This is a genomic window from Limnohabitans sp. INBF003 (assembly GCF_055396645.1).
Genome location: NZ_AP029222.1, coordinates 1,804,710 through 2,035,395 on the forward strand (window position 1 = coordinate 1,804,710; position 230,686 = coordinate 2,035,395).

Annotated in this window: 197 protein-coding genes, 4 tRNA genes, 1 pseudogene and 1 riboswitch (2 of these 203 only partly in view); of the genes and pseudogenes, 91 read left to right on the forward strand and 111 right to left on the reverse strand. The window is 59.9% G+C overall.

Going from position 1 to position 230,686, the window contains the following annotated elements:
* Positions 1 to 928 carry the 5' portion of a Tol-Pal system beta propeller repeat protein TolB gene (gene tolB, locus ACZ5VE_RS08195; RefSeq protein ID WP_464454708.1) on the reverse strand. The gene continues 365 nt to the left of window position 1, outside the view, so only the first 928 of its 1,293 coding nucleotides appear in the window; it begins with the start codon at positions 926 to 928; its stop codon lies off the left edge, out of view.
* 98 nt (positions 929 to 1,026) lie between these two features.
* Between tolB and msbA the strand changes: the two genes are divergently transcribed.
* The gene (msbA, locus tag ACZ5VE_RS08200) at positions 1,027 to 2,802 is read left to right on the forward strand and encodes a lipid A export permease/ATP-binding protein MsbA (protein WP_464454709.1); all 1,776 of its coding nucleotides are present in this window, start codon (positions 1,027 to 1,029) and stop codon (positions 2,800 to 2,802) included.
* 19 nt (positions 2,803 to 2,821) lie between these two features.
* On the opposite strand, the gene rng is transcribed toward msbA, so the two are convergent.
* From rng to ACZ5VE_RS08245, 9 genes are all read right to left on the reverse strand, one after another.
* Positions 2,822 to 4,294, reverse strand: a complete 1,473-nt coding sequence (gene rng, locus ACZ5VE_RS08205; RefSeq protein WP_464454710.1) for a ribonuclease G — start codon at positions 4,292 to 4,294, stop codon at positions 2,822 to 2,824.
* Between the two features lie 84 nt (positions 4,295 to 4,378).
* The gene (locus tag ACZ5VE_RS08210; protein WP_464454711.1) at positions 4,379 to 4,981 is read right to left on the reverse strand and encodes a Maf family protein; all 603 of its coding nucleotides are present in this window, start codon (positions 4,979 to 4,981) and stop codon (positions 4,379 to 4,381) included.
* Positions 4,978 to 5,445, reverse strand: coding sequence for a 23S rRNA (pseudouridine(1915)-N(3))-methyltransferase RlmH (gene rlmH / locus ACZ5VE_RS08215; protein ID WP_464454712.1), 468 nt, complete (start codon positions 5,443 to 5,445; stop codon positions 4,978 to 4,980). The genes ACZ5VE_RS08210 and rlmH overlap by 4 nt, the downstream gene beginning before the upstream one ends.
* 6 nt (positions 5,446 to 5,451) lie before the next feature.
* A complete protein-coding gene (gene rsfS, locus ACZ5VE_RS08220; protein ID WP_464454713.1) occupies positions 5,452 to 6,213 on the reverse strand; it encodes a ribosome silencing factor in 762 nt (253 codons plus the stop codon).
* Positions 6,213 to 6,854, reverse strand: a complete 642-nt coding sequence (gene nadD, locus ACZ5VE_RS08225) for a nicotinate (nicotinamide) nucleotide adenylyltransferase (protein ID WP_464454714.1) — start codon at positions 6,852 to 6,854, stop codon at positions 6,213 to 6,215. Before nadD ends, rsfS begins: the two co-directional genes overlap by 1 nt.
* Positions 6,845 to 7,765, reverse strand: coding sequence for an oxygen-dependent coproporphyrinogen oxidase (gene hemF, locus ACZ5VE_RS08230; RefSeq protein ID WP_464454715.1), 921 nt, complete (start codon positions 7,763 to 7,765; stop codon positions 6,845 to 6,847). The genes nadD and hemF overlap by 10 nt, the downstream gene beginning before the upstream one ends.
* A 24-nt stretch (positions 7,766 to 7,789) precedes the next feature.
* Positions 7,790 to 8,428, reverse strand: a complete 639-nt coding sequence (locus ACZ5VE_RS08235) for a 1-acyl-sn-glycerol-3-phosphate acyltransferase (protein WP_464454716.1) — start codon at positions 8,426 to 8,428, stop codon at positions 7,790 to 7,792.
* A gap of 15 nt (positions 8,429 to 8,443) precedes the next feature.
* Positions 8,444 to 9,724, reverse strand: a complete 1,281-nt coding sequence (gene purD / locus ACZ5VE_RS08240) for a phosphoribosylamine--glycine ligase (protein ID WP_464454717.1) — start codon at positions 9,722 to 9,724, stop codon at positions 8,444 to 8,446.
* A gap of 9 nt (positions 9,725 to 9,733) precedes the next feature.
* Positions 9,734 to 10,459 (reverse strand): YebC/PmpR family DNA-binding transcriptional regulator, encoded by a 726-nt coding sequence (locus ACZ5VE_RS08245; RefSeq protein WP_464454718.1) that lies wholly within the window; start codon positions 10,457 to 10,459, stop codon positions 9,734 to 9,736.
* 71 nt (positions 10,460 to 10,530) lie between these two features.
* Between ACZ5VE_RS08245 and ACZ5VE_RS08250 the strand changes: the two genes are divergently transcribed.
* On the forward strand, positions 10,531 to 12,057 hold the full coding sequence (locus tag ACZ5VE_RS08250; protein ID WP_464454719.1) for a helicase HerA-like C-terminal domain-containing protein: 1,527 nt from the start codon (positions 10,531 to 10,533) through the stop codon (positions 12,055 to 12,057).
* Between the two features lie 69 nt (positions 12,058 to 12,126).
* On the opposite strand, the gene rplI is transcribed toward ACZ5VE_RS08250, so the two are convergent.
* The 6 genes from rplI to ppsA form a co-directional block, all read right to left on the reverse strand.
* A complete protein-coding gene (gene rplI / locus ACZ5VE_RS08255) occupies positions 12,127 to 12,579 on the reverse strand; it encodes a 50S ribosomal protein L9 (RefSeq protein WP_019428751.1) in 453 nt (150 codons plus the stop codon).
* Positions 12,580 to 12,590: 11 nt separating this feature from the next.
* Positions 12,591 to 12,872, reverse strand: a complete 282-nt coding sequence (gene rpsR / locus ACZ5VE_RS08260) for a 30S ribosomal protein S18 (RefSeq protein WP_019427495.1) — start codon at positions 12,870 to 12,872, stop codon at positions 12,591 to 12,593.
* Between the two features lie 14 nt (positions 12,873 to 12,886).
* Positions 12,887 to 13,174, reverse strand: coding sequence for a primosomal replication protein N (gene priB / locus ACZ5VE_RS08265; protein ID WP_019428750.1), 288 nt, complete (start codon positions 13,172 to 13,174; stop codon positions 12,887 to 12,889).
* 17 nt (positions 13,175 to 13,191) lie between these two features.
* On the reverse strand, positions 13,192 to 13,557 hold the full coding sequence (gene rpsF, locus ACZ5VE_RS08270; protein ID WP_019428749.1) for a 30S ribosomal protein S6: 366 nt from the start codon (positions 13,555 to 13,557) through the stop codon (positions 13,192 to 13,194).
* A gap of 94 nt (positions 13,558 to 13,651) precedes the next feature.
* Complete coding sequence (locus tag ACZ5VE_RS08275) at positions 13,652 to 15,754, reverse strand: VC_2705 family sodium/solute symporter (RefSeq protein WP_464454720.1); 2,103 nt, start codon at positions 15,752 to 15,754, stop codon at positions 13,652 to 13,654.
* A 34-nt stretch (positions 15,755 to 15,788) separates the two neighbouring features.
* Positions 15,789 to 18,179, reverse strand: coding sequence for a phosphoenolpyruvate synthase (ppsA, locus tag ACZ5VE_RS08280; protein ID WP_464454721.1), 2,391 nt, complete (start codon positions 18,177 to 18,179; stop codon positions 15,789 to 15,791).
* 144 nt (positions 18,180 to 18,323) lie between these two features.
* Between ppsA and ppsR the strand changes: the two genes are divergently transcribed.
* Positions 18,324 to 19,145: a posphoenolpyruvate synthetase regulatory kinase/phosphorylase PpsR gene (ppsR, locus tag ACZ5VE_RS08285; RefSeq protein WP_464454722.1), complete on the forward strand. Its 822-nt coding sequence runs from the start codon at positions 18,324 to 18,326 to the stop codon at positions 19,143 to 19,145.
* Positions 19,146 to 19,190: 45 nt separating this feature from the next.
* Here ppsR and glmM read toward each other — a convergent pair whose 3' ends face one another.
* From glmM to ACZ5VE_RS08305, 4 genes are all read right to left on the reverse strand, one after another.
* Positions 19,191 to 20,519 carry a phosphoglucosamine mutase gene (glmM, locus tag ACZ5VE_RS08290; RefSeq protein WP_464454723.1) on the reverse strand — a complete coding sequence of 443 codons (1,329 nt, stop codon included), beginning with the start codon at positions 20,517 to 20,519 and terminating at the stop codon, positions 19,191 to 19,193.
* Between the two features lie 86 nt (positions 20,520 to 20,605).
* Positions 20,606 to 21,493, reverse strand: coding sequence for a dihydropteroate synthase (gene folP, locus ACZ5VE_RS08295; protein WP_464454724.1), 888 nt, complete (start codon positions 21,491 to 21,493; stop codon positions 20,606 to 20,608).
* Between the two features lie 63 nt (positions 21,494 to 21,556).
* A complete protein-coding gene (gene ftsH, locus ACZ5VE_RS08300; RefSeq protein WP_464454725.1) occupies positions 21,557 to 23,473 on the reverse strand; it encodes an ATP-dependent zinc metalloprotease FtsH in 1,917 nt (638 codons plus the stop codon).
* A 106-nt stretch (positions 23,474 to 23,579) separates the two neighbouring features.
* Positions 23,580 to 24,242, reverse strand: a complete 663-nt coding sequence (locus ACZ5VE_RS08305; RefSeq protein WP_464454726.1) for an RlmE family RNA methyltransferase — start codon at positions 24,240 to 24,242, stop codon at positions 23,580 to 23,582.
* A 31-nt stretch (positions 24,243 to 24,273) separates the two neighbouring features.
* Between ACZ5VE_RS08305 and ACZ5VE_RS08310 the strand changes: the two genes are divergently transcribed.
* Entirely contained in the window at positions 24,274 to 24,747 is a 474-nt protein-coding gene (locus tag ACZ5VE_RS08310) for a YhbY family RNA-binding protein (RefSeq protein WP_019428741.1), read from the forward strand.
* Positions 24,748 to 24,814: 67 nt separating this feature from the next.
* Here the strand turns inward: ACZ5VE_RS08310 and greA are convergent, their stop codons facing one another.
* The 19 genes from greA to rpsB all read right to left on the reverse strand — a co-directional run bounded on the left by greA (position 24,815) and on the right by rpsB (position 45,255).
* On the reverse strand, positions 24,815 to 25,291 hold the full coding sequence (greA, locus tag ACZ5VE_RS08315; RefSeq protein WP_108287158.1) for a transcription elongation factor GreA: 477 nt from the start codon (positions 25,289 to 25,291) through the stop codon (positions 24,815 to 24,817).
* Positions 25,292 to 25,394: 103 nt separating this feature from the next.
* Complete coding sequence (gene carB, locus ACZ5VE_RS08320; RefSeq protein WP_464454727.1) at positions 25,395 to 28,673, reverse strand: carbamoyl-phosphate synthase large subunit; 3,279 nt, start codon at positions 28,671 to 28,673, stop codon at positions 25,395 to 25,397.
* Between the two features lies 1 nt (position 28,674).
* On the reverse strand, positions 28,675 to 29,838 hold the full coding sequence (gene carA, locus ACZ5VE_RS08325; RefSeq protein ID WP_464454728.1) for a glutamine-hydrolyzing carbamoyl-phosphate synthase small subunit: 1,164 nt from the start codon (positions 29,836 to 29,838) through the stop codon (positions 28,675 to 28,677).
* 200 nt (positions 29,839 to 30,038) lie between these two features.
* Entirely contained in the window at positions 30,039 to 30,812 is a 774-nt protein-coding gene (locus tag ACZ5VE_RS08330) for a TrmH family RNA methyltransferase (protein WP_464454729.1), read from the reverse strand.
* Positions 30,809 to 31,426, reverse strand: a complete 618-nt coding sequence (rnhB, locus tag ACZ5VE_RS08335; RefSeq protein WP_464454730.1) for a ribonuclease HII — start codon at positions 31,424 to 31,426, stop codon at positions 30,809 to 30,811. Before rnhB ends, ACZ5VE_RS08330 begins: the two co-directional genes overlap by 4 nt.
* Complete coding sequence (gene lpxB, locus ACZ5VE_RS08340; RefSeq protein WP_464454731.1) at positions 31,398 to 32,579, reverse strand: lipid-A-disaccharide synthase; 1,182 nt, start codon at positions 32,577 to 32,579, stop codon at positions 31,398 to 31,400. The genes rnhB and lpxB overlap by 29 nt, the downstream gene beginning before the upstream one ends.
* Positions 32,579 to 33,679, reverse strand: a complete 1,101-nt coding sequence (locus tag ACZ5VE_RS08345; protein WP_464454732.1) for a DegT/DnrJ/EryC1/StrS family aminotransferase — start codon at positions 33,677 to 33,679, stop codon at positions 32,579 to 32,581. Before ACZ5VE_RS08345 ends, lpxB begins: the two co-directional genes overlap by 1 nt.
* A gap of 25 nt (positions 33,680 to 33,704) precedes the next feature.
* A complete protein-coding gene (locus ACZ5VE_RS08350; RefSeq protein ID WP_464454733.1) occupies positions 33,705 to 34,646 on the reverse strand; it encodes a Gfo/Idh/MocA family oxidoreductase in 942 nt (313 codons plus the stop codon).
* A 51-nt stretch (positions 34,647 to 34,697) separates the two neighbouring features.
* Complete coding sequence (lpxA, locus tag ACZ5VE_RS08355) at positions 34,698 to 35,513, reverse strand: acyl-ACP--UDP-N-acetylglucosamine O-acyltransferase (RefSeq protein WP_464454734.1); 816 nt, start codon at positions 35,511 to 35,513, stop codon at positions 34,698 to 34,700.
* Between the two features lie 6 nt (positions 35,514 to 35,519).
* On the reverse strand, positions 35,520 to 35,960 hold the full coding sequence (gene fabZ, locus ACZ5VE_RS08360) for a 3-hydroxyacyl-ACP dehydratase FabZ (RefSeq protein WP_464454735.1): 441 nt from the start codon (positions 35,958 to 35,960) through the stop codon (positions 35,520 to 35,522).
* A gap of 2 nt (positions 35,961 to 35,962) precedes the next feature.
* Positions 35,963 to 36,949 (reverse strand): UDP-3-O-(3-hydroxymyristoyl)glucosamine N-acyltransferase, encoded by a 987-nt coding sequence (gene lpxD / locus ACZ5VE_RS08365; protein WP_464454736.1) that lies wholly within the window; start codon positions 36,947 to 36,949, stop codon positions 35,963 to 35,965.
* A gap of 23 nt (positions 36,950 to 36,972) precedes the next feature.
* On the reverse strand, positions 36,973 to 37,491 hold the full coding sequence (locus ACZ5VE_RS08370) for an OmpH/Skp family outer membrane protein (RefSeq protein ID WP_464454737.1): 519 nt from the start codon (positions 37,489 to 37,491) through the stop codon (positions 36,973 to 36,975).
* Entirely contained in the window at positions 37,491 to 39,809 is a 2,319-nt protein-coding gene (gene bamA / locus ACZ5VE_RS08375) for an outer membrane protein assembly factor BamA (protein WP_464454738.1), read from the reverse strand. The genes ACZ5VE_RS08370 and bamA overlap by 1 nt, the downstream gene beginning before the upstream one ends.
* A gap of 226 nt (positions 39,810 to 40,035) precedes the next feature.
* Positions 40,036 to 41,229: a 1-deoxy-D-xylulose-5-phosphate reductoisomerase gene (dxr, locus tag ACZ5VE_RS08380; RefSeq protein WP_464454739.1), complete on the reverse strand. Its 1,194-nt coding sequence runs from the start codon at positions 41,227 to 41,229 to the stop codon at positions 40,036 to 40,038.
* 16 nt (positions 41,230 to 41,245) lie between these two features.
* Positions 41,246 to 42,094 carry a phosphatidate cytidylyltransferase gene (locus ACZ5VE_RS08385; RefSeq protein ID WP_464454740.1) on the reverse strand — a complete coding sequence of 283 codons (849 nt, stop codon included), beginning with the start codon at positions 42,092 to 42,094 and terminating at the stop codon, positions 41,246 to 41,248.
* Between the two features lie 72 nt (positions 42,095 to 42,166).
* Positions 42,167 to 42,727, reverse strand: a complete 561-nt coding sequence (gene frr, locus ACZ5VE_RS08390; protein WP_464454741.1) for a ribosome recycling factor — start codon at positions 42,725 to 42,727, stop codon at positions 42,167 to 42,169.
* Between the two features lie 24 nt (positions 42,728 to 42,751).
* The gene (pyrH, locus tag ACZ5VE_RS08395; protein WP_464454742.1) at positions 42,752 to 43,474 is read right to left on the reverse strand and encodes a UMP kinase; all 723 of its coding nucleotides are present in this window, start codon (positions 43,472 to 43,474) and stop codon (positions 42,752 to 42,754) included.
* Positions 43,475 to 43,533: 59 nt separating this feature from the next.
* Positions 43,534 to 44,427, reverse strand: coding sequence for a translation elongation factor Ts (gene tsf / locus ACZ5VE_RS08400; protein WP_464454743.1), 894 nt, complete (start codon positions 44,425 to 44,427; stop codon positions 43,534 to 43,536).
* Between the two features lie 78 nt (positions 44,428 to 44,505).
* Entirely contained in the window at positions 44,506 to 45,255 is a 750-nt protein-coding gene (gene rpsB / locus ACZ5VE_RS08405) for a 30S ribosomal protein S2 (RefSeq protein WP_019428721.1), read from the reverse strand.
* A gap of 211 nt (positions 45,256 to 45,466) precedes the next feature.
* Between rpsB and ACZ5VE_RS08410 the strand changes: the two genes are divergently transcribed.
* A complete protein-coding gene (locus ACZ5VE_RS08410) occupies positions 45,467 to 46,822 on the forward strand; it encodes an amidase (RefSeq protein ID WP_464454744.1) in 1,356 nt (451 codons plus the stop codon).
* Between the two features lie 5 nt (positions 46,823 to 46,827).
* Complete coding sequence (locus ACZ5VE_RS08415) at positions 46,828 to 48,318, forward strand: NAD(P)H-hydrate dehydratase (RefSeq protein ID WP_464454745.1); 1,491 nt, start codon at positions 46,828 to 46,830, stop codon at positions 48,316 to 48,318.
* 73 nt (positions 48,319 to 48,391) lie between these two features.
* Here ACZ5VE_RS08415 and rnr read toward each other — a convergent pair whose 3' ends face one another.
* Positions 48,392 to 50,668 carry a ribonuclease R gene (rnr, locus tag ACZ5VE_RS08420; protein WP_464454746.1) on the reverse strand — a complete coding sequence of 759 codons (2,277 nt, stop codon included), beginning with the start codon at positions 50,666 to 50,668 and terminating at the stop codon, positions 48,392 to 48,394.
* 18 nt (positions 50,669 to 50,686) lie between these two features.
* On the opposite strand from rnr, the gene ACZ5VE_RS08425 reads away from it, so the two are divergent.
* Positions 50,687 to 50,771, forward strand: a tRNA-Leu gene (locus ACZ5VE_RS08425).
* A gap of 171 nt (positions 50,772 to 50,942) precedes the next feature.
* Here the strand turns inward: ACZ5VE_RS08425 and rimO are convergent.
* Together rimO and phaR are read right to left on the reverse strand one after the other, a co-directional pair.
* On the reverse strand, positions 50,943 to 52,340 hold the full coding sequence (gene rimO, locus ACZ5VE_RS08430) for a 30S ribosomal protein S12 methylthiotransferase RimO (protein WP_464454747.1): 1,398 nt from the start codon (positions 52,338 to 52,340) through the stop codon (positions 50,943 to 50,945).
* A gap of 57 nt (positions 52,341 to 52,397) precedes the next feature.
* Entirely contained in the window at positions 52,398 to 52,967 is a 570-nt protein-coding gene (gene phaR, locus ACZ5VE_RS08435) for a polyhydroxyalkanoate synthesis repressor PhaR (protein ID WP_464454748.1), read from the reverse strand.
* Positions 52,968 to 53,154: 187 nt separating this feature from the next.
* Between phaR and ACZ5VE_RS08440 the strand changes: the two genes are divergently transcribed.
* The 9 genes and pseudogenes from ACZ5VE_RS08440 to tolA all read left to right on the forward strand — a co-directional run bounded on the left by ACZ5VE_RS08440 (position 53,155) and on the right by tolA (position 59,704).
* Positions 53,155 to 53,805, forward strand: a complete 651-nt coding sequence (locus ACZ5VE_RS08440; protein ID WP_464454749.1) for a riboflavin synthase — start codon at positions 53,155 to 53,157, stop codon at positions 53,803 to 53,805.
* Positions 53,802 to 54,929, forward strand: a complete 1,128-nt coding sequence (gene ribBA, locus ACZ5VE_RS08445) for a bifunctional 3,4-dihydroxy-2-butanone-4-phosphate synthase/GTP cyclohydrolase II (RefSeq protein WP_464454750.1) — start codon at positions 53,802 to 53,804, stop codon at positions 54,927 to 54,929. The genes ACZ5VE_RS08440 and ribBA overlap by 4 nt, the downstream gene beginning before the upstream one ends.
* A 2-nt stretch (positions 54,930 to 54,931) precedes the next feature.
* On the forward strand, positions 54,932 to 55,438 hold the full coding sequence (gene ribH, locus ACZ5VE_RS08450) for a 6,7-dimethyl-8-ribityllumazine synthase (protein WP_464454751.1): 507 nt from the start codon (positions 54,932 to 54,934) through the stop codon (positions 55,436 to 55,438).
* A 59-nt stretch (positions 55,439 to 55,497) separates the two neighbouring features.
* Positions 55,498 to 55,962: pseudogene (gene nusB, locus ACZ5VE_RS08455) on the forward strand (transcription antitermination factor NusB); the annotation flags it as partial.
* A 16-nt stretch (positions 55,963 to 55,978) separates the two neighbouring features.
* Positions 55,979 to 57,166, forward strand: a complete 1,188-nt coding sequence (locus ACZ5VE_RS08460) for a pyridoxal phosphate-dependent aminotransferase (RefSeq protein ID WP_464454752.1) — start codon at positions 55,979 to 55,981, stop codon at positions 57,164 to 57,166.
* Complete coding sequence (locus tag ACZ5VE_RS08465; protein WP_464454753.1) at positions 57,163 to 57,594, forward strand: YbgC/FadM family acyl-CoA thioesterase; 432 nt, start codon at positions 57,163 to 57,165, stop codon at positions 57,592 to 57,594. Before ACZ5VE_RS08460 ends, ACZ5VE_RS08465 begins: the two co-directional genes overlap by 4 nt.
* Positions 57,591 to 58,289, forward strand: a complete 699-nt coding sequence (tolQ, locus tag ACZ5VE_RS08470; protein ID WP_108287184.1) for a protein TolQ — start codon at positions 57,591 to 57,593, stop codon at positions 58,287 to 58,289. Before ACZ5VE_RS08465 ends, tolQ begins: the two co-directional genes overlap by 4 nt.
* Positions 58,290 to 58,299: 10 nt before the next feature.
* The gene (gene tolR / locus ACZ5VE_RS08475; protein WP_464454754.1) at positions 58,300 to 58,719 is read left to right on the forward strand and encodes a protein TolR; all 420 of its coding nucleotides are present in this window, start codon (positions 58,300 to 58,302) and stop codon (positions 58,717 to 58,719) included.
* Between the two features lie 10 nt (positions 58,720 to 58,729).
* Positions 58,730 to 59,704 (forward strand): cell envelope integrity protein TolA, encoded by a 975-nt coding sequence (gene tolA, locus ACZ5VE_RS08480; protein ID WP_464454755.1) that lies wholly within the window; start codon positions 58,730 to 58,732, stop codon positions 59,702 to 59,704.
* A gap of 18 nt (positions 59,705 to 59,722) precedes the next feature.
* Here the strand turns inward: tolA and ACZ5VE_RS08485 are convergent, their stop codons facing one another.
* The 5 genes from ACZ5VE_RS08485 to ACZ5VE_RS08505 all read right to left on the reverse strand — a co-directional run bounded on the left by ACZ5VE_RS08485 (position 59,723) and on the right by ACZ5VE_RS08505 (position 66,441).
* Positions 59,723 to 60,709 (reverse strand): NADPH:quinone reductase, encoded by a 987-nt coding sequence (locus ACZ5VE_RS08485; protein ID WP_464454756.1) that lies wholly within the window; start codon positions 60,707 to 60,709, stop codon positions 59,723 to 59,725.
* Positions 60,710 to 60,738: 29 nt separating this feature from the next.
* On the reverse strand, positions 60,739 to 64,263 hold the full coding sequence (gene dnaE, locus ACZ5VE_RS08490) for a DNA polymerase III subunit alpha (RefSeq protein WP_464454757.1): 3,525 nt from the start codon (positions 64,261 to 64,263) through the stop codon (positions 60,739 to 60,741).
* An 84-nt stretch (positions 64,264 to 64,347) separates the two neighbouring features.
* Positions 64,348 to 65,043: a DUF599 domain-containing protein gene (locus tag ACZ5VE_RS08495; protein WP_464454758.1), complete on the reverse strand. Its 696-nt coding sequence runs from the start codon at positions 65,041 to 65,043 to the stop codon at positions 64,348 to 64,350.
* 115 nt (positions 65,044 to 65,158) lie between these two features.
* A complete protein-coding gene (locus ACZ5VE_RS08500; protein WP_464454759.1) occupies positions 65,159 to 65,692 on the reverse strand; it encodes a flavodoxin family protein in 534 nt (177 codons plus the stop codon).
* A 47-nt stretch (positions 65,693 to 65,739) separates the two neighbouring features.
* Positions 65,740 to 66,441, reverse strand: a complete 702-nt coding sequence (locus ACZ5VE_RS08505) for a pirin family protein (protein ID WP_464454760.1) — start codon at positions 66,439 to 66,441, stop codon at positions 65,740 to 65,742.
* A gap of 107 nt (positions 66,442 to 66,548) precedes the next feature.
* On the opposite strand from ACZ5VE_RS08505, the gene ACZ5VE_RS08510 reads away from it, so the two are divergent.
* From ACZ5VE_RS08510 to ACZ5VE_RS08530, 5 genes are read left to right on the forward strand one after another with little or no spacing between them, the layout of a single operon-like run.
* Complete coding sequence (locus ACZ5VE_RS08510; protein WP_464454761.1) at positions 66,549 to 67,502, forward strand: LysR family transcriptional regulator; 954 nt, start codon at positions 66,549 to 66,551, stop codon at positions 67,500 to 67,502.
* A gap of 46 nt (positions 67,503 to 67,548) precedes the next feature.
* Entirely contained in the window at positions 67,549 to 68,595 is a 1,047-nt protein-coding gene (locus ACZ5VE_RS08515) for an NAD(P)/FAD-dependent oxidoreductase (protein WP_464454762.1), read from the forward strand.
* 6 nt (positions 68,596 to 68,601) lie between these two features.
* Positions 68,602 to 69,534 (forward strand): tRNA glutamyl-Q(34) synthetase GluQRS, encoded by a 933-nt coding sequence (gene gluQRS, locus ACZ5VE_RS08520; RefSeq protein WP_464454763.1) that lies wholly within the window; start codon positions 68,602 to 68,604, stop codon positions 69,532 to 69,534.
* Positions 69,535 to 69,566: 32 nt separating this feature from the next.
* On the forward strand, positions 69,567 to 70,307 hold the full coding sequence (trmB, locus tag ACZ5VE_RS08525; RefSeq protein ID WP_464454764.1) for a tRNA (guanosine(46)-N7)-methyltransferase TrmB: 741 nt from the start codon (positions 69,567 to 69,569) through the stop codon (positions 70,305 to 70,307).
* 1 nt (position 70,308) lies between these two features.
* Positions 70,309 to 71,223, forward strand: a complete 915-nt coding sequence (locus tag ACZ5VE_RS08530) for a pseudouridine synthase (protein WP_464454765.1) — start codon at positions 70,309 to 70,311, stop codon at positions 71,221 to 71,223.
* Here the strand turns inward: ACZ5VE_RS08530 and ACZ5VE_RS08535 are convergent.
* The gene (locus tag ACZ5VE_RS08535; protein ID WP_464454766.1) at positions 71,206 to 71,850 is read right to left on the reverse strand and encodes a TetR/AcrR family transcriptional regulator; all 645 of its coding nucleotides are present in this window, start codon (positions 71,848 to 71,850) and stop codon (positions 71,206 to 71,208) included. The genes ACZ5VE_RS08530 and ACZ5VE_RS08535 overlap by 18 nt on opposite strands.
* A 64-nt stretch (positions 71,851 to 71,914) precedes the next feature.
* Here ACZ5VE_RS08535 and ACZ5VE_RS08540 point away from each other — a divergent pair, with 64 nt between their 5' ends.
* Positions 71,915 to 72,715: an SDR family NAD(P)-dependent oxidoreductase gene (locus ACZ5VE_RS08540; protein ID WP_464454767.1), complete on the forward strand. Its 801-nt coding sequence runs from the start codon at positions 71,915 to 71,917 to the stop codon at positions 72,713 to 72,715.
* A 54-nt stretch (positions 72,716 to 72,769) separates the two neighbouring features.
* Here ACZ5VE_RS08540 and ACZ5VE_RS08545 read toward each other — a convergent pair whose 3' ends face one another.
* From ACZ5VE_RS08545 to alaS, 3 genes are all read right to left on the reverse strand, one after another.
* Positions 72,770 to 73,885, reverse strand: coding sequence for a transglutaminase-like domain-containing protein (locus ACZ5VE_RS08545; protein WP_464454768.1), 1,116 nt, complete (start codon positions 73,883 to 73,885; stop codon positions 72,770 to 72,772).
* Between the two features lie 147 nt (positions 73,886 to 74,032).
* Entirely contained in the window at positions 74,033 to 74,668 is a 636-nt protein-coding gene (locus tag ACZ5VE_RS08550; RefSeq protein WP_464454769.1) for a TlpA family protein disulfide reductase, read from the reverse strand.
* Between the two features lie 70 nt (positions 74,669 to 74,738).
* Positions 74,739 to 77,393, reverse strand: coding sequence for an alanine--tRNA ligase (alaS, locus tag ACZ5VE_RS08555; RefSeq protein WP_464454770.1), 2,655 nt, complete (start codon positions 77,391 to 77,393; stop codon positions 74,739 to 74,741).
* A 168-nt stretch (positions 77,394 to 77,561) separates the two neighbouring features.
* On the opposite strand from alaS, the gene ACZ5VE_RS08560 reads away from it, so the two are divergent.
* The 7 genes from ACZ5VE_RS08560 to ACZ5VE_RS08590 all read left to right on the forward strand — a co-directional run bounded on the left by ACZ5VE_RS08560 (position 77,562) and on the right by ACZ5VE_RS08590 (position 81,881).
* Complete coding sequence (locus ACZ5VE_RS08560; RefSeq protein WP_464454771.1) at positions 77,562 to 77,789, forward strand: DUF6364 family protein; 228 nt, start codon at positions 77,562 to 77,564, stop codon at positions 77,787 to 77,789.
* Positions 77,776 to 78,246 (forward strand): PIN domain-containing protein, encoded by a 471-nt coding sequence (locus ACZ5VE_RS08565; protein WP_464454772.1) that lies wholly within the window; start codon positions 77,776 to 77,778, stop codon positions 78,244 to 78,246. Before ACZ5VE_RS08560 ends, ACZ5VE_RS08565 begins: the two co-directional genes overlap by 14 nt.
* 152 nt (positions 78,247 to 78,398) lie before the next feature.
* Positions 78,399 to 79,877 carry an NAD-dependent succinate-semialdehyde dehydrogenase gene (locus tag ACZ5VE_RS08570; protein ID WP_464457461.1) on the forward strand — a complete coding sequence of 493 codons (1,479 nt, stop codon included), beginning with the start codon at positions 78,399 to 78,401 and terminating at the stop codon, positions 79,875 to 79,877.
* Between the two features lie 13 nt (positions 79,878 to 79,890).
* A tRNA-Gly gene (locus tag ACZ5VE_RS08575) sits at positions 79,891 to 79,964 on the forward strand.
* Positions 79,965 to 80,282: 318 nt separating this feature from the next.
* Positions 80,283 to 81,473 (forward strand): site-specific integrase, encoded by a 1,191-nt coding sequence (locus tag ACZ5VE_RS08580; RefSeq protein WP_464454773.1) that lies wholly within the window; start codon positions 80,283 to 80,285, stop codon positions 81,471 to 81,473.
* Between the two features lie 55 nt (positions 81,474 to 81,528).
* Positions 81,529 to 81,629 (forward strand) — tRNA-Ile (locus ACZ5VE_RS08585).
* Positions 81,630 to 81,650: 21 nt separating this feature from the next.
* A complete protein-coding gene (locus tag ACZ5VE_RS08590; RefSeq protein WP_464454774.1) occupies positions 81,651 to 81,881 on the forward strand; it encodes a hypothetical protein in 231 nt (76 codons plus the stop codon).
* Positions 81,882 to 81,991: 110 nt separating this feature from the next.
* Here the strand turns inward: ACZ5VE_RS08590 and ACZ5VE_RS08595 are convergent, their stop codons facing one another.
* Positions 81,992 to 82,147: a hypothetical protein gene (locus ACZ5VE_RS08595; RefSeq protein WP_464454775.1), complete on the reverse strand. Its 156-nt coding sequence runs from the start codon at positions 82,145 to 82,147 to the stop codon at positions 81,992 to 81,994.
* A 44-nt stretch (positions 82,148 to 82,191) separates the two neighbouring features.
* On the opposite strand from ACZ5VE_RS08595, the gene ACZ5VE_RS08600 reads away from it, so the two are divergent.
* Together ACZ5VE_RS08600 and ACZ5VE_RS08605 are read left to right on the forward strand one after the other, a co-directional pair.
* A tRNA-Ile gene (locus ACZ5VE_RS08600) sits at positions 82,192 to 82,292 on the forward strand.
* A 551-nt stretch (positions 82,293 to 82,843) separates the two neighbouring features.
* Positions 82,844 to 83,233 (forward strand): hypothetical protein, encoded by a 390-nt coding sequence (locus ACZ5VE_RS08605; RefSeq protein ID WP_464454776.1) that lies wholly within the window; start codon positions 82,844 to 82,846, stop codon positions 83,231 to 83,233.
* Positions 83,234 to 83,268: 35 nt separating this feature from the next.
* Here ACZ5VE_RS08605 and ACZ5VE_RS08610 read toward each other — a convergent pair whose 3' ends face one another.
* Entirely contained in the window at positions 83,269 to 85,986 is a 2,718-nt protein-coding gene (locus ACZ5VE_RS08610; RefSeq protein WP_464454777.1) for a DotA/TraY family protein, read from the reverse strand.
* 90 nt (positions 85,987 to 86,076) lie between these two features.
* Positions 86,077 to 87,003, reverse strand: coding sequence for a replication initiation protein (locus tag ACZ5VE_RS08615; protein WP_464454778.1), 927 nt, complete (start codon positions 87,001 to 87,003; stop codon positions 86,077 to 86,079).
* 840 nt (positions 87,004 to 87,843) lie between these two features.
* Between ACZ5VE_RS08615 and ACZ5VE_RS08620 the strand changes: the two genes are divergently transcribed.
* Positions 87,844 to 88,011, forward strand: coding sequence for a hypothetical protein (locus ACZ5VE_RS08620; protein ID WP_464454779.1), 168 nt, complete (start codon positions 87,844 to 87,846; stop codon positions 88,009 to 88,011).
* A 74-nt stretch (positions 88,012 to 88,085) separates the two neighbouring features.
* Here ACZ5VE_RS08620 and ACZ5VE_RS08625 read toward each other — a convergent pair whose 3' ends face one another.
* Positions 88,086 to 88,313, reverse strand: coding sequence for a hypothetical protein (locus ACZ5VE_RS08625; protein ID WP_464454780.1), 228 nt, complete (start codon positions 88,311 to 88,313; stop codon positions 88,086 to 88,088).
* The gene (locus tag ACZ5VE_RS08630) at positions 88,306 to 88,623 is read right to left on the reverse strand and encodes a hypothetical protein (protein WP_464454781.1); all 318 of its coding nucleotides are present in this window, start codon (positions 88,621 to 88,623) and stop codon (positions 88,306 to 88,308) included. Before ACZ5VE_RS08630 ends, ACZ5VE_RS08625 begins: the two co-directional genes overlap by 8 nt.
* Positions 88,624 to 88,892: 269 nt before the next feature.
* Between ACZ5VE_RS08630 and ACZ5VE_RS08635 the strand changes: the two genes are divergently transcribed.
* From ACZ5VE_RS08635 to ACZ5VE_RS08645, 3 genes are all read left to right on the forward strand, one after another.
* A complete protein-coding gene (locus ACZ5VE_RS08635) occupies positions 88,893 to 89,294 on the forward strand; it encodes a MobA/MobL family protein (protein WP_464454782.1) in 402 nt (133 codons plus the stop codon).
* A protein-coding gene (locus ACZ5VE_RS08640; RefSeq protein WP_464454783.1) for an IS3 family transposase occupies positions 89,245 to 90,506 on the forward strand; the annotation gives its coding sequence in 2 pieces (ribosomal slippage) (positions 89,245 to 89,602 and positions 89,602 to 90,506; 1,263 coding nt in all). Before ACZ5VE_RS08635 ends, ACZ5VE_RS08640 begins: the two co-directional genes overlap by 50 nt.
* Before the next feature lie 72 nt (positions 90,507 to 90,578).
* Positions 90,579 to 91,373, forward strand: a complete 795-nt coding sequence (locus ACZ5VE_RS08645) for a MobA/MobL family protein (protein ID WP_464457462.1) — start codon at positions 90,579 to 90,581, stop codon at positions 91,371 to 91,373.
* Positions 91,374 to 91,578: 205 nt separating this feature from the next.
* On the opposite strand, the gene ACZ5VE_RS08650 is transcribed toward ACZ5VE_RS08645, so the two are convergent.
* Positions 91,579 to 92,010 (reverse strand): type II toxin-antitoxin system YafO family toxin, encoded by a 432-nt coding sequence (locus ACZ5VE_RS08650; protein ID WP_464454784.1) that lies wholly within the window; start codon positions 92,008 to 92,010, stop codon positions 91,579 to 91,581.
* Positions 92,011 to 92,018: 8 nt separating this feature from the next.
* A complete protein-coding gene (locus ACZ5VE_RS08655; RefSeq protein WP_464454785.1) occupies positions 92,019 to 92,228 on the reverse strand; it encodes a hypothetical protein in 210 nt (69 codons plus the stop codon).
* A gap of 242 nt (positions 92,229 to 92,470) precedes the next feature.
* Between ACZ5VE_RS08655 and ACZ5VE_RS08660 the strand changes: the two genes are divergently transcribed.
* Entirely contained in the window at positions 92,471 to 93,283 is an 813-nt protein-coding gene (locus tag ACZ5VE_RS08660; protein ID WP_464454786.1) for a plasmid replication/partition related protein, read from the forward strand.
* A gap of 25 nt (positions 93,284 to 93,308) precedes the next feature.
* On the opposite strand, the gene ACZ5VE_RS08665 is transcribed toward ACZ5VE_RS08660, so the two are convergent.
* From ACZ5VE_RS08665 to ACZ5VE_RS08675, 3 genes are all read right to left on the reverse strand, one after another.
* The gene (locus ACZ5VE_RS08665) at positions 93,309 to 94,262 is read right to left on the reverse strand and encodes a helix-turn-helix domain-containing protein (protein ID WP_464454787.1); all 954 of its coding nucleotides are present in this window, start codon (positions 94,260 to 94,262) and stop codon (positions 93,309 to 93,311) included.
* A gap of 179 nt (positions 94,263 to 94,441) precedes the next feature.
* The gene (locus tag ACZ5VE_RS08670) at positions 94,442 to 95,083 is read right to left on the reverse strand and encodes a CoA transferase subunit B (protein WP_108287213.1); all 642 of its coding nucleotides are present in this window, start codon (positions 95,081 to 95,083) and stop codon (positions 94,442 to 94,444) included.
* Between the two features lies 1 nt (position 95,084).
* Positions 95,085 to 95,792, reverse strand: coding sequence for a CoA transferase subunit A (locus tag ACZ5VE_RS08675; RefSeq protein WP_464454788.1), 708 nt, complete (start codon positions 95,790 to 95,792; stop codon positions 95,085 to 95,087).
* A gap of 197 nt (positions 95,793 to 95,989) precedes the next feature.
* Here ACZ5VE_RS08675 and ACZ5VE_RS08680 point away from each other — a divergent pair, with 197 nt between their 5' ends.
* A complete protein-coding gene (locus ACZ5VE_RS08680) occupies positions 95,990 to 96,550 on the forward strand; it encodes a LuxR C-terminal-related transcriptional regulator (protein ID WP_464454789.1) in 561 nt (186 codons plus the stop codon).
* A 10-nt stretch (positions 96,551 to 96,560) separates the two neighbouring features.
* Here the strand turns inward: ACZ5VE_RS08680 and ACZ5VE_RS08685 are convergent, their stop codons facing one another.
* From ACZ5VE_RS08685 to ACZ5VE_RS08695, 3 genes are all read right to left on the reverse strand, one after another.
* A complete protein-coding gene (locus ACZ5VE_RS08685) occupies positions 96,561 to 98,891 on the reverse strand; it encodes an acyl-CoA dehydrogenase family protein (protein WP_464454790.1) in 2,331 nt (776 codons plus the stop codon).
* Positions 98,892 to 98,953: 62 nt separating this feature from the next.
* Positions 98,954 to 99,625 (reverse strand): nitroreductase, encoded by a 672-nt coding sequence (locus ACZ5VE_RS08690; protein ID WP_464454791.1) that lies wholly within the window; start codon positions 99,623 to 99,625, stop codon positions 98,954 to 98,956.
* A 97-nt stretch (positions 99,626 to 99,722) separates the two neighbouring features.
* Positions 99,723 to 100,142: a carboxymuconolactone decarboxylase family protein gene (locus ACZ5VE_RS08695; protein WP_464454792.1), complete on the reverse strand. Its 420-nt coding sequence runs from the start codon at positions 100,140 to 100,142 to the stop codon at positions 99,723 to 99,725.
* Between the two features lie 58 nt (positions 100,143 to 100,200).
* Here ACZ5VE_RS08695 and ACZ5VE_RS08700 point away from each other — a divergent pair, with 58 nt between their 5' ends.
* Entirely contained in the window at positions 100,201 to 100,806 is a 606-nt protein-coding gene (locus tag ACZ5VE_RS08700; protein ID WP_464454793.1) for a peroxidase-related enzyme, read from the forward strand.
* Between the two features lie 84 nt (positions 100,807 to 100,890).
* Here ACZ5VE_RS08700 and ACZ5VE_RS08705 read toward each other — a convergent pair whose 3' ends face one another.
* Complete coding sequence (locus ACZ5VE_RS08705) at positions 100,891 to 101,556, reverse strand: TetR/AcrR family transcriptional regulator (RefSeq protein ID WP_464454794.1); 666 nt, start codon at positions 101,554 to 101,556, stop codon at positions 100,891 to 100,893.
* Positions 101,557 to 101,652: 96 nt separating this feature from the next.
* On the opposite strand from ACZ5VE_RS08705, the gene ACZ5VE_RS08710 reads away from it, so the two are divergent.
* Complete coding sequence (locus tag ACZ5VE_RS08710; RefSeq protein ID WP_464454795.1) at positions 101,653 to 102,546, forward strand: metal-dependent hydrolase; 894 nt, start codon at positions 101,653 to 101,655, stop codon at positions 102,544 to 102,546.
* A 31-nt stretch (positions 102,547 to 102,577) separates the two neighbouring features.
* Here the strand turns inward: ACZ5VE_RS08710 and ACZ5VE_RS08715 are convergent, their stop codons facing one another.
* Together ACZ5VE_RS08715 and ACZ5VE_RS08720 are read right to left on the reverse strand one after the other, a co-directional pair.
* The gene (locus ACZ5VE_RS08715; RefSeq protein ID WP_464454796.1) at positions 102,578 to 103,000 is read right to left on the reverse strand and encodes an acyl-CoA thioesterase; all 423 of its coding nucleotides are present in this window, start codon (positions 102,998 to 103,000) and stop codon (positions 102,578 to 102,580) included.
* Between the two features lie 11 nt (positions 103,001 to 103,011).
* Positions 103,012 to 103,794 carry an SDR family oxidoreductase gene (locus ACZ5VE_RS08720; RefSeq protein ID WP_464454797.1) on the reverse strand — a complete coding sequence of 261 codons (783 nt, stop codon included), beginning with the start codon at positions 103,792 to 103,794 and terminating at the stop codon, positions 103,012 to 103,014.
* Positions 103,795 to 104,063: 269 nt separating this feature from the next.
* Between ACZ5VE_RS08720 and ACZ5VE_RS08725 the strand changes: the two genes are divergently transcribed.
* The 8 genes from ACZ5VE_RS08725 to ACZ5VE_RS08760 all read left to right on the forward strand — a co-directional run bounded on the left by ACZ5VE_RS08725 (position 104,064) and on the right by ACZ5VE_RS08760 (position 112,619).
* A complete protein-coding gene (locus ACZ5VE_RS08725) occupies positions 104,064 to 105,755 on the forward strand; it encodes an electron transfer flavoprotein-ubiquinone oxidoreductase (RefSeq protein ID WP_464454798.1) in 1,692 nt (563 codons plus the stop codon).
* A 190-nt stretch (positions 105,756 to 105,945) separates the two neighbouring features.
* On the forward strand, positions 105,946 to 106,917 hold the full coding sequence (locus tag ACZ5VE_RS08730) for a TRAP transporter substrate-binding protein (RefSeq protein ID WP_464454799.1): 972 nt from the start codon (positions 105,946 to 105,948) through the stop codon (positions 106,915 to 106,917).
* 86 nt (positions 106,918 to 107,003) lie between these two features.
* Positions 107,004 to 107,516, forward strand: coding sequence for a TRAP transporter small permease (locus ACZ5VE_RS08735; protein ID WP_464454800.1), 513 nt, complete (start codon positions 107,004 to 107,006; stop codon positions 107,514 to 107,516).
* Positions 107,513 to 108,805, forward strand: a complete 1,293-nt coding sequence (locus tag ACZ5VE_RS08740) for a TRAP transporter large permease (protein WP_464454801.1) — start codon at positions 107,513 to 107,515, stop codon at positions 108,803 to 108,805. Before ACZ5VE_RS08735 ends, ACZ5VE_RS08740 begins: the two co-directional genes overlap by 4 nt.
* Positions 108,806 to 108,887: 82 nt before the next feature.
* Positions 108,888 to 109,259 (forward strand): glycine cleavage system protein GcvH, encoded by a 372-nt coding sequence (gcvH, locus tag ACZ5VE_RS08745; protein ID WP_464454802.1) that lies wholly within the window; start codon positions 108,888 to 108,890, stop codon positions 109,257 to 109,259.
* Positions 109,260 to 109,344: 85 nt separating this feature from the next.
* Positions 109,345 to 109,439: riboswitch (glycine riboswitch) on the forward strand.
* A 170-nt stretch (positions 109,440 to 109,609) separates the two neighbouring features.
* Positions 109,610 to 110,896: a D-amino acid dehydrogenase gene (locus ACZ5VE_RS08750; RefSeq protein ID WP_464454803.1), complete on the forward strand. Its 1,287-nt coding sequence runs from the start codon at positions 109,610 to 109,612 to the stop codon at positions 110,894 to 110,896.
* 137 nt (positions 110,897 to 111,033) lie between these two features.
* The gene (locus ACZ5VE_RS08755; protein ID WP_464454804.1) at positions 111,034 to 112,086 is read left to right on the forward strand and encodes a threonine aldolase family protein; all 1,053 of its coding nucleotides are present in this window, start codon (positions 111,034 to 111,036) and stop codon (positions 112,084 to 112,086) included.
* A 50-nt stretch (positions 112,087 to 112,136) separates the two neighbouring features.
* The gene (locus ACZ5VE_RS08760; RefSeq protein ID WP_464454805.1) at positions 112,137 to 112,619 is read left to right on the forward strand and encodes a GNAT family N-acetyltransferase; all 483 of its coding nucleotides are present in this window, start codon (positions 112,137 to 112,139) and stop codon (positions 112,617 to 112,619) included.
* Positions 112,620 to 112,647: 28 nt separating this feature from the next.
* On the opposite strand, the gene ACZ5VE_RS08765 is transcribed toward ACZ5VE_RS08760, so the two are convergent.
* Positions 112,648 to 113,823 (reverse strand): J domain-containing protein, encoded by a 1,176-nt coding sequence (locus ACZ5VE_RS08765; protein WP_464454806.1) that lies wholly within the window; start codon positions 113,821 to 113,823, stop codon positions 112,648 to 112,650.
* Positions 113,824 to 113,967: 144 nt separating this feature from the next.
* Between ACZ5VE_RS08765 and ACZ5VE_RS08770 the strand changes: the two genes are divergently transcribed.
* On the forward strand, positions 113,968 to 115,893 hold the full coding sequence (locus tag ACZ5VE_RS08770; protein WP_464454807.1) for a B12-binding domain-containing radical SAM protein: 1,926 nt from the start codon (positions 113,968 to 113,970) through the stop codon (positions 115,891 to 115,893).
* A gap of 254 nt (positions 115,894 to 116,147) precedes the next feature.
* Here ACZ5VE_RS08770 and ACZ5VE_RS08775 read toward each other — a convergent pair whose 3' ends face one another.
* From ACZ5VE_RS08775 to ACZ5VE_RS08820, 10 genes are all read right to left on the reverse strand, one after another.
* Positions 116,148 to 116,777, reverse strand: a complete 630-nt coding sequence (locus ACZ5VE_RS08775) for a LysE family translocator (RefSeq protein WP_464454808.1) — start codon at positions 116,775 to 116,777, stop codon at positions 116,148 to 116,150.
* A 73-nt stretch (positions 116,778 to 116,850) separates the two neighbouring features.
* Entirely contained in the window at positions 116,851 to 117,549 is a 699-nt protein-coding gene (locus ACZ5VE_RS08780; protein WP_464454809.1) for an SDR family NAD(P)-dependent oxidoreductase, read from the reverse strand.
* Complete coding sequence (locus ACZ5VE_RS08785; RefSeq protein ID WP_464454810.1) at positions 117,546 to 118,271, reverse strand: formylglycine-generating enzyme family protein; 726 nt, start codon at positions 118,269 to 118,271, stop codon at positions 117,546 to 117,548. The genes ACZ5VE_RS08780 and ACZ5VE_RS08785 overlap by 4 nt, the downstream gene beginning before the upstream one ends.
* A gap of 62 nt (positions 118,272 to 118,333) precedes the next feature.
* A complete protein-coding gene (locus tag ACZ5VE_RS08790) occupies positions 118,334 to 118,714 on the reverse strand; it encodes a thiol-disulfide oxidoreductase DCC family protein (protein WP_464454811.1) in 381 nt (126 codons plus the stop codon).
* On the reverse strand, positions 118,711 to 119,337 hold the full coding sequence (locus ACZ5VE_RS08795; protein WP_464454812.1) for a histidine phosphatase family protein: 627 nt from the start codon (positions 119,335 to 119,337) through the stop codon (positions 118,711 to 118,713). Before ACZ5VE_RS08795 ends, ACZ5VE_RS08790 begins: the two co-directional genes overlap by 4 nt.
* Before the next feature lie 3 nt (positions 119,338 to 119,340).
* The gene (locus tag ACZ5VE_RS08800; protein ID WP_464454813.1) at positions 119,341 to 120,000 is read right to left on the reverse strand and encodes a DsbA family oxidoreductase; all 660 of its coding nucleotides are present in this window, start codon (positions 119,998 to 120,000) and stop codon (positions 119,341 to 119,343) included.
* A gap of 120 nt (positions 120,001 to 120,120) precedes the next feature.
* Positions 120,121 to 120,999, reverse strand: coding sequence for an alpha/beta fold hydrolase (locus ACZ5VE_RS08805; protein WP_464454814.1), 879 nt, complete (start codon positions 120,997 to 120,999; stop codon positions 120,121 to 120,123).
* Positions 120,996 to 122,174, reverse strand: coding sequence for an MFS transporter (locus ACZ5VE_RS08810; protein WP_464454815.1), 1,179 nt, complete (start codon positions 122,172 to 122,174; stop codon positions 120,996 to 120,998). Before ACZ5VE_RS08810 ends, ACZ5VE_RS08805 begins: the two co-directional genes overlap by 4 nt.
* 144 nt (positions 122,175 to 122,318) lie before the next feature.
* Entirely contained in the window at positions 122,319 to 123,416 is a 1,098-nt protein-coding gene (gene aroC, locus ACZ5VE_RS08815; RefSeq protein WP_464454816.1) for a chorismate synthase, read from the reverse strand.
* Between the two features lie 128 nt (positions 123,417 to 123,544).
* On the reverse strand, positions 123,545 to 124,012 hold the full coding sequence (locus tag ACZ5VE_RS08820; protein WP_464454817.1) for a CBS domain-containing protein: 468 nt from the start codon (positions 124,010 to 124,012) through the stop codon (positions 123,545 to 123,547).
* A 114-nt stretch (positions 124,013 to 124,126) separates the two neighbouring features.
* Here ACZ5VE_RS08820 and ACZ5VE_RS08825 point away from each other — a divergent pair, with 114 nt between their 5' ends.
* From ACZ5VE_RS08825 to ACZ5VE_RS08840, 4 genes are all read left to right on the forward strand, one after another.
* On the forward strand, positions 124,127 to 125,425 hold the full coding sequence (locus tag ACZ5VE_RS08825; protein WP_464454818.1) for an O-acetylhomoserine aminocarboxypropyltransferase: 1,299 nt from the start codon (positions 124,127 to 124,129) through the stop codon (positions 125,423 to 125,425).
* On the forward strand, positions 125,422 to 126,240 hold the full coding sequence (locus tag ACZ5VE_RS08830) for an alpha/beta fold hydrolase (protein WP_464454819.1): 819 nt from the start codon (positions 125,422 to 125,424) through the stop codon (positions 126,238 to 126,240). The genes ACZ5VE_RS08825 and ACZ5VE_RS08830 overlap by 4 nt, the downstream gene beginning before the upstream one ends.
* 139 nt (positions 126,241 to 126,379) lie before the next feature.
* Complete coding sequence (locus tag ACZ5VE_RS08835; RefSeq protein WP_464454820.1) at positions 126,380 to 127,720, forward strand: cytochrome P450; 1,341 nt, start codon at positions 126,380 to 126,382, stop codon at positions 127,718 to 127,720.
* Between the two features lie 21 nt (positions 127,721 to 127,741).
* The gene (locus ACZ5VE_RS08840) at positions 127,742 to 128,053 is read left to right on the forward strand and encodes an Mpo1-like protein (protein ID WP_464454821.1); all 312 of its coding nucleotides are present in this window, start codon (positions 127,742 to 127,744) and stop codon (positions 128,051 to 128,053) included.
* A gap of 18 nt (positions 128,054 to 128,071) precedes the next feature.
* On the opposite strand, the gene ACZ5VE_RS08845 is transcribed toward ACZ5VE_RS08840, so the two are convergent.
* A complete protein-coding gene (locus ACZ5VE_RS08845) occupies positions 128,072 to 129,328 on the reverse strand; it encodes a YihY family inner membrane protein (protein WP_464454822.1) in 1,257 nt (418 codons plus the stop codon).
* A 21-nt stretch (positions 129,329 to 129,349) separates the two neighbouring features.
* On the opposite strand from ACZ5VE_RS08845, the gene ACZ5VE_RS08850 reads away from it, so the two are divergent.
* Both ACZ5VE_RS08850 and ACZ5VE_RS08855 read left to right on the forward strand, forming a co-directional pair.
* Positions 129,350 to 129,757: a DUF2069 domain-containing protein gene (locus tag ACZ5VE_RS08850; RefSeq protein WP_464454823.1), complete on the forward strand. Its 408-nt coding sequence runs from the start codon at positions 129,350 to 129,352 to the stop codon at positions 129,755 to 129,757.
* A 5-nt stretch (positions 129,758 to 129,762) separates the two neighbouring features.
* Positions 129,763 to 131,187 (forward strand): FAD-binding oxidoreductase, encoded by a 1,425-nt coding sequence (locus tag ACZ5VE_RS08855; RefSeq protein ID WP_464454824.1) that lies wholly within the window; start codon positions 129,763 to 129,765, stop codon positions 131,185 to 131,187.
* Between the two features lie 19 nt (positions 131,188 to 131,206).
* On the opposite strand, the gene ACZ5VE_RS08860 is transcribed toward ACZ5VE_RS08855, so the two are convergent.
* From ACZ5VE_RS08860 to ACZ5VE_RS08875, 4 genes are read right to left on the reverse strand one after another with little or no spacing between them, the layout of a single operon-like run.
* Positions 131,207 to 132,013: a peptidylprolyl isomerase gene (locus tag ACZ5VE_RS08860; protein WP_464454825.1), complete on the reverse strand. Its 807-nt coding sequence runs from the start codon at positions 132,011 to 132,013 to the stop codon at positions 131,207 to 131,209.
* A 39-nt stretch (positions 132,014 to 132,052) separates the two neighbouring features.
* Positions 132,053 to 144,790, reverse strand: coding sequence for an autotransporter-associated beta strand repeat-containing protein (locus tag ACZ5VE_RS08865; protein WP_464454826.1), 12,738 nt, complete (start codon positions 144,788 to 144,790; stop codon positions 132,053 to 132,055).
* Between the two features lie 8 nt (positions 144,791 to 144,798).
* A complete protein-coding gene (locus tag ACZ5VE_RS08870) occupies positions 144,799 to 146,511 on the reverse strand; it encodes a ShlB/FhaC/HecB family hemolysin secretion/activation protein (RefSeq protein ID WP_464454827.1) in 1,713 nt (570 codons plus the stop codon).
* Positions 146,512 to 146,519: 8 nt separating this feature from the next.
* Complete coding sequence (locus ACZ5VE_RS08875) at positions 146,520 to 146,816, reverse strand: winged helix-turn-helix domain-containing protein (RefSeq protein ID WP_464454828.1); 297 nt, start codon at positions 146,814 to 146,816, stop codon at positions 146,520 to 146,522.
* A gap of 289 nt (positions 146,817 to 147,105) precedes the next feature.
* Here ACZ5VE_RS08875 and ACZ5VE_RS08880 point away from each other — a divergent pair, with 289 nt between their 5' ends.
* Positions 147,106 to 147,543: a type II toxin-antitoxin system RelE/ParE family toxin gene (locus ACZ5VE_RS08880; protein ID WP_464454829.1), complete on the forward strand. Its 438-nt coding sequence runs from the start codon at positions 147,106 to 147,108 to the stop codon at positions 147,541 to 147,543.
* Positions 147,518 to 147,838 (forward strand): helix-turn-helix domain-containing protein, encoded by a 321-nt coding sequence (locus tag ACZ5VE_RS08885; protein WP_464454830.1) that lies wholly within the window; start codon positions 147,518 to 147,520, stop codon positions 147,836 to 147,838. Before ACZ5VE_RS08880 ends, ACZ5VE_RS08885 begins: the two co-directional genes overlap by 26 nt.
* Positions 147,839 to 147,915: 77 nt before the next feature.
* Here ACZ5VE_RS08885 and ACZ5VE_RS08890 read toward each other — a convergent pair whose 3' ends face one another.
* Both ACZ5VE_RS08890 and ACZ5VE_RS08895 read right to left on the reverse strand, forming a co-directional pair.
* On the reverse strand, positions 147,916 to 148,614 hold the full coding sequence (locus tag ACZ5VE_RS08890; protein WP_464454831.1) for a response regulator transcription factor: 699 nt from the start codon (positions 148,612 to 148,614) through the stop codon (positions 147,916 to 147,918).
* Entirely contained in the window at positions 148,599 to 150,512 is a 1,914-nt protein-coding gene (locus ACZ5VE_RS08895; RefSeq protein WP_464454832.1) for a sensor histidine kinase, read from the reverse strand. Before ACZ5VE_RS08895 ends, ACZ5VE_RS08890 begins: the two co-directional genes overlap by 16 nt.
* Positions 150,513 to 150,623: 111 nt before the next feature.
* Between ACZ5VE_RS08895 and ACZ5VE_RS08900 the strand changes: the two genes are divergently transcribed.
* From ACZ5VE_RS08900 to xth, 4 genes are read left to right on the forward strand one after another with little or no spacing between them, the layout of a single operon-like run.
* Positions 150,624 to 151,463 (forward strand): thymidylate synthase, encoded by an 840-nt coding sequence (locus ACZ5VE_RS08900; RefSeq protein WP_464454833.1) that lies wholly within the window; start codon positions 150,624 to 150,626, stop codon positions 151,461 to 151,463.
* Complete coding sequence (locus tag ACZ5VE_RS08905; RefSeq protein ID WP_464454834.1) at positions 151,463 to 151,951, forward strand: dihydrofolate reductase; 489 nt, start codon at positions 151,463 to 151,465, stop codon at positions 151,949 to 151,951. Before ACZ5VE_RS08900 ends, ACZ5VE_RS08905 begins: the two co-directional genes overlap by 1 nt.
* A 9-nt stretch (positions 151,952 to 151,960) precedes the next feature.
* Positions 151,961 to 152,536, forward strand: coding sequence for a DUF4337 domain-containing protein (locus tag ACZ5VE_RS08910; protein ID WP_464454835.1), 576 nt, complete (start codon positions 151,961 to 151,963; stop codon positions 152,534 to 152,536).
* Between the two features lie 24 nt (positions 152,537 to 152,560).
* Positions 152,561 to 153,340: an exodeoxyribonuclease III gene (gene xth, locus ACZ5VE_RS08915; RefSeq protein ID WP_464454836.1), complete on the forward strand. Its 780-nt coding sequence runs from the start codon at positions 152,561 to 152,563 to the stop codon at positions 153,338 to 153,340.
* Position 153,341: 1 nt separating this feature from the next.
* Here xth and ACZ5VE_RS08920 read toward each other — a convergent pair whose 3' ends face one another.
* From ACZ5VE_RS08920 to ACZ5VE_RS08930, 3 genes are read right to left on the reverse strand one after another with little or no spacing between them, the layout of a single operon-like run.
* The gene (locus ACZ5VE_RS08920) at positions 153,342 to 154,319 is read right to left on the reverse strand and encodes an alpha-E domain-containing protein (RefSeq protein WP_464454837.1); all 978 of its coding nucleotides are present in this window, start codon (positions 154,317 to 154,319) and stop codon (positions 153,342 to 153,344) included.
* An 11-nt stretch (positions 154,320 to 154,330) separates the two neighbouring features.
* On the reverse strand, positions 154,331 to 155,782 hold the full coding sequence (locus ACZ5VE_RS08925; RefSeq protein WP_464454838.1) for a circularly permuted type 2 ATP-grasp protein: 1,452 nt from the start codon (positions 155,780 to 155,782) through the stop codon (positions 154,331 to 154,333).
* A 48-nt stretch (positions 155,783 to 155,830) separates the two neighbouring features.
* Positions 155,831 to 158,392, reverse strand: coding sequence for a DNA internalization-related competence protein ComEC/Rec2 (locus ACZ5VE_RS08930; RefSeq protein ID WP_464454839.1), 2,562 nt, complete (start codon positions 158,390 to 158,392; stop codon positions 155,831 to 155,833).
* A gap of 237 nt (positions 158,393 to 158,629) precedes the next feature.
* Here ACZ5VE_RS08930 and ACZ5VE_RS08935 point away from each other — a divergent pair, with 237 nt between their 5' ends.
* The 6 genes from ACZ5VE_RS08935 to ACZ5VE_RS08960 all read left to right on the forward strand — a co-directional run bounded on the left by ACZ5VE_RS08935 (position 158,630) and on the right by ACZ5VE_RS08960 (position 167,256).
* The gene (locus ACZ5VE_RS08935; protein WP_464454840.1) at positions 158,630 to 162,049 is read left to right on the forward strand and encodes a transglutaminase family protein; all 3,420 of its coding nucleotides are present in this window, start codon (positions 158,630 to 158,632) and stop codon (positions 162,047 to 162,049) included.
* A 17-nt stretch (positions 162,050 to 162,066) separates the two neighbouring features.
* Complete coding sequence (locus ACZ5VE_RS08940; RefSeq protein ID WP_464454841.1) at positions 162,067 to 164,769, forward strand: circularly permuted type 2 ATP-grasp protein; 2,703 nt, start codon at positions 162,067 to 162,069, stop codon at positions 164,767 to 164,769.
* A gap of 15 nt (positions 164,770 to 164,784) precedes the next feature.
* Positions 164,785 to 165,681, forward strand: a complete 897-nt coding sequence (locus ACZ5VE_RS08945) for a transglutaminase family protein (protein WP_464454842.1) — start codon at positions 164,785 to 164,787, stop codon at positions 165,679 to 165,681.
* Positions 165,682 to 165,711: 30 nt separating this feature from the next.
* On the forward strand, positions 165,712 to 166,128 hold the full coding sequence (locus ACZ5VE_RS08950) for a hypothetical protein (protein WP_464454843.1): 417 nt from the start codon (positions 165,712 to 165,714) through the stop codon (positions 166,126 to 166,128).
* 126 nt (positions 166,129 to 166,254) lie between these two features.
* Positions 166,255 to 166,713: a RidA family protein gene (locus tag ACZ5VE_RS08955; protein ID WP_464454844.1), complete on the forward strand. Its 459-nt coding sequence runs from the start codon at positions 166,255 to 166,257 to the stop codon at positions 166,711 to 166,713.
* Positions 166,714 to 166,740: 27 nt separating this feature from the next.
* Positions 166,741 to 167,256, forward strand: a complete 516-nt coding sequence (locus tag ACZ5VE_RS08960) for a DUF1993 domain-containing protein (protein WP_464454845.1) — start codon at positions 166,741 to 166,743, stop codon at positions 167,254 to 167,256.
* 18 nt (positions 167,257 to 167,274) lie between these two features.
* Here ACZ5VE_RS08960 and ACZ5VE_RS08965 read toward each other — a convergent pair whose 3' ends face one another.
* Genes ACZ5VE_RS08965 through ACZ5VE_RS08980 form a run of 4 tightly spaced genes read right to left on the reverse strand, consistent with a single transcriptional unit; the run spans position 167,275 to position 172,226 of the window.
* Positions 167,275 to 168,870, reverse strand: a complete 1,596-nt coding sequence (locus tag ACZ5VE_RS08965) for a tannase/feruloyl esterase family alpha/beta hydrolase (RefSeq protein WP_464454846.1) — start codon at positions 168,868 to 168,870, stop codon at positions 167,275 to 167,277.
* Between the two features lie 51 nt (positions 168,871 to 168,921).
* Positions 168,922 to 170,649: a tannase/feruloyl esterase family alpha/beta hydrolase gene (locus tag ACZ5VE_RS08970; RefSeq protein ID WP_464454847.1), complete on the reverse strand. Its 1,728-nt coding sequence runs from the start codon at positions 170,647 to 170,649 to the stop codon at positions 168,922 to 168,924.
* 38 nt (positions 170,650 to 170,687) lie between these two features.
* The gene (locus tag ACZ5VE_RS08975; RefSeq protein ID WP_464454848.1) at positions 170,688 to 171,710 is read right to left on the reverse strand and encodes a Bug family tripartite tricarboxylate transporter substrate binding protein; all 1,023 of its coding nucleotides are present in this window, start codon (positions 171,708 to 171,710) and stop codon (positions 170,688 to 170,690) included.
* 48 nt (positions 171,711 to 171,758) lie between these two features.
* Complete coding sequence (locus ACZ5VE_RS08980) at positions 171,759 to 172,226, reverse strand: DUF3237 domain-containing protein (protein ID WP_464454849.1); 468 nt, start codon at positions 172,224 to 172,226, stop codon at positions 171,759 to 171,761.
* 84 nt (positions 172,227 to 172,310) lie between these two features.
* On the opposite strand from ACZ5VE_RS08980, the gene ACZ5VE_RS08985 reads away from it, so the two are divergent.
* Entirely contained in the window at positions 172,311 to 173,084 is a 774-nt protein-coding gene (locus tag ACZ5VE_RS08985) for a helix-turn-helix transcriptional regulator (protein WP_464454850.1), read from the forward strand.
* A 30-nt stretch (positions 173,085 to 173,114) separates the two neighbouring features.
* Here ACZ5VE_RS08985 and ACZ5VE_RS08990 read toward each other — a convergent pair whose 3' ends face one another.
* The 5 genes from ACZ5VE_RS08990 to ACZ5VE_RS09010 form a co-directional block, all read right to left on the reverse strand.
* A complete protein-coding gene (locus ACZ5VE_RS08990) occupies positions 173,115 to 173,843 on the reverse strand; it encodes a FadR/GntR family transcriptional regulator (protein WP_464454851.1) in 729 nt (242 codons plus the stop codon).
* Between the two features lie 101 nt (positions 173,844 to 173,944).
* Complete coding sequence (locus ACZ5VE_RS08995; protein ID WP_464454852.1) at positions 173,945 to 174,925, reverse strand: Bug family tripartite tricarboxylate transporter substrate binding protein; 981 nt, start codon at positions 174,923 to 174,925, stop codon at positions 173,945 to 173,947.
* A gap of 44 nt (positions 174,926 to 174,969) precedes the next feature.
* Positions 174,970 to 176,064, reverse strand: a complete 1,095-nt coding sequence (locus tag ACZ5VE_RS09000) for a phosphotransferase family protein (protein ID WP_464454853.1) — start codon at positions 176,062 to 176,064, stop codon at positions 174,970 to 174,972.
* A 101-nt stretch (positions 176,065 to 176,165) separates the two neighbouring features.
* Positions 176,166 to 178,529 (reverse strand): DNA topoisomerase IV subunit A, encoded by a 2,364-nt coding sequence (parC, locus tag ACZ5VE_RS09005; protein ID WP_464454854.1) that lies wholly within the window; start codon positions 178,527 to 178,529, stop codon positions 176,166 to 176,168.
* A gap of 86 nt (positions 178,530 to 178,615) precedes the next feature.
* Positions 178,616 to 180,598: a DNA topoisomerase IV subunit B gene (locus ACZ5VE_RS09010; protein WP_464454855.1), complete on the reverse strand. Its 1,983-nt coding sequence runs from the start codon at positions 180,596 to 180,598 to the stop codon at positions 178,616 to 178,618.
* A gap of 100 nt (positions 180,599 to 180,698) precedes the next feature.
* Between ACZ5VE_RS09010 and ACZ5VE_RS09015 the strand changes: the two genes are divergently transcribed.
* From ACZ5VE_RS09015 to bamC, 4 genes are all read left to right on the forward strand, one after another.
* A complete protein-coding gene (locus ACZ5VE_RS09015; RefSeq protein WP_464454856.1) occupies positions 180,699 to 181,910 on the forward strand; it encodes an MFS transporter in 1,212 nt (403 codons plus the stop codon).
* 135 nt (positions 181,911 to 182,045) lie between these two features.
* Positions 182,046 to 182,591 carry a class I SAM-dependent methyltransferase gene (locus ACZ5VE_RS09020; RefSeq protein ID WP_464454857.1) on the forward strand — a complete coding sequence of 182 codons (546 nt, stop codon included), beginning with the start codon at positions 182,046 to 182,048 and terminating at the stop codon, positions 182,589 to 182,591.
* Between the two features lie 109 nt (positions 182,592 to 182,700).
* The gene (dapA, locus tag ACZ5VE_RS09025; protein ID WP_464454858.1) at positions 182,701 to 183,597 is read left to right on the forward strand and encodes a 4-hydroxy-tetrahydrodipicolinate synthase; all 897 of its coding nucleotides are present in this window, start codon (positions 182,701 to 182,703) and stop codon (positions 183,595 to 183,597) included.
* Positions 183,598 to 183,623: 26 nt separating this feature from the next.
* Positions 183,624 to 184,730 carry an outer membrane protein assembly factor BamC gene (gene bamC / locus ACZ5VE_RS09030; RefSeq protein ID WP_464457463.1) on the forward strand — a complete coding sequence of 369 codons (1,107 nt, stop codon included), beginning with the start codon at positions 183,624 to 183,626 and terminating at the stop codon, positions 184,728 to 184,730.
* A gap of 113 nt (positions 184,731 to 184,843) precedes the next feature.
* Here the strand turns inward: bamC and ACZ5VE_RS09035 are convergent, their stop codons facing one another.
* Positions 184,844 to 185,020: a hypothetical protein gene (locus tag ACZ5VE_RS09035; protein WP_464454859.1), complete on the reverse strand. Its 177-nt coding sequence runs from the start codon at positions 185,018 to 185,020 to the stop codon at positions 184,844 to 184,846.
* Positions 185,021 to 185,203: 183 nt separating this feature from the next.
* Positions 185,204 to 186,340: a JmjC domain-containing protein gene (locus tag ACZ5VE_RS09040; RefSeq protein WP_464454860.1), complete on the reverse strand. Its 1,137-nt coding sequence runs from the start codon at positions 186,338 to 186,340 to the stop codon at positions 185,204 to 185,206.
* Positions 186,341 to 186,406: 66 nt separating this feature from the next.
* Between ACZ5VE_RS09040 and ACZ5VE_RS09045 the strand changes: the two genes are divergently transcribed.
* Entirely contained in the window at positions 186,407 to 186,940 is a 534-nt protein-coding gene (locus tag ACZ5VE_RS09045; protein WP_464454861.1) for an FKBP-type peptidyl-prolyl cis-trans isomerase, read from the forward strand.
* A 93-nt stretch (positions 186,941 to 187,033) separates the two neighbouring features.
* Here ACZ5VE_RS09045 and dut read toward each other — a convergent pair whose 3' ends face one another.
* Positions 187,034 to 187,483, reverse strand: a complete 450-nt coding sequence (dut, locus tag ACZ5VE_RS09050) for a dUTP diphosphatase (RefSeq protein ID WP_464454862.1) — start codon at positions 187,481 to 187,483, stop codon at positions 187,034 to 187,036.
* 64 nt (positions 187,484 to 187,547) lie between these two features.
* Positions 187,548 to 188,759, reverse strand: coding sequence for a bifunctional phosphopantothenoylcysteine decarboxylase/phosphopantothenate--cysteine ligase CoaBC (coaBC, locus tag ACZ5VE_RS09055; protein WP_464454863.1), 1,212 nt, complete (start codon positions 188,757 to 188,759; stop codon positions 187,548 to 187,550).
* A gap of 343 nt (positions 188,760 to 189,102) precedes the next feature.
* Between coaBC and ACZ5VE_RS09060 the strand changes: the two genes are divergently transcribed.
* Genes ACZ5VE_RS09060 through ACZ5VE_RS09090 form a run of 7 tightly spaced genes read left to right on the forward strand, consistent with a single transcriptional unit; the run spans position 189,103 to position 194,769 of the window.
* On the forward strand, positions 189,103 to 190,749 hold the full coding sequence (locus ACZ5VE_RS09060) for a CTP synthase (protein ID WP_464454864.1): 1,647 nt from the start codon (positions 189,103 to 189,105) through the stop codon (positions 190,747 to 190,749).
* Between the two features lie 25 nt (positions 190,750 to 190,774).
* A complete protein-coding gene (gene kdsA / locus ACZ5VE_RS09065; RefSeq protein WP_464454865.1) occupies positions 190,775 to 191,629 on the forward strand; it encodes a 3-deoxy-8-phosphooctulonate synthase in 855 nt (284 codons plus the stop codon).
* A complete protein-coding gene (locus ACZ5VE_RS09070; RefSeq protein WP_464454866.1) occupies positions 191,626 to 191,913 on the forward strand; it encodes a DUF1330 domain-containing protein in 288 nt (95 codons plus the stop codon). Before kdsA ends, ACZ5VE_RS09070 begins: the two co-directional genes overlap by 4 nt.
* Before the next feature lie 50 nt (positions 191,914 to 191,963).
* Positions 191,964 to 193,247, forward strand: coding sequence for a phosphopyruvate hydratase (gene eno / locus ACZ5VE_RS09075; protein WP_464454867.1), 1,284 nt, complete (start codon positions 191,964 to 191,966; stop codon positions 193,245 to 193,247).
* A 12-nt stretch (positions 193,248 to 193,259) separates the two neighbouring features.
* Complete coding sequence (locus ACZ5VE_RS09080) at positions 193,260 to 193,535, forward strand: septum formation initiator family protein (protein ID WP_464454868.1); 276 nt, start codon at positions 193,260 to 193,262, stop codon at positions 193,533 to 193,535.
* On the forward strand, positions 193,532 to 194,104 hold the full coding sequence (gene pnuC / locus ACZ5VE_RS09085) for a nicotinamide riboside transporter PnuC (RefSeq protein ID WP_464454869.1): 573 nt from the start codon (positions 193,532 to 193,534) through the stop codon (positions 194,102 to 194,104). The genes ACZ5VE_RS09080 and pnuC overlap by 4 nt, the downstream gene beginning before the upstream one ends.
* Positions 194,101 to 194,769: an AAA family ATPase gene (locus ACZ5VE_RS09090; RefSeq protein ID WP_464454870.1), complete on the forward strand. Its 669-nt coding sequence runs from the start codon at positions 194,101 to 194,103 to the stop codon at positions 194,767 to 194,769. Before pnuC ends, ACZ5VE_RS09090 begins: the two co-directional genes overlap by 4 nt.
* Positions 194,770 to 194,929: 160 nt before the next feature.
* Here ACZ5VE_RS09090 and hslO read toward each other — a convergent pair whose 3' ends face one another.
* Together hslO and ACZ5VE_RS09100 are read right to left on the reverse strand one after the other, a co-directional pair.
* Positions 194,930 to 195,916: an Hsp33 family molecular chaperone HslO gene (gene hslO / locus ACZ5VE_RS09095; protein ID WP_464454871.1), complete on the reverse strand. Its 987-nt coding sequence runs from the start codon at positions 195,914 to 195,916 to the stop codon at positions 194,930 to 194,932.
* Positions 195,917 to 195,982: 66 nt separating this feature from the next.
* The gene (locus tag ACZ5VE_RS09100; RefSeq protein ID WP_464454872.1) at positions 195,983 to 196,507 is read right to left on the reverse strand and encodes a gamma carbonic anhydrase family protein; all 525 of its coding nucleotides are present in this window, start codon (positions 196,505 to 196,507) and stop codon (positions 195,983 to 195,985) included.
* A gap of 85 nt (positions 196,508 to 196,592) precedes the next feature.
* Here ACZ5VE_RS09100 and ACZ5VE_RS09105 point away from each other — a divergent pair, with 85 nt between their 5' ends.
* Positions 196,593 to 197,369, forward strand: a complete 777-nt coding sequence (locus tag ACZ5VE_RS09105; protein ID WP_464454873.1) for a ferritin-like domain-containing protein — start codon at positions 196,593 to 196,595, stop codon at positions 197,367 to 197,369.
* 114 nt (positions 197,370 to 197,483) lie between these two features.
* Here the strand turns inward: ACZ5VE_RS09105 and xerD are convergent, their stop codons facing one another.
* Positions 197,484 to 198,392 (reverse strand): site-specific tyrosine recombinase XerD, encoded by a 909-nt coding sequence (gene xerD / locus ACZ5VE_RS09110; RefSeq protein ID WP_464454874.1) that lies wholly within the window; start codon positions 198,390 to 198,392, stop codon positions 197,484 to 197,486.
* A complete protein-coding gene (locus ACZ5VE_RS09115) occupies positions 198,392 to 199,366 on the reverse strand; it encodes a tripartite tricarboxylate transporter substrate binding protein BugE (RefSeq protein WP_464454875.1) in 975 nt (324 codons plus the stop codon). The genes xerD and ACZ5VE_RS09115 overlap by 1 nt, the downstream gene beginning before the upstream one ends.
* Before the next feature lie 150 nt (positions 199,367 to 199,516).
* Here ACZ5VE_RS09115 and ACZ5VE_RS09120 point away from each other — a divergent pair, with 150 nt between their 5' ends.
* A complete protein-coding gene (locus ACZ5VE_RS09120; RefSeq protein WP_464457464.1) occupies positions 199,517 to 200,422 on the forward strand; it encodes an AEC family transporter in 906 nt (301 codons plus the stop codon).
* 139 nt (positions 200,423 to 200,561) lie between these two features.
* On the opposite strand, the gene queG is transcribed toward ACZ5VE_RS09120, so the two are convergent.
* Entirely contained in the window at positions 200,562 to 201,638 is a 1,077-nt protein-coding gene (gene queG, locus ACZ5VE_RS09125; RefSeq protein ID WP_464457465.1) for a tRNA epoxyqueuosine(34) reductase QueG, read from the reverse strand.
* A gap of 72 nt (positions 201,639 to 201,710) precedes the next feature.
* On the opposite strand from queG, the gene tsaE reads away from it, so the two are divergent.
* Positions 201,711 to 202,244 carry a tRNA (adenosine(37)-N6)-threonylcarbamoyltransferase complex ATPase subunit type 1 TsaE gene (gene tsaE, locus ACZ5VE_RS09130; RefSeq protein WP_464454876.1) on the forward strand — a complete coding sequence of 178 codons (534 nt, stop codon included), beginning with the start codon at positions 201,711 to 201,713 and terminating at the stop codon, positions 202,242 to 202,244.
* Positions 202,234 to 203,622: an N-acetylmuramoyl-L-alanine amidase gene (locus ACZ5VE_RS09135; protein WP_464454877.1), complete on the forward strand. Its 1,389-nt coding sequence runs from the start codon at positions 202,234 to 202,236 to the stop codon at positions 203,620 to 203,622. Before tsaE ends, ACZ5VE_RS09135 begins: the two co-directional genes overlap by 11 nt.
* A gap of 6 nt (positions 203,623 to 203,628) precedes the next feature.
* On the opposite strand, the gene ACZ5VE_RS09140 is transcribed toward ACZ5VE_RS09135, so the two are convergent.
* Complete coding sequence (locus tag ACZ5VE_RS09140) at positions 203,629 to 204,267, reverse strand: DedA family protein (RefSeq protein ID WP_464454878.1); 639 nt, start codon at positions 204,265 to 204,267, stop codon at positions 203,629 to 203,631.
* 86 nt (positions 204,268 to 204,353) lie between these two features.
* Here ACZ5VE_RS09140 and mutL point away from each other — a divergent pair, with 86 nt between their 5' ends.
* The 8 genes from mutL (at position 204,354) to ACZ5VE_RS09180 (ending at position 228,810) form a co-directional block, all read left to right on the forward strand.
* The gene (gene mutL / locus ACZ5VE_RS09145) at positions 204,354 to 206,393 is read left to right on the forward strand and encodes a DNA mismatch repair endonuclease MutL (RefSeq protein ID WP_464454879.1); all 2,040 of its coding nucleotides are present in this window, start codon (positions 204,354 to 204,356) and stop codon (positions 206,391 to 206,393) included.
* 334 nt (positions 206,394 to 206,727) lie between these two features.
* On the forward strand, positions 206,728 to 207,945 hold the full coding sequence (locus ACZ5VE_RS09150; RefSeq protein WP_464454880.1) for a multidrug effflux MFS transporter: 1,218 nt from the start codon (positions 206,728 to 206,730) through the stop codon (positions 207,943 to 207,945).
* Positions 207,942 to 208,913, forward strand: coding sequence for a tRNA (adenosine(37)-N6)-dimethylallyltransferase MiaA (gene miaA, locus ACZ5VE_RS09155; protein WP_464454881.1), 972 nt, complete (start codon positions 207,942 to 207,944; stop codon positions 208,911 to 208,913). The genes ACZ5VE_RS09150 and miaA overlap by 4 nt, the downstream gene beginning before the upstream one ends.
* A 175-nt stretch (positions 208,914 to 209,088) precedes the next feature.
* The gene (locus tag ACZ5VE_RS09160; RefSeq protein ID WP_464454882.1) at positions 209,089 to 210,900 is read left to right on the forward strand and encodes a sensor histidine kinase; all 1,812 of its coding nucleotides are present in this window, start codon (positions 209,089 to 209,091) and stop codon (positions 210,898 to 210,900) included.
* Positions 210,876 to 211,586 (forward strand): response regulator transcription factor, encoded by a 711-nt coding sequence (locus tag ACZ5VE_RS09165; protein WP_464454883.1) that lies wholly within the window; start codon positions 210,876 to 210,878, stop codon positions 211,584 to 211,586. Before ACZ5VE_RS09160 ends, ACZ5VE_RS09165 begins: the two co-directional genes overlap by 25 nt.
* A gap of 129 nt (positions 211,587 to 211,715) precedes the next feature.
* On the forward strand, positions 211,716 to 213,410 hold the full coding sequence (locus ACZ5VE_RS09170; protein WP_464454884.1) for a ShlB/FhaC/HecB family hemolysin secretion/activation protein: 1,695 nt from the start codon (positions 211,716 to 211,718) through the stop codon (positions 213,408 to 213,410).
* A gap of 1 nt (position 213,411) precedes the next feature.
* The gene (locus ACZ5VE_RS09175) at positions 213,412 to 214,272 is read left to right on the forward strand and encodes a SapC family protein (protein WP_464454885.1); all 861 of its coding nucleotides are present in this window, start codon (positions 213,412 to 213,414) and stop codon (positions 214,270 to 214,272) included.
* A gap of 297 nt (positions 214,273 to 214,569) precedes the next feature.
* A complete protein-coding gene (locus tag ACZ5VE_RS09180) occupies positions 214,570 to 228,810 on the forward strand; it encodes a YDG domain-containing protein (RefSeq protein WP_464454886.1) in 14,241 nt (4,746 codons plus the stop codon).
* A 1-nt stretch (position 228,811) separates the two neighbouring features.
* Here ACZ5VE_RS09180 and arfB read toward each other — a convergent pair whose 3' ends face one another.
* The 4 genes from arfB to ACZ5VE_RS09200 form a co-directional block, all read right to left on the reverse strand.
* Entirely contained in the window at positions 228,812 to 229,213 is a 402-nt protein-coding gene (gene arfB, locus ACZ5VE_RS09185; protein ID WP_464454887.1) for an alternative ribosome rescue aminoacyl-tRNA hydrolase ArfB, read from the reverse strand.
* 120 nt (positions 229,214 to 229,333) lie between these two features.
* Positions 229,334 to 229,855, reverse strand: coding sequence for a DUF1178 family protein (locus ACZ5VE_RS09190; protein WP_464454888.1), 522 nt, complete (start codon positions 229,853 to 229,855; stop codon positions 229,334 to 229,336).
* A gap of 12 nt (positions 229,856 to 229,867) precedes the next feature.
* The gene (locus tag ACZ5VE_RS09195) at positions 229,868 to 230,452 is read right to left on the reverse strand and encodes an NUDIX domain-containing protein (protein ID WP_464454889.1); all 585 of its coding nucleotides are present in this window, start codon (positions 230,450 to 230,452) and stop codon (positions 229,868 to 229,870) included.
* Positions 230,453 to 230,476: 24 nt separating this feature from the next.
* Positions 230,477 to 230,686, reverse strand: partial view of a DUF2818 family protein gene (locus ACZ5VE_RS09200; protein ID WP_464454890.1) — the 3' portion only. The gene runs 93 nt beyond the window's last position; only the last 210 of its 303 coding nucleotides appear in the window; its start codon lies beyond the right edge, outside the window; its stop codon occupies positions 230,477 to 230,479.

Here is a 230,686-nt window from a genome sequence, read left to right on the forward strand (position 1 = left end):
TGCCGCCCCGGTCACTGACAAAAAACAAGGCACTGCCATCCGGCGAGAAAGCCGGTTCGGTGTTGATGCCGCCTGACGTTGTCAAACGGCGGGGCTCACCGCCGTTCAGGTCGATGCGAAAAAGCTGGGAGCCGCCATCGCGGCTGAGCGTCGCGGCCAAAGACTTGCCGTCGGCGCTCCAGGCGGGCGCACTGTTGGAGCCTTTGAAGTTGGCCACGGGCCGACGCTGGCCTGTGGCCAGCTCATGCACATACACCACGGGTTTGCGCAACTCAAACGACACATAGGCCAGCTGGGCACCACTGGGCGACCAGGACGGCGAAATGATGGGTTCGGGGCTGCTCAAGGCCGACTGGGCGTTATCGCCATCAGAGTCGGCAATCCACAAAGAATAGCGCCCACCGGCTTTGGTCACATAACTGATGCGCGAGGCAAAAGCCCCAGGGGTGCCGGTGAGCTGCTGGTAAACCCAGTCGGCCATGCGGTGCGCCGACAAACGCAAGTCAGCAGCAGAAACGGTGTCCCTAAAATCACTTTTCTCCTGGCCTTTGACCACGTCCCACAGACGGGCACGCACGTCAAAGCGGCCATCGGCCAAGCGGGTCACCGAGCCGGCCACCAAAGCCTCGGCAGACAACTGGCGCCAAGGTGTCCAGTCGGGACGACTCGTTTCGTCCATCGAGGCCGAACCTGCGGCCAAGCCCTTGAACTGCCCGCTGCGCTCCAGATCGGCCTGCACGATGCTGGCCAGCTTTTGTGGGGCTGTGGCCTCTCCTTTGAAGGGTGCAATCACCACCGGCAACTGGGTCATGCCCACGCCCGTCACTTCCACGCGAAATTGAGCCCAAGCGGGTACCGCCAGCGTGCTCAAAATCAGCAGCTTCAAAAGCCATGACAACAGGTCAATGCGCAAAAATACAGGCTTCATGTCAATGTGGTGACCATTCAAATCGGGGAAGCCGTGATCGTACACCGTAGAAATCCGTTTTCTGCTGCCGCATTGACCGCCCTACTTACAATCTCGCCATGAGCCCAACCCCAACAACGCCTGCTTCCCAGTCCAGCATCCGGGACCGGTTGCGGCGACTCACGCCTTATTTTGGAAGCCAGCGGGGCATTTGGGCCGTGGCAGTTTTGGCGACCCTCATGGCCGCTTTGACGGAACCGATGATTCCGGCCTTGTTTCAGCCCTTGCTGGACAAAGGTTTTGCAGAGAACAAATTGCCCTTATGGTCCATTCCTGCGGCTGTGCTCGGCCTGTTCACGGTGCGCGGCGTGGCCAACTTCGTGGCGCAATACGCCTTATCCAGACTGACCAATGACGGCATGGAAAAACTCAGGTTCCAGCTGTTCTCGCAGCTAATGAAGGCCGATTTGTCCCTGTTTTCCAAACAATCGGCCAGCGCCCTGTCCAACACCATCGTTTACGAGGTCCAGAACGGCGCCGCCCAATTGGTGTCTGCGGTCATTGCCTTGGCCCGTGACGGCTTCACGCTGATCGCCTTGTTGGGCTATCTGATGTGGCTGAACTGGAAACTCACGCTGGTGGTTTTCACGGTGGCCCCTGGCCTGAGCTGGATCATGAAAGCGCTCTCGCGTCGCCTTTACAAACTGACCAAGGAAAGCCAAAGCGCCACCGACAACCTGGCTTATGTGGTCGAAGAAAACGTGCTCGCCCACCGTGTGGTGCGCCTGCAAGGTGGGCAAGCACACCAAGTTGCACGTTTTGGCCAACTGGCCCAGGTGCTTCGCCGCCTGGCCCTGAAGACCACCGTGGCCTCGGCCGCCATGACGCCATTGACCCAAATCATGGCAGCCTTGTCCTTGTCCATGGTGCTGGTAATTGCGCTTTACCAAAGTCAAAACGGCGCTTCAGGCGCCACGGTGGGCGGGTTTGTGGCCTTTATCACCGCCATGCTGATGCTGGTCGCCCCCATCAAGCGTCTGGCCGAGATCTCCAGCCCCATCACCCGGGGGCTGGCAGCCCTTGAAAGAGGATTGGCTTTGATCCATGAAGCCAAGGAAGAAACGCAAGGCAGCTACACCAGCACCCGAGCCCAAGGTGCGGTGGCTTGGCAGGATGTGCATTTGAAGTTCACAGCCGAAGGCCAACCGGCCCTGTCCGGGGTCACCCTGAACGTCCATCCGGGCGAAACCGTGGCCCTGGTCGGCACCTCGGGGGCTGGCAAAACCACCTTGATCCAACTGCTGCCCCGGTTCGTGCAAGCCACCTCCGGCAGCGTGTGCATCGATGGCGTGCCCATTCAGGACTGGGCGCTGGACAGTTTGCGCCGGCAAATCGCCATGGTCAGCCAGGATGTGGTGATGCTCAACGACACGGTGGCCGCCAACGTCTGCCTGGGTCATGACGCGAACAGGGAACGGATTCAGGCTTGCCTAGAAGCGGCCAACCTGTGGGGCCATGTGTCGCAAATGCCGCAAGGCATGGACACGCTTTTGGGCCACAACGCCAGCCAGCTGTCTGGCGGCCAGCGCCAGCGCCTGGCGATTGCGCGGGCGCTGTACAAAGATGCACCCATCTTGATTCTGGACGAAGCCACCTCGGCGCTGGACAACGAGTCCGAGCGCTTGGTGCAAGACGCCTTGCAAAAACTCATGCAGGGCCGAACCACTTTGATCGTGGCGCACCGCTTGTCCACCATTGAGCACGCTGACCGCGTGGTGGTCATGGAGCGCGGCCAAATTGTCGAACAGGGTGCCCCGGCCAGCTTGTTGGCTTCGGGCGGTGCTTATGCCCGCTTGCACCACCGGGGTGAATGGGCCAGCGAGACCGCGGCTTAACGCGCCTGCGTGGCCCGACTCAGAGCAGCACGACGTCGTATTGCTCAGGGCCCATGGCGGGCTCCACCTGGAGCGAAATCGGCTTGGCGATGAAGTCCGACAAGCCCGCCAGATGCTGGCTTTCTTCGTCCAGCAATAAATCAATGACCGCCGATGCGGCAACCACCCTGAATTCGCGCGGGTTGAATTGCCGGGCCTCTCGCAGGATTTCCCGCAGGATGTCGTACACCACCGAGCGGGCCGTCTTGACAATGCCCTTGCCCTGACAACTGGGGCAAGGCTCGCACAGCATGTGGGCCAAGGACTCACGGGTGCGTTTGCGGGTCATCTCCAGCAAGCCCAGCGACGAAAAACCACCGGCCATGGTTTTCACACGGTCACGCGCCAATTGCTTGCGAAACTCGGCCAGCACCGCATCCTGATGGTCCGAGCGTGACATGTCGATGAAGTCGGCAATGATGATGCCGCCCAGGTTGCGCAGGCGCAGCTGGCGGGCAATGGCCTGCGCTGCCTCCAGATTGGTCTTGAAGATGGTGTCTTCAAAATTGCGCGCGCCGACATAACCACCGGTGTTCACATCCACCGTGGTCAGGGCTTCGGTCTGGTCAATGATCAGGTAACCGCCAGATTTCAGGTCGACCCGGCGCCCCAAGGCTTTGGCAATCTCTTCGTCGATGGCATACAAATCAAAAATCGGCCGCTCGCCTTTGTACAGGTGCAAACGCTCGGCCGCTTTGGGCATGAACTCGCGGCCAAAAGCCACCAGTTGGGCAAATTGCTCTTGCGAGTCGATGCGGATGCTTTGGGTGGCTTCTCCCACCAGGTCGCGCAAGACGCGTTGCAGCAGCGTCAGGTCTTGGTGCAGCAAGGATGCAGGCGGCAAACGCATGGATGCCTCCTTGATGCGGGCCCAGGTTTTGCGCAAATACGCGATGTCTTCCTGCAGCTCTTCGTCGCTGGAGTCTTCGGCATTGGTGCGCAAGATGAAGCCACCACCGTCTGCGCCCACCAAGGCCTGCAGTCTTTGGCGCAGCGCATCGCGTTGGTCGGACGGGATTTTTTGCGACACCCCAATGTGATCGTCTTGCGGCAAGAAAACCAGGTGGCGCCCTGCGATGCTGATTTGGGTGGACAGACGGGCGCCCTTGGTGCCCATGGGGTCCTTGATGACCTGCACCATGATGGCTCGGCCTTCAAACACCTGCTTTTCGATCGGCACCAGCGGCTGCCCCGTGCGGGCCGAAGAGGCCTCGCCTTCGGCATGTTTTTGCCACACATCGGCCACATGCAAAAACGCGGCCTTGTCCAGCCCGATGTCGATGAACGCCGACTGCATGCCGGGCAAGACCCGGGCCACTTTGCCCAAGTACACATTGCCCACCAAACCACGCTCCAGCGTGCGTTCGACGTGCAGCTCTTGCACCGCACCAAATTCGACCACCGCAACCCGGGTTTCCTGGGGTGACCAATTGACCAAAATATCTTGTTGCATGGATGGAATCAGGTTGAAAAATGGGAGATCGGCTCACAGCATGCCAGCACGCGGACACAGGCCTCGAAGCGCCCTGTCAAAAGCTCAACAGCGAACGCCGACTGAGCGCAACAAACGGGCCGTCTCAAAAAGCGGCAGGCCCATGATGCCTGAATAACTGCCCCGGATCTGTTCAATGTGGGCAGCTGCCCTGCCCTGCACGCCATACGCTCCGGCCTTGCCCATGGGCTCGCCTGACGCCACATAGGCCTTGATCTGGGCCGGGGTCATGGGGGCAAAACGCACCCACGACTCGGACACGGCCGCCACGCGTTGGCGGCCTTTTTGCACGGCCACAGCCGTCAACACCCGATGGGTCTGGCCTGACAACAATTTCAAAATGCGCACGGCATCGGCAGGGTCCGCCGGTTTGCCCAAAATGTCACGGCCCAGGCACACGGTGGTGTCGGCGCACAGCACTGGCGCGGCAGGCAGGCCCTGACGCTGCATTCGCTGCACAGCGGCATCCAGCTTCAAACCTGTCACCCGGGCCACATAGCGGCCAGGTGCCTCGTTGCCGCGAATGTCTTCCAAAGATTCGGTATCTTCGTCGGGTCCAGCCAACAGCAAGGTGTGGGCCACGCCAATTTGGCCCAGCAACTGGCTGCGCCGGGGGCTCTGGGAGGCGAGGTAAATGAAGTCGCTCATTCGCGGTGGTAGGGGTGGTTGGCGTTGATGGACCAGGCGCGGTAGAGCTGCTCGATCAACAGCACCCGGGCCATGGCGTGGGGCAAGGTCATGTCGGACAGGCGAATGCGCTCGTGCGCGGCTTGCCTGAACTCGGGCTCCAGGCCATCGGGGCCGCCAATCACCAAGGCCACATCGTCGCCCCCCAACTGCCAGCTGGTCAGGCGCGTGGCCAAGGCTTGGGTGGTGAGGTTGGTGCCGCGCTCGTCCAGCACCACGATGCGGGTGCCACGGGGAATGGCCGCCTCGATGCGCTGGCGCTCGGCGGCGTACAAGGTGGGCAGGGTTTTGGAGCCTCGGGGCTCGGTTTTCACGGCCTTGAGCTCGACCTTGAGCTCAAGCGGAAAACGTTTGGCGTAATCGTCCCAGGCAGTCTGAGCCCAGTCAGGCACACGCAGGCCGACCGCAACGATCAGCAGCTTCATGAAGGATCAATCGGCTTTGCGGCGGGTCGTGGCTTGCACGGCCTTGCGAGCTGGGGCTTTTTTGGCTGCGGGCCTAGCCGCTGCTTTGGCTGCAGGCTTGGCGCTTGGCTTGCCCACCGTTTTGACCGTTGGCTTGCTGGTCGTGCTGGCGGGCTTGACCGCTGACTTGCTTGCGGGTTTGGTGGCCGATTTGGCCGAAGTCTTGGCTGCCGTTTTGGCGGGGGCCTTTGCAGCAGATTTCGCCGCAGGTTTGGCCGATTTGGCAGGGGCCTTCAAGGCTGGCTTGGCTTTGGCTGCAGGCTTGGCTGGGGTCTTTTTGGCCGCAGTTGTTTTGGTGGCCGCTTTTTTGGCCACCGAATTCTTGATGTGGCCTTTGACCTCAGCCGTTGCAGCAGGCTTGGGCGCACCGAACTTCAGGCGCACAGGCGTACCACCCCAGATTTCTTCCAGGTTGTAATAGGTGCGGATGGTGGGCTGCATGATGTGCACGACGGCCTGACCGCAGTCCACAATGATCCATTCCCCGTTGTCTTCACCTTCCATGCGGGGCTTGCCAAAACCGGCGTTGCGCACTTTGTCGCGCACGCTGGCAGCCAAGGCCTTGGTCTGGCGGTTGGAAGTACCGGATGCAATGATGACCCGCTCAAACAAGGACGAAAGGTGCTCGGTGTCAAACACCTGAATCTCTTGGGCCTTGACGTCCTCCAGCGCATCCACAATGGCTCGTTGGAGTTTCTGAATGTCTTTTTTGGCAGCGGTTTCGGTCATCAATGGGGCCTGTAAAGGTGGTGTTCGTGAATATAGCGCTCAACAGCGGGGGGCACCAGGCCTGTAATGGCCTGCTCTGTGGCTACCAGCACACGGATGTCCGTGGCACTGTGAGGCATCAGCGGCATCTCCAGAGTCCGAATGCGCGCTTGCAGCGTGTCAGAAAGGGGTGGCGTTGACTTGGGCGTGTCAGAATTTTCATTCCAGGCACGCACGGCCATATCACGCCCTGCGGCGCAGATTATAGCGATGCGCCCGATTTCACCGATCTGGTGCCACGATGGCAGGGATCGACGCTGGTCATCGCCCAACAACAGATACAGCTGTGCCTGAGGAAAATCGGCCTGCAAATCGTGCAACGTGTCCACGGTGTAGCTGGGGCCTGGGCGTCGGATTTCGCGCTCGTCCACCACCACTTGGGGCAGATGCTGGTAAGCCAGACGGGTCATCGCAAGCCGGTGCACCGCATCGGTCAAATCGCGTGGCTTGTGCCAGGCTTGGCCCGTGGGCAACACACGCACCTGGTCCAGTTGCAACTGAGCGATCGCGGCCTCAACCAAGGCCACATGCGCCTGATGGGGCGGGTCAAAAGCACCGCCAAAAACGCCCAACCTTTTGACTGGCGGCAGGCTCAAACCCAATCCTTGGGAACCAGAAAATGGCTCAGCAAGCGTTCTTCAGCCGAGCCGACCGGATCCTTGCGCTGGTAAGACCAGCGCACCTCGGGCGGCATGGACAACAAGATCGACTCGGTGCGGCCTCCGGACTGCAAACCAAAATGCGTGCCCCGGTCCCAAACCAGGTTGAACTCCACATAGCGGCCCCGGCGGTAGAGCTGAAAGTCCCTCTCCCTCTCGCCATAGGCGGTGTCCTTGCGGCGCAGCACGATGGGCAAATAAGCGGGCAGCAAGGCATCGCCCACGCTTTGCAGCATGGCCAAGCTTTGGTCCATGCCCAGCTCGGAAAAGTCGTCAAAAAAGATGCCCCCCACACCACGCTGCTCATGGCGGTGCTTGTTGCAGAAATAGTCGTCACACCAGGCCTTGAAGCGCGGGTGCAGGCCTTCACCAAAAGGCGTCAACGCGTCCTTGCAGGTTTGGTGAAAATGCACGGCATCCTCATCAAAGCCGTAATAAGGCGTCAGGTCCAGGCCGCCGCCAAACCAGGCGACGGGTGCACGCCCTTCGGGCTTAGCCGCGATCATGCGCACATTCATGTGCACGGTGGGCACATAAGGGTTGCGCGGGTGAAACACCAGCGACACGCCCATGGCCTCAAAGGCCGAGCCTGCCAATTCGGGGCGGTGCTGCGTCGCCGAGGGCGGCAATTGAGGGCCGCTGACATGCGAAAAACCACAACCCGCACGCTCAAAAACAGGGCCACCTTCCAGAATTTGGGTGATGCCACTGCCCTGCAGTTTCTCGCCCGGGTCTTTTTGCCAGGCATCCACCAGGAAAGGCGTGCCGTCGATCTCCGTCAAGGCGTTTGTGATGCGGGACTGCAAGCCCAGTAAGTAGGTTTTGACGGTATCGAGTTGAAATGAAGTGCTCATGGGGTGCGCTGTCGACCTGAAGTGTCAAGAAGAAGATGAAGAGACGGGGGGCGCTGTCGGACTCCAGGGCGTGATGGGCCCCATCTGGTCGACATGAAAACCCTCGACCCCATCAAACACCGCAGCCATGTGCGCGTAATCGGCCTCGGCATGCCCCGTCAGGTCATAAAAGTCCACCACACTGAAGCAACGCTTGCCCCAGTCGAGCTTGACCAAAGCCAAGGGCACCTGAGCCCCTACGGCCAACTGGTAAAAACCGCTGCGCCAGCCAGGGGTGAGGCTGCGCGTGCCCTCAGGGGCCAAACCCAACCAAAGCAATTGGTCTTGTTGTTTGTGTTGCTCGAACACATGAACCATCTGCCCCACCACCCCGCGCGAAGATCTGCGGTCGATCGGGATGCCCCCGACCCAACGCATCCAGGCACCGACCAACGGGAATTTGAACAGCGAATCCTTGCCCCAGAAATGCGCTGGAATGCCCAAGGCCCATTTGGCCAGCATCCCGATCGGGAAATCCCAATTGCTGGTGTGCGGGTAGACAATGGCCACGCCCTGGCGTGTGGGAAACCCCTCAAACTCCAGCCGCCAGCCCAGGATTTTCAAAATCCAGCGGGCCAAGCGGGAGCCCTGGAAAGTCACAGGATGGGTTGGCGATGCGCTCATGTCGGGTCTCACGGTTCAGTTTTTGAGGGCGCGATAACCAATGTCCCTGCGCATCTGCATACCGTCAAACGCAATGGGCGTGGCGGTCTGATACGCCTTTTGCTGCGCCTGACGCACAGAATCGGCCAATGCGGTGACGCACAAGACACGCCCACCCGAGGTCAAGATCTGGCCGTCTTTTTCGGTCGTGCCAGCGTGAAACACCATGGCATCTTCCTCGTCTTTGGGCAAACCGCTGATGACGTCACCTTTGCGCGGGTTCATGGGGTAACCGGCTGCTGCCATCACCACGCCCAAGGCAACCCGACGGTCCCATTCCATTTCAAAGTTTTCAAGGCCTTCCGATGTGGCGGCCAACAAAACTTCAAGAAAGTCTGACTTCAAGCGCATCAAGATGGGCTGGGTTTCAGGGTCACCCATGCGGCAATTGAATTCGAGGGTTTTGACACGCCCTTGGGGGTCGATCATCAAACCCGCATACAAAAAGCCGGTGTAATTGATGCCGTCTTTTTCCATGCCTCGGATGGTGGGCAAAATGACTTCGCGCATGGCCCGTGCATGCACCTCGGCCGTGACCACGGGTGCAGGTGAATACGCCCCCATGCCGCCTGTGTTGGGGCCTTCATCGCCGTCCAGCAAGCGCTTGTGGTCCTGGCTGGTGGCCAAAGCGGCCACGTTCTTGCCATCACACAGCACCATGAAGCTGGCTTCCTCGCCTTGCAAAAATTCCTCAATCACCACACGGGCACCGCCGGCGTTGTGCGCCACACCCAAAGTGTTGTCGAGGAGCATGAAGTCAATGGCTTCATGGGCTTCGACCAAGGTCATGGCAACCACCACGCCTTTGCCGGCGGCCAGGCCATCGGCCTTGACCACAATCGGCGCACCTTTGCGGTCTACGTAGGCATGTGCCAGTGCGGTGTCGGTGAAGGTCTCGAACTCGGCCGTGGGGATGCCATGGCGCTGCATGAACGACTTGGAGAAAGCCTTGGAGCTTTCCAATTGGGCTGCGGCCTGGGTCGGGCCAAAAATGCGCAGGCCATGCGCACGAAAATCGTCCACGATGCCTGCGGCCAGAGGGGCCTCAGGGCCGACCAAGGTCAAGCCAATGTTGTTGTCAATCGCCCACTGGCGCAATTGCGCTAAATCGGTGACCGGGACATTGATCAGGTTGGGGTCTTTGGCCGTGCCGCCGTTGCCGGGGGCCATATACACCTGCTGGATTTTGGGAGATTGCGCCAATTTCCACGCCATGGCGTGTTCACGGCCACCATTGCCGACTACCAATACTTTCATCAAATTTCCTTAATCTTCGAGTTCGGCGTTGTGGAATACGTTTTGGACATCGTCCAGGTCTTCCAGCACATCCAGCAATTTTTGCATTTTGACCGCATCGTCTCCGGCAAGGGCAATGCTGTTTTCTGCCCGCATGGTCACCTCGGCCATGTCGGCCACCAGCCCTGCGGCCTCCAGTGCGTTTTTGACGGCCTCAAAATCCGCTGGCGCTGTCAGCACCTCGATGGCCCCCTCCTCGTCCGTGATCACGTCCTCAGCGCCTGCCTCCAAAGCCACTTCCATGACTTTGTCCTCGCTTGTGCCAGGGGCAAAAATCAACTGCCCACAGTTTTTGAACTGAAAAGCCACCGAACCTTCGGTCCCCAGGTTGCCGCCATGCTTGCTCAAGGCATGGCGCACTTCGGCCACCGTGCGCACCCGGTTGTCGGTCATGGTGTCCAAAATGATGGCCGCGCCGCCGATGCCATAGCCTTCGTAGCGGATTTCCTCGTAGCTCACCCCTTCGAGGTTGCCTGTGGCCTTGTCCACGTTGCGCTTGATGGTGTCGGCAGGCATGTTGGCCGCCTTGGCTTTCTCAATGGCCAGGCGCAAGCGGGGATTGGCGCTGACATCGCCGCCTCCGGTGCGGGCGGCCACCATGATTTCGCGGACCACCCGGGTCCAGATGCGCTGACGCTTTTCGTCTTGCCGCCCTTTACGGTGCTGAATATTTGCCCATTTACTGTGGCCAGCCATCGGGAATTCCTTGAATGTTGATTTAATCTACAGGCTGGATTTTACTTTTCACAAGCGGGAGAAAAACAAACATGGCCGAACCCCTACTGATTGCACAAAATGCACAGGCGCAATGCCAACTGCTGCCGGGACTGGCCAACCGCCATGGCCTGATCACCGGGGCCACAGGCACCGGCAAAACCGTGACCCTGCAGACCCTGGCCGAAAACTTCTCGCGCCTGGGTGTGCCGGTCTTCATGGCCGATGTAAAAGGCGACCTGACTGGCATCAGCCAGCCAGGCAAGATCGGTGAAAAACTGGCGGCAGTGCTCAAAGACCGGGGCATTGCCCTGCCCGAGCCCATGGCCTGTCCCACCACCCTTTGGGACGTGTTTGGCGAGCAAGGCCATCCGGTGCGCGCCACCATCTCGGACATGGGCCCACTGCTCTTGACCCGCATGCTGGGCTTGAACGAAACACAAGCGGGCGTGCTGAATCTGGTGTTCAAGATCGCCGATGACAATGGTCTGTTGCTGCTGGACATGAAAGACCTGCGGGCCATGCTGCAGTACGTGGGCGACAACGCCAAAAACTTCACCACCGAATACGGCAACATCAGCGCCGCGAGCATTGGGGCGATTCAGCGTGGCCTGCTCCAGATTGAAAGCCAGGGAGGTGACCAGTTCTTTGGAGAGCCCATGCTCAACATCGAAGACTTCATGCAAACCGATGCCCAAGGCCTGGGCGTGGTGAACATTCTGGCGGCCGACAAGCTGATGAACTCGCCCCGTTTGTACGCCACCTTCTTGCTGTGGATGCTGTCCGAGCTGTTCGAGGTGCTGCCCGAAATTGGCGACCCCGAAAAACCCAAACTGGTTTTCTTCTTTGATGAAGCCCATTTGCTGTTCAAGGATGCGCCTGCCGCCCTGGTCGAGCGAATTGAACTGGTGGTTCGCCTGGTGCGCTCTAAAGGCGTGGGGGTGTATTTCGTCACCCAGAACCCGCTGGACATCCCCGACAGTGTACTGGGCCAACTGGGCAACCGGGTGCAGCACGCTTTGCGAGCCTACACCCCGCGCGACCAAAAAGCCGTGACCGCCACAGCGCAGACCATGCGCCCCAAGGCCGGTTTGAACATCGAGGCCGCCATCACCGAGCTGGCCGTGGGCGAGGCCTTGGTGAGCTTTCTGGACGCCAAGGGACGCCCTTGCGAGACCGAGCGTGTGTTTGTACTGCCTCCCGCCAGCCAATTGGGGCCCATCACACCCGCCCAACGACAAGCCTTGGTGCAGGGCTCATTGGTGGCGGGGGTTTATGAAACGACCCAGGACAGGGAATCGGCCTATGAAAAGATCAAAGGACAAGGCGCAGAAACAAACGGCAACACCCCAAGCGGTTTACCGGGCCAAGCGCCCGCCGCATCAGCCCCCCAAGATGGGGGTCTGATGGGCGGCCTGTCAGATCTGATTTTTGGTTCGACCGGCCCACGGGGTGGTCAGCGGGATGGGGTCGCCCAGATGGTGGTCAAAAGTGCCGTGCGCACTGTGGGCTCTGCCATCGGGCGTGAAATCGTTCGCGGGGTTCTGGGGGGCCTGCTGGGCTCCAGCAAGCGCCGCTGAAGGCGAGGGACGAAAAAAAACCGCCGTGTTTTGCACACGGCGGTTTTTTTGCAGAGGGTCTGTCGACGATCAGGCAGTTTCGCCCAACACGGTCACAGTCACGTCCACCACCACATCGGTGTGCAAAGCCACGGATACAGCGGATTCGCTCACGGTTTTGATGGGGCCATGAGGCATACGGATCTGGGACTTGACCAGCTTGTAGCCTTGCTTGTTCAGCTCTTCGGCGATGTCGTGGTTGGTCACGGAACCAAACAAACGACCATCGACACCGGCTTTTTGCGACAGCTTGACGACCAGGCCAGACAATTTCTCGCCTTGGGCTTGGGCTTCGGCCAATTTGGCAGCAGCGGCTTTTTCCAATTCAACACGGCGAGCTTCGAACTCGGCCTTGTTGTTTTCGGTAGCGCGGCGTGCACGGCCTTGTGGGATCAGGAAGTTGCGAGCGTAGCCGTCTTTGACTTTGACGATATCGCCCAGATTACCCAGGTTCACAACCTTTTCGAGCAGAATGATTTGCATGGTTGGACTCCTTAGACTTTGTGCTGGTCGGTGTAGGGCAACATGGCCAGGAAGCGTGCGCGCTTGATGGCTGTGTTGAGCTGACGCTGGAAGATGGCACGGGTGCCAGTCAGGCGTGCAGGAATGATCTTGCCGTTTTCGGCGATGAAGTCACGCAATGTGTCCACATCTTTGTAGTCGATTTCTTCGACGCCGGTCACAGTGAAGCGGCAAAAGCGCTTGCGCTTGAACAGCAGTGACTGGGTGTTGCGCTTTGGGCGCTTGTCTTTGTTGAATTTTTTGAACGTGGCCATGGGGCCTCCTGAAATTAATCTTGCTGAAACTCTTGAATGTGCAACACGACACTTTTGCCTTGTCGAGGGGTGGCCAAAAAGCCTTTGAACGTCCAGACACTGCCTACCGCTTGCTTGACCAGCGTTTCTGCCAGTGACCCGAAGGCCAAGGCACGAAGCTTGAGCTGGACTTTGCGGGCTTGTCCTGCCTCTTGTACTTCAGAGGCATGCTCCAGAATCAAGTCCAGAGCGGGCAAACCGGCGGGTGTGTATCGCAAAGCAGCTTGCTCGGCAATACAGGCGGTCAGTTCTGTAAGGTTCACTCCTCAACAGGCACGTGTCAAGCGGCGAATTCGGCTTGTTGTGACTTGCGGGCTTCTTCGCGCTCAACAGTCTTCATCATCGATGAAGGAGCGGTGTCGGCCTTTTTCTTGAGCACAGTCAGGTGACGCAAAACAGCATCGTTGAACTTGAAGGCATGCTCCAGTTCAGCCATGACGGCTTGGTCGGCTTCGATGTTCACGCACAGGTAGTGGGCTTTGCCCAGCTTGTTGATCTGGTATGCCAACTGACGGCGGCCCCAGTCTTCAACACGGTGGATATTGCCACCGCCGGCAGTGATCATGCCTTTGTAACGCTCCAGCATGGCTGGAACTTGTTCGGACTGATCGGGATGGATCAGCAAAATGATTTCGTAATGACGCATTGAGACTCCTTGCGGTTAACCCAAAAGGTTGGAAAAGCCGCCCCCAGCGTCTGTCGGGGTGCGGCAAGGCGAAGCCTGCGATTATAGCTTTAATTCAGAGGCCCGGATAGCCATTGTCCGGCACCACAAGTTGCTTGGGTGGGGAAACCCAACGCGCAGGAAGCAGCAAAGTGACCAAAATCATCACCAAAAAGCCCGCAGGCACCCCGAAAACGCCTGCAGACAAGGGTTGAATGCCAAACCACAAGCCCCCAATGGGGTCAAGACCCCAAAAGTGCCGAAACCCCGGGGCATTGATCACCATGTAATAAAGGGTCACACCCAAACCCGCCAACATGCCCGCCACCACAGCGGGGCGGTGGACCCGCTTCCAAACCATGCCCAAAACCATGCCAGGGAAAAAAGCGGCAGCGGCCAATGAGAACGACGCAGAGACCAAGGACAAAATCTCGGCGGGCTTGAAAGCAGCGACCACTGCGGCCACCATGGCCACCGCCAACAAGGCAAACTTAGACAAAATGACACGCCCCTCGGGTGATTTGGGTTTGCGCGCTCGTCCTGGCCCGATGTCATGCACCAGCGCATTGCTGATGGTCAACAACAAGCCATCGGCCGTCGACAAGGCGGCCGCCAGCCCCCCAGCAGCGACCAGACCCGACACCACAAAAGGCATGCCGCCCAATTCAGGCGTGGCCAGCATGATCATGTCGGCCCCCAACTTCAACTCACCCAATTGCAAAATCCGGTCGCCATTGACATCGGAGAACTCCAGCAAGGCCGAGTCCAGACGCGCCCACTGAAACATCCAACTGGGCAAATCTTCAAAACTGCTGCCGACCAGGTTATTCAGGACCTCAAACTTCACCAAAACAGCCAAAGCAGGCACGCTCAAGTACAGCAAACCAATGAAAAACAAGGACCAAGCCACCGAACTGCGGGCCTCGGCCACCGATGGCAAGGTATAAAACCGCGTCAACAAATGCGGCAACCCCGCCGTACCGACCATGAGACAAAACACCAAGGCCAGAAAATTGAGCCGGGACGTCTCAAACAGCTTGACCTCCGAGGGGTTGCCATCGGGATTGCCTGCAAATGCCTGCGAGTGCATAGGCATCCCCCCCAAGGGTCTGGCCCGGTCAAAGTTGTCGTGCATGGCGCGGGTCCATTGCTCACGAGCGGTCACAGCATCACGGGGCACCGCCAAAAGCTCACGCCGGGCTTGCGCAATCGATGCGTAGTCGGCCGATTGCGCTTTGAGCAGACGGATTTTCTCTTCCAGCTCCTGACGCAACTCGACCATCGAGCGCTCGACATGCGCTAATCGATTCTGGAACATTTGGGCACGTCGGGCGTATTCCTCACGCACTTCGATTTCGCCGGGATCGTTGATCAGTTTCTTTTCGATGGCCTCAATGCGGGACAGCTGTTGTCCGTAAACCAAGGGGGCCAGAGGCGTTCCCAGTTGTTTGTAGGCCAACCAGGACACGGGAATCATGAACGCCAGCAACAACATGATGTATTGAGCCACTTGGGTCCAGGTGATGGCCCGCATGCCCCCCAGAAAAGAGCACAACAGGACACCGCCCAAACCAAGCAAAATGCCGATCTCGAACTGGACCCCAGTCAAGCGCGAAGCGATCAGGCCAATGCCGTAAATTTGGGCCACCACATAGGTGAAAGAACACAAAACCGATGCCAAAGCGGCAATGATGCGTGGCCACCGACCGCCATAGCGCTGGTCAAAGTAATCCGGGAGGGTGTACAGCTTCATGGCCCGCAGATGGGGGGCGATCAACAAGCCGACCAGGCAAAAACCGCCCGTCCAGCCCATGACATAAGCCAACCCCCCGGGCTGCTGACCGCTGCCAGAAAAACCCTGCAAATAGAGTGCGCCCGCCAAACTGATGAACGAAGCCGCGCTCATCCAGTCTGCTGCCGTGGCCATGCCGTTGTACATGGCCGGAATACGCCGCCCTGCCACGTAGTACTCTTCCTCGTCGGTCGTGCGCCCAGAAATGCCGATCAAGGCGTAAATCATCACCGTGCTGAACAAGAAGATGGGGCCAATCAAATTGCGGGACAGGCCCCATCGTTCAGCCCACGCCATGGCGCCCAGCAGCGTGAGCAGGATGGCAATGTAAATCAAGACATTGCGATGCAAACGCCAATGGTAAGCCGCAGTTTGACGGTCTGCCATCGGTTGAGTCATCGCAAAGCCTTGGGTTGACGAATCAACGGCCCAGATTCGTCCAGGTCTCGATCACCGTGTCCGGGTTGAGCGAGATGGAGCTGATGCCCTGGTCCATCAACCAATGGGCAAAGTCGGGGTGGTCACTGGGGCCTTGGCCGCAAATGCCGATGTATTTGCCCTGCGACAAACACGCCTTGATGGCCTGCGAAATCAGGGCGGTCACGGCAGGGTCACGCTCATCAAAATCCACGGCCAACAATTCCATGCCGGAATCACGATCCAGACCCAAAGTCAATTGGGTCAAATCGTTGGAACCGATCGAGAAGCCATCAAAAAACTCGAGGAACTGCTCTGCCAGGATGGCATTGCTGGGCACTTCGCACATCATGATGACTTTGAGATCGTTTTCGCCACGGCGCAAACCCTGGCTGGCCAGCAGCTTGGTGACCTTTTCGGCCTGACCCAAGGTGCGGACAAACGGCACCATGACCTGCACGTTGGTCAAGCCCATCTCACCACGCACGCGTTTGAGCGCCTCGCATTCCATGGCAAAGGCCTCGCCAAAATCTTCGCTGATGTAACGCGCAGCACCCCGGAAACCGAGCATCGGGTTTTCTTCTTCCGGCTCGTAACGGCTGCCGCCAATCAGTTTGCGGTATTCGTTGCTCTTGAAGTCAGACAAACGCACGATGACTGGCTTGGGCCAAAAGGCTGCGGCGATGCTGGCCACACCCTCGGCGACTTTGTCGACATAAAAGGCGCGGGGCGAGGCATGGCCACGGGCCACCGATTCCACGGCTTTTTTCAAGTCGGCATCGATCGCGGGATAGTCCAGGATGGCCTTGGGGTGAACACCGATGTTGTTGTTGATGATGAACTCCAGACGCGCCAAGCCCACGCCCGCATTGGGCAACTGGGCAAAGTCAAACGCCAACTGGGGGTTGCCCACGTTCATCATGATTTTGGTTTTGATCTCGGGCAACACGCCGCGCTGGATTTCGCTGATTTCGGTTTCCAGCAAGCCATCGTAGATGTGCCCAGTATCGCCCTCAGCACAGCTGACGGTGACCAGTGTGCCTTCGGTCAGTTGCTCGGTGGCATTGCCACAACCCACCACGGCCGGGATGCCCAACTCGCGGGCAATGATGGCGGCGTGGCAAGTGCGCCCACCCCGGTTGGTGACAATGGCGCTGGCCCTCTTCATCACCGGCTCCCAGTTCGGGTCGGTCATGTCGGTCACCAGCACATCGCCGGGCTGGACCTTGTCCATCTCGCTGATGTTGTGCACCAAACGGACGGGGCCCGTGCCGATCTTCTGACCAATCGCCCTGCCCTCGGCGAGGATGGTGCTTTTGCCTTTGAGCTTGTAACGCAACTCGGGCGTGCCTTTGGCCTGGCTTTTCACGGTTTCCGGGCGGGCTTGCAGGATGTACAGCAAGCCATCCGTGCCGTCTTTGCCCCACTCGATGTCCATCGGACGGCCGTAATGCTGTTCGATCACCACGGCGTATCGGGCCAATTGCTCGACTTCGTCGTCTGTCAGGCTGTAGCGGTTGCGCAACTCAGCAGGCACATCGGTAGTTTTGACCAGTTTGCCCGATGCCGCTTTTTCTTCCGGGGTGGCAAAGACCATTTCGATCAGCTTGGAGCCCAGATTGCGTCGAATGACACAACGGTTACCCGCTGCCAGCATGGGTTTGTGCACATAGAACTCATCCGGGTTCACTGCGCCCTGCACCACCGTCTCGCCCAAGCCGTAGCTGGAGGTGATGAACACCACATCTTCAAAGCCCGACTCGGTGTCGATGGTGAACATGACACCTGCAGCCCCCAAATCGGAACGCACCATGCGCTGCACACCCGCCGACAAAGCCACGTCGGCGTGGGCAAAACCCTTGTGCACGCGGTAACTGATGGCCCGGTCGTTGTACAGCGATGCAAAGACTTCCTTCATCTTGTGCAGCACGTCCTCAATGCCGACCACGTTCAAAAAGGTCTCTTGTTGACCCGCAAAAGAGGCGTCAGGCAAATCTTCGGCAGTGGCCGACGAACGCACGGCAAAGGAGGCGTCAGGATTGCTGCCTTGCAAGCGAACAAACGCTTCGCGAATGGCCTGCTCCAGATCAGCAGGAAATGGCTGGGCTTCGACCATGGCACGTATTTCGGCCCCCGCAGCCGCCAGCGCACGGACATCCTCTGTGTCCAGCACGTCCAAGCGGGCGTTGATGCGCTCGGTCAAGCCACCAAAAGCCAGAAACTGCCGAAACGCATGGGCCGTGGTGGCAAAGCCCGTGGGCACCCGCACGCCAGAGGGCAATTGGGAAATCATCTCCCCCAAGCTGGCATTTTTGCCACCCACCGACTCGACGTCGGTCATGCGCAATTGCTCAAAGGGAACGACCAAGGCGGTCTCACTGAAAAGATCAGACATACAAAGCTCCAAAGTTAAAACCGGGTTCCATGGGGCAGGACAGGTTTTTGTTGTTCTTGGAATTCAACCGCCATGCGGGCTGCCATGGATAATCAAATCATTTTAGGGGGCTTGGTGCCGCCTTCATTTGAATTTTTTGCATCCATGTCCAAACGCACTGTTTTTTTCGTCTCTGACGGCACCGGCATCACAGCCGAGACTTTTGGCAACGCCATCCTGGCCCAGTTCGACATGAAAACCCGGCATGTGCGCCTGCCCTTCACCGACACCATCGACAAGGCACACCAAGCGGTCCGGCAGATCAACCACACCGCCGAGACCGAGGGCAACAAACCGATTGTGTTCACCACCTTGGTGAACATGGACGTGCTCAAAGTGTTGCAAGAGCACTGCCAGGGCATGCTGCTGGACATGTTTGGCACCTTCGTCAACCCACTGGAAAATGAGCTGGGCATCAAGTCGCACCACCGGGTTGGGCGCTTTTCGGATGTCAGCAAAAGCAAGGAATACCACGACCGGATCGAGGCCATCAACTTCTCGCTGGCCCATGACGATGGCCAGTCCAACCGGGATCTGGAATCGGCCGATGTGATTTTGGTGGGCGTGAGCCGCAGCGGCAAAACCCCGACCAGCTTGTATCTGGCCATGCAACACGGCCTGAAGGCAGCGAACTACCCCCTGATTCCTGAAGACTTTGACCGCAAACAGTTGCCTCCGGCCTTGGTGCCGCACCGCAAAAAAATCTTCGGCTTGAGCATTCACCCGGACCGTCTGGCCGAAATCCGGGCAGAACGCAGACCCAACTCGCGCTACGCCAGCATTGAAAACTGCCGCATGGAGGTCTCGGAAGCCGAAGCCATGATGCGCCGCTCGGGCATCCGCTGGCTATCGACCACAACCAAGTCGATTGAAGAGATCGCCACCACCATCCTGCAGGAAATCAAGCCTGAGCGGCTGATTTACTGAGCGGCTTACCCGCCCGGTGCTTGGGGCGGCACCTGAGGTGGGAGATCAAGACAGGGTTGCGGCAATCCGCTCGGCGCATTGGCGCGCTTGCACCGCATCGCGCGCCTCCACCATGACGCGCACCAAGGGCTCGGTGCCACTGGCCCGGATCAACACCCGGCCCGAATCCCCCAGCTCGGACTCTGCAGCCCGAGTGGCATCCCACAAAGGCTGATGGCCTTGCCAATCAAAGCCCGGTGCCAGGCGCACATTGATCAGGGTTTGCGGGAACAGCGTGATGCCCTCCAGCAACTGGGCCATGGTCTGTCCGCTGCCCACACAGGCTTGCAGCACTTGCAAAGCACTGACCAAGCCATCGCCTGTGGTGTGCTTGTCCAAGGCCAACAAATGGCCGGAGCCCTCGCCACCCAGCAACCAGCCTTTGTCGTGCAAGACCTCCAGCACATAACGGTCACCCACTTTGGCGCGCACAAATTGCACGCCGCGCTGCTTGAGCGCCACCTCAACCGCCAAATTGGTCATCAAGGTACCAACAGCCCCTGGCACGGCTTCGTCACGGGCCAAGCGGTCTGCAACCATGAGGTACAGCAACTCGTCACCGTTGAACAATCGGCCTGTGGCATCCACAAATTGCAAACGGTCCGCATCCCCATCGAGCGCAATGCCGTAATCGGCACCTTGGTCCTTGACGGCTTGCACCAAAGCCTCCGGGTGCGTGGCCCCCACGCCTTTGTTGATGTTGAGGCCATCGGGGGAGCAACCGATCGCGATCACCTCGGCACCCAACTCATGGAAAACCTTGGGCGCAATTTGATAGGCCGCGCCATGGGCTGCGTCGACCACAATCTTCAAGCCTTTGAGGGTCAGATCGTTGGAAAAAGTGCTTTTGCAAAACTCGATATAGCGACCCGCTGCATCGTCCAGGCGCCGGGTTTTGCCCAAAGCGGCAGAGTCCACCCAGACCGGGTCTTCCAACAAGGTCGCCTCGACCGTTTCTTCCCAAGCGTCAGAGAGCTTCTTGCCTTGGGCACTGAAGAACTTGATGCCGTTGTCCGCAAACGGGTTGTGGCTCGCACTGATCACCACACCCAGCGAGGCTCGCTGCGCACGGGTCAGGTAAGCCACGGCAGGCGTGGGCACAGGCCCCAGCAACACCACATCAACCCCGGCCGAGTTGAAGCCGGACTCCAGCGCACTTTCCAGCATGTAGCCAGAAATACGGGTGTCCTTCCCAATCAGAACCACGGGGTGTGCCTCTTGCGCCTTCAAAACACGGCCCACGGCGTGTGCCAAACGCAAAATGAAATCAGGGGTTATGGGGCTTTGGCCCACGGTACCTCGAATGCCGTCTGTGCCGAAATATTGACGCGCCATGCTCACCATCCTTGTTTTTTTAATAAGTCAAAGAATTTTAACGGCCACGCTGGCCGCGAATCCTGACAAAAAGGAGACTTGGCGTTTTAGCGCCCATCCGCATGCAGCTGCATGGCCTGCCAGACTTTGAGCGCGTCCACCGTTGGCTTCACGTCGTGCACGCGAACCACGCAAGCCCCCCGCTCCACCGCCAGCAAAGCCGCTGCGATGCTGGCCGCTTGTCGTTCAGCGGGCTCCGGGATTTGTCCGTTTTCAACCAACGCCGCACCCAACGACGACTTGCGCGACCACCCTGCCAGAACGGGATAACCCAAACGCAACAAATCAGCCTGCTTGGCCAGCAGCTGAAAGTTCTGTGCAACGGTTTTGCCAAAACCGATGCCGGGATCGAGCATCAGTCTGGACGCGGCAATGCCCTGCACAGTGAGTGACTTGGCGCGCTCCTCCAGAAAAGTGGCCACCTCGGTCAGCACATGCCCGGTCATGGTTTGCATTTGCATGGTTTGAGGGTCGCGGTGCATGTGCATCAAACACACACCACAAGTGGGATGCGCTGAAACCACACGCTCAGCCCCAGGCTGGCGCAAAGCCCAAATGTCATTGACGATGTCAACACCCAGATCCAGCACCGCCTGCATCACTTCAGGCTTGTAAGTGTCTACCGAGATCGGCACTTGCCAACGAACCGCTTCCCGCAAAAACGGAACAAGACGTGCCAATTCTTCCGACAAAGGCACAGGGGCTGCGCCAGGCCGCGTTGACTCACCGCCCACATCCAGAATGCCAGCACCGTCACGCAGCAATTGCTCGGCATGCCGCAAGGCTTGTGACACATCGCCATGTTGCCCGCCGTCAGAAAAGGAGTCGGGTGTCACGTTCACAATCCCCATGACCCAAGGGCGGGAAAGGTCCAATTCAAAACGTGTGGTCTGCCAACGCGGCACTGTCTTCAATTCAGCAGGGTCGATTTCCATAAGGGTCACTCCATGAAAAACGGGGCCCAAAGGCCCCGCTCTTGTTGCACCGATCTTGAAAAATCAAGCGGCCGTGGTCGCAGGCTCTGGCTGAACCGCAGGGGTGCCTCCGCCGGTGCCACCACCGGAGGGCGGCGTGCGAGGGGTCCAGTCTTTCGGTGGCATCGGATCGCGCCCAGCCATGATGTCGTCGATCTGGTCCTTGTCGATGGTTTCCCACTCCAGCAGGGCCTTGGCCATGGCATGCATCTGGGCACTGTGCTCTTCGATCAGGCGACGGGCCAGGTTGTACTGCTCGTCGATGATGCGGCGCACCTCCATGTCCACTTTTTGCATGGTGGACTCGCTCATGTTGGTGGTCTTGGTGACCGAGCGCCCCAAGAACACTTCGCCTTCGTTTTCGGCATAGACCATGGGGCCCAAGGCATCGGTCATGCCATAACGCATCACCATATCGCGGGCAATGGATGTGGCGCGCTCAAAGTCGTTGCTGGCACCGGTGGTCATCTGGTGCATGAACACCTCTTCGGCGATGCGGCCACCAAACAGCATGCTGATCTGGTTCAGCATGAACTCCTTGTCGTAGCTGTAGCGGTCTTGTTCGGGCAGGCTCATCGTCACACCCAGGGCACGGCCACGGGGAATGATGGTGACCTTGTGCACCGGATCGCACTTGGGCAACAACTTGCCAATCAAGGCATGGCCTGCTTCGTGGTAAGCCGTGTTGCGGCGCTCTTCTTCGGGCATGACCATGCTCTTGCGCTCAGGGCCCATCAGGATTTTGTCCTTGGCCTTTTCAAAGTCCACCATCTCGACCACACGGGCGTTGCGACGCGCCGCCATCAAAGCGGCTTCGTTGCACAGGTTGGCCAAGTCAGCGCCACTCATGCCTGGCGTGCCACGGGCGATCACCCCGGCATTGACGTCCTGGCCAATCGGCACCTTGCGCATGTGCACGTTCAGGATTTGTTCACGGCCACGGATGTCGGGCAAGGTGACATACACCTGCCGGTCAAAGCGACCCGGGCGCAGCAAAGCGGCATCGAGGATGTCGGGGCGGTTGGTGGCAGCCACCACGATCACGCCCAAGTTGGTTTCAAAACCGTCCATCTCCACCAGCATCTGGTTCAGGGTCTGCTCGCGCTCGTCGTTACCACCGCCCAAACCGGCACCACGCTGGCGACCGACGGCATCGATTTCATCAATGAAGATGATGCAGGGCGCGTTCTTTTTGGCGTTTTCGAACATGTCACGGACACGGGCAGCACCCACACCCACGAACATTTCGACGAAATCAGAGCCGGAGATGCTGAAAAACGGCACCTTGGCTTCGCCTGCGATGCCTTTGGCCAGCAAGGTCTTGCCAGTTCCTGGAGGGCCAACCAGCAGCAAACCACGGGGAATGCGGCCACCCAGCTTCTGGAACTTTTGCGGGTCTTTCAGGAAGTCCACGACTTCCTTGACTTCTTCTTTGGCTTCATCGCAACCAGCCACATCGGCAAACGTGACCTGGTTGTTGTTTTCGTCCAGCATGCGGGCTTTGGACTTGCCAAAGCTGAAGGCGCCGCCTTTGCCGCCGCCTTGCATCTGGCGCATGAAATACACCCAGACACCGATCAACAGCAGCATCGGGCCCCAGCTGACCAGCAAAGTCATGAGCAAGGAGCCTTCTTCGCGGGGTTTGACATCAAATTTGACGCCCGCATTGATCAGGTCCCCGACCAAACCACGGTCCAGATAGGTCGCGGTGGTTTTGATACGGCGGTCGTCGTTGGTGACTGCCAGAATCTCGGTGCCGCCAGGGCTCTCGGAAATCGTGGCGCTCTTGATGCGGTTACCGCGAACCTCTTCCAGAAAATCTGAATAGCCAATGGCGTTCGCACCTGCGACACCACGGTTGTCAAATTGCTTGAACAAGGTGAACAGCACCATGGCAATCACCATCCAAACGGCAATTTTGGAAAACCAAGGGTTATTCAAGAGAGGCTCCAATCGAAAAAAATGACTGTGGTGATTCTAGGCCTGCAGAAGGCCCTCATGGCTGACGGGAGGGGTTTTGGCCCTCGAAAAGGCAGGAATTACGACATCAATCGCCTTGAATCAGCCCCATACCCACCAAAAAAGTCTCCGAGGACTTGTCCCGTGAAGCCTTGGGCTTGATCGGCTTGACCACCTTGAAGGTCTCCTTGAACATTTTCACGATCTGGCTGTAGCCACTGCCATGGAACACTTTGACGACCAAGGCCCCTTCGGGTTTCATGTGGTTTTGGGCAAACTCGACCGCCAACTCAATCAAATGCAGGATGCGGGCGGCATCTGACGACTCGATGCCCGACAAATTGGGGGCCATGTCAGACACCACCACATCCGCCTGACGCCACTGCAATGCGGTCTCCAGCAAAGCGGCGACCTCGTTTTCGCGAAAATCGCCCTGAATGAAGTGAACCCCTTCCACGGGGGCCATCGGCAAAAGGTCCAGCGCAATGATCGTTCCATTGAGCGCCCCCACTGCCGCGCCATCGGGCGACAGCCGCCTGCGCAAGTACTGGCTCCAGGCACCTGGGGCCGAGCCCAGATCCACCACCAAGTTGCCAGGACGGATCAAACCGAGGGTTTCGTCGATTTCCTTCAATTTATAGGCAGCCCGCGCCCGGTAACCCTCTCTCAGGGCCAATTTCACGTAGGTGTCATTCACGTGGTCGTTCAACCACGCTTTGTTGACCTTTTTACTTTTGGTTTTGACTTTCATTCTTCTGCGTCCTTGCGGGGATAATACGGGGATGCCCCAAATACAACTTACACCTTCCGAGCGCAAAGTCTTTCGCGCCGATGCCCATCACCTTGATCCGGTCGTCATGATCGGGGGCGATGGCCTGACCCCTGCTGTCGTCAAGGAAACCGAAGCGGCCCTGAATGCGCATGGCCTGATCAAAATCCGGGTTCTGGGCGACGATCGTGCTGCGCGAGAAGCCATGTTTGCCCAACTCGCCGACCAGCTCAACGCTGCGCCCATCCAGCACATCGGCAAATTGCTGATCCTCTGGCGCCCACAACCCGAAAAGATCAAGGAAGTTGACGAGGACCGTAAAGCCGGTCCACGCGATTTCAAAATTCTCAAATACAGCTCACGCGGCGGTCAACGACCCGAAGTCAAAACCGTTCGCGTTTTGGGCAACCAACGTCTGGCGGCTGGAGGCCAAATCAAACGGGCCAAGCCCAAGCAAAAGTCGGTCAAAAAAGGCCGCCACGACTGACGCACACCTTGCCTGACACCAGCAGGCGACACGAAAAAGGCCGTTTCACAACGGCCTTTTTCATTGATCAGATGTATGAAACACCCACGATTTCATAACGACGCACACCACCTGGTGCCTGCACTTCCGCCACATCGCCCTCTTCTTTGCCAATCAAGGCACGGGCAATCGGGCTGCTGATGTTGATCAAGCCCAATTTCAAATCGGCCTCGTCCTCACCCACAATTTGGTACGTCACGGCTTCACCAGAGCTCTCGTCTTCGAGCTCCACGGTGGTGCCAAACACGACACGCCCACCCGCATCCACCGATGCCGGATCGATGATTTGTGCCGCTGAGAGCTTGCCTTCGATTTCCTGAATCCGGCCTTCGATGAAGCCTTGACGGTCTTTGGCCGCATCGTATTCGGCATTCTCGCTCAGATCACCTTGCGCGCGCGCTTCGGCAATGGCTTGAATCACGCCAGGGCGGTCGACTGTCTTGAGGCGGTGCAACTCGTCTTTGAGTTTTTCAGCACCGCGTTTTGTGATCGGGATGGTTGACATGTTCAGTTCTCCAAAAGCAAACCGCCGAGTGTTGAGACTCGGCGGTCATTGATTGCATTATGCCTTGCACCCAGGTGCCAGGCACAGGGCTTGGGCTGCGACTTCAGGCCGCCAGTTGCGCGTGCATTTCCTGAACGGAAATCACATCCAGCTGGTCCATGTACTTCATGCCCTCCACGGCCGCTTCCGCACCGGCAATGGTGGTGAAGGTCGTGACGCGGTTGAGCAAGGCCGAGGTGCGGATGTGACGCGAGTCAGCGATCGCATTGCGACGCTCTTCAACCGTGTTGATCACCAGCACAACTTCGTTGTTCTTGATCATGTCCACAATGTGAGGGCGACCTTCGGTCACTTTGTTCACCGTGGCACAGGCCACGCCTGCGGCGTTGATCGCTGCAGCAGTACCCTTGGTCGCGATCAATTCGAACCCTTGTGCCACGAGTTGGCGCGCCACCTCGATAGCACGGGGTTTGTCGTTGTTTTTCACCGAGATGAACACCTTGCCAGAAGGCGTGCCGTCGGTCTTCGTCGGACGTGGCAACTTGGTGCCTGCCCCCAATTGGCTCTTCACAAAGGCTTCGCCAAAGGTCTTGCCCACGCCCATGACTTCACCGGTGGACTTCATCTCTGGGCCCAGAATCGTATCGACGCCCGGGAACTTCACGAACGGGAACACCGCTTCTTTCACGCTGAAATAAGGTGGCGTGACTTCTTTCGTGATGCCTTGCGAGGCCAAGGTTTGACCGGCCATGCAGCGCGCAGCCACTTTGGCCAACTGGATGCCCGTGGCTTTGGAGACATAAGGCACGGTGCGTGAAGCGCGGGGGTTCACTTCCAGCACATAGATGACATCTTTGCCATCGACATGCTGGATGGCGAACTGCACGTTCATCAAGCCCACCACATGCAAAGCACCGGCCATGGCGGCCGATTGGCGCTTGAGTTCGTCCACCGTGGCAAACGACAGGGAGTAAGGCGGCAGCGAGCAAGCCGAGTCACCGCTGTGCACGCCCGCTTGTTCAATGTGTTCCATCACGCCGCCGATGAAGGTCTTGCCTTCAGGGTCGCGCAAGCAGTCCACATCGCACTCGATGGCGTCGTTCAAGAAACGGTCGAGCAACACGGGCGAGTCGTGCGACACCTTGACCGCTTCGCGCATGTAGCGCTCCAGGTCGCGTTGCTCGTGCACGATTTCCATGGCGCGGCCACCCAGCACATAGCTGGGGCGCACCACCAAGGGGTAACCCAAGGCTGCAGCTTTTTCCAAAGCTTCTGGTTCGGTGCGGGCTGTGGCATTGGGTGGCTGACGCAGACCCAGGTCTTGCAGCAGCTTCTGGAAACGCTCGCGGTCTTCGGCCGCATCGATCATGTCGGGGCTGGTGCCGATGATGGGCACGCCAGCGGCTTCCAAGTCGAGCGCCAATTTCAAAGGCGTTTGGCCACCGTATTGCACGATCACGCCGGTGGGCTTTTCCTTGTCCACGATTTCGAGCACGTCTTCCAAGGTGACGGGTTCGAAGTACAAGCGGTCCGAAGTGTCGTAGTCGGTCGACACGGTTTCGGGGTTGCAGTTGACCATGATGGTTTCATAGCCATCTTCGCGCATGGCGAGTGCCGCGTGCACGCAGCAGTAGTCAAACTCGATGCCCTGACCAATGCGGTTCGGGCCACCACCGAGGACCATGATCTTCTTGTTGGTCGTAGGTTCGGCTTCGCACTCGGCGTCTCCCACGCCGAAGGTGTTGCCATTTCCTTCGTAGCACGAGTACATGTAAGCGGTGTCGGTCGAAAACTCGGCCGCACAGGTGTCCACGCGCTTGTAGACGGGGCGGATGTTCAATTCGTGACGACGGGCGCGCACCACATGCTCAGTGATCTTCAGCAATTTAGCCAAACGGCGATCCGAGAAGCCTTTCTTCTTGAGCGCACGCAACTCTTCGGCCGTGATGGCTTCGAGTGTGGTGGTTTCCAACTCAAGTTCGATCTTCACGATTTCTTCAATCTGCACCAAGAACCAAGGGTCGATTTTGGTCAAGGCAAACACCTCGTCCACACTTAGGCCCATGGCGAAAGCATCGCCCACATACCAGATGCGCTCGGGCCCGGGCTCGCCCAGCTCTTTTTCCAGCACTTCACGGTCCTGGGTTTTCTCGTTCATGCCGTCCACGCCGACTTCCAGGCCGCGCAGGGCTTTCTGGAAAGACTCCTGGAAGGTGCGGCCCATGGCCATGACCTCGCCCACCGATTTCATCTGGGTGGTCAGGCGGCTGTCGGCAGTCGGGAATTTTTCGAAGGCAAAGCGCGGGATCTTGGTGACCACGTAGTCGATCGAAGGCTCAAAAGACGCGGGGGTGGCACCGCCCGTGATCTCGTTACGCAACTCGTCGAGCGTATAACCCACCGCCAATTTGGCAGCGACTTTGGCAATCGGAAAACCCGTGGCTTTGGACGCCAGTGCCGATGAACGCGATACGCGGGGGTTCATCTCGATGACGACCATGCGGCCATCTTTGGGGTTGATCGAGAACTGCACGTTGGAGCCGCCGGTGTCCACACCGATCTCACGCAACACAGCCAAAGAGGCGTTGCGCAAGATTTGGTATTCCTTGTCGGTCAGCGTCTGGGCTGGTGCCACGGTGATCGAGTCACCGGTGTGCACGCCCATGGGATCCAAGTTTTCGATCGAGCAAATGATGATGCAGTTGTCCGCCTTGTCGCGCACCACTTCCATCTCGTACTCTTTCCAGCCGAGCAAGGACTCTTCAATCAGCAACTCGGTGGTGGGCGAAGCCTCCAGACCGCGTTTGCAGATGACTTCGAATTCTTCGGGGTTGTAGGCAATGCCGCCGCCCGTGCCGCCCAGCGTGAAGCTGGGGCGAATGACCGTGGGGAAGCCCAAAGTCTTTTGCACGTCCCAAGCTTCTTCCATGCTGTGGGCAATGCCCGAGCGCGCTGAGCCCAGACCAATTTTGGTCATGGCGTCTTTGAACTTCAGGCGGTCTTCGGCTTTGTCGATGGCCTCTGGCGTGGCGCCGATCAACTCAACCTTGTACTTTTCGAGCACGCCGTTGTGCCACAGGTCCAAAGCGCAGTTGAGCGCAGTCTGGCCGCCCATGGTGGGCAAGATGGCATCAGGGCGCTCTTTGGCAATGATCTTCTCGACGGTTTGCCAGGTGATAGGTTCGATGTAAGTCACATCGGCCGTGGCCGGATCGGTCATGATCGTCGCAGGGTTGCTGTTGATCAGAATGACCTTGTAACCCTCTTCACGCAAGGCTTTGCAAGCCTGCACGCCGGAGTAGTCGAACTCGCAAGCCTGACCAATGATGATCGGGCCGGCGCCAATGATGAGGATGCTTTTGAGGTCGGTGCGCTTTGGCATGTTATTTCGCCTCCATCAGTTTGATGAAGCGGTCAAAGAGGTAAGCAATATCGTGCGGGCCGGGTGAAGCTTCGGGGTGACCCTGGAAGCAGAACGCCGGCTTGTCGGTGCGGGCCAGGCCCTGCAAGGTGCCGTCAAACAAGGACACGTGCGTGGCACGCAAGTTGGCGGGCAAGGACTTTTCGTCCACGGCAAAACCGTGGTTTTGGCTGGTGATGGACACGCGCCCCGTGTCGAGGTCTTTCACAGGGTGGTTCGCGCCGTGGTGGCCAAACTTCATCTTGAAGGTTTTGGCGCCGCTGGCCAAGGCCATGATCTGGTGACCCAGGCAAATGCCAAATGTCGGAATGCCGGTTTCGATCAACTCGGCCGCAGCAGCAATCGCGTAGTCGCAAGGCTGTGGGTCGCCAGGGCCATTGGACAAGAAGATGCCATCGGGCTTGTGCTTTAGCACTTCGGCCGCAGATGTTTTGGCGGGAACCACGGTCACCTTGCAACCGCGCTCGGCCAACATGCGCAAGATGTTCTTCTTGACGCCGTAGTCGTATGCCACCACATGGAACTTGGGGGAAGTCTGGGTGCCGTAACCTTCGCCAAGCTTCCACTCCGTTTGTGTCCAGTCGTAAGACTGGGTCACAGTGACTTTTTGCGCCAGATCCAGGCCGGCCATGTTGGGAGCGGCCTTCGCTGCGGCAATCGCCTGGTCAATGAGCAATTGGGTAACCGTCTGGCCTTTGGCCAAGCCGACAATGGCGCCGTTTTGGGCACCTTTGGTGCGCAAGATGCGGGTCAACTGGCGGGTGTCGATGTTGGCAATGGCCACGGTGCCAGCGTCAACAAGATAGGACGAAAGAGTTTGGCTAGAGCGGAAGTTGCTCGCGATCAAGGGCAGGTCTTTGATGATCAAGCCTGCAGCATGGACTTTGTCAGCTTCGATGTCTTCCACGCTGACGCCGTAGTTGCCAATGTGCGGGTACGTCAAAGTGACGATCTGCTGGCAATAGCTGGGGTCGGTGAGGATTTCCTGGTAGCCGGTGAGCGAGGTGTTGAACACCACTTCGCCGACTGTGGAGCCGGTGGCTCCGATCGAGTTGCCGATAAAGACCGTGCCGTCTGCGAGCGCCAAGATGGCGGGCGGGAAGGTTCCCTGAAGAGACAAAAGCACTGGGTTCTCCGGAATAGTTCGGGTACGCCTCAGCACTCACCAGAGATGCGATCTCTTTTTGGCTGCTTGTTCGAGGATTGGGCCTGGGATGGACTGTGGCGTACAGGTTGATGCGGGAAAGCCTCTCATTATAGCTGAGGACCGCTCGAAAACCCTGACAATCCCACGACAAAACGACCAGTCAAAGCGCCCCTCAGGGCTTAAACAGCAGCCGTGGCACTGGCGTGCAGGCAAATGGCCGCAGCCGTGGCCACATTGAGCGATTCTTCTCCGCCAGGCTGGGCAATGCGCACTTTTTGGTGTGCCAAAGCCATCAAAGCGTCACTCACGCCCTGCCCTTCGTGGCCCAATACCCAGGCACACTTTTGGGGCAATTCGCCGCGTTGCAGCAATTCATGCAGAAACGGCCCTTCATGAGAGCTCGTGGTCAGCAAGGGCACCGACAAAGCAGCAACATCGGTGTCACCGACCGATTCGACCAGATGCAAACCGAAATGAGCCCCCATGCCCGCCCTGAGCACCTTCGGTGACCACAGGGCCGCAGTCCCTTTGATGGCCAATACCTGGCGGTATCCAAAAGCCGAGGCGCAGCGCAAAATCGCCCCCACATTGCCCGCGTCCTGCAAACGGTCCAGAACCACGGTGGAGGCATCCGACAAAACTTGCCCCTGCGCCGACCAAGCCACCACAAAGCCCATTCGGGCAGGTGACTCAAGGCCACTCAGGCTGGCAAACAACGCATCGGGCAGGACAAACAAGGCATCGGTCAAAACCGCCCACTGCGAGCCTTGCTCTTCAAAGCAAGAGGCACTCAACACGATTTGCAAGGGCTTGACGCCCCGATCGATGGCGGCACGGCACAGATGGTCGCCCTCGAGCCAGAACTGCCCCGCTTTGCGGTATGCCGTCGTTTCTTGCGCCAAACGCCGCCAAGCTTTGACCTGCGGGTTGTCGCGGGAGGTGATCAAATTCATCGGACGCTCCTGGCTACCGGGGCAAAAGTCATTCTGTGACAGTCTGCCGGTCCATGCGTTTGCAAGGCGGCCAAGTGCTGTGCAGTCCCATAACCCTTGTGTTGGTCAAACCCATAGGCCGGGTAGCGTTCATGCATCTCTTCACACAATCGATCACGGTGCACCTTGGCCAAAATGGACGCCGCAGAGATGGCGGGCACCAAGGCATCGCCTTGAACGATGGCTTCGGCCAAAATATCCAGCGTTGGCAATCGGTTGCCATCCACCAAGACCATTTGGGGCTTCAGGCGCAAGCCTTCGACCGCGCGTTTCATGGCCAGCATCGTGGCCTGCAAAATATTGAGCTGGTCAATTTCCTGCACCGTCGCTTGGGCAATTGAAAAGCACAAAGCCCGCGCACGGATCTCGTCAAACAACTGCTCACGGCGCTTGGCAGACAGTTTCTTGGAATCGTTCAATCCGGCAATCGGCTGCAAATCGTCCAGAATCACGGCCGCCGCCACCACGGGCCCGGCCAAGGGCCCGCGCCCAGCCTCATCCACGCCAGCCATAAGGCCCGCGGTGTCCCAATTCAATGTTTTTTGCTCAAGCGGCAAGGACTTTTTGGATCGCATGGGTCGCCAGCGTCGGCATGTCCTGACGCAATTGATGGTGCAGCTTGGTAAAGCGTTGCTGAATTTGGGCAACAGCCGCCGGATCGTCGAGCCATTGCAAAACGGCCTTGGCCAATGCCTCTGGTTGTACCTGCTCTTGCAAAAACTCCGGTACCAAGCTTTCATTGCACAAAATGTTGGGCAAACCAATCCAGGGCAACAAGCGCTTGCGGTTGGCAATCTGCCAAGACAGCCATTGCATTTTGTAGGCGATGACCATGGGGCGTTTGTGCAAAGCAGTCTCAAGGGTGGCCGTGCCGCTGGCCACCAAGGCCACATCGCAGGCAGCCTGCACCTCATGCGAACGCCCCATGACCAAATGCACATGACCTTGCATGCCGGCACGAGCAATGGCAGCTTCGACCATGGGCTGCAAAGGGGCATGTGTGGGCAGCACAAACTGCAAACCGGGTCGCAACGCAAGCATGCGTTTGGCGGCCTGAAGAAACGGCAGCGCCAGACCTTTGACTTCGGATGGCCTGCTGCCAGGCAACAAAGCCACGACAGTGGCATCGGCAGGCAGCCCCAAGGCCTGGCGCGCCTGGAGGCGATCGGGCTCGAGCGCAATCACATCGGCCACGGGGTGCCCCACAAAAGTGCCTTGGATGCCGTGCTGCGCCAACAAGTCGGGCTCAAACGGGTAAATGCACAGGACGCGGTCCACGCTGTCGCGAATCTTTTGCACGCGCTCAGGTCGCCATGCCCAGATCGATGGGCACACCAGTTGAACCGTGGGCACACCCTTTTGACGCAGCAAACGCTCCACCGGCAAATTGAAGTCGGACGCATCCACGCCGACATACAAATCGGGCGGAGAAGCCAGCAAATCCTGAATCAAGGTCTGGCGGATGCCGTTGATGTGACGGTAACGCCAAAGGGCTTCAACCAAACCACGCACCGACAACTCATCGCAAGACCAGCGCGAGACAAAACCGGTCGCATCCATCTGCGGACCACCAATGCCCGACGCCTGCAGTTGAGGCCAGCTTTTGCGCATGCCCTGCAACAACAAAGCGGCCAGCATGTCACCTGAACGCTCGGCAGCGACCATGCACAAACGCAGATCTTGCGCTGGTGCGGGTCCAGAAAGTGGCCGCGCGTCTTTCTCGTTCATCACGCCTTCAAAGCCTGACGAATGACACCGCAAACTTCATCCACAGCATCGTTGCTCAGCTCGGGATAAATCGGCAAAGACAAGCAGCGTGCAGCCACCGATTCAGTGACAGGAAAGCTCGAACCCGCAGCGATTTCAGCAAAGACTTTTTGCTGGTGCAAAGGCACGGGGTAATAAATGGCGCTGGCAATTTTCTGCTCGGTCAAGGCTTGCTGAATCGCAGCACGGTCATCGGTCAACAAGGTGTACTGGTGGTACACATGCAGGCCCACACCGTCTTCAAAAGGCGTTTGCAAGTTCAGGCCCGCCAAACCAGCGTTGTAACGGTGCGCGACGCGGCGGCGCTCCTGGTTGTATTGGTCAATCAAGGGCATCTTGGCCCGCAGCACAACCGCCTGCAACTCATCAAGGCGGCTGTTGTAGCCAATGATGTCGTGGTAGTAACGCACCTTGCTGCCGTGGTTGCGCAGCATGCGCAACTTTTCGGCCATGGCATCCGACTGTGTGGTCACCATGCCACCATCGCCGTAACAGCCCAAATTTTTGCTGGGGAAAAAGCTGAAGGCCGCCACATCGCCGATCGCGCCGGTTTTGCGGCCACCGATATCGGCACCAAACGATTGCGCGCAATCTTCCACCAACTGCAGTTGATGCTCTTTGGCCAAAGCCATCAAAGGGGCCAGGTCAGCGGGTTGCCCAAACAAATGAACAGGCAGCAAGGCCTTGGTTTGAGGCGTGATGGCACGACGGGCCTGCTCGACGTCGATGTTGAAGGTGCGTGGGTCAATGTCCACAAACACCGCTTTTGCACCCACATAGGCAATCGCTTCGGCCGTGGCAATGAAGGTGAATGGTGTGGTGATGACCTCGTCTCCGGGGCCGATGTCGGCCGCCAGCAAAGCCAGGTGCAAAGCATCCGTGCCGTTGGCGCAGGTGATGGCGTGCGCTACCCCCAGATAGGCAGCCGCTTCTTTTTCAAACGCCTGGACGTTGGGTCCAAGGATGAACTGCGCTGCGCTCAAGGCACTCAAAAATGCAGGTTCCAGTTTGGGCTGGAGATCGCGGTATTGCGCGACCAGATCGACCATAGGGATGCGCATGGCGTACCTTTCAAATATTCAGAAATCAGGAAATCAGACGAGTGGCTTCGGTGATGCGCTGCACGGCTTCCAGTGCACGGCGACCGGCTTCACCGCTCACTTTGGGGGGGCGCTTGTTGCGGATGCTGTCAACAAAATCCACGATCTCGGCAAACAAAGGGTCGGCTTCACCAAACGATTGCTCATGCCGCTCAATGGCCAGTTCAGGATCGGCCTTAGGATCGGTGGCTCCACGGTACGTGGTCAAAGTGCGGGCCTGAAAATCCAGCGAGTGGCAGGCCTGGTTTTGAAACACGCGCATTTTCCGCTCGCTCTTGGCACTCACACGGCTGGCCGTGACGTTGGCCACACAGCCATTGGCAAAGCGGATGCGGGCATTAGCGATGTCGATGTCCGATGTCAGCACCCGCGCACCGGAACAATCCACACTTTCGAGTTCACTGTCCACCAAGGACAAGATCAAGTCCACGTCGTGGATCATCAAGTCGAGCAGCACACTCACATCGGTGGCCCTTGGCTTGAAAGGTGCCAAGCGCGAGCTGTCAATGAACCGGGGATCCGACAACAAAGGCTCCAAGGCCAGCGCGGCAGGGTTGAAGCGCTCCAGATGCCCCACCGCCAGAACGCAATGGTTCTCTTTGGCCAGCCGAATCAATTCATCCGCCTGTTCCAAAGTGGTGGTCATGGGTTTTTCAACCAACACATGCACACCGGCGCGCAAAAACTCGGCGCACACGTCGTAATGCCCTTGTGTGGGCACCACGATGCTGACCGCGTCGACCTGCCCAATCAACGACTTGTAATCCGTCAAGGCCGCGCAATGCAAGGGAGCAGCGACAGCTTCAGCCTGCTCCTGACGACTGTCCACCACCGCAACGAGCTCGCACTCCGGAATCTTGGCGTACTTTTGAGCATGAAATTTGCCCAGATAACCAACGCCAATCACGGCGCAACGCAACAGGGCCACAGGGCCCTCCTTTCATGCTCGGGCCAGGAAAGACTCCTGCCCCTTGAATTTTCAGTCTGCCGAACGACGGCGCGAACGAACGATACCCACTTTGGGCGAAACGCCTGCCAGGAAGTCCAGCATCATGTCGACATCCGGCTGCACCTCGGGCTTGTCCTTGGCGATTTGGAGGATGCGCGCTTTCGATGCTTCGAACGTCAGGTTTTCACGGTAAAGCGCCTTGTGCATGGCACGTACTGCAGCAATCCGGGCAGGAGAATAACCACGGCGGCGCAGACCTTCGGCGTTCACAGTGCGCGCAGAAGCAGGTTGCCCCTGGCAAGTCACATAGGGCGGCAAGTCTGCAAACAACAAAGTACACATGGCGGTGAAACTGTGCGCGCCCAAACGCAAGAACTGACGCACCACCGTAAAGCCGCCCAAAATGACCCAGTCACCCACCACCACGTGACCGGCCAATTGGGAATTATTAGCAAAAATGGTGTGGCTGCCAATGTGGCAATCGTGTGCCAAGTGCACATAAGCCATGAACAGATTGTCGTCACCCACCTTGGTCACACCACCGCCGTTCACCGTTCCGGCGTTGAAGGTGCAAAACTCGCGGATGGTGTTGCCATTGCCGATCACCAAACGGGTCGGCTCACCGGCGTATTTTTTGTCTTGTGGCGCAGCGCCCAATGAGGTATAGCTGTGAACATGGTTGTTCAAGCCGATGGTGGTGTAACCCTCGATCGTGCAGTGCGAGCCCACAGTAGAGCCTGCACCGATCGTCACGTTCGGGCCAATGATGGTGTAAGGACCAACGGTCACGGAGGCGTCCAGCTGGGCAGCCGGATCAACCAATGCAGTGGAATGGATGGTTGCCATAGTTCCTCAGGCAATTTTGCGCATGGTGCACATCAACTCGGCCTCGCAGGCCAACTCATTGCCCACTTTGGCCTGGGCCTTGAACTTGAAAATACCGGCCTTCATGCGGTCCAACTGCACCTCAAGGGTCAACTGATCACCTGGCTCCACAGGGCGCTTGAAACGTGCACCATCAATGCCGGCAAAGTAATACACCGTGTTGTCATCGGGGGCTGTATCGAGCGTGTCAAAGGACAGCAAGGCCGCGGCTTGCGCCAAGGCTTCGAGCATCAACACGCCAGGCATGACAGGGCGATGCGGGAAATGGCCTGTGAAAAATGGCTCATTGATGGTCACGTTCTTCAAGGCCTTGATGCGCACCCCTTTTTCGATCTCCAACACGCGATCCACCAACAAAAACGGGTAGCGATGCGGCAACTGCTTGAGAATTTTATGAATGTCCATCATGGTCAGGTTTCCTTGTTATTTTGAATATCAGCCTCTAAGGCTTTGATGCGTTCACGCAATCGAGACAATTGTTTGAGGCTGGCTGCATTCTTTTCCCAGTTGGCATTGCTGTCCAAAGGGAACATGCCGGTGTACTGCCCGGGTTGCAAGATGGAACGCGTGACCACCGATGCCGCCGAAATGTGCACATGGTCAGCCAAGCTCAAATGGCCCAAGACCACGGCGCCACCGCCCACGGTGCAATGCGCACCGATTCGGGCACTGCCAGCCACCCCCACACACCCAGCCATGGCCGTGTGGCGGCCCACATGCACGTTGTGCCCGATCTGGATCAGGTTGTCCAATTTGACACCGTCTTCGATCACGGTATCTTCCAATGCGCCACGGTCAATGCAGGTATTGGCACCGATTTCCACATCGTTGCCAATCCGCACCGCACCCAGCTGCTCAATCTTTTCCCATTGTCCTTGGTGGGGTGCGAAGCCAAAACCGTCGGCGCCGATCACGACACCCGGATGCAACAGGCAACGCGCTCCGATCTTGCAATCCTCACCAACCGTCACGCGTGACTTGAGCACGGTTGCAGCCCCGACTTCCGCGCCGCGCTCCACCACACACAAAGGCCCAATCACGGCATCGTCTGCTATCACCGCATCCGGGTCGATGATGGCACTGGGATGAATTCGGGGGCCTGTGACTTTGTGGTGCTCACGTTTCCACATGCGTGTCAAACGGGCAAAGTACAAATAAGGGTCATCGGTGATGATGGCCGCAGGGCGCTGTACCACCTGAGCTTCAAAAGCCGGGCTGACAATGACACACCCCGCCAGGCTCAGGGCCAACTGACTTTGGTATCGGGCCTGACTCAAAAAACTGATTTGGCTGGGCTGGGCGGTCTGCAAAGGGGCCAATCCCGATATCTGCATATCGGAAGCCCCCAACAAACGGCCGCCAAGTGCCTCTACGATAGCGCCAAGCGTCAGCGACACGGTCTCAAACAGGCGTGCGCCTGTTATTTGCCAACCGAGGCGTTGAGTGCCTTGATGACTTTGTCGGTGATGTCGTGCTTGGGATTGAAGTAGACAGCATCCTGCAAGACCATGTCGTACTTTTCTGACTCGGCAACTTGTTTGACCGCACGCCCTGCTTTTTCGAACAACATTTGGTTTTCTTCATTCTTGCGAGCACCCAAATCCTCTTGATATTCTCGCTGGCGGCGCTTCAAGTCGCGGTCTTGCTCGATCAGCTGCTTTTGCTTTGCAACGCGCTGCACTTCTGACAGTGTGGGCGCATCGCGCTCGAACTTTTCAGCCGTGACTTTGAAAGTGTTGATGGCGTCATTGAGTTCTTTTTCACGTTTCAAAAATTCCGACTCCAACTTAGCCTGGGCAGCTTTGGCCACATTGGAGTCACGCAGAATGCGATCTGTGATGACGAAGCCGATTTTGAAATCTTGGGCTTGCGACAAACCCGTGAAAGCCGTTGTAGCAGCCATCAAGGCAATAAGGAGGTTCTTGCGAATCGTTTTCATTAGAAGGAAGTTCCGATTTGAAATTGGAGTTTTTGAATTTTATCGCCTGTCTCTTTGCGGATGGGCGTCGCATAAGAGAAGCGCAAGGGGCCCATTGGGGAGATCCAGCTCAAGCCGATGCCGGCAGAGGCACGCAGATCACTCAAAGAGAGTTTTTCATTTTCACCAAAAGCGCGTCCCATATCGGTGAACCCGAACAAACGCAGTGTTTTGTCATTGCCGGCACCCGGGAAAGGCAGCATGAATTCGGCATTCAAAACGACTTTCTTTGGGCCACCCAGATAAACGAGTGTCGAGTTTGTCGAGCTTGTCGCGCGCGAAGGGCCCAATGTCGATTGCTCAAAGCCACGAACACTGCCCAAACCACCCACATAGAAATTCTTGAAGATGGGGAATGGCTGTCCGCTCAGGCCTTGGCCCCATCCCAGATCAGCGTTCAACGCCAAGGTGTATTTCTTGCTGAGCGGGAAATATTGTTGGTATTGGTAGTTGCTGCGGAAATAACGAACATCGCCTGCGAGGCTCAAATCCGCATTCAGTCGCTGGTAAGTGCCTTTGTTCGGAACCAAAGCGCTGTCACGACCATCCCTGGCCCACCCCAAAGTCAGCGGTATAGCGGTACTGGTGCTGCCAAATTTATCCGCATATTCTTTGTATGGATCAGGCAAACCAGTTCCTGACTTGATCTGGGTCTGCTCAGCATTGGCTCCCACAAAAACCGTGTCCGTCTCGGTCACGGGCACACCAAAACGCAGACCCAGGCCCGAGTTGACCAAACTGTAAGAGTTGATGTCCCCCAAATACGGCCGCGTGGTCCGCTGGAACACGTCAATCGTCCTGGATATGCCGTTTTGCGTGAAGTAAGGGTCCGTGGTGCTCAGCACCAGATTACGGTTGTACTTACTGGTGTTGACTTCGACGGCCAAGTAGTTGCCTGAACCAAAAGCATTTTCCTGGCGAATGCCAAAGCTCAAAGTCACTTTTTCAGCTGATGAAAAGCCCGCACCCAAAGAGATGCTGCCCGTCGGCTTTTCGGCCACCGTGAACATCAAATCAACCTGGTCAGGTGTGCCGGGAATCTCAACCGTCTCCACGTTGACTTCCGTGAAGAAGCCCAAACGGTCTACGCGGTCACGCGACAGGCGGATTTTGTCGCCGTCGTACCACGCAGCCTCAAACTGGCGAAACTCACGGCGGATCACTTCATCGCGTGTGCGGTTGTTGCCCGAAACCAGAATGCGACGGACATAGGCGCGGCGCGAAGGCTCAGCCTGCAGGACAAACTGCACACGGTTGTTTTGCCGGTCGATTTCGGGCTTGGCTTCGACTTTGGCAAAGGCAAAGCCGAACTTGCCAAAATAGTCGGTGAAGGCTTTGGTGGTTTCGGCCACGGTTTCGGCGTTATAGGCTTTGCCAACACCGATCTTGACCAAGGCCTTGAATTCGTCGTCTTTGTCGAGGTAATTGCCTTCCAGCTTGACACCGGAGACCACAAAACGCTCACCTTCGGTCACATTGATGGTGATCGCCATGTCTTGCTTATCGGGCGACATGGCGACTTGGGTGGAGTCAATGCGGAACTCCAGGAAGCCACGGGCCAAGTAGAAAGAGCGCAAAGCCTCCAGATCGGCATTGAGCTTGGTGCGGGCATAGCGGTCAGACTTGGTGTACCAACTCATCCAGCCGCCAGTATCCAGATTGAACTGATCGCGCAAATCGGACTCTGAAAATACCTTGTTGCCCACGATCTGAATTTGCTTGATCTTCGCGGGGCCGCCTTCGGTGATGGTGAAGCTCAAATTCACGCGGTTTCGGTCAACCGGCGTTGCGGTGCTGACCACCTCTGCACCATACAAACTGCGGCTGATGTACTGACGCTTGAGCTCCTGCTCGGCTTTGTCTGCCAGCGCTTTGTCGTAAGGCCGACCTTCGGCCAGACCCACTTCTTTCAAAGCCTTGACCAGAACATCCTTGTCAAACTCCTTGAGCCCGATGAATTCGACTGCGGCCACGGAGGGGCGCTCTTCCACCACAACGACCAAAACATCACCCTGGGTTTCAAGCCGCACGTCCTTGAACAAACCCAATGCAAACAAGGCCCGAATGGCTGCTGCGCCCTTTTCATCAGAATATTGGTCACCCACGCGCAATGGCAATGAGGCAAAAACAGTACCGGACTCGATGCGTTGCAAACCCTCGACGCGGATATCGCGCACCGTGAACGGGTCAACGGCCCAAGCAGGCATGCACGCCATCAAGGAGGCCGCAAAAGTCAATGCAGCAGGTTGAATGCGTGAACGAATGTCAAAAAAATTCATGGAGCAACCATAGAGAGGCTGGGACTGGATGTTCATTAAAAACGCCCCATCCCAAACCCATTTGAAAAACCGACCAGCGTGCCCCTAGCAGGGCAACATCGTATTTTCGCCTGTCCCTGACGAAATACGGCCGAACAAACAAAACAAAACAAGCCAAGATAATACACCTCAGAAGAGTGTATTCATTGCCACCTCTACAGCCTTCACGCGGCTTGAAATTGCGCTGTCAGCCCCATCTCGCGACGAGTTTGAGCGCAGCTTCACGACTTTGACGGTCAAGACTCAACAAATCGTCCAGATTTTCAGGTCGAATGCTGGTGACCGCATCCAATGTGGCTTCATTCACATCATGGATCTGGTCAAACCGGATCTCGCGGTTCAAAAATGCCGCCACCGCAATTTCATTGGCGGCATTCAATACGGCACAACTGCCAGGCGCACCCTTCAGGGTTGACCACGCAAGCTTCAAGCCCGGGAATCGCTCAGGATGGCCATGGTCATCCATGGACTCGAATGTCATTGCGGCTAGGGAATGGAAGTCAAGTGCACCCGCACCCGACGCCATGCGCTCCGGCCAGCTCAAACCGTAGGCAATCGGCACACGCATGTCGGGGGTGCCCAATTGAGCCACCACAGAATGGTCCTTGTACTGCACCATGGAGTGGATCACGCTCTGGGGGTGAATCACCACCTCCAACTGGTCCGGCTCGAGACCAAACAAATAACGCGCCTCAATCACTTCGAGGGCTTTGTTCATCATCGTGGCCGAATCCACCGAAATCTTGCGCCCCATCACCCAATTGGGGTGGGCACAAGCCTGTTCGGGCGTGACCTCCTTGAGGCTGATCGGATCGCGACCTCGAAATGGCCCTCCTGAGGCCGTCAAAATGATCTTGTCTACACGTCTTTGCCAAGTGGCAGGATCTTCTGGCAGCGACTGAAAAATGGCCGAATGCTCACTGTCTATCGGCAAAAGCACCGCGCCGCCCTCTCGCACAGCCGACAAAAACACCTCGCCCCCCACCACCAAGGCCTCTTTGTTCGCCAACAACAGTCGTTTGCCTGCACGTGCAGCGGCCAGACAAGGCGACAACCCCGCTGCGCCCACGATGGCTGCCATGACCGCGTCCACTTCAGGGGCGCAGGCCACCTCGTCGAGCGCTGCAGCGCCCCAACGAACGGGGATGTTCAAGCCCTCAGATTTGAGTTTGTCCGCCAGCAGGCGACCCGCAGCCTCCTGAACCATGACCACGACTTCTGGCTTGAACTGCACGCATTGGGCCAACATCAGATCAACCTGAGTGGATGCGGTCAAGGCATACACACCAAACTGCCCCGGATGACGCGTCAAAACATCCAGTGTGCTTTTGCCGATCGAACCCGTTGAGCCCAGGATGGTGATGCGTTGTTTTGTTTGCATGAAATGCACTCTTCGCTTAAATCCAGAAAACCAGCATCATCGCCAAGGGCAGCGTCGGCAACAAGGCATCTACACGGTCCAACACGCCGCCATGCCCGGGCAACAGGCCTGAACTGTCTTTCATGCCGGCACTGCGTTTGACCAGGGACTCCACCAAATCCCCCACCACACTCATGGCCGACATGAACAACAAGGCGGGCAAAGCCACGAACCAGCCTTTGGCAAACAAGAGCGAATAAAAGCTGGCATCAGGCAGCGACCAGCGGCGATCCACCTCAGCCCAGACAACAGCCACCAAGAGCACCCCGAGCATGCCGCCCAAAACACCCTCCCAACTCTTGCCGGGACTGATGCTGGCGGCCAGCTTGGTCTTGATCCAGCGCCCGCCCAATGCCTTGCCAAAAAAATAGGCAAAGACATCGGCCGCCCACACCAGCACCAGAACGGACAACAGAAAATTCACACCGCGCTGGTGCGCTTGCGCCATGGCCACCCAAGCCAAGGTCAAAAGCAACAAGCCCGCCATCCAACGAACGCCCTGCGGCCAAAGCCCCCATCCAGGAACCCCACGCTGAATCATCCAGGCTCCCAGCAAAACCCACATCGCACCAGCCGTCAACCAAACGAGCGGCGGCGTGCGCTGCACCCAGCCCAACTGCTCAGCCACTGCGCAAGCCAACAAGCAAATGACGGCGCCCGACCAGGCCACCCATACGGGTACACCATTCAAGCGCCCCCACTCCCACGCACCCGCTGCGATCAACACCACGGTCAAGCCCATGAAGGGCCAGGGATTGCTTGCAAACAAGGCGGGCAACAGCAACGCCAGCAAGACCAAGGCGGTGATGATTCTTTGCTTGAGCATGGTTTCTCCAGAAAAAAGGCCGCCAATGGGCGGCCATTCAGGCCGTGGACAGCCACGGCATGGGATTCAAACTCAAACCGCCATGATCTCTTGTTCTTTGGCAGTCACCAACTGGTCGATCTCGGTCATGCGCTTGTCGGTCAATTTTTGGACATCGGCTTCTGCACGTTTCTGATCGTCTTCAGAAACCTCTTTGTCCTTGACCAGCTTTTTGACCGATTCATTGGCATCACGGCGCAAATTGCGGATGGCAATTTTGGCATTTTCACCTTCGGTGCGGGCCAACTTGGTCATTTCCTTGCGACGCTCTTCGCTCATGGCGGGCATCGGCACACGGATCAACTCGCCCATCGAAGCAGGGTTCAGACCCAGTTCGCTTTCACGGATGGCCTTTTCAATTTTGGCTGCCATGGATTTCTCCCAAGGCTGCACGCTGATGGTGCGTGAATCCATCAAGGACACGTTCGCCACCTGAGACAGGGGCAACATCGAGCCGTAATAGTCAACCTGAATCGTGTCGAGCAACGCAGGGTTGGCACGGCCCGTGCGAATGCGGGTCAGGTTGTTTTTGAAAGCCGCAATGGACTGCTCCATTTTGGTTTCGGTCGTTTTCTTGATATCAGCAATCGTCATGAAGTTCTCCTCGTCAGAACGGGTTCAAGCGTGGACCAGCGTGCCTTCGTCTTCACCCAGAACCACGCGCTTCAAAGCACCGTTCTTGATGATCGAAAACACCTTGATGGGCAATTTTTGGTCGCGGCACAAGGCAAACGCCGTGGCATCCATGATGCCCAAGTTGCGCGAAATGGCTTCATCGAAGCTGATTTCACTGTAACGGGTGGCTGAAGGGTCTTTTTTGGGATCGGCAGAATAAACCCCGTCCACCTTCGTGGCCTTCAGGACCATCTCGGCACCAATTTCAGCACCCCGCAAAGCCGCAGCCGTGTCGGTGGTGAAGAAGGGGTTGCCGGTGCCCGCAGCGAACACCACAACTTTGCCCTCTTCGAGGTACTGCAAAGCCTTGGGGCGCACATAAGGCTCAACCACTTGGTCAATGCCAATGGCCGACATGACCCGTGCCGTCAATCCGGCTTTGTCCATGGCGTCAGCCAGTGCCAAAGAGTTCATGACGGTGGCCAACATGCCCATGTAATCGGCTGTGGCGCGGTCCATACCGACCGAGCCGCCTGCAACACCCCTGAAGATGTTGCCGCCACCAATGACCACCGCCACCTGCACGCCAAGGCGCGTGACCTCGGCGATTTCTTCGGCCATGCGAACGATTGTGGCGCGGTTGATGCCAAACGCATCGTCACCCATCAGGGCCTCGCCCGACAGCTTGAGCAAAATGCGCTTAAAGGCTGGCTTGGCTGAGGACATGATGGGCTCCTTGAATATCAATGTGGACGATGGGATGGCAACTCAAGCGTTGAATGGACTCAGGCTGCGCCTTGAGCGGCCGCGACTTGCGCAGCCACTTCAGCCGCAAAGTCGTCGACTTTCTTCTCAATGCCTTCGCCAACCACGTACAAGGTGAATGCCTTGACGGTGGTGCCTGCAGCCTTGAGCATTTGTTCAACGGTTTGCTTGTCGTTCTTGACGAAAGACTGGTTGAACAAAGACACTTCTTTCAGGTACTTTTGCACAGAACCTTCGACCATCTTGGTCACGATGTCGGCAGGCTTGCCCGACTCAGCAGCCTTGGCAGCAGCGACCGAGCGCTCTTTTTCGATCAACTCGGCAGGCACTTCGGCGCTGGTCAAAGACACTGGCTTCATGGCGGCAACGTGCATGGCCACATCTTTGGCAGCAGTTTCGTCGCCTTCGTACTCGACCAACACGCCGATGCGGGTGCCATGCAGGTAGTTCGCGATCTTGGCGCCACCAGCAGCACGCTTGAAACGGCGGAAGCTCATGTTCTCGCCGATCTTTCCGATCAGGCCTTTGCGCACTTCTTCCAGCGTCGGGCCAAAGCCGTCCTGGCTGTAAGGCAACTCGCCCAATGCAGCGATGTCGGCGGGGTTGTGTTCAGCCACCAACTTGGCAGCGGCGTTGGCCAAAGCCAGGAAGCTGTCGTTCTTGGTCACGAAGTCGGTTTCGCAGTTGACTTCGATCATGGCGCCTGTGGTGCCATTGACAAAGCTGGTGACCACGCCTTCAGCGGTCACACGCGATGCGGCCTTGCCGGCCTTGGTGCCCAGCTTGACGCGCAACAACTCTTCAGCTTTCGCCATGTCGCCTTCGGCTTCGGTCAGGGCTTTTTTGCACTCCATCATGGGGGCGTCGGTTTTTGCGCGCAGTTCAGCGACCATGCTTGCGGTAATTGCAGCCATTTGATTTCTCCGTATTCAGTCTAAAAGTCAGATTAAAAAAAAGGGGCCACGAAGCCCCTTTCATCGAGTCTTGGGAACTCAGGCAGAAGCGTTGGCTTCTTCGACGAATTCGTCAGCGCCTTCGGTGACGGCCTTGACCACGTCGTTGACCGCATTGGCGCGGCCTTCGATGATCGCGTCAGCGATGCCACGGGCATACAAAGCCACGGCCTTGGCCGAGTCGTCGTTACCGGGGATGATGTAGTCGATGCCTTCTGGCGAATGGTTGGAGTCCACCACACCGATCAATGGGATGCCCAATTTCTTGGCTTCCGAGATGGCGATTTTGTGGTATCCAACGTCGATCACAAAAATCGCGTCAGGCAAAGCAGCCATGTCCTGGATGCCACCGATGTCTTTTTCGAGCTTTTCCATCTCGCGCTTGAACATCAGCTGTTCTTTTTTACTCAGGCTCTCGAGGCCGACTTCTTGCTGGGCCTTCATGTCCTTCAAACGCTTGATCGAGGTCTTGACGGTTTTGAAGTTGGTCAACATGCCACCCAACCAGCGCTGGTCGACGAAAGGCACGCCAGCACGTTGGGCTTCGGAAGCGACCATTTCGCGAGCTTGGCGCTTGGTGCCAACCATCAGGATCGTGCCGCGGTTGGCAGACAACTGCTTGGCGAACTTGATCGCGTCCTGGAACATCGGCAGCGATTTTTCCAGGTTGATGATGTGAATTTTGTTGCGATGACCGAAGATGAAGGGGGCCATCTTGGGGTTCCAGAAGCGGGTTTGGTGACCGAAGTGGACACCGGCTTCCAGCATTTCGCGCATGGTAACGGACATAGTAATACTCCAAAGGTTGAGTCTAAAATCCAGTCCACTCATCGCGCTTGCCTTCTAGACAAGCGCAACACCTTGATGGGACTGGTTTGCGGATGTGCCCTGTTGACCTGAATCACGGCTTTTTGAATAAGACACTCAAAAGACAGTACCCAAGCTGTACAAAGCCTTAGGATTATAGCATCCTGACTTTGCTTTACCGAGGCACTCCCCCATGAAAGCCGACCTGATTGCCACACGGCAAGCCCTGATTGAAGGCAAAACCCATCCCTTGGCCACCGCAGAAGCCTGCCTGGACGTTGCACAGAGTTCGGCCTGCCAGCATGCGTTCCTCCAGATCACCCCTGAAAGCTTCAAAAAAACCGCTACCCAGCCAGCTATCGCCAGCCACGCCTTGGCGGGTTTGGCCGTCTCGGTCAAGGATTTATTTGATGTTCAGGGGCAGGTGACCGCCGCTGGCTCGGTCGTTTTGCAACACCAGCCCCCAGCCCGGCAAGACGCCCCGGTCATTGCGCGCCTGCGTGCAGCGGGTGCGGCGCTCATCGGGCGAACCAACATGGTCGAGTTCGCCTTTTCAGGGGTGGGCATCAATCCACACCACGGCACCCCTGCCGCTTGGGATGCACTGACCAATACCCCCGCAGGGGGTGCCGACAGCCCACGCGTTCCCGGCGGCTCCAGCTCAGGTGCCGCCGTTTCGGTCGCCACCGGTGCCGCTTTTATTGGCCTGGGCTCTGACACGGGTGGCTCCATACGCATTCCCGCAGCACTGAACGGCATCGTTGGCTTTAAAAACACCGCCAGACGAGTCTCCACCCAAGGTGCCCTGCCCTTGTCAACCACGCTGGACACCGTTTGTGCCATGACCCGCTCGGTTCGGGACGCTGTTTTGGCCCACGAAATCCTGTCGGCCCGTAAAGTCCCCCTCGCCCACAAACCGCTCTCGGCCTACCGGCTGGCCGTGGCCCAAAGCGTGATGCAAGACGGCATGGACAGCGGCGTGACCAGAGCATTTGAACGCAGCTTGCACAACTTGCGTGCCGCTGGCGCCCAAATTGAAGAAATCCCATTGAACGAACTTCTGGAAATCGGCCCCATGATGGCCACGGGCGGCTTCAGCCCTGCCGAGAGTTTTGCCTGGCACCGCGACTGGCTCGCCCAAAGTGTCGACCGCTACGACCCCCGAGTCGCTCAGCGCATCCAGCGGGGGGCACACATGGCCGCGCATGAGTACATTCAGCTGCTCAAAGCCCGCGCTGACTGGATTCAGCGCATGCAAAGCAGGCTGCAGCGCTATGACGCGGTCCTGTCCCCGACCACCCCCATCACTGCACCGCGCCTGAGCGAGATGGCACCAGGTGCTGAACGCGATGCCGAGTTCTTCAGGGTCAATGCCCTGCTGCTGCGCAACCCCAGCGCCGTCAACACACTGGACGGCTGCGCCATTTCATTGCCGTGCCATGCGCCGGGGGAATTGCCTGTCGGCTTGATGGCCTGGCACACGGCCATGCACGACGATGCCATTCTTCAATTGGCCCTCTTGCTGGAACCCCTTCTGCAACCCCACTGAACACCATGCAACGGCTGTCCAACACTTCCTCAGGGCCTGTGCATGGACGGGACCACATTCGCACACTGGAAGCCCGACTTCAGGCCAACAGCGCAAGCCCACTGATGCAAAAAGCAGGCTTGGCTGCGGCCCGGTTGGCCTTGGCCATGGCCCCCCACGCCCAGCGCATTTGGGTGGCAGCCGGTCCAGGCAACAACGGTGGCGACGGCCTGGAAGCGGCGCTGCACCTGCACCACTGGGGCAAATCGGTCCACGTCAGCCTCATGGCATCCCCCACAGACCTGCCAGCCGACGCGCACGCCGCCTGGCAAAGAGCGAAAACGGCAGGTGTTCACATCACATCGGATCTGCCCACGGCGTGGTTGGCCGAAATGGGACCACAAGACTTGTGCATCGACGCCCTTTTGGGCATTGGGGCCACGCGTCCGCTCAGCGCAGAAATGCAAAGCTGGGTGCAAGCCATCCACCACAACCAAGCCCAAGTGCTGGCCATTGATGTGCCGACCGGTCTGAACCCGGAATCAGGGCAACTGCTGGGCGGCCCCACGGACAGGGCCCTGTGCGTACAGGCTAATCAGACACTCACATTCATCGCGGCCAAACCGGGCCTGTTCATGGGCCATGGCCGCGATGCGTGCGGGCAGCTCTGGCTCGAAAGCTTGGGATACTCACCCACAAGCCACGCCATAGCGCCACAAGCCTGGCTCAACACACCACAAGCCCGCCCACCTCAAAGCCATGCCAGCCACAAAGGCAGCCATGGCGATGTGGTCGTGATTGGCGGCGAGGCCATGGCAGCCCATGGCATGGGCATGACCGGTGCCGCTGTTTTGGCGGCCACCGCCGCCTTGCACGCCGGTGCCGGGCGCGTCATCTTGAGCCTGCTGTCAGGCCAAGCCACAGACAGCGCGCCACCCGATGTGATGCAACGCGAATGGCAGCGCCTCGATTTGGAAAAACTGCATGTGGTCTGCGGCTGTGGCGGCGGCCAAACCGTTCAGGCCGTCATGCCAGAGGTGCTGCGGCGCAGCGCCCAATTGGTGTTGGATGCCGATGGCCTGAACGCCGTGGCGCAAGACAACAAGCTGAAAGACAGCCTGCGCCAGCGGGCAGATGCGCAACCCACCGTCATCACACCCCACCCCCTTGAAGCAGCGAGGTTGTTGAACATCAGCACCGCTCAAGTGCAAAACGACCGCCTGAAGGCGGCTCAAAATCTGGCGGACCAGCTCCAATGCACCGTGGTTTTGAAAGGCTCGGGCACGGTCATCGCAGCGCCTGACCACACGCCACGCATCAACACCTCCGGCAACGGCCGCCTGGCCATCGGCGGCACGGGCGATGTGCTGGCCGGACTCATCGGCGCACGCCTGGCGCAAGGTCTGAGCGCATTCGATGCGGCTTGCGCGGCCGTCGCGCAGCATGGTCAGACCGCTGACGATTGGCCCAAAGCCGAGGCGCTGACAGCCAGTCGATTGGCCGAGCGCTTGACCTGACACCCAGCCGCAATCACAAAAAAAGCCAGACCTGAAGTCTGGCTTTTTGAATAGAACCCCTCAGCCCGCCACATCAACGGCGTGGCTTGGTCGTCCGGGGGCCTTTTTTCTTGGCTGCAGCCTTCTTGACCGAAGCCTTCAAGGCCTGAATCGGCGAACGGTTGCGCTCAGCATCTGCCAAGCGACGGTCTTGCGAACCGTGTTTTTTGCCGCGTCCACCCTCTGCTGGTGCAGACACACCTTTGTCCCGCATGGCACGCGGCACCAGATCGTCCCCGGCGTGCACCAATCGGAAGTCGATCTTGCGGCCATCCAGGTCAACCCTGCTGACCTGAACCTGCACCCGGCTGCCAATGGCATAACGGATACCGGTGCGCTCACCGCGCAACTCCTGGCGCAACTCGTCAAAGCGGAAATACTCCCCACCCAGCTCGGTGATGTGCACCAACCCCTCCACATACAAAGAGTCCAAGGTCACGAAGATGCCGAAGCTGGTGGCCGCCGAGACCACACCGCCGTACTCCTCGCCCAAATGCTCGCGCATGTATTTGCACTTGAGCCAAGCCTCCACATCGCGGCTGGCCTCGTCAGCGCGGCGCTCGTTGGCACTGCAATGCAGGCCTGCAGCTTCCCAGGCACGCTGGTCGGCAGCCGACATGCGCACGCGGGGGGCTTGCGATTCGGGCGAATCGCCTTTGGCCGCACGGCTTTTCTCTAGCCGCTTGCTCAGCTTGGCATGCGCCTCGCCGGGCACCGGCAAACTGGGCAGCGTGTATTTACGCCCCAGCAAGATCGACTTGATGACCCGGTGCACCAGCAAATCGGGGTAACGCCGGATCGGGCTGGTGAAGTGGGTGTAGGCCTCATAGGCCAGGCCAAAGTGGCCACTGTTGACCGGTGTGTAAATCGCCTGCTGCATGGAGCGCAGCAGCATGGTGTGAATCTGCTGTGCGTCCGGGCGGTCCTTGGTCGCTTGCGCGATTTTTTGGAATTCACTGGTGTGCGGGTCATCGCTGATGCTGATGCCCAAACCCAGCGCCTTGAGGTAGTTGCGCAGAATGTCTTTTTTCTCGGCCGTCGGGCCTTCGTGCACACGGAACAAGCCAGGGTGCTTGCCCTGCTGAATGAAGTCGGCACTGCACACGTTGGCCGCCAGCATGGCTTCTTCAATCAGGCGGTGCGCTTCGTTGCGCACACGGGGCACGATTTTTTCAATGCGGCCACTTTCGTCGCACACGATCTGGGTTTCGGTGGTCTCAAAATCCACCGCACCCCGCACCGCACGCGAAGCCAGCAAGGCTTTGTACACGTCCTGCAAATTCATCAGGTCGGTCACGCGCTCCTTGCGTTTGGCAGCTTCCGGTCCACGGGTGTTGGCCAAAATAGCCGCCACCTCTGTGTAGGTGAAGCGTGCATGGCTGTGCATCACCGCCGGGTAAAACTGGTAGGCGTGCACATCACCCTTGGCGTTGACCAGCATGTCGCACACCATGCACAAACGGTCCACATCGGGGTTCAGTGAGCACAGGCCGTTCGACAACTTCTCGGGCAACATGGGGATGACCCGGCGCGGAAAATACACGCTGGTCGCACGGTCGTAAGCGTCGATGTCAATCGCGCTACCGGTTTGCACATAGTGGCTCACGTCGGCAATCGCCACCAGCAAGCGCCAGCCTTTGCCACGGCCCACTTTGGCCGGTTCGCAATACACCGCATCGTCAAAGTCGCGCGCATCTTCGCCATCGATCGTGACCAAGGGCACATCGCGCAAATCCACCCGATCCTTGCGGTCCTTGGCCAGCACCTTGTCGGGCAAGCCCTTGGCTTGATCGATACAACCTGCCGAAAATTCGTACGGCACGCTGTACTTGCGCACAGCGATCTCGATCTCCATGCCCGGGTCATCAATCTCGCCCAGCACTTCCTTGACACGGCCCACGGGCTGCCCAAACAAGGCCGGTGGCTCGGTCAGCTCGACCACCACCACTTGTCCCGGCTTGGCAGCGCCGATGGCCCCTTTGGGAATCATCACGTCCTGACCATAACGCTTGTCTTCGGGCGCGACCAGCCACAAACCGCCTTCGTGCAGCAAGCGACCAATGATCGGCTGCTCAGGGCGTTCGACGATCTCGACGATGCGGCCTTCGGGCCTGCCCTTGCGGTCCTGACGCACGATGCGCACTTTGACGCGGTCACGGTGAAGCACCGCACGCATCTCGTTGGGCGACAAGTAAATGTCCGATTCACCATCGTCACGGATCAAAAATCCATGGCCATCACGGTGTCCTTGAACACTGCCTTCAATTTCTTCCAGCAAACTGCCGGGTTGAGCTACTTTTTTGATATACAATCCTTTTATTCCTGAGGCGCCCAGATGGCGGAATTGGTAGACGCACTAGTTTCAGGTACTAGCGAGTAACATCGTGGAGGTTCGAGTCCTCTTCTGGGCACCAATCTTATCGAATCAGATAAGTTAAAAACATCACAAGCCGTTGATTTTCGATCAACGGCTTTTTTGTTGCCCGAAACACACGTCATGGCTTCAGCAGCCGAGGCGTCCTGGCCCAAAGCCACACGGCGCAGCTGGACAGCCCGAAGGCTGCTCAACAACGCGCCGCGCACCTTCAAACCGGCACCCCCACCAAGTCGTGGCCTTCCACACTGACAATGCGGGCCCGGGTGAATTCACCCACCTTGAGGGTTTTGCTCAGCTTCTCGGGTGGCAACAAACGCACCACGCCATCGATTTCGGGGGCATCGCCAAAGCTGCGTCCCACGCCACCGCGTCGGCCCATGGCCGGCGCAGAGTCCACCAGCACCTGCATGGTCGAACCCACGCGCTGGTGCAAGCGGGCAATCGACACCTCTTCGGCCACCGCCATGAAGCGGGCTCGACGCTCTTCGCGTAGCGCCTCGGGCAACATGCCGGGCAAGTCGTTGGCCGTGGCACCTTTGACTGGGCTGTAGGCAAAGCAGCCTGCCCGGTCAATTTGCGCTTCGCGCAAAAAGTCCAGCAAGTGCTCGAATTCTTCTTCAGTCTCACCCGGAAAACCGGCAATGAAGGTGCTGCGAATCACCAGCTCGGGGCACAGTTCGCGCCAGCGCTGGATGCGCTCTAGGTTCTTCTCGCCGCTGGCCGGGCGCTTCATGCGCTTGAGCACATCGGGGTGGCTGTGCTGAAAAGGCACATCCAGGTACGGCAACACCAGGCCCTGGGCCATCAAGGGAATGATGTCGTCCACACTGGGGTACGGATAAACATAGTGCAGGCGCACCCAGGCGTCGTGCTCGCGGGCCATCTCACCCAGCGTCTGCACCAGCTCCAGCATGCGGGTCTTGACGGGCTTGCCATCCCAGAATCCCGTGCGGTACTTCACATCGACGCCATAAGCCGAGGTGTCTTGGCTGATCACCAGCAACTCTTTCACACCGCCCTCAAACAAGGCCTTGGCTTCTTTCAGCACATCGCCAATAGGGCGAGAGACCAAATCACCCCGCATGGACGGGATGATGCAAAACGTGCAGCGGTGGTTACAGCCTTCGCTGATCTTCAAATAGGCATAGTGGCGCGGCGTGAGCTTGAGGCCCGCCTCACCAAAACCGCCAGGCACCAAGTCCAAAAACGGGTCGTGGGGCTTGGGCAGATGCGTGTGCACCGCGTCCATCACCTCTTGTGTGGCGTGGGGTCCGGTCACGGCCAACACGCTGGGGTGCATTTCCAGCACCATGTTGCCGCCGCCCTCGCCTGTTTTCGCGCCAAGGCAACCGGTCACGATCACTTTGCCGTTCTCGTTCAGGGCTTCAGCAATGGTGTCCAGGCTTTCCTTGATGGCTTCGTCAATGAAACCGCAGGTGTTGACGATGACCAGGTCAGCGCCTTCAAAGGTTTTAGAAGTCTGGTAACCCTCGGCGCTCAGTTGCGTCAGGATCAGCTCGGAATCGGTCAGCGCTTTGGGACATCCCAGGCTGACAAAGCCCACTTTGGGGGTGGGAAGGGGTGCAGTTGCAATCATTTCACTCATACCCGCATTGTCCCCGCAAAAACGACCGGGTTGTGACAAAGGGGCATGAAGCGCCCATCAAGTCCTTAAACCCATGACGCCGAGCAGCTGCTCCGCGTTCTTCTGAATCTGTTTTTGCATCTGGTCCTGCATTTGCGCCATGACGTTTTGTGACGGATTGGCCAATCCGGAAAACATGTTTTGCATCAGCGGCGTTTGCCACTGCATGAACTGCGCCCACACTTCCGGACTCAGGGCAGGGCTGGACTCGCCCAGTTTGCTTTGCCAGTCCATGAAGGACTGGACATGGTTTTCTAAATAAGAGCCCATGTGCCCCTGCATGGCATGGCCATAAAACCGGATGATGTTGGACAACACCGCTTCGCTGAACATGGGCACGCCCGCAGACTCTTCTTCCAAAATGATCTGCAACAAGATGGAGCGCGTCAGGTCTTCGCCCGTTTTGGCATCCAACACCACCACAGGGGAAGCTGCCATGACCAGTTTCTTGATCTCGGCCAGGGTCACGTAGGTCGAAGTTTGCGTGTCATACAAGCGGCGATTGGGGTATTTCTTGATCGTCCGGGTGGCACCTGCTGCGCTTGTGCTGGCTGTTTTGATCGACTTGGCTGGGGGCTTGACCGACAATGAAAACTCCTGGTGACTGACTGTAAATTGCAAATCTGCTGCAATGCACCATTCTAGGCACACGCCCGGGCGGCTCAAGCCTTGGTTAACCCTGATCCGACCGGGGCGACACGGTATAAAGCTTGTGCCCGCTTTTTTGTTGCACCCCATCCCGATTAACCCTCATTACCTGCGAAAATAGACAGCTATGTTCACCGGAATCATCACCGGCGTGGGGCGAATCGTCGCCATTCACGACCTGGGTCGCTCTTTACGCCACGGCAAGCGCCTCACCATCGAGGCCCCCGCCGGGTACCTTGACGATGTGGGCTTGGGCGACAGCATCGCCCTCAACGGCGCTTGCATGACCGTCACCACCTTCAGCCCCGAGAGCCGTCAGTTCACGATCGACATCTCGGCCGAATCGCTGGACAAAACCAGCGGCTTGGACCAGCAAGGCACGGTCAACCTCGAAAAAGCGCTGCGCGCCCATGACCGGCTGGGCGGACACATCGTGTCCGGTCATGTCGACGGCGTGGGCCAAATCAGCCATTTCGAGCAAATCGGCGAAAGCTGGGAGCTGCGCATTCTGGCGCCACACACCCTGGCCAAATACCTCGCCTACAAAGGCTCCATCACCGTTAACGGTGTGAGCCTCACGGTCAACCGCGTGGCCGATCTGGCCGACGGTTGCGAAATCAGCATCAACCTGATCCCGCACACCGTGGACAACACCGCCCTCGGCAGCCTGAAAGCAGGCAGCCGGGTCAACCTCGAAATCGACACCGTGGCCCGCTACGTTGAGCGCATGCTCAGCTTGGAAACAGCCGGATCAGCCACCCAACAGGACAAGCCATGAACGCCCCAGCGCAACTGACACCCGTGGCGATTTCGCCCGTCGAAGAGATCGTGACCGAGATGAAAGCCGGTCGCATCGTGATCCTGGTCGATGAAGAAGACCGCGAAAACGAAGGTGACCTGGTGCTGGCGTCTGACCACGTCACACCCGAGGCCATCAACTTCATGGCCCGCTTTGGCCGGGGTCTGATTTGCCTCACGCTCACCCGCGAGCGCTGCGAATTTTTGAAGCTGCCGCCCATGGCCGCCCGCAACGGCACCGTCTACAGCACGGCGTTTACCGTGTCGATTGAGGCCGCTGAAGGCGTGACCACCGGCATCTCGGCCGCCGACCGCGCCAAGACCGTGCAAGTGGCCGTGGCACGCAACAGCCAGCCGACCGACTTGGTGCAACCGGGCCACATCTTCCCGCTGCAAGCGGTGGACGGCGGCGTGCTCATGCGCGCGGGCCACACCGAAGCCGGTTGCGACCTGGCCGCCATGGCCGGCTGCTCCCCCTCGTCCGTGATCTGCGAGATCATGAAAGACGACGGCACCATGGCCCGCCTGCCTGACCTGCAGTTGTTTGCGGCCGAGCATGGCCTCAAAATCGGCACCATCGCCGACCTGATCGAATACCGCAGCCGCAACGAATCGCTGGTCGAGCGCATCGGCAGCCGCACGCTGCAAACGGCCCACGGCGAATTCACCGCCCACGCGTTTCGCGATCAACCCAGCCAAACCGTGCACCTGGCGCTCGTCAAAGGCCAATGGTCAGCGGATACCGAAGTGCCTGTGCGCGTGCACGAACCGCTGTCAGTGCTGGATGCGCTGGAAGTCAACCGCGCCATGCACTCCTGGAGCCTGGACTCCAGCTTGCAATACCTCAACGCCCAAGGCTGCGGGGTGGCGGTGCTGCTCAACTGTGGTGAATCTGCAGACCAATTGCTGGCCCAATTTGAAGGCCGCGCCCGCTCGGCCCAAGCGCCCGAACGCGGCAAGATGGACCTGCGCACCTACGGTGTGGGCGCGCAAATCCTGCGCGAATGCGGCGTGCACAAAATGAAACTCATGGGCCAACCCCGCCGCATGCCCAGCATGACCGGCTACGGCCTCGAAATCACCGCTTACATCCCCAAGGAATAAACATGCTCGAAGCCAACAAAGGTCAAGCCGAAGAACTCGACGGCCAATTTCTGCACATCGGTATCGTGCAGGCCCGCTTCAACGAATACATCACCAATGCCTTGGCCAAAGCCTGCATCGAAGAACTGCAAGCCCTGGGCGTGACCAGCATCGACCACGTCATGGTGCCCGGCGCACTCGAAGTGCCCGTGGCCCTGCAAGCCATGGCCGAACGCGCTGAATACGATGCGCTGGTGGCTCTGGGCTGCATCATCCGTGGCGAGACCTACCACTTCGAGCTGGTCGCCAACGAGTCGGGCGCAGGCGTGAGCCGCGTGTCGCTCGACTACAACCTGCCAATCGCCAACGCGATTTTGACCACCGAAAACCTGGAACAAGCCATCGTGCGCCAGACTGAAAAAGGCCGTGACGCGGCACGCGTGGCGGTTGAAATGGCCTGCATCATGGACGACCTGGCCGCCGACATGGCCGAGCTGGCCGACGAACTTGACGACGAAGAGACTGCGTGATGACCGACGACAACAGCCACCCGGACGTGTCCACCGAGAGCGCCAAGCCTGCCGCAGGCGGCACGCGCAAATCATCGGCCAAGCCTGCCCGCAGCCGTTCACGTGAATTCGCTCTGCAGGCGCTTTACCAGCACATCGTGGGCCGCAACGAAGCGGCTGACATTGACGTCTTCACACGCGATTTGTCGGGCTTTCACAAAGCCGACTCGGCCCATTACGACGCCCTTCTCTACGGCTGCATCGAGCAAGCCCTGGCGCTGGACGCGATGATTGGCCCCAAGCTGGACCGCAACTTTGCCGAAATTTCGCCCGTTGAACACGCCATCATGTGGATCGGCGTGTATGAAATGCAGCACTGCCTGGACGTGCCGTGGCGCGTGGTCCTCAATGAGTGCATCGAACTGGCCAAGGACTTTGGCGGCACCGACGGCCACAAATATGTGAACGCCGTGCTGGGCGGCCTGGCCCCCGAACTGCGCAGCGCCGAAGTGCAAGCCGACCGCCAATCTGGTCGCGCCAAGTAAAGGCGTGTTGAGCACCATGCGCATCTCTGAGCGCGCCGAGCGCATCGAGCCTTTTTGGGTGATGGAGGTGGCCAAGGCCGCCTCGCAAAAAGCCCGCGAGGTCGCGCACACCGACCGCCCCGTGGTGTTTTTGAACATCGGCGAACCCGATTTCACCGCCCCGCCCCAGGTGCGACAAGCTGCACAGGCGGTCATCGAATCCGGCCAAACCCAATACACCCCCGCGCTGGGCCTGGACGCCCTGCGCCAAGCCATCAGCGACTGGTACGCGCTGCGCTTTGGCGTGCAGGTGCCCGCCAGCCGCATCGTGGTCACCGCGGGTGCATCGGCCGCTTTGCAACTGGCCTGCCTGGCGCTGATCAACCGGGGTGATGAAATCCTCATGCCCGACCCCAGCTACCCCTGCAACCGCCACTTTGTGAGCGCGGCAGAAGGCACCGCTGTGTTGCTGCCCACCACCGCGCAAGAGCGCTTTCAATTGAGCGCTGCCAAAGTGGCCGCCGCTTGGGGCCCCCAAACCCGTGGCGTTTTGCTGGCCTCGCCCTCCAACCCCACGGGCACCTCGATCGACCCGGCCGAGTTGGCCCGCATCGTCGATGTGGTGCGCAGCCGTGGCGGCATCACCCTGATCGACGAGATTTACCTGGGCCTGAGCCACGACGACGCCTTTGGCCAAAGCGCCCTGGCCTTGGGCGACGACGTCATCAGCATCAACAGCTTCAGCAAATACTTCAACATGACCGGCTGGCGATTGGGCTGGCTGGTGGTGCCCGAAGAGCTGACGCCCGTGCTGGAGCGCCTGGCGCAAAACCTGTTTATCTGTGCCAGCACCGTGGCGCAACAAGCGGCTCTGGCCTGCTTTGAGCCTGATAGCCTCGCCGAATACGAGCGCCGCCGCGCCGAGTTCAAGGCCCGGCGCGACTACTTCATTCCGGCCCTGAACGAACTGGGGCTGACCGTGCCCGTGGCCCCCGATGGCGCTTTTTACGCCTGGGCCGATTGCACGGCTGCCTGCCAAAAGCTGGGCCTGAAAGACAGCTGGGACTTTGCCTTTGCCGCGCTGGAACACACCCATGTGGCCATCACCCCTGGGCGCGACTTTGGCACCGACCAGACGGCCCGCTTTGTGCGCTTTTCCACCGCCAACTCGATGGCCGAATTGCAAACCGCCATCGCCCGTCTGAAAGCCTGGTTGCAGCCATGACCGCATCCTCAGAAATCAGCGCCGCATTCCAGCACCCCATCCGCATCTATTGGGAAGACACCGACGCCGGTGGCATCGTGTTTTATGCCAACTACCTCAAGTTCTTTGAGCGCGCCCGCACCGAATGGCTGCGCGCCTTGGGCTTTGGCCAGCAGGTGCTGCGTGACGAATCGGGTGGCATGTTTGTGGTGTCCGAGACCGCCGTCAAATACCATTCACCCGCCCGCCTTGACGACACCCTGGTCGTCACCGCCGAGTTGCAAACCGGCGGCAAAGCCAGCCTGACCATTGCCCAGCGCGCCTACCTGCGCACAACGGACCAACCCGACCGACTGCTGGCCGAAGGCACCATCCGCCTCGGTTGGGTCGACAGCACCACATTGAAACCGGGCCGCATTCCGGCCCCCGTTCTGGAAGCCCTGAAATGAACCAAGACATGTCCATCGTCTCGCTGCTGTTGCACGCCAGTTTTGTCGTGCAACTGGTGGTCTTGCTGCTGCTGGCGATTTCGGTCGCCAGCTGGGCCGCCATCGTGCGCAAACTGGGGGCCATCAAGCGCATCAAAAACCTGAACGAAGAGTTTGAACGCGTGTTTTGGTCCGGTACCAGCCTGAACGAGCTGTTCAACGCGGCCAGCCAAAACGCCAAACTGTCCGGCCCGATGGAGCGCATTTTTGCCAGCGGCATGCGCGAATACCAAAAACTGCGTGAGCGCCACATCAGCGACGCGGGCACCCTGCTCGACGGCGCACGCCGCGCCATGCGCGCGAGCTTCCAGCGCGAGATGGACGTGGCCGAATCGCAACTGGCCTTCCTGGCCTCGGTCGGCTCCATCTCGCCCTATGTCGGTCTGTTTGGCACGGTGTGGGGCATCATGCACGCCTTCACGGGCCTCGCCAGCTTGCAGCAAGTCACGCTGGCCACCGTGGCCCCGGGCATTGCCGAAGCGCTGATCGCCACGGCCATTGGTCTGTTCTCGGCCATTCCGGCCGTGCTGGCCTACAACCGTTTCTCGCACGACGTGGACCGCATCGCCATCAAGCTGGAAACCTTCATCGAAGAGTTCTCCAACATCCTGCAGCGCAGCCTGGGCGGGGCCAACAGCTCGGCCTCGGGCCACTGAAAGGAACGCCATGCCCGCTGTGTCATCCCGGGGCCGTGGTCGCCGCACCATCGCCGAAATCAACATGGTGCCCTTCATCGACGTGATGTTGGTGCTGCTGATCATCTTCATGGTCACCGCCCCCATGATCACGCCCAGCGTGGTGGACCTGCCCAGCGTGGGCAAAGCCGCCAAACAACCCGACAAAGTCATCCAGATCGTGATCCAGAAAGACGAACGCCTGGAATTGGTGAGCGAGGGCAAGACCGACAGCGCCACCCTGCCCAGCGTGGCCGACAGCGTCAAGCGTTTGGTCGGCGACGAGCCAAACACAGCCGTCGTCATCAGCGCCGACCGCACGGTGAAATACGAGACCGTGGTCAAGGTCATGGACAGCCTGCAACGTGCGGGCATTGCCCGCGTGGGCCTGTCGGTTCAGCTGGCCCCTTGAGGATTCGGGTTTGAACGCCAAGGCAGCCCCGCACCTCGAATTTGCACCGCCCCCCCAGCCCGGCGCGGGCCGCGCCTGGCTGACCGCCGGGTTGGTGCACGCGTTGCTGTTCCTGGCACTGGGCCTGGCCACGGCCTGGAAAACCCAACCGCAAACTGTGCAAGCCGAAGCCGAGCTGTGGTCTGCCACACCGCAAGCCGCAGCCCCAAGGCTGCAAGAGCCACCGCCCGAACCGGAGCCGGAGCCAGAACCTGCGCCCCAGCCCAAGCCAGCCAAACCCACGCCACCGCCGCCCCCTGCACCCGATCTGGCGCAAGAGCGTCTTGACGCCCAAATTGCGCTCGAAAAGAAAAAACAACAAGAGAAGAAGAAAAAAGAAGCTGAGAAAGCTGAACAGCTGAAGGCCGAAAAAGAGAAAGCCGCCAAGGAAAAGGCTGAAAAGGAAAAGGCCGAGCTCAAGCGCAAGGAACGCGAGAAGGAACGAGAAAAAGAGCGCGAGAAAGAAGACAAGGCCAAGGAAAAAGCGGCCAAAGAGAAAAAGGCGCAAGAAGAGAAAGAACGCGACAAGAAGAAAGCCGCAGAAAAAGCCAGCGCCGAGAAGGCCGATGCGGCCCGGGCGGATGCGTTGCGCAAAGAAAACCTCAAGCGCATGCAAGGCATGGCCGGCGCTTCGGGTGGCGAAAACGCCACCGGCACCGCGCTCAAATCATCGGGCCCATCGGCCAGCTATGCGGGCCGACTGGTGGGCCGCATCAAACCCAACATCACCTACCCCGGCGATGTGGTGGGCAATGCACGGGCCGAGGTCGAAGTCAAAGTCAGCCCGGATGGCACGATTTTGAGCCGCCGCATTGTGCAGCCAAGCGGCAACAAAGCCTGGGACGATGCCGTCTTGCGGGCCATCGACAAGACAGAAATTTTCCCCAAAGACAGCGACGGCCGGGTGCCGCCTGTGATCGTGCTGGGGTTCAGGCCGCTGGATTGAGTCGCCAGCGATCCTGACTCACAAATCCACCACCACATTGCCCACCGTCTTCCCCGCTTCCACGGTGCGGTGAGCCTCGGCAATTTGCTCGAGCGCAAAACGCGCCCCAATGCTGTGCTGCAGCTGGTTTTGCGCCAGCATGCCCGACAGTCGGTCAACCGCATGCTTTCGGTCAGCGGGTGTCAGGTCGTAGACCAGGAAAAACTTCACGCCCATAGACTGGTACAACCAAGGGCGAAACGGCAAGCTGACGTCCAGCGCGTTGGAGCCGTAGCACACCACCTGGCCATGCGGAGCCAAAGCGCCTTCGGCGGCCCAGCGGGCAGTGGTCGAGAAATCCATGTCGATGATGACGTCGGCACCCCGGCCTTGCGTGAGCGCTTTGACGCGCTCGGGCACCGACTCGGTCTTGTAAAAAATGGCTTCATCCATGCCCGCCGCTTTCGCATGTGCCGCTTTGGCTTCTGAGCCCACGGTGCCGATCACGCGGCCACCGGCCAAGCACACCATCTGGGTGATGTAGTGCCCCACTGCCGATGAAGCCCCGGTGACCAGCACCGTTTGCCCGCGCAAATCACCCGCCAAGCGCTCCGCCAAAATGACCGCCTGCACCGCCGTCAAACCGGGGATGCCCATGCAAGCCCCGGCTTCAAAGTCGACGCCATCGGGCAAAGCCACGGCTTGCGCCTCAGGCAAGGCGATGTATAGGGCGCAGGTGCCCATGGGGCGCTGCCATTGGCCATTCCAAACCCACACACGTTGCCCGACACGCGAAGCCGAGACGCCCGCGCCCACGGCTTCGATCACACCCGCGCCATCGCTGTGCGGCACGACCAAGGGGTCGGTCAACGGCCTGGCCCGGCGCGATTTGACGTCTGACGGGTTGACGCCCGAGGTGACCAAGCGCACCAGCACTTCGCCCGCTTGCGGGCTGGGTGTGGGCAATTCACCCACCTGCATCACGTCTTGGGCTTCGCCGTTTTGGGTGTACCAGGCTGCTTTCATGGTGTGGTCCTTGGGTCGTTTTTGGGGGGTCAGTCGTACACGATCCGCGCCTGCCCCTGATCGGCCTGCGCCATCCAGCTGGCCAGCGCCGCATCCGAGGGGAAGAATTTTGCGGCTTCGCCCAGCGCCAGCTCGGCACGGGCGGCCAGTTGGTCGTTGCTGCGCTCCAGCACCAGGCGCACGGGCAGACCACGCACCAGATCGCCTTGCTCGGTCTGCTCGCGCTGCGCAGGGAACTCTTTGACGATGCGGGCAATGTCGGGCGCACGGCCATTCACAGCCACGCGCAGGTATTTGCCATAGCGGCAACGGGCTACGCCCAGGTCCATGATCTGCTCCATCTTGAGCCGGAAACCGCCCGAGAAACGGTCGGCCTGCATCTTGGCCGTGACGATGATCAGCTCGTCGTCTTTCAGCAAGTGCTTGGCCGAGTTGATCAGGGCTTCGTCGGCAGTGGCCTCCATCACGCCCGATTTGTCGTCGAGCTTGAAGATCGCCACCTTGCCGCGCTGGCCGTTGATGATGCGCAGGTCGCCCACAATGCCTGCCAACACCATCGACTCGCGGCTGTCGATCAGGTCGTCGATCTTGCGGCGGGCAAACTGGCGCACTTCGCGCTCTACGGCGTCAAACAAATGGCCCGACAGGAAGAAGCCCACAGCGGTTTTTTCCAGCAGCAGGCGTTCCTTGATGCCCCAGGGCATGACTTCGACCAGCTCGGGCTCTTGAGTGCTGGAGCCGTGCGAGTCGTCGCCCAGCATGTCGAACAAGCCGCCTTGGTTGGCGTTGGCCGTCGTGGCTGCAGAAAATTCAAACGCCCGGTCGATGCTGGCCGACAAGGCGGCGCGGTTCATGTGCAGCGAGTCAAAGGCCCCGGCTTTGATGAGCGCGTCCACCGTGCGTTTGTTGATACGGGTGCGGTCCACCCGCACGGCAAAGTCAAACAGGCTGGTGAACGGGCCGCCCTCGTTGCGGGCCGCCACAATCGCCTCGATCGCCTGCTGGCCCGTGCCCTTGATGGCGCCCAAACCATAGCGGATGACCTTGTCAGTGACCGGCTCAAAGCGGTGCGTGCCCCGGTTCACGTCGGGCGGGTCGAAGGTGATGCCAAACTTGACCGCGTCTTCGTAGAGCACCTTGAGCTTGTCGGTATCGTCCATTTCCACCGTCATGTTGGCGCAGAAGAACTCGGCGGTGTAGTGCACCTTGAGCCAACCCGTGTGGTACGCCAGCAAGGAGTACGCGGCGGCGTGTGACTTGTTGAAGCCGTAGCCCGCGAACTTTTCCATCAAGTCAAAAACCTCGTCGGCTTTTTCTTCGGTGATGTCGTTCTTGGCCGCACCCGCGCGGAAGATGGCGCGGTGCTCGGCCATTTCTTCGGCCTTCTTCTTGCCCATGGCCCGGCGCAGCATGTCCGCGCCACCCAAGCTGTAGCCACCCAAAATTTGGGCGGTCTGCATCACCTGCTCCTGATACACCATGATGCCGTAGGTCTCGCTCAGCATCTCGGCCACCAGAGGGTGCGGGTACTCGATGACCTCGCGCCCGTGCTTGCGCGCCACAAAGCTCGGGATCAGGTCCATCGGGCCCGGGCGGTACAGCGCGTTCAGCGCGATCAGGTCTTCGAGGCGGCTCGGGCGTGCGTCGCGCAGCATGCCCTGCATGCCACGGCTTTCAAACTGGAACACGGCTTCGGTCTTGCCGTCCGAAAACAGCTTGTAGGTGGCCACATCGTCGAGCGGGATGTTTTCAAAGGCGAAGTTTTCCTGGCCCTTGTGCCGCTTCATGATGAATTCGCGGGCGATCTCCAGAATCGTCAGCGTGGCCAGACCCAAAAAGTCGAACTTCACCAGGCCTGCGGCCTCCACGTCGTCCTTGTCGTACTGGCTCACGGCCGATTCGCTGCCGGGCTGCTGGTACAGCGGGCAAAAGTCGGTCAGCTTGCCCGGCGCAATCAGCACGCCCCCGGCGTGCATGCCGATGTTGCGCGTCATGCCTTCGAGCTTTTGCGCCAGCTCGATCAGGGTCTTCACGTCCTCTTCACGCTCGATGCGTTCAGCCAGGATCGGCTCCATGGCGATCGCGTAGTTGTTCTTGTCGCCCTCTTTGGGCGTGGCGGGTGGGTATTGCAGCGTGACCGACATGCCCGGCTTGTTGGGGATCAGCTTGCTGATGCCGTCGCAAAACGTGTAGCTCATGTCGAGCACACGGCCCACGTCTCGGATGGCCGCACGCGCGGCCATGGTGCCGAAGGTGGCGATCTGCGAGACGGCATCGCGACCGTACTTGTCCTTCACATAGTCGATCACCCGGTCGCGGTTGCCCTGGCAAAAGTCGATGTCGAAGTCGGGCATGGACACCCGCTCGGGGTTCAAAAAGCGCTCGAACAGCAAGCTGTATTGCAAGGGATCGAGGTCGGTGATCTTGAGCGCGTAGGCCACAAGCGAGCCCGCACCCGAACCCCGGCCCGGACCGACCGGGCAGCCATTGGCCTTGGCCCACTGGATGAAGTCACCCACGATCAGGAAGTAGCCCGGGAAGCCCATCTTCAAAATGGTGTTCAGCTCGAACTCCAACCGCTCCACATAGCGTGGGCGCTCGGCGTCGCGTTTGGCTTCGTCGGGGTACAGGTGCTTGAGCCGCGCCTCCAGGCCCTCAAACGAGACGTGGCGGAAATAGTCGTCCACCGACATCACCACGCCATTGACGGGCGGGATCGGGAAGTTGGGCAACTGCGGTTTGCCCAGCACCAAGGTCAGGTTGCAGCGTTTGGCGATCTCCAGCGTGTTGGCGATGGCGCTGGGCACATCGGCAAACAGCGCGCACATCTGCTCGGCTGACTTGAAGTATTGCTCGCGGGTGAAACGGCGCACGCGGCGCTGGTTGGCCAGGATTTCGCCTTCGGAAATGCACACCCGCGCTTCGTGCGCCTCGTAATCTTCGGCGGCGTGAAACTGCACCGGGTGCGTGGCCACCACGGGCAAACCCAAGCGGGCAGCCAGCGCCACGGCGCCCACCACTTGCGGCTCGTCGTCAGGGCGGCCTGCGCGTTGCAGTTCCAGATAAAAGCGGTGCGGAAAAATCGAGCCCAGCTGCAAGGCCACGTCGGCGGCTTTGTCGCTGTCACCCTGCACCAAGGCCTGCCCCACCGGGCCAGCCTGCGCGCCCGACAGCAAGATCAAGCCTTCAGACAGCTCCTTGAGCCAGGCCAGCCTGACCACGGCCACACCTTTGAGCACGTTTTGTGTCCAGGCTCGGGCCAACAATTCACAAATGTTCAGATAGCCTTGGTGGCTTTGCACCAACAGCACCACGCGGCTGATGGCCCCCAGATCACCGCCAAGGCCTTCCAGGTTGATCTCGGCACCCAAAATGGGCTTGACGCCCTTGCCTCGGCCTTCTTTGTAGAATTTGACCCCGCCAAACAGGTTGTTCAGGTCGGTGATGGCCAGCGCGGGCTGGGCATCTTTGGCCGCGATCTTGACCACATCGTCGATGCGGCAAGTGGAGTCAACGACAGAGAATTCGGTGTGAAGGCGCAAGTGGACGAACATAGCCTGCCATTGTAGAAGGTCACCCTGCGGCAAAAGGTATGCCTATCTGTGGGTGGCTGCCCCTGCGGCCGAAGGTTTGCAGATTCAGTCGCGCAGCACCTGCAACACATCCGACCGGAATTCGCGCCCGTAAAGGATCAGCACCACCAAAGCCGTGCCCATGACCAGCGCCAGTGGCGAGAAAAACCAGGCCATGGCGGCAAACGAAAAGTAATAGGCCCGCAAACCATCGTTGAAGGTCTCGGCTGCGGCGCTGACCAAGTTGCCCGCACGTTCGGCGAAGTGTTGACGGTCAAAGCGCTTTTCGATGAACTCTTCTGGCGGAGGCATGGCACCAATCACCAGCGCCACAAAGGTGTACTGCCGCATGGACCAGGAAAAACGAAAAAAAGCATACACAAAGATGCCCACCAGCACCAGGATCTTGAACTCGAACACGAGGATCGGGGTGGGCTGGGCGAACGGGATTTCGCGCACCAGCTCGGCCGCTTTGTCGGTGGTGCCCAACAGCGCAAACAGACCACCGATGATGATGATGCTGGTGGAGGAGAAAAACGCTGGCGTTTGCGAGAGGTTTTGCGTGATCAGGCCATCGAGCATGCGCGGATCACGGCCCGTGGCCTGCATCATCCACAGCTGGCGATAGCGGTTGGTGGTGGCGATCAGGCTCTGGTCACGCAAGCCACGGACCTTGGCGATCCAGGCGTAACCCACCCACAACGCAAAAAACGAAAACAAGGCCAACCAATCGGCCCAAGGCAACATCGAGATGATTTTCATGCCGTCATCCTAGCAAGTGCCGGGCCTGGGTTGGTGTCTCCGGGCGATATCAATCGAAAAAAAAGCCAGGACGATGGGCACCGTCCTGGCTTTTGGATGGGCTTTAGCCCAAGGATCAGCCGCGCAGCTTGGCGGCCACAGCGGCCACGCGCTCACCGTAGGCTTTGGCGGTGTCCAGGTCACCCTGGGGGATGTCTTCGGCGGGGCTGGTTGGGCCGACTTGGGCCATCAGGCCGGAGTTGGAGCCGATGCGGTTGATGGTGCCGTCGTTCATGGCGGGCTGACCGACCCAGACCATGCCTTGCTGCATGGCCAGTGTGATGAAGTACTGGATGGTCGACAGTTTGTCGCCGCTGGGGCTGGCCGAGATGGTGAAGCCGCCGGCCACCTTGTCTTTCCAGGCACTGGTGAACCAGCGCTTGGATGTGGCGTCGGCAAATTTCTTGAACTGCCAAGAAGCCATGCCCATGTAAGTGGGCGAGCCAAAGATGATGGCGTCGGCTGCGTCCAGGGCGGTCCAGTCGGCGTCAGAAATGTTGCCATCGGCGTCGATGGTCACGAGTTGGGCGTTGGCGCCTTGGGCCACAAATTGGGCCACGCGTTGGGTGTGGCCGTAGCCGGAATGGAAAACAACAACAGTTTTAGCCATGAGAAAGACTCCTTAAAAAAGACAGGGGGAACAGAGGGTGAAAAAAATCAGGCGGCCAGATCGAAGACCAGCACTTCGGCATCCTGGCCTTGGGTCAATGCCAACGAAGACTCGGCTTGCAGCATGGCCGCGTCACCTGCGTTGAGCTGCTGGCCATTGACCAGCAAGCTGCCGCGCACCAAAAACACATAGGCCTTGCGGGCAGGGTTCAAAGCCAAGTTGGCGCTTTCTGAGCCATCCAACAGCCCGGCATACAGGCTCGCATCGGCATGGATTTTGACGGTGTAATCGCCCGCTTCGGGGGCGGCCACCAGCGCCAATTGCCCGCGTTTGGCCGATTCGGGCACAGTTTTCTGCTCATAGCTGGGGTCGATACCCGTCACATTGGGCTCGATCCAGATCTGCAAAAAGTGGGTTTGCTCACCCTCGGCATGGTTGAACTCGCTGTGGCGCACACCGCTGCCCGCGCTCATGCGCTGCACATCACCGGGCGGAATGCCCTTGACGTTGCCCATGCTGTCCTGGTGGGCCAGGTTGCCCGACAGCACATAGCTGATGATTTCCATGTCGCGGTGGCCGTGGGTGCCAAAGCCGGTGCCGGGGGCAATGCGGTCTTCGTTGATGACGCGCAGATTGCCCCAGCCCATGTGGGCCGGGTCGAAGTAGCTGGCAAAAGAAAAGCTGTGGAACGACTTGAGCCAGCCATGGTCGGCGTAGCCGCGTTCGGAGGATTTGCGCAAGGTCAGCATGTTTTTTTCCTGAGTGATGGAGTAGGACTTTAAAGAATGAACATGTCAGTAAGGTGCAATACATTTGCCGCCATCATTCAAATTATTTGAAATAAAATAGATTGATCATGCAAAGTCCCAAAGATTGGCTCACGCCAGATGCCCTGTTCATGCTGCAAACCATCGACGAGCAAGGCAGTTTTGCCGCTGCCGCACGCAAGCTGAACCTGGTGCCCAGCGCCCTGACCTACCGGGTACGGCAACTCGAAGACGCGCTGGATGTGCTGCTGTTTGACCGCAGCTCGCGCCAGGCCCGGCCCACCGCTGCAGGGCATGAGTTGCTGCGCGAAGCGGGCCGATTGCTGCAAGACATTGACGCCGTGGCCAACCGGGTCAAGCGCGTGGCCACCGGCTGGGAAGCCGTGCTGACGGTGGCGGTGGACAGCATCGTCTCGCGCAGCGTGGTGATGGATTTGTGCGAAGCCTTTTTGGCACTGAACAGCCCCACCCGATTGCGCATTCGCCACGAAACCCTGTCGGGCACCATGGCGGCTTTGACCTCGGGGCAAGCCGATCTGGCCTTGGGGGTGGCGCTGGGGCAGCACATGGCAGCCGACATCCAGCACATGGCGCTGGGCGAGGTGCCTTTTGTGTTTGCCGTGGCACCCCAACACCCGCTGGCCCAAGCGGCCGAGCCTTTGGGCGATGCCCTGCTGCTGCAGCACCGCATGGTGGCCGTGGCCGATTCGGTGCAACGCGGCAGTGGCCTGACGGTGGGTCTGCAAGGCGGCCAAGACGTGTTCACCGTGCCCGACATGCAAAGCAAACTGCAGGCACAGCTGCGTGGCTTGGGTGCCGGTTTTCTGCCCCAAAGCCTGGCTGCGCCGCATGTGCAGCAAGGCCGGTTGGTGGTGAAAAAAACCGACCAATCCCGCTTGAGCCCGGTCCACGCGGCTTGGCGCGACAGCCGACTGAGCCCGGCCGGCCACGCCCTGCTGTGGTGGACAGCGCAGCTGGACAAACCTGCCACGCGCCAGGCTTTGCTGCAAGAGATTGAGTTGCACAAGGTGCATTGGTACTAACCCACCCGGACAACATGCAAGCGCTTTTCTCGGCTAAAGTCAAAGTATGACTACACAACACATCGCCATCATTGGAGTCGGCCTGGCCGGCGTGACCTGCGCACGCACATTGCGCCAAGCCGGTCACAACGTCACGCTGTTTGAGAAAAGCCGGGGTTTGGGTGGGCGCATGTCCACACGCGCCAGCGCTTTTGGCAGTTTTGACCATGGGGCCCAGTACTTCACGGTGCGCGACCCTCGCTTTGAGCTGGCGATTGGCACCGCCCCTGGTGTTTGCAAACCTTGGAGCGCCAACGCCGTGCGCGTGCTCGACCCCAATGGCCGCGTGATCGAAGCCGGCTTGCCGGGTGGCGAGCGCCATTGGGTGGCCACGCCTGGCATGAACGGCTTGGTCAAAGCCTGGGCTGCCCCCTTGGTCGAGGACGGCAATGTGCAATTGCAAACCCGGGTCACCCAGATCATGGCGGACCCGCTGAAGAAAAACGGCTGGCAGCTGCAGACTGAAACCGAAGACGGCGGTCAACACATCTTTGCCGGGTTCGACAAAGTCATTCTGGCCATTCCACCCGCTCAAGCCACCGCCTTGTTGAATGCATCGGGCCTGAGCGCCTTGGCCACACCTTTGAACGGCGTGCGCGTTGACCCCTGCTGGACCTTGATGCTGGCTTACCCCCAAGCTGTGCAACCCGACTTGATCACGCTTGGCCCCCAATGGAATGCCGCACGCAGCACACACCACCGCATCGCCTGGATGGCGCGTGAATCGTCCAAACCCGGGCGCGAACGCATCGAGCGATGGACCGTGCAAGCCAGTGCGCCCTGGTCGGCCGAGCACGTCAACGATTCACCCGAACGCATCACCGGCAAGCTGATCAAGGCCTTTGCCGAGATCACCGGCATACGCGCCACGCCCGCCCACGCCGAGGCCCACCGTTGGCTGTACGCCAAAACGGCGCAGCCGCTGGGCCAAAGTTTCTTGTGGTCCAAAGCACAAGGCATTGGCCTGTGCGGTGACTGGTGCCTGGGCCACCGCGCCGAAGACGCGTTTGTCTCCGGCCTGGAGCTGGCTTTGGCGGTGCTCCAAAAACGCTGATCGCCGATGGCATTGGGGTACACAGGCCGGTTTGCGCCTTCGCCAACCGGCCTTTTGCATGCGGGATCGCTGGTTGCAGCGCTGGCCAGCTGGCTGGATGCACGCGCGCACGACGGCCAATGGCTGGTGCGCATCGAGGATGTGGACACCCCGCGCTGCGTGCCGGGGGCAGACAAAAGCATCTTGCAGCAGCTGGCGGCCTGTGGGCTTTTGTCCGATGCGCCGGTGCTCTGGCAAAGCCAACGGGGCAGCACGTATGAAACCGCCTTGCAGACACTGATCGACAAAGGTTGGGCCTACCCCTGCGGCTGCACACGCAAAGAAATTGAAGTCATGCAAACCGGCACCGTGGCACGCCATCAGGCGGCCGTGTACCCGGGCACCTGCCGTGCGGGGCTGAATGGCAAGCCGGCCAGGGCCTGGCGCCTGAATGTGCAGGCCGTGCAAACCGCCCTCGGCTTGCCCGAAGTCACGCATTGGCAAGACCGGTGTTTGGGCCTGCAACAACAAAACGTGAGTGCAGAAGTGGGCGACTTTGTGCTGCGCCGCGCCGATAGCCTGTGGGCCTACCAGCTGGCGGTGGTGGTGGACGACGCCGCGCAAGGCATCACCCATGTGGTGCGCGGGGAAGATCTGGCCGACAACACGGCGCGGCAAATCGTGCTGCAACGCGCCTTGGGCCTGCCCACGCCTCAATACCTGCACACGCCTCTGGTGCTGGGCACCAATGGCGAAAAACTCAGCAAGCAAAACGGGGCGCTGGCGCTAGACCTGCAAACGCAGCAAGCTGCTTTGTCAGCACTCCAGAGTGCGGCGCAAGTGCTCGGCTTGCCGCCTGTACCCGCACCATGCACGACAGCGCAAGCACTTGAAAAGTGGACGGCACTGTATCGATCGGAAAACAAGTTTTTGGCGAACGCTGCGCCCTCGCCGCGATAATCACAGGCTTTGCATACACACCCTGCACCTCCATGACGACGCCTGAAGACTCCACGACCGCCCCGGCCACCGAAGCCCAAGATGCCAAAGAAGCCCCCTTCATGCGCACCATCAAGACCTATGTGCTGCGGGCCGGGCGCATGGGTTCGGGCCAAGTGCGGGCGTTCGAGCAATTCGGCCCCCAGTTTTTGATCCCCTACAGCGCTGAGCGCCTGGACGTGCAGGCGGCCTTTGGGCGCAGCGCACCCTTGATTTTGGAAATCGGGTTTGGCATGGGCGACGCCACCGCCAAGATCGCGCAGGTGCGCCCAAATGACAACTTTTTGTGCTGCGAGGTGCATGAGCCTGGCGTGGGTGCCCTGCTCAAGCGTTGCGGCGAAGCGCAAATCGACAACATCCGCATCGTGCAGCACGATGCGATCGAGGTCATGGACAACATGCTCGGCCCGGACAGCCTGGACGGCGTGCACATTTTCTTTCCGGACCCCTGGCACAAAAGCCGCCACCACAAGCGCCGCCTGATCCAGTCACCCTTCATCCATCGCCTGGCACAGCACATCAAGCCCGGTGGCTACCTGCACCTGGCCACCGACTGGCAGCCTTATTCCGAGCAAATGATGGGCGTGCTCCGCGCCGAGCCCTTGCTGGTCAACACCAGCGACGCAGCAGATGGATTTGCCACCAAGCCCGACTACCGCCCGCTCACCAAATTTGAAAACCGGGGTTTGAAGCTCGGCCACGGCGTGTGGGACCTGGTGTTTCGCCGCGTCTGACATGACCCAACCGGGCCAAGGCGCTGCGTTGCCCATGCGTGATGGCGTGAGCGCCAGCGTGGTGTCGGTGCCAGCAACAGGCTGCACCAACGTGCTCGATTTTCTGGCCACGCGCATGCCGGGCATTGCCCGCAGCGAATGGGCGCAGCGCTTGCAGCAAGGCCTGGTCTTGCATGAAAACGGCCAAGCCGCCCTGCCCGACCAAGCGGGCCTGCCGGGTCAACGCTTTTATTACTACCGCAACGTGGCCAACGAACCCCGGCTGCCCATGCAAGCGCAGGTCTTGTACGAGGACGATCACCTCCTGGTCGCGGACAAGCCCCATTTCATGCCGGTCACGCCGTCCGGCCCTTATGTGCAGCAAAGCCTGCTGGTGCAACTGAAGCGCCAAACCGGTTATGCCGATCTGGTTCCGCTGCACCGCATTGACCGCGAAACGGCGGGCTTGGTGCTGTTTGGCAAACGGCTGCAAGAGCGCGACGCCTACCACGCCCTGTTTCGGGACAAGCAGATTCACAAGACTTACCACGCCGTAGCGGCCTTTCAGCCCAGCCTGAGTTTGCCAAGGCAACACAGCAGCCGCCTGGTGCCGGGCGAGCCGTTTTTCAGAACCCAAGAAGTGCCCGGCCAAGCCAACAGCGAAACCCGCATCAGCCTGCTGAAAACCGATGGCAAGCGGGCGCTGTACCAGCTGGAACCAGTGACCGGCAAACGCCACCAGCTGCGGGTGCACATGCTGTCGCTGGGCATGCCCATCGAGGGCGACCAGTTCTACCCCACCGTGCTGCGCGGCCCGGACGAGGCCGACGACTTCAGCCAGGCCTTGCAGTTGCTGGCTCAGGGTATTGCGTTCACCGATCCTGTCACGGGTCGTGAATTTTCAATCACCAGCCATTTGTCATTGCGCTTTGGGTAACACAAGCGCTGATGCTGGCGAGCCGTCATTGCCCTCGGACTTGAGCTGCTGCAAATGCGCCTGCGCTGTGCGGGCCGCAGCCTGCACCACAGAGGGCGCCACCTTGGCACGCAGCAGCACAAAGAACCCCAGCAACAAGGTGGCCAGAAATTGCCCTTCCTGCACCGTGTCCACTGTTTGAACGATGCTCCCATCTTGGCGTGCACGGTCCAACGCATGGGTGAATGCAGCGCTGATGCGCGCCACATGCTGGTGCACAAACAACTGACTGCCGGGGTCATCGGCACCACGTTCTGTCGCGCAATTGCACATGAAGCAACCCAGCTCTGTGCCCGGCTCACCGGCTGACGCGGCAAAGCCTTCAAACATGGCTTCAATCTGGGCCAAGCCAGCCTGAGCCGACTCCAACGCCCTGAAATGCTGGTCCACCACCTCTTGAGCGTACAAATTGAGCGCTGCCTCGTACAGGTTTTGCTTGTTGCCGAACTCGGCATACAAGCTGAAGCGGTTCACGCCCATTGACTCGACCAAGGCCTGAGTGGAGGTGCCATGAAAACCATCGCGCCAGAAAAGGGCCATGGCTTTTCTCGCGATCTCATCGCGTTCGTACTTTTTGTTACGTCCCAATTTTTTATCCTGAATTCTTTGTGATTATAATTTCTAACCGATCAGTTAGAAAAAAGGAATGATCATGAAAAACTTCAAACAGCGTTATGGCCAATGGGCCTTGGTCACCGGAGGCACTTCGGGCATTGGTGCCGCCATCGTGCGGCAACTGGCCGCAGAAGACCTCAATGTGGTGATGGTAGCCCGCAACACCCAGAATCTGGAAGCACAAGCCGCACAGCTGCGTCAACAAAGCCATGTCGAGATTCGCACCGTTTCGGCCGACCTGATGACCCCGGAAGGTCTGAACCAGGTGCTTGAAGCCACCCGCGATTTGCAAATCGACATGCTGGTGCCCTGCGCGGCCATTGAAACCATGGGGCTTTTTGTAGATTCGCCGCTGGAGCGACACCAGCAAATGCTGCAAATGAACGTCGTTGCGCCCATGACGCTGGCGCGGCATTTTGGCGCAGGCATGGCGCAACGCGGACAAGGTGCGATCCTGTTCGTTTCCAGTCTGTCGGGTTGGATGCCGCAGCCCTTCATGGCGCAATACGGTGCCACCAAGTCTTACGTGATGGGCTTGGCTGCCGGGCTGCACTTCGAGATGAAAGACCAAGGCGTGGATGTGTCCGTGCTCTCGCCCGGCCCGACCGACACACCGATGGCCGCAGCCACCGACATCGACTTCGCGTCCATGGGCATGAGCATCATGCGTCCGGATGATGTGGCCGCTTGCGGCTTGGCCGCGCTGGGCCGCAGGCTGGACGCCGTGCCCGGTCCTCGCAACAAGGTGATGGCCTTCATGATGAGCCGACTCATGTCACGCGGACTGGCCGGCGCCATGTTCAAGATGATGATCGGTCGGGCCCTCAAAAAAGCCTGAGCCTCGTTCCGATCAACAAAAATCCCCCGCTATCACTGCGGGGGATTTTCATTTTCAGCCCTTGATTTCCGTCGCCGTGATCGTGTACTTAAAGACATCGGGCGTGTAAGAGTCCAGACGGCCTTCGGCGGTTTCGGCCACCGGGTACATCAAGAAGTTCACCACGCCGCCTTTGGCACCGGGCAGGCTCACATCGTGCGCGGTGTTCCAGGCCATCCAGTTGCCTTCCCAGCCGCCAAACAGGTGCTTGTAAACCGGGGCCACCACAGGGTGGTCGGTCTTTTTGATCCAGTCGGCGGTTTCCAGGCGCATGACCTTGGCCACATCGGCCGGGTCCATCGCCACCCAGCCATGGGCTTGCAAATACACCTCGGCGCGGCAGTGCTGCGCACCCTTGAGGCTGGTTGGATTGCCTGACAGCTCTTTGTAGCCAAAGGCCGAAGGGGCCAGGCGGATGCCGTACACATCGCGTGCAGGCAAGCCCACAGCGCGGCACAGGCCCACAAACAAGGCATTCAAATCCGCGCATTTGCCACCCAGATTGCCGGTTTCCAGCATGGTCTTGATGTCACCTTCGCCACAACCCCGGGTCTTGGGGTCACGGAAAGCGTTGGTCACCACCCAGTCGTAAATCGCACGGGCTTTTTGCTCGTCGGTTTTGGCCCACTTGGTGGCTTGCAACGCGGTTGTGCGAACGATGCCGTCGGTGGGCAGCAGGCGCGTGGGGCGGGTGTAGTGGCGCAAGGTGTCGGCGCTCTCGGCCACAAAGCTGCGGCCAGCGGTCAACTCGGCGGCCCGGTTTTGGGTCTGCACACGGCTGGTGACTTCGATCACCGGGGTGATGCCCGCAGAAAATTCGGCGTAAACGAAGCGCGCCCCTTCGACCAGGTCACTGCCCATGCGGGCTGTGCCGTTGCTGCTGAAACGTGTGTCCAGCGAATGCTGCCAGGAGGTGTCCACGCTGGGCACGGGCAACCAGACACGGGTGGCTCCGGCAGGGGCGGCGATCTCGACCCGGGTGGTCACATCAAAGGTGCGCCAGGTGCCGACTTCGGGGGCAAAGCGGCGTTCAGCCGGTGCGGTGGTTTGGGCGTGCAGCCAAGAGGGGGCTGCGAACAGGGCACCCAAAGCGGCGCCTCCTTGCAGCAAAGAGCGGCGAGCGGTGGTCATGGAAAGAACTCCGGAAATGAGGGTGAGACCTGTCGGCACATACAAGGCGGCCATGCAAAACCGCCAATGCCCCGAAGGCAGGTCGCCCGACGCAAAGCACGCAAGGCCCGGCGATTATCACCGAGCCTCAAAAACCCCGATCAGGCTTCACCGTGCTTTGCTGGGCTGTGCTGGCACAGCTTGAGGCGCGCGGGTGCGCCCAGCGCCCGACACATCCTGCAACCAGGCCTGCGCCTCAAGACCTTGCCAGTCCACCTCGCCCACCACACGCCAACGCGCCCGGCCGTCCGGGCCCATCAAGATGGTGGTCGGGTAAATCCGCACGCCCCACTGTCGCGTCAAATCGCCTTGCGGGTCCAGCACCACCGGAAAATCCAGATGCTGCGCCGCCACAAAGCGCCGCACCGTGCTGGCGGCTTCCTTGATGTTGATGCCGATCACCACCGGCTTGCGCGCATCGGTGTTGTGCAGGGCTTGCAAAGACGGCATTTCTTCTTTGCAAGGGCCGCACCAGGTGGCCCAGAAATTGAGCACCACCACCCGGCCCTGGAGGTCGGCGCTGGTCCAGCGCTGGCCCGTCAGGTCCACCACATCGATCTTGGGCGTGGCTTGCGACCGGGGCCATGGGGTTTTGTCGAACTGGGCGTGGGCCGAAAGCGCCGTTGAGCTCAACAGGCCTGCAAGCAAGACCTGCCAAAGCGATCGCGCAAAGGGCTTGGCGTTGCCCCACCTTGGTCGGCGGATTTTGTAGGAGGCAGCCCCTGCTGCCGAAGGGTGGCTCACCACAAGCGTCTGAAGCTGTTGAACCCTTCGCGAGCAGGGGCTCGCTCCCACAGCGACGCCAGTGACGGCATCAGACCCGCTCGGTCACCCAGGCCTGCACGCTGGCCATGGCTGCGGGCAGTGCCGCTGCGTTGGTGCCACCGGCCATGGCCATGTCGGGCTTGCCGCCGCCTTTGCCGCCCACTTGGCCAGCCACAAAGTTGGCCAGCTCACCGGCCTTCACTTTGCCCGTGCTGTCAGCGGTCACGCCGGCAGCGATCTGGACCTTGTCGCCATCGATGGCGGTGAGCACGATCACGGCAGCGGTCTTGAGCTTGTCTTTGAGCTTGTCCATGGTGTCGCGCAGGGTCTTCGCGTCTGCGCCTTCGAGCTGGGCCACCAGGAGCTTGATGCCCTTGACGTCGACCGCCTGGGTCAACAGCTCGTCGCCCTGGGCCGAGGCCAGCTTGCCTTTGGCGGCAGCCAGTTCTTTTTCGAGCGCCTTGACCTGATCCAGCACCTGGGCGATTCGGTTGTTCAGCTCAGCAGGCTGGGCCTTGAGCGCGCCTGCGGCTTGGGTCACGGTGTCTTCGAGCGACTGCAGATAAGCCAAGGCGTTCTCGCCGGTCACGGCTTCGATGCGGCGCACGCCAGCGGCCACACCGCCCTCACCCACGATCTTGAACAGGCCGATGTCGCCTGTGGCTTTGACGTGAGTGCCACCGCACAGTTCGCGGCTGGAACCGATGTCGAGCACGCGGACGGTCTCGCCGTACTTCTCGCCAAACAGCATCATCGCGCCGGTCTTCTGGGCGCTTTCGATGTCCATCACGCGGGCTTGCGCCGCAGCGTTGGCCAAAATTTCGGCGTTGACTTGGGCTTCAATCTGGCGGATTTCGGCATCGGTCACGGGGGCGTTGTGCGCAAAGTCAAAACGGGTGCGCTCGGCGTTCACCAAGCTGCCCTTTTGCTGCACATGACTGCCCAGCACTTCACGCAAGGCCTTGTGCATCAGGTGGGTGGCGCTGTGGTTGCGCACGGTGGCGGCGCGTAGGCCCAAGTCCACATGCGCCTGCACCGCGTCGCCCACTTTCAGGCTGCCGGATTTGACTTCGCCATGGTGGCCAAACACATCGGCCTTGATCTTGAGCGTGTCGGCCACATTGAACTGACCGCCCGCGTTGTGGACCATGCCCTGGTCGCCGACCTGACCGCCCGACTCGGCGTAGAACGGTGTCGTGTCCAGCACAACCACACCGGCCTGACCGGCTTTCAGCTCGGTGACGGCGTTGCCATCGGCGTACAAAGCCAGCACTTTGGCGTTGGCCGTCAGGTCGTCGTAGCCCACAAAATCGTTGCCAGCGCCGGTGTAGTCCAGCGCCTTGTCCATCTTGAACTTGCCTGCTGCGCGAGCCTGGGCCTTTTGCTTTTCCATGGCGGCGGCAAAGCCCGCTTCATCCACGCTCAGATTGCGCTCACGGCACACATCGGCCGACAAATCAAGCGGAAAACCATAGGTGTCGTGCAGCTTGAACGCCACTTCGCCAGGCAGCACTTTCACGCCACCTTCGAGGGCCGCATCCAGAATTTGCATGCCGCTTTGCAGCGTCTCAAAGAAACGCTCTTCTTCGACACGAAGGATGTCGGTGATGCGGTCGGCCTGATCGGCCATGTTGGGGTAAGCCGCGCCCATGAGCTTGACGAGGTCAGGCACCAGCTTGTGGAAAAACGGGGTTTTCTGGCCCAGCAAATACCCATGGCGAATGGCACGGCGCACGATGCGGCGCTGCACATAGCCACGGCCTTCATTGCTGGGCACCACGCCATCGCTCACCAAAAATGCGGTGGCGCGGATGTGGTCGGCGATCACGCGCAGCGATTTGTTGTTCAGGTCGGTGCAGCCGGTTTCACGGGCAGCGGCCTTGATCAGCGCATCAAAAATGTCGATTTCGTAGTTGCTGTGAACGTGCTGCAAGATTGCAGCCAGGCGCTCCAGGCCCATGCCGGTGTCCACGCAAGGCGCGGGCAGCGGCGTGACGGCACCGGTTTCGTCCATGTTGAACTGCATGAACACGTTGTTCCAGATTTCGATGAAACGGTCGCCGTCTTCTTCTGGGCTGCCGGGTGGGCCGCCGGGGATGTGGGCACCGTGGTCGTAAAAGATTTCGGAGCAAGGGCCGCATGGGCCGGTGTCGGCCATCATCCAGAAGTTGTCGGACTTGTAGCGACCGCCTTTGTTGTCGCCAATGCGGATGATGCGGTTTTCGTCCTTGATGCGCTCAGGTGTCCAACCGGCTTTGACAAAAATGCCCTCCCAAATGGCATAGGCTTCATCGTCTTCCATGTAGACGGTGGCATACAGCTTGTCGGCGGGCAGCTTGTAGACCTCTGTCAGCAGCTCCCAGGCCCATTGCAGCGATTCGCGCTTGAAGTAGTCGCCAAACGACCAGTTGCCCAGCATCTCGAAGAAGGTGTGGTGGCGGGCGGTGTAGCCCACGTTTTCCAGGTCGTTGTGCTTGCCACCGGCGCGCAGGCAGGCCTGCACGGACGCCGCACGCACATACGAGCGCTTGTCAGAGCCCAAAAACACGTCCTTGAACTGGACCATTCCCGAGTTGGTGAACATCAGGGTCGGGTCGTTGCCCGGCACCAAGGGGCTGGACGCCACCACGGTATGGCCCTTGGACTCGAAAAAGTCCAGAAAGGTCTTGCGGATATCGGCAACGGAAATAACGGGTTGGCTCATGGGGTGTTTTCGCTCAAAGTGCAACCGTGCATTATAAGTTTGGCGCCTGTGGCTGAATGTGCTGTGAGATTTGGCCAATTTGCGCGCAAGCGCCTATTCGCACATAATATGTGCAAATATGCCATTCCGCGTCGCATGCCCACCCCGTACCACCGAGGAAGGCCAACCATGAACATCACCCTGTCAGTCGACGAACGCATCGCCGAATCCGCTCGCGAGGCGGCCCGCAAGATGGGCAAAAGCCTGAACCAAGCCGTGCGCGACTATCTGGAGCAGCTGGCAGGCCAAGAGCGGCAGGCCACCGAATGGCAGCTTTGGGAGCAGCGCTGCTTGAGCGGTGGCGGCCGCCTGCAGGGCTACAAATTTGACCGTGAGGCCTTGCATGATCGCGGCTGAGCCGACGCCGCCTTGGGGCCAGTTGTTGACCCTGCCCAAAGCCCGTTGCTTCATCGACACCAACGTACTGGTCTACGCCGACAGCACCGACGAGCCACACAAACAGCGCATCGCCATCGACTTGCTGCGCCACCTGCGTTTTGAGCGCTTGGGTGTGCTGTCCACTCAGGTGCTCAATGAATACATCCAGGTCGGTCTGCGCAAGTTGGGCCTGCCGCACGTGCACGTCCGCGAACAACTGCACTGTTACCGCCAACTGGACATCGCGGCCGTGACGCCGGACACCATCGATATGGCGCTGGATTTGCACCAAAAACACGCTTTGAGCTACTGGGACGCCCTGATCGTGGCCAGTGCCCACATTGCGGGGTGTTCGGTGTTGATCACCGAGAACATGGGCACCGGGGAGATATTGGCCGGGGTGAAGCTGGTCAATCCTTTCGCTTCGACTGGATGACAGCACCGAAGATGCCAATGAAAGGGTTTATGGGCTGCCAACCAGCCATAGCCCTAGACGTTAAATGCGCGACACAGAGCCGCCTTGTTGCCCGCTATGCTCATGTTTAAACCGGCAAGCGAAGAGCTGCCGGGTCTTTTTCTTCCGACTTGATCACCATGACCACATCCCCCCTCTCTCTGCTGAACGACCCCACTTTGCTTAAGACCGACGCCCTGATCAATGGCCAATGGGTAGCAGGCAGCCAGCGTTTTGAAGTGACCGATCCGGCCACGGGATTGCACTTGGCGAACGTGGCCAACTTGGGCGCGACAGATGCCGAGAACGCCATTGCGGCGGCCAATGCCGCTTGGCCCGCCTGGAAAGCCAAAACAGCCAAAGAGCGCAGCATCATTTTGCGCAAGTGGTTTGACCTGTTGATCGCCAACACCGAAGACCTGGCTCGGCTGATGACCGCAGAAAACGGCAAGCCGATGGCCGAGTCGCGTGGCGAAGTGGCCTATGGCGCCAGCTTTGTCGAATGGTTTGCCGAAGAAGCCAAGCGCGTCAACGGCGAAACCCTGCCGCAGTTTGACAACAACCGCCGCCTGCTGGTGCTCAAGCAGCCCATTGGCGTGTGCGCGGCCATCACGCCCTGGAACTTTCCGCTGGCCATGATCACCCGCAAAGTGGCCCCAGCGCTGGCCGCTGGCTGCCCCGTGGTCATCAAACCCGCCGAGCAAACCCCGCTCACGGCCTTAGCTGCGGCCGAGCTGGCCATCCGTGCGGGCATCCCGGCCGGGGTGCTCAACATCGTCACCGCCGACGGCCCGCAAAGCATTGCCATTGGCAAGGTGCTGTGTGCCAGCGACGTGGTGCGCCACATCAGCTTCACAGGCTCCACCGAAGTGGGCCGCATTCTGATGGCGCAATCGGCCCCTTCTGTCAAAAAAATGTCGCTGGAGTTGGGTGGCAACGCGCCCTTCATCGTGTTTGAAGACGCCGATATCGACAGTGCCGTCGAGGGCGCTTTTGCCAGCAAATACCGCAATGCGGGCCAGACCTGCGTGTGCACCAACCGCTTTTATGTGCAGGAGTCGGTGTACGAAGAGTTCGCCACCAAGTTCGCTGCCAAAGTCAAAACCGCCAAAGTGGGCAACGGCTTTGCCGACGGTGTGAACCAGGGGCCACTGATCGAACCCTCGGCCCTTGACAAGGTGGAACGCCACGTGAAAGACGCCATCGCCAAGGGCGGACGCGTGCTCACAGGCGGCAAACGCCTGGATGGCCAGTTCTTCGAGCCCACCGTGATCGCCGATGCAAATGCCGACATGGTCTGCGCCAAAGAAGAGACCTTTGGCCCCTTCGCCCCGATTTTCAAGTTCAAGACCGAGCAAGACGCCATCTTTGCGGCCAACAACACCGAGTTCGGCCTGGCCAGCTACTTCTACAGCCGCGACGTGGGCCGCATCTTCCGCGTGAGCGAGGCGCTGGAATACGGCATGGTGGGCATCAACGTGGGCATTTTGGCCACCGAGCACGTGCCCTTTGGCGGCGTCAAGCAGTCGGGCCTGGGCCGCGAAGGCTCCAGCCACGGCATGGACGACTATGTGGAAATCAAGTACCTCTGTGTGGGCGACATCCTGAAGTAAACTACAGCCCATCGCGGGTGTCGTTTAATGGTAGGACTTTTGCTTCCCAAGCAAATAACGAGGGTTCGATTCCCTTCACCCGCTCCAAGTCTTGTAAGTTGTTGATTTATAACGGTTTTTTAGTCACTCTCAGCGTGTTGGGGTCCCACTTTGGGGTCCCACTTGATCAAAGTTCCACGGCTAAAAACGAATCGGCACGGTGTTTTTTGCTTGCGCGTTATTTGTCTTGATGCGTCAGGTAAGCGCCACGAAACCCAGCACAGCCTGGGCACAAAAAACCCTGATGTGGCCCGAGTGCTTGCGCTAAAGTTCAATGAAAATTTTGAACGACAACGCATGACACGCAACAAGCCCCCCGCCCTGTTGGAAGCCTTGGAAAAGGTCTCACATCGGTTTGAATTCGACATGTCAAAAGGCATCATGAAAGCGGATGGCCCTGAAGACCATGCCAGACTGATGGAAGCCATCGAAGCCTATAAGCAACTTCACGGCACACTTCCAAGCCTTCAAGAAGCGATGAACATGGGCAGGCCTACCCTACCCCCCAACGAAGCACAAAAACGGCTTTTAACCCGCTCAAAAAGGTTCTCTGAGGTGGTGGCCTTGTATCTCGAAGAACGCAAGCTCGATAACAAGGAAAACACACGCCGAGACAAAGCCCGCACTTATGCGGACTTTCAAGACCTGCTGGGCGACTTGGAAATCAACTTGTTCACCAAGGCCGAGGGCGTGCAGTGGAAAACCCACGAAATGAGCCGAGGCATCAAAGCCAACAGCGTGAACAGCCGCATCGGTGAACTGAACGACCTGTTCAAGTGGGCTATCAACAATGGACACTACACAGCAAGCGACAAAAGCCCCGTGGACGGCCTGCGCATCGGCAAAAAAAGCCAACTTGCCGCCAAGACCCAAAGTTATGAGCCGTTCAGCAATGACGAGCTGAAAACCATTTTTGGCACGGGCTACCTGAAAAAATTCAACAAGCCTGATTTTTATTGGATTCCATTGGTGGCACTGTTCACGGGCGCAAGACGTGAAGAACTCGCCAGCCTCAGAGCGTCAAACGTGAACACCGTGGACGGGATCGCATCCATTCAAATCGAAGACGGCAAGAATCAAAACGCCCGCCGACTGGTGCCCATCCATCCCCAACTGATTTCAATGGGCTTCATGGACTACGCCAAACACGTTCAAGGGCTGGGCGTGGAATACCTGTTCCCGTATCTGGTGGACGGCCCCAACGGCAAAGGCAAAAACGTCGGGCGGCACTTCTCCAAATGGCTGGGCAACTTGGGGATCAACAGCCCCCGAAAAGTGTTCCATTCGTTCAGGCACACGGTGATCACTCGACTTCATGCCACAGGTGCAAACCCTGCCCATGTCATGCAGATCGCAGGCCATGCCGACGAGGCCAAAGGCGTTCACTTCAACACATACACCCATGACGTGGGGTTGAAAGCGCTGGCGGACACCCTGTCTAAGTTGACGTATACTTTTGATCTACAAGCCCTGCAACTGGAAGAACCGACCTTTTCAAAGTTCTACCAGCGCTGGCAAGTTCAAGAGCAACGCAAGGCCAAGACCCGCAAACCATGACACGCTTTCATATCGTCCTCATTGAACGTATATGACCCTCCCGAATTCACATTCGGGGGGTGTAGCTTAATTGGTTAAAGACGTCAGCTTATACCTGACCAAAGCCCTGGCCAGATAAGCCAGAGTGTGTGGGTTCGAGTCCCACCACCCCCACCAAAAAGATGGATACGAATAAATATGATTGAACATTTAAATTTAGTTGGACAACAAAATATCCTTGCGATTATTTTTCTCACCATTTCGATTGGTCTTTTGATATCTGGAATTTCTCATAAAATTTCAAAAAGCCATTGGGTATTTATCGTTTTTGGATTTTTATTATTTGCTTATGCCTGGATAAGCATTAAGAAACCCGATGAATCAAAAGAATTATTTCCCTCGCAACCGCAAGTGGAAAGGCGACAGTAAATGCCCACATCAAAACCCGAACGTAAGGTACTGGTTCGTTTTTAATCTCAAGAAAATATAGCTTTATCAATTTTTTCATAAATTTAATATAGCCTTAAAATATAACCTTGTCAAGACTTAAAAAATAACGCCTGAAAACTTGACAAACAAATTTCAGGCGTTTCAAAGCCAAAAACACAGCAAGGCAATATAACAAGATAAAAAATGGCACCCAAATTTTTAATTTGGATGCCATTGGCCACCCGCAAACCATGAAACGCTTTCATATCGTCCTCATTGAACGTATATGACCCTCCCGAATTCACATTCGGGGGGTGTAGCTTAATTGGTTAAAGACGTCAGCTTATACCTGACCAAAGCCCTGGCCAGATAAGCCAGAGTGTGTGGGTTCGAGTCCCACCACCCCCACCACAAGGATTTATTCATGTTAAATTTAATGATTATTGCATTGCTTTTAATTTGCGGATGGTTATGTCTATATTCTTATTTCATTTCCGATGAGCCACTATACGTAAAAATACCCAGCCTTCTTGGGCTGCTGGCCTCCTTGGGTGCAATTTTTTTCAAACCTTAATTATCTAAAGGCGACAATCAACGCCAAAAGATGGAAAAGAAAGCACCAGTAAAAACCGACACCTGGTTTTTGAAAAAATGGATGGTAAACGATAGATTTTAAATATTTCATACTTTAGAAGTAATATCTGGGTATAAATTTGTCAAGACTTAAAAATAACACCCAAAACTTGACAAACAAATTTCAGGCGTTTCAAAGCAAAAAACACAGCAAGGCGATATAACAAGATAAAAAATGGCACCCAAATTTTTAATTTGGATGCCATTGGCCGATAGGTAGATTGATTGGAGCCAGCAATCAACCTTTATATTACCTAAAATGAAATTCCTGTCAACATTGCAATTTGCTCAAATGATTGATATTTGATATTATAAATATGGAGAATACCATGAACGACGCCTACAATCAAAAAATAATCAATACGGCCATACTTGAAACAGGTATTGAAAAGACGCGCCACATCACGGCATTACAACAACAAAACCACAGCAGCGATGCAGAACTTGCTAAAGCAAAAAAACTAAATTCTGGAATGGCCGCTCGCCTTGCTCAAGCTGAAGCGGCACTTGAAGAAGCTAACGCAGTCGTCGCAGACTGGCAGTCCGCCATGGAAGCCTGGAAAGACCTCGCCATCACCCTCCGCGAAGAAATCAAAGCCTGCCCCAACCACGAAGCCCATCAATTCGGGAAAAATGACGAGGCTAGAAAAGAGCATATTCATAAAAAAGAAGACGAAGAACGAGTTAAACGAAATCTCAAACCCAAATATAAGAAATAAAAAACCCGCCAATTGGCGGGTTTAGTTTATGGGCTTTACCCGTTATTATCTCCACTGGTCGATGGTTTTGGTGCTGATTGAGAAGACACCCCTGAAATAGAGCCCCAATCGCCAGTTTCTGCGGCTTTTTCATAAGCGGCAATCTTTTGTTGCGCTAAACCGTATGAACCCACCACGGTGCCCTTCGGTTGAGTTTCAGCCCATGATTGATAAGAGGCTTGTTTTTTGTCATCCAGATTTTGCTTGTATCCTTCGTAGTCAGAAAACCCCGCATTGGATGCCATTTTTGATTTAATAAGTGCTCCCGCGTCTTCGTGCCTTCCGCTTTTCATAGCATTTTGATAACTTTTTGATGCGTAGTCATTACCAGTTGCTAGTGAATCCATAGCAGATTCAAAATCTCTGTTTTCTAATCCATTCACTTCTTTATTCGCAGCATTCACGCCTGCCTCTTCAGGCGCCTGAATTTTATTGGGGGCAGAGTCAGCACCCTCTGAATAGGCTTTCTTCATTGCAGAACGCTCAGATAATTCGCGTTGACGTCTTTCTTCTTCGCCTGATTTCTTTTGTGCTTGAAGTGATTTGAACCCTTGCGCAGCTTGAATGGCCTGTCCACCCATAGCACCAACTGCTCCGCCAGTTGCCGCTGCAGCCCCTGTGGAACCTTTTGCGAGGTCGCCAGCATATGTGCCAAGATCGCCTGATGGACCTCCCATCCATTTAAAAATCTGATCTGGGATAATATGAATTAAAGAAAATATTCGATTCACTATAGAGAGAATAATCGCGGCAAAAATTGTCAAGCTTATTACGTGTATAACTGGGCCGCTACTGCCATCTTGAGAAATAGCAAAAACCGACCAATAACTTTTAACAAAAAGCAACCCGACGGGGTTAATTAAAGCCATGGAAAACAAAAGACCCAAAACAGCCAAAGGTGGCCGCAAAAATAATGCCAACACTAAACTATAGCCTTGGCCTGCTCTACCCACGATGCCATCCCCATCAGGGTAAAGATGTGTGACAACCCATAAAGGGGCAGCGATAATTGATTCGATCACCATCACCAGCCATCCGATAACGACACCAAACCAAATAATAAAAGGCGTTAAAGGTATTACAAAGGCCATAATAGCCGAAATACCAAATAACGCACCAAAAATTCCAAGAATTATAGGGGCTAAAACCGTCATGCTGGAACCAGGTGCCACTATGGCCAAGGTAGCCATTCCTAAATTAGCACCAATAGCTGTGTTCAGTAAACGATGCCCAGCATCGGCAATGGCTAAGACAATGTTTTTTTGGCCATCTATATCAAACCAATAGCTGGAACTAAATAAACGATGTTTGTTGAAAGTGTCATCTAACATTTTTTTAAAGATCCCATCTGGGGTAACTTTATTCAACATTTTCTTTGCCCACGAAGTTTCTTCAGAAAAAGCGCTATCTCGTTCTCCATTCATTGCATTTTTTGCTTCGGTTTGAATCCCTAACTCATCAGTATATTGACTCTTGCTTAAAATTTTTTCTACGACATCGTTGTAGTTTGCCACATTGTTTTGAAAGACTGGGGCGATATCACCATTCGGTGGCGTAGCGGTAGGATATTTGCCAATTTCGTTGGCAAAACCTTGTTGTAATTTGATATATTTTAAATAAAAAGAACCAGCCATGGCCCAGCCATCTCTTGTGGCATTCCTGGCGACTTCATTATCAGAGGGAATGGATTTGGTTGCTGCTGAAACAGCAGCTGCTATTTTTGTATTATATGAATTAACTGCTTCTGAATACTTTTTGGCAGCTACATCATTTTTGTAGCCAGAGCCCGCGTTTTCGCGTTCATTGTAAATCCCTTTTGCAATCAAATTCATAGAGTTTTGAAGATTCTCCATTTCCTGAATATGAATGTTTGTCATACTCTTAGAAAAATTTACGATGTTATCGGAGCTGCCAAAAAGTGAAATCATACTTTTGGGTTGATCAAGTGATGTTGAGGGTAATTCGTAATAGCCACAACTTGCTTCTTTATCTAAACGATTTTGTTCGCTAGCGTTGGAAATTGCTCCTGCCCCTGTTCCACCAGGATCTAAGGCGGTTGCTGGGTCAATAGAGGCGTCTCTTTTTAAGCGAACTACAACATCTGGGTAGGGGGCTTCATATGTTTGGCCATTAGCTTCTGCGACTGCTTTCGCTTTAGCAATTTCAGTGTTAATAACTACCACGCACATAGATTGACGGAGAGTATTCGCCGCCACGTCATTTGCTAAGCTATTATTTTGTATCAACGCCATTTGAGCCATTGGTTGTACGCTTGTGGCAAAAGATGACCAGAGTAAGTTGGCTGCTCCAACCCCTTGCAGAACCATCCACATTACAAGATATTGTGCAACGCAATATCCACTACCTAGTGGGACTAAAGCGGAGACACCAAGAGACATCCTTAGCGGTAGCCACATCGATGACCATTTTCGACCCAATACTTCACCGTCATGGGCCGTTTGCATTGTGCCAGCTACTAACGTATAAGCGAGTAGAACGCCTCCAAATATGATAATAACAGCATTAAACTGTCCTATAATAGTTCCAAGGGCGCTAGATGATTGCAAATCACCTTTCACCAGAGGTTCAAATAATTTCACTAGTAATTCATTTACGGACACATCAGTCGGCGAAATCGTAAATGGATCGGCAGCAAAGGCAGGCGAGACTGCAAGCACCAAAAATAATAGAAAAAATTGTTTGAAATATTTCATAAAAAACCCTATCGATTATTTATAATCTAAAATAAAGTGCACAAAGTCAACCCAAGTGGGTAAATAGTCATTGACTCAAACATTAAAACTTTATTCAATTTGGAAATAATCGTCGTCTCTAAAGTCAATGGCAATTTCATCTTTATTCGAATCCGATTGATACTGACCCATGTTTTCATTTATGCTAGATTCATTATTTATCTGGTTCCCCCCAGTATCCAAAGTCATTACTGAAGCGTTTGACTGCTCATCACGTGGGGAATCTTTAAATGTAAACTTAACATGTGTAAACTTTCGACCATCCTGCTTATATTCCATACGTACATCTAATTTGCACTTTTCTTGAAGTTCAATCACGGCAGGCACAAGACAATATAACCTGAACTTTCCAAAATTCTCACGCATGCTTTTAGCAGGCTCTAAGATGGAATGCAGTTCATCGACGGAAATATTTAACCACCCAGTATCGCGATATTGAGAGAACAATTCGAAAAGACGCCAAGCATAAACCGAGCGTAATTTACCTGCTTGCTCTATTTTATAGAGTGCATACCCTCCATTTTCTTCATTTACAAAGCGCGTAATATGCGGTGTCAATAGACGGTTAAACTCCACCCTGACCTTTCCCTCTTTTTCCAAATAAATTATTTGCTGAACCCAGGGGATGTCTCGCCGTTGGATCTTCATATCTGATTCTTTTATATTGAGACGTACGTGTGATTTCATGAGTGAACTCACACCACGCTTCATCGACCCATACACTTCCGTTCTTTTTAAATTGAAAATTTTTGCATAATTTGACGCTGACAAATCTACGCAATAACTATTTTCCACAAGCTCACTGGCTTGTTCTCTTTTAATTTGGGACATCGCAAGTGCCGTAACTCTTTTTCCATTGATATCCAAACGATGAATGCCCGTTGCCAAGGCCTTAGACATAATTACATTATTCCCCTCCCATAAATTTAAATCCATGGCCATTGTTTTTTTGACGATCTCTTTTTTGACTTTTTTCATATGAATCCTTTAAGCAATAAATATCAGAAAAAATTTAATTGTCAACATAATAAAATTTTTCCAATAAATATCACGTTCAAAAACTGACAATAACCCCCAAAAATACGTGCAAAAATAGACACAACACGTGCAAAAACAGACATAACACGTTCAAAAACAGACAATACCACCCTAAAACACGTGCAAAAACAGACACAACACGTTCAAAAACAGACAATACCTCCCCGCCAGCCCAATACCCATGCGGGTTCCAGCGTCCTACAAGGTATTTACAATGTTTTTTACAAAGAAAAACAATGTAAATACAAAGAAAAATCGTTGAAACGATTTTCCCCCTTCCGACCGCTTCGCTTCGCCCCCTGAAGGGGGCTGTCGGTTTTTCCTTCGGAAAAACACAAGAAATCGCTTCGCTCTCTTAGACGTTCGCTACGCTCACTTATTCTGCGCGTCGCCTTCGCTCCTTGCTGCCCCCCCCAGCCCCCCGCAAGCGGGGGGAGACTATGTACAGGAAGGCCAGGAAGGTGGTTTTTAAGCGTTTAAATGAGTTTTAATATGGCCACCAAGGGGTAGGGCTATGCTGCAACAATATTCGATTAATTCCCCGCATAAACCCACGCCTAGGCTCTCGCAGGTTTTCGGGCTGCTTTTCGGTCCGCCTGAATTTTCCAGCGCTTCAAAAACCCATCAAACTTCGGATCTTCGACTTTTATTAAGGGGTACGATTAGTGGCGGGATCGGGCTTTATGTCTCAGGATGCTTTAGGACCGCACCCTTTAAAACTTGACATAATTTCATAACTCGTTATCTTATTATTATAGTAATTAAATAACGGAGGACAAAATGAAGGTAGCGCAATCACAGAAAAAACGGGCAGGAAGGCCCAAAAAATTTGACAACCAAGCAGAGCGTCAAAAAGCTTATAGAGCTCGAATCAAGGCAAAAAAAGAGGGGTTATTGTCTTCGTCAGTCATTGACCTATCAGAGGTTAAACCATGGCTAAAAAAATAAAATTCCAATAAAAAAAGACCGCCTAGGCGGTCGGGGTGAATTATCAATCTTGAAGACATTGATATTTTATACGCTTACGTTTTGTTTTTGAATTTTTCAAAATACCCCCTTACTTCTGCACGGGCTATACTTTTGTTTTTTATGTAATTAATCACCAATAAACCATAAATAATCATCAAAAAGAATAACGCTGTTTTTAAAATTGATTCCGTAAAATCCAAACCAATAAAATATTTAAATGCTATTGCTGCCAAAGCATAAGCCACTCCAAATCCAAAATATTTAAACAGCATATCAACCACCAAATATCTTCATTTTAGGCTGCTCAACACTTAAATTCACAATCTCTTTTTCTTTATCTACACAATCTGGAAAAAGAAAACAGAAATCTTTTGCCTCTAAATTTCCCCTCAATAACTCCACAAGATATCCTTTTGTTTTTTCATCTGTTGTTTTACTTATGCAATTCAACAATGCGGCACCTGCAATTATTTTCTTTTTAGTTTCTTTGGCGCGCTCTACATTTTTTTGCATTGCGTAAAGCCTTTTAACTTCCGCTTCGGCTTTTTTTACTTTCTCAGCTGCACGTTTCATTTTTTCTTCGTAATCCATATTAACTCCCTTGACTTTATTATCAATATATTATTAACTTAATTAAAGCCTCACACAAAGTCAAGACCCACAAATGCAAAGACTCACATTGTTTTCCAGCCAAATCCCGACCAAAGGGAGGGCGCATCTAGAAGTTTCTCCCTTCGGGCCGTTTCGCTTCGCTCCACTAGAAACTTCAAAACCACTTCGTGGTTTTTCGTTGCGCTCAGGGCAAGCCCCGAGACCCCAGAGAAATTTTCGGACGCGCGGCGTCCTGATTGGGTGCTGATATGGCTATTTATTATTTCGATGCCAATATTGGCTCTAAAGAAAATGGAAAGAGCGCTGGGGCGAAGTGCGCCTATATCACCCGCACTGGTGAATATTCAAAAAAGGCTGATGAATGTGCCTATACGGCCAGCGGTAATTTGCCAAAATGGCCAAAGACAGATCCACTAAAAGATCCCGCTCATTACTGGAAAGCAGCAGACGTTTATGAACGCGACAACGGGCGAGTTTTTCGTGAACTGATAATCGCCCTACCAAGAGAACTCAACCTCGACCAACAAAAAGCTCTTTGTCATGCCTTTGACCCGTCCTGCCAGAGGTTGACACCTTTTCTTGAAAGAAAAGGCAAGTCAAATGGAATCAGGCATCAAGAGAACTCAGAAAGACTACACGCTGGCTTTTAAACTGGCTGTGGTCGAGCAAGTAGAAAAAGGCGAGCTGACCTACACACAAGCGCAGCAACGGTATGGGATCCAAGGACGCTCGACGGTGCTGGTGTGGATGCGCAAGCATGGACGCCAAAGCTGGGGCATTCAGGCATCATCGGCAGCCATGCCCCGAGACAAAACACCCACATCTCTGACACCCGAGCAACAGATCAAGGCCTTGCAAGTTCAACTGAAAGAGGCCAACGAGAAGGCCCAGTTGTTCGAGGCTGTACTGGACGTCCTGAAGAAGGACTATGGGGTGCGCGTCGTAAAAAAGCCTTTGGGCAAGTCCTCTCGCAGCAACTCGTCCAAGGGTTGAGTGTGAAGAGGGCTTGCCGCCATATGGGGGTGAGTCGCCAAGCTTACTATCAGGGCCAGCGGCGTCATGCCCAGCTTGAGAGTCGAAGCCAGGCGGTGGTGAAGTTGGTGCGAGATTGGCGTGTGCGACAGCCTCGGTTGGGCACACGCAAGCTGCACCATGTGTTGCACGAGTCACTGCAGCGTGCTGGCATTGAACTGGGGCGCGATGCGATGTTTGATGTGCTGCGCAACGCTGGCATGCTGGTGCCGCAGCGACGGGCGTATCACAAGACCACAGACAGCCATCACCGGTTTCGTCGCCATCCGAACTTGCTCAAGGCGGGGGCGCAGCAACTGTGCGCTACAGCCAGCGAGCAAGTATGGGTGGCCGATATCACCTACTTGCCCACGAACGACAAATTTGTCTACCTGAGCTTGGTCACTGATGCCTACTCGCGCAAGATCGTGGGCTGGCATGTGCACGACAGCTTGCAAACCGAGCCGGTAGCACAAGCCTTGAAAATGGCCTTGCGCACACGTCAAAGTGATCAACGCTTGGTGCATCACTCGGATCGGGGCATCCAGTACTGCTCGAACTATTACCAAGCCATTCATCAGCGCCACGGCCTGCTGTGCTCGATGACCGATGGCTACGACTGTTACCAAAATGCGCTGGCAGAGCGGGTCAACGGCATCCTCAAAGGCGAGTTGCTGTTGCAGCGCCCCGCTGATTTGGAGCAAGCGCGGCGGATGGTGCGAGAGTCAGTGCAGATCTATAACGACGAGCGCCCTCATTTATCGCTGAAAATGCAAACGCCCGATGCGGTGCATCGGGCGTCTTTGGCCGACATTCGTCGGCTTGAATCACCGTCCCAGGTGTCAACCTAATTTAGGACGGGTCACTTCGCCGAAAAAACAACGACCCTCAAAGAGGGCGGCAAGCTGCCTTTTACCTTCTCGATTCACACAGACCAGGACAACCACAATCCTCATTTTCACCTGATGATTTCTGAGCGCATCAATGACGGCATCAACCGCAACGCTTCGACATGGTTTAAACGCGCCAACCCTAAAGATCCCAAAAAAGGCGGTGCGCGTAAAACGCAGGAATTGAACGGCCCAAGATGGCTAAACCCCGCCCGAGAAAATTGGGCTAACTTGGCCAATGAAGCCTTGAAAAATGCAGGTTCAAGCGCACGAATTGATCACCGCAGTTATGAAGACCAAGGTGTGGACACCCTCCCCCAAAAACACGTAGGACCGACCTGTGATCGAATGATTAAAAAGGGGCAGCGCTGCGACTATGGTCGGCAAACGCTCAAAGACAATGAGCGCGTCAGAGCCGCTAACGTCCTGCAAAAAAAGTTTTGCCCCGTGCCAAGACGGCCATTCAAGCGGATGATCGTTCAATCCCTGCGTGTCTGTCATGCCCGTGTGTCATCCCCTCTGCGCAAAGATGGAACCCTGAAATCATGGGAAGAAATCCTGAATGAACTGCTTTCAAGCCTCAACCGCAGCATTCAGGCATGGATCAAAGCACAAGCGGAACTGGACAGGTTAAGAAGTCAAAACGCTGGGGCAGAGTTGGCGATCAGGCTTCATGCAAGCCTGCCCACACGCCCCAACAACGAGGATACGCAACAAAGTACAAGCGGCGAAGTAGCAGGTCAGGGAAGCCATTTAAAGCCCAGCAGTGCCACGGCACGAAAGCACCTGAGCCCGTTCGACATCCCCAGAAAACCCACGCCAAAATGATAAGATCATTACGCCTATGTGGGACCCGATCCCACATAGGGGTCACACTTTTTCGACCCTAATTCACTGGTTTTCGGGCTGAAAATCGTTACCAATAAACAGTTTGCGGATGAGGTGGATTTATCTCCCTTCGAGCAAGCCATGGGCGGAATCAACTTCAGTTTTGGCCCTGCCAGCGTGTCAGCGCCCACGGCAAGACCCCGCATCACAAGTCGGCAATCAGACCGTGGATTGTAAAATTTTCTGCTATTTGCTCCCATGCGTTCAGAAGTTGCTGGTTATGGCTACCAGAATTCCAAATCGTATGAGCACCAGGATCATCCAAAATACTGATTAATAAAAAGCCTTCACGTGCACCACCGTCTGCGTAAAACAAGTATCGATCACTTGTTCGCCGAGCATACCTGCTCCAAGCCAGATCCCATTTTTCCAAGTCCTGTTTGACAAGCAACGGAACTATGTGAACATGCCTGAGCGTCGAGGAATTGAGATTGAATGCGTCTTTTCCAAAAAGATATGAATTCTCGGGATCTGCTGAATTCTTCCAATCTGAAAAATCTTGCAAGAGTTGGTTTGGATTGAGTCCTGCTTGAATGAGCCTATCACTAAGACTCGGCACTATCCTGACTTGTAGCATTCACGAATTCAGGCAGCGGAGGGTGATTTCTTAGATTTGGCCATGAGTTGATTTGACATGGAAAAAGCCGAGGTTTTCGCGAGTCCACCGTAAAAAGCGATCTGCGCTTCTGAAAGTTGGGGGACAGCTCTTGAAGGCGCAGCAAAGAGATCTGCTCGTTTTAGCAGGGCTAATGCTTGGGTGTTTTTGTATTGCGCTTTCATATTTTGACTGTACATAATTTCCTGCAAAAAAGCAACTTTGACTTTTAAGTCAGGTAGGATAGCGTGGCCTATGTGGGACCCGATCCCACATAGGGGTCACACTTTTTCGACCCTGATTCACTGGTTTTCAGGCTGAAAATCGTTACCAATCAACAGTTTGCGGATGTTGTGGATTGATGTCCCTTCGCCCGCTCCAGCTTTCCTGCCGATTCAAAGAAGGCCCCGCAAGGGGCCTTCGGCATTTTGACCCCTTGCCCATGAACATCACCGTCAACGAAGACCTCAAAGCCTACATCGACCCCTTGACGCCCGACGAACACGCGGCCCTGGAGCGCAGCATTCTGGCCGAAGGTTGCCGTGACGCGCTGGTGTTGTGGGGCGATGTGCTCGTGGACGGGCACAACCGCTACGGCATTTGCCAAAAACACGGCCTGCCATTCCAAACGGTGCAGAACACGCGTTTCAAATCCATGGAAGACGTGCACCTGTGGATGATTGACCAACACCTGGGGCGGCGCAGCGTGTCGGATTTTCAGCGCGGCGTGCTGGCTTTGCGCAAGCGTGAAATTCTGGCCGAGCGCCGAGCAAAAGCCATCGCAGCCACCGATCCTGCGCAGACATCCGAGTCAACACAAACATCTGATACCGGATCGATCAGCGACATGGTCGGCGACGCCTACCCGCTCAAAAGCCGCTCCGACATTGCCAAAGCCGCACGGCTGAGCAGCAGCCAGGTGGTGCACATCGAAAAAATCCAGAAGCAAGCCGCGCCCGAACTGGTGGCTGCCGTCAAGGCCGGCACCATCTCACTCAATGCCGCAGCGGCAGTGGCCAGCTTACCCGCCGAAGAGCAGCAAACGGCGGCACGCGGCGGCAAAGAAGAACTCAAGCAAGCCGCCAAGCGCGTGCGGGATGTGCAACGCAAACCCGCCAAAGACGACGCACCGGCAACAACGGACAGCGCCAGCGATGAACTGATGGGTTTGCAGCAGCGTGTAGCGCAGTTGACCGAAGAAAATGACCGCCTGCGACAGGAAGTGGCCGAACTGCGGGCGCAATTGGGGCTTTGATTGGAGAGCAGGTCACGCCCACAAATCAAGGCGTCCGGCTCACTTCTCGCAACACCACAGCGGTGGTTTTGGCGTCGGGCCAGCGAAGACGCACACCTTGAAAGTACAACTGGGCTTGTTCGGCGTGTTCAAAATGCACGCGCCAAGGCGATGGGCCATAAACGCTTTTGGCTTCGGTCGCTTTGAGAAATAGGACAGTGCGCAGGCCCGCCCCGTCGACCACGCAGACGGCACCTTCTTTCTGAGCCACCACATAAACCATGTCACCCGGTTTGCTGGGTTGCGAAGGCATGAGCACCGTGTCGCTCGGGCCCTGCTGACACAAGGAACTGTCCGCCACGGCCGCGGCATGCCCCGCAGCAGGGGCCATCGGTTCTGGCGCAGCGCCCGGGACAAGACCCGCTGCATCCCATTCAGCGACTGCGGCCGAAGATTTCGCATGGGATACCGTTGCGGCCGATGGGGTGACTGGCGGGACCGGCGTTTGCACCCATGGCAGAGACGCCACCGAAGAGTCAGACGACATCGCCACGGCCTGATGCCCAAATGGCAGCACGCCGCGATTTGACCATGGGGGTTGGACCCAGCCCATGACGGCCAGCAACCCCAAGCTCAAGAACGTGAAGACGATCAAGCGGGGACGGCGCAAGAAGAGAGACGCAGGTCTGGCCGCTTGTGCTCTTTGACGGGACAACTCAATCAGTTCATCCACGACCGAAGCATCGGCTTCACAGGCCAGGTCAACCCCCTGACGGATGACTGCAGCAGGATCCTGCCCCAGCAGCATGGCGACTTTTCGTGCCGCGCTTTCCTTGATGGATGCGGTGTAAAAAAGGGACGTGCCGCCCGACTCCAATTGCTTGATCTGCGCCACAGACAAATTGGCACGGCCAGCCAATAAGGTGACATCGAGTTTTCGGGACTCACGCCACTCGCGCAGCAATTCGCCGTGCACCCGATCGGTCGTTGAATTCGACATGTCAAAGAACAAAAATAAAAATGCTATTTTGTATTATCTTTTTGAAAACATGAATACAGGAAAACCCATAAAATTCTTATGATTATTATTTTTTAATTTAAAAATATTCAATTAAACCAAAGAAAACAAAAAAAGCCGCAGAGGACTGCGGCTTTTTATTGAATTCAGGTGTCCAAGGATCAAAAGATCAGTTTCACACCCGTCTTGCTTTGCAGCACCTCGGGCGTCACGCCCGGAGCCAGCTCCACCACTTTCAGACCTGCGTCGGTCACATCCATCACGGCCAGATCGGTGATGATGCGGTCGACCACACCCACACCGGTCAACGGCAAGGTGCAGCTGGGCAAAATCTTCAGGTCTTCGGTGCCGTCTTTCTTTTTGGCCACGTGTTCCATCAGGATGATCACGCGCTTGACGCCTGCCACCAGATCCATCGCGCCGCCCATGCCCTTGACCATCTTGCCGGGGATCATCCAGTTGGCCAGGTCGCCCTTTTCGCTCACCTGCATTGCGCCCAGGATCGACAGGTTGATCTTGCCGCCCCGGATCATGGCAAACGACTGCTCGCTGCCAAAAATCGACGAACCTTTGATGGTCGTCACGGTCTGCTTGCCGGCGTTGATCAGGTCGGCATCAACCTCGTCTTCGGTCGGGAACGGGCCAATGCCCAGCATGCCGTTTTCGCTTTGCAGCCAGACTTCCTTGTCGGCCGGCACAAAGTTGGCCACCAGCGTGGGGATGCCGATGCCCAGGTTCACATAGAAACCGTCTTCCAGTTCGTGGGCCGCACGGGCGGCCATTTGGTCTTGACTCCAGCTCATATCAGACTCCAGCCTTTTCTGTGATGGTGCGCTTTTCGATGCGCTTTTCAGGTGTCGCGTTCAACACGATGCGGTGCACATAAATGCCCGGCAAGTGCACGCTGTCGGGGTGCATGGCACCGGTTTCCACGATCTCTTCGACCTCGACCACGCAAATTTTTCCGGCCATGGCCACAGCTGGGTTGAAGTTGCGCGAGGTGTAGCGGAACTGCAGGTTGCCGGACTTGTCGGCGCGGTGCGCCTTGACCAGAGACACGTCGGGCACCAGTGAATGTTCCATCACATAGGTCTCACCGTCAAAGTCACGCAGCTCCTTGCCTTCGGCCACCAGGGTGCCCACGCCGGTCTTGGTGAAGAAGGCCGGAATGCCCGCGCCGCCCGCACGCAGCTTCTCGGCCAGCGTGCCTTGGGGCGTGAACTCCAAAGCCAGCTCGCCGGCCAGGTATTGGCGTTCAAACTCCTTGTTTTCACCCACATAGGACGAAATCATTTTCTTGATCTGGCGGGTTTGCAGCAGCTTGCCCAGACCAAAATCGTCCACGCCCGCGTTGTTGGAAATCGCGGTCAGGTTCTGCACGCCGCTGTCCTTGAGTGCATCGATCAAGGCCTCAGGAATGCCACACAGGCCAAAACCGCCCACGCCAATCAGTTGCCCGTCAGCCACGATGCCCTTGAGGGCTTCGGCTGCGGAGGGATAAATCTTGTTCACACCGGTCTCCAGAGAAGGATGAAAGGATTACGATACTACGTAATCCAGTACGTAGTTTTTCGTAGAGGACGGCCCTTAGACAAAAGTCACGGGGCTGTACACCATTCGGCCGCAGGGGCAGCCTCCCACAGGAATCCACCTCCTGTCTTGAGTGGGAGCGAGCCCCCACTCGCGAATGCCTCCAACACCCTAAAAGCATGAACACAGACATCGACTACCGCCTCGCCTTCGACCTCGCCCCCATCGGCATGGTGCTGTCGCGCAACCGCGCCATCGTCGACTGCAACCAGCGCGTGTGCGAGATGTTTGGCGTCACACGCGAACAACTGATTGGCCAAAGCTTTCAGCTGCTCTACCCCAGCGCCGACGAGTACGAACGCACCGGCCAGCGCATCGCACCGATCCTGAACGCCAACGGGGTGTACGCCGATGACCGCGTGATGAAACGCGTGGATGGTCGCCTCAAGGGCGAGACCTTTTGGTGCCATGTGACCGGCCGGGCGCTCAACCGCGATGCGCCGCACGAAGCGGGCATCTGGACTTTTGAGGACTTGTCAGCGCGCAAACCCGTGAAAGCCGAACTCACCGCCCGCGAGCGCGAGGTGGCCGCACATTTGATGGACGGTTTGACCAGCAAAGAAATCGGCCGGGCCCTGGGCATCAGCCACCGCACGGTGGAGATTTACCGCGTCAAACTGATGCGCAAATACCAGGCCTCAGGGGCGGCGGATTTGATTCAGAAGCTCATGCGAGGGTGAGCATTCAAGCTCAGGCGCGGGCCAAGCCCGCCACCCGCCGCAGATGCTGCGCCACCCCGCCAAACTGCTGCTCGATCACCGTCAGCCGTTTGAAGCCATGGCCCACGGCCAGCTCATCGGTCATGCCCATGCCGCCGTGCAACTGCACCGCGCCCTGCCCCACCAAGCGGGCCGCACGCAGCACGGTCACATGGGCCGATGACACCCGTTCGGCGCGGCGCTCGGAGCTGTCGCCCAGCACATCGGCGCAAGCGCCCACCGCAGCTGCGGCCTGAACCAGGGCCATGTACATGTCGGCCATGCGGTGTTGCAGCGCCTGGAAGGCAGCCAGGGGCTGGCCGAACTGTTTGCGCTGGCTGGTGTAGTTCAGCGTGTCGCGCATCAAGGCCTGCATCACACCCACGGCCTCGGCGCCTGCGGCCAGCGTGGCCGTGTCCCACGCTTGCGAGAGCGCGGCCAGTGCATCGCCCTGGCCGATGAGGGCTTGCACGGGCGCTTGGTCAAACGCCAGCTCAGCCGCCCAGGCACCGTCGATCAGCCGCACGTCACGCCGCTGCACACCGCTTGCTGCGGGATCGAGCAGACAGATGCGCAGCTGGCCAGCGTCGTCTCTTGCGCTCACCAGCCAGTGCGTGGCACCAGGCGCGTCGCGCACCAGGGCTTTGCGCCCGGTGATGTGCAACTGGCCGCCGGATGTTTGCAACCGGGTCTGCACCCGGTTCAGGTCAGTGCGCCCTGTAGGCTCCAGGGCTGCCACGGCCAAGCGCACTTGGCCCTCGGCCAAGCCTTGCAGCAGCGCATCGGCCGCAGGGTCAGCCAGCGCCTGCAGCAAGTTGGCACCCAAGACGGCCGAGCTGCTGTAGGGCTCGCCCACCAAAGCCCCACCCAGGGCCTGGCAGATCAGCATTTGCTCAGGCAAACCACCACCCATGCCCCCCAGGTGTTCTGGCAATGCCGCGCCCAAGAGGCCCAGCTCGTGCGCCAAACCTTGCCACAGCGGCTCCAGCGCTTGTGGCCTAGCGATCATTGGCGCCCGCTTATCAAACGGCAATTTATCTTGCAGCCAGCCTTGCAGACTGGCCACGAGCATGGCCTGCGTCTCGTCCAGCGGCAGCACAGGCTCCACCACCTCGGCCCCCAGAACGTGGCGGGCAATCAGGTTGCGCTGCACTTCGTTGGTGCCGCCGTAAATCGACGCGGCGCGGTCGTTCAAATAGGCCCGCGTCGCAAACACCGATTCTTCGGGCACAGGCAATGCGTGGGCAGCAGCCTCCTCGATGGTCAGGCTGGTGGCGCCATAGGGGCCCGCAATGTCCAGGCCCAGCTCGGTTAGGTGCTGCTTGAGCTCTGTTGCCAGCACCTTGCCCATGGACGGCGCAGCTGGCATCCAGCCAGGCTGCGTGCCGCCGCCGATGCGGGCAGTCAGCACCTGTTGTTCCCAGGCGTGCAAAGCGTCGATGCGGCACTTTGCGTTGGCCAGGGTCAAGGCGATGTCTTCGTGCTCGGTGCCCGGTGCGCCTTGCGCAAAGGCCTCTCGGGATGATTCGTTCAGGGACTCGCGCAAGCGGGCCAGACGGCCCCGCAAGAACGGCGTGGACGAGCCGCCCCGCTCATGTTCCAGCAAAAATTTGGCAATCGTCCAGCCCTGGTTTTCTTCGCCGATCAGGGCGTCAGCGGGCACACGGGCCTCGTCAAAAAAGACCTGGTTGAATTCATGGTCGCCCGAGATGCTGATGATCGGCCGGATCTGGATGCCCGGGTTGTTCAACTCGAACATCAAAAAACTGATGCCTTGCTGGGGTTTGCCGCTGTTGTCGGTGCGCACCAGGCAAAACATGTGCGTGGCGCGGTGGGCGTGCGTGGTCCAGATTTTGGAGCCGTTGATCACCCATTCGTTGCCTTCGCGGCGGGCACGGCATTGCAGCGATGCCAAGTCGGAACCCGATCCAGGCTCGCTGTAACCCTGACACCAGTAACTGACGCCGTCGCGGATGTCAGGCAGCCAACGCTCTTTTTGGGCCTGTGTGCCAAACGCCACCAAAACGGGCGCGGCCATCACCAGCCCCAGGGGCGAGACTTTGGGGGCGTCGGTCGCGGCCATCTCGCTGGCAAAAATGTCGTGTTGCCGCGGTGTCCAGCCGCAGCCACCCCACTCCACCGGCCAGTGCGGCGCAGCCCAGCCGCGCTTGGCCAGGACCCGTTGCCAAGGGATGCCAACCTCGTAGTCTGAAAAAATGCCCGAGGTGCGGTGCCCGCCCAGCCGAATTTCGTCGGTCAGCTCGGCCGCCAAAAAGGCGCGCACGTCGTCACGGAAAGCCCGCTCTTCGTTGCTCAAGGTCATGGGGTTTTCGCTCCAGGTGAAGGCAAGCATCGCATGGTGCTGCCTCAAAAAAAACGACGCGTTCAGAAACCGACGTAACGCACAAAGTTGGCGGGGTCTTCGCGCACCGACTTCACGCTGTTGGCCACAAAGTCTTCGTCCGGGTAGCCCATGGCGATGCAGATCATGATGTTCTGATCGTCAGGGATGCCCGCGTGCTCGCGCACCACGGCAGACTGCATGATCCCCTGCCCGTTGATCACGCTGCCCAGGCCCCGCTCCCACGCGGCCAGCACCAAAGCATGCGACAAAGCGCCCAGGTCAAACTGGCTGATGGCCGCAGGTTCGAGGTATTTGTCGTAGGTCAGCACCAGCGAGACCGGGGCGTCGAACTGCCGAAAGCCGCGCATGACCCAGTCGGTGCGCTGTTCTTTGTCGTCGCGGGCGATGCCCATGGCGTCAAACAGCTGAATGGCGATGTCCACCTGGCGCTTGCGGTGGAGGCCGTCGTAGGCCTCTTTCATTGGAAAGTCGCGCTTGGGCGGCACACCACTCAGCATGTTCTCGGTGTTGCCCCGGCGAATGCGCTCCAAGGGCTCACCCGTGACCACATGCACATGCCAGGGCTGCGTGTTCATGGACGAGGGCGACCATTTGGCCACCTCGATGATCTCTTCGATCACCTCGCGAGGCACGGGTTTGGGCAGGTAGCCGCGAACGCTTTTTCGGGCTTTGATGAGTTCTGTAAATTCCATGGGTTTTGTCTCCTCACCCCAGAATGGGTTAAAAGCCAAGACCCGTCAATGCGGCCCTGTTGCGTCCGTTACTCGGGCCGCACCGGCCCGAGGTGGCTCAAGCCAAAGACTCCACCACCTCGGTCACCGTGCGAAAAGCGTCGATGGCCGTGGGAAAGCCGCAGTACACGGTGGCGTGCAGCATCACTTCGCGCAGCTCTTCGGGCGTCGCCCCGTTGTGGATCGCGCCGCGCACGTGGGCTTTGAGTTCGTGTTGTTTGCCCTGGGCCGTGAGCATGGCCACGGTGATCAAGCTGCGGGTCTTCAGGTCCAGGCCCGGGCGTTGCCAGACGTTGCCCCAGGCGTTACGGGTGATGAACTCCTGCATGGGCATGGTGAAGTCCGTGGCAGCGCCCAGAGCACGGTCGACGTATTCGGGGCCCATGACCTGGGCACGGGTGGTCAGGCCCGCCTGAAAGGCGGCGTCATCGGGGCGGGCCTCACGGGCTTGCTCGATGGGTGAAGGTGTGTTGGACATGACAGGCTCCTGAAATGTCTCTGAGCATAATCAAAACCATCACCCCATTGGAGACACCATGAGCACACCCCCTGTCACACGTTACCCCGCCCCAGAAATCAAGGACTTGCCCGAAGACATCAAAGCCAAGGTGCTGGAAGTGCAGGAGAAAGCCGGTTTTGTGCCCAATGTGTTTCTGGCCTTTGCCCGCCGCCCGGCCGAGTGGCGCGCTTTCTTTGCGTACCACGATGCACTGATGGTGCCCGAGTCGGTGGGACGCGAAAGCGGCCTGACCAAGGGCGAGCGCGAGATGATCGTGACCACCACCAGCGCGGCCAACCACTGCCTGTATTGCGTGGTGGCGCATGGTGCCATCTTGCGCATCTATGAAAAGAAACCGCTGGTGGCCGATCAGGTGGCCATCAACCACCGCAAGGCCGACATCAGCCCGCGCCAGCGTGCCATGCTCGACTTTGCGATGAAGGTCTGCCAGCACTCCGACGAGGTGGAAGAAGCCGACTTTGCCGCCCTGCACGCGCACGGCTTTGACGACGAAGACATCTGGGACATCGCGGCCATCACCGCGTTCTTTGGGTTGAGTAACCGCATGGCCAGCTTCAGCGGCATGATGCCCAACCCCGAGTTTTACCTGATGGGTCGTGCCCCCAAGGCCAAAGTTCTGTAGGAGCCAGCCTGCTGGCGATGGTGCGCTGTTTGGGCACATGTGATCGCTTGCAGGCAAGCTACTACATTCACCCCCATTCGGACATCAGGTTTGCGGCCGCGCCAGCAAGGCCCAGGCCATCTGGGTCAGTGCCTCTTCAAACGCCGGACTGCCCAGCAAAGGCGACTTTTCCAGACTGGCGCTGCGCAAGGTGCCAATCACGGAGCGGGTCAGCACAAACATCTGCGCTGTGCTGGGCAGTTGCAGTGCGGGGTGCGCTATGCGCTCAAAGAAAATGGCCAAGCGGTCAGCCACTTGGCGCACCGCGTTGGCAGTTTCGTCGGGTTTCTCCAGCGTCCAGCCCAGACGGATCAGGGTCTGGCTCAGGCCTTTGCCACTGGCAAAACCGAGCAACAGGATGTGGATGGCTTTGCCCAGCAGTTCGCGACCATCCATTTGCTGCACATCGGTGCGGGTTTCAAGCGCACTGAGATAGCCCTCCAACTCTTGCAACACCAAATCCTGGCCCCGAGCGGCCATGGCCCGCACCAGCATTTCCTTGCTGGGAAAGTACTGGTACAGCGTGCCGATCGAAAAACCTGCCGCTGCAGCCACCTTGTTGGTCGTCAAACCGGCTTCCCCCTCCCTGTCCAAAATCTGAGCAGCCGCCTTGAAAAGGGTCTGAATGGTTTGCTGCGCACGGGCTTGCGTGGGCTCCCGCCGCTGACTGGGCTTGGGTTCTGGCGCTGTTTTGGGTTTGGTGCTTGCCATCTGAAGGCCTGTTGAAAATCTGAGCGATTTGCGAGTTGTGACGCGCCGAAAAACCTGAATAATGCTCATATTCTGACCGATTCGGGAGACGACCCCATGAACCAAGCCCTTCACGCCCCTGCAGCCCCCACTGACCTCACCGTTCGCCGCTTGGCCGTGGACCTGAGCCAAGGCTTTTCACGGCACTGGAACGGCGGCGATGCCTTCTTGACGGCTTATGCCAACGCCTTGTCGATGAGCTTTCCGGTCGGTGAGCAGTTTTTCATCGACTCGGTCAAAAACGGTGCCAAGGTCTTGCCCGACACGCCCGAAAATGCCGACCTCAAAGCGGTCGTCAAAGGCTTCATCGGCCAAGAAGCCACACACCGCCATTTGCATGGTTTGTACAACGCCCACCTGGAAAAGCAGGGCTTGGTCAACCATTGGGGCCCACGGGCGGATCGCCGCATGCAAATGGGCCGTGATGAACTCTTCAGCAAGAGTGACAAAGGCCACCTGCACGAACTCGCCATCACGGCCGCCTTTGAGCATTTCACCTCCATTTTTGGCGACCTGACACTGGAGCGCTTGGACCAACCAGGTGACTGGTTTGCAGGGGCCGAAGAACCCCTCAAAACCCTGTGGCGCTGGCATGCCGCCGAAGAGTCAGAGCACAAATGCGTGGCCTTTGACCTGTACCAACGTTTGGGCGGCAACCACACTTGGCGCATGCGCTGGTTCTGGTATGTCACGGTGCAGTTCAGCACCGATGTACTGCGCCAAACCGTCAACAACCTCTGGCACGACAAGACACTCTTCAAGCCCTCCACTTGGTGGTCTGCAGGCAAATTCTTGTTCGGTCGGCACGGCATGGTCTGGCGGGTGGCCAAGCCCGTTTGGGAATACACGCGCAAGGACTTTCACCCCATGCAAGTGGGCCACCCCACGCAAGCCAACGACTGGCTCACAAGCCACGCCAACCAATGGACGGCCGTGGGGGCCAAGGCCTGAGATGCAAAAAGCCGGGCATGCCCGGCGCTGGTCAGGGTGTGACTTTTTCACGCACCCAATCGGGCAAATTCACCGCTTTTTGCTTCGGGAAATCCACCCAAATGGTGGTCGCTCCACCGGCCGCGTCCACGCGGCCGGGCTGGTCGACCCGCTCAAGCGTGCACCAGCTTTCAAAAGTGGTGCGCCCCGGATCGCTCACATACATCTTGGCCAAGATGTCGCCCGGGTATTCAAACTGCCGGTAAAAATTGCAAAACGCATTCACGATCACCGGGCCCTCGCCTTGAGGGTTCAGCTCAAAGCCGATGGTGTCGAACCAATCGATCCGCACCGACTCCAGGTAACGGAAGTACACCGTGTTGTTGACGTGGCCCATGGCGTCCATGTCGCCCCAACGGATGGGGATGACCATCTGATGCACGAGTTTTTTGTGTTCAGGCAACTCCAGCTTCATGGCTCGTTTCCTCAAACAGCAAAACCGTCATCGGCCGAAATGACCGCGCCATTGATGAAATGACTTTGGTCACTGGCCAGCATGACCAGCAAGGCATCCAGATCCTGCGGCTGGCCCACGCGCTTGCGCGGCAGCATGCTGATCAGTTTCTGGCCCTGCTCGGTTTCCCAATGGTGGTGGTTGATCTCGGTGTCGATGTAGCCGGGGCAAATCGCATTCACGTTGATGCCAAAACGACCCCACTCCACCGCAAACGCCTTGGTCATCTGGATCACGGCCGCCTTGCTCATGCAATAAACGCCAATTTGCGGCAGCACCTTCAGCCCCGCCATCGAGGCGATGTTGATGATGCGCCCGCCGGTGAAACTGCCGGGCGCAGCCCCTTTGGCGCGAGCCAGCATGCGTTTGCCCACTTCTTGGGCCACAAAAAATGCGCCACGGACATTGGTGTTCATGATGAAGTCGTAGTCTTCTTCGGTCACATCCTGGATGCGCTGGGTGGTGCTCACGCCCGAGTTGTTGACCAGGATGTCGATGCTGCCCATCTCAGTTTCGGCATGGGCCACTGCGGCGGCAATGCTGTGCCGGTCGGTCACGTCCATCTCGACCACATGGGCGTCACCGCCCGCCGCTTCGATCTCCGCACGCAGGTCTTTCAGCTTTTCAACGCGGCGGCTGGCCAGGACCACGCCAGCACCGGCAGCAGCCAGGGTTTTGGCAAATTGCGCACCCAAGCCACCCGATGCGCCGGTGACAAAGGCCACGCGGCCCGACAAATCAATTTCATAAGCCATGACAAAGTCCTTTCGGGATTGACTTTCGTGGGAGGCTGCCCCTGCAGCCGAATGTTGGAAGTGGCTCAGCACGCATTCGCGAGCAGGGGCTCGCTCCCACGAAGGCCAGAACGAGCTGGCTGGATCAAAAGCCGAGAGTTTCACGACCGTTGCTGCCAACGGGTGACACCATTGTGCAGGGGAACCGCCTTGATGACGCATAAAATGAGTCACACGTCCGACACGCCCGTGCCGGCCCCCCGAATCCACAACTTCAGACAGAGACGATCATGAGCCCCGAAGAAATTTTGAGCACTTATGGCCCCCGCGAATCCATGGAATACGACGTGGTCGTGGTCGGCGGCGGCCCCGGCGGCCTGTCGACCGCCATCCGCCTGAAACAGCTGGCCGCTGAAAAAGGCACAGATGTGTCTGTCGTGGTCCTTGAAAAAGGCGGCGAGCCCGGTGCCCACATCCTGAGCGGCGCGATCATGGACCCCAAGGCCCTGACCGAACTCTTCCCCGACTGGAAAGAACGCGGTGCCCCCCTCAACCAGCCCGTGACCGACGACGCCTGGAGCTTCCTGAGCGAGACCGGCGCGACCCGCACCCCCGGCATCTTTTTGCCCGAGTGCGCGCAAAACCACGGCAACTACATCATCAGCCTGAGCAACTTCACCCGCTGGCTGGGCCAGCAGGCCGAAAACCTGGGCGTGGAAATCTTCCCCGGCTTCACGGCCGCCGAAGTGCTCTACAACGACGACGGTTCGGTCAAGGGCGTGGCCACCGGCAACTTGGGGCTAGGCAAGGACGGCGAACCGACCGAGAACTTCCAGCTGGGCATGGCGCTGCACGGCAAATACACCGTGTTTGCCGAAGGCGCACGCGGCCACCTGGGCAAGCAGCTGATCGCCAAATACAAACTCGACGAAGGCCGTGACCCGCAAACCTACGGCATCGGCATCAAGGAAGTCTGGGAGATTGACCCTTCACGTCACACCCCCGGCTTTGTCATGCACACCGCTGGCTGGCCCATGAACAACGACACCTACGGTGGCGCCTTCATGTACCACATGGAAGACAACAAGATCGCCATCGGCTATGTGGTGGGTCTGGACTACGCCAACCCCTGGCTCAGCCCGTTCGAGGAATTCCAGCGTTGGAAAACCCACAACAACATCAAGTGGTATTTCACCAACGACGCGGGCGAAGTCAATGCCAAGCGCATCGGCTACGGTGCCCGCGCCATCACCGCAGGCGGCCTGATGAGCCTGCCCAAGACCGTGTTCCCGGGTGGCGCACTGGTGGGCTGTGACGCCGGTTACCTGAACGTCAGCCGCATCAAAGGCAGCCACGCTGCCATCAAGACCGGCATGCAGGCTGCCGAAGCGGCCTACGATGCCATCGTGGCCGGCCGCCAGCACGACGAGCTGAGCGCCTACCCCGAGGCTTTTGAAGCCAGCTGGCTGCATACCGAGCTGAACAAGTCGCGCAACTTCAAGACCTGGTTCAAGAAGGGCCTGACCGTGGCCGCCCTCATGAACGGCTTTGAGCAGTTCGTGCTGCGCGGCCACATCCCATGGACGCTGCGCCGTGACAAGGCCGACCACACGTACCTGAAGCCTGCGGCCGAGTGCCCCAAGATCGACTACCCCAAGCCCGATGGCAAGCTGACCTTTGACCGCCTCTCCAGCGTGTTCATCAGCAACACCAACCACGAAGAAAACCAGCCTGCACACCTGACGCTCAAGGACGCCTCGGTGCCCGTCAGCATCAACCTGGCCAAATACGCAGGCCCCGAGAGTCGCTATTGCCCGGCCGGTGTGTACGAGTTCGTCAAGAACGAAGACAACAGCGACCGCCTGCAGATCAACGCGCAAAACTGCGTGCACTGCAAGACCTGCGACATCAAGGACCCGACGCAAAACATCGTCTGGGTCACGCCCGAAGGCGGCGGCGGCCCGAACTACACAGGCATGTGAAATTGCCACGTTTGCAAAGAGGCCCCGAGGGGCCTCTTTTTTTGCCTGAACTTGCGTCCATGCAGCGTCACACAGGCTGCACAGCCCCCTCGAAAACCCGTAGAAAAGATTCAGCGATCTCACCCCATAATGAAATTTGTATGACAAGTTAACCCTTGTTGATACGCACCATTTCTACAGGAGACATTCAATGAAACTGAACAAACTGGCACTGGGCCTGAGCCTCTCTTTGGGTCTGATGGCGGCGTCGTCTGCGCAAACTGTCCTCAAACTGGGCTATGCCGTAGCGGCCACATCCCACTACGGCGTGGGTTCTACCGTCTTTTGCGATGAAATTGAAAAAGGCACCCAAGGCCGTTACAAGTGCCAGCAGTTTCCCAACAGTGCGCTGGGCGGTGAACGCGAAATGATCGAAGCCGTGCAACTGGGCACCCTGGACATCGTCAACACATCGACCGGCCCCGTGGGCAACTTTGTGCCCGAGGTCAAAATCGTGGACATCCCCTTCCTGTTTCGTGACTACGACCATGCCCGCAAAGTCATGGACGGTGCCATTGGCCAGGACATCCTGACCAAATTCCCCTCCAAAGGCTTGGTGGCATTGGCCTGGACCGAGAACGGGTTCCGCCACATGACCAACAGCAAGCGCGCCATCGTCAAACCCGCTGACGCTTCGGGCCTGAAGATGCGCACCATGGAAAACAAAGTGCACATGGAAGGCTACAAAGCCTTTGGCATTCAGCCCACACCCATGGCCTTTCCGGAAGTGTTTGGCGCGTTGCAGCAAGGCACTGTGGATGGACAGGAAAACCCGATCCCCGTGATCCTGGCTTCCAAGTTTTCGCAAGTGCAAAAACACCTGTCGCTCACCGGTCACGTCTACTCACCCGCACTGCTGATCACCTCGCCGCGCTTGATGAACAAACTCAGCGATGCCGACAAGAAAATCTTTTATGAAGCGGCCCAGAAAGCCAAAGTGGCTCAGCGTAAAAAAGTCAACGACGACGAGAACAGCGGTATCGCCCAACTCGAAAAAGACGGCATGAGCGTGGTTCGCAAGGTGGATGGCCAAGCCTTCCGCGATGCGCTGACCCCTGCTTATGCAGCCTACTCCAAAGAGTTTGGTGCAGACAACATCCGCAAGATTCAAGACATCCGCTGACACTTCGCAAGCGCAAACAGGCCTGTCTCAACACCATGTTGAACAGGCCTTTTTGATGGCCCAAGGCACCATGGACAGATCACCAAATGAAAAAATTCGAAGACTATTTCCTTTCGGTTAACCGATGGGCATTGATCCTGATTCTGGCCGTCATGTCGGTGATCATCTTCACCAACGTCGTGCTGCGCTACACCACCAGCCAGTCCATTGAATGGGCCGAAGAAGTGGCCCGTCACCTGATGATCTGGTTGACCTTCATCGGCTGCGGCCCTGTGCTGCGCTACGGCGGCCACATCGCCATTGAAAACCTGCAAGACAGTTTGCCCACCAAAGGCGCACAGGCTCTGCGCATCTTGATCGCCTTGCTGATCACCGGTTTCTGTGTGTTTTCCATCTGGTTCGGCCTGGAATACATGGATCGCACGCAATACCAGAGCACCCCAGCCACCCAAATTTCCTTTGCGTGGATCTATTTGGCCCTGCCCTTAGGCATGGGCATGACGCTGATCCATTGGCTGCTGATCGTTCGCAGCTACATCGCCCGCCGCGAATTTGCCAGCGACGCCCACTTTGACGCCACTGCGAGTGCATCCCTATGAGCGCCAGCCTGATCCTCCTGATTTCCGCCTGCGTCTACCTGGCCATTGGCGTGCCGGTGGCCTTTGCCCTGGGCCTGTCCACCGTCACCGCGCTGGTCATCTCGGACGCCTACCCCATGCTGGCCTTGCTGAAGGAAACCTTCACCGGCGTGGACAGCTTTCCGCTCATGGCGGTGCCCTTCTTCATTTTGGCGGCCGAGCTGATGAGCGGCGGCTCACTCACCGAGGTGCTGCTCAAGTTCGCGGGTCAGTTTGTAGGCCACAAGCGCGGTGGTCTGGGCTACACCAACGTGGTGTCGCTCACCTTTTTCTCGGGCATCTCGGGCTCGGCCCTGGCCGATGCCGCCGGGCCCGGCTCCATGCTGATCCGCATGATGGACAAGGCCGGTTATGGCCGCCCCTACGCCGCAGCGCTCACGGCGTCCACCGCCATCGTGGGCCCGATCATTCCACCCTCGATCATCATGATCATTTACGCCCTGGCCGACGACAACGTCTCGGTGGGTGCGCTGTTCATCGCGGGTTTGATTCCGGGTGTACTGATCGCTGCGGCCATGTGCCTGGTGAACTACTACATCTCCAAACAGCGCAACTACAAAGGTGACGGCCAATTGCCCACGATGGCCGAAATTGTGCAAACCACCTGGAAGGCATTGCCCGCCATCTTGCTGCCGGTGCTCATTCTGGGCGGCATGCGCGCAGGCTGGTTCACCCCCACCGAAGCCTCGGTAGTGGCGGTGTTTTATGCGCTGATCTGCGGCAAATACGTCTACCGCACGCTCGAATGGAAGGCTGTGCCCGACATCCTCTCGCGCTCGGCTCTGCTCACGGCCTCTGTGCTGTTGATCATCGGCACGTCCGCCTCGTTCGCCTGGATTTTGACCATCGAAGGCATGCCGCAAACCGTGGCCAACTGGATTTCCAGCATGCACCTGGATGCCTGGACCTTCCTGATCGTCATCAACGTCTTCCTGCTGATCTTCGGCATCTTCATCGAGCCCCTGCCTGGCGTGATGGTGCTGGTGCCCATCCTGGCCCCCGTGGCGGCCAAGTTGGGCATCGACCCGATCCACTTTGCCATGGTGGTCATCTACAACCTCACGCTGGGCATGATCACGCCACCCGTCGGCGGCTTGCTGTTCGTGACGTCCAACGTCTCCAAGGTGCCGCTGAGTGAGCTCACACGGGAGCTCAAGCCCTTCCTGTGGGCACACGGTGCTGTGCTGGTCTTGCTGACCTTTATCCCTGCGCTGTCCAACTGGCTGCCGCATGTGATGGGCTTCAAATAAGTCTGCCTATAATTCAAAAACCAACGCCCCTCGGGGCGTTTTCTTTTGATCAAACGGTCCCCAGTTTTTCCGGACTCTGCACATGCCCATCCAATACTCCGAAGACCACACCTGGCTCCAACTCGAAGGTGACGGCGTCACCGCCGTCATGGGCATCACGGTGCACGCCCAAGACACCTTGGGTGACATCGTTTTTGTCGAGCTGCCCGCCATTGGCAAAACCTTTGCCGCCAAAGAAGTCGCTGGCGTGGTCGAGTCGGTCAAAGCTGCTGCCGATGTGCACATGCCTGCCGGTGGTGAAATCATCGAGGTCAATGAGGCCTTGCGTGACGACCCGTCGCTGGCCAACTCAGATCCTTTGGGCCAAGGCTGGTTTTTCAAAGTCAAACTGACCCAGCCGTCCGACCTGGACGCTTTGCACGACGAGGCAAGCTACCAAAAATTGACAGCCTGAGCGCGGTCGGTAGAATCCAGTTTTTCAGCTTCCAAATGGGGTGACGCCGGTTTTGCAACCGTCACCCCGAGTCGGACCCAATCCGACGTTCACCGTGGGAGAGATTGAAGGCCCAAAGCCTTCAACGCCGAAGGAGCAACCACCCCGGAAACTCTCAGGCAAAAGGACCGTGGTGAACAAAGCACTCTGAAGAGTTGCCGGGATTCGTCCCCCGGCACACCGCAGGAGCAAGCCCCAAGCCTTCCAGAGGCCGGGTGAATCTCTCAGGTTTCAAACAGAGGGGGTCGTGCTGCACACATCCGGTGTGCAGTGCGTCCATCCGTTTGAGACGTTTTACTGAGAGAACTCCCATGACAAACATGGTCAAAAAACACATGGTGATTGTCGGCGGCGGCATCACAGGCGTCACCAGCGCCTACGCCCTGGCCCAACAAGGCATCCAGGTCACCCTGATCGAGAAAAACCGCTACCCCGGCATGGAAACATCCTATGCCAACGGCGGCCAGCTGTCCGCCTCCAACGCCGAGGTCTGGACCCACCCCTCCACCATCGTCAAGGGCCTCAAGTGGATGCTCAAAAGCGACGCCCCACTGCTGATGAACCCAGCCCCCACCTGGCACAAACTCAGCTGGATGGCCGAATTTGTGGCGGCCATTCCCAAGTACAAAGAAAACACCATCGCCACGGCCCAACTGGCCATTGCCTCGCGCGAACACCACTTTGCCTGGGCCGAAGCCGAAGGCATCGACTTTGACCACAAGCGCGAAGGCATCCTGCACATCTACCGCGACAAAAAAGGCTTTGACCACGCGGGTGAAGTATCCAAGCTGCTGGCCCAAGGTGGTCTGCCACGCCGCGCCGTGACGCCCGAAGAAATGAAAGCCATCGAGCCGACCTTGCAAGGTCAGTACTACGGTGGCTATTTCACCGAGAGCGACTCCACAGGCGACATCCACAAATTCACCTTCGGCCTGGCCAAAGCCTGCGAACGCATGGGCGTGAAGATTTTGACCGAGCACCAGGTGCTGAATGTGGCATCGAACGGCCAAACCGCCACCGTGCAAGTGCAACACCAAGGCCAAACCGAAACCCTCAGCTTTGACGGCATCGTGATCTGCGCAGGCGTGCACGGTCGCAAGCTGGCGGCCCAGTTGGGTGACCGTTTGAACATCTACCCGGTCAAGGGTTACTCGATCACCGTCGGCCTGAACGACGAAGCCAGCCAGGCTGCCGCCCCGCAAGTGAGTTTGCTGGACGACGAAACCAAGCTGGTCACCAGCCGTCTGGGCACAGACCGTTTCCGCGTGGCGGGCACCGCCGAGTTCAACGGCATTGACCTGGACATCCGCGCCGACCGCATCAAGCCACTGGTGAACTGGGTCAACGAGTGCTTCCCTGGCGTGGACACCCGCAGGGTGGAACCATGGGCCGGTTTGCGCCCCATGATGCCGACCATGCTGCCGCGTGTCGGCGCTGGCAAAAAAGCCAACGTGTTCTACAACACCGGCCACGGCCACCTGGGCTGGACCTTGTCGGCCATCACGGCGCACCAACTGGCGGGGCATGTGATGCAAAGCCATGGCACCACGGCACGGTCCTTCGTGTCTTCGGGCACGCCCGCGCTGAACGCACGCTAACACCGGCACCTGCGCAAGCACAAAAGCCCTCGCGCCTTGGCGTCGCCTTGGTGCAGAGGGCTTTTTCTGTGTCCAAGGACACTCACGCATTTGGCTCAAGCCAAAAAATGACTCAGAAGAACATCAGGGGACCGCACATGAACACCACACAACAACAATTTGCCAGCGACAACTACGCGGGCGCCTGTCCAGAAGCCCTGCAAGCGCTGCTGGACGCCAACAACAGCGGGCATGAGCCCGCCTATGGCGATGACCGCTGGACCGAACGCTCCAGCAACATGTTGCGCGAGTTGTTCGAGATCAATTGCGACGTGTATTACGTCTTCAACGGCACAGCGGCCAACTCCTTGGCACTTGCGTCCATGTGCCAGAGCTACCACTCGGTCATTTGCACACCGGTGGCGCATGTGGAGACCGACGAGTGCGGGGGGCCGGAATTTTTCTCCAACGGCTCCAAACTGCTGGTGGCCGAAGGCCTATCGGCCCAAGCCCAACGCGGCAAGCTCACGCCCGAAGCCATTGAGGCCCTGGTCACCAAACGCAGCGACATCCACTACCCACGCCCCAAGGTCGCCTCCATCACCCAAGCCACCGAACTGGGCACGGTCTACAGCGTGGACGAAGTCCGTGCCTTGTCCTGGATGGCCAAAAAGCACAGCCTGAAACTGCACATGGACGGCGCCCGCTTTGCCAACGCGGTGGCGCACCTGGGCTGCAGCCCTGCCGAAATCACCTGGAAGGCGGGGGTGGACGTGCTGTGTTTCGGCGGCACCAAGAACGGCTTGCCCGTGGGCGAAGCGGTGGTCTTTTTTGACCGCGAGCTGTCGCAAGACTTTGCATGGCGCGTCAAGCAGGCAGGGCAACTGGCGTCCAAAATGCGCTTCATTTCGGCCCCTTGGGTCGGTTTGCTGGACAACGACACCTGGCTGCGCAACGCTCGCCATGCCAATGCCATGGCGCAGCGCCTCTACACAGGACTGTCGCAAATCCATGGCGTTCAAGTGTTGCACGCCCCCGAGGCCAACGGCGTGTTCGCCCAGCTGCCCAAACCCCTGATTGACGCCTTGCATGCCAATGGCTGGAAGTTCTACCAGTTCATCGCTGGCGGTGGCTGCCGCTTCATGTGCGCGTGGGACACGAGCGAAGCCTCGGTCGATGCCTTGCTGGCCGACATGCAGGCGCTCGGCTGAACATCGGGGACAATCCATCCCCTCTGCGTTCAACCATTGAAGAGCACTCCATGTCCCTTGAAGTCCAGCGCGTTGATTACCAAAACCCAGCACATGCCCAAGCCCTGGTGATGCTGCTGGACGCCTATGCCCAAGACGCGATGGGCGGTGGTGAAGCTTTGGCGCTCGATGTGAAAGCGCGCCTGTGCGATGACCTGGCCAAGCGGACCGATGCCGCCAGCTTCATCGCCTGGCTGGGCGATACACCTGTGGGCCTGATCAACTGCATTGAGGGCTATTCGACCTTCAAGGCACGCCCTTTGATGAACATCCACGACATCGCCGTGCTGCCCGGTCACCGGGGCATGGGGATCGGTCAGGCCTTGCTGGCCGCAGCACAACAACATGCCACCGACCATGGCTGCTGCAAGCTCACGCTGGAGGTCCTCACCGGCAATGCGCGGGCCCTCAAAAGCTACGTCGGTTTTGGCTTTGAACCCTACGCGCTCGACCCCGCTGCGGGCCAAGCCAGCTTCATGCAAAAGTGGCTTTGACTTGGCTTTAACGGGGCTTTGAAGCCGCTCAAAAATCCGTATTGGCCTGAACCTGCTCTTTGGCCAGCTGCCACTGCTCTTTGAGCCAACGCTTGAGCTCGGCGTCGTTTTGAATGCGGCGCAAATCGCCCGCCAGGCTGTCCACGCTGTGGCGCTGGTCGGCCTGGATGCGCTGCAGTGACAGGCTCAGGACCGCCTCATCCGCATCGGCCCGCACGGGCACGCACAGCTCCCGGGTCAGGCGGCTTTGCAGTTGGTCCAGATCGTCTTCGAGCGCTGCGACTTGCTCTTTGAGCAGCAAGGCCATGGCGATCAGCTTGTCGTCGGCCATACGTGCTGTGCTCTGGGGGTTGACTTGCGTCACCTGCATTTGCAGGCGCAGCAAGGTGGTCAGATCGTTTTTTTCATAAGCGGCATTGACCTCGCTCATCAAGCCGGTTTTGCGCAGGCGCTCTTGTTCGTCGGGCTCGCGGTCCGGGTGCAGGGCGCTGGCCAGTTGACGATAAATCGTGCGGATGGCGCTTTTGGCATCGGCTTCGCGCAGCAGGGCCACCGGCACTTCGCCTTTTTCGGCCGCAGCGCTTTTCTTTTGCGCTTGTTTTTGCGCTTTTCGGGCGGCACGTTTGGCGGCCTTGCGATCATCGTCGGCCTGTTGCTGGCGTTGCCACTGGCGCATCCCGGCCTGCATCATGTCTTCGGGCGTCTGGTACTGGCTGGGTTTTTCAAGGGGCTGGCCCAAAGCTTCTTCGATGCGTTCACGCAGGCGCTGCGCCGCCTCGGCCTGCTCTTCGGCCGCTTCCTGCGCGTCTTCTTCGCTCACGTACACATCCGCCAGCGCCTGCACTTGCGGGTCGGCCATGGCGGCCAGTTGCCCGATCAAGCTGCGCAACTTGCCACGGGCCATGCGTTGCTGCTGCACCGTCAGGTCTGCCGTTTGCAGGCGTTCATGCAAAAACAAGAGCAGGTTTTTGCGGTGCGCCTGCGCTTGTTGCACCGACTCGCGCAAGGCCTGAATGTGCACGTAACGGTGCCGGTCAGACCACGCTTCCAGGCGCTGGATGTGCGCCGATAACAACTCGATCCGGGCCAACAGTTCATTGAAGCGCTGCTGGGCGGGCGTGAGTTGGGCTTGCGCAGATGCCTGCACCATCAAGGTGGACAGGGGTGGTGCAGCGTTCGGGGGCGTTTCGGGCAAGGGCGTCATCAGAAAAAGTCAATCGGGCAGAGGCGCGTGGGGCTGCTGGATGTTAACGCCCCCGGTGTGCGAGAGGTCGCCCCTGCGGCCGAATGGGGACAAGGGCTGCGCCCGTTGATAATCCCCCTAACTGTTTCGAAAACCGCCAACCTGATGTCCAGCCCCGCCCCGTTCAAGATCCTGAGCCTCATCCCGCCGATGACGCAGCTCAACACCCCCTACCCGTCCACGGCCTACCTGACGGGTTTTTTGCGTTCGCGGGGCTTCGATGCGGCGCAAGAAGATCTGGCCCTGGGCACCGTGCTGGCCTTGCTGAACAAAAAAGGCCTGACCGCCTTGCGCGACGCGGCATTGGCTTTGCCCATCGAAGACCGCTCTGGCCCGGTGAACTTTTTCCTCGACCACTTCAAAGATTACGCCGTCAGCATCGACCCGGTGATCGCCTTTTTGCAGGGTCGCGACAGCACCCTGAGCCACCGCATCGCGGGCCGGGGCTTTTTGCCCGAGGGTCCGCGCTTTGCGGCGCTCGACGCCTACGACGATGACGGCACGGGTGACCCGATTGGCTGGGCTTTTGGCGCTTTGGGCCAGACCGACCGTGCCCGGCACCTCGCCACGCTGTATTTGAACGATCTGGCCGACGTGCTGCGCGATGCGGTCGACGAAGGCTTTGAATTCGTGCGCTACGCCGAGCGCCTGGCCGCCAGCCAGCCCAGCTTTGACGCACTGGCCGAGGCGCTGGCCGAGCCGCCCAACCTGATCGACAACACGCTGGAGCGCCTGGCCTTGCAAGCCATCGAGCGCCACCAGCCGCAACTGGTGCTGCTGTCCGTGCCCTTCCCCGGCTCGGTCTATGCGGCGTTTCGCATGGCCCAGTGCATCAAGCGGGCGCACCCGCACATCCGCATCGGCCTGGGTGGCGGCTTTGTGAACACCGAGCTGCGCGAATTGAAAGACGCCCGTGTCTTCGATCATGTGGACTACGTCACGCTGGATGGCGGCGAACGCCCGCTGCTCAGTCTGATCGAGCACCTGCAAGGCCAGCGCAGCTTGCCAAGATTGCAGCGAACTTTCATCAAAAACGATGCAGGCCAGGTGCAGTACATCAACCTGCAAGAGCCCGACATCGCTTTTGAAGAGGTGGGCACGCCCACCTGGGACGGCTTGCCGCTGCATAAATATCTGTCGCTCTTGGACATGCTCAACCCCATGAACAGGCTGTGGAGCGACGGGCGCTGGAACAAGCTCACCGTGGCGCACGGCTGCTACTGGAAGAAATGCAGCTTTTGCGACGTGAGCCTGGATTACATCAGCCGCTACGAAACCGCGCAGGCCAGCACCCTGGTGGACCGCATCGAGCAGATCGTGGCCGAGACGGGCCAGACCGGCTTTCACTTTGTGGACGAAGCCGCACCGCCCAAAGCCCTCAAGGCCCTGGCCGAAGAAATCCTGCGCCGGGGTGTGCAAATCTCCTGGTGGGGCAACATCCGCTTTGAAAAAACCTTCACACCCGAGCTGTGCGACTTGCTGGCGCAAAGCGGGTGTATTGCCATGTCGGGCGGCCTCGAAGTCGCGTCTGACCGCTTGCTTGCGCTGATGAAAAAAGGCGTGTCGGTCGAGCAGGTGGCGCAAGTGACCAAAGGCTTTGCCGACGCGGGCGTGCTGGTGCATGCCTACCTGATGTACGGCTTTCCGACGCAAACCGTGCAGGACACGGTGGACGCGCTCGAATACGTGCGCCAGCTGTTTGAAAACGGCTGCATCCACAGCGGCTTTTTCCACCGCTTTGTCTGCACCGTGCATTCGCCCGTGGGCCAAAACCCCGAGGCTTATGGCGTGCAGCTGCTGCCCCTGCCCGAAGGCACGTTTGCCAAGAACGATGTGGGCTTTGTCGACCCGACCCCCATGCCTGCGGGCGTGGACCATGATCTGCTGGGCCAGGGCCTCAAAAAAGCCATCTACAACTTCATGCACGGCGTGGGCGTGGACGCCGATGTGCGCCAGTGGTTTGAGCTGCCTAAAGGGCAATGCCCCAAAACCACCGTGCCACGCCACAAAATCGCCAAGGCGCTGGGTTGAAACCGGCTTGCATGGGCAGGTCGGCGGCTTCAGCCCCGACATGCGCCTGTGATGGCCCCACGAATGTCGGAGCTAAAGCTCCGACCTACAAAAGACCGCCTGAATGCCAATCCAAGCATTGCTGAAATATTGGGCACATCGCGCCAAGCCAGCAGGCATGCGGGTCTCAGGGCTTGTTCATGGACTTATCCACAGCTTGGCGCACAGTTGGCGGGGGTAAACCACCTGCTGTGGCAGCCAGCGTACGGACAAACTCAACGGCTGGCGGCCATCAGTGCGGCAAACCCTACAAACACGCCGCCAGTGATGCGGTTGAATTTTTTCATCACATGGGCTTGCTGCAGAACGCGCGACAGCTTGTGACCGCTGAGCGCGTAAACCAGGTACCAGCTCACTTCAATCACCGTGAAAGTGGTCAGCAAAATGCCGAACTGCGTGAGGGCAGGCAGCTCAGGCTGAATGAACTGCGGAAAAAACGCCGCAGAAAACACAATCGCTTTCGGGTTGCTGGCCGCCACGGCCAGGCCTTGTCTGTAGAAAGCCCCCCCACTGCGCATCACCTCGTCTGGTGAATGCGTGGCTTCGCCAGACTTGGCTGTCACACCAGCCCCCCACAACTTGTAGCCAAGGTAAGCCAGATAGGCTGCGCCTGAATAACGCAAGGCGTCAAACACCGCCGGAAATGTGTGCAACAACGCACCCAAACCTGCGGCCGAAATGCTCATCATGCACAGCAAGGCGGTCATACACCCTGCCATGGTCATGACGGCGGGGCGCAGACCAAAGCGGGCGCTGTGGCTCATCACCAGCAACATGTTGGGCCCTGGCGTGGCCGACACCACAAAAGTCATCACGAGAAAAAGCCACCAGGCTTGCAAGCTCATCAACCATTCCTTGATTTTTATAAGAACGTGGATTGTCCATCACGCCGCTTTGTCGGCTGCCCACCGGGGCACATCACCAAGGGATAAGCTGCCCCTGATGGTCCACGAACTGCGCACGGCCTGTGGCTGACAAAGCGTCCAGCGCCGACAGCAAGCGCCGGGCCGACTCATCGGGGTGCATGGCAGCGTCGCCCACAAAAGGCTGGCTGAGCGCCGACTGCACCGTGCCCGGCTGCAAGGCGGCCACCACGGCCAGCGGTCTGCGCCGGGCGATTTCAATGGCTACGGTCTGCAGCAGCATGTTGAGCGCGGCCTTGGCGGCGCGGTAGCCGTACCAGCCGCCTTTGCGGTTATCTTCGATGCTGCCCACACGCGCCGACAGCTTGCCCCAGATGACCCGCTGGCCCGATGCCAGCAAGGGCACAAAGTGCTTGAGCAGCAAGCCCGGCCCCACCGCGTTGAGCTGCAAGGCGGCCAACAAATGCGTGGCATCGAGTTCGTCCAGCCGTTTTTCGGGGCCGCACCCGTTCAGCGTGAGAGCGCCCGTGGCGTCCAGCACCAGAGAGAACGGCCCCTGCGCGGCCAGCGCCTGCGCACAGGCGGCCATGCTGGGCTCGCTCAACAAGTCCAGCCCCGGCGTGCTTTGGCGCGACACGCCGATGGCCAAGGCGCAACGCGGGTCGCTTTGCAACTGCTGCAACAAGGCGCTGCCGATGGCACCGGTCGCGCCGATCACCAGGGCGCGGTAGCCCTCGGGCAGGGAATGCATCATGGTGGGCTTTTGCTCGGGTTGGGGCGCGTATTGGGGTTATGGGGCGAGACGTCGTAGACGCAGCGAAAGCCGATATAGACGGCGTAAAAGTCGGCCGGTTTGTAGGCCTGCACATCGGCCTTCATGTTGAACGCGCCGTACCACCAGGAGCCGCCGACGGTTCTGCGCTCCTTGCCACGGGCGTCGGTGGTCCACTCCCACACATTGGCGCCCATGTCGTACAGGCCGTTCACGCCCTGGCGCGTGGCCCCGGCGGGTGCTGCCCGTGGCCACGGGTCGGCATCGCTGGTGTTGGCGCCTTGCGGGCTGTCGCCCGTGGTCCAGGGGTAGGTACGGCCCTTCACCCAGGGTGCAGGCGGCGCATCGCGCAGCTCGGTGAAGCCCGCCTTTTGCCATTCGGCACCAGTGGGCAAGCGCCCTCCGGCCCAGCGGCAATAAGCCTGGGCTTCGGCAAAGTCCAAGTGCACGGCGGGCAAGTCCAGGCTGGCGGGCGCGCCATCGGATCGACCTTCGGGATAACGCCAAGACCAGCCGGGGCGGCGCTCCCAACCAGCACCGTATTCAAACCCGCCGCCTTCTTTTTCGGCGCGCGTCACCGTGCCCGTGGCCCGCACATGGTGCTCAAACTGGCCGATGGTGACTTCGGTGCGGTCGATGGACCAGTTGCCCAAAACCACCCGACTTGCGACCTGATCCAGCACACGCTCGGTCTTTTGGGCCATGACCGGCTCCAAGCACAGCAAACCCACAAGGGCACCCACCCAGCACGCCAAGGGCTTCATCGTCACGCCCCTGAAGACCAACGCCGCGCCCACTTTTGCAATGCCGGACGCATGGGTAAAAACAAGCGGTAAGCCAACTCGAACAACCAAGACAGGGGTGGCCAGGCCGACAGCCAGCCCAACCAGCGCCAGCCGGGAAACAGCCGCCACATTTGCGAAAACGCCGCGGCACCACTGAACATTTGTCCTTGGGCATTGCGCACATGAAAGCGGGCCATGGCCGCTTGGCAACTCAGACCGCCCAAATCCTGCCCGGCACTCACGTCCACCCAGGCCATGGCTTGGGACTCTGGCAAGCGGCGGTAAATGGCGATCTCGGCGCGGCACAGCGGGCACGAGCCATCGAAGTAAACGGTCAACAAGGGCCAGGCGGCGTGGCTCATGCAGCCACCCGAGCGCGTGCACGCAAGCGCCCCTGCGAATCCACCAAGAAGCCTTCGCCCATCTCGGGGTAGGCCCCAGTGAGCGCAGTCATGATGACCTGGTGGGTCACCCACACCTCGGTGCGCCCAGTGGGCAAGGCCAATAAGCGCTCACGCAGAGCCTGGATCTGGGCCGTCGGATTGCCTTGCCCGGCAAAGGTGCTGTTGAGGGCTGGCCAGTCTTCAGATGGGCCTAAAGCCAGTCGCGCCGTGTCCTGGCAACGGCACCATTGGCTGGTGCGCACCGCATCGGGCTTGAGGCCTTGGCTGCGCACCCACTCGCCCATGGCCCGCGATGCTTGCTGGCCTTCGGGACTCAAGTTTCGCTGTGTGCGGCACTGACCCAACGCAAATTCGGGCGGATCGCCCAGGCCCGATTCGGTCTGTGCGTGGCGCACCAACAGCACACCGCCCTCAAGCCGCCACACGCTGGCCAGTTCGGCCAAAGTCGAACGGGCCGATGTTTGCGCACTCACCACGCTGGGCAGGATTGCCAATGCAGGCAAGGCCACACCGAAAGCCACACGCATCAACACGTCGCGGCGTAGCAGGGCCGAAGAAACCAGCGAGTGAGCCGGGCGCATGGCTCAGCCCACCTCGCCTGCGGCAATGCGGCGCAGCGCCTGTTCGAACACCTCCACCGGCTGGCCGCCCGAGATCAAGTGTTTGTCGTTGATGATGATAGCGGGCACCGAACGGATGCCCGCTTGCGCGTAAAACTGCTGGCGCTCGCGCACCTCGGCGGCATGGGCTTGACTTTCCAAAACCTCGCGGGCTGCGGCCACGTCCAGTCCGGCAGCGGCCACGCCCGCCAACAAAACTTCGGCGTCTTCCACGCATTCGGCTCGGCCTTGGTAGGCCTGCAAAAAGGCTTTCTTGAGCGCGTGCTGAGCGCCCGCGCCTTGGCCCTCGGCCCAGTGCAGCAAGCGGTGCGCATGGAAGGTGTTGTAAACCCGACCGCGCCCACCGGGGTGGAAAGCAAACCCCACCTCCGCGCCGCGTTGGCGGATGTTCTCGCGCATCAGGGCCTGCTGCTCGGGCGTGGAGCCGTATTTTTCGGTGATGTGCTCGGTCAAGTCCTGGCCACCCGCTGGCATGTGGGGGTTCAACTCAAAGGGCTGAAAATGCAACTCGGCCTGCACCTGGCCGTCCAGGTTCTGCAGGGCTTTCTCGAGTGCACCCAAGCCCACGGCGCACCACGGGCAGGCAATGTCGGACACGAAATCGATTTTCAAAGTGGTGGTCATGGGGGCTTTCGTCAAAAACAGTTTGAACAAGGGCTTGCAAGCTGCGGCACATTTTCTACGCAGCAGCCCAGGGCTGCTGAGGGGCACACACAAAAGCCCGCCACCCCGAGGGGCGACGCCTCAACGGTGAAGGATGCCCTGCAAAGCCACATTGAATGCACCTGCCGCTTCGTAGGGCACCCAGTGCCCGGCACCCGGCACCGTGTGCCACTGCCCCCAATGCGGGGACAAGGCTTGCATGGTGCTTTGCAGTTCGGGCAAGCGGCCCCGGTACAGCGCGTCATGCTCACCATAAATGGCGCTCACCTGCGCCTGCAGCATGGGCAGGGTGCGGGCCATGATGTCGGTGGACGACAAGCGCCTGCGGGTCACCCGGTCACGCGCCACATTGGCGGTGTGCAAGTTGAGCGCCAGAGCGTCCAGACTGTCGGGCTGCTGCAGCATCAAGGCCATGAGGTTGTGCCGATGCACTTGTTCTTGGGCCTCAGGGGTGGGCAGATGACGCCAGCCTTTGAGGGGGATGCGCTCGGGCACCGCCAAGCCCATGCCCGGCGCGCCCACCAGCACCAGCTGCTGTGCCACCTGCGGATGGGCGGCTAGCCACAGCGCGGCCGTCATACCGCCAAAAGAAAACCCCACCAAACGCACGGACCCTGCAGGCTGCAACTGCGCCAGCCCGGCATGCAAGTGCGGCGGCATGCCATCGGCGTCGGTGCAGCCTGTGGGCAGGGCCGAATCACCAAAGCCGGGCAGATCGGGCACCAGCACACGCCAGCCTGCGTCTCGCAGTGGCGCAATGTTGCGCACCCAATGCGTCCAGCTGCCACTGCCGCCGTGCAGCAACACCACACAGGGCTGCTGCGCATCACCCCAGGTGTGCCAGACGGTCTCAGCACCATGGAAGCGGGTGACACAACGCTTGGCGCCTTCCAGTGCCGAGGCCAGATCGGGTGGCAAAAAAGCGGGCCATTTGGCCGCAGACACCACGCAAGCGGTCATGGCAAAACCTGCCGAGGATGCTGCAAGCGCCAGACCTTGTAAGCCGCCACAGTGGCCGCCACGCTGGTCAGGCAGCTGGCCAAAAATACACTTTGCAGCCCCCAGCGCTCGCTGATGACACCCCCTAACAATGCCCCCAACACGCCTGGGAACCCATAGGCAATGACGGTATACAGCGCCTGCCCTCGCCCGCGCAAACGCCCCGGAAAATGATGCGACAGCAAAGCAATGCACACCGTGTGGTGTGTAGCAAAAGTGACGGCGTGCAAAGTTTGCGCCAACAGCAAAACCCACAACACATCTGCCCAAGCCGTCGTCAGGCCCATGCGCAGCAACATGGTGGCCGAGCACAGCACCAGCCAACCGGTCAGGGGCATGCGCGGCAGCCAGCGCGACTGGCTGAAGAACCAGCCGATTTCCACCGCCACCGACACCGCCCACAACACGCCGATCATGGTTTTGCTGTAACCCAACGAATCCAGGTACAAGGAGAAAAACACATAAATGCCGATGTGCGACAACACATGGAAAAAGGTGGATGCAAAAAACCACTGCACCGGCTTTTGCCGCAACACCGGCCCCACGGGCACATGCGCGTCCAAATGGTGGGAGGCTTCTTTGATGTCCGGCAGCCACCACACGCTCAGCAGCACCGCCGCCAGACTGAACACGGTCCAGCCCGGAAAGTGCTTCATGCCAAAGGCCTCGAACCAGGCACCCGCCGCAAACACCGTGACCAGAAAACCCATCGAGCCCCACAGGCGCACCCGCCCGTAGCGCTTGGCATCAAAAGCCCCGCCTTGGCTGACCAGATGGGCCATGGCCGCCTCGCTCATGGGCATCATGGAACTGGTGTGGGTGAACATGACCAGCAACACCAAGCCCAGGCCCACCGGGCCCCAATCGAGGAACAGCAAACACGCCGACGCAAAGGCCACACCGGCCCCGATGCGCAGCAGCTTCACGCGCTCTCCGGTGCGGTCGCTCAAGGCGCCCCAGGCATAAGGCGCAAACAAGCGGGTGGTGGCTTGCACGGCGGTGAGCACGCTGATGGTCAGCAAGCTCAAGCCCATGTCTTGCAGCCACAGCGGCAAGTAAGGGTTGAAAAACCCGATGTGCGCGAAATAACTGGCCGACAGCGCGGCAAAGGGCAAAAGCTGACGGCGCTCAGGCACGGAACCTCCCACGCACTGGGGAAGGTCGCCGCTGCGTCCGAATCATCACTGTTCCTGTGGGAGGCTGCCCCTGCGGCCGAATCTGTGTGCACCGCGGCAGTTCGCACATTCGCGAGCAGGGGCTCACTCCTACAAGCAGAGGCATCAAGGCTTAGCCGCTGCGATGGGGGGCAAATCGTGCTCGACATCACCGCATTGGGCTCGGTGCTGCAAGGCGTGTTCCATGACCACCAGGGCCAGCATGGCCTCGGCAATCGGGGTGGCGCGGATGCCCACGCACGGGTCGTGGCGGCCCTTGGTGATGACTTCGGTCGGCTGACCATTCGAGTCGATCGAGTCGCGGGGAATCAAAATCGAGCTGGTGGGCTTGACGGCAATCGACACCTCGATGTCTTGCCCGGTGCTGATGCCGCCGAGCACGCCACCGGCGTTGTTGCCGACAAAGCCTTGCTGCGTGAGCGTGTCACCAGCGGTGCTGCCCTTTTGCGTGACGCAACCAAAGCCCGCGCCAATCTCCACACCCTTGACGGCATTGATGCCCATCATGGCGAAAGCGATGTCGGCATCGATCTTGTCAAACAGCGGCTGCCCCAGGCCCACGGGCACACCCCGCGCCACCACGCGCAAGCGGGCACCGCACGAATCGCCCGACTTGCGCAGGGCGTTCATGTAATCCTCCAGCGCCGAGACATCGGCCACCGGGGCAAAAAACGGGTTGTTCGGCACATGGTCCCAGCTCTCAAAGCCGATTGGCACATCGCCAATTTGCGTCATGCAGCCGACAAAAGTGGTGCCAAATTTTTCCTTGAGCCACTTTTTGGCGACCGCGCCAGCCGCCACCATGGGGGCCGTCAGGCGGGCCGACGAGCGGCCACCGCCACGCGGGTCACGCAGGCCGTATTTGCGCCAATAGGTGTAATCGGCATGGCCGGGGCGGAAGGTCTGCAGGATGTCGCCGTAGTCCTTGCTGCGCTGGTCGGTGTTCTGGATCAGCAGGCAAATCGGGGTGCCGGTGGTCAGGCCCTGGTAAACACCCGAGACGATCTGCACCGCATCGGGCTCGTTGCGCTGGGTGACGAATTTGCTGGTGCCTGGTCGGCGTCGGTCCAAGTCGGGCTGGATATCGGCCTCGCTCAGGGGCATGCCCGGAGGGCAGCCGTCGATCACGCAGCCAATGGCTGGGCCGTGGGATTCACCAAAGTTGGTGACCGAGAAGAGATTTCCGAAGGTATTGCCGCTCATGCTGGGCATTATCCCAGAGGGAGCCGCGTATTTTGTAGGAGGCCGAATCTGCGCGGACCATGGTCGTTCGAACATTCGCGAGCGGGGGCTCGCTCCCACAAAAAACAGGGGCTTGCGCCCCTTCAAGATCAGAGCTTGACGTCTTCAGCTTCAGCAGAGGAACCATCGGGCCAGTCGCGGATATAGGCCTTGAGCATCTTGTTTTCGAAGTTCTGGCCATCCACCACGGCTTTGGCCACGTCATAAAAGCTGATCACGCCCATCAGCATGGGGCCGTCCATCACCGGCATGTAGCGGGCGTGGTGCTCCAGCATCATGCGGCGCACATCGTCGATGTCGGTCTCGCCCGTGCAGGTCAGCGGCTGGGCGTCCATGGCTTCGCGCACCAAAGTGGCCCCGACATGACCGCCATTTTTGACGATTTGCTGGATCACCTCACGGAAAGTCAGCATGCCCGCCAGCGCCCCCTTGGCCATGACCACCAAAGAGCCAATGTCTTTTTCGGCCATGTCGTTCATGGCACGGGACAAAGGTTCGTCAGACTGCACTGTGAACAGGGTGCCGCCTTTGACGCGGAGGATGTCGCTGACTTTCATGGTGTGTCTCCTGAGGGTCGATCCGGGTTAGATTGGATATCAATATAGCCCACAATGAACGCCAAGCGTCAGGCTTCAAGCTTGCCGGACACTTTCTTTTTTCGGAGACCTTTCATGGCTGGTTACAGCGATCCCGGTTTTGACACTTTGGCCCTGCATGCAGGTGCTGCACCCGACCCGGCCACAGGGGCACGGGCCGTGCCGATCCACCTGACCACCTCGTTTGTTTTTGAGTCCACAGACCAAGCCGCCGCTCTCTTCAATCTGGAGCGCCCGGGCCATGTGTACAGCCGCATCAGCAACCCCACCAACGCGGTGCTGGAGCAGCGCATCTCGGCGCTGGAAGGCGGCATCGGTGCCATCACCACTTCCAGCGGCCAGGCCGCCTTGCACCTGGCCATCGCCACCCTCATGGGCGCGGGCTCGCACATCGTGGCTTCGTCGGCTTTGTACGGCGGCTCACACAACCTGCTGCACTACACCCTGAGCCGCTTCGGCATCCGCACCACTTTTGTCAAACCCGGCGACCTGGACGCCTGGCGGGCTGCAGTGCAGCCCGACACCAAATTGTTTTTTGGCGAAACCGTGGGCAACCCCGGCATGGATGTGCTGGACATCGAGGCCGTGAGCGCCATCGCCCATGAAGCGGGCGTGCCGCTGCTGGTGGACTCGACGCTCACCTCACCCTGGCTGATCAAGCCGTTCGACCACGGGGCCGATCTGGTCTACCACTCGGCGACCAAGTTTCTGGCGGGCCACGGCACGGTGGTGGGCGGCCTGGTGGTCGATGGCGGCAGCTTTGACTGGGACAAATCGGGCAAATTTGCCGAATTGAGCCAGGCCTATGAAGGCTTTCACAACATGGTCTTCAGCGAGGAAAGCACCGTGGGGGCCTTCTTGCTGCGCGCCCGGCGCGAGGGCCTGCGCGACTTCGGGGCCTGCATGAGCCCGCACACCGCCTGGTTGATCCTGCAAGGCATCGAAACCCTGCCCCTGCGCATGGCCCGGCACATGGAAAACACGGCCAAAGTGGTCGATTTTTTGGCGGCGCACCCGCTGGTCAGCCGCGTGGGCCACCCCATGCTGGAAAGCCACCCCTCGCACGCATTGGCGCAAAAACTGCTGCCGCGTGGCGCAGGCTCGGTGTTCAGCTTCGACATCAAAGGCAGCCGTGCCCAGGGCCAAAAGTTCATCGAAACCCTCAAGGTCTTCAGCCACTTGGCCAATGTGGGCGACTGCCGCAGCCTGGTGATCCACCCGGCCAGCACCACGCACTTCCGCATGACCGATGAAGCCCTGGTGGCGAGTGGCATTGGCCCCGGCACCATCCGCTTGTCGATCGGGCTGGAAGACCCGGCCGACCTGATTGATGACCTGAAGAAAGCACTCAAAGCCGCGGAGAAAGCCGCATGAAAATCTCTGTCCAAGGTCACGATCTCTACGCCTACACCGGCGGCAAAGAATTCAACCCCGCCCAGCCCACCGCCGTGTTCATCCATGGCGTGCTCAACGACCACAGTGTCTGGATCTTGCAAACCCGCTACCTAGCGCACCACGGCTGGAACGTGCTGGCCATCGACCTGCCCGGCCACTGCAAAAGCGAAGGCGTACCGCCTCAAAGCGTTGAAGAAGCGGCCGACACCATCATCGCGCTGCTCGATGCCCTGAAGGTTGAAAAGGCCGCGCTGATCGGCCACAGCTTTGGATCACTCATTGCCCTCGAAGCCACCGCCCGCGATTCAAAGGCGCACCCGGGCCGGGTGAGTCACCTGGTGATGGTCGGCACCGCCTACCCGATGCGTGTCTCACCCGCTTTGCTCGACTTGTCGGTCAGCGCCCCATTCAAGGCCATCGACATGGTCAACAACTTTTCGCATTCCACGCTGGCACCGCCCCCCTCTGCCCTCGGACCAGGCACCTGGCTGTATGGCGGCAGCAAGGCGCTGATGCGCCGCGTGCTGGCCAGCAACACGCAGGTCAATGTGTTCCACACCGGCTTCAAGGCCTGCGACACCTACAGCGGCGGCGAAGCAGCGATGCCCCAGGTGACTTGCCCCACCCTGTTTGTGTTGGGCAGTGCCGACCAGATGACGCCACCCAAGGCCGCGCAAAGCCTGATCGGTCTGTGCGCCCAGCCCAAGGTGGTGCATCTGCCCGCAGGCCATTCGCTCATGACCGAAGCACCCGAAGGCGTGTTGCAGGCCCTCAAGGATTTTTTGAAGCCATGACCCTGACGAACATTCGCGAGCAGGGGCTCGCTCCCACAAAAAACGACAGACGCTCTGGCTTTGTGGGAGGCTGCCCCCGCAGCCGAATGCCTGCATGGCCCTTGCCGAACATTCGCGCACAGGTGTGCGCTCCTGCACCATGAACACTCTGATTTCCAGCATCACCCCGGCGCTGTCGGCAGACAGGGCCCACGAGATTGCCCAATCGCTGGACCTGCGCGCCCTGCCCACCGACTTCCTGAACAACCCCTATCCGGTCTATGCCGCGCTGCGCGAGGCCGAGCCCTTCAAGCGCATGCCCGATGGCTCGTATTTCCTCACACGCCATGCCGATCTGGTGGCGGTGTACCGCGACGCCAAGGTCTTCAGCTCGGACAAGCAAGTCGAGTTTGGCCCCAAGTACAACCACGCCCCGTTCAATGCGCCCCCATACACCACAGCGGGCGGTGTGGCCCCGCTGTTCGAGCACCACACCAACAGCCTGGTCTTCAACGACGCACCGCGGCACACCCGGGTGCGGCGGCTGATCATGGGTGCCCTCACGCGCCGGGCCATTGAAGCCATGGAGCCCGGGCTGGTCCTGCTGGTGGACAGCCTGCTGGACAAGATCGAGGCCCAAGGCGGCGGTGACCTGATCGAAGACTTTGCCTCAGCCATCCCGGTCGAGATCATCGGCAACCTGCTGGACGTGCCGCTCGCCGACCGCGAGCCCTTGCGTGGCTGGTCGCTGGCCATTTTGGGCGCGCTGGAACCGGCCCTCACGCCCGCGCAGGAAGCGCTGGGCAACCACAGTGTGAACGAATTCTTGGCCTACCTGCGCGAGCTGGTCGCCAAGCGCCGCCAGCACCCCGGCGACCCGGAGCATGATGTGCTGACCCGGCTGATCCAAGGAGAAAAGGATGGCCAAACGGGTGGCGACGCCCTGAGCGAAGTCGAGCTGCTGCAAAACTGCGTGTTTTTGCTCAACGCCGGACACGAGACCACCACCAACCTGATCGGCAACGCCCTCATCACCTTGCAGGAATGGCCAGAGCAGCGCGAACAACTCCAGGCCGACCTGAAACAAGCGGCCAGCGACGAAGAGCGCGAACAAATTTTGGGCCTGGCGGTGGACGAATTCTTGCGCTTTGAATCGTCCAACCAGCTGGGCAACCGACGCGCTTTGCAAGCCACCCAGGTCAATGGCGTCGATCTGCCTGCGGGCGCACTGGTCACGCTGTGCATTGGCGCGGCCAACCGCGACCCGGCGGTGTACGAGAACCCCGAGCAACTCGACTTGCGCCGCACCGGCAACAAGCACCTGGCCTTTGGCTTTGGCGTGCACCAGTGCGCGGGCCTGAGCCTGGCGCGGCTCGAAGGCCGCATCGCCATCGGCCGCTTTTTGCAGCGCTTCCCCGATTACCAGCTCACGCAAACGCCTGTGCGCGGGGGCCGGGCAAGGTTTCGTGGCTTTTTAAGCGCGCCTTTTCGCACCGTCTGAAATTTTTGAAGAGACACCGCCATGACCGACGCCGCTCAACACGCCAGCTTTGCCGAGTTCTACCCGTTCTACCTGAGCGAACACAGCAACAACACCTGCCGGCGCCTGCATTTTGTGGGCAGCACCCTGTCGCTGGTCTGCCTGGCCATGCTGGCCGTCACGGGCAAGCCCCAATACTTTTTGTATGGCCTGCTGTGCGGCTATGGCTGTGCGTGGATCGGGCACTTTGTGTTCGAGAAAAACAAGCCCGCCAGCTTCAAGCGCCCGCTCTACAGCTTCATGGGCGACTGGGTGATGTACCGAGACATGTGGCGCGGCCGGGTGAGCTTTTAAGGGCAAGCCCTCAAACTCTCAAGCAGGTGCCGTCGGCTCAGGCAGCAACTGCGCCACCGCAATCTGGTCCAGGCCCGTCTGCGCCCAGACCAGATCGGCCGCAAAAGCCCTGAGCACCAACAAGCGGTCGGCCAACGGCGCCACATTGGCCTGCAAGGGGTCGATCAACAGCACTTGACGGGCTTGGCCCTGGTCATTTTGTTCGGTCAGGCGGCCCACCCAATCGAGGCCCTGCAAGACCTCCAGCACTTGCCGCAGTTCGCTGGGCTCCACACGCAAGCGCACCGCCAGATCATCGGTGCTGAAGCCGCGCTGCTCAGACGCCTTGGCGGCATTCAGCTCGGCCAACACCTCTAAAGCCAAACGAAAGCCCCAGCCCGCCCCTTCGGGTTTGCGCCACTCTTGCCGCCCCAACTCGGGCAGACTGGATGCCAGCACCGCGCCCAACAACACCAGCAACCAGGTCACATAAATCCAGACCAACAAAATGGGCAGTGCCGCAAAAGCGCCATAAATCAATGAATAAGTGGGCACTTGAAGGAGGTAAACCGCCATCAGCTTCTTGGCCAACTCCAACGCCCCCGCCACCAAAAAACCGGCCGTGATGGCATGACGCCACCGCACACGGGTGTAAGGCACATAAAAATACAAGCCACTCACGCAAGCGGTCAGCAGCAAAAACTCAAAGCTGTCGAGCAACCAGCGGATCGAGCCCGGCAACACATCCACCACATCGCGCGAGGCTGTCACCACATAAGAGGTGATGGCCAAACTGCCACCCAGCAACAAAGGCCCCAAAGTGATGGCCGACCAATACAGCAACACCCTTTGCGGCAAAGGCCGCTGACGCCGCAAGCGCCAGATCTGGCCCAAGGTGCGCTCGATCGTCACCATCAAAAACACCGCCGACAACAGCACCGCCACCAAACCTGCCGAGCCCAGACGGCTGGCCTTGCGGGAAAACTGCGTCAGGTAACTCAGCACCTGGCGGGCAATGCTCTCGGGCACCAGGCTCTCGATCAGCCAGCGCTGGATCGTGTCCTGGAACTTGCCAAACACCGGGAACGCCGCGAACACGGCCAAACCTACGGCAAACAGCGGCACCAAAGCCAGCACGGTGGTGAAGGTGAGCGAGCTGGCGCTCACGCCCAAACGGGCATCGCGAAAGCGTTCGGCCAAAACACCAGCCATCTGACGCCAAGGGAAAACGGTCAATTCTTGCCACCAAAGCGAGGCTTGCACTCGCCAAGTGGACGTTGAGGGGGAAGATTGCATGCCCGGTATGATGCCACCGCAATGAACACACACACAGAAAACACACCCGCTGGCGTCGAATTCACCCGCTGGATGGCCGTAGGCAGCCTGCTGGGCCTGATCGTTTTGGGCTTGGCCTGGGAGCTTTGGCTGGCCCCCCTGCGGCCGGGCGGCACTTTGTGGGCCATCAAGGTCTTGCCTTTGTGCATTCCGCTGTCCGGTCTGCTCAAAAATCGCATGTACACCTACCGCTGGGTCAGCATGCTGGTCTGGCTGTACTTTACAGAGGGCGTGGTGCGTGCCTGGGGCGATGCCTGGCCATCCAATGCACTGGCAGGACTGCAAATCTTTTTATGCTCGACCTTGTTTATGGCGTGTGCGCTGCATGTGCGCATCCGCTTCAAAGCCGCCAAGGCCACGGGCAATTTTGTGTCTGTACCCCGAGACTGACCACCATGACCCAGACCTTGCTTGAACAGCTGCGCCAGATTTGTGGCGACGCCAACGTGCACACGCACGACGACCCGGCCACCGACCTAAGCCCGTGGGAACAAGACTGGCGCAAACGCGTCAAGGGCCTGGCCCTGGCCGTGGTGCGCCCGGGCAACACGGCCCAAGTGGCTGCCGTGGTCAAGGCCTGCGCGGCACACCACACGCCCATCGTGCCGCAAGGCGGCAACACCGGGCTGGTGGTGGGCGGCGTGCCCGACAGTTCGGGCCAGCAAATCGTGCTCAGCATGACCCGCATGAACGCGGTGCGCGCCATCGACCCGGCCAACCTGACCATCACGGTGGAAGCCGGTTGCGTGCTGCAAAACCTGCAAGCCGCAGCCGAGACGGCCGGTTTTCTGTTCCCCCTGAGCCTGGGCGCCGAAGGCAGCTGCACCATTGGCGGCAACCTGGGCACCAACGCAGGCGGCACGCAGGTGGTGCGCTACGGCAACACGCGTGAGCTGTGTCTGGGCCTCGAAGTCGTCACCGCGCAAGGCGACATCTGGCACGGCCTGACCGGCCTGCGCAAAGACAACACCGGCTACGACCTGCGCAATTTGATGATCGGCAGCGAAGGCACGCTGGGCATCATCACCGCCGCGACCATGAAGCTCTATCCCCAGCCCGCCGCGCAACTCACCGCCTGGGCCGCCGTGCCCAGCATGGAAGCGGCCGTGCAGCTGCTCGGCCTAGCGCACCAGCGCTTGGGCCCAGGCCTCACGGGCTTCGAGGTCATGGGCCAATTTGCGCTGGGTTTGGTCGACAAACATTACCCCCAGCTGCGCGTGCCGCTGTGGCAAGAGTCGCCTTGGTGCGTGCTGCTTGAAAACTCTGACAGCGAAAGCGAAACCCACGCCCGTGCTCAGTTTGAAGCGCTGCTCGAAGCCGCACTGGAGGCCGGGTGCGTCACGGACGCCGTCGTCGCAGAAAACCTGAGCCAAGCCCAAGGCCTGTGGCACATCCGCGAAAGCATCACCCTGGCCCAGGCCACCGAAGGCCTGAACATCAAGCACGACATCAGCATCCCGGTCTCACGCATCCCAGCCTTTGTGGCCGAGACCGATGCACTGTTGGCGCGTGAAGTGCCCGGCGTGCGCATGGTCGACTTTGGCCACCTGGGCGATGGCAACCTGCACTACAACGTGCAAGCGCCCGAAGGCGTGGATGGCCCCACTTTTCTGCGCGAAAACGAAGAACGCGTGAACACCCTGGTGTTTGACCAGGTCAAACGCTTTGACGGCTCCATCAGCGCCGAGCACGGTGTGGGCGAACTCAAGGTGGGCAAACTGCCGCTTTACAAAGACCCGACGGCCCTGGCCATGATGCGGGCCGTCAAGCAGGCGCTGGACCCGCAAAACCTGCTCAACCCGGGGCGGGTGCTGGGCTAAAACGCCCAGCCCCAAAAACTCACTTCACCACAGCTGCATCGCTCAATTTCTTGAGCAAGGCACCCCGGCGGTTCTGGACCACGGCGGCTTGCAACAGGCTCTTGCTTTCGTCAAAGCCTGGCACCTGATAGGGGCGCTTGGCGGTCAGCTTGACCACATGCCAGTAAGGGCCGACCTGGATGGGCGCTGCCGACACGGCACTTGGGGCTAAGTTGACCACCACATTGGAGATGGCCGGCGCGATTTGATCAGGCAAGAACCAACCCAACTCACCGCCTTTGTCTTTGCTCGGGTCCATCGAGCGGGCCTTGGCCAAGGCATCAAACGCCTGACCTGAGCGCACCGCCGTCATCACCGAGCGGGCATCGGCTTCGGTGGCCAGAACAATGGTCGAAATCTGAAACTGTTGCAGGTCACCCGCAGCCTTCAAGGCTTTGACCTGGCGCTCGTATTCGGTCTTCAATTCTGCCTCGGCGATCGGGTTTTTGGTGAACTCGTCGTTCAGCACCAACTCGATCAGCAGGTTTTGGCGCAACGCCTGCAAGGCATCTTGCGTAGCGGGCAATTTGTCGAGGCCACGCTTTTGCGCCTCTTGGGTCATCAACTCACGTGCCACCAGTTCTTGCTTGAGCGCGGCTCGCAACTCGGGCGTGTCTTTCTGGCCTTGGGCCACATTCGCCTCGACATTGCGGTCCATCAACCGTGCGGCGATCGGCACGCCGTTGACCACAGCGACAGGGGCGTCGGCCGCAAACGCCGCACCCGACAAAAACACAGTGCTGCACAAACCCAGCGCCGACACCCAATACTTCGAATGAATCTTCACAATGAACTCCAAAAAATCACAAATTGAATACCGATCGTATCAAGGTCTCTGCACGATCCGAACTGACACACGCTGCTCACCTGCCTGCATGGCCAATTGCAAGGGAAAGCGGCGCTCGGGCGAAGCGGAAAGACGAATGGCACTGCGGTTCGCTGACAACTCAATACCCTCCTCAGCGCCCAACAAGCTCAGATCAGAGCCTGCAGCCTTGATCCAGTCCTGCAAGTCTTCAGGCAGTGGGACTTCAACATCAGCCAATCCATCGCGCAGTGCAATGTGGACCGTGCCTTGCTCATCGCCTTGTGGCAGTTTGAGCACCGTCACCTGATACGCCTCTTGTCCCTGATGCACAGCAGGGGTCAACACCAGTGGCAACAGCGGCAGGTTGCTGACATCTGAACTGCTGTTGCTGTTGCTGTTTGGAACCACTTGGCCCGCCACCATAAGGTTGCCCGAGCCTGTGTGGCTGAATGGCGCAATCGTGCTCAGGCTGCCGGCAGACAAGCTGCCAGCTGACTGGCTCAGGCGGGTCACTCGCACTGCACCGGGCGTGGTCAATGCGCCCCCCGACTGCGTCAAAGCGTCGAGAGTTACACCGCCTGCACCCACATTCAAGGCACCCTCCGATACATTCAAACTGCCTGCAGTGCCCAAGCTGTCCAGCTGAACCAAGCCCGCTTGCGTTGCACCTGCGGGCAGGTTGTCAAAGTTGACTGTCACGCCCAGTGGGATCGTCACGTTGGCCACGTTGGCCAAATCGGGCACTGCGCCGCCTGCCCAGTTGGCCGGGTCAAACCAGCTGCCAGAGGAGCCGCCAACCCACGACACCTGTTGCAGCCGTGTGATGTTGGCCGTGGTGCTGGACGTGGTGCTGACGGTGTAGTTGGCGGCATCAGCGCCGCTGAGCGAGACAGCCGACACAGTGACCTGCTTGGCCGTGCCCACGTTCTTGTCGGCAAAGCGGCCTGTGGCCGACACGGTCAAGACATCGCTGCCCAAGCGGTTGTCGGTCGATGACAAGCTGGCCGTGGTGTTGCCGTCATACACCTTGTCTGCAGCCGCGAAAGTGGCATTCAACACAACGGGGGTGATGGTGTAGTTGCTGTTGGCATAGGTCACGCGGTAGTTGGCGGCATCGTTGCCCGACAGCGACAAGGCCGAGGTGTAAGAGCCTGCGTTGCGTTGGCGGACAGCACCTGCAATGCTCACAGCATCACCACTGAGCAGGCCACTGGTGATGGACTGGGTCTGCGTCGCGCTGTTGTAAGCGGTCACACCGGGCGTGGCCGCCACAGTCGTAGCCAATGGCTGCACCATGAAGTTGCCGGTCATCGTGACCGTGTTGGTTATCAGGTTGCTGGTGGTTTTGCTGAAGTTGCTCGCCGCCAACCCATAAGAGCCCACATTGACAAAGCCGCCTGCCGAAAGACTTGTGCCCGCAGGTGCAGCAGAGAAACTCACCGTGCCACTGGCCCCATCACTGTAGGTGTAGACGGTGTTGCCGCCAACCACCGCCTGACTGCTCAGCGTCAGGTCTGTGATGGTGTTGCTGCTGTCGTCCAAATAAGAGACTGAAGCCAAAACCGGGATGCCCGCTGTGCCATACGTGGTGCTGCTGCTGGTGGCTTGCACCAGCAGTTGTCTGGCAGGCACGATGGTGTAAGTACCAGGCACATAGCTCACCGCATAGTTGCCAATGGTGGCGTTGCCAACAGGGACCAAAACACCAATGTATTCACCTGGTGCGTGGGTTGCACTGTTGGAGCGCGACACCGTCACGCCAGCGCTGATGCCCGCATTTGCTGGCGTTTGCCCACCCAGCAAGCCCGTGACGGCATAGCCACCGTAACCGGGCTGGTCACCTTGCGTCACAAACTTGGCACTGTTGATGGCGGTCACCGTCAAAGGCGCAGGCGTGATGTTGGCCAAGCCAGCGGCCTGGGTGCTAGACAACTGGTAATTGCTCGCAATACCCACGCCCAAGCTGATGCCGCTGACGGTCACGGTCTTGCCCGTGCCCACGTTGGCAGTGTCAAAGCTGTAGCTGGCTGCCACAGCGCTGGCTGAAGCGGCGTCTGCGCTGAACACACCTGCGAGGCTCACCGAGCCGGTCGCGTCTGTTGTGGTGTCGTAAACCTTGCTGCTGGCCGTGATGCTGGGGGTGAGCGTGGCCTTGGTGATGCTGCCGACTGCGCCGCTGACCATGGTGGGCAACAGATAGTTGGACAGCTGTGTGGAGCCGCTGGCCTGAAAATCACTGTGGCTCAGCATGACCGTCACCGTCTTGCCTGTGCCCACATTGACCGTGTCGTAACTGCCCAGCGTGCGCGTGACTGTCGCACCGTCAGAGCCCACCCAACCCGTCAGCGCATAGTTGGCTGACGACAAAGTGGCTGCGTTGGTGCCGTCGTACACCTTGTTCACCGCCCCTTGCAAGGCTCCGGTCATCGAGCGGACCGTCACCACCACAGGGTTGACCGTGTACACACTGTCCACGTAGCTGAAGCTGTAGTTGTTAGGGTTGCCCACGCCCATCACGGCACGGCTGGGCGTCACGCTGAAGCTGCCCGCCTGCGCCACGCCCGAGGATGTGACACCCGTGCCGCTGGCGGACTGGGTGACCGAACCCACCACATCAGCGCCCACCAAATCGCTGGTGCTGAAGGCTACGCCACTGGCCAAGGAACCATAGGTACTGACAGCGTCATAGGTGGAAGTGCGCGCAGTGCTGGTCACCGTCACGGGTTTGGCTGTGATCAAGCCCACCGGGCCACTGATGGTGGTCGGCAAGATGTAGTTCGACAAAAGCGTGCCCGGGTTGAGCGCATAGTCGGCGCTGGTCAAATTCACCGTGACCGTCTTGTAGGTGCCTGCAGAGGTCGTGTCATAACTGCCCAGCGTGCGCGTCACCGTCGCGCCGTCCAGGCCAACCCAGCCGCTCAATTCATAGTGGCCCGAATTCAACGTCGCCACCTGGGTGCCGTCATAGACCTTGCTCACCGAGCCTTGCAATGCGCCCACGATGGCCGACACGTTCGCGGGGGCGATGGTCAGCGCACCATTGACATAGCCAATGCTGTAGTTCGTGCTGCTGTAGCCCGAGGGGATGATGCTGTAAGTCCCAGCGTTGGTCGCTGTTTGCGAGGTGCCGCCATAGGCCAATGCACCGCCCAAGTCGACTGCAGTTTCGTTGTTAACGAAGCCGCTGAAAGTCACGCCATTGCCGCCGCTGTAAGCCAGCCCGTCATAGGTTTTGCTCGCATTGCTGGCGGCGACCGTGAGCGGCACTGCGGAAATGACGCCATTGCTGCCCGTCAGCGTGTTGCTGGCGGCGTGGGTGACACTGTCCGTCAGCACATAGTTGCGTGCGTCTGCACCCGCCAAGGCGATGTTATTGACGCTATAGCCCAGGCCCGTGCCAACGTCTTTGGCGCCATAAGCACCAGCACCGTTCGCCCCCAAGGCATCGCCCGTGACAGCACCCGTCACGCCCAGCGTGAGGCCATTCAAGCCCAGTGTGCCGTCATAGGTTTTATTCACACTGCTGGTCACTGCGGCCGTGACGGCCTTGGGGTTGACCTGCAATGCGCCCGTCAGCGTCATGGTATTGCTGTAGTTGGCATTGGTGACAATGCCCGACGAGCCCAACTGGTAGGCCCCCACATTGAGTTGGCCACCCAAGCTGAGCGATGGCGACGCGGCTCCCAGCGTGAACGCGGTCGTGCCGCCTGCACCGTCATTGAGCGAGAACGCGTTGCCTGTAATCTGCACACGACCTGTCAAATCCACCAGCGAATTGGTGCTGGACCTGAAATACTTGGCCGATGCCACGGTGTAGACCGGTTCGCTGGCGTAAGTGGCTGCAGTGTTGCTCACCTTCACCAGCAGCTGGTCGGCCGGCACGATGGTGTAGCTGCCAGGCACGTAATTGAAGCTGTAATTACCCGACGTGAGGCCACTGCCCATGAGCACGCCGTTGTATGTGCCCGCCAGCGTGTCTCCACCCGTGCGTGAAATGGTCAAAGCCCCCCCCAAGACCGATGGCGTTTGCCGGGCCACAAACCCCGCGTAGCTGGCTCCGGCATAAGCTGCCGCATCGGTCTCCGTCAAAAAGCGGGCATCGTTGTTGATGCGCACCGTCAACGGTACCTTGGCCACGGTGAGCGTGCCAGGGGCATACGACAGTGTGTAGTTGAGGGCTGCATAGTTCGCCAGCGTCTGCCCCCCCGGAGTGATGACATAGGTGTCAGCGTTCACCGCGCCTTGTGATGTACCCGAGTAAGTCAAAGTGCCCCTGAGCGAATTGCCAGCGGTGTCAGCGCCCACAAAACCGCTGTAGCGCGCGCCGTTGCCCCCCGAATACCCCAGCCCGTCATAAATCTTGGTGGCGTCGTTGGCCGTGACCGTGACGACGGCTCGACCAATGGTGAGTGCTGGGTTATTCACCAGATAACCCAAGCCTTTGGCGCCCTCCGTGCGGCTGTAGACATAGCTGCCCACGTTGTAAAGGCCGCTGGCGTTGACGCTGGCCAAGCTGTTGTCTGAAGCCAAGCGCAAAGCGCCCGTGGTGTCGATCGTGTCGCCGTTGACAAAGCCCGCCAACGCATCGGCTGTTGGACTCACCGGGGTGGCGCCATAGGCGATGGTCTGGCCCGTGCTGCTGGTCCATGTCACCGTGGGCCGCTCGCGGTAGATGGCGTAATAACCTGAACTGTCCAAGGCCGTGGTGTAGTTGGTCATTGAAAAGGTGGCCAGTGCGGTGGAGCCATAACGGAAACGCCCGCTGCCCGAACCCACCAAAGCCCCAACGCCGGTGCTGCCCGCCACCGAGCCGGTGTAGACCACCGCCCGGCCACCCGTGCCTGTGGTGATGGTGCCGCCATTGAGGATCACATTCCCATTGGTCACATCACCCACGGCCATGTAGCGCCCGGCGCTGAGCGTGACTGCTGATGTGCCAGTGTTCGTGCTCACCACGTCGTTGACCAAGGTGAGGTTGTCTCTGTAAGTGTTCAGGGTCACCGTGCCTGTGGCCGACAAACCCGACACCCCACCCACAGTGCCCACCGTGAGTGCGCCTGCACCCGTTGCCGTGCCAAAGGAGCCGTTGTCGATGCCCACCGTGCCCAGACCGCTGCCCGACAGGGTGCCAATCAGGTTACCTTTAGGCGAGTACTGATTGGACATCGCCACATTGGACGCACCTGTGCCCAACAGCAGCAAAGAAGGTGCCGTCAACTTGCCGTTTTCGACCTCGGTCACGTTACCCGACAAAGTCACCAGACCGTTGGCCCCTGTGCCCGTGGTGGCCAAGGGCGTGCCCAGATAAATGTCGCCATAAATGCTGATGGGGCCTGCCACGCTGTAAGAAGTCACCGGAAACGTCACACCAGGGCCTTCTGGGCCCACAGCCACGCGGGCCGTGTTGCCCGCTTTGCCCAAGGTCAAAGCGTTGATCGTTGGAGAAAGGGTCACATACGTCAAATTCAGACCCGTAGACGCAAATGAGGTACTGCCCGTCAAGGGCTCCAGCGTCACAACCCCTGAACCCTCAATGGTCGTGGGTCCGAAATTCCAGCTGTCAGAGCGCAGCGTCAGCGCCCCGGTTTGTGTGCTGCCCCCCAGGGTGACGCTGCCCGTGTTCGTCGGCATCGAATAACCCAAACTGGCTCCAGTCGAACTGGCTGGGCCTGCTGTCGCAGTGACAAGCACCGAACCCGTCACAGAACGGATGCTGGTTGCCGACGGGTAAGCCTGCATGTAAAGGCCGTGGTTGCCCGCGCCGGGCACATAACCGCCGCCCGTGCCGTTGATGACCACGTTGCCTGCGCCCGTGGCCTCGGCCACACCGCCATAAAAAAAGACGCCGTAATTGTTTCCGTTGCTGGTCGAGGTGGACGCCGTACCGCCCCCCGTGCCGTTGATGGTGAGCAGGTTGCTGGCCGAGGCTGTGCCCAGCAACCGCACGCCGTAGCTGCTGGCGCTGGAGTTGGCATAGCCCGTTCCGATCATGGTGACATTGGCACCCGACACCGTGCTGCTGCTGCCTATATACACCCCCCCGGAGGCACCGCTCGCGTTGGCCTCGCCTTGAATCGTGACGCTGCCGGTACCCGCCAGCACGCTGGCGTCATTGCCCACATAGACGCCATTCAAGCCGCGAGCCATTCCTGCTGCAGCACTGGCACCTGAGCCTCCGCCCAGCACAATGCTGCCGCCGTTGGCATTGATCTGGGTCTGAGAGCCCGACACACCGTTGGACACCGTGATCTTGCCATCGCCACTGCCGTCGCTGTCAGCCCAATAAGTGATGGCGCCCCCTGCGGTGGACACTGTGCTCGATGCACTTTGCACAATGTTGCCCGTGGATTTGACCAAGATGGGCGAGGCATTGCTGACAGCGATGTTGCCAAACGTGATGTCACCACCCGTGAGCGTGACCGCCCCCGTGGAGCTGATGTTACCGAGAACATCCAGCGCATAAGCACCGTTGTTGGCAATGGCGCCCCCTGAGCTGCCGATGCTGATGCGGCGGTTGGCATTGATGAAAACCGCATTGGACTGACCCGCCATGGCGAGTGTGCCGCCGTTGATGGTGATGTTGGTTGCCGCCGTGCCCGGCACAGCGCCCAGGTTGTCGTCAATGCCGATCTGCAGCGTTCCACCGTTGATGAAGGTGCCGCCACTGTAGGTGTTGTAGCCTGACAGCGTCCACGTGCCGGCGTCTTGTTTGGTCACAGTACCCGTGCCGGTATTGATGGCCGTGCCAATGCTGCCGCCCTGCACACCACCCAAAGTGAGCGCATAAGCACCCGTGATGCCAGTCATCGATGTGCTGGTGAGCGCAATGGTGCCGCTGCCGCCGACGATGGAGGTGTCCGCCCCCAATGCGACTCGGCCACCATAAGAGGCCGCGCCACCGCTGTTCATCAGCGCACCACTGTTGTTGATGCCCGCGCCACTCAGGGTCAAGGTCCCCGCACTCGCCAAGTTCCTGCCACCCAAGTCCAAGCTCGCGCCACTGGCCACCGTGATCGCGCCGGAACCCAAAGCCGAGTCACTGCCGGCCCTCAAGGTGCTGCCTGCGTTGACATTGGTGCCTCCGCTGTAATTGTTGCCCGCACCGCTCAGCGTCAAAGTACCGTTGCCCACGACAGATAGGCTGTAAGCACCCGTGATCGTGCCGCTTTGGGTCACAGAGGCGCCGGGGGCTATCGTGGCGACGGCATTGCCCGTCAGAGTGGCCCCCGCAGAATCTGTTGCAGACGTGTAGCCGCTGGTCATTGAATTGTTGTTGGTCAATGTCCACAGGTAGCCAGCACCCAGCGACAGGTTGCTGGCGTTCAAGGTCAGCGTGCCGCCCACACTCGATACCGCCGAAGTGACCACATTGCCGTTGATATTGAGGGTGGGGGTGTTGGTCGAAGTGCCTGCCCAAGTGATCACCGGGACACTGGTCAAAGACGACTGGTAGCCCTTGGTGTTGACGCTCAAGGTTTTGTTCAAGAAATTCGGTCCGCTGGGCAAGACGATCGAAGCCACGGAAGGCGTGGAAGTCGATTCGTCTACAGAAGCGGCAAAGTTCACATACACAGTGCTTGACGTCATGGCACCGGTGAATTTCAAGGTGCTGCCATAAGCCACGTTGGAAACCGTCGCGGCACCTCTTCCTGCTGCTACGGCGATGGTGGCAGGGGTCGATGCTCCATCAGACAAATTGACCAACAAGGCGGCACTGCTGCCGACCACCGGATTCATGGTGATCGTGCCAGAGTAAGGCAAGGCGCCGCCCGTGCCGCCGTTGCCGGTTTGCAGCGTCCCATTCGAGATGGTGTAACCCCCGTTGAACAGATACGCACCCGTCAAAGTCCATGTGCCCACGTCATTTTTGATAAGCCCTGTGAACATGGCACTGTCAATGCGGCCCCCCACCGCACCACCCAACGTCAACTGATTGCCCGCATAGATGCTGTAAGGGCTGGTCAACGCAATCGAGCCGGTATCACCAATGATGAAACTCGCATTGGTCAGCCTGACGAGCCCTGCGTAAGTGGCCTCGGTCTTGCTGCTGTTGCGCAGTGCCCCATCTGAGTTAACACCAGTGCCTGCCAGAGACAGCCCGCCCACACTCGTCATGGTTTGGCCATTGAGATCCAGCGCAGTTCCAACACCAACAGCTTGAACAGTGACCGCACCCGTGCCCAAGGCCGTGCTGCTGCCCACCTTCAAAGTGCCGGTGGTAATGGTCGTGCCACCGCTGTAGGTGTTGGCGCCGCTCAATGTCCAGACAGTGGTGCTGGAACCCGAAGACAATGACACACTGCCTGTGTTGGTGCCAATCACGCTGGCGATGCTGCCCCCCTGTGCACCGCCCAGGGTGAGGCTGAAACCATCGCCAGTGATCGTGCCTGGATGGCATAGTGTGATGCTGCCTGCGCCACCGATGATGGAGCTGTTGGAGCCCAAAGTCACCAGGCCTGCATAGCTTGCCGCAGCGCTGGCACTGTTGATCAGTGCACCACTGGAGGTCACGCCCGTACCGTTCAAGGTCAGCCCACCCGTGCTGGTCATGGTCTGACCATTAAGGTCCAGCACCGCATTTGGGCTGACGCGGATGCCGCCCGTGCCAAATGCCGTGGCACTGCCCGCCTTCAAAATACCCGCGCTGATGCTGGTGGCACCGCTGTAAGTGTTGGCTCCGCTCAGGGTCCAGGTGCCTGCATCGATCTTGGTCAGCGTGCCAGTGGTGGTGCCAATGGCGCTGGCCACGCTGCCACCGACGGCACCCCCCAGCGTCAAGCCGTAGGTGGCCCCGATGAAGGTGCCTGTGTTGCTCAGCACAATGCTCCCGCTGCCGCCCACAATCGAAGCATCCGAGCCCAAGGACAACAAACCCGCATAGGTGGCGACCGTGGCGCTGCTGTTTGTCAAAGCGCCACCACTGGCAAGCCCTGTGCCGTTCAAGGTCAGGCGGCCCGTGCTGGTCATGGTTTGGCCGTTGAGGTCGACCGCCGCACCACTGGCCACCGTGACGGCGCCAGAGCCAAATGCCGTGGCACTGCCCGCCTGCAAGGTGCCAGCACTGACCATGCTGCCCCCGCTGTAAGTGTTGGCACCGCTGAGTTTCAGCGTACCGCCGCCGTTGACGGTCAGACCGAACGCACCGCTGATCTGGCCACTCTTGACTGCGGTCACGCCAGGGGCCACGGTGGCCGTGGCGTTGCCTGTCAAGTTGGTGGTGCTGGCATCCGGCGAGGCTGTGGACGTGAAATTGCTGACCACCCCATTGTTGTTCAATGACCACGTATAGCCGGCACCCACCGTGATGTTGCTGGCATTCAAGGTCAAAGTGCCCCCCACCGCCGTGGCCCCCGAATTCACGGAGACGCCATTCAAACTCAACGATCTGGGTGCGCCGCTGGGGGTGCCCGACCAAGAAAAGACATTGCTGGTTGTGAAGGCTGAGGCGTAACCGGTGGTGTTGACCACGAACGCGTTGTTCGACAGCACCGGCGAACTCGTCAATGTGATCCCACCGATATAGGGTGGCGCGGCACCCGCCTCATTGACCGTCGCGATGTACGTGCCCGTGAAGCCCGTGAGGTTGGCGCCTGTCAGGCTGAGGTTATTGGTGGCCATGGCATACATGTTGGCGATCGTGCCTGCCCCGCTGAGGGTGTTGGGGGCCGTGAGACCTGACGCCCCCAAGGGCAAGTTGTAAGCCAGTGTGGCCCCCGCACTGATGGCAATGGCGCTCGCCGAGGCAATGGCCGCAGCTGAACCAGTGCCGCTGCCCACTTGCACGGTTCCCGCGTTGATGGTCGTACTGCCTGTGTAGGTGTTGATGCCGGTCAATACCAGCGTACCGGTGCCGTTTTTGGTGAGCGAAACCCCTGCCCCACCCAACACGGGTTGTATCGAGGCGGCGTTGGCTCCGGTGTTGTTGATGGTGTAGCTGGTCCCGGTCAACTCTACGCTAAAGCCTGTGATCGAACCGCCATTGACGCCGATGGTCACAGCACCTGCTGTTTGCGAATAAGTCGACAAATCCAGCGTGGCGCTGGTGCCCGGGCTGGCCGCATTAATGGTGATCGGATTGCTCGATGCACCAAACACATGAGACCCACCCGCTGCATTGGCCTGAAGTTTGCCTCCGGTGACCGTGGTCCCGCCGGTGAATGTGCTGTCGCCAGACAGTTTCCAGGTGCCAGCGTCTTTTTTGACCAAGGCAGCAATACCGAGCGGGCCAGAGATGCTGGAGTAGGTCGACAGTGACGTGCCGCCAAGGGTCAATGTGTACGCCCCAGTCACGCCCCCTGCATTGGTCAGAATCAGGGGCGAGTCACCACCCATGGCACTGTCAGAACCCAAAACCACCGGATTGTTGTAGGCAGCAGCTGTAGCGTTATTTGGGCCGCCAATGGCCACCAAGGCGCCAATGCCGTTCGCCCCCATACCATTCAGGGTCAGGCTGGTGGCACCGGTCGGAACGTTGCTCCCAAAATCGAGCGTTCCACCGCTGTAGACCGTGACGGCACTCGTGCCCAACGATGTGTTGTTCTGTGACCTGAGAATGCCCCCATAAATGCGCGTTTCGCCGCTGTAGGTATTCGATCCGTACAGTGTCCATTTGCCCACGCCCAGTTTGACGAGCGAGCCGGTCCCACTGTAAATGCTGGAAAGCCCCCCCCCTGCTGCCCCGCCGAGGGTCAAGGTGTAGCTGCTGTTGATGGTGCCTGTGCTGCCAAGGGTAATTGACCCAGCCTCCGCCACGATGGCGCTGTCAGCAGCCAAAGTCAGCAGTCCATTGCCGAGGGAACCATAGTAGGCAGCAAAACTGCTGCTGTTCATCAAGGCGCCACCGCCATTCACCCCTGTGCCGCTGATGCTGAGAGGCTTGGCAACTGCATTGCCAATGTTGTTGCCATTGAGGTCCAATGCCGCGCCGTTGTGCACCGTCACGGTCCCGGTGGCGCTGGTGTTCCCCAATGCGGACCCATAGTTACCCAACCTCAAAATGCCGACCTGGATGTCGGTGGACATGTGGCTGTTCGAGCCGAGCAGGGTCAATGTGCCGGCCCCCTTTTTGGTCACCGTGGCATTGGTCCCGCTGAGGGCGCCTGCATAGAGGGAATCCCCAGCCTGGTTGAACACCACGCCGGCGCCCGCCGCCCCCGTCATGCTGATGGCCCCTGTGCCGTAGACAGAGGTGCCTGAGCTGATGCCGCCATGGGCCTGCAACGTCAGCACATTGGCCGTGGACCAGCTGAGGTCGGCCAGAACCTTGATGTTGCCACTGCCCAGGCCGTCGCCTGTTGTACCTCCTGTGGCCACAGTGACGTTGCCACTGGCCAGCGCTGCGGTGATGCTGCTGGCCAAGAGGGTACTGGTGGCCCCAGAGGTGTAGTCACCCGCGATGGAGGTACCCGAAGCGCCACTGATCGTGATGTCATAAGGGTCTAGCAACCACAGGCCTGCTACACCTTGTGGGGCTTGCGTGCTGACTTGCAGGCCATCCACATTCAGATGATGGCCGGACGTCTCGACCTGCCCCCCTTTACCTCCGCGTGGGCCGGCTTCTGCTTGGATGGTGCCGTGCGCAGCAGTCACGCTGTTGGCGTTGTGTACATCGCTCCACAACACCACCTTGCCGCCATCGCCTTGGCTTGTGGCATTGGCCTCGATGCTCGCGCCCTGCGCCATCGTCACTTTTGTCGCCTGGCGCGTGTCGCCTGTGCCTTGCCAGTCGCCGCCCACCAGCACGGTGCCGCCGCCGGTTGCGCCATTGGCGTCGATCTTGCTGGTGCCTGTCAGTTCGATCTTGTCGGCCATCAAGACGATTTTTCCGCCCTTGTCGCTCAGGCTGGTGGCGCTCAGTTGCCCGCTGTTTTTGACGACTGCGCCTTGCAAGCTGGCCAGCGCGTGCGCCGACAAAATGATCTGCCCGCCTTCGGCCAGCACGGCGCTGCGGTTTTCCACCAGCGTCGCAATGGCTTGGGGCGTGGTGGTGATGCCTGCTAAACCTGTGCCTGTGTTGTTGAAGCTGAGCGTGATGGCCTCGCCTGAGGCCAGTGCCACGGTGCCCGCTTGTGCAATGACAACGCCTTGGTTGCGCACCTCGGGCGCGAGCAGCGCGATGTAACCGCCCAGCGCGGCTTTCAATTGACCTTGGTTGATGACGCTTGCGGTGTTGCCGTCGCGGTTGAAGCTGGCCTTGCCCGCCATGAAGTCGTCGGCGTTGGCTTTGCCCGTGGCGGCGACCAAGCCGCCCACGTTGACCTGCGCCGTGGGCGAGAAGTAGATGCCGTTGGGGTTGCTCAGGAACACCTGGCCGTTGGCGCTGATTTGCCCGTAGATCTGGCTGGCGTTGTTACCCAGGATGTTGTTGAGCGTGACCGCGCTGGCGCCGGGCTGGTTGAACTGCACCTTGGCCTGGCTGCCCACGTTGAAGCTGGCCCAGTCGATCACCGCACGGTTGCTGGCCTGGTTCACCGTCATCAGTGCGTTGCCTGCAGGCGTGACGTTGGTGTTGATGTTGGCGCTGCCGCGTGTGACCACGCCGCCTTGGGGCAGTTGGTTGACCGCTGGCGGGGCTTGCTGTGCATAGGCCAGGCTGGCCAGTCCGCTGAGCGCAAAGCTGGCCAGCGTGCTGCCCACGCTTTGGCCCAGAGTTTTGCCGGTGCTGGCAGATCCCTTGCTGGCACTGCGTGCGGTCTCGGGCACAGGTTGCAGTTGCTGGGTGCGGCCGGATCGTTTGAGGCGGTAGACGTGGTTCATGGTCTTGTTCAGAAGTTCAGCGCGGCAGACAGCCACAAACGATTCAAAGTGCGGGTGCCATCGCTGTCGGCACCGGTGCTGGGGTGGGCTGCGGGGTTTTGCCCCGAGCGGCGGCTCCAGGTGGCGGCCAGTTCATGGCCTTGCAGGCTGCGCCAGTTCAGGCTGAGGCCCTTGCCTTGCAGGCTCTGGGTGTTGACTGTGCTGATGGCGCTGCCTGCGGCGTTCAGGTTGTTCTTGTAGACCTGGATGCGGCCCCAGTCGGCAAAGGCGTTGAGCGTGAAGGCCTCGTTCAAGCGGTGCTTGAGCCCCACGGTGGCGGTGGCGCCGGTGCTGCCGCCCGCTTCGTTGCTGGGGTAAGCGCGCACGCCCGATGCACCGCCGAGGTACAACTTCTCGGACGAGTCGAGGTTGCTTTTGGCCCATTGGGCAGCCGCCTGCAGGTAGGCACTGGTCTGCCCCATCAGGCTTTGCTCGCGGTTGTAGTTGGCGTTGAGCTTGTGAAACCAACCGGCTGTGTGGGCCGCGTTGGCGTCTGCTGTGCCGTTGGGCGAATTCGTCAGGTCCACCCTGCCCCAGCTGCTTTGCACGCTGGCGGTGTTTTGTGCCGGACGCAGGGCGCGATCGATCCAGTTGCCCACAAGGCCTGTGCGCAGCACGTCCAGCCGGTAGTGCGACACCGTCGTCGCTTCGCTGGCCCCGCTGTTGGCCAAGGCCAGGTTGTCAAAGCGTTTGCGGTCGGCGCTGAGCTGGGCGCTCAGGTTGCGCTCGGGCTGGCGAATGAGTGGGGCTGTGAGGTCTGTGCCCCAGCTTTGGGCCGAACCACTGGCTTGCAGCGCGGCAAAGCTGCCCACCAGGTGGTAGCGCATGTCGGACGCGTGCGCACCCACGCGCACGCCTTGCAGGCCCACGGGCAAGGTGTAGGCCAGGCGGCCATAGCGGCTGCCTTCGGTGGCCACGGCTTGCAGTTGCAGGGCGTCGCCCCAGCCTGCGCCGTTGTGGACCGACATGCTGGCGCTGATGCGCTTGGCACCGGTGGAGACCGAGCCATAGTTGTCGGCCGTGATGTTGGCGTCCAGGGCTTTGCCTGCACCCAACATGACCAGCACATCGGTGCGGCCTGCCTGTGCACCTTCGGCAAAGGAGGCGGTGGCCACCACGCCAGGGATGTCGTCCAGCAGCAAGAGCAAGCGGTCGACCTGGTGCAGGTTGACCGGCTGACCCACAGTCAGCTGGGCATCGGCCATGGCCTGGATGTGTTCGCGGGGCAGCTTGCCTTCAGGAAACGCGATGCGCACCTGGCCCAGGCGTGCTTCGACCACACGCAACTTGACCACGCCGCCTTCGATCTCTTGCTGGGGCACAAAGGCGTTGACCAACCAGCCCGCTTCGCGGTAGGTCTGCACCAGAACCCAAGCGGCTTCTTGCAGTTGCGTGAGGCTCAGGTCTTGCCCGGTGAAGCCTTTCAATGCGCCTTGCAAGGTGCCGGGGCTGAGCAGTGTGGGGCCTTCCAGCTCAAAGGCGTTGACGCGCACCACCGGGCCGCTGTGGTCGGCTGCGGGCGGTGTGGGCACTACCGGGGTTTGGAGTGCAGGGGCAAACAGGGCGCCACCGGGGCCGGCTTCGAGTTGCTGCAGCACCGAGCCGGCGTCGGGGGCGGCTGCAGTGACGAGCGTGGGCAAAGCTGCAAGCAGCGCGGTGATCAGGCGGGTGTTTGTGTTCATGGCCAGGCTCATGATTTGCGGATGTCCAGTTCGTCAAAGAACTGGTAACCGACGTTGCGAATGGCTTCGATGACGGCGCCTTCGGCACCCGCTTCGTGCAGCTTTTTGCGCAGTCGCACCATGCGCACCTGGATGTTGGATTTCTGCTCCTCACTGAGGACGATGCCCATGCATTGCGCGACTTGCTCGAACGCCAGCCGCGCATCGGGCGACTGCGCAAAGGCTTGGAGCAAAGTGGCTTCCGTCGCCGTGATGCGGACGGTACCGGCAGGGCCGGTCAGATCGAGTTTGTGAAGTGAGAGCACAGCATGCTGACGAATTTGTAGATGCTGCCGATTAAAGAAAAATAACTGTTAGAAACCTTTCAAAGGCTTTCAAATTGCTAAATTTGCCAACACAAACTGGCAAATAGAAGGTTAATGAAAGAAATTAAAGGCTTATGAAGGCATTTTATTTTGTGGGAGTGGCGCCCTCGCCGCGATGAGGCTGGTCATGATCTTCGGCGCATCAAGCCCTCCAGGGTCTCCACCCTGTTAATTTGAATCCTTTAGTGCGATAAATAGACTCGTTCAATCCTCCCCCCAAAGCGCACAAGTGACAACGGGGGAAAACCCAAAAATAGCACCTGGTGCTACACTAAAGATGTCAGCTCATCCATACAAACCCAGGGCGTTCAAGACCAAAAGGTTCAGTAAAACTGCAGGGGATGCACTGATTTCTGACCAAGATTTATGCGCTGCCGTCAAGGAGGTGATGGCCGGGCAAGCCGATGATCTTGGTGGCGGTGTCTTCAAAAAAAGAATCAACAAGAATGAGCATCGCTCTGTGTTATTGGCCAAGGGCGGTAAGTTATGGATTTACCAGCATCTGTTCGCGAAGAAGGATACGGCCAACATTTCTCAGTCTGAGCTGCAAGCGTTCAAACAACTCGCCAAGGTCTATGAAAAGTTGAGCGAAGAACAGTTAACCCATTTGATCGATTCAAAAGATTTGCAGGAGATTTGCAATGAGCAAGAAAAAATTCAGAAGTGATGTTCTGCAGTCTATCCATGAGTCGGCTGCTGCCTTGCACAAGGCAGGTGCGATTGACAAGGCCACCATGAAGGCTTTTGATGTTTCTTGCATTGCACAGACGCCACAGCTCGAAGCAGCGCAAATCAAAAAAATCAGAGAGAGTGTGAAGGTCAGCCAACCCGTTTTCGCCATCTATCTCAACACCAGCGAATCCACCGTTCAAAAATGGGAAGCCGGGACCAAAAAGCCCAGCGGCATGGCGCTGAAATTGCTCAACATCGTCAACAAGCATGGCCTTGCCGTGCTGGCCTGATGTAGGAGCGGCGCCCTCGCCGCGATGGGGCGCAGGATTCAGGCACGCAATCGCCCCGAGGGCGGGGCTCCTACAAATCAGGCGATGACCTGGACTGGCAGGTGCAGCTGGTAGCCCACGCTGCGGATGGATTCAAGCGACTGGCCTTCCACGCCGACCTGACTGAGCTTCTTGCGCAAGCGGGTGATGCGCACTTCGAGGCTGGTTTTGCTGACGTCGGCGCTGTCCAGTCCAAACAGTTCGAGCAGTTGCCAATTTTCGAGTCGGCCTGAGGGTGCCCGCGCAAAGGCGGTGAGCAGGCTTTCTTCGGCATGGGTCAGATGCACTTGACCCGAGGGGCCATGCAGTTCGCGCTGTTGTAGGCGCAGTCCGCCTTTGGGGCCCAACTGGGTGGTTTGCTGGGCCTGGCGGCGGCGTGCAAAGCTGCTGATGGCGGCACGCAGTTCTTCAAACGGCACAGGTTTGGGCAGGTAGGCATCGGCGCCGCAGTCGTAGCCGTCGACCTTGTCCTGCAGTTCAGAGCGGGCTGAGACGATGATGATGCCCACCAGGGGCTGCACTTGCCGGATGCGGCGCGAGAGGCTGAAGCCGTTTTCGCTAGGCAGGTTGAGGTCGATCAAAAAGAGGTCTGCCGCCACACCCCGGGCTTTGTCTTCGAGTTCTTCGGCGCAGCTGAGCGCGACCACGTGGTGGCCTTCGGCGCGCAGCGCGTCGGCGGTGAGTTCGCGCAGGTCGTCGTTGTCTTCAACGAGGACGATGCTCAGGTGGGCAGCCATAGTTCAAAGCAGATGTGGGTGTCGGTGGGCTGGTAGCGCAGTGCAGCGCCAATTTGTTGGGCCAGATTGTGCGACAGAAACAAACCCAAGCCCGTGCCGGACTGGCGCTGGGCTGCCGCGCTGCGGTAGTACTTGGCAAAGAGCTTCTCTGCATCGGGCAAGCCAGCCACGCCAGGCGCGCTGCACACCTGCAGGCACCAGCCGCTGCGCCCATCTGCATGGGGCTGCGGCTGCAAGCTGACCCCAACAGGCTGCTGCGGATCGCCGTATTTGAGGGCGTTTTCAATCAGGTTGCTGACGATGATTTGTACGCATTGCAAGTCGGTGTCGACGGGTGCCGCAGGCACGATTTGCAGGGCCATTCGCCCCTCGGCCTGTGGGTTGTCTTGCACCCATTGCCGCACTTGCCGAGCCAGGTCAAAGCGCTGCACTTGCACTTCAAACGGCCGCTCAACCAGGCGATCGGTCTGAACGCATCGGTTAAGGATGGACTTCATATTGTCGATAGCACGGCCCACATAGCTTTGGGCTTTGTCGGTTGCGGCACGGTCCTTGAGTGCCAAGTCGATCACGGCCAGGGGCGTCTTGAGCTCGTGCATGAGCATGTTGAGCAGCTGCGATTGGTCTTGGCGGCGACGGGTTTCGATGGCGAGTTGTTCACGAGAAAGAAACAGGTGATTGGCCTGCTCTCGGCGCAAGCGCTCCATCTGCCGCGAACGCACGATGAGCAGCGAGGTCATGACCAAGCCCGACAGCAAGCCATAAAGGAGCACACCGTAGATGGAGATCAGGGTGCCCTGAATCAGACCCAAGCTGGGCATGATGGTGACGGCGAGCAAAGTGACCGCCAGTCCGTAGTAAGCTGCAATCGCCCGTTTGGGCAGCAGATAGCGGCCCAAAGCCAGGGCATCGACAGGGGCTTGATGTTGGATGAACAAGGAAATCACAAACATGGACAACATGCCCAGGCCGACCAAGAGGGTGTTGAAGGGGAAAGCCCAATCACTGCGACCCATCAGCATGAGGATCAGCACCAACAAGGATGCCGCCAACCCCGTGCGCAGCACAAAGCGCCCCCAACGCGTGATGGCGTATTCGTGCAAGAGCCGGTACTCAAAAATGATGGTCAGCGTTGTGGACAACAACAGGGCCCAGCTGTAAAAAAGATCTTGCTGCTGGGCAGACAGCACACCGTCAAACAAGATGCGGTGATAACCCAGGTAGCAAGCGGTGTAGACGAGCAAAACGGTCTGGCGCAAGACAAAGACACCATTGACAGGGTCACGGTCTTGCAGCCAGGAGATGAACACCCACAGCAAACATGAAAAGAGAACGGCCAGCAAGGCGGAATAGCCCAGCCACAGGGCATGCTCTTCGCGCAGCATCTCGCGTTGAGAGAGTGCTTCAACGTGCATCAACTGCGTGCTGCTGGTGGACAGCCGCAACCAGACGTGGCGCGGTGCCTGATGCGCCGGGATGACGAAGGCGTGGTTGAGCGATTCGAATTCGGTGGCCGCGAATGGCGTGCGGTCGCCCGTGGTGCGCGACGCCCTGACCGGGTCCTCCTCTAGCAGGTCAAAAAGCGTGATCTGGTCGAGAAAAACCGGGCGAATGCGCAGCACCAATTTGTCGGTGACACCTGGCTCCACGCCATCAATCTTCAACCTGACCCACTGCACATCCAGGCTAAAGCCCTTGCTGAGCACACCTTTGTAAGGCTGGTAGGAGGCCGAGCGGGCCTGCTCAAAGCTGGCGGTGCCGGTGGTGTCGGTCCAGAAGGCTTTCTCAAGGATGTGGTCTTGGGCAATGGCGGATGAATGTCCCCACACAGCCAACACCAGGCCAAAGATCCAGACAAGGCGGCAGAGTAAAAGCCCGAAAGGGCGCTGGCTGGACATGTTTTCTTTTGGCTTACAGGGTTTGGATTGCAACAAGAATGTTAACAATGTCGCCTGCCCAGCGGTGGCACAACCCGGACTTGGCCCTGTGTTGACTTAAACTCCAAAGCCATGAATACCCCTGCTCGCCCCATCCGCAGCCAATACGAAGACTTCATGCGCCACGTCTACACGACGGGCGTGCAAAAGGGTGACCGTACCGGCACCGGCACACGCAGCGTGTTTGGCCACCAGATGCGTTTTGACCTGAACGAGGGCTTTCCGCTGGTGACCACCAAGAAGGTCTTTTTGAAGGCCATCATCGTGGAGCTGCTGTGGTTTTTGCGTGGTGACAGCAATGTGAAATGGCTGCAGGAACGCGGCTGCACCATTTGGGATGAATGGGCACGCGAAGACGGTGAACTGGGCCCGGTGTACGGCGTGCAGTGGCGCAGCTGGCCCACGCCCGGCGGCGGCCACATCGACCAGATCAGCGATGTGATGAAGACGCTGAAAAGCAACCCCGATTCGCGCCGCATCATTGTCAGTGCATGGAACGTGGCCGAGCTGGACAAGATGGCTTTGATGCCCTGCCATGCCTTCTTCCAGTTCTATGTGGCACCACCGCAAAATCCGGGGGAAAAAGCCAAACTCAGTTGCCAGCTGTACCAGCGCAGCGCCGACATTTTTCTGGGCGTGCCCTTCAATATTGCCAGCTACGCCTTGCTGACCCACATGGTGGCCCAGCAGTGCGACATGGACGTGGGCGATTTCATTTGGACGGGTGGTGATTGCCACATTTACAGCAACCACCACGAGCAAGTCGAGCTGCAACTGAGCCGCACGCCCATGGCTTACCCCACACTCAACATCAAGCGCAAGCCCGATTCGATCTTCGACTACCAATACGAAGACTTTGAAGTGCTGGGCTACGAATGTCATCCGGCCATCAAAGCCCCGGTGGCTGTTTGATGAAGTTGCACCTGATTTATGCCCGCGCCCGCAATGGCGTGATTGGCCAAGACAACCAGATGCCCTGGCATCTGCCCGAAGACCTGGCGCACTTCAAGCGCGTCACGCTGGGTCAGCCGGTCATCATGGGCCGCAAGACCTGGGATTCACTGCCCGCCCGCTTTCGCCCCCTGCCCGGCCGCCTGAACATCGTCGTCACGCGTCAGACCGGCTGGCAAGCCGAAGGCGCACTGCGCGCGGGCTCGATTGAAGAAGCCATGCGCCTGTGTGGGGCTGTGCCTGATGCCTGGATCATGGGCGGGGCCGAGATTTACCGCCAAGCCGCACCGCTGGCCAGCAGCGCTGTGGTGACCGAGATTGACGCGGACTTTGAAGGCGACGCCTTCGCTCCGGAATTGGGCGCAGCCTGGGTCGAAATGCAACGCGAATCGCATGTGGGGGCCAGTGGCCTGCCATTCAGTTTTGTAACCTACCAACACACACACTGAGGAGACACCATGTCAGGAGACGGTTTTCACGTTCACGGCCCCCACGACCACGAGTTGGAGCACGCAGCTCAAGGTCACGGCGACGGCCACACCAGCTCGATCGCCATGTTCACCGCCATCATCGCCACGGTAGGCGCGCTGTTTGGCTACATGGGTGGCGCCACACAAGCCAACGCGGGCCTGTACAAAAACAACGCAGCCATCAAAAAGACAGAAGCTTCCAACCAGTGGAACTATTACCAGGCCAAAAGCAGCAAACAAAACCTGAGCGAGTTGGCTCTGGAGTTGGCCCCTGCGAGCAAGAAAGATTTCTACACAGACGAAATCAAGCGCTACAAAGGCGAAAAGTCCGAGATCAAGGCGGCCGCAGAAAAGCTGGAAGCCGAATCCAAGCACTGGGATGAACAATCCGACGAGCAAATGCACCAGCACCACCGCTGGGCACAGGCAACCACCGTGCTGCAGGTGTCGATTGCCATGGCCGCCATCGCCTTGTTGTCGCGCCGAAAGTGGCTCGAATACGTCATGTACGGCGCAGGCGCCATTGGCATGGTGGTTGGCGGGCTGGCGGCTTTCCATATTTAAGTTTCTCCATTTGCTAAGCCCTGCATGAAAATCGTTACCTGGAATGTGAACTCGTTGTCTGTGCGCCTGCCCCAGGTGCTGGACTGGCTGGCCGCCAACCCGACCGAGGTGCTGGCCCTGCAGGAACTCAAACTCACCGACGACAAGTTCCCGGCAGCCGCCTTTGCCGAAGCCGGTTACCAGGCCCAATGGTTCGGCCAGAAGACCTACAACGGCGTGGCATTGATTTCCAAAGCCGAAGGCTCGGATGTGGTCAAAAACATCCCGGGCTTTGAAGACGACATGTCGCGCGTGATTGCGGCCACCTACCCCGATGGTTCTGGTGGCAATCTGCGCGTGATCGGCGCTTACTTCCCCAACGGCCAGGCCCCGGAAAGCGACAAGTTCGCCTACAAGATGCGCTGGCTGGATGCCTTGCACGACTGGGTGAAAAGCGAAATGCAAAAGCACCCGAATCTGGTGTTACTGGGTGACTACAACATCACATTTGACGAGCTGGACATGTGGGACCCGGTGGGTCTCAAGGACACCATCCACTGCACCGTGGCCGAGCGCGAGAAGCTGCAGGCCCTCACTGACTTGGGACTCACGGACAGCTTTCGCCTGTTTGAGCAGCCCGAAAAAAGCTACAGCTGGTGGGATTACCGGGAGTTTGCCTTCCGCCGTAACCGGGGCTTGCGCATCGACCACATTTTGATTTCCGAGGCACTCAAGCCCCGTGCCAGTGCGTGCGTGATCGACCGCGCTCCGCGCAAAAATGAGCGCCCCAGCGACCACGCGCCGGTGGTGCTGACGCTGAAATAATTCAAGCCGCTTGCGGCATCAAGAATTCGCGGCTGATGCGGCCGCCCAGCACGTTCACGCGCTCCAGGAACTGGGTCAGGTAGGCGTGTAGGCCCGTGGCCAGAATTTCGTCGATGCGGCCAAAGGCCAGCTCCGAGCGCAAACGGCCCGCATGGCGCAAGGTGTCACTCTCGCGGTCGTGCGAGACCAGCGCCAGGTTGGACACCACTTCATTGAGGCTGGCGTGCAGCGAACGCGGCATGTCGGGACGCAAGATCAGCAACTCGGCCACACGCTCGGGGCGAATCACATCGCGGTACACCTTGCGGTAAACCTCGAAGCCGCTGACGCTGCGCAAGATCGCACTCCAGTGGTAAAAGTCGTATTCCTGCGTGGCCTCGACCTCCATGCCGCCGTACTGCGGTGCGCCAAAAAAATCGTTGTTCATGGCGTGGAACTTCACGTCCACCAGACGCGCCGTGTTGTCGGCCCGCTCCAAGAAAGTGCCCATGCGCATGAAGTACAGCGACTCGTCCATCAGCATGGTGCCCACCGTCACGCCGCGTGACAGGTGCGATCGGAACTTGACCCACTCAAAAAACTGGCCCGGATCGCGCTCGAACTCGCCGCTCTTGAGCATGCGGTTGACTTCAAGCCAGGTCTGGTTTTGGGTCTCCCACACCTCGGTGGTCAAGGTGCCGCGCACAGCGCGGGCGTTTTCGCGGGCAGCACGCAGGCAAGAGATGATGGACGACGGGTTGTCTGCATCCTTCACCATGAACGCCATCACATCGCCCGGGTTGATCGTCTTGTAGAGCGCCAGATACGCCGGCAGCAACTCACTGATGGACAAAATGCCCTCCCAGCCCGCCTCGACCGCAGCGGCCGATTGGGGCAAGAGCGAGGTTTCGTAGCTCACATTCAGCATGCGGGCGGTGTTCTCTGCCCGCTCCATGTAGCGGGACATCCAGAAGAGGTGGTCGGCGGTTCTTGAAAGCATGTGTGTTCTCCTCAGTCCTGCAAAATCCAGGTGTCCTTGGTGCCGCCGCCCTGGCTGCTGTTGACCACCAAGGACCCTTCTTTCAAAGCCACACGGGTCAGGCCCCCGGGCACCATCTGCACCGTGCGGCCGCTCAGCACAAAGGGGCGCAGGTCGATGTGGCGCGGCGCGATGCCGCTGTCCACATAGGTAGGGCAGCTCGACAAGCTCAGCGTAGGCTGCGCGATGTAGCCCTCGGGGTTGGCCAACAAGGCACCACGAAAGCGCTCGATTTCTTCTTGGGTTGAAGCGGGTCCAACCAACATGCCGTAGCCGCCCGCGCCATGCACTTCCTTGACCACCAGGTCTTTGAGGTTGGCCAGGGTGTACTGCAGGTCATCGGGCTTGCGGCACATGAAGGTGGGCACGTTTTTGAGGATGGGCTCTTCCCCCAAGTAGAACTTGATCATGTCGGGCACATAGGGATAGATCGACTTGTCGTCGGCCACGCCCGTGCCCACTGCGTTGCAAATCGCCACATGACCGGCCTTGTAGGCCTCCATCAGACCCGCGCAGCCCAATGAGGAGGTGGGGCGGAACACGTTGGGGTCCAAAAAGTCATCGTCCACCCGGCGGTAGATCACGTCCACCCGCTTGGGGCCGCGCGTGGTGCGCATGTAGACGAACTTGTCTTTGACAAACAGGTCTTGCCCCTCGACCAGCTCCACGCCCATTTGCTGCGCCAAAAAGGCGTGCTCAAAGTAGGCGCTGTTGTACATGCCGGGCGTGAGCACCACCACTGTGGGCTCGGCCGTGGTGGCTGGGCTTGAGGCACGCAGGGTCTCCAGCAGCAGGTCTGGGTAATGCGCCACCGGGGCCACGCGGTGCTGGCTGAACAATTCCGGGAACAGCCGCATCATCATCTTGCGATCTTCGAGCATGTAGCTCACGCCGCTGGGCACGCGCAGGTTGTCTTCGAGCACGTAGTACTCGCCGTTGCCTTGCGCATCCGGAGCACGCACGATGTCGATGCCACTGATGTGCGAATAGATGTTGTTGGGCACGTCCACACCCACCATCTCGGGGCGGAACTGGGCGTTGTTTTCGATCTGCTCACGCGGGACCACACCCGCCTTGAGGATCTCCTGGTCGTGGTACACGTCGTGGATGAAGCGGTTGAGCGCAGTGACGCGCTGTACCAGACCGGTCTCCATGCTTTGCCACTCCTGCGCGGCGATCACGCGGGGGATCAGGTCAAACGGGATCAGGCGTTCGGTGCCCGAGCCATCTTCGTCCTTATCGCCATACACCGCGAAGGTGATGCCCACGCGGCGAAAAATCATCTCGGCTTCTTCACGGCGTGACGCCATGGTCTGACTGTCTTGCGCTTGCAACCAGCGGGCATAGGCCAAGTAATGGTCTCTGACTTCTCCAGAATCGCCTGCGGCAGGCAAGCGGCTGTACATTTCATCGAATTGGCGCATAGCTCGTCACTCCTGATCACAGGATAGCAAGATGCATACCTATTTTCATCAAGGCGGCATGACGTGGTGCCAATAGCGCTTGGCCAGGATCCGTTCGCACTGCACCTGCCCGGGTACATCGCTGCGCCAAGTGACTGCACCGCAGCGGGTGGACTCCACCACCGCGATGCCCTGCGCACGGTAGCGTGCAAGCACGGGTTCTGCCGGGTGCCCATATCGATTGCGGTAGCCGGCCTGTACCAGCGCCAGCCGGGGTTGCAGCGCCTCCAAAAAAGGCGTCGTCGACGAGGTCTTGCTACCGTGATGGGGGACCAACAAGAGGTCTACTGAACTGAGACCGGACTGCACCAAAGCCAGTTCCTGCGGCGCCTCAATGTCCCCCGCCAGCAAGGCCGAAGCATGGCCACTGCTGATGCGCAAAACGCAACTAACCGCATTGGGTTTGAGCCGTTTGGAGCCGAGCGCCGAGGTCTGCTCGGGCGTGATGACAGGCGGGTGAAGCACTTCGAACAGCACGCCGTCCCACACCCAGGACTGTCCCATTTGGCAACGCGTCCAGCCTGGCCGCAAGGCATGCAAAACATGTTCATCTTCCAGCGATGACCACAAAGCGGCCTGCGGCTGCATGGCCAGCACAGCCGCCGCGCCGCCCGTGTGGTCGCTGTCGCGGTGGCTGAGCATGAGCACATCCACACGCTCGCCCATTTGCGCCAGCAAGGGCACCAACACCCGGTGCCCGGCGTCGCTTTCGGCCGAATAACGCGGCCCCGTGTCGTACAGCAGGCTGTGCCCCGCCGTGCGCACCAGCACCGCATTGCCTTGCCCCACATCGGCAGCCAACACGTCAAAAGTACCCGGCGCAGGACGCGGGTGGACCCAGAACAACACGGGCCATAAGAGCGGCAGACACAACAGTTTCCAGGACAGCGGCAACCTGAGCACCAGACCCGCAGCACCGGCCAGTGCCAAGACCGCAAAACCCCAAGGGGGCATGGCTGTGGACACGCTGGCCAAGGGCCATGCCGCCAACCAGCCAAGCATGGCCGTCATGGGCTGCAAAGCCCAAACCGCCAACACCCAGGCACCCGACCAAACCACCCCCAGCATAGCCAGCGGTGTCACCACCAAAGTCACCCAGGGAATCGCCAGCATATTGGCCAGCAGGCCCACCACGGAAACCTGGCCAAAAAACAGCAAGGTCAGCGGTGCCAAGGCCAAGGTGATAGTGGCTTGCTCGCGCAGCAAACCCCAAGCGCTTTGCCACAAGGCATATCCCCAAACAGGGCGCATATTCGCACCCCATCGGTGCCAAAAGGATTCAAGCACCAAGTCGGTGCGTGGCAAATGTGGATCCGGCACCCGATGGCTGAGCGGGGTTGATGCCATCAACACCCCTACGGCCACAAAGCTCAACCAAAACCCGGGTTGCAACAAAGCCCAAGGGTCTAGGCACAAAACCACGGCACCGGCCAGCAACCAGATCAAGGCCCCATGCCATTGACGGGCCGAGATTTTGAGCACCATCACCACCCACAGCATCCACAGCGTGCGCTGGGCGGGCACACCCCAGCCACTGAACAAGGCATAACCCCCCGCCAGCACCAAGCCGGACACCGCCCCCACATGGACAGCAGGCCAGCGCAATGCGCCCGCAAAGCCCCACAAAGCAGACTGACGCCAGCACCAGGCCACCAGCGTCGCAGCCAACCAGGCAAACATGGTCACATGCAAGCCAGAAATGCTCATCAAGTGCGCCACGCCGGTGGCCCGAAACACGTCCCAATCGCTGCGGTCAATCGCCGCTTGATCGCCCGTGACCAAAGCTGCAACCACCCCCGCCAATTTGGCCGACTCGGCATTCGTGCCGCTGCCCAGCGGCGACAAATGCGTGAGCAAACGGTCGCGCACCGACTGACGCCAGCCTTCGATCGGGTGCGCCCAGGTGGACGCCAAGCGCACGGGGACGGGGTCTTTGGTTCCCGTTCGCACATAGCCCGTGGCGCGAATGCCCTGCTCCCAAAGCCACAGCTCGTAGTCAAACCCCCGTGGGTTCAGGTTGCCGTGCGGTGCCTTCAAGCGCACCCGCAAGCGCCAGCGCTCACCAGCCTGCACGGGTTCGGGCAGCGGCGAGGTGTTCCAGCCGCTGTCGTTTGTGCCGTCTTGCCCGTACCAACCCAGATACACCTGCGAAGGCAAGGACTCAGACAGATCCACGGCATGCAATCCCCCCGCTTGATCGACGCGCCACGCTTGTTCTACTTCAAAGCGAAAGCGCCAACCCAGGTCTTGGCGCTGCGGCATGGCCTGCACCACACCCACCACATCCAGGTCTTGGCCCTCCAGCGCCGGGTCGATGGCACCCGAACGCGACCACGCATGCAAGCCCGTGACTGCAAACGCCACTGCCGCCCAAACCAGACACAAGACCAGCGAACGCACCCAAGCTGGCACGCCCCAAAGCCGCAACAACAAGCCACACAGCGCCAAAGCCAACAAGACCGCATAAGCCCAGACCGACCACAGCGCTTCTTGCTGCAACTGCAGCGCCACGCCCGTGCACCAGGCCAGCAAACCTACCCCCAGGCCCCGGGCCCATGTCATGGACAACATGGGCGGCTCCGCATGGCGCACGCATGCGCCAAGCCAACACCCTGCGTGCAGCATCGTTTCATGGCAGCCTCCCTGATTTGGCCGATTTTCTGGACAGTCGCATTGGCGCTCTTTTGAATCGGGTCAAGCGATGAGCCCCTTCAACGGGCTGACCCTGATCCTGGCGCGTGTCTTGCTAGTTGTAACTGCCCAAGCTGCATTTGTCATGCGTGCAGCCCCTGTTGCGCAGTTAGAAATATGTCGATACACGTTGCCCTGCACCACGTTACCCATTACGAATACGACCGCCCCGTGCAGCTCGACCCGCAAGTCATCCGCTTGCGTCCTGCCCCGCACAGTCGCAGCCGCATCCTGAGCTACAGCCTCCAGGTCGAGCCTGCAGACCATTTCATCAATTGGCAGCAAGACGCCTTTGCCAATTACCAGGCGCGCCTGGTCTTCCCGAAAAAAACCACCGCCTTCAAGGTCACGGTGGACGTGGTCACCGAAATGGCCGTGTTCAACCCGTTTGACTTCTTTCTGGAGCCCTCGGCCGAGGAAGTGCCGTTCAAGTACTCGGACACCGTCAAGGAAGAATTGCAGTCCTACCTGGACAAAAACCACAAAACCCCGCTGTTCAAGAAATACCTGGCCAGCATGGACCGAAAGCGTCAGCGCACCATCGACTTTTTGGTGCAAATCAACCAACGTCTGCACCAGGACATCCGCTACACCATCCGCATGGAGCCGGGTGTGCAAACACCCGAAGAAACGCTGACCCTCAAAAGTGGCTCGTGCCGCGACACGGCCTGGTTGCTGGTGCAGTTGTTCCGCCACATGAACATCGCCGCCCGTTTTGTCTCGGGCTACCTGATCCAGCTGGCCCCCGATGTCAAATCACTCGATGGCCCCAGCGGCACCGAAGTGGACTTCACCGACCTGCACGCCTGGTGCGAGGTGTATTTGCCCGGCGCAGGCTGGGTGGGGCTGGACCCGACCTCGGGTCTGTTGGCCGGTGAAGGCCACATTCCACTGGCCTGCACGCCCCAGCCCTCGGCGGCAGCCCCGATTGAAGGCCTGATGGACGAAGCCGAGGTCGAGTTCCACCACGAGATGAGCGTCACCCGCATCCACGAATCACCCCGCGTGACCCGGCCCTACAGCGAAGAACAATGGACCGAAGTGTTGGCCTTGGGCGAGCAAGTGGACGCGCAATTGGTGGCGCAAGACGTGCGCCTTACCATGGGCGGCGAGCCGACCTTTGTGGCCACCCACGACCGCGACGGCGCGGAATGGAACACCGATGCCCTGGGGCCCACCAAGCGGGGGCTGGCCACCGAGCTGGTGCACAAGCTGCGCCAACAATACGGCCAAGGCGGCTTTTTGCATTTTGGCCAAGGCAAGTGGTACCCCGGCGAGCAACTGCCGCGCTGGGCACTCAGCATTTACTGGCGCGCCGACGGCGCACCTTGCTGGCAAGACCCGGCGGTGTTTGCCGACGAGCGCGAGCCGAGTCACTGCACCAGCGCTGACGCCCTGCGTTTCATGCAAACCCTCACGCAACAGCTGGGCCTGCCCGCAGACACCGTGCTGCCCGGCTACGAAGACACTTGGTATTACCTGTGGCGTGAACGCCGATTGCCTGTGAACGTGGACCCGTTCGACGCCCGGCTGGACGACGAGATGGAGCGCATCCGCTTGCGCCGCGTGTTCAGCCAGGGGCTGGACCAGCCGGTGGGCTATGTGCTGCCCCTGCAGCCTGTTGAACCATCGGCGGGCTCAGCCAACCCGGCCCTGAGTAGCCCGGAGTCGCCCAAATGGCAAACCGGCCGCTGGTTCTTGCGCGACGAACGCATGTACCTCATGCCCGGCGACTCCCCCATGGGCTGGCGCTTGCCACTCGACTCTTTGCCCTGGGCCGCGCCGACCGACCGCTGGCACATGATCGAGCAAGACCCATTTGCCGCCCGCAGCGCCTTGCCAGCGGCGGCCCCTGTGACGATGCAGCCGCGGCACGCCCAAACAGCAACAGCAACGGCTTCAGCAACGCCTGCCGCCAAATTCGTGTCTGACGCCTCCGTGGTGCGCACCGCCCTGTGCGTGGAGGTGCGCGACCCGCGTCGCGCCAACGGCCCCAAGGTCGAGGCCGAGGCGCAAAAGCAAGGTGAGAAATCTGGCGTGCTGTACGTCTTCATGCCGCCTCTGGCGCGGCTGCAAGACTATCTGGCCCTGGTCAGCGCCGTCGAAGCCACCGCCAGATCGCTGGGCATGAAGATCGTCATGGAAGGCTACCCACCACCCCGCGACCCACGCCTCAAACTCCTGCAGGTCACGCCCGACCCCGGCGTGATCGAGGTCAACATCCACCCGGCCCACAACTGGGCCGAGCTGGTGGCGCACACCGAATTTTTGTACCAGGCGGCTTTCGAGACGCGCCTGTCGGCCGAAAAGTTCATGACCGATGGCCGCCACACGGGCACCGGCGGCGGCAACCACATGGTGATGGGCGGGGCCACGCCCGCAGACAGCCCGTTTTTGCGCCGGCCCGAGCTGCTGGCCAGCCTGGTCCTCTACTGGCACAACCACCCGAGCTTGAGTTATCTGTTCAGCGGCATGTTCATCGGCCCGACCAGCCAGGCCCCACGGGTGGACGAGGCACGCAACGACCAGGTCTATGAGCTGGAAATAGCGCTGCGAGAAATCACACGCCACCGCCAGAAGTTGGGCTCGGACATGCCGCCGTGGCTGGTGGACAGAACGCTCCGAAACATCCTGATCGACGTGACCGGCAACACCCACCGCAGCGAGTTTTGCATCGACAAGATGTACTCGCCCGACAGCAGCACGGGGCGTCTGGGTCTGTTGGAGCTGCGCGCTTTCGAGATGCCTCCTCATGCCCGCATGAGCATCGTGCAGCAACTGCTGCTGCGTGCGCTGGTGGCCCGCTTCTGGGACGAGCCGTATGTGGCCCCCGTGACCCGCTGGGGCACCGAGCTGCACGACCGCTTCATGCTGCCGCACTGGCTGCACAAGGACTTTGACGACGTGCTCACCGAGCTGGGCGATGCGGGCTTTCATTTCGACCCGAGCTGGTTTGCGCCGCATTTTGAGTTCCGCTTTCCGCTGGTCGGGCAGATCCGGGTCGATGGCGCGGTGGTCACCCTGCGCAACGCGCTGGAGCCCTGGCACGTCATGGGCGAAGAAAGCGGTGCAGGCGGCACCGCCCGCTATGTGGACTCGTCGCTCGAGCGCATCGAGGTGCATGTGAGCGGCATGAACCCTTCGCGCCACACCGTGACCGTGAACGGCAAACCCCTGCCCCTGCAGCCTACCGGCGTGGTGGGTGAGTACGTGGCCAGCGTGCGCTACAAGGCCTGGAACCCGCCCTCGTCGCTGCACCCGGGCATCGGCGTGCATGCGCCCCTCACGGTGGACCTGGTGGACACCTGGATGAAGCGTTCGCTCGGCGGCTGCCAGTACCACGTCGTGCACCCCGGTGGCCGCAGCTACGACAGCTTCCCGGTCAATGCGTATGAAGCCGAAAGCCGCCGCATGGCCCGCTTCTTCCGCATGGGCCACACCCCCGGCGCGATGAAACAGCTGACCGCACTCGGCCCCAACGCCACGCTGCACGCCAGCCCCGAGTTCCCCCACACGCTGGATTTGAGGCGGGTCTGATCGGCGACAATGGTTTGATGAATGCGCCTTCGACCCCAAACGACCGCCTGCCGCATGCGCACGCCATGAAATGGCTTTCGCTGCAGCAAGAGCGGGCGCCGGTCGGGCATTGGGACGAACTGCGGGGCCAAGTCACCTGCGCCACCAAACCACCGGCACCGGACGATGCCACCCAATCCATCAGTGGGCCGTGGCAAACCTTCATGGACCCCTTGGTCAGCGAAACCGCCGCGCAACGTGCCGACCTGAACACCCGCATGGCCCACCTGCAGCGGCAGGTGCGCGACAACGGCATCACCTACAACGTGTATGCCGCCGCCGACCAACCGCAGCGCCCCTGGTCGCTCGACCTGTTTCCACTCATGCTGGGGCATGCCGACTGGCAGCAGATCGAGGCGGGCGTGATGCAGCGCATGCAGCTGCTCGAACGCATCATGGCCGATGCCTACGGGCCGCAACAACTGGTGCTCAGTGGCCAACTGCCTGCCGCCTTGGTGCAAGGTCACCCCGCCTATTTGCCTGCCATGCAGGGCGTGTCGCCCGTGGGAGGGCGCTATTTGTCATTGGCCGCTTTCGACTTGGCTCGCGGCCCCGACGGCTGCTGGTGGCTGTTGTCACAACGCACGCAAGCGCCTTCGGGCCTGGGCTATTTGCTGGAAAACCGGCAAATTGTGTCGCGCCAGTTCCCTCAGGCCTTCGAAGCTTTCCCGGTGCAGCGGCTGGCCGAAACCTACCGCACCCTGATCGACGGCATCAAGGCCCGCAGCCCGGCGGGTGCTTCGGCCCACATCGCGCTGCTCACGCCCGGCCCCTACAACGAGACCTATTTTGAACACGCTTACCTGGCCCGCTACTTGGGCCTGAGTCTGGTGCAGGGCAACGACCTGACGGTGCGTGACGAAAAGCTTTACCTCAAAACGCTGCAAGGCTTGCAACCCGTGCACGGCCTGCTCAAGCGGGTGGACGACGATTGGCTCGACCCGCTGGAATTGCGTGCCGACTCGACACTGGGTGTGCCTGGTTTGCTGCAAGCGGTGCGCAGCGGCAACGTGCTGGTGGCCAACACGCCGGGCTCGGGTTTCCTCGAGTCCAATGCCTTGTTAGGCTTCATGCCCGTACTGGCGCGTGACTTGCTCGGCGAAGAACTGCAACTGCCCGCGATCCCGAGCTGGTGGTGCGGCGAAGCGGCGGCGCTGCAAGACGTGTTGCCGCGTATCCAAAGCTGCGTGATCAAACCCACTTACCCCTACAACACCGACCGGCAAAGCTTTGAGCCCGTGCTGGGCCACAGCTTGTCGCGCCAGGAACAAAACGAATGGGCGGGTCGCATCTTGCGCGACCCCGATGCCCACACCCTGCAATCGTGGTTGCCCCTGTCGCACCAACCCACCTGGCAAGCGGGCGCCGATGGTGCAGCCAGCATCCAGTCCCGTCCGGTGGTGCTGCGCGTGTTTGCCGTGGCCAACGCACAAGGCGGCTGGCAAGTGTTGCCCGGTGGCCTGGCCCGCTTGGGCACCCGCGCGGGCATTGCCTCGATGCAGCGCGGCGGCAGCAGCGCCGATGTCTGGGTGCAATCGCCCGAGCCGTCACAGTCACAGTCACAGTCCCAATCGCAAAGCCAATCGCAGTCTCAGTCGCAAAGCCTCTTGACGGCTGACACTACAGCCCAGCGCCAACGACTGGTCACCAGCCGCGCCGCAGAAAACCTGTTCTGGATGGGCCGCTACACCGAGCGCACAGAAAACACCTTGCGCCTGGTGCGCCTGAGCCTTGAAATTCTGAGCAGCGAAAACCAGAACCTGCCTTGCCTGCTGAACTTCATCACCAGCATGGCCACACGCCACGGCTTGGTAAGGGCAGGCGTGCCTGCCGCATCGCAAGCGCACCGCGTGTTCGAGCGCTCCTTGATCGCGGGCTTGTGGGACCAGGAACTGGCCACCAGCGTTGGCTTCAACTTGCGTGCCGTGCGGCTGGCCGCCGCTTCGGTGCGCGAACGCCTGTCACCCGAACACTGGCGTTTGCTCGAAGAAGCCGAGTCGCGCTTCTTCCAACCCGCTCGGGACAGCGCGGATGCCGAGTCCACCACCCCGACCCAAGTGGAAACATTGGCCGACACCGTGGCCGTGCAGAGGCTGTTGGCCGACACCAGCCAGATGCTGGCCGCTCTGACCGGGGCCCAAACCGACCGCATGAGCCGCGACGATGGCTGGCGTTTGCTGTCCATTGGCCGCCACATCGAGCGCTTGGAATTTTTGTCCCACGCCTTGAGCGAAGCCGTGCAACTGGACCTGATCGGCGAGCAAGCCGGTTTTGACGCCGTGCTCGACCTGTTTGACAGCACCATCAGCTTCCATGCCCAGTACCAGCAAAGCCGCACACCCCAAGCGTTGATGGATCTGCTCGTCACCAACGCCGACAATCCCCGATCCCTTGGCTGGGTGGCGCACACCCTGCGCTCACGCTTGCGCCGCATGGGCCAGCTGGCCGATGGTGCCACCTTGCCTCTGGCCGAACGGGTGCCTCACCTGATCGAGCGGACACCCGAAGCGCTGTGGCCGGTGGACAGCCCCGCAACCCGTCAAAACACCCCAACCGACAGCCCTCTGCCGCTGCATGATGCACTTACGCATTGCCAAACGGCGGCCCGTGATGTGTCGGACCAACTGTGCGGCCTGTTTTTCACGCACAGCGGCGAAGCCCGTTACAGCGTGGGCGCTTGACCTGACGGACACACCATGCGCCTGGCCATCACCCACGAAACCCGCTACCGTTACAGCCCTTCTGTGCAAACCGCTCAGCATGTGGCCCACTTACAACCGGCCGACACCCCATGCCAAAAGGTCATCAGCCACTGGATGCAGGTGGAACCCGAGGCCACGGTGCAGCACAACATCGACGCTTTTTTGAACCACCGTGCCTATTGGGCGCTGACGAACCCACACGACGGGCTGGTGGTCCGGGCGCACAGTGACATCATCACCTCGGTCATGGAACCCGGCACGTCTTCGCAAAGCTGGGAGTCGGTGCGAGAACATTTCCGCTACCGGGGCGGTCAGCTGGGCGATGTGCACAGCGGCTTTGTCTTTGGCTCGCACCATGCGCCCGTGCACGAAGCGTTTTTGGCCTACGCTCAGAGCAGCTTCACCCCTGGCCGCCCGTTGCTGCAGGCCGCACAAGAACTCACAGCACGCATGCACCGCGATTTGCGCTACGAATCGGAAAGCACCGACATCAACACCCCCGCGCTCGAAGCACTGGAAGCCAAGCGCGGTGTGTGCCAGGACTTTGCCCACATCTTGCTGGCCTGCCTGCGCTCACTGGGCTTGCCCGGCCGCTACGTGAGCGGCTACCTCTTGACCCAGCCCCCGCCAGGCCAGCCACGCCTGATCGGCAGCGACGCCTCACATGCCTGGGCCTCGGTCTACCTGCCCGAGTTGACCAGCCACGCCTGCCAAGGCTGGCTGGACCTGGACCCGACCAACAACCGTACCGGCTTGGCCAGCCCGGGCGAAGACTATGTTCGCCTGGCCGTAGGCCGCGACTTTGCCGACGTCTCACCCTTGCGTGGCGTGCTGCAAGGCGGCGGGGCGCACACCCTCGAAGTGGCTGTGACCGTGCAACCCCTTGAATGACCCGATGAATCAAACAACAGGAACATCCACATGAACAAGCGCCTCCTGCTCTGCTGCCTTGCTGCAGCACTCATGCCTTCTTTCGCCATGGCACAAACCCAAGCCCGCCTGGATGGCGGCAAGTTCGTCTCCAACCAGGAAACAACCGTCCAACGCTTGAACTGCAGTGGCACAGCAGTTCAGTTCGCCCGAGGTGTCCGCTGGACACCTGCCGACTACAGTCCTATTGTGAGCATCAACGACAGCGCGTCCGTTCAGCTTCATCCCAGCTGCTACACCCACATGTCCTGCGGAAATTTCAATGGCAAACCTGCCGTGGTGATCGTCGATGCACCGGCCTGCGGTGGCAATGCTGTTGGCGAAGATTACATCGTCATCGATCTGGCCTCCAGACGAAAACACGTGCTCAACTACGCGCAAGCACGCCAAGCCAAATTGATTCGTTGAGGTGGCACAGCCCTCCGAAAACCAGCGCATGACGCGGTACAGTTGAGCCTTTTACAGACTTTTCACAAGTCTGACAGCACGTGGCCTCCGTGCTGAAGGATGCATCCAACCCAAGAAGGAACCCCCATGAGCGTTTACGACAGCCTGAAATCCCTGAACATCGAATTGCCCCCCGTGGCTGCCCCTGCTGCGGCCTATGTGCCCTTTGTGCAAACCGGCAATTTGGTCTTTTTGTCCGGCCACATCGCCAAAAAAGACGGCAAAGTCTGGGTCGGTCAACTGGGCAAAAACACCAGCACTGCCGAAGGCCAGCAAGCCGCACGCGCTGTGGCGATTGACCTGATGGGCACACTGCACGCCGCCGTGGGCGACCTGAACAAGGTCAAGCGCATCGTCAAAGTGATGAGCCTGGTCAACTCGACCGGCGACTTCACCGAGCAGCACCTGGTCACCAATGGCTGCAGCGAACTGCTGGGCCAGGTGTTCGGCACGCAAGCCGGTGCCCATGCCCGCAGCGCTTTTGGTGTGGCCCAAATCCCGATGGGCGCTTGCGTCGAGATCGAGCTGATTGCCGAAATCGGCTGACCTGCCATTTCAACCCGGAGACACCCCATGACCATTTCCATGTCCAGCGCCAGCTTGCCCGTGTGCACCCGCATGCTCACCAACCTCAGCCACATCCTGGCCAAGGCCGAGCAATTTGTCGAAGCCAAAAAGATCGACCCCACGGCGCTGACCACCTACCGTCTCGCCCCCGACATGTTTCCGTTCACCCGCCAGGTGCTGATCGCCTGCGATGCGGTGAAAAACGGCGTGGCCCGCATTTCAGGCGTGGAAGCGCCCAAGTTCGACGACACCGAAACCACACTGGCCCAGCTGCAAGAGCGTATCCAGAAAACCCTGGCCTTCATCGCCACCGTGCCCGCCGCTGCGCTGGACGGCACTGAAGACAAAGAGATTACTTTCCCCGCAGGTCCGGGCAAAACCCGCACTCTCAAAGGCCAGGACTACCTGACCGGCTGGATGCTGCCCAACATGTACTTCCACATCACCACGGCCTACACCATCTTGCGCCACAACGGCGTGGATGTGGGCAAGGTCGATTACCTGTTGGGGGCGCAGGGCTGAAGCCCTGCACCTGCCCGATCAGCGGCAACTGAAGTTGCTCGCGTCTTCCGGGTTGCCTGTGCCCTTGTAGTGCGCGTATTGCGGGTAGGCGCACAGCGGGCGTGTGCGGCCCGGGTACACCGCCGTGCCGCTGGCGGGCACGCTTTGGGGGGCCTGGCCTTTTTCGACCCAGTCCACCAGGCTGCCCAAGCCATCGATGCTGTCGGTGGCAGCGCCGCCTGCGCAGTGACCCATGCCGGGCACCAGGAAGAGGCGCGCAAACTCGTTGGTTTTCGGGCCGTTCTGGCTAGTCAGACGCTGGTAATAGTCCACCATCTCGTCGGCCGAGAAGATCGGGTCGGCCATGCCGTGGATGAACATCAGCTTGCCGCCACGCGCCTGGTAACCCGTCAACTTGGCATCGTCAGCCGTGTTGAAGATCCACGCATGCGCGTCCATTCGCTGAGGATCGCGGTCAAAGTCAAACTTGTAAATGCTCAAACTGCGGTCGGGCGGCGTGACAAAGTAGCCCTGCAGCGCATCCTCCATCAGGAACACATGGCGCGAATTGGCCTTGGCCGTGGGCGAATTGCCCAGCTTCCACATGCGCCAGTCGTTTTGGGGGTGGCCGATGCCCGCATCCCAGGGCCACGAGAAATACAGCGGCTGACCGGCCGAGTTTTTGGCCCCTGTGAACATTTTCTTGAGAGCACCCACCTGCGCGGGGGCCAGGCAGCTGTCGTCTTTCGCGCCCTTGCACTGCAAGGCCGCCACATCGAACTTGCAGGCCGCCGGGTTCGACACCAGGCCATCGGCCACGCCGTCCTGCGCATCGCAAGCGTTCAGAACCCCTTTGCGCACCAAGGCCAGGTCTCCATCCGACAGCGCCTGGCTGAGCACCGGCTGGCCGTCAGCACCTTTAGGGGCAATGGCCTGCAGCGCCTGCGTGTCCCAGGCCGCCGCGATGGTGGCGCCCTTGGACACGCGCATGGCCGGGGCCATGGCGATCACACCGTCAAAGTAACTGGGGAAGCGCTGGGTGAACATCATGGCCTGACGCCCGCCACCCGAGCAGCCGATGAAGTAAGACTTGTCGGCGGGCTTGCTGTAGAACTGACGGATCAGCGCTTTGGCTGTCACAGCGACTTTGTCGTGCGCGTTGTAAGCGTTGTCGGTGCGGGCGATCGGATCGAACCCGAAATCGGCCGTAGGCCCTTGGTGCCCGGCATCGGTCGTGACCACCGCAAAGCCGCGGTTGAGTGCGTAGCCCGGTGCGGCTTGCGGCCCCACAGCGGGGCGCACCACGCCGTCGTTGCCGCCACCGCCCTGGTACAAAAAGCGGCCATTCCAGGCGGTGGGCAAGCGCAGTTCAAAGCCAATGTGGTACGGCTTGCCATCCTGCCCCATGCGCTCGGCCATCTTGCCGTTCACCTTGCAATGCGCCACCAGCATGGGGCCGGTGGTAGCGCCCGGCGGGCGCGTGCTGTCGCCTGCCACGGCTTCGGTTTTCAGAGTCATGCCCGGCAAGGCAGTCGCCGCAAAAGCGGCGCAGTCCGAGGTCTGCGCCGAGACTGCACCGCTGGCAGTCAACAGTGCGCCCAGGACCCAAGTCGTTTTGATGTTCAGGTTTTGCATGAATAGCGTTCCTTGTGACAGGTGTTCGTTATGGGTGTTCGTGACAGGCATTCACTTGCACGAGAAGCTGCTGACGTCTTCCACCGAACCACTGCCCTTGTAAGTGGCCACCGTGGGGTAGGCGCACAGCGGGCGGGTGCGTTGGGCAGACCAGTCGGCAGGCAGCTCGGTGTTCACACCGCCCGCATTGCCCGCACCGCGCACGCTGGCCACCACGGCCTGCGGTGCCACGCCCTGCTCCACCCACTGCACCAGCGGGCCGAGCAGGTCAAACTGGTCGGCAGCCGGGCCCATGCTGCAATGGTTCATGCCCGGCACGGGGAAGTAACGCGCAAAGTCAGACGCGGGGTTGCCACCCGTCTTACCCAGGCGTTCCACCCACTGACGGGTGTCATCGGCCGAGAAAATCGCATCGCTCACCCCGTGGTACATCACCACCTTGGCGCCGCGCGCACGCAAGGCAGCCATGTTGGCGGGGTTGGCTTCGCCGGGTGGCGTCATGAGCGACCAGCCCGATTCGCGGTGGCTGTCGTTGGTGGCCGAAAACTGGGCCAGGCGCGCCGTGATGTTGTCCTTGAGCGGGTCCACCGGTGTCGGTGGCACACTGAAAATCGTGCTCAAGGCCAGCGGATCACGGACCAATGAATCGATGAATTTCCAGCTGCCCCAATTGGCCCCGGCCACGCCCGTGTCGTAAGGGAATGGCGCGTAAATTCTTTGTCCGGCGGGCGTGTGCGCGCCGTCAAACACACGGGCGACCACATCCTTTTGCGCCGGGGTCAGGCAAGCGCCGTTACGCTCGCCGGTGCAGGTCGCCACATCGGTCTTCACGTTGAAGGCCGCCTGGCAAGCCTGGGTGGCCTGCACCATGCCGTCCTTGGCACCATCGAGCGCATCGCATTTCTCAGCAATCGCTTTGGCCACGGTCTGGCGCTCTTGCGGGGTGAAGGCACTGGCCAGATCGGGCAAGGTGCCATTGGGGTTGAGCGGGTTCTTCACGGTGGCACCGGGTGTGGCCAGCGCTGCCCACTGCTGCGCACCCCAGATTTGCGCCAGCGCGGCATAAGGCAGGCGGTAGCCGGGTGCGCCGACCAGATAGCCGTCGTATTGCTCACCCACACGCGCTGCCGCCACCATGGCGTGACGCCCGCCGTTGGAGCAGCCGCCGATGTAAGAGCGGTCAGGCCCTTTGCCGTAAGCCCCGGCAATCAGCTGTTTGGCCATGGGTGTGAGTTTTTCAACGGCCTGGTAGCCGTAGTCCAGCCGGGCCTGTGGCTCCAGACCGAACACCGTGGTTTGCGGGCCGCTGTGCCCGGCGTCCGAGCTGATCACGGCAAAGCCTTGCATGAGTGCGCCCGTCAGCGGGCCACCGCCCAAAGCGCCTAAAGCGGGCACCACCGCCCCGTCCAGCCCGCCATTGCCTTGGTAATAAAAACGGCCATTCCAAACCACCGGCAAACGCATCTCAAAGCCAATGGCGTAGTCGCGCCCATCGCTGCCCTTGCGCTCATGCATGCGACCCTTCACAAGGCAGTGCGCGGGCACGGCTTTGTCGCCTTGCATCACCGCACCCGCAGACACAGACGCCGCCGAATCGATGCGCGTGTGGGGCAGTTGCAGGCTGGACGCCAAGGCCTCGCATTGGGGCAAGCTGGCCCCTGTGGCCGCTTTCAGGGGGGCTGGCGGTGTGCTTTGCAAAGTGCCGCAAGCCACCAGCACGCTGACCGCCGATAAAACACCCAGGCCCTGAAGGGCGCGGTGCATGGAGATGGAACGCATGGTGCGTCTCCTCAGGTGTGGGTGCAAAACGAGCCGTTTCAATCGGCCTTGAAGCCGGTGGCCGCCACGGCCTTGCCCCAGGTCACGGTGTCGGCGGCGATGATGCGGGCGAACTCTTCACGGTTGGTGCCGGTCACGCGAAAGCCCGACTCTTCGAGCTTGGCTTTGAGGTCAGGCGACTTGACAGCTTTCTGAATGTCCGCGCTCAGCTTGGCCAGGATGTCGGCGGGCACTTTGGACGGCGTCACGATGCCAAACCAGGACGAAAATTCCAGGTTGTTGTAACCCTGCTCCTTGATGGTGGGCACATCGGGCAAGGCACCTGTGCGGGTGGCCCCGGTGCTGCCCAGCGCGACCAACTTGCCCGCTTTCACATTGGGTGCGGCCAGACCTACGCTGGCGAACACGCCTTGCACGTCACCGCTGAAGAGGCCGCCCAGCGCATCGCCCGTGCTCTTGTAGTGCACGGCTTCGGGCTTGAGTTTGACCGCATCGCCAAACATGAAGGCGCCAAAGTGGCCAGGTGTGCCCGCACCAAAGGTGGCCATGAACAAGCCCTTTTGCTGCTGTGTCCAGCTCACGAATTCCTTGACGTTTTTGGCGGGCACTTTTTGCGGGTTGACCAGCAACACAAAGTCGGCGCTGACCACCTGGCTCACGGCCGCAAAGTCCTTGGCGGGGTCATAGGGCAGTTTGTTGTAGCTGCTGGGGGCGATGCTGAGCTGACCGGTTTCACCCAGCATCAGGGTGTAGCCATCGGCTGCCGCACGGGCCGCTTCGCTGGCGGCGATCAGGCCACCGGCCCCGGGCTTGTTGTCCACAATCACGCCCATGTTGTTCCAGCTCTCCGACAGCTTTTGCGCCAGCAAGCGCGCCACGATGTCGGGGCCGGCGCCTGCGGGGAAGCCCACGATCACGCGCACTGGCCGGTTGGGATAGCCCTGTGCGGATATAGGTGTTTGCGCCAGTGCGCCCAGGCTCACGGTGCCCAGCGTCAGCCCCACAGCCAACGCCGCATGGCGACGGGTCAATGCCGTCATGGTGTTGAAAACGGTTTTCATGGTGTTTGTCCCCAGTAGAAAAAAGAAATGAAAGAGAAATCAGCCTGCTCAGGCCACTTCAAAAAAGCGCATCACCACCCGGTCGGGGTGGCGGGCACCCGTGCCCAAGAAAAGGCGCTCAGTGATCCAGGCAAGCGACTTGGAAGCCGTCTCGAAACTCGGACTGCAGCGGAAGTAAACCGACTCGGGCGGCACCGGCTCACCGCGCACCAGCCGCGCCATCACCTCGGGCGCGGCGGTGCGCACGGCGCGGTTTTGCACAAAGATCAGATCACCGCCATCGGTCTCGATGGTGTAGCGGGCGTCCAGCTCGGCCATGCGCTCGTTCACGATCAACTGGAAGTCCGCGCCACCAGGCAGCACGCGGGCCGTCCAACCCTGGCCCTGCACCTCGCCTCCCAGAATGGGAATCAAGCGGCGCACGCCGTGGTGGGTCTGGCCGACTTCCTGGGGCTTGTCCACCTGGACAGACAGATCGGCAAAAAAGCGGAGTGTGGGTGTGGGCAAATTCAGCATTCGCCTAGGGTATTCCTGTCTTCTGAGCTTGTCTGTCATCCCATAAGATGACAAAACAAAGTTTGCCCCCGAAGTTTGCTCCCCATGCGCCAGTGGACCCCCTCCCCCGTCAGCAACAGCCCGTTCCAGGCGCTGCAAGGCCTCATTGGCCTGGTGGGCCAGCAGCGCGCGTTTGAATCGGCCCTGCTGGAGCACCTGCACCCCATCGTGCCAGCAGCCTCGTACGCCATCTACCAGACCGGCCAGGGTTGCGACCCGACCCTGTTCATGTCGGCCAGCCTGGGCGTGCCCGACACCACTCGGGACTGCTGGAATGCCTACCTGTCCGGCCCCTATCGGAGCGACCGCACCTTGGCCAGCCAGGTCCCCACCTCGGAGCAGCCCGTGCTGTGCCACATCACCGCGCCCGAAGTGCCCGCCCAGCATCGCGCCCGCGTGTACGAAGCACACGGCATGGCCGAACGCGTGTCGGTGGTGCAGCACAAGGACGCCTCGGTGTTTGCGATCAACTTTTACCGGCACGAACACCAGCGCCCCTTCAGCGACGCCCACCTGTCGGACTTTGAATCGCTGGCCCCGATCCTGCTGGCGCTCACGCAAAAACAAATCGAACTGACCCGCCCCCGCATGGGCCAACGCAGTGCAGCGCACTGGACACAGCGCCTGCAGCAAGCAGCTCCAGACCTGACTCTGCGCGAGCGCGAAGTCTGTGCCCGCCTGCTGTGTGGCATGACCCAGGACGGCATTGCCAACGACCTGGGACTGAGCCTGCCCACGGTCAAGACTTACCGCAACCGCGCCTTTGCCCGGCTGGGCATCCACTTCAAAAACGAATTGTTCGCGCTGTTTGCGGGCTGATGGCCATCCCGGCCTCGGCCCCCCTGACGTTCAGCTGGATTCGGGAATCGGTGAATCAAAATCCAGCCCGGCAAACTCGAAGCCGCGCTTGTGGTCCACCAAATGTTTGCGGGTCCAGGCTACAGCGGACTCGGCGTCACGCTGCTTGAGCGCGTCGTACACGTGGCGGTGCGCTTCGAGCAAGCGGGCCCCGGATTGCGGCAAAGCGGGCGCAATGGCCGCATACCCCGAGCGCATCAGCAAACTGACCGGCGCACGCGCCAGCAGCAAGGCCTGGTTGTGTGTGGCTTCGGCGATCAGCGACTGGAACTCGATGGTGGCGGTGATGGGTGACTGACCGCCCTTCACCAGCTCGGCGGTGTGGTCCAGATTGCGCTCCAGCTGCGCCAACTCTTCGCCATTGATGCGTTCGGCCGCCAGACTGGCACACATGGGCTCCAGTGTGGAGGCGACCTCCCACACATCACGGTAGGTGACCTGCTGCATGCGCAAAGCCCGCTCGGCCGCCTGCGCCAGATCTTCGTGCCGGGGAATCGTCACCACCAGGCGCTTGCCCACGCGCTGGAGCAAGCCGTCCTGCTCCAGTTGGCGCAAGCCTTCGCGAATGGTGGAGCGGTGCACTCCGAAACGGGTGGCCAGATCGGTCTCTGTCGGGAAGGCCTGCCCGGCCTGAACTTCGCCGCGCACGATGCGCTGACGCAAATCTTCCGACACGACGCGGTAGGCGGGTGTCATCTGAAGTTTGGGAATGTCCATCATCGCAGCGGCATAAAAAACAGCATGCGCTCATTGTAGGAGTCTGCCTGCGGCTGGCTCAATGACAAACCCTCCGCGTGGCAGACACCTGAAGACACCCGAACTCAATCTGCGGTGAAGCCTGAAGCCTTGATGACCGGCTCCCACTTTTTGATGGACGCGTTCTGGCGGTCCACCAGCTCCTGGGTGGACTTGCCCACGGGCAGGTAACCCATGCCGATCAGTTTTTCTTTCACATCGGGCATGGCCATGATTTTGGCCAAGGCCTTGTTCCAGGCCTCCACCGCGCTGGCAGACGTGCCCGCAGGCGCATACAGGGCGTTGAAGCCGGCACCGCTGATGGCCGGGAAACCCAGCTCGGTGAAGGTCGGCACATCGGGGGCCTGCGGGATGCGCTGTTCGGTGGACACCGCCAGCATCTTGATCTTGCCGGCCTTGTGGTTTTCCACCTGGCTGCTGGCCACGTCGATGGACGAGCTGATCTGACCGCCCATCAGGGCCAGGTTGATCGGCGCACTGCCCTGGAAGGGGACATGCTGCATCGGCACGTTGATGGCATTGCCCAGCATGAGGCCAAAGAAATGGTGCGGCGCACCCAGCGCCGGGATGCCGAAATTGGCGTCGTTGGGGTTCTTGCGCGCCCAGGCCACGTATTCGGCCCAGGTGTTGACCTTGGGCGCAGTGCCCACGGCAAAACTGAAAGCGAATTCGGCCGCCGTGCCGATCGGCACGAGGTCTTTCTTGGGATCGTAGTTGAGCTTCTTGAAGGTGAAGGGGTAGAGCGCAGTCAGCGCATCTGGGCCCAGCATGACCACACTGCCATCGGCAGGCGAGCCCTTGAGCGCATCCACCGCAATGCGGCCACCGGCACCGGCCTTGTTGTCGACCACCACGGGCCGGTTCAGCTCGGTCTTGGCTTTTTCGGCAATCAGGCGGGCGATCGCATCAAACGAACCGCCGGCAGGAAAGCCGACGAGGATCTTGGCAGGCGCACCCTCCTGTGCGCTGGCGGGCATGGCGGCCGCCATGCCCAACAGACTGGCCAGCAAAGTGCTAAGGGTGAGTCGGCGGTTCAGATGTTTCATGCTTGTCTCCTGTTGTGGGTATGAAAAAGGGGATGCGTGATCTCTCAAAAATCGGGCTGGCCCTGGGCTATGGCCCAGCCCCACTGCGCCACGGGTTCAGCCATGGCCGCAATCTCTTTGGCGGTGGCGTTGGACGCCGTGCCTTCGCGCTCACGTTGGCCAATGCCATGCAGGATGGCGCTCAGACGGAACAGATTGAAGGCGAGGTAAAACGGCCAGTCCTTCAACACTGCGGGTGTGTCCCAGCCCATGCGCTCGGCATAGCGGGTCACATGCTCCTGCTCGGCAGGCAGACCGAGCGCAGGCAAATCCTGGTCGCCGTAGCCACGCAAAATGCCAGCGGGCATGTGCCACGCCAGCGCGCTGTACGACAGGTCACTTAAAGGGTGGCCGAGCGTGCACAACTCCCAGTCCAGCACCGCCACCACTTCGGGGCGCGTGGGATGGAACATCAGGTTTTCCATGCGGTAGTCGCCATGGGTGATGCAGGTGTGCCGTGCATCATCGGCCCCGGCCGGAATGTGCTGCGGCAGCCACGCAATCAGCTGCTCCATGGCGGGCACAGGCGCCTGACGGCTGACCTGGTACTGCTGCGTCCAGCGGCGGATCAAGCGGCTGTAATAGCCCTCGTGTCGGCCAAAGTCCTGCAGCCCCAGCTGCCGCCAGTCCACCTGGTGCAAGGCAGCCAGCACCCGGTTGGCCGCCATGAAGTAGTCACTGCGCTCGGCAACAGGCACTTCAGGCAAGGTGGCGTCGCGGAAGATGCGGCCCTGCACAAAGTCCATGACATAAAACGCCACGCCGATGACCGATTCGTCTTCGCAAAGGGCCCACACACGCGGCACCGGCACTTCGGTATCCGCCAGCGCCTGCAGGATGCGGTACTCGCGCTCGATGGCGTGGGCCGAAGGCAGCAACTCGGCTGCAGGTGCCGGCTTGGCCCTGAGCACCCATGACTGCCCTGCCCCACGCAGCAACCACGACGGGTTGGATTGGCCGCCGTCCATGCGCTCGGCCCGCAATTGCGCATCCACGCCCGGCACACGCGGTGCCAGCCAGGCCACCAAAGCCGGCAAATTCAAATCCGCCCCCATGGGCTGGGCGGTCACAGGGCTGTCGATGGTGCTGTTGTCGTGCATTGAATTTAATTGTCGGACAATCCGTCCGAAATCAAATTCAGTGGAAACCCTGAGCACTCTCCGAAGGCGGGCTACCGGACCTCAAATGCAGCGATGTGTCTTCACTCCACCCGCGTCACCCGGTTCGGCTTGAAGCCCAGATCGGCCACTTTGCCCTTCTTGGCGCGTGCGGCTTTGGCGTTGTTCAGGCTGCGGATTTCCAGCGTTTCTTCGCGCTCTTTGCCACCGCGCCCAATGCCTTCGATCTTGACGCTGCGGGTGTAGGCCGCTGCACCCGCGAGGGTGTCTTTGGCTTCCAGGTCGATCAGCATCAGGCCCCGGCCGCCTTTTTCCATGGTTTTGAGTTCGCTGATTTCAAACGTCAGCACGCGGCCGCCAGCACTGGCGCAGCAAACGCTGGTGGCCGCGGGCATGGGCTGCTTGTCGGCAGGCACCGTAGCACTGCTGCCACTCACATGGCTGGGGGGGCAGACGGTTTCGCCATCGCCTAGGCTGATGAAGGCCTTGCCTGCCTTGTTGCGCGAGACCATGTTCTCGACCGAGGCCATGAAGCCGTAGCCGCCTGAACCGCTCAGCAGCAGCGTGGCGTTGGCCGGCCCCGCAAAGTAGTGGGCGATTTGCGTGGTGGGCTCCAGCTCGATCAGCGTGGTGACCGGCTGGCCGTCGCCACGGGCACCGGGCAGTGTGGCCACGGGCACGCTGTAAATGCGGCCATTGCTGCCAAAGATCAGCAGCGTGTCCACCGTGCGGCACTCAAAGGTGCCATACAAACCGTCGCCCGCCTTGAAGGCGAAGCTGGTGGCGTCGTGGCCGTGGCCGGTGCGGGCACGAACCCAGCCTTTTTCCGACACGACCACCGTCACGGGTTCGTCCACCACTTTGACTTCGGCCACGGCTTTTTTCTCTTCCTGGATCAGCGTGCGGCGTGGGTCGGCAAAGGTTTTGGCGTCGGCCTCGATCTCCTTGATCATCAGGCGGCGCAGCGCGGCGGGGCTGCCCAATATCTCTTCGAGCTTGCCCTGCTCTTCGCGCAGCTCGCTCAACTCTTGTTCGATCTTGATGGCCTCCAGACGGGCCAGTTGGCGCAGACGAATCTCAAGAATGTCTTCGGCCTGGCGGTCGCTGAGCTTGAAGGCTTCAATCAACGCGGGCTTGGGCTCGTCGCTGTGGCGAATGATGCGGATCACCTCGTCGATGTTGAGCAACACCAGCTGACGGCCTTCCAGAATATGGATGCGGTCCAGCACCTTGTTCAGACGGTGCTGGCTGCGGCGGGTGATGGTGGTCTGGCGGAAGCTGATCCACTCCACCAGCATCTGGCGCAGCGACTTCTGGATCGGTTTGCCATCGATGCCCACCGAGGTCATGTTGATCGGGGCCGAGGTTTCCAGACTGGTGTGGGCCAGCAAAGCGGTGATCAGTTCCTGCTGCTCAATGCGGCTGGTCTTGGGCTCGAACACCAGGCGCACGGCGGCGTCTTTGCTCGATTCGTCACGCACCACGTCCAGCACGGCGAGCATGCTGGCCTTGAGCTGCAGCTGGTCGGTGCTGAGCGCCTTCTTGCCGGCTTTGACTTTGGGGTTGGTCAGTTCTTCGATTTCTTCGAGCACGCGCTGCGAGCTGACGCCCTGCGGCAACTCGGTCACCACCAGTTGCCACTGGCCCCGGGCCAGTTCTTCGATCTTCCAGCGGGCACGCACCTTGAGGCTGCCGCGACCGGTGCGGTAGGCATCGGCAATGTCACTGGCCGGGCTGATGATCTGGCCGCCACCGGGGTAGTCGGGGCCCGGGATGATGGCCATCAACTCGCTGTCGCTCAACTTGTCGTTGCGGATCAAGGCCACGCAGGCGTCGGCCACTTCGCGCAGGTTGTGGCTCGGGATCTCGGTGGCCAGACCCACGGCGATGCCGCTGGCACCGTTGAGCAGGCTGAACGGCAAGCGGGCGGGCAGCTGGCGCGGCTCTTCGGTGGAGCCGTCGTAGTTGGGGATGAAGTCCACTGTGCCCATGTCGATCTCGTCGAGCAACAAGCTGGTGATGCGGGCCAGACGTGCCTCGGTGTAACGCATGGCGGCAGCGCCATCGCCGTCGCGCGAGCCAAAGTTGCCCTGGCCATCGATCAGCGGGTAGCGCTGCGAAAAATCTTGCGCCATGCGCACCAGCGCGTCGTACGCCGCCGTGTCACCGTGCGGGTGGTAACGGCCGAGCACATCGCCCACCACGCGGGCACTTTTGACCGGCTTGGCGGCGGTGTTGTTGTTCGGGCCGCTGTAGGACAAACCCATGCGGTCCATCGAATACAAAATGCGCCGCTGCACCGGCTTTTGGCCGTCGCACACATCGGGCAAGGCGCGGCCTTTGACGACGGACAGCGCGTATTCGAGGTACGCACGCTGGGCGTAAGCGCCCAGGTGGTCGCCTTCGGGCGCTGCGTCGGTGACGGGGGTTAACAGGTCAGTGGTCATGTCAATGGTTTTGTAGGTCGGAGCTTCAGCTCCGAGGTGGGATGCGCACACATTTGTCGGAGCTGAAGCTCCGACCTACAAGAAAGTCAAACGTCAATTTCGATGCTGTCGCCATGCAACTCCATCAGCTCGCGCCGGGCGGCGGCTTCGCCTTTGCCCATCAATTGCATCATCAGGTTCTCTGTCCCGGCGTTGTCCAGCGGGCCCAGCTCGATGGGCAACAGGCGGCGCGTGTCGGGGTTGAGCGTGGTGTCCCACAGCTGCTCGGCGCTCATCTCGCCCAGGCCTTTGAATCGGCTGATGCTCCAGCCGCCTTCTTTCACACCGTCTTTGCGCAGCTTGTCGATGATGGCGGTCAGTTCGCCATCGTCTAGCGCATAGGCTTTGGACGCGGGCTTTTTGCCACGTGCAGGCGCATCCACGCGGAACAGCGGTGGCCGCGCCACATACAGATGGCCCATTTCGATCAGCTTGGGGAAATGACGGAAAAACAAAGTGAGCAACAACACCTGGATGTGCGAGCCGTCCACGTCCGCATCACTCAAGATGCAGACCTTGCCGTAGCGCAGGTTGCTCATGTCGGGGTTGTCGTTCGGCCCGTGCGGGTCCACACCAATCGCCACCGAAATGTCATGGATTTCGTTGTTGGCAAACAGGCGGTCGCGGTCCACTTCCCAGGTGTTGAGCACCTTGCCGCGCAAGGGCAAGATGGCCTGGCACTCTTTGTTGCGCCCCATCTTGGCGCTGCCACCGGCCGAGTCGCCCTCGACCAGAAACACCTCGTTGTGCAGGATGTCTTTGCTTTCGCAATCGGTCAGCTTGCCGGGCAACACAGCCACGCCTGAGCTTTTGCGCTTTTCAACCTTTTGGCCCGCCTTTTGGCGCGACTGGGCGGCTTTGATGGCCAACTCGGCCAGCTTTTTGCCATAGTCCACATGTTCGTTCAGCCACAGCTCCAGCGCCGGGCGCACAAAGCTGGACACCAACCGCACCGCGTCACGCGAGTTCAGGCGTTCCTTGATCTGGCCCTGGAACTGCGGATCCAGCACTTTGGCGCTCAGCACATAGCTGGCGCGGGCAAACACATCTTCGGGCATGAGCTTGACGCCTTTGGGCAGCAGGCCATGCAGCTCGATGAAGCTTTTGACGGCGGTGAACAGACCGTCGCGCAAGCCGCTGTCGTGCGTTCCGCCTGCGCTGGTGGGGATCAGGTTGACGTAGCTCTCGCGCACCGGCGCACCGTCGTCGGTGAAGGCAACGGCCCAGCTCGCGCCCTCGCCTTCGGCAAAGCTGTCGTGGTTGGCATCGGCAAAGCCCTCGCCCTCAAACAAGGGAATCACCGGGTCACCGTTCAGGGTTTGCGTCAAATAGTCGCGCAAACCGGCTTTGTATTGCCACTGCTGGGTTTCCTTGGTTTTCTCGTTCACCAAGGTCACCGTCACGCCCGGCATGAGCACGGCTTTGCTGCGCAGCAGGTGCGTCAGCTCGTTCATGGGCAGGGCGCTGGATTCGAAGTATTTGGCGTCAGGCCAGGCCCGCACGGTGGTGCCCTGTTTGCGGTCGCCCTCGCCTGCAGCGCGGGCCACCAGCGGTTCGGTCACGTCGCCAGCCGAGAACACCAAGGTGGCCACTTGGCCTTCGCGGTAGCTGGTGGCTTCCAGCCGCTTGGACAGCGCATTGGTCACCGACACGCCCACGCCGTGCAGGCCACCCGAGAAGCTGTAGGCCCCGCCCTTGCCCTTGTCGAACTTGCCGCCCGCATGCAAACGCGTGAACACCAGCTCGATCACCGGGGCGTTTTCTTCAGGATGCAGGCCAAACGGAATGCCCCGGCCATCGTCTTCGATGCTGACCGAGCCATCCAAGTGCAGGATGACTTTGATCTTTTTGCCGTAACCGGCCAGCGCCTCATCAGCGGCGTTGTCCAGCACTTCCTGAATGATATGCAGGGGGTTGTCGGTGCGGGTGTACATGCCCGGGCGTTGCTTGACGGGCTCCAAGCCCTTCAGCACGCGGATCGAGCCTTCGGAATACTCGTTGGAGGTTTTGACAGTAGATTGGGTGGCCATGGTGGCGGATTGTAGTGGGATTTATGCCAGGTTACTGGATGCAAAAACAGTGGTTTTCTAACCAAACACACGCGGTGAGGCGATTGGTTAAAGTCGGAGCATGCAACACAAACCCCTTTCCCTGTTCCAAGTGCTGGCCTGTGGCGCGGCCATCGTCACCCTGTCCATGGGCATCCGTCACGGCTTTGGCCTGTGGCTGCAACCCCTCACCCAAGCACAAGGCTGGGGCCGTCAGGAGTTCGGCTTCGCCATGGCCATCCAGAATCTGTCCTGGGGTTTCATGGGCATTTTTGCAGGCATGGTGGCCGACCGGTTCGGGGCGTTCCGCGTCATCGCGGTGGGAGCTTTGGTCTATGGCGTCGGCCTTTTGGGCATGGCCTGGTCAACCGACCCCTGGGTGTTTGCCTTGTTCACCGGGGTGATCATCGGCACCGCGCAAGCGGGCACGACATACGCCGTGATTTACGGCGTGATTGGCCGCAACGTGCCAGCCGAACGCCGCTCCTGGGCCATGGGCGTGGCGGCGGCTGCCGGCAGTTTTGGCCAATTTTTGATGGTGCCGATTGAGGGCATGCTGATCAGCCAGATGGGCTGGCAAACCGCGCTGGTCATCTTGGCCGCGGCTGCCATGCTGATCATCCCCCTGGCTTTGGGCCTGCGCGAACCGGCCTTGAACGCCCCGGGCCAAGTCAAACGCGACCAGACCATTGGTCAGGCCTTGAAAGAAGCTTTCAAATACCCGAGCTTTCAGCTGCTGATGGCGGGTTATTTTGTGTGCGGCTTTCAGGTGGTGTTCATCGGCGTGCACATGCCCAGCTACCTGAAAGACCATGGCCTGGCGCCCCAAGTGGCGAGTTACGCACTGGCCTTGATTGGCCTGTTCAATGTGTTTGGCACTTACATCGCAGGCACTTTGGGCCAGAAAATGGCCAAGAAAAAGATCCTGGCTTTCATTTATGCGGCCCGCTCGGTGGCCATCGTGCTGTTCTTGCTGGCACCGCTCACCCCCACCAGCGTTTACATCTTCTCTGCCGTCATGGGCTTGCTGTGGCTGTCCACGGTGCCGCCCACCAACGCGGCGGTGGCCCAGATTTTTGGCATCTCGCACCTCTCCATGCTCAGTGGCTTCATCTTTTTCAGCCACCAGATTGGCTCGTTCATGGGCGTGTGGCTGGGTGGTTATCTTTACGACAAAACCGGCAGCTACGACGTCGTCTGGTACCTGGCCATTGCACTCGGGGTGTTCGCCGCGTTGGTGAATCTGCCGGTGCGGGAAAGCCCGATCCACCGCCACGCCCCCAAAGCGGCATGACAAACCGGATCAAAACCCTGTTGCTGGGAGCCACGGTGCTGGGCCTGACGTTTTGGCTTTATGCCAAACCCGATGTGGTCATCATGCTGTCCGAGCAACTGTGGTCTTGCTTCTGATTTTTGGAACCATCAACCCATGCACGGCACCGAAAACCCCTCCACCTGGCTGCAACGCTGGGGCCATTTGATCGCACCAGGCAGCCGAGTGCTCGATGTCGCTTGCGGCGCGGGTCGCCACATGCGCTGGCTGGCCGCGCAAGGCCATACCGTCAGTGGCGTAGACCGCAACCCCGATGCTGTGGCGCTGGCGCAATCTTTTGGCGAGGTCACTTGTGCGGACATCGAAAACGGCCCCTGGCCTTTCACAGGGCAAACTTTTGGCTGTGTCGTGGTGACCCATTACCTCTGGCGTGCGCTGCTGCCCAACATCGTGCACGCCGTGGCCCCGGGTGGCGTGCTGATTTACGAAACTTTTGCCGCTGGGAACGAAACCGTGGGCAAACCCTCACGCCCGGACTTTTTGCTGCAGCCGGGCGAACTGCTGCGGGCCACCGAAGGCTTGCGGGTCGTGGCCTACGAAGACGGGTTTGAGGCATCACCCGAGCGCTTTGTGCAGCGCATTGCCGCGGTTCGCCCCTTGTCTGCCAACGACGCCGTGCGCTGGCCTTTGCAGGCGAACTGAAGTCAAGTCGGGTTTTTCCTGTCACATCCGATGACATTCACCCGACCCGGGGTCATAAACCCGGTCTGCAATCGTTAGAATGGGTTTTTTCTGTTCAGAAGCACCTGACATGACCACCGAATTTCGCCCCATCAAAGGCAGCATTCCTGCCCTGATCACCCCCATGCTCGAAGACGGCAAAGTGGACTACGCCGCTTTGCGAAAACTGATCGACTGGCATGTGGCCGAGGGGACCGATTGCATTGGCGTGGTCGGCACCACGGGCGAATCACCCACGGTCACGGTCGATGAGCACTGCGAAATCATCCGGGTCTCGGTCGAGCAAGCCGCAGGTCGCGTGCCGATCATGGCCGGTTGCGGTGCCAACTCCACAGCCGAAGCCATCGAACTGGCCAAATTCGCCAAAAAAGTCGGCGCCGACTGCCAGCTGCAAGTTGTGCCTTACTACAACAAGCCCACACAAGAAGGCCAGTACCGCCACTTCCGTGCCATTGCCGAAGCCACGCCCGACTTGCCCGTGATTTTGTACAACGTGCCCGGCCGCTCGGTGGCCGATATGCAGCACGACACGGTGCTGCGCCTGGCCCAAGTGCCCGGCATCGTTGGCATCAAGGAAGCCACGGGCAACATCGAACGCGCCCAATGGCTGATCCGCGATCTGCCCAAAGAATTTGCCGTTTACTCAGGTGACGACCCCACCGCCGTGGCCCTGATGCTGTGCGGTGGCACCGGCAACATCAGCGTGACCGCCAACGTGGCACCGCGCCTCATGCACGAGCTGTGCATGGCGGCCATCCGTGGCGACATTGCCGAAGCCATGCGCATCCAATTCTTGCTGATGCCCGTGCACAAAAACCTGTTTGTCGAGGCCAACCCCATCCCCGTGAAATGGGCCATGAACCGCATGGGCCTGTCTGGCCCCACCTTGCGTTTACCCATGACCGAGCTGTCTGAATCCCAGCAGCCTGCTGTTGAGGCGGCGCTCAAGGCCAGCGGCCTGATTTGATTTCCACCTAAGGATTGCCTGTGAAATTGTCCTCTCGCTCAACGTCTTTCCAAACGGCGCAACGCACCGCCGTTATCGCAGCCTTGGCCATTTTGGCCAGCGGCTGCTCCATCCTGGAAGAAGACAAGATTGACTACAAAAGCGCCGCGAAGGCCCCGACACTGGAAATCCCGCCCGACCTGAGCCAATTGCGCCGCGATTCACGCTACGCCATTGAAAGCAACTCGGCCACCGCATCGGGTTTCAACAGCGCCAGCGCACGCGTGGCCGATGCAGGCACCGCAGCCAACAATTTGGGCGATGTGCGCATGGAACGCCAAGGCAACCAGCGTTGGTTGGTGGTGGCACGCCCAGCCGACAAGGTGTGGGAGCCGCTGAAAGAATTCTGGACCAACAATGGTTTTGTCCTGATCACCGACTCACCCGACGTGGGCATCATGGAAACCGATTGGGCTGAAAACCGCGCCAAAATTCCGCAAGACATCATCCGCAAGACTTTGGGCAAGGTGCTCGATTCTCTGTATTCGTCGGGCGAGCGTGACAAGTTCCGCACCCGCGTGGAGCGCAATGCACAAGGCGGCGTGGAGATTTACATCACCCACCGCGGCATGGTCGAAAACTACACCAGCGCCCAAAAAGACCAAACCATCTGGCAACCCCGCGCCAGCGACGCCGAGCTTGAAATCGAGTTCTTGCGTCGTCTGATGGTGAAGCTGGGTGCCGCGCCAGAAGCCGCCAAAACAGCCAGCGCCGACGCAACGGCTGTGGCCGTGGCTGCGGTGACAGCCGTGGACGGCCAACCCACCATTGTGCTCAACGACACCCTGGACCGCGCATGGCGTCGCACAGGCGTGGCACTGGACCGCACGGGCTTCACCGTTGAAGACCGCGACCGCACCAAAGGCATTTATTTTGTGCGCTACGTGACACCCGGCTCCACCGACAAAGAGCCAAGCTTCTTTGCCCGCATGTTTGGCAGCAAAACAGAAGTGGCCCCCTTGTCACGCTACCGCATTGCGCTGACCGACAAAGGCAACGCCAGCATGGTCCGTGTGCTGGATGCCAACGGCCAACCTGAAACCTCGGGCAATGCCGAGCGCATTTTGAAGCTGTTGGCCAACGAATTGCGTTGACCCCTGTGCTGGCCTGCAAAGGCCAGCAGGGGCCAAACGCGAGCCATAAAAAAACCCCGCAATGCGGGGTTTTTTTATGCGTCCCCGGCAAACACCGGGAATGCGAGGGCCAATTACTTGGCTGCAGAAGCGTCAGCAGCAGGAGCGGCTGGAGCAGCAGAAGCGTCAGCAGCAGGAGCGGCAGCAGCTGGAGCGGCAGGAGCGGCAGGAGCAGCGGCTTCTTCTTTTTTGCCGCAAGCGGACAGAGCAGCAGCAGCGATGATGGCGGCCAAAACGAGGGACTTGTTCATGATGATTTTTCCTTATAGGGGTTGAAAAACAATTTCCGGAAATTGTCGAAACAACCTTGACGGTTGCTCTGACCGAGACAAAAGCACTCGAGCTCTTCTGCACTCAGCGCACAATTATAGCGTTTTCCCTAGTGAGTCCCCAAATAAACGCATGAACCTGACGCGAAACCTTCTAACCACCGCTCACACAGGGAAATCCTCAAGAGGCTTTACCCACGAAGCCGACATCCAATCAAGCAAGGCCTCGCGAGCCGCATCGCTCAACATGGCGCATGAACCCGCAGAAAGCGCACGCTTGTCGGCCAATTGACGCAAGAAGCGTGCATCTTTGCCACCTACGTGAAAGCTTTCGCTGTTGATGAACACATGCCGATCGTCGTACATCATTTTGGTGCGCCGATCCAACTGAACCCCCGCAGACACATCCGGTTCGTTCTCTGCGGTTTCGAACCAAACATTGGATTTGGGCTCGGTCAGGTATTCGCCCAGCAAGCTGTCCAGCAGATGCGGGTCTTTGAGTGCTTTATCGACCACTTGACGCGCGAAGTCAGACAAAGCCTGCGGAATGGCCGCCGGGGACGACACCGCCGTTTGTTTGGGATCACGGTAAAGCGCATCGCCCACGGCGTCAAAAGAATCATCGGCCAGGCCCAGCAACAGCTCGCGCGCCAACTCGCCCTCTTGAGGTGCCCGAAAGCCGATGGACCAGGTCATGCACTCGCCCACAGCCACGCCATCGTGTGCGTATTTGGGTGGCAAATAAAGCATGTCGCCAGGGTTGAGTACAAACTCTTCTTCGGCCTCAAAGTTTTGCAAAATCTTGAGCGGCACACCCGATTGCAGCGTCAGGTCTTTGTTGCGTCCAATGCGCCAACGGCGCTGGCCATGGGCCTGCAACAAAAACACGTCGTAGCTGTCAAAGTGCGGCCCCACACCACCGCCATCGGTGGCGTAGCTGATCATCAAATCGTCCAGTCGGGCATCGGGCACAAAGCGAAACTGCTGCATCAGCGCGTGCACGCCGTCGTGGTGCAAGTCCACACCTTGCACCAAAAAGGTCCATTTTTTCTGGCTGAACGGGGGCAAGCTGCGCTTGGCCAATGGGCCATGCTTCATCTTCCAGCCCTTGTCCGAATCCACAATCAGCCGCGACTCCACCCCTTCTTGCCCGGCCAGTGCCACCAATTCCGTGCGTCCGACACAGGGCACAAAACCGGGGATGGCATTGCGCACCAGCAAAGGCTTTTTTTGCCAATGGCGCTTCATGAATTGGCTGGCCGTCAAACCGCCCAGCAGGGCCAAGGGTTGTTCTGTGTTCATCTCGGGTTCTCGCATCTCAAAGCCAAGGCGGCCAAAAAGTGGCCGCCAAACTGCGACAATTGTCCTATGGAAATCAAGACACCTTCTGTGGTCGCACTGACCTGGACACTCAAAGACACGCTGGGCGAAGTTCTGGACACCTTGGACGAGCCCGTGGAATTTTTCATTGGCGGCCAAGACCTGCTGCCCAAGATCGAGGAAGCCCTGCAAGGCCACGAACGTGGCGCCAAGGTCGACCTGCATCTGGAGCCCGAAGACGCTTTTGGCGACTTCGACGAAAACCTGCTGTTTCTGGAGCCACTGGCCCTTTTCCCGGAGGGGCTCGAGCCCGGCCTCACGATCGAAGGCACAGCCCTGCCCGATGGCTGCAACCAGGATGCACCGCGCAACGTGCTCTACACCGTGACCGAAATCTACCCCGAGCATGTGGTGCTGGACGGCAATCACCCCTTGTCAGGGATTGCCTTGCGCCTGCACCTGAAAGTCGAATCGGTTCGAGAGCCGACCGAGGCCGAAGTCGGCAACGGCAGCTGCGGCACGGGCTTCTTCAAGATCGAAGTGGGCGATGAAGGTGCACCCATAGGACCGACGCTGCACTGAGCAGGTATTGGTAAGTCGTGGGCTTCAGCCCCGACAAGTGCCTCTGTATGACAACACTTTGTCGGGACTGAAGCCCGCGACCTGCAAAATGGCTTACTTCTTGCCGGTCGAACCGTAACCACCCTCACCGCGTTCGCTGGGTGCGTCAAATTCAGCAACCACATTGAACGTGGCTTGCACCACCGGCACGATCACCATTTGGGCAATGCGCTCCATGGGTTCAATCGTGAAAGCCACATCGCTGCGGTTCCAGGCACTGACCATCAACTGCCCTTGGTAATCGCTGTCGATCAACCCCACCAAATTGCCCAAGACAATGCCGTGCTTGTGACCTAGGCCCGAACGCGGCAACAGCATGGCGGCATGACCAGGGTCTTTCAAATGAACCGCAATGCCAGTCGGCACCAGTTGCCATGCGTTGGGCTGCAGTGTCAGTGGCGCGTCCAGACAAGCACGCAAATCCAGACCAGCGCTGCCGGGCGTGGCATAAGCCGGTAACTGTTCGGCCATGCGGGCGTCGATGATTTTGAGGTCGATGTTCATGAAAGCTCCGAAATGTGAAAAAAGGCGATTGGCGCCGTGCAGCCAAGCGGGCCGCGAAATGGCATCAGCCTAAACGGCGGGCGATGTCGGCAATGAGGTCCACCGCCAGCGCCTGTTTGCTGGCGTGGGGCAACTCACGGGCGCCGGCTTCATCCACCAAAAGCAAGGCGTTGTCATCTTGCCCAAAAGTAGCGGGGCCGATGTTACCCACCAACAAGGGCACACCCTTGCGTCGGCGCTTGGCTGTGGCGTGAGCCAGCAGGTCATGGCTTTCGGCCGCAAAACCTACGCAAAACAATTCACCCGACACGGCACGGGGCGAGTGCGCCACGGTGGCCAAGATATCGGGGTTTTCGACAAAACCCAGCTGCGGCGTCTGACCCGAGCCGTCTTTCTTGATTTTTTGATCGGCCGAATTCGCCGGACGCCAATCGGCCACAGCAGCCGTTGAAATGAACACTTGGGCTGCGCCCACATGCAGCGCCACCGCATCCAGCATCTGACGGGCTGACTGCACATTCACACGCTGCACGCCTCGGGGCGTGGGCAAATGCACAGGCCCCGCCACCAGCGTCACCTGGGCACCGGCCATGCGCGCCGCACGGGCAATGGCAAAACCCATCTTGCCGCTCGACAAATTGGTGATGCCACGAACCGGGTCAATCGCTTCGTAGGTGGGCCCGGCCGTGACCAACACGACCTTGCCCGCCATCACTTTGGGCGTGAAAAACGCTTCCAGTTCTTCCAGAATCTCGTCGGCTTCGAGCATGCGCCCGTCGCCCGTTTCACCACAAGCCTGGTCGCCCTGCCCCACATCCAGCACATGCACACCATCGGCACGCAATTGCACCACATTGCGCTGGGTGGCGGGGTTGGACCACATTTCCCGATTCATGGCCGGGGCCACGATCAAGGGCACCTTGTCCAGCGGACGGGCCAGGCACATCAGGCTGAGCAGTTCATCGGCACCGCCGTGCAGCAATTTGGACATGAAGTCCGCACTGGCCGGGGCTACCACAATCGCATCGGCATCGCGGCTCAGGTTGATGTGGGCCATGTTGTTGGCCTCGCGCGGGTCCCACTGCGAGGTGTAGACCGGCCTGCCCGACAGGGCCTGCATGGTGACCGCCGTCATGAAGTGTTCGGCCGCCTCGGTCATGATGACCTGCACCGTGACACCCGCCTTGACCAAGGCGCGGCAGAGTTCTGCAGTTTTGAAGGCAGCAATGCCGCCCGACAAACCCAAAACGATGTGTTTTCCAGCCAATGTGCTCATGGCGAGGAATGTAGCAGAGAGCACGCGCCCAAGGATGCGCTGGCGGAGGCCGCCCCTGCGGCCGAATGGGTGCTGTGGCACATCCAGCATTCGCGAGCGGGGGCTCGCTCCCACAAAAATACAAGCTCAGCGCAGCGCCGGTGTCAGGGCTGGCCGGATCGGGCGATTTGGCGAGCGAAGCGAGTATGAGCCCGACCGGCCAGCCCTGACACCGGGGCGGAAAACGACTGCAGACCCGGCGTGGAAACCCACAAGAATCGCCTGATGACCGGAAAAACCCTGAACCCGACTGTCTATAATCACGATTTCCACCTTCCGGGAGCGCCAAGCTCCCGTCTTGGACATGACCAAATTCGTCTTCGTCACTGGCGGTGTGGTGTCTTCCCTGGGCAAGGGAATCGCCTCCGCATCGCTCGCCGCACTCCTCGAATCGCGCGGCCTCTCTGTCACCCTCATCAAGCTTGATCCCTACCTCAACGTGGACCCCGGCACCATGTCGCCGATCCAGCACGGCGAGGTGTTTGTGACCGACGATGGCGCTGAAACCGACCTCGATCTGGGCCACTACGAGCGCTTCATCAACACCCGGATGAAGAAGGCCAACAACTTCACCACCGGCCAAATCTACAAAAGCGTGCTCGAAAAAGAGCGCCGCGGTGACTACCTGGGCAAGACCGTGCAGGTCATCCCCCACGTCACCAACGAAATCCAGGACTTCGTCAAACGCGGCGCCGGTTTTGGCACCCCCGAAGCGGTCGATGTGGCCATCGTTGAGATCGGCGGCACCGTGGGTGACATCGAATCGCTGCCTTTTTTGGAAGCCGTGCGCCAGCTCAGCCTGCGTCTGGGCCCCAACAACACCGCCTTTGTGCACCTGACTTACCTGCCCTGGATCGCCACGGCCGGAGAGCTCAAGACCAAACCGACACAACACACCGTGCAGAAACTGCGCGAAATCGGCATCCAGCCAGACGCACTGCTGTGCCGCGCTGACCGCTACATTCCGGACGACGAGCGCGACAAAATTTCGCTGTTCACCAACGTGCAAAGCTGGGGCGTGATCTCCATGCCCGACGTGGACACCATCTACAAAGTGCCCCGCGTGCTGCACGAACAAGGCCTGGACGGCCTGATCTGCGACAAGCTGCGCCTGAACACGCCACCGGCCAGCCTCAAGCGCTGGGACGACCTGGTGTACGAAACCGCCAACCCCAAAGGCGAAGTGACGATTGCCATGGTCGGCAAATACGTCGAACTGTCTGACAGCTACAAATCGGTCAACGAAGCGCTGCGCCATGCGGGCATGCGCAACCATGTGCGCGTGAAGATCGAGCACATCGACTCGGAAACCATCACCCCCGACACCGTAGCCAGCCTGGCCCACTTCGACGGCGTGCTGGTGCCCGGTGGCTTTGGCAAACGCGGCGTCGAAGGCAAGATCGAAACCGCACAATTCGCCCGCACCCACAAAGTGCCTTACTTGGGCATCTGCCTGGGCATGCAGGTCGCGACCATTGAATATGCCCGCCATGTGGCCGGCATGACCGGTGCCAACAGCACCGAGTTCGAGCCCGAGACACCCTTCCCCGTGATCGCGCTGATCAACGAATGGAAAGACGCCGATGGATCCATCCAGGTGCGCGACGCGAACTCGGATCTCGGCGGCACCATGCGCCTGGGCGCACAAAGCTCTGACGTGTCCAAGGGCACGCTGGCGCACCAAATTTATGGCGACGTGGTCACCGAGCGCCACCGCCACCGCTACGAAGCCAACGTGAATTACCTTGATGACCTGCGCAAAGCAGGTCTGGTGATCTCGGCATTGACCCAACGCGAGCAACTGACCGAAATCGTCGAACTGCCACAAACCGTTCACCCCTGGTATGTGGGCGTGCAGTTCCACCCCGAATTCAAGTCCACCCCATGGGACGGCCACCCGCTGTTCAACGCCTTCGTGAAGGCCGCGATCGCGCACCAGGCTGCGGCCTAAAACCCAACACGGACAGGACACCCCCATGAAACTTTGCGGATTTGACGTTGGCCTGAACCAGCCCTTCTTCCTGATCGCGGGCACCTGCTCCATTGAGGGGCTGGAGATGTCGCTGGAAGTGGCAGGCCAGTTGAAGGAAATCTGCACGGCCTTGGGCATACCGCTGATTTACAAAGGCTCGTTCGACAAAGCCAACCGCTCGTCGGGCAGCACCCAGCGCGGTGTGGGCATCGATGCGGGCCTGAAGATTTTGGACGAAGTACGCCGCCAGATCGGCGTGCCAATCCTGACCGACGTGCACGACGAGTCGCAGGTCAAGACCGTGGCCAGCGTGGTCGATGTGCTGCAAACCCCGGCCTTTTTGTGCCGCCAGACCGATTTCATCCGCGCCGTGGCCCAGTCGGGCAAGCCCGTCAACATCAAGAAGGGCCAGTTTTTGGCCCCTTGGGACATGAAAAACGTCATCGACAAGGCCCGCAGCGCTGCACGCGAGGCCGGTCTTGCCGAAGACAACTTTTTGGCCTGCGAGCGCGGCGTGAGTTTTGGCTACAACAACCTGGTGGCCGACATGACGAGCTTGGCAGAAATGCGCAAGACCGGTGCACCGGTGGTGTTCGACGTGACCCACTCGGTGCAAAAGCCCGGCGGCCAAGGCACCAGCAGCGGCGGAGCGCGCGAAATGGTGCCGGTGCTGGCCCGTGCAGGCGTGGCCGCAGGTGTTGCCGGTCTCTTCATGGAAACCCACCCCAAGCCCGCCGAGGCCTGGTCCGATGGTCCCAACGCCGTGCCGCTGGGCAGAATGAAGGCCCTGCTGGAAACGCTGGTGCAACTGGATTCCGTCACCAAAAAGAACCCGTTTTTAGAGGACGACTTTTCATGAGCGGCTATATCATCGCCCACGTTCAGGTGACCGATGCGGTCCAGTACGAAGAGTACAAAAAATGGTCCACCGCCGCCATGAAAACCGCAGGTGCCGAAGTGTGCGTGCGCGGCGGCCAGGTGCAAGTACTGGAAGGCGACTGGGCCCCGGAGCGCATCGTCATCTTGAAGTTCCCTTCTTTTGAAGCCGCCAAAGCTTTTTACGAACTGCCCGAATACCTCAAAGCCCGCGAAGCCCGAGAAGGCGCTGCCATCATGCGCATGGTGGCCGTCGAAGGCGTCTGACCTGCAGGCTTTGAAAACCCGTTTTATTTTTAAATTGAGAGAGTTCAAAAATGAGTGCAATCGTTGATATCGTCGGCCGTGAAATTTTGGACAGCCGTGGCAACCCCACCGTCGAATGCGACGTGCTGCTGGAGTCCGGCGTCATGGGCCGTGCCGCTGTGCCGTCTGGCGCATCGACCGGTAGCCGCGAAGCCATCGAACTGCGTGACGGCGACAAAAGCCGTTATCTGGGCAAAGGCGTGCTCAAGGCCGTTGAGCACATCAACACCGAAATCTCCGAAGCCGTGCTGGGCCTCGATGCTTCCGAGCAGGCCTTTCTGGACCGCACCCTGATCGACCTGGACGGCACCGACAACAAGAGCCGCCTGGGTGCCAACGCCATGCTGGCCGTGTCCATGGCCGTGGCCCGCGCTGCTGCCGAAGAGTCCGGCCTGCCGCTGTACCGTTACTTTGGCGGCATGAACGGCAACCAGCTGCCCGTGCCCATGATGAACGTCATCAACGGCGGCGCACACGCCAACAACAACCTGGACTTGCAAGAGTTCATGATCATCCCCGTGGGCGCACCCTCGTTCCGCGAAGCCGTGCGCTGGGGCGCTGAAGTGTTCCACGCCCTCAAGAAAATCATCCACGACAAAGGCATGAGCATTGCCGTGGGCGACGAAGGTGGCTTTGCACCCAACGTCGACAGCCACGAAGCGGCCATCCAGATGGTGCTCGACGCCATCGCCGCTGCCGGTTACACCGCTGGAGAGCAAATCGCCATCGGCCTGGACTGCGCCGCCAGCGAGTTCTACAAGGACGGCAAATACAAATTGTCCGGCGAAGGCCTGGAACTGACCGCCCAGCAATGGACCGACATGCTGGCCACCTGGTGCGACAAATACCCCATCATCAGCATCGAAGACGGCATGGCCGAAGGCGACTGGGACGGCTGGAAGGTGCTGACCGATCGTTTGGCGAAAAACGTGCAGATCGTCGGTGACGATTTGTTCGTGACCAACACCAAGATCTTCAAGGAAGGCATCGACAAAGGCATCGCCAACTCGATCCTGATTAAGATCAACCAGATCGGCACTCTGACCGAGACCTTTGAAGCCATCGAAATGGCCAAGCGCGCCGGTTACACCGCCGTCATCAGCCACCGCTCGGGCGAGACCGAAGACAGCACGATTGCCGACATCGCCGTGGGCCTGAACGCCGGTCAGATCAAGACCGGCTCGATGAGCCGCTCGGACCGCATGGCCAAGTACAACCAGCTGCTGCGCATCGAAGAAGACCTGGGCGAAGTGGCCGTGTACCCTGGCCGCAGCGCTTTTTATAACCTGCGTTAAGCGGGGACCGCCATGGGCAGCCGCCTCGTTCCGATCGTGCTGATCGCCTTGCTGGCGATCGTGCAGGCCCAACTGTGGTTTGGTCGAGGCGGTGTGCCCACCGTTGCAGAGCTGGAGCATGAGTTGCAGCAGCAAAAAGTGGCCAACCAGGAGGCTGCGCGCAAAATTGAACAGCTCAGCGCCGAGGTCAATGACCTCAAGGAAGGTCTGAACATGGTCGAAGAGCGGGCTCGCAACGAGTTGGGCATGGTCAAGCCCAACGAAATCCTCGTTCAAATCGCCAAATGATGTCCACAACCGAGATCGCCGGTTTCGTGCTGGCCTTGGTGATGGTGGTCTGCAGCATCAAAGAGCTGCACTGGAGCTGGCCCCTGGCCATCATCAGCTCCCTGCTTTACTTCTTCGTGTTCAAAGACAGCCTGCTTTATGGCGAGGCGGGCTTGCAACTCGTGTTTGCCGCCCTGGCGCTGTGGGGCTGGTGGCAATGGCTGCGCAAAGGCGATGACGCCCGCCCGGCCCTCAGCATCCAGCGTTTGTCGGTGCGAGGCTGGTGGTGGGTGGTGATCGCCAGTGCGGTGTTGTGGCCTGCTTTGGCTTTGCTGTTGCAGCATTTCACCGACAGCGATGTGGCCTGGTGGGACGCCTTGCCCACTGCCCTGAGCCTGGTCGGCCAAGCCTTGCTGGGCCGCAAATACATCGAAAACTGGCTCATTTGGCTGGTGGTCAACACCATCAGCGTGGGGCTGTTTGCCTACAAAGGCCTGTGGCTGACCTGCGTGCTCTATGTGTTGTTCACGCTCATGAGCGTCTGGGGCTGGCGCGCTTGGCGTCTCAGTTTGCCCCCCAAAGCCGCATGAGCCACGTTCGGCGCGTGGCCATTCTGGGGGCAGAAAGCACCGGCAAATCCTGGCTGACACAAGCCTTGGCAGATGTGATGCACATGCGCGGGCAGGCGGTGAGCACAGTGGATGAAGTGTTGCGCACCTGGTGTGACCGCGAAGGCCGCACGCCACGGCCACACGAACAAATGGGCATTGCCCAAGCACAAGCCCTGGCCGTCGAACAAGTGACCCAAGGCTGGGTGATCTCGGACACCACCCCCATCATGACGGCGGTTTACAGCCACATGCTGTTTGATGACCAAAGCCTGTACCCCATGGCCTTGGCCCACCAAGCGCTGTACGACAACACCTTGGTGACCGGGCTCGATTTGGCTTGGGTGGCAGACGGTTTGCAACGCGATGGCCCCCATGTGCGCGGGCCGGTGGACACCCTGGTGCGCCAAGCACTCGAGCGGGCGGGTATCCCCTACCGCGTGGTGTACGGGCAAGGGCACCAACGCCTGAACAATGCGCTGCTGGCCTTGGGCTTGTCAGGCGAAGACGAGGCGGCCCGCATGACCCGAGAAAACGCCCAGTTCGCCATCAATGAAGGGCGCACCCAGTGGCAATGCAACGAATGCAGCGACCCCGATTGCGAGCACCGGCTGTTTACCGGGCTTCTGGCCAAGCGGAATAACTGAGGGCCATTCGCGAGCAGGTGCTCGCTCCCACAAACTCAAAAGCCCCGCGAGGGGTTAACCCTGTGGGAAGCTGCCCCCGTGGGAGGCCGCCCCTGCGGCCGAATGCATGGAGTGGCTCCGGCCCACATTCGCGAGCAGGGGCTCGCTCCCACAGAGATTTTCAGTGCACCGAACCGCCCGGCACATCGGCCGGCAAGCCCGTGAACAGACCTGCCGCATCGACCGGGTCAAAGCGGTATTGCGCACCACAAAAGTCACAACCCACTTCGACTTGACCCTGCTCGGCGATGATGCCCTCGACCTCTTCGGTGCCCAGGCTGCGGATCATGTTGCCCACGCGCTCGCGGTTGCAGCGGCAGGCAAAGCGCGGGCCGGTCTCGCCGATGAACGGCTCGAACCGGGCCAGCGGCTCTTCCCAATACAGGCGGTGCAAGATGGTTTCGGCGTCCAGCGCGAGCAATTCTTCGCGCTTGAGGCTTTTGGTCAGGATCGAGATGCGGCTGAAGTCTTCGCTTTGACCCAGCACCGACTCGCGCATCAGCGAATCGGTTTTGCCAGCCAGATTGCCTTCGCCTTCGATGGGCAAACGCTGGATCAACAAGCCTGCGGCCACTTTGTCGTCAGCGGCCAGCACCAGCACGGTGTCGAGCTGTTCGGACTGCAGCATGTAGTGCTCCAGCACCTCGCTGATGTTCTCGAGCTTTTCGCCTTGGTCACCAAACAAGGGCACCACGCCCTGATAAGGCTGCTGCCCCGGCAAGCGGTCTTGCGGGTCCAGCGTGATCGCGCAGCGGCCTTCGTTGTTCACGTTGACCATCTGGCTCAGGGTGGCATCGTCGGCCACCTCGCCCACCTGGGTGCAGGTGGCGCGCAGGCTCAAATCGGGTTGAACCTCAACCACACCCAGCTTGACCGGGCCATCGCCAAAAATCTGCAGCACCAAAGCGCCATTGAATTTGATGTTGCCCTGCATCAGCACGCCCGCAGCGGCCATCTCGCCCAGCAACTGGCGCACGGGCGCCGGGTAGGCGCCGGTTTCGGAGTTGGCGGCGCGACGCGCCAGGATGTCTTGCCAGGCATCGGTCAGGCGCACCAGCATGCCGCGAACGGGCAGGCCTTCGAAAATGAATTTATGGAGTTCGGACAAAGTTCAATCAACAGCCCCTGGGGGCCGATCCTCAAAAGTTAAAGGGTTCCAATCGGGCGAAACGAATCAACCGATTTTTTTCAGACCGCTCTTGAAACGGTGGGCATTTTGCATGTAGCTGCGGGCACTTTGGCGCAGGCCTTCGATCTGCTCGGGTGTCAATTCGCGCACCACTTTGGCCGGCGACCCAACGATCATGGAGCCATCCGGGAACTCCTTGCCCTCGGTGACCAATGCGCCCGCCCCCACCAGGCAATTCTTGCCGATTTTGGCGCCATTGAGCACCACAGCCCCCATGCCGATCAGCGATTCGTCGCCAATGGTGCAGCCGTGCAGGATGACCATGTGACCCACTGTGACGTGCTTGCCGATCAAAAGTGGCTTGCCGTGGTCGCTGTGCAGCACGCTGCCGTCCTGGATGTTGCTGCCCTCGCCAATCTGAATCGGCTCGTTGTCACCCCGGACGGTGACGCCAAACCAAACGCTGGCATCGGCCGCGATGTGGACGGCCCCCATGACCTGCGCGTTGTCGGCCACCCAGGCGGAGTCAGCCACTTCGGGGATCTGGGCGTCGAGTTGGTAAATGGCCATGTGTCTCTCCTGTCGGGCTGAGTGTCTGTAAACCTACAATTGTAGGGATGCCCACGGTAGGCCGTGGCACCTGATTGAGATGACCATGCACTCTTTGCGCACCGCAGCCCTGGGGCCTTGGGCACAAACCGACCCCGTCTTAAAGGCCCAAGCCACTTTGGCGCTGGACCTCAGCCTGCCCGTGCGCGCAGACGAAGCCCTGCAAGCCCCCAGCGCAGGCCCCGGCCGCTCGGCCCGGCCCATGCTGGTGCCCCACACCCAACTCAAAGCCAAATCCATGGCCACCCCAGAAGGTCGGGCCATGCTGGTGCACTCGATTGCACACATTGAGCTCAACGCCATCGATCTGGCACTGGACGTGGTCTGGCGCTTTGCGGGCATGCCCGAGGCGTTCTACACCGACTGGGTGCGCATTGCCCAAGAAGAAGCCAAGCACTTCCGCTTGTTGCGCCAACACCTGGTGGACATGGGCTTTGACTACGGCGACTTTCCGGCCCACAACACGCTGTGGGACATGGCCGAGCGCACCCAAGGCGATTTGCTGGCGCGCATCGGCATCGTGCCGCGCACCATGGAGGCGCGTGGTCTTGATGCATCACCCGGCGTCAAAAACAAGCTGATCAGTGTGGGCGACCACCGTGCGGGCGAGATTCTGGACATCATCCTCGAAGAAGAAATTGGCCATGTGGCCGCAGGCAACCGCTGGTACCGTTACCTGTGCGCTCAACGCGGCCTGGACCCGGTGACCACCTACGCCGAGCTGATCGCGCAATACGACGCGCCCAAACTGCGCCCGCCCTTCAACATGGCGGCGCGGCGTCTGGCGGGGTTTGAAGAGGCCGAATTGGCGGCGCTGAGCTGAGCTGCACCCTTGTGGAAGCGAGCCCCTGCTCGCGAATGCGGGTTGTGCCCATCCAGGCATTCGGCTGCAGGGGCAGCCTCCCACAAAAGAGGCGAGCCCACACAAGGCCAACACTCACCCCCTCGGGTGGTGCTGCGCATGCAGCGTCTTGAGCCGCTCGCGCGCCACATGGGTGTAGATGGTGGTGGTGGAAATGTCGGTATGGCCCAGCAGCATCTGCACCGCCCGCAAATCGGCTCCATGGTTGAGCAAATGCGTGGCAAAAGCGTGGCGCAAAGTGTGTGGCGACAGTGGCGCGGTGATGCCTGCCTCGATGGCATAACGCTTGACCAAGCTCCAGAACATCACGCGTGACATGCCTGTGCCGGGCTTGGAACCGCTGACGGTCACAAACAGGTCTTCGGTTTGGCGCTGGCCCAGCAAGGCGGGTCGCGCCAGACTGATATAACGCTGCAGCCACTCGCGCGCCTCTTCACCAAAAGGCACCAAACGCTCCTTGCTGCCCTTGCCCATGATGCGCAACACCCCTTCGTTGAGTGACACATGCAGGGTTTTAAGCTGCACCAACTCACTGACACGCAAGCCACTGGCGTACATCAGCTCCAGCATGGCCCGGTCACGCAGACCCAGATCGGTGGCGACATCGGGGGCGCGCAAGAGGGCATCCACCTGTGCTTCGCCCAAGGTCTTGGGCACGCGCAAGGCTTGTTTGGCGGCCAGCATGCGCAGCGTGGGGTCGAACGTCACCAGGCGTTCACGCAACGCCCAGCGAAAGTAGCGCTTGAAGACCGTGAGCCGCCGGTTGGCCGAGGTGGCCTTGGTCTGGCCATGGCGCTCTGCAAAATAGGCTTGCAGGTGGTGCTCTTGCGTGGCATCCAGCGCCAGCCGGTGCGTCAAAAACAACCAGGTCGCGAACAGTTCAAGATCGCGGCGGTAGGCAGCCAAGGTGTTGGCAGCCAGGCCATCTTCCAGCCAGAGGGCCTCGACAAAACGGTCGACAGACGTCTGGCTGGCCTCGTGCATCAGTCGAGCTTGAGCTTTTGCTGATCGACCACTTTTTTGTAGACCTCGAACTCGGCCTTCATCTGGGCTGCGAACTCTTCAGGCGTGTTGGCCACGATCAAGGAACCGGTGTCCTGAATGCGTTTGACCACCATCGGGTCTTGCAAGGCTTTCTTGACGCCTGTGCTGACTTTTTCAACCACCTCTTTGGGCAGGTTCTTGGGGCCATAAATGCCGTAATACGCCATGCGGTTGACGGGCTCCAGGCCCACTTCCTTGAAAGTGGGCACGTTGGGCAATTGCGGCAGGCGCTGGGGCGCGGCCACCACAATCGGAATCAGCTTGCCGGTCTGGATGAAGGGCATGGCCGAAGGCATGTTGTCAAAAATGATGGGCACCTGGCCCGCCACCGTGTCGTTCAGGGCCGGGCCCGCACCGCGGTAAGGGATGTGGGTGATGAACACACCGGCCAGACTCTTCCACAGCTCGGTTTGCAGGTGGCCAATGCCGCCTGTACCGGACGACGAATAAGAATATTTGCCGGGGTTCTTCTTCAGCTCGGCAATGAAGCCTTTGTAGTCCTTGGCCGGAAAGCTGGGGTGCACGGCGATCACATTGGGGGTGGCCGCAACGTTGATGATCGGGGTGAAGTCGGTCGTGGGGTTGTAGGGTATTTTGGGGTTGATCGCGGGGTTGGCCGCGGTGGTCGACACCGTGGCCATGCCCAGGTTGTAGCCGTCGGGCAGCGCACGCGCGGTCTCGGTGGCACCGACCACCCCGCCACCGCCCGCCTTGTTTTCAACGATCACGTTTTGGCCCAGGGCCTTGCCCAAAGATTCGGAAATAACGCGCGCCACGATGTCGGTGGTGCCGCCCGGGGCAAAAGGCACTTGCAACTTGATGGGCTTGTTGGGATAGGCCTGCGCCCACACCGAACCACTGGCCAAAACAGTTGCAGCCAGACCGGCCACCGAAATCCAATCGCGACGCTTCATTCGAAAACTCCTGTAAAGAACAAACATCATAGGCAATCCCTTGGAATTTACCGCGAGGGGAAACCATCAAAGTATGAAAAAACTCCGGGTTTGCGCCCCAAAGTGACAGCCACCCCAGCTTGCGCTTGGCCGGGCAGTTATCCTCGCTGGGTGAACTTTGCCCAACTCCTCTTCCCCGATTTTTCCCTGATTTTGTGCGGCTACCTGATTTGCCGCTTTACCGCACTGAACCGTCCCGTGTGGCAACAGGTCGAAAGTCTCGTTTACTTTTTCCTCTTTCCGGTGCTGCTGTTTCACTCGATTGTGAAAAGCCCGCTCGACCTGAATGCGGCGTCGAGCCTGATCGGCGCGGGCCTGAGCCTAGGAGTCTGCGCCATCGCCTTGTCGTACAGCCTGCCGTATTGGCCCATCTTGGGCAAGCGGCTGGACCGGCGCGACCACGCGGCCAGTGCCCAAGTGGGTTTTCGTTTCAACTCGTTCATCGCCTTGGCGCTGGCCGAACGCCTGGCAGGCCCAGAAGGCTTGCTCATGATTTCGGTGCTGATCGGCGTGTGCGTGCCGCTGTTCAACATCGGGGCGGTCTGGCCCATGGCCCGACATGCCAACACCGGCTTTGTGCGCGAACTGGTGCGCAACCCGCTGATCATCGCCACCGGCTCGGGCCTGATCGCCAACTTGCTGGGGTTTCGCATTCCCGTGTGGCTGGACCCCAGTGTCAGCCGCATCGGCGCCGCGTCTTTGGCCTTGGGCTTGATGGCGGCTGGTGCGGGCATGCAACTGGGCACCTTGCGCCAAGGCAAGCTGCTGGGCATGAGCGTGTTGATGGTCAAACACCTGTTGCTGCCCTTGGTGGCGCTGGGCATGGCGCGACTCTTTGCACTTAATCCGGTGCAAACCACCGTGCTGTTGGCATTTTCGGCCTTGCCCACGGCATCGACTTGCTACGTGCTGGCGGCGCGCATGGGCTACAACGGCCCTTATGTGGCCGGGTTGGTCACGTTGTCCACCCTGTCCGGCATGTGGAGCTTGCCGTTTGCGCTGGGCGTGCTGCGCTGACAAGCGACAACAAAGAGGCAACGGAGAGACCGCCCACCGACTTTGTGGGAGCGAGCCCCTGCTCTCGAATGCACATTGACCGCTACGACTTGCTTCGAGCGCTATGGTCACAACACCATTCGGCCGCAGGGGCGGCCTCCTACAAGGGAGTAGAAAGCCGAGCCAGCGACCAAGCCACTTGCTCTTGCACCACCGGGTCGGGGTGCGCCAGATGCACCGACAGCGCCTGTTGCAAGGCTTGACGCTCTGGCGCGGTGATGGCGTCTGTCGCCAGCGCATTGCCCGCCGCCAAGGCCAAATTGCGCAGCCAGCGGGCGTGGCCGATGCGGCGGATGGCGCTGCCTTCTGTGCGGCGCAAAAATTCGGCCTCGCTCCAACCCAGTAAATCCGCGATGGCCGAGCCGGCCAAACCCTCACGCGGCTGCCAGTCGGACAAGGGGCTGACCTGCGCGAACTTGTTCCACGGGCAGGCCAGCTGGCAATCGTCACAACCGTAAATGCGGTTGCCGATCAGCGGGCGCAGGGCTTCGTCAATCGGCCCTGCGTGCTCGATGGTCAAGTACGAAATACAGCGCCGGGCATCCAGCTTGTACGGCCCCACGATGGCCTGTGTCGGGCACAAGTCCATGCAGGCGGTGCACTGCCCGCAATGCGCCGACACGGCGGGTGTTTCGGGCAAGGCAAAGTCCACAAACAACTCGCCCAGAAAAAACATCGACCCGGCCTCGCGGCTCAGCACCAAGGTGTGTGTTCCGCGCCAGCCCATGCCGCTGCGGGTGGCCAGCTCGGCCTCCAGCACCGGGGCCGAATCGGTGAACACCCGGTGCCCAAACGGGCCGATGGCCCCGGCAATGCGGTCCTGCAGCTTTTGCAGGCGGCTGCGCAGCACCTTGTGGTAATCGCGCCCCCGGGCATAGAGCGACACCACTGCCTCACCCGGCAACAAACTCCGGGCGGTTTCCTGGGCAACCCACTCGGGCGAGGTGTCTTGTGGCAAATAATCCATGCGGGCGGTGATGACGCTCACGGTGCCCGGTTGCAGCTCGGCGGGGCGCGCGCGCTTCATGCCGTGGCTGGCCATGTAACCCATGCTGCCGTGAAACCCGGCGGCCAACCAGGCCTGCAAACCGGGCTCGGCCGAGGTCAAATCAATGCCCGTCACGCCAATTTGGGACAATCCAAGCTCACGCGCCCAGATCTGGATCTGGGGCCACAGTTCAAGAAGGTCGATTTGAGTACGTTGAGCAGTCACCCGCCGATTGTAGGAAGCCCCGCTACACCCCCTGCCTTGCCTCTGATTTGGGAGGGCGTGTGGCCGCATGAGGCCGCCACACAAAACTTTGCCACGCAGCTGGCACAGGCCCTGACCACATGGCCCGGCGGGCGCGATGCCTGCATTGAGCTGCGCGGCAACCTGGGCGCAGGCAAAACCACGCTGGTGCGCCACCTGCTGCGCGCCGCCGGGGTGCAAGGCCGCATCAAAAGCCCGACCTATGCCGTGGTCGAGCCGCACCAAGCGGGCACAGGCACAAGCGAAGATGAAAGCGCCTGGCCCATCTGGCATTTTGATTTTTACCGTTTCAATGACCCACAGGAATGGGAAGACGCGGGCTTTCGCGACATCTTTGCCGGGCCCGGGCTCAAGCTCATGGAGTGGCCTGACAAAGTGGCTGGGCAACTGCCGCCGCCCGACTGGGTAATTGCGCTGGACGCCATCGACGAGGACCAGCGCCGCGTGCACATCAGCGCAGGCACCGAGCGCGGCCTGCACTGGCTGCAGACATGGGCACAAACACAGCCGGGGGCAGCGCATGCAAGCTGACCGCCGCCGCCTGGTCAAAGCAGGCCTGCTCGCGCTCAGCCTGGAGGCAGCGCAACTGGCCCGGGGCGCCAGCATGTTGGCCGTGCGCATCTGGCCTGCACCGGACTACAGCCGGGTCACCCTCGAATCGGACACCGCGCTCAAGACCCGGCAAACCCTGATCGACTCACCGCCCCGGCTGGCGGTGGACATTGAAGGCCTGGAACTCAACGCCGCCCTGCGCGAGTTGGTGGGCAAGGTGCAAGCCTCTGACCCCAACATCGCAGGCATCCGCGTGGGCCAGTTCAATGCCAGCACCGTGCGGCTGGTGATTGACCTGAAACGCCCCATCGCGCCGCAAGTGTTCACCTTGCAGCCCGTGGCCGCCTATGCCCACCGGCTGGTGCTCGATCTGTACCCCACACAAGCCGCAGACCCGCTGGAGCAGCTGATCCAGGAGCGGGCTTCTGCCAAAGCCGCGCCGCCAGCCAGTGCCTTGCCCCATGCGGGGCCGGTGAACGACCCCTTGGCCGAATTGATTGGCAAGCAAGGCCAAGCCAAAACCCAACCCGCGGCAACAGCAGCGACAACCCGCAAGCAGGACTTTGAGCCCGCGCCCTCGGCGGCGATGGACAACCCGAATCACCCGCCGCGCCCTGCCAACATGCGCCCCACCGACCGGTTGATCGTGATTGCACTGGACCCCGGCCATGGCGGCGAAGACCCGGGCGCTGTCGGCCCCGGCGGCACTCGCGAAAAAGACGTGGTGCTGAAAATCGCCCACTTGCTGCGCGAGCGCATCAACGCCAGCAGCGTGAACGGCAACCCCATGCGGGCCTACCTGACCCGCGATGCCGACTTTTTTGTGCCCCTGCATGTGCGGGTGCAAAAAGCCCGGCGCGTGCAGGCCGACCTGTTCGTCAGCATCCACGCCGATGCGTTTTTCACACCCCAGGCCAGCGGTGCCAGCGTGTTTGCGCTCAGCCAGGGCGCGGCCTCCAGCAGCGCCGCCCGCTGGATGGCGCAAAAAGAAAACAAGGCCGACCTGATCGGCGGTATCAACCTCGGCAGCCAGGATGCCCAGGTGCAACGCGCCATGCTCGACATGAGCACCGCAGCCCAAATCAAGGACAGCCTGATGCTGGGAGGCAGCTTGCTGCGCGAGATCGGCGGCGTGGGTCGTCTGCACAAACCCCGGGTCGAACAAGCGGGGTTTGCGGTGCTCAAAGCGCCCGACATTCCAAGTGTGCTGGTGGAAACCGCCTTCATCAGCAACCCGGAAGAAGAAGACAAGCTGCGCAGCGACGCTTATCAGCAACAACTCACCGATGCTTTGATGCGCGGCATCCTGCAATACTTCTCGCGCAACCCGCCACTGGCGCGCAACCGAAGCATTTGAAGCCCATCACCCAGTCCGACGCGCCTTCCACGCCCCGAACATGGCGATCAGGCCCGGCACGATGATCAAAGCCCAAATGATCTTGGACAGGTGGGTCTGCACAAAAGGCAAATTGCCAAACAGGTAGCCCACCAGTGTCAGCCCCACCACCCAGAGTGTGCCTCCCAGCACGTTGTAGGTGGTGAATTTGCTGCGCGTCATCTCGGCCACACCCGCCACAAAGGGCACAAAGGTGCGGATGAACGGCATGAAGCGGGCCAGCACGATGGTGATGCCACCGTATTTCTCATAAAAGGCGTTGGCCTGCAAAAAAGCTTGGCGGTTGAAAAACCGGGCGTCTTCCCACTGGAAGACCTTGGGGCCAAAGTAGCGCCCGATCGTGTAATTGGTCTGGTCACCCAAAATGGCCGCCACCAGCAGCAAGCCCATCACCAGCGGCAGACTCATCAGATCGGCCCCGCACATGGCGCCCACAATGAACAGCAATGAGTCCCCCGGCAAAAAGGGCATGACCACCAGGCCGGTCTCGACAAAGATGATCAGGAACAACAAGGCGTACACCCAAGCCCCGTATTGACCTACAAAAGCCTCCAGGTAACGGTCCACATGGAGGATGAAATCGACGAGTTGCAGCAGGATGTCCATGCGCCGATTATCCCCGCAGGCATTCGGCCGCGGGGGCGACCTCCCACGAATACCGATGAGCCCACCGCAAGCCCTAAAATCAGGCAGTGACTTCCCAACAGACCCCGGCTTCCGCGCGCCGCCCCATCCGCGAACTCCCCGATGAACTGATCAGCCAAATCGCCGCAGGCGAGGTGGTCGAACGCCCGGCTTCGGTCGTGCGAGAACTGGTGGACAACGCCATGGACGCGGGCGCGCAAAGCATCACGCTGCGCCTGATGGGCGGCGGCACCCGGCTGATCTCGGTCGAAGACGACGGCGGCGGCATTGCCCCGGACGAGCTGGCCACGGCCCTCAAGCGCCACGCCACCAGCAAGATCGGCAACCTCGACGAACTCGAATCGGTCATGACCATGGGTTTTCGGGGCGAGGCGCTGGCGGCCATCAATTCGGTGTCCGAACTGACCCTGCTCTCGCGCATGGACGGCCAACCCACCGCTTTTGCGCTCGATGGCCGCACCGGCGAAATCCGCCCCGCCGCCCGCGCCGTGGGCACAACGGTCGAGGTCAAAGAGCTGTTTTTCTCGACCCCCGCCCGCCGCAAGTTTCTGAAAAGCGACAGCACCGAGCTGGCGCACTGCATCGAGGCCGTGCGCCGCCACGCGCTGGCCCGCCCCGATGTGGGCTTTGCCATCTGGCACGAGGGCAAGCTGGTCGAGCAGTGGCGCGTGCACCCCGGTGCCGCCGGGCTGGAGCAGCGCCTGGCCGATGTGTTGGGCGAAGAGTTTGTGGCGCAGTCCATCGCGGTGGAATACCACGCCGGGCCGCTCAAGGTGATCGGCCGCGCCGGTCTGCCTGACGCCGCACGCTCGCGCCCCGACCACCAATTTGCCTACGTCAATGGCCGTTTTGTGCGCGACAAGGTGGTCATGCACGGCGCGCGCAGCGCCTATGAAGACGTGTTGCACGGACACAAACAACCGGCCTATGCCCTGTTCATGCAGATCGACCCCACGCTGGTCGATGTGAACGTGCACCCGACCAAGATCGAAGTGCGATTCAGGGACAGCCGTGCCGTGCACCAAGCGGTGCGGCATGCGCTGGAAAACGCGCTGGCCGCTCCACGCTCACAAAACCTGAATGACAAAGCTGCGAACACCGCCAGCGACTTTGCTCTGGAAAACGGCCCCACGCCCAAAGCCCTGCCCGAATCGGCCAGCTGGCAACAAGGCGGCATGGCCTTTGAATCGCGCCCCGGCCCGTCGAGCGTCAACGCCCCGAGCTACAAGCCGGCTGATTTTTTACGGCCTCGGGTCGATGGCGAGCAGGCCATGGCGAACTTGAAGACGTTGTGGCAGCCCTCACCGCATGCCGCAGAGGCAGCAGGAATGTGGGAGGCCACCCCTGCGGCTGAAGGCAATTCGCGAGCAGGGGCTCGCTCCCACAGGGAAGTGGGCTCAGCTGTCGTTGCGGCCGAAGGAGATTCGCTTGCAGGGGCAAGCTCCTACAGGGTCACAGAGACACCTGCTGCCCCCCTGCCCGAAGGCGACTGGCCCCTGGGCCGCGCCGTGGCGCAGTTGCATGGCGTCTACATCCTGGCCGAAAACAAGCAAGGCCTGGTGGTGGTGGACATGCACGCCGCGCACGAGCGCATCGTCTACGAGCGCCTGAAAAACCAGCTGAACACGCAAGGCAGTGAAGGCCCCCGTATCGCCAGCCAACCGCTGCTGATCCCGGCCACCTTTGCCGCAACCCCCACCGAAGTGGCCACCGCCGAAGCCTGCGCCGAGGCGCTGGAACAGCTGGGCCTGGAAATCTCGCCCCTGTCGGCCAAAACCCTGGCCGTGCGCGCCGTGCCCACCAGCCTGGCGCAAGGCGACGCGGTCGAGCTGGCCCGCAGCGTGCTGGCCGAGCTGGCCCAGCACGACGCCAGCACCGTGGTGCAACGCGCCCAAAACGAAATTTTGGCGACCATGGCCTGCCACGGCGCAGTGCGTGCCAATCGCCGCCTGACGCTCCATGAAATGAACGGCTTGCTGCGCCAGATGGAAGAGACCGAGCGCTCCGACCAATGCAACCACGGCCGCCCTACTTGGCGCCAGATGACGATGCGGGATCTGGATGCGCTGTTTTTGCGGGGCCGGTGATGGGTCTTTCATCTCTTCAGGCTGTATCCGAGTCAGGGGCACCCGCCGCGCGGTCTCGCTCATACTCGCTTCGCTCGCCAAATCGCGAGATCCGCGCAACAGGCGCCCCTGACTCTCCGACATTTGGCTCAAAGACACAGCAGACCTTAAACGACCAGAAAGCGAGCGTCGGGGTCGGTGTGCGGACTGCCCGATTTGGCGAACGAAGTGAGTATGAGGGCAGCCGCGCACCGGCCCCGACGCTCGCGTTCCAAGAAGTAAGAAGCATCGGCACACCACCCTCAAACATCGCGCACCAAGAAGAATGCAGCGTAAAACGCAATCCCAAAACAGCATGCCGCAAAAACTGATCGTCCTTTTCCTAGCCCTGCTGCTCGGCCTGCAACCCGTCACCACCGACCTGTATTTGCCCGCCCTGCCCGCCATCACCCAAGGCTTTGGTGCGGGCATGGGCCAGGCCCAGCTCACCCTCACGGCGTTGCTGCTGGCCTTTGGTCTGTCACAACTCGTCTGGGGCCCCCTGTCCGACCGTTTTGGCCGCCGCCCGATTTTGCTTTGGGGCATGGGCGCTTACACCCTGGCCTCGGCAGCCTGCGCTTTGGCACCCGACATGGCCTGGCTGATTGCCGGGCGCACCGTGCAGGGCATTGCCATGGGCGCAGGTGTCATGGCTGCGCGGGCCGTGGTGCGCGACTTGTTCCAGCCCGCACAAGGGGCCACTGTCATGTCGCAAGGCCTCACGGGGCTGGGCATCATCGCCTGCGCTTGCGCGCCGCTGGGCGGCATGCTGACCGACTGGTTGGGCTGGCGCATCGCTTTGCTCATGCTCGCCGTATTTGGTGCCGCCACCCTGGCCTTGCTGTTTTGGCGTTTTGAAGAAACCCTGGTCCGCCCCGACCCGCACGCCCTGAGCGCGAAACCCCTGATCCGCGCCAACCTCGACATCCTGCGCAACCCAGTCTTTCTGACTTGGTGCGCGCTGTCGTCAGCCTCTTACCTGGGCTTGTTCACCTTTCTGGCCAGCTCGTCGTTTGTCTTCGTCAGCTTCATGGGCTACAGCAAAACAGCGTATGGCTTTCTCATGCTCAGCATGTCGCTGTCCTACATCGTGGGCACCTTCTGGTGCCGCTGGATGTTGCGGCGCACCAGCGTGCACCGCACGGTGGGCATCGCGGCGGTTTTGACCATCACCGCAGGTGTCAGCATGGCCGCACTGGCTTATGCAGGCCAAGGCCAGGATTGGTACGGAGCCTGGGCCGTGATGGTGCCCATGTACATCTTCATGCTGGGCCATGGCGTGCACCAGCCTTGCGGCCAGAGCGACGCGGTCGCGCCTTTTCCGCACCGGGCGGGCACGGCCTCGGCACTCAACGGCTTTTTGATGATGCTGGGCGCATTCTTCATGGGGGGCTGGCTGGGCACGCACATGGACCAACCCGTTTTTGCCTTGGCACACGGCATCTTGCTGTGGGCGGTGATCATCACCGTCGTGGCCTGGACGGCGGTGCAGCGCCACGGTCGCCCCGTGCTCACGGCAGCCCAAACTGCATGACCGCCATGCACCCCCCGGTCAGCCAAGCCAAGCCTGTGGATGCCATTGCCATCGTCGGCCCCACGGCCAGCGGCAAAACGGCAGCGGCACTGGCCTTGGCGCAAACGCTGCAAGCCCAAGGCGGGGCCGAAATCATCAGCGTGGACTCGGCTTTGGTCTACCGTGGCATGGACATCGGCACGGCCAAACCCAGCCGAGAAGAACTGGCCGCTGTGCCGCACCACCTGATCGACACGCTCGACCCGCTGCAAAGCTACAGCGCGGCAGAGTTTGCACGCGATGCAACGGCATTGATCACAGACATCCGCGCCCGCGGCAAAACCCCGCTGCTGGTGGGCGGCACCATGCTCTACCTCAAGGCCTTGCTGGAAGGGCTGAACGACATCCCCGCTGCCAACCCCGAGGTGCGCACCCAAATCCAGCAACAGGCCCAAAGCCTGGGCTGGCCTGCCATGCATGCCCTGCTGGCCCAAGTGGACCCGACCGCCGCCGCTCGCCTGGCCCCGGGCGACAGCCAGCGCATTGGCCGCGCCTTGGAAGTGTGGACGGCCACCGGCCAGACCCTGACCTCTTTTCACCAAAGCGCCAAAACAAATGCGCCCGACTGGCACATCCCGGTCATCAGCCTGGAGCCTGCTGAACGCAGCTGGCTGCACCAGCGCATTGCGCTGCGCTTTGACCAAATGATGGCCGCAGGCTTCATGGATGAGGTCAAGCGGTTGCGCGCACGCGGTGACCTGAACCCTGATTTGCCGTCCATGCGTTGCGTGGGTTACCGCCAAGCCTGGGAGGGGCTGGATGCGGGCTGGCCCGAGGCCGAGATCCGCGAGCGCGGCATCTTTGCCACGCGGCAACTGGCCAAACGCCAAATCACCTGGCTGCGCAGCATGCCGGGGCGGCATGTGGTGCAGGCCGATGGTGCACCTGCACTGACTCAAGCGCTGGAGGCGGCATGTAGGCATTTGTAGGGTTTAATGTGGAGGCGTGCAGGATAGTCCATCGCAAATTAGTCACATTTGCCAATTTTCCGTTTTGACACCTTTTTTTCACCATCTGACGGCCAGTCCGACACGGCCACGCCCTTTGGGGCTGCCACGGCTGGTGGGTCAAATCTTGTTGAGTCTGGGTTTCTGGTTGGCGCTGATGACCACTGCCCTGAGCCAGACGAACGAGCTCATACTGGCACGCGCTTACTGGCAAGACACCAGCGCCCAAGCCCCAGTTGAAACCGCACGCAACCAAGCCTACACCCCTTACGACAACGTCCTGAACCGCGGTTACACCGATTCTGTGCACTGGGTGCGCCTGACCATTGCCGCCAGCACCCAGCCTCTGGGCCTGCGCATCACCCCGGCCTGGCTGGACAGCATCACCCTGTTCGACCCGGCCAATGCCGACACCCCGATCACGGTGGGTGATCGCCACCCGATCCAGCGCAACGCCCTGCCAGGCTTGGGGCATTCGTTTGAGCTGCCCGCCAGCGCGTCACCACGCGACATCTTTCTGCGGCTGCAATCCACCAGCAGCCATTTCCTGGACGTACAAGTCATCCCCATTGACCAGATCGGACAAGCCAGTTCTCGGCAAATCACCGCAGCGGCGATGTATGCCTCCATTCTGGCGCTCATCCTGTTTGTACTGCTCTCTATCTGGTGGGTACAGCGCGACAAAGTGCTCGGGCTTTATCTGCTGCGGCATGCGTTTTACACCTATTACGGCGCAGCCTATCTGGGCCTGCCCACCTTGCTGCTTTCAGACTGGCTGCCTCCTGGATTTTTTGACCTGGCCTTCTCCTTCAGCGCCATCATCATCGTGCCTGTGGGCATATTTTTCGATGTCATCTTTCTGTCCGGCTACAGACCCCAAAGACACTTGCTTTCGATGCTGAAGGCCATTGGCCTGATGAGCCTTGTCGTCCTGTTGACTTTGCTGACAGGTCATGTGCGTGAGGCACTGCAGGCCAACATACTGGTCCTGATGACGGCCACGGTGGTCATGACAGTGACCGCACTGACTTGCCAACCCGACCAGTCCATTCAGCAGATCATGCCCAAGAAGGTCATGGTGACTTACTACCTCCTGATTTTCAGCAGTCTGCTGATTGGACTGGTCAACATGCTGGGCTGGGTACAGGTGCAATCTTGGACCTTGTATGCCCTGATACTGCATGGTCTGGTGTCAGGCCTGATGATGGCCGGCATCCTTCTGGTCCGTGCGCAGCGCATGGCCAACCAGAACCGCCAAATGAGCTGGCAACTGCAAAAAGCGCAACAAGACACCGCGATGGAACATCGCCAACGCCTGGAGCAATCGCAGTTCCTGCACATGCTCATGCACGAACTCAAGACCCCCCTGTCGGTGGTCTCGGTCGCCCTAGGCACCAAAGCCAACCGCGAAGAGAACCTGGCGCACGCCAGCCGAGCCATTCAAGACATGAAAGCCATCATCGACCGCTGCGTGCAAGCTGACCAACTCGGCCAGCTGGTGCTGCCCCAGCGCCAGCAAACCGTCGACGTCCTCGCGCTGATCCATCAGCTGGCCGCACAGCTGCCCATGCTGGACCAGCGCCTTCGCCTGCAGATGGAGGAGCAACTGCCCGCACTGCAAACCGACCAGCAATTGCTGCAGATCATCCTGAACAACCTGCTCCACAACGCCAGCGGCTACAGCGACCCGCTCACGCCCGTGACCATCCAATTGCAACCAGAAGAACATGAAGGCCAAAACGGCCTGAGCATACGCGTGCGCAACACCCCGGGCGTGGCGGGCTGGCCCGACGAACACCTGCTGTTCAACAAGTACTACCGCGCCATCGGTGCCCAGCGCGAATCCGGCTCGGGCCTTGGCCTGTTTTTGTCAAGACAACTGGCCCAAAGCCTGGGTGGGACGGTGGACTACACCCCCAGTGCGCAACTCGTGGAATTTACCCTATGGATACCCCTGTCTCCCACCTGAACATCGTGCTGGTCGAAGACCACGACATCCTGCGCCCGATGCTTCAGCAAGCGCTGGAAGAGTCTGGCCACCGAGTGGTGGCGCTGTCCTGCGCTGAAGAACTGGAAGACGAAGCCGGAGGCCAGCCTGTCGATATCTTTCTGATCGACCTGAACTTACCCGGCGAAGACGGCTTCAGCCTCACCGAGCGCGTGCGTGCTGCCTACCCGCTGGCGGGGGTGATCGTGGTGACCGCGCGCTCTGCACTGCACGACAAACTGGAAGGCTACGCCCGCGGTGCCGATCTGTACCTGACCAAGCCCTTGGAAGTGCCCGAGCTGTGCGCCGCCGTGTCCGCCCTGGGCCGCCGCCGCCAACGGGTGGACGACCTGCTGACGCAACAGCAAACCTTCACTCTGTCGCAACAGCAAATGAGTCTGAGCAAGACCGGATACGCATCCGTTCGCCTGAGTGCAGCAGAAACCGCCATGTTGGTGGCCTTTTGCCGTGCGCCCGGCTTGCGCATCGCCTATTGGCAAATTGCCGAAACCTTGGGGCTGGATTTGGAAAACTACGCCAAAGCCAGCCTGGAAGTTCGCATTGTTCGTCTGCGCAAAAAACTGGTCGAAGCAGGTGCGCAAGCCGGGTGCATCGAAGCCGTGCGCGGCCACGGCTACCAACTGTGCATACCGATTCAGGTCATCTGAATTACCCGCGTCCTTGATAGCGGGAATGCCAAATCCAGTTTTGGCAATTTTGTAGGTTTTAGTAGGGCAAATAAAAAAGGTTTACCTATCGTTCGCAAATCTCCAAATTTGTGAACAGGCAAGCCTTCCATGCGCCCTTCCCCCTGCCCTATATTGCCCCTGGCGCTTCTCTTAGGGCTCAACACCAGCAGCTGGTCTCAAACCCTGCCCGATGCTGGCAGCATCCGCCAGCAAATCGAAACCTCACGCCCTTTGCCCCTGCCTCAGGCAGCGCCGCAACCCCAAGCAACGCCCCCAGCCGAAATCAAGCCCCCGGCGGGCATGACGGTGCGGGTACAGTCTTTCCGTTTTGCTGGCAATGCTTTGTTAAGCGCCGACCAGCTGTCCGCTGCCACAGCCTCTTTCACAGGACGCGAACTCGGCTTTGAAGGTCTGCAACGCGCAGCAGATGCCATAGCCGCTGCCTACCGTCAAGCCGGATGGATCGTGCGCGTGTATCTGCCCGAGCAAGATGTCAGCACAGGCAGCATCACACTGCAAGTCGTCGAAGCCCGCTTTGCCGGCGTGCGGTTTGAAGGTGCGCCCTCCAAAACGGTGAGGGCCTCCGAGGTCGAAGCCTGGTTCAACACCCGCCAAGCCACAGGCCAGCCCCTGAACGCCAACGCCCTGGACCGAGCCCTGCTGCTCGCCGACGACCTGCCCGGTGTGAGCGTGGCCGGGACATTGGCCCCTGGCGTACAAGACGGCGAAACCTCTCTGGTGCTGCAAACCACCGACGAACCCTTCAGTTATGGCGACCTGGGTCTGGACAACACCGGAGCCCTATCGACCGGCAGCAACCGCCTGAGCGCCAACCTCAACATCAACAGCCCCGGTGGGCGCGGTGAACTGCTCAGCCTGAACCTGCTGCACACCGAGGGCAGCGACTACGGCCGCGTGGCCCTGACCGTGCCCGACGGCTACAACGGCCTGCGTCTGGGCTTCAGCGCCTCGTCCATGAGCTACAAGGTGATTGGCGGCTCCGAAAGCATCACGAGCTTGAACATCAAAGGCCGTTCCAGCAGCATGGGCCTGGACTGGAACTACCCGCTTGTGCGAGCACGCCAGCACAACCTGTACTTTTCGGGCGGGCTGGAAAACAAGGGCTTTGACAGCGACAACCGCAACAGCAACACAGCCGACCCCAAGAGTTACTCCGACTACGAAACCAACAGCCTGCGCCTGGGCCTGTCAGGCAACCGCTTTGACGACCTGGGCGGCGGCGGTGCCAACAGCGCCTCGGTGCAGCTGCTGTGGGGCCGCCTGAGCAGCATGCAGGCGCACAGCCAGATCGACACCATCGGGCGCAGCTACAACAAACTCAATTACACCGCCAGCCGACAGCAAACCATCTCAGCTGCGCACTCCTTGCTGGTCAGCCTGCAAGGGCAGCACGCCACGCAGGTGCTCGATTCGTCCGAGCGCTTCTACATCGGCGGCGCGGGCACCGTGCGTGCCTACCCGGTCAGCGAACTGGGTGGCGATCGCGGACAGTTGCTCACGGGTGAATGGCGCTGGCGCGTGCACACGGCCTGGGTGCTGTCGGCCTTTGTGGAGCATGGCCGCGTGGTTTCGCTGCCCACCACACCCAACGACACCCGCACCAGCCTGAGCCTGCGCGGCCACGGCCTGAGCGCCAGCTGGCAAGGCCCGATGGGCATCAGCACCAAGCTCACTTGGTCACGCCGCGATGGTGCCAACCCCAAGCCCACCCAAACGGGCACCGATGGCGACGGCACCCTCAAGAAAAACCGTTTTTGGTTCACCGCGAGTGTGCCGTTCTGACATGAACACGACCACGCGCACCCTTGCATTGGCTTTGCTCACGCTGACCACCAGCGCCTTCGCCCAAAGCACAGCTTCGACGACCCAAAGCATTCGCCCCATGAACACCGCCGCCCAAACCACCGCCTTCTTCTACCAAAAGCCTGTCGTGCTTGACCGCGAGCAGCACAAGGGCCTGCGCCTCAAAACCGCCGACGCCCGCTTTGCCGCCAAAAACCAGGCCGTGCCGCTGCTGGTGGCCGAGTTTCCCGAGGCCTGCCTGGAATACCCCATCGTCTTCACCCAAGGCCAGGACGGTCAATGGCTGGCACTGGCACTGACGGGCCTGCAAGCTGGGGCGAACGCCTTTGTCGACGCTAAGGGCCAATGGAATGCCCGCTACGTGCCCGCCAGCGTGCGCCGCTACCCCTTCATCCTGGCCGAAGGTGCCAACCAGCAACTCAGTCTGGCCGCCGACCTCGCTGCCCCTCAACTGGGCAGTGAGGGTGATGCCTTGTTTGGCGACAACGGCGAGCCCACGGATCTGGCCAAAAACATCATGCAGCTGCTGGCCGACTTCCAGGGCCAAGCCAAGCTGACCGAAGCCACCGTGAAAAAACTCCATGAGGCCGGCTTGCTGACGCAGCAAAACCTGCAAGTGCGCCTCGGCGAAGAACGCAGTGCCGTGGTCGAAGCCGTTTGGATCATCGACGAAGCCAAGCTGCGCCAGCTGCCCGATGACAAGGTGCTGGCCTGGTTCAAGGGCGGCGAGCTTGCGGCCATCCACGCCCAAATGCTCTCGCTGCGCAACCTGGTGCCTCTGCTCGAGCGCAGCCAACCCAAAAAGACAGCCAAGAGCCACAAGAAGACCAAAGGAAGCTGAGACCGTGAATTGCCGAAACACTCTGCACGCCCTGTGGATAGCCGCCCCTGCGGCCGAATGCCTGAACGGGCAGAGCCCACATTCGCGAGCAGGGGCTCGCTCCCACACCACAGACACCCACACAGCCCCCTGTGGGAGGCCGCCCCCGCGGCCGAATGCCTGAACGGGCAGAGCCCACATTCGCGAGCAGGGGCTCGCTCCCACACCACAGACACCCACACAGCCCCCTGTGGGAGGCCGCCCCCGCGGCCGAATGCCTTCACGCCCTCGCACTGACCACCGACATCTGAGACGACCATGAACAAAACCTTCCACAGCGTCTGGAACACCAGCAAACAAGCCTATGTGGCCGCGGCCGAAACCGTCTCGGCCAAAGGCAAACCCAGCTCAGGCGTGCAACTGGCCACCGCGGTCTCCGCCTTGCTCGGGGGGTTGCTGTCGCTCAGCGCACATGCGCAAACGGCACCGCCGCCCCTGTCCAGCACCGCCCTGCCCACCAGCGGCCAGGTCAGTGCTGGTCAAGCCAGCATCAGCGTGAGCGGTGCCAACATGGTCATCAACCAAAGCACCAACCGCGCCGCCATCAACTGGCAAACCTTCAACGTGGGCAAAGACGCGCATGTGCAGTTCCAGCAACCCAGTGCGGCCAGTGTCACGCTCAACCGTGTGATGACCAGTGACCCCAGCCAGATCTTTGGCCGCATCAGCGCCAACGGTCAGGTGGTGCTGACCAACCCGGTGGGCGTGTACTTCAGCCCCAGCGCGCGGGTGGACGTGGGCGGCATTGTGGCCACCACGCACGGCATGAGCGATGCCGACTTCATGGCCGGAAAAAACCGCTACGAACGCAACGGCAGCACCGGCAGCGTGGTCAACGAAGGCGAAATCAAGGCAGCACTCGGCGGCTATATCGCCTTGCTCGCACCCGAAGTGCGCAACCAGGGGGCTGTGATCGCCCACATGGGCACGGTGGCATTGGCCTCTGGCGAAGCCATCGACCTGAAATTCGACAGCAACAACCGCCTGACCAGCTTGCGGGTGGACCCCAGCCAGATTGCGGCCTTGGTGGACAACCGCCATGCGGTGCAAGCGCCGGGCGGTCTGGTCATCATCAGCGCCCAATCCATGGACCGGCTGGTGGGCGGCGTGGTGCGCAACAGCGGCCGCATCGAGGCCAACGGCCTGCAGCAGCAAGGCGGGCGCATGGTGCTGTCGGCCAGCCACAAGCTGGAGAACACGGGCAGCATCAGCGCCAACGCCACAGCCGATGGCCCTGCAGGCAAGATCGAGATCAGCGCGCCCAACGTCAGCAACAGCGGCAGCATCAGCGCCACAGGCAGCGCGCTGCACAGCGCTGGCAGCGTGCTGGTGCAGGCGACCAACTTCACGCAGACCGCCACCGGCAGCATCGACCTGAGCGCCCCCAGCCAAGGCGGGCAGCTGAGCATCCAAACCACCGGCAGCGTGCAACTGCAAGGCAGCATCAACACCGCCGCCACGCAAGACACGACAACTGCAGGAGCCCCCAGCCAGGGTGGCCAAATCGACGTGCAGGCACAAGGCGACATCGAAGTGAACAACGCCACGCTGGATGCCAGCGGCGGCCAAGGCGGCACCATCGCGCTGCGCGCCAAGGCGCCGGCGCAACCTGGCAACCCCCAACCGCTGCCGGATGCCCCCGGACAGGGCAGACTGGCCATCATGGGCCACAGCACGCTCAGCACACGCGGGCGCAGCGATCAGGGCGGCAGCACCACGCTGCTGGGCGACCACATCAACTTACTGGACACCACGCACATCGACGCCACCGGGGCCACCGGTGGCGGCACCGTGCTGGTGGGTGGTGACTGGCAGGGCGGCAACGGGGTTTACCAAGCGACCACCCTCAGCATGGCCGAAGGCAGCATTGTCGACGCCAGCGCCACGCAACACGGCAACGGCGGCAAGGTGGTGTTGTGGTCAACCGAATTGACCGACTTTGCAGGTCAGATTGCGTCTAAAGGCGCAGGCCAAGGCAGCACTGGCGGCGATGCGGAAGTGTCGGGCAAGGCGGCTCTCAACTACACCGGCTTTACCAACTTGCTGGGCGGCGTGGGCGGCAAGGCCGGTGAGTTGTTGCTTGACCCGAACAACCTGTACATAGTCAGCGGTCCGGGCGGCAACGTGACTGCTGGAAGCTCAGATTCGCTATTGGGTGTAGACACGCTGACCAGTCAGTTGTCCGGTGCCAGCGTCACGATCAGTACAGGTACTTCAGGCTGGCAGGTTGGTCATGTGGGCTTGATGACAGCACTCAATTCATCGTCGACCAACAACCTGACGATCAATGCCTCGGGTAACGTGGTGATCGCAGCCGATGTGAACATTGGCGGCAAGCTCACGATTAACACGGGCACTTACTACGATTTTGTGATGGGCACGAACCTCTCCAATGCGAGCGGGGTCAACATCACGGCCTATGGCGGTTTTGAGAAAACCAGCACTACCGGCATCAGCTACCTCACGGGGAGCATCACCACCAACGGCACAGCCATCACCCTCAATGGCGACATCCAGCTGGCCAATTTCAACGGCAGCGCAATTGGCTTGAACAGCAACGGGGGCAACATTGCCCTCAACAACGGCATCATCAGCCGCTACTACTCGAACGCTCAAGACTACGCATTGCTGACGAGTTACCGTCTTTACCATGGTCCCAGCATAAGTTCACTGGGCTCAGACATCCTCTTGACCTTCACATCGGGCACTGGCATGTTCTTGGGCCAGCAGGGAATAAGCAGTGCTCAATACCTTCTTGTTGGCGGCGGCGGCGGCGGCGGTGCTTCAGGCGGCGTGAGCTTTTTCTCGGCTGGCGGTGGTGGCGGTGGTCAAGTTGTACAAGGGACACTCTATACATCTTTAGGAAGTGCATTCGGCGTTGCCGTTGGTGCGGGGGGTGCAGGTTCAAGTGACCGCACGGTTGCTGGCGGCATCGGCGGAACCAGCCGCTTGGGTTACAACACTGCGCAAGGTGGTGGCGGCGGCGCCTCGGGTGATGCGAACAGAGTTTCAGAAAATGCAAAAGCCACTGCTGGATTTACTGGTGGCGGTGGCGGTGCTCACCTCAATTGGACAGATTTAACTTACATCGGTGCCACAGGCACCGGCGGAGCCAACACCAAGGGCGGAGATGGTGAACACAATGGCTCATACGAGCAGGTTCAGAGAGCAGGTGGCGGTGGTGGCGCTGGCGGCCCCGGTGGACCCGGGTCTACCAAGGCATATGACCTGGGTTCCGCCCGCGGCGGTGCTGGCGTTTCGTCAAGCCTTACAGGCTCAACTTTGACCTACGGCGGCGGCGGCGGCGGTGGAAAGAGAAGAGCCAACTACTGGTATGACGTTATAGCCGGGGCAGGCAGGGACGGAGGAGCCGATGGCGGGGCAAATGCCGTGGGGTCCAACGCAGTGGCTAACCGTGGCGGGGGTGGCGGCGGTTCCGGAAGTGATGGCACTGGATTGAAAAAAGGCGGTGACGGCGGCTCCGGCCTGGTGGTGGTTCGCTACACCGTGGGCAACACCAGCGCCACCGCAGCTTCAGCACTCGTGATCAATGCAGGCTCTGGCTCGGTGTCCATGGGTTCATCTGCTTCGGATTTAAGCAGCCTGCAAATCAGTGTGGGCAGCACGTCAACTGTGTCTGGAACCGTCTCTGGCGGCACCAGCTTTAACAAAAGCGGCACCGGCACGTTGTCGATGACACAGAACAACACGTATACAGGTACCAACACCATCAGTGCAGGCACCTTGGTCTTGCGTAACGACGCCCCCAACCCCAGTAACAAAATTTTCAACGGAACGGGCGCATTGAGCATCGAGCCTTCGTCCGCGAGTTTCAGCACCGCTTTCTCCACTTCGGGTTGGTCCTTCGCTTCGACACTGAGCGGTTTGACGCTGGGCAAAGACGGCAACACCCAGGCCATCACGGTGGCAAGCGCCATCGGCATTGCCGGCCCTATTTCCATTTACGGCGGCAACATCGCCATCAACGCGGGCCTGACGGCCTCGGGCGCCAACACCATCACGCTCAAGGGTGGGAGCACCAGCAGCATCACGGGTACTGGCTTCGTGAATGCAGGCAACCTGCTTCTGCTAGGAGGCGGAACCATCACACTCAACAGCGTCAGCAACGCCATCGGCACACTGGCAGCCAGCGGTGTGGGTAGCCTGACCTATGTGGACAGCAATGCGCTGACACTGGGCACCGTGGGCAGCACCAACGGCATCTCGGCCACCGGGGCGGTGAGCATCGCCACCAAAACCGGCGACCTGACGGTGTCGAAAAACGTGGCGACCACCAGCACCAGCGCCACCGCAGCCCTGGTGATCAACGCAGGGCTGGACGCAGCGGCAGGCACCAGCACGGGCGGCAACATCGTCATCAGCGGCTCGCCCACCTTCACCACTGGCATCGGCGGTCGGGCCACCTTGTTCAGCGGCAGCATCACCGGCAGCACGGGCCTGACCACCCTGAGCGGGTTGACGGCAGGCACCAAGCGTTTCCGCTACAAAGCGGACGAAACCACCAACTTTGGCGCAGGCACTTGGACCAACCTGGGCACGGGCATTTATGCTGTTTACCGCGAGCAACCTGCTGTCAGCTTGAGCAGCACCAGCCTGACCATGACTTATGGCGACCTGCTGCCCACCATCAGCGCCACGGGCATGGTCAATGGCGATACGTCCACCTACACGATCACCAGCCGGGTGAATTCCACGTCCGGCAACATCAAGGCCAGCGCCACTTCCTACACCATCACGACCGACCTGGTGGGCCTCGGGTACAGCGCGGCGTCGGGCAGCGGCACGCTGACAGTCAACCAAAAAGCCCTCACGCTCACCGGCACCACCGCCGCCAGCCGCGTGTACGACAGCACCACCACCGCCACCGTCACCGCGTTGGGCAGCCTGACCGGGCTGGTGGGCACCGATGTGGTGACCGCCAGCAGCACTGGCGCCACCTTTGACACCAAGGACGTGGGCACCGGCAAGACGGTCACGCTCGCGGGTGTGACCCTGACCAGCACAGACGCCAGCAACTACAGCATTGCCACCACAGCCACCACCACGGCCAACATCACGGCCAAGGCGCTGACGGTCACGGCCAGCAACGCCACCAAAATTTACGACGGTGCGGCCTACAGCGGTGGCAACGTTGTGACCTACAGCGCCTTTGCAGGCACCGAAAATTCAACCGTGCTTGGCGGCACGCTGGCCTACAGCGGCAACAGCCAGGGCGCGGTAGATGCTGCCGCCTACGCCATCACCCCCGGCGGTCTGACCAGCAGCAACTACGCCATCCAGTTCAAGGACGGCGTGCTGACCGTGTCGCCCAAAACCCTGACCATCAGCAGCCTGGTGGGCAACAACAAGGTGTATGACGCCACAACCACCGCCACCCTGAGCAACTGGGGCAGCGTGAGCACGGGCGTGACCATCGGCAGCCTCGCAGAAACGCTCACGCTCAACCACGGCACCGCCACGTTCAACACCAAAAATGTGGGCACGGGCAAAACCGTGACGGCCACAGGCTACAGCTTGGCCGACGGGGCCAACGGTGGCAAGGCCAGCAACTACGTGCTCAGCTCGGCATCCGCCACCACCACGGCCGACATCACGGCCCTCGCGCTCAACATCAACGGTGTGAGCATCAACGACAAGGTGTACGACAGCACGACCACCGCCACGGTCAATGGCGGCAACATCACCAAGTTGGGCACGGACGTGGTCAGCCTGGTGACTTCTGGTGCCACTGGCACCTTTGCCAGTGCCGATGTGGCGCGCGATGCTGGCGGCGCTGTGATGGCACAGCCCGTAACGGTGAGCGGCTTCTCGCTCTTGGGCGCCGATGCCATTAACTACACCGTCACGCAGCCCACCGGACTGACGGCCACCATCACGCCCAAGACGGTGACGGTCAATGCGTTGAGCACCACCAGCAAAACTTATGACGGCACCACCAGCGCCCCGCTGAGCAGTGTGCCCACACTCAGCGGTCTGGTGAGCACCCAAACCCTCTTCGTCAGCGGCAGCGCCACCTATGCCAGTGCGGATGCTGGCACCGGCATCCAGGTCTCGGTCACCGGGCTGACCCTGGCTGATGGCAACAATGGCGGCAAGGCTGGTAACTATGCCTTGAGCAGCACCACGGCCAGCACGAGGGGAGACATTGCACGCAAGCCGCTGACCATCACAGGCTTGACAGCAGCAGACAAGACTTACGACGGCACCACCAATGTGAGCATCAGCAACTGGGGCGATGTGAGCACCGGCGTGAAGGGCACCGATGGCACTGCAGACGAAACGCTGACGCTGAACACCGGCTCGGCCGCCTTTGCCAGCAAGGACGTGACACGAGATACCGGTGGCAACCCTGTCGCCAAAACCGTGACCGCCAGCGGATTCAGCCTGGCCAATGGCAGCAACGGTGGCAAGGCCAGCAACTACCTTCTGACCAGCACCACAGCCAACACCACAGCCACCATCAACCCCGCTGCGTTGCAGGCTTATGCCAACGACGACGCCAAACTCGTGACCACGGCAGACCCCAGCTTCACGGCCCGCTACGCAGGCTTTGTGAACGGTGAAACAGCCAGCACGATCACATGGACCACGGCACCCACCGTGACCCGGACGGGCGCTGACGAAGCCGCAGGTATCTACGCCGGTGCCCTGACGTTCGCGGGAGCGACCGACAACTACACCGTCACCGCGACACCGGGCAAGTTCACCATCGTGGGGGCGGATCAGCTTCTGGTGAAGGTCAACAGTTTGAGCACGGTATACGGCGATTCACCGAACTATTCAATCTCCAGTGCCCAGTACTTGTCGTCGCAAAGCAACCAGGTGGTCAGCATCGTTAATGGCAACAACAGCCAGATTTTGAGTGTCACTGGCAGCACAGTCAGCGTCGATGACGGTGCAGGCACCACTGCTTCGTTCGGTCTGTCAGCCTCGGGGGCATCGCTCAGTTCCGCCGGCAAGACCAAGGTCGGGGCTTATCAGTTGAGCGAAACCGGTCTCAACATCACGCCTGCCCTCAACGCCACGCCGGCACCGAACTTCACTGCCCTGACTTTGGTGGGCGACCTCACCGTCACCCAGAAAGCCCTGACACCCAGCGTGACCGCTGGCACCACGAAAACCTACGACGGAACCACCAACATGGCGGGTTTGACGGTGTCGAGCCCGGCTATCTTGCCAAATGATATGGTGAGCATGACCACGGGCAGCAGCGTGTTCGCTTCGCGCAACGTTGGCTCTCAGGCTTACACCGTGAACAATGTGGCGTTGACAAGCGGTAACGCAAACAACGACGCCAGCAACTATTACATCAGCAACGGCACGATCACCGGCACAGGCACGATCAACAAAGCCACGCTGACCCTGACGGCTGTGGCCGATACCAAGGTGTACGACGGCACAAAGGCTTCCAGCAAGACCGTGGGTGTGAGCGGACTGGCGGCAAGCGACTCCATCACCGGCTTGGTGCAGACCTTCGACAGCAAGAACGTGACGGCCACCACCGTGGCATCTTCGGGCTACACGGTCAATGACGGCAACAGTGGCGGCAACTACGACGTGGTGTCCACCACGGCCACAGGCTCGATCACACCAGCGGTACTGACACTGAGCGCCGTGTCAGACACCAAGGGCTATGACGGCACCACGGCTTCCAACAAGACGGTGCTGGTGAGCGGGCTGGTGGCGGGCGACAGCCTAGGCAGCCTGAGCCAGTCATACCTCAGCAAAAATGTGATGGGCTCAAACCTGAGCACCCTGCAGGTGAACAGCGGCTACACCATCAAAGACACAACCTCAGTCGACATGTCGGGCAACTACACCGTCACCAAGGTAGATGCCTCAGGAACCATCACCCCGGCATCGCTGCTGGTCAGCGGCATCACGGCGGCAGACAAGACTTACAACGGGAACACCTCAGTTGCCAGCATCACCTACCTGGATGCCAGCAATCTGCTGGGCAAAATCAGCGGCGACAGCGTCACGCTGGGCACGGTGACGGGCAGTTTTGACGACAAAAACGCTGGCGTGAACAAGACGGTCACACTGGGTTACACGCTGAGCGGCGCCGACTTGGGTAACTACACGGTCACCCGCCAGGACACCACCACGGCCACCATCAGCAAACGCACCCTGAACGTGACGGCCTCGGGTGTAGGCAAGGTCTACGACGGGACCACCGGCATGGGCAGCAACGTGAGCCTTTCTTCGGACAAGCTAGGATCGGACGTGGTGAACATCAGCGGCATCGGTGCATTCAGCACGGCCGCTGCTGGCAGCAGCCTGGGCTACACGCTCACGGTGACGGGCATCACCGGCGCGGATGCGGGCAACTACAGCCTGGCAGGCGGTGGCACCTTCTCGGGCACCGATGGCACCATCACACAGCGCGCCCTGACCATCACCGCCAACAGTGCCACCAAAACCTACGATGGCCAGACCTGGACCGGTGGCAATGGCCTGACGTTCAGCGGTGTCACCGGCGTGTCCGCCAGCGGCTTTGCCAGCGGTGAAGACGCCAGCGTTCTGGGCGGCACGCTGGCCTGGAGCGGCACGGCACAAGGCACACGCAATGCGGGCAGCTACAGCCTGAGCGCCAGCGGCTTCACATCGTCCAACTACGCCCTGAACTTCATAGACGGTAGCCTGACCGTGAACAAGGCCGCGCTGACGCTGGCCGCTGTGACCGACACCAAGGTTTATGACGGCAACAAGACCTCGGCCGGTGCGGTGGTCGTGAGCGGCCTGCAAGGGACAGACACCGTCACCAATACCCGCCAGGAATTTACCAACCAGAATGCGCTGGGCACGGGCAGCAGCACGCTGAACGTGGTCGCGGACACATCGGGATATGTGGTCAACGACGGCAACAACGGTGGCAACTACAACGTGACACTGCAGACGGCCAATGGCACGATCACGCCGCGCACCATCGCAGTGGTGGGCGTGACAGCCAACAGCCGGGCTTACAACGGCAGCACGGATGCCACCAGCGACGTCAGCAACTGGGGGACTGTCAGCACGGGCATCACGAATGAAGCCCTCTCCCTGAGCCATGGCAACGCCCATTTCGACAATGCCAACGCAGGGACAGGCAAAACGGTCACTGTCAGTGCTTACAGCCTGGCCAACGGCACGGGGGGTTTGGCCAGCAACTACCAGCTGGCATCCACCACCGCCACCACCACAACCGATATCGGTAAAGCGGCCATTCGCATCAGCAGCGGCAACATCACCAAGACCTACGACGGCGACACATCGGCAGTGGGCACAGCCACTGTGGTGGCTGGAACGCTCTATACAAACGCCAGCAACGGCAATGTGCTGGACAGCATCTCGGGCGGCTCATTTGCCTTTGCGAACAAAAACGTGGGCATCGGCAGTAAAACCGTAACGGTCTCTGGCGTGAGCCTGAATGACGGCAACAGTGGCAACAATTACGACGTCACTTATGTGGACAACCTCACAAGCACGATCAACAAAGCCACGCTGACGGTCACGGCAAGTGCTGTGACCAAAACCTATGACGGCACCACCAGTGCCACGGGCACTGCCACGCTGACCGGGTTGGTCTCGGGTGAAACCGCCAACGCGTTGGACACACAGGCTTTCCTCGACAAGAACGCCGGTACCGGCAAAACTGTGCGAGCTTCTGGCGTGAGCATCCAGGACAGCACCCACGTTGACGTGAGCAACAACTACGCCATCCGTTATGTGGATGACACGGCCAGCACCATCCACAAAGCACCTTTGACAGTGACGGCAAACGCCGTGACCAAGACCTATGACGGCACAACCAACGCCACGGGTTTGGGAACCGTCGTCGGCACCCTGTCGGGTGCTGCATCGGGCGAAACGCTTGCCTCGTTCGGTCGTCAAGCCTTCCTGGACAAGAATGCTGGTGTCGGCAAAACTGTCCGGGCATCCGGTGTGACTATCAAGGACAGTGCCAACGTCGATGTGACCAACAATTACGCCATCAACTACGCCGATAACACGACCAGCACGATCAACAAAGCAGCGCTGACCGTGACTGCCAACAACGACGCGAAGTTCATCTCACAGGCCGACACCACAGGCTACGCGGGCGCAGGCTACAGTGGCTTTATGAATGCTGAAACCGTTAGCGTGCTCGGCGGCACACTGAGCCTGGTGCGCGCCAATGCGGGCACAAACACAGCAGGCTTCTACAGCGGCGTGTTGCAGGCCAATGGTCTGACAGCGGCCAACTACAGCATCAGCTACGTTCCTGGCGACTACGCCATCGTCGGCTCCAATCAGCTGCTGGTTCGGGTGAACAACCTGAGTGCCATTTACGGCACTGCGCCGCAGTATGCGATGGGCAGCGTGGAATACTTTGACGGCACGAACGTGGTTAGGCTGGACAATGGCAGCGTGGCGCGCAGCAGCGTTTCCATCAACCCAACTAACCAGGTGGTGGTGAACGATGGTGCCAACGGCATGGCCAGTTTCACGTTGGCACCTGTGTCCGGTGTGACCAGCAGTGCCGGCAAGCTGATGGTGGGCCACTGGCAACTGGGCACCAGTGGCTTGGTGACTGCAAACAGCCAGAACTTCAGCAACACCGTGACCGTGGTGGGCAGCCACCAGGTCACGCCCAAAGCCGTAACAGCCTTGGCCACCGACGTGAGCAAGATGTATGACGGCAACACAAGCGTCACAAATGCCAGCCTCTCGCTCGGCGGCACGGAGTCGGGTGACGCTTTGACTGTGAGCGGCATCGGCAACTACGCCAACAAAAATGCGGGCACTGGCTTGGGCTACACCTTCTCGGGTGTGACCCTGTCGGGCACAGACGTTGGTAACTACTACCTGTCAGGCGGCAACAGCTTCACCGGCAACAACGGCGCCATCACGCCCAAGACGGTGACGCTGTCGGGCAACAAGACCTACGATGGCACGACCACATTGAGCGGCGCACAAGTCAACATAAGTGGGCTGGTCAGTGGTGAAACTCTGGCTTACACCGGCGCTACAGCCACTGATGCACATGTGGCCACGCAGGGCAAGTACATCCATGCCATCACGCTGGCCAACGCCACAGATGGCTCAGGCGGCCTGGCTGCCAACTACCAGCTGCCCATGCTGGACGAAGCCAATGCGGCGGTCACCATCAGCGCACGGGCTCTGACCCCGACCATCAGCAACATCGGGGTGAGCAAAGTCTATGACGGCACGACCAATGCGCATGCCGACTTTGTGACGGTCTACACATTCAACGGCTTGGCCAGCGGCGACACCGGCGTGGGCATGACCTACGCCAGCGCCCTCTACAACGACGCCAATGTGGCCAGCGCCAATGCGCTGACGCTCAAGGGGCTGCGCATTGATTCCGTCGTGGGCAGCAACGGCTCTTTGGCTTCGGACTATGTGCTGGACAACAGCACCAAGTCGGTGGCAGCCAGCATCACCAAGGCCGATCTGACGGTGCGTGCGAACAACGACGCCCGGTTTTTATCCGAGTCCGATACCCTGGGCTATACCGGCGTGTCCTTCAATGGCTTTGTCAATGGCGAGAGCCTTGGCTCATTGATTGGCACGGCGAGCGTGACCCGCACCAATGCCGGAACCAACACAGCCGGCATTCACAACAATGTGCTGAAAGCCAGCGGCCTGACCGCCGCCAACTACAAGCTGAACTACGTCAACGGCGACTACACCATCGTGGGCTCCAACCAGTTGCTGGTGCGTGTGGCCAATGTGAGCGACACCTACGGCACGAACACGCAATATGCGCTGACCAGCGTGCAGTACGAATCCGGTGGCACCGTGTACACACTAGGCACTGGCGGTAACGTGGCTGGCAGCATTGTGGCCATCAACACCAGCAACGTCGTGAACATCAATGATGGCTCATCGGGTGCGGCCAACTTCACCCTGGCACCGCTGTCTGCAGCCACCAGCACGGCAGGCAAACTGACGGTGGGCGACTACCAGCTCGCGACCAGCGGCCTCGTGACGGAAAACAGCGCCAACTTCAGCGACACTGTCACCGTGGTGGGCAGCCACCAGGTCAATGCCAAGGCGGTCACCGCATCGGCTACGGGTGTCAACAAGGTGTATGACGGCAACACCGCCGTGACGAACGGCACCGTGGCTTTGGCCAGCAAAGAATCGGGTGATGTGCTGAACGTCAGCGGCATCGGCAGCTACAGCGCCAAGAACGTCGGCACCATCAGCTACGGCTACGCGAACGTGGCCCTCTCTGGTGCAGACGTGGGCAACTACTACCTGTCGGGTGGCAACAGTTTCACGGGCAACAACGGGGCGATCACCGCCAAGGCCTTGACCGCCAGCTACACCGCCAGCAACAAGGTGTATGACCAATCCGCCAACGCCACTGTGGTCGGCAGCTCCGACGGCATTGTGGTCGGCGACGTGGTGAGCTTTGCCAACACCAGCGCCACCTTTGCCGACAAGCACGTGGGCAACGGCAAGGCCGTCACGGTGAGCGGCATCTCGGTCAATGGCACCGATTCGGGCAACTACACCCTGCAAAATGTGACGGCCAGCACCACGGCAAACATCACGCCCAAGGCCATCACCATCAGCGGCATCACGGCAGCCAGCAAGGTCTATGACGGCCACGCCAGCGCGGTCGTGGATGCTACCCTCGCTGCAGGCTGGATCGGTGGTGACGATGTGTCGATCAGTGCCACAGGCGTGTTCGACAACCGCAACGTCGGCGTCGGCAAGACCGTCACACTGACCAGCAGCTCCAGCGGCAACGATGCTCGCAACTACAGCATCACCGACCAAGCCACCACCACGGCCAATGTGACGGCCAAGGCTGTGACCATGAATCTGGCACCAGTCTCCAAGGTCTATGACGGCCAAACCGCCTACAGTGCCGGTGCCACCGAGCTGCAGGCTCTGGGCAATTTGCTCGTGGGTGGCGACACCGTCACCACGGCCTTGATGGGCTTTGACGACAAAAACGTGGGCACGGGCAAAACGGCCACACTCTTGTCGACAACCTTGAACGATGGCAATGGCGGGCGCAACTACGCCGTGACGCTGGGCGCAAACAGCAACAGCACCATCACGCGACTGAACTCGGTCGCTTGGGTAGGGGGCGTCACGGGCAACTGGTTCGACCCAGCCAACTGGGCTGGCGGCGCGGTGCCCGATCTGGCCAACGTGACCAACGTGCTGATTCCTGCAGGCACCACAGTCAGTTTTGACACGGCAGGCGCAAGGTCTCCCGCCGTGGCCACTTCAGCCGTGAATATCGACAGCTTGGGCAATGGCTTGGGCAACGCTGGCGCACTGAGCCAAGCCAATGGCATCCTGCATGTCGTGGGCGGCATGACCTTGGCGGCTTATGCCCAAAGTGGCGGCAACCTGACGATCGGGGGCGATTTGAACATCACCGACGGCTTCCGCCAGAGCGGCAACGGCAACGTGGCTGTGCAAGGCACCAGCCGCATCACCGGCGGCAACGTCGGCGTTCAACTGGGTGACTTCAGCAACGCCGGCGATCTCTCCATCAGCAGCGCCGGTGGCATCACCCAAATCACAGGCACCGCACTGTCTGTATCAGGGACCAGCACTTTCGCAGCCCCCGGACAAACCGTGAAGCTGGACAACGCTGGCAACGACTTTGGTGGCACCGTGAATCTGACTGCAGGGAATACACGACTGAAAGACAAAAATACCCTGACCTTCAGCGGCACCATCAGTGGCGCAGACAGCGATCTGGTGCTTTCTGCAAAGAAGATTCACTTCGAGACCACCACCGTCGATGGCAACTTCACCAGCAATACCTTGGGCGCAGGCTCGGACGGCGGCGTCACCCAATCGGGCGCACTCACCGTCAAAGGCAAGGCCGATTTCGTGGCCAACACCGGCACCGGACAAGATGCGACCTTGATGCTGGCCAACAACTTCAAAGGAGGCACGCGTTTCACCCAAAGCGATGGTGGTAGTTGGCGCAATCTCCAGGTCACTGGCGACTCTCGCAAGGCGGCAGGAGATGCACAAGCAAAAGCACAAGGGAGCATTCCCACCAGCAGTTTGCCCGGAACAGGCCTGTCGAGCGAACTCCCACCGCAAGCACTGGTATTTTCGTCCGGGACACGCAACGCATCGGGAACCGAAACTTCGGAGGCCAGCAGCCCGGCAGGTGCAAACAGTTCTGGCGTCACCGTGGACTTGCAAAACACAAGCCAGCAGAACACCCCTTTGATGGTGGCTGTGTCGCTGCCCAAGGGCGTATCGACAGTGGGCGCAGGCTTCAGCTTCGAGATGCCTGAATCGGTCAAAGGAATGGCCAGCGCTGGCACCGAAGTCCGCATCACCCAAACCGATGGCAGCCCCCTGCCCTCATGGCTGAAGTTTGACCGCCAAGGCATGCGCTTTGAAGCCACCGCAGTGCCCGACAGCGCCTTGCCCATGCAGTTGGTGGTGGTGCTGGCTGGTCAGCGTGTGACGGTCGTGATTTCGGAGCGGACGGAGTAAATCAGTCACGCCCTTGTCGCGAGGCCTTGATTTTGGACTGCAACGCCTTGCCCTCCAGCCGCCTTTTCACCGAGCCATAAGTCGGCTTGGTGGCCTTGCGCGGTTTGGGCGGCTTGGCGTAGGCGTCCAGCGTTTCGTAAAGGCGCGCCCAAGCATCCACCCGGTTGGCTTCTTGCGTGCGGTGGCGCTGGGCCTTGAGGATGAACACGCCCTCTTGAGTCAAGCGGCTGTCGCCCGACTGCAGCCAGCGCTGCTTGACGTCATCAGGCAAAGACGAGTTGGCCACATCAAAGCGCAGCTGAATGGCGCTGGAGACCTTGTTGACGTTTTGCCCCCCAGGGCCTTGGGCACGGATGGCGGTGAGTTCCACTTCGGCGTCGTCGATGTGCAAGGCGTGTTTCATGTGGCGGTCTTTTCTTTGTGGGAGGTCGCCCCTGCGGCCGAAAAAAACTGTGGTGCGGCCGTCATTCGCGAGCGGGGGCTCGCTCCCATAGAGACACAGTGCCCCAGGATGGCCTGGCACCTATTGCAGCGGGCCCTTGAGGTTTTCGGGCACGGGCAAAGGCATGACATCGATGCCCTCTTCCAGCAAGGCTTCGGTTTCTTCACGGGTGGCTTGGCCGCGAATGTTGCGTTCTTCGCGTTCACCATAATGGATCTTGCGGGCCTCTTCTGCAAACTGGGGGCCCACATCTTCTGTGTGGGCCATCACATGGCGCACCATGTTCATCATGGCCGCTTGAATTTGTTGGAGGCTGCGCGTATCGGTGGGCAGCATGCCCTGCGAGTCGACCGTGTCCGGCAAAGCAGGCACGGCCGCAGGCTTGGCATTTTCTTGGCCCGACGTGTCAGAGGCAGTGGGCATCGGGGCCACGCCGTGCCCCAAGTTCAGGCGCGGAGCCGACAGCATTTTGACGATCTCGCTGTCGTTGCACACCGGGCACGTGACCAGCCCCCGCGCACGCTGAGCGTCGTAGTCGTCTTGCGAGCCAAACCAGCCTTCAAAGCTGTGGCCCTGCGAACATTGAAGGTCCAGGACTTTCATGGGAGGAAGGTGTCAGGGCAAAGTTTGCCAGGTCAGCGACCAATCGCCAGCCAACACATTCTGCAACCAAAGCGCACCCGTGAGGGTTTTGGCATCGGTCACCTGGCCGTCTCGGCACCAGGCCATCAGCTCTGCGGGTGTGGCCGTGAACACATCCAGAAACTCTTCGGCATCGAGTTGGCGCGCGCCCAGCGTCAGGTCTTTGGCAAACCAAATCTCGATCACTTCTGTCGAATACGAGATCACCGGATGCAACACGCCCGCTCTGGCCCACTGGCGTGCGGTGTAGCCGGTTTCTTCCATCAACTCGCGCTGGGCACACAAGCAAGTGTCTTCGCCCGGGTCGAGCTTGCCTGCAGGGAATTCGATCATCACCTGGCCAACTGGATAACGGTATTGGCGCTCCAGCACCACGCGCAAACCATCGGGGGTGTCCAGCATCGGAATGACCATGACCGCACCGGGATGGACCACGTATTCCCGTGTGGCCAGACTTTGGTTGGGCAGGCGAACAGTGTCGCGAAAAGCATGCAAGAAGTTGCCGTGCAGCAACTCCTCCTGACTCACCCGGTGTTCGATCAGATGATCGTCAGACATGAAAAACAGTGCGCAGGCAGGCAGTCAATGCGGACGGTGCATCAGGTAACGGTAAACAAAACCGGGGAACGCCAAGGTCAGGAACAGGGTGCCCGTGATGGCATAGAACTCCCAGCCTTGCGGCGCGATCTGGCCACCGTGGTTTTCGAGCGCAAGGCCCACCGCGCCGACCCCAAAATACAACAGCACCAATTCCGCCAGCCGAATGGCCAGTGACTTGGTGCTGCGGGAAGG

Excerpts from the sequence above, each read along its gene's own strand:
- ACZ5VE_RS08845 (WP_464454822.1), bottom strand. The coding sequence starts at position 129,328 with ATGCAATCTTCCCCCTCAACGTCCACTTGGCGAGTGCAAGCCTCGCTT.
- ACZ5VE_RS08965 (WP_464454846.1), bottom strand. The coding sequence starts at position 168,870 with ATGCAAAACCTGAACATCAAAACGACTTGGGTCCTGGGCGCACTGTTG.
- ribH (WP_464454751.1), top strand. The coding sequence starts at position 54,932 with ATGCTCGAAGCCAACAAAGGTCAAGCCGAAGAACTCGACGGCCAATTT.
- coaBC (WP_464454863.1), bottom strand. The coding sequence starts at position 188,759 with ATGAGCACATTGGCTGGAAAACACATCGTTTTGGGTTTGTCGGGCGGC.
- ACZ5VE_RS08760 (WP_464454805.1), top strand. The coding sequence starts at position 112,137 with ATGTCCCTTGAAGTCCAGCGCGTTGATTACCAAAACCCAGCACATGCC.
- ACZ5VE_RS08855 (WP_464454824.1), top strand. The coding sequence starts at position 129,763 with ATGACCCAGACCTTGCTTGAACAGCTGCGCCAGATTTGTGGCGACGCC.
- ACZ5VE_RS08440 (WP_464454749.1), top strand. The coding sequence starts at position 53,155 with ATGTTCACCGGAATCATCACCGGCGTGGGGCGAATCGTCGCCATTCAC.
- ACZ5VE_RS08310 (WP_019428741.1), top strand. The coding sequence starts at position 24,274 with ATGCCCCAAATACAACTTACACCTTCCGAGCGCAAAGTCTTTCGCGCC.
- ACZ5VE_RS08655 (WP_464454785.1), bottom strand. The coding sequence starts at position 92,228 with ATGTACAGTCAAAATATGAAAGCGCAATACAAAAACACCCAAGCATTA.
- ACZ5VE_RS09175 (WP_464454885.1), top strand. The coding sequence starts at position 213,412 with ATGAACACGACCACGCGCACCCTTGCATTGGCTTTGCTCACGCTGACC.
- rpsB (WP_019428721.1), bottom strand. The coding sequence starts at position 45,255 with ATGTCCGTTACCATGCGCGAAATGCTGGAAGCCGGTGTCCACTTCGGT.
- ACZ5VE_RS08945 (WP_464454842.1), top strand. The coding sequence starts at position 164,785 with ATGCGCCTGGCCATCACCCACGAAACCCGCTACCGTTACAGCCCTTCT.
- ACZ5VE_RS08765 (WP_464454806.1), bottom strand. The coding sequence starts at position 113,823 with ATGACGCCCTTGCCCGAAACGCCCCCGAACGCTGCACCACCCCTGTCC.
- ACZ5VE_RS08970 (WP_464454847.1), bottom strand. The coding sequence starts at position 170,649 with ATGCGTTCCATCTCCATGCACCGCGCCCTTCAGGGCCTGGGTGTTTTA.
- ACZ5VE_RS08750 (WP_464454803.1), top strand. The coding sequence starts at position 109,610 with ATGACAAACATGGTCAAAAAACACATGGTGATTGTCGGCGGCGGCATC.
- rplI (WP_019428751.1), bottom strand. The coding sequence starts at position 12,579 with ATGCAAATCATTCTGCTCGAAAAGGTTGTGAACCTGGGTAATCTGGGC.
- ACZ5VE_RS08590 (WP_464454774.1), top strand. The coding sequence starts at position 81,651 with ATGATTGAACATTTAAATTTAGTTGGACAACAAAATATCCTTGCGATT.
- ACZ5VE_RS08495 (WP_464454758.1), bottom strand. The coding sequence starts at position 65,043 with ATGAAAATCATCTCGATGTTGCCTTGGGCCGATTGGTTGGCCTTGTTT.
- rlmH (WP_464454712.1), bottom strand. The coding sequence starts at position 5,445 with ATGAAGCTGCTGATCGTTGCGGTCGGCCTGCGTGTGCCTGACTGGGCT.
- xth (WP_464454836.1), top strand. The coding sequence starts at position 152,561 with ATGAAAATCGTTACCTGGAATGTGAACTCGTTGTCTGTGCGCCTGCCC.
- ACZ5VE_RS08840 (WP_464454821.1), top strand. The coding sequence starts at position 127,742 with ATGACCGACGCCGCTCAACACGCCAGCTTTGCCGAGTTCTACCCGTTC.
- ACZ5VE_RS08995 (WP_464454852.1), bottom strand. The coding sequence starts at position 174,925 with ATGAAACATCTGAACCGCCGACTCACCCTTAGCACTTTGCTGGCCAGT.
- tolQ (WP_108287184.1), top strand. The coding sequence starts at position 57,591 with ATGAACCAAGACATGTCCATCGTCTCGCTGCTGTTGCACGCCAGTTTT.
- ACZ5VE_RS08615 (WP_464454778.1), bottom strand. The coding sequence starts at position 87,003 with ATGAAAAAAGTCAAAAAAGAGATCGTCAAAAAAACAATGGCCATGGAT.
- ACZ5VE_RS08865 (WP_464454826.1), bottom strand. The coding sequence starts at position 144,790 with ATGAACCACGTCTACCGCCTCAAACGATCCGGCCGCACCCAGCAACTG.
- ACZ5VE_RS08725 (WP_464454798.1), top strand. The coding sequence starts at position 104,064 with ATGAGCCCCGAAGAAATTTTGAGCACTTATGGCCCCCGCGAATCCATG.
- ACZ5VE_RS08610 (WP_464454777.1), bottom strand. The coding sequence starts at position 85,986 with ATGAAATATTTCAAACAATTTTTTCTATTATTTTTGGTGCTTGCAGTC.
- ACZ5VE_RS08410 (WP_464454744.1), top strand. The coding sequence starts at position 45,467 with ATGAAAGCCGACCTGATTGCCACACGGCAAGCCCTGATTGAAGGCAAA.
- dapA (WP_464454858.1), top strand. The coding sequence starts at position 182,701 with ATGACCACCGAATTTCGCCCCATCAAAGGCAGCATTCCTGCCCTGATC.
- rpsF (WP_019428749.1), bottom strand. The coding sequence starts at position 13,557 with ATGCGTCATTACGAAATCATTTTGCTGATCCATCCCGATCAGTCCGAA.
- ACZ5VE_RS09035 (WP_464454859.1), bottom strand. The coding sequence starts at position 185,020 with ATGAACAAGTCCCTCGTTTTGGCCGCCATCATCGCTGCTGCTGCTCTG.
- ACZ5VE_RS09135 (WP_464454877.1), top strand. The coding sequence starts at position 202,234 with ATGCAAGCTGACCGCCGCCGCCTGGTCAAAGCAGGCCTGCTCGCGCTC.
- lpxB (WP_464454731.1), bottom strand. The coding sequence starts at position 32,579 with ATGAACGAGAAAGACGCGCGGCCACTTTCTGGACCCGCACCAGCGCAA.
- ACZ5VE_RS09080 (WP_464454868.1), top strand. The coding sequence starts at position 193,260 with ATGGGCAGCCGCCTCGTTCCGATCGTGCTGATCGCCTTGCTGGCGATC.
- ACZ5VE_RS08370 (WP_464454737.1), bottom strand. The coding sequence starts at position 37,491 with ATGAAAACGATTCGCAAGAACCTCCTTATTGCCTTGATGGCTGCTACA.
- ACZ5VE_RS09010 (WP_464454855.1), bottom strand. The coding sequence starts at position 180,598 with ATGGCCACCCAATCTACTGTCAAAACCTCCAACGAGTATTCCGAAGGC.
- tolR (WP_464454754.1), top strand. The coding sequence starts at position 58,300 with ATGCCCGCTGTGTCATCCCGGGGCCGTGGTCGCCGCACCATCGCCGAA.
- rsfS (WP_464454713.1), bottom strand. The coding sequence starts at position 6,213 with ATGACCGAAACCGCTGCCAAAAAAGACATTCAGAAACTCCAACGAGCC.
- ACZ5VE_RS09105 (WP_464454873.1), top strand. The coding sequence starts at position 196,593 with ATGCACTCTTTGCGCACCGCAGCCCTGGGGCCTTGGGCACAAACCGAC.
- carB (WP_464454727.1), bottom strand. The coding sequence starts at position 28,673 with ATGCCAAAGCGCACCGACCTCAAAAGCATCCTCATCATTGGCGCCGGC.
- gluQRS (WP_464454763.1), top strand. The coding sequence starts at position 68,602 with ATGGCATTGGGGTACACAGGCCGGTTTGCGCCTTCGCCAACCGGCCTT.
- ACZ5VE_RS08755 (WP_464454804.1), top strand. The coding sequence starts at position 111,034 with ATGAACACCACACAACAACAATTTGCCAGCGACAACTACGCGGGCGCC.
- msbA (WP_464454709.1), top strand. The coding sequence starts at position 1,027 with ATGAGCCCAACCCCAACAACGCCTGCTTCCCAGTCCAGCATCCGGGAC.
- ACZ5VE_RS08785 (WP_464454810.1), bottom strand. The coding sequence starts at position 118,271 with ATGGCCCAAAAGACCGAGCGTGTGCTGGATCAGGTCGCAAGTCGGGTG.
- ACZ5VE_RS08595 (WP_464454775.1), bottom strand. The coding sequence starts at position 82,147 with ATGAAAGCGTTTCATGGTTTGCGGGTGGCCAATGGCATCCAAATTAAA.
- ACZ5VE_RS08210 (WP_464454711.1), bottom strand. The coding sequence starts at position 4,981 with ATGAGCGACTTCATTTACCTCGCCTCCCAGAGCCCCCGGCGCAGCCAG.
- ACZ5VE_RS08580 (WP_464454773.1), top strand. The coding sequence starts at position 80,283 with ATGTCAAAAGGCATCATGAAAGCGGATGGCCCTGAAGACCATGCCAGA.
- ACZ5VE_RS09165 (WP_464454883.1), top strand. The coding sequence starts at position 210,876 with ATGGATACCCCTGTCTCCCACCTGAACATCGTGCTGGTCGAAGACCAC.
- ACZ5VE_RS08770 (WP_464454807.1), top strand. The coding sequence starts at position 113,968 with ATGTCCAGCCCCGCCCCGTTCAAGATCCTGAGCCTCATCCCGCCGATG.
- ACZ5VE_RS09115 (WP_464454875.1), bottom strand. The coding sequence starts at position 199,366 with ATGAAGCGTCGCGATTGGATTTCGGTGGCCGGTCTGGCTGCAACTGTT.
- ACZ5VE_RS08330 (WP_464454729.1), bottom strand. The coding sequence starts at position 30,812 with ATGAATTTGATCACCTCCCGCGACAACCCGCAGGTCAAAGCTTGGCGG.
- ACZ5VE_RS08940 (WP_464454841.1), top strand. The coding sequence starts at position 162,067 with ATGAATGCGCCTTCGACCCCAAACGACCGCCTGCCGCATGCGCACGCC.
- ACZ5VE_RS08955 (WP_464454844.1), top strand. The coding sequence starts at position 166,255 with ATGAGCGTTTACGACAGCCTGAAATCCCTGAACATCGAATTGCCCCCC.
- ACZ5VE_RS09150 (WP_464454880.1), top strand. The coding sequence starts at position 206,728 with ATGCCGCAAAAACTGATCGTCCTTTTCCTAGCCCTGCTGCTCGGCCTG.
- ACZ5VE_RS08530 (WP_464454765.1), top strand. The coding sequence starts at position 70,309 with ATGACCCAACCGGGCCAAGGCGCTGCGTTGCCCATGCGTGATGGCGTG.
- eno (WP_464454867.1), top strand. The coding sequence starts at position 191,964 with ATGAGTGCAATCGTTGATATCGTCGGCCGTGAAATTTTGGACAGCCGT.
- ACZ5VE_RS08990 (WP_464454851.1), bottom strand. The coding sequence starts at position 173,843 with ATGATGGACATTCCCAAACTTCAGATGACACCCGCCTACCGCGTCGTG.
- alaS (WP_464454770.1), bottom strand. The coding sequence starts at position 77,393 with ATGAGCCAACCCGTTATTTCCGTTGCCGATATCCGCAAGACCTTTCTG.
- ACZ5VE_RS08910 (WP_464454835.1), top strand. The coding sequence starts at position 151,961 with ATGTCAGGAGACGGTTTTCACGTTCACGGCCCCCACGACCACGAGTTG.
- hemF (WP_464454715.1), bottom strand. The coding sequence starts at position 7,765 with ATGAGCACTTCATTTCAACTCGATACCGTCAAAACCTACTTACTGGGC.
- folP (WP_464454724.1), bottom strand. The coding sequence starts at position 21,493 with ATGGAAATCGACCCTGCTGAATTGAAGACAGTGCCGCGTTGGCAGACC.
- ACZ5VE_RS08515 (WP_464454762.1), top strand. The coding sequence starts at position 67,549 with ATGACTACACAACACATCGCCATCATTGGAGTCGGCCTGGCCGGCGTG.
- rpsR (WP_019427495.1), bottom strand. The coding sequence starts at position 12,872 with ATGGCCACGTTCAAAAAATTCAACAAAGACAAGCGCCCAAAGCGCAAC.
- ACZ5VE_RS08510 (WP_464454761.1), top strand. The coding sequence starts at position 66,549 with ATGCAAAGTCCCAAAGATTGGCTCACGCCAGATGCCCTGTTCATGCTG.
- ACZ5VE_RS08950 (WP_464454843.1), top strand. The coding sequence starts at position 165,712 with ATGAACAAGCGCCTCCTGCTCTGCTGCCTTGCTGCAGCACTCATGCCT.
- ACZ5VE_RS08975 (WP_464454848.1), bottom strand. The coding sequence starts at position 171,710 with ATGAAAACCGTTTTCAACACCATGACGGCATTGACCCGTCGCCATGCG.
- pyrH (WP_464454742.1), bottom strand. The coding sequence starts at position 43,474 with ATGTCCTCAGCCAAGCCAGCCTTTAAGCGCATTTTGCTCAAGCTGTCG.
- ACZ5VE_RS08605 (WP_464454776.1), top strand. The coding sequence starts at position 82,844 with ATGAACGACGCCTACAATCAAAAAATAATCAATACGGCCATACTTGAA.
- ACZ5VE_RS09070 (WP_464454866.1), top strand. The coding sequence starts at position 191,626 with ATGAGCGGCTATATCATCGCCCACGTTCAGGTGACCGATGCGGTCCAG.
- ACZ5VE_RS08825 (WP_464454818.1), top strand. The coding sequence starts at position 124,127 with ATGGCTGGTTACAGCGATCCCGGTTTTGACACTTTGGCCCTGCATGCA.
- dnaE (WP_464454757.1), bottom strand. The coding sequence starts at position 64,263 with ATGTTCGTCCACTTGCGCCTTCACACCGAATTCTCTGTCGTTGACTCC.
- ACZ5VE_RS08695 (WP_464454792.1), bottom strand. The coding sequence starts at position 100,142 with ATGTCCAACACACCTTCACCCATCGAGCAAGCCCGTGAGGCCCGCCCC.
- ppsR (WP_464454722.1), top strand. The coding sequence starts at position 18,324 with ATGTCCAAACGCACTGTTTTTTTCGTCTCTGACGGCACCGGCATCACA.
- ACZ5VE_RS08930 (WP_464454839.1), bottom strand. The coding sequence starts at position 158,392 with ATGTTGTCCATGACATGGGCCCGGGGCCTGGGGGTAGGTTTGCTGGCC.
- ACZ5VE_RS08650 (WP_464454784.1), bottom strand. The coding sequence starts at position 92,010 with ATGCTACAAGTCAGGATAGTGCCGAGTCTTAGTGATAGGCTCATTCAA.
- ACZ5VE_RS08250 (WP_464454719.1), top strand. The coding sequence starts at position 10,531 with ATGGCCGAACCCCTACTGATTGCACAAAATGCACAGGCGCAATGCCAA.
- ACZ5VE_RS08275 (WP_464454720.1), bottom strand. The coding sequence starts at position 15,754 with ATGGCAGACCGTCAAACTGCGGCTTACCATTGGCGTTTGCATCGCAAT.
- ACZ5VE_RS09180 (WP_464454886.1), top strand. The coding sequence starts at position 214,570 with ATGAACAAAACCTTCCACAGCGTCTGGAACACCAGCAAACAAGCCTAT.
- ACZ5VE_RS08705 (WP_464454794.1), bottom strand. The coding sequence starts at position 101,556 with ATGGCAAGCACCAAACCCAAAACAGCGCCAGAACCCAAGCCCAGTCAG.
- ACZ5VE_RS08670 (WP_108287213.1), bottom strand. The coding sequence starts at position 95,083 with ATGAGCTGGAGTCAAGACCAAATGGCCGCCCGTGCGGCCCACGAACTG.
- glmM (WP_464454723.1), bottom strand. The coding sequence starts at position 20,519 with ATGGCGCGTCAATATTTCGGCACAGACGGCATTCGAGGTACCGTGGGC.
- ACZ5VE_RS08935 (WP_464454840.1), top strand. The coding sequence starts at position 158,630 with ATGTCGATACACGTTGCCCTGCACCACGTTACCCATTACGAATACGAC.
- gcvH (WP_464454802.1), top strand. The coding sequence starts at position 108,888 with ATGCCCATCCAATACTCCGAAGACCACACCTGGCTCCAACTCGAAGGT.
- ACZ5VE_RS08415 (WP_464454745.1), top strand. The coding sequence starts at position 46,828 with ATGCAACGGCTGTCCAACACTTCCTCAGGGCCTGTGCATGGACGGGAC.
- ACZ5VE_RS08925 (WP_464454838.1), bottom strand. The coding sequence starts at position 155,782 with ATGCGCCAATTCGATGAAATGTACAGCCGCTTGCCTGCCGCAGGCGAT.
- ACZ5VE_RS08545 (WP_464454768.1), bottom strand. The coding sequence starts at position 73,885 with ATGACCACCGCTCGCCGCTCTTTGCTGCAAGGAGGCGCCGCTTTGGGT.
- ACZ5VE_RS09100 (WP_464454872.1), bottom strand. The coding sequence starts at position 196,507 with ATGGCCATTTACCAACTCGACGCCCAGATCCCCGAAGTGGCTGACTCC.
- ACZ5VE_RS08895 (WP_464454832.1), bottom strand. The coding sequence starts at position 150,512 with ATGTCCAGCCAGCGCCCTTTCGGGCTTTTACTCTGCCGCCTTGTCTGG.
- ribBA (WP_464454750.1), top strand. The coding sequence starts at position 53,802 with ATGAACGCCCCAGCGCAACTGACACCCGTGGCGATTTCGCCCGTCGAA.
- ACZ5VE_RS08620 (WP_464454779.1), top strand. The coding sequence starts at position 87,844 with ATGAAGGTAGCGCAATCACAGAAAAAACGGGCAGGAAGGCCCAAAAAA.
- ACZ5VE_RS08385 (WP_464454740.1), bottom strand. The coding sequence starts at position 42,094 with ATGCTCAAGCAAAGAATCATCACCGCCTTGGTCTTGCTGGCGTTGCTG.
- ACZ5VE_RS08465 (WP_464454753.1), top strand. The coding sequence starts at position 57,163 with ATGACCGCATCCTCAGAAATCAGCGCCGCATTCCAGCACCCCATCCGC.
- ACZ5VE_RS08740 (WP_464454801.1), top strand. The coding sequence starts at position 107,513 with ATGAGCGCCAGCCTGATCCTCCTGATTTCCGCCTGCGTCTACCTGGCC.
- pnuC (WP_464454869.1), top strand. The coding sequence starts at position 193,532 with ATGATGTCCACAACCGAGATCGCCGGTTTCGTGCTGGCCTTGGTGATG.
- ACZ5VE_RS08905 (WP_464454834.1), top strand. The coding sequence starts at position 151,463 with ATGAAGTTGCACCTGATTTATGCCCGCGCCCGCAATGGCGTGATTGGC.
- ACZ5VE_RS08305 (WP_464454726.1), bottom strand. The coding sequence starts at position 24,242 with ATGAAAGTCAAAACCAAAAGTAAAAAGGTCAACAAAGCGTGGTTGAAC.
- ACZ5VE_RS09195 (WP_464454889.1), bottom strand. The coding sequence starts at position 230,452 with ATGTCTGACGATCATCTGATCGAACACCGGGTGAGTCAGGAGGAGTTG.
- greA (WP_108287158.1), bottom strand. The coding sequence starts at position 25,291 with ATGTCAACCATCCCGATCACAAAACGCGGTGCTGAAAAACTCAAAGAC.
- ACZ5VE_RS09090 (WP_464454870.1), top strand. The coding sequence starts at position 194,101 with ATGAGCCACGTTCGGCGCGTGGCCATTCTGGGGGCAGAAAGCACCGGC.
- ACZ5VE_RS08800 (WP_464454813.1), bottom strand. The coding sequence starts at position 120,000 with ATGACCACCACTTTGAAAATCGATTTCGTGTCCGACATTGCCTGCCCG.
- ACZ5VE_RS08885 (WP_464454830.1), top strand. The coding sequence starts at position 147,518 with ATGAGCAAGAAAAAATTCAGAAGTGATGTTCTGCAGTCTATCCATGAG.
- aroC (WP_464454816.1), bottom strand. The coding sequence starts at position 123,416 with ATGAGCGGCAATACCTTCGGAAATCTCTTCTCGGTCACCAACTTTGGT.
- ACZ5VE_RS08850 (WP_464454823.1), top strand. The coding sequence starts at position 129,350 with ATGAACACACACACAGAAAACACACCCGCTGGCGTCGAATTCACCCGC.
- ACZ5VE_RS08630 (WP_464454781.1), bottom strand. The coding sequence starts at position 88,623 with ATGGATTACGAAGAAAAAATGAAACGTGCAGCTGAGAAAGTAAAAAAA.
- ACZ5VE_RS08680 (WP_464454789.1), top strand. The coding sequence starts at position 95,990 with ATGAACACAGACATCGACTACCGCCTCGCCTTCGACCTCGCCCCCATC.
- ACZ5VE_RS08345 (WP_464454732.1), bottom strand. The coding sequence starts at position 33,679 with ATGCGCATCCCTATGGTCGATCTGGTCGCGCAATACCGCGATCTCCAG.
- ACZ5VE_RS08565 (WP_464454772.1), top strand. The coding sequence starts at position 77,776 with ATGATCGCGGCTGAGCCGACGCCGCCTTGGGGCCAGTTGTTGACCCTG.
- rimO (WP_464454747.1), bottom strand. The coding sequence starts at position 52,340 with ATGAGTGAAATGATTGCAACTGCACCCCTTCCCACCCCCAAAGTGGGC.
- ACZ5VE_RS09060 (WP_464454864.1), top strand. The coding sequence starts at position 189,103 with ATGACCAAATTCGTCTTCGTCACTGGCGGTGTGGTGTCTTCCCTGGGC.
- fabZ (WP_464454735.1), bottom strand. The coding sequence starts at position 35,960 with ATGATGGACATTCATAAAATTCTCAAGCAGTTGCCGCATCGCTACCCG.
- ACZ5VE_RS09140 (WP_464454878.1), bottom strand. The coding sequence starts at position 204,267 with ATGGACATCCTGCTGCAACTCGTCGATTTCATCCTCCATGTGGACCGT.
- purD (WP_464454717.1), bottom strand. The coding sequence starts at position 9,724 with ATGAAAGTATTGGTAGTCGGCAATGGTGGCCGTGAACACGCCATGGCG.
- rng (WP_464454710.1), bottom strand. The coding sequence starts at position 4,294 with ATGCAACAAGATATTTTGGTCAATTGGTCACCCCAGGAAACCCGGGTT.
- parC (WP_464454854.1), bottom strand. The coding sequence starts at position 178,529 with ATGACCACTGACCTGTTAACCCCCGTCACCGACGCAGCGCCCGAAGGC.
- dut (WP_464454862.1), bottom strand. The coding sequence starts at position 187,483 with ATGAACATCGACCTCAAAATCATCGACGCCCGCATGGCCGAACAGTTA.
- ACZ5VE_RS08805 (WP_464454814.1), bottom strand. The coding sequence starts at position 120,999 with ATGACCGCTTGCGTGGTGTCTGCGGCCAAATGGCCCGCTTTTTTGCCA.
- ACZ5VE_RS08485 (WP_464454756.1), bottom strand. The coding sequence starts at position 60,709 with ATGAAAGCAGCCTGGTACACCCAAAACGGCGAAGCCCAAGACGTGATG.
- ACZ5VE_RS08500 (WP_464454759.1), bottom strand. The coding sequence starts at position 65,692 with ATGGCTAAAACTGTTGTTGTTTTCCATTCCGGCTACGGCCACACCCAA.
- ACZ5VE_RS08460 (WP_464454752.1), top strand. The coding sequence starts at position 55,979 with ATGCGCATCTCTGAGCGCGCCGAGCGCATCGAGCCTTTTTGGGTGATG.
- ACZ5VE_RS08870 (WP_464454827.1), bottom strand. The coding sequence starts at position 146,511 with ATGAACACAAACACCCGCCTGATCACCGCGCTGCTTGCAGCTTTGCCC.
- ACZ5VE_RS09015 (WP_464454856.1), top strand. The coding sequence starts at position 180,699 with ATGCAACACAAACCCCTTTCCCTGTTCCAAGTGCTGGCCTGTGGCGCG.
- ACZ5VE_RS08635 (WP_464454782.1), top strand. The coding sequence starts at position 88,893 with ATGGCTATTTATTATTTCGATGCCAATATTGGCTCTAAAGAAAATGGA.
- lpxA (WP_464454734.1), bottom strand. The coding sequence starts at position 35,513 with ATGGCAACCATCCATTCCACTGCATTGGTTGATCCGGCTGCCCAGCTG.
- ACZ5VE_RS08830 (WP_464454819.1), top strand. The coding sequence starts at position 125,422 with ATGAAAATCTCTGTCCAAGGTCACGATCTCTACGCCTACACCGGCGGC.
- ACZ5VE_RS08960 (WP_464454845.1), top strand. The coding sequence starts at position 166,741 with ATGACCATTTCCATGTCCAGCGCCAGCTTGCCCGTGTGCACCCGCATG.
- ACZ5VE_RS09020 (WP_464454857.1), top strand. The coding sequence starts at position 182,046 with ATGCACGGCACCGAAAACCCCTCCACCTGGCTGCAACGCTGGGGCCAT.
- ppsA (WP_464454721.1), bottom strand. The coding sequence starts at position 18,179 with ATGTCTGATCTTTTCAGTGAGACCGCCTTGGTCGTTCCCTTTGAGCAA.
- ACZ5VE_RS09040 (WP_464454860.1), bottom strand. The coding sequence starts at position 186,340 with ATGAACACAGAACAACCCTTGGCCCTGCTGGGCGGTTTGACGGCCAGC.
- ACZ5VE_RS09160 (WP_464454882.1), top strand. The coding sequence starts at position 209,089 with ATGACCACTGCCCTGAGCCAGACGAACGAGCTCATACTGGCACGCGCT.
- ACZ5VE_RS08775 (WP_464454808.1), bottom strand. The coding sequence starts at position 116,777 with ATGAGCTTGCAAGCCTGGTGGCTTTTTCTCGTGATGACTTTTGTGGTG.
- miaA (WP_464454881.1), top strand. The coding sequence starts at position 207,942 with ATGACCGCCATGCACCCCCCGGTCAGCCAAGCCAAGCCTGTGGATGCC.
- ACZ5VE_RS08685 (WP_464454790.1), bottom strand. The coding sequence starts at position 98,891 with ATGACCTTGAGCAACGAAGAGCGGGCTTTCCGTGACGACGTGCGCGCC.
- ACZ5VE_RS08505 (WP_464454760.1), bottom strand. The coding sequence starts at position 66,441 with ATGCTGACCTTGCGCAAATCCTCCGAACGCGGCTACGCCGACCATGGC.
- ACZ5VE_RS08560 (WP_464454771.1), top strand. The coding sequence starts at position 77,562 with ATGAACATCACCCTGTCAGTCGACGAACGCATCGCCGAATCCGCTCGC.
- frr (WP_464454741.1), bottom strand. The coding sequence starts at position 42,727 with ATGACGATTGCTGATATCAAGAAAACGACCGAAACCAAAATGGAGCAG.
- ACZ5VE_RS08900 (WP_464454833.1), top strand. The coding sequence starts at position 150,624 with ATGAATACCCCTGCTCGCCCCATCCGCAGCCAATACGAAGACTTCATG.
- trmB (WP_464454764.1), top strand. The coding sequence starts at position 69,567 with ATGACGACGCCTGAAGACTCCACGACCGCCCCGGCCACCGAAGCCCAA.
- tsf (WP_464454743.1), bottom strand. The coding sequence starts at position 44,427 with ATGGCTGCAATTACCGCAAGCATGGTCGCTGAACTGCGCGCAAAAACC.
- dxr (WP_464454739.1), bottom strand. The coding sequence starts at position 41,229 with ATGCAAACAAAACAACGCATCACCATCCTGGGCTCAACGGGTTCGATC.
- ACZ5VE_RS08720 (WP_464454797.1), bottom strand. The coding sequence starts at position 103,794 with ATGGCTTATGAAATTGATTTGTCGGGCCGCGTGGCCTTTGTCACCGGC.
- ACZ5VE_RS08790 (WP_464454811.1), bottom strand. The coding sequence starts at position 118,714 with ATGAGCCACGCCGCCTGGCCCTTGTTGACCGTTTACTTCGATGGCTCG.
- ACZ5VE_RS08690 (WP_464454791.1), bottom strand. The coding sequence starts at position 99,625 with ATGGAATTTACAGAACTCATCAAAGCCCGAAAAAGCGTTCGCGGCTAC.
- ACZ5VE_RS08820 (WP_464454817.1), bottom strand. The coding sequence starts at position 124,012 with ATGAAAGTCAGCGACATCCTCCGCGTCAAAGGCGGCACCCTGTTCACA.
- ACZ5VE_RS08660 (WP_464454786.1), top strand. The coding sequence starts at position 92,471 with ATGAACATCACCGTCAACGAAGACCTCAAAGCCTACATCGACCCCTTG.
- rnhB (WP_464454730.1), bottom strand. The coding sequence starts at position 31,426 with ATGCGATCCAAAAAGTCCTTGCCGCTTGAGCAAAAAACATTGAATTGG.
- ACZ5VE_RS08245 (WP_464454718.1), bottom strand. The coding sequence starts at position 10,459 with ATGGCTGGCCACAGTAAATGGGCAAATATTCAGCACCGTAAAGGGCGG.
- ACZ5VE_RS08835 (WP_464454820.1), top strand. The coding sequence starts at position 126,380 with ATGAACACTCTGATTTCCAGCATCACCCCGGCGCTGTCGGCAGACAGG.
- ACZ5VE_RS08710 (WP_464454795.1), top strand. The coding sequence starts at position 101,653 with ATGAACCAAGCCCTTCACGCCCCTGCAGCCCCCACTGACCTCACCGTT.
- ACZ5VE_RS08985 (WP_464454850.1), top strand. The coding sequence starts at position 172,311 with ATGCGCCAGTGGACCCCCTCCCCCGTCAGCAACAGCCCGTTCCAGGCG.
- ACZ5VE_RS08235 (WP_464454716.1), bottom strand. The coding sequence starts at position 8,428 with ATGAGCGCATCGCCAACCCATCCTGTGACTTTCCAGGGCTCCCGCTTG.
- ACZ5VE_RS08735 (WP_464454800.1), top strand. The coding sequence starts at position 107,004 with ATGAAAAAATTCGAAGACTATTTCCTTTCGGTTAACCGATGGGCATTG.
- bamA (WP_464454738.1), bottom strand. The coding sequence starts at position 39,809 with ATGAATTTTTTTGACATTCGTTCACGCATTCAACCTGCTGCATTGACT.
- xerD (WP_464454874.1), bottom strand. The coding sequence starts at position 198,392 with ATGCACGAGGCCAGCCAGACGTCTGTCGACCGTTTTGTCGAGGCCCTC.
- arfB (WP_464454887.1), bottom strand. The coding sequence starts at position 229,213 with ATGAAACACGCCTTGCACATCGACGACGCCGAAGTGGAACTCACCGCC.
- ACZ5VE_RS09000 (WP_464454853.1), bottom strand. The coding sequence starts at position 176,064 with ATGCACGACAACAGCACCATCGACAGCCCTGTGACCGCCCAGCCCATG.
- ACZ5VE_RS09045 (WP_464454861.1), top strand. The coding sequence starts at position 186,407 with ATGGAAATCAAGACACCTTCTGTGGTCGCACTGACCTGGACACTCAAA.
- ACZ5VE_RS08780 (WP_464454809.1), bottom strand. The coding sequence starts at position 117,549 with ATGATGCATTCCCTGCCCGAGGGCTACCGCGCCCTGGTGATCGGCGCG.
- kdsA (WP_464454865.1), top strand. The coding sequence starts at position 190,775 with ATGAAACTTTGCGGATTTGACGTTGGCCTGAACCAGCCCTTCTTCCTG.
- ACZ5VE_RS08980 (WP_464454849.1), bottom strand. The coding sequence starts at position 172,226 with ATGCTGAATTTGCCCACACCCACACTCCGCTTTTTTGCCGATCTGTCT.
- ACZ5VE_RS09190 (WP_464454888.1), bottom strand. The coding sequence starts at position 229,855 with ATGAAAGTCCTGGACCTTCAATGTTCGCAGGGCCACAGCTTTGAAGGC.
- ACZ5VE_RS08920 (WP_464454837.1), bottom strand. The coding sequence starts at position 154,319 with ATGCTTTCAAGAACCGCCGACCACCTCTTCTGGATGTCCCGCTACATG.
- ACZ5VE_RS08715 (WP_464454796.1), bottom strand. The coding sequence starts at position 103,000 with ATGAAGCTGGAGTTGCCTGAACACAAAAAACTCGTGCATCAGATGGTC.
- ACZ5VE_RS08700 (WP_464454793.1), top strand. The coding sequence starts at position 100,201 with ATGAGCACACCCCCTGTCACACGTTACCCCGCCCCAGAAATCAAGGAC.
- ACZ5VE_RS08890 (WP_464454831.1), bottom strand. The coding sequence starts at position 148,614 with ATGGCTGCCCACCTGAGCATCGTCCTCGTTGAAGACAACGACGACCTG.
- ACZ5VE_RS08795 (WP_464454812.1), bottom strand. The coding sequence starts at position 119,337 with ATGCGCCCGGCTCACTCGCTGGTTTCTTCGGCCCTGCTACGCCGCGAC.
- ACZ5VE_RS08665 (WP_464454787.1), bottom strand. The coding sequence starts at position 94,262 with ATGTCGAATTCAACGACCGATCGGGTGCACGGCGAATTGCTGCGCGAG.
- ACZ5VE_RS08730 (WP_464454799.1), top strand. The coding sequence starts at position 105,946 with ATGAAACTGAACAAACTGGCACTGGGCCTGAGCCTCTCTTTGGGTCTG.
- ACZ5VE_RS08540 (WP_464454767.1), top strand. The coding sequence starts at position 71,915 with ATGAAAAACTTCAAACAGCGTTATGGCCAATGGGCCTTGGTCACCGGA.
- ACZ5VE_RS09170 (WP_464454884.1), top strand. The coding sequence starts at position 211,716 with ATGCGCCCTTCCCCCTGCCCTATATTGCCCCTGGCGCTTCTCTTAGGG.